215 protein-coding genes, 1 other RNA gene, 1 pseudogene and 1 riboswitch (2 of these 218 cut by a window edge) are annotated in these 224130 nt (G+C 70.9%); of the genes and pseudogenes, 110 read left to right on the forward strand and 107 right to left on the reverse strand.

Annotated features, from left to right (window positions below; all coding sequences use genetic code 11):
* The 4 genes in view from EJV46_RS09065 to hemC are tightly spaced (at most 5 nt apart) and all read right to left on the reverse strand, a layout consistent with a single transcriptional unit that may run on beyond the window.
* Positions 1-889, reverse strand: the 5' portion of a protein-coding gene (locus EJV46_RS09065) for a heme biosynthesis HemY N-terminal domain-containing protein (RefSeq protein ID WP_131548298.1). The gene continues 362 nt to the left of window position 1, outside the view; only the first 889 of its 1251 coding nucleotides appear in the window; it begins with the start codon at positions 887-889; its stop codon lies beyond the left edge, outside the window.
* A gap of 5 nt (positions 890-894) precedes the next feature.
* Entirely contained in the window at positions 895-2118 is a 1224-nt protein-coding gene (locus tag EJV46_RS09070) for a hypothetical protein (RefSeq protein WP_131548299.1), read from the reverse strand.
* The gene (locus tag EJV46_RS09075; RefSeq protein WP_165585435.1) at positions 2115-2807 is read right to left on the reverse strand and encodes a uroporphyrinogen-III synthase; all 693 of its coding nucleotides are present in this window, start codon (positions 2805-2807) and stop codon (positions 2115-2117) included. Before EJV46_RS09075 ends, EJV46_RS09070 begins: the two co-directional genes overlap by 4 nt.
* Positions 2800-3837, reverse strand: coding sequence for a hydroxymethylbilane synthase (hemC, locus tag EJV46_RS09080; protein WP_206020752.1), 1038 nt, complete (start codon positions 3835-3837; stop codon positions 2800-2802). The genes EJV46_RS09075 and hemC overlap by 8 nt, the downstream gene beginning before the upstream one ends.
* Between hemC and tsaD the strand changes: the two genes are divergently transcribed.
* From tsaD to EJV46_RS09095, 3 genes are all read left to right on the forward strand, one after another.
* Entirely contained in the window at positions 3836-4891 is a 1056-nt protein-coding gene (gene tsaD / locus EJV46_RS09085) for a tRNA (adenosine(37)-N6)-threonylcarbamoyltransferase complex transferase subunit TsaD (protein WP_131548302.1), read from the forward strand. The genes hemC and tsaD overlap by 2 nt on opposite strands.
* Before the next feature lie 31 nt (positions 4892-4922).
* On the forward strand, positions 4923-6143 hold the full coding sequence (locus tag EJV46_RS09090; RefSeq protein ID WP_131548303.1) for an MFS transporter: 1221 nt from the start codon (positions 4923-4925) through the stop codon (positions 6141-6143).
* 104 nt (positions 6144-6247) lie between these two features.
* Positions 6248-7255, forward strand: coding sequence for a hypothetical protein (locus tag EJV46_RS09095; protein WP_131548304.1), 1008 nt, complete (start codon positions 6248-6250; stop codon positions 7253-7255).
* Positions 7256-7296: 41 nt separating this feature from the next.
* Here the strand turns inward: EJV46_RS09095 and EJV46_RS09100 are convergent, their stop codons facing one another.
* The 7 genes from EJV46_RS09100 to EJV46_RS09125 all read right to left on the reverse strand — a co-directional run bounded on the left by EJV46_RS09100 (position 7297) and on the right by EJV46_RS09125 (position 16732).
* Positions 7297-7827 (reverse strand): carboxymuconolactone decarboxylase family protein, encoded by a 531-nt coding sequence (locus EJV46_RS09100; protein WP_131548305.1) that lies wholly within the window; start codon positions 7825-7827, stop codon positions 7297-7299.
* A gap of 216 nt (positions 7828-8043) precedes the next feature.
* Positions 8044-8619, reverse strand: coding sequence for a peroxiredoxin (locus EJV46_RS09105; protein ID WP_131548306.1), 576 nt, complete (start codon positions 8617-8619; stop codon positions 8044-8046).
* A 124-nt stretch (positions 8620-8743) separates the two neighbouring features.
* The gene (locus EJV46_RS09110) at positions 8744-13036 is read right to left on the reverse strand and encodes a DUF4011 domain-containing protein (RefSeq protein WP_165585436.1); all 4293 of its coding nucleotides are present in this window, start codon (positions 13034-13036) and stop codon (positions 8744-8746) included.
* A gap of 135 nt (positions 13037-13171) precedes the next feature.
* Complete coding sequence (locus tag EJV46_RS22740) at positions 13172-13330, reverse strand: hypothetical protein (protein WP_165585437.1); 159 nt, start codon at positions 13328-13330, stop codon at positions 13172-13174.
* A 208-nt stretch (positions 13331-13538) separates the two neighbouring features.
* On the reverse strand, positions 13539-15041 hold the full coding sequence (locus EJV46_RS09115; RefSeq protein WP_131548308.1) for a tripartite tricarboxylate transporter permease: 1503 nt from the start codon (positions 15039-15041) through the stop codon (positions 13539-13541).
* 22 nt (positions 15042-15063) lie between these two features.
* Entirely contained in the window at positions 15064-15666 is a 603-nt protein-coding gene (locus tag EJV46_RS09120; protein WP_131548309.1) for a tripartite tricarboxylate transporter TctB family protein, read from the reverse strand.
* A gap of 91 nt (positions 15667-15757) precedes the next feature.
* Entirely contained in the window at positions 15758-16732 is a 975-nt protein-coding gene (locus tag EJV46_RS09125) for a tripartite tricarboxylate transporter substrate binding protein (RefSeq protein WP_131548310.1), read from the reverse strand.
* 178 nt (positions 16733-16910) lie between these two features.
* Between EJV46_RS09125 and EJV46_RS09130 the strand changes: the two genes are divergently transcribed.
* Genes EJV46_RS09130 through EJV46_RS09140 form a run of 3 tightly spaced genes read left to right on the forward strand, consistent with a single transcriptional unit; the run spans position 16911 to position 19791 of the window.
* Positions 16911-18086 (forward strand): M20 family metallopeptidase, encoded by a 1176-nt coding sequence (locus EJV46_RS09130; protein WP_131548311.1) that lies wholly within the window; start codon positions 16911-16913, stop codon positions 18084-18086.
* Positions 18083-18853: a creatininase family protein gene (locus EJV46_RS09135; protein WP_165585438.1), complete on the forward strand. Its 771-nt coding sequence runs from the start codon at positions 18083-18085 to the stop codon at positions 18851-18853. The genes EJV46_RS09130 and EJV46_RS09135 overlap by 4 nt, the downstream gene beginning before the upstream one ends.
* On the forward strand, positions 18850-19791 hold the full coding sequence (locus EJV46_RS09140; RefSeq protein ID WP_131548312.1) for a ketopantoate reductase family protein: 942 nt from the start codon (positions 18850-18852) through the stop codon (positions 19789-19791). Before EJV46_RS09135 ends, EJV46_RS09140 begins: the two co-directional genes overlap by 4 nt.
* Before the next feature lie 71 nt (positions 19792-19862).
* Here EJV46_RS09140 and EJV46_RS09145 read toward each other — a convergent pair whose 3' ends face one another.
* Entirely contained in the window at positions 19863-20828 is a 966-nt protein-coding gene (locus tag EJV46_RS09145; RefSeq protein WP_131548313.1) for a DUF429 domain-containing protein, read from the reverse strand.
* A gap of 45 nt (positions 20829-20873) precedes the next feature.
* Between EJV46_RS09145 and EJV46_RS09150 the strand changes: the two genes are divergently transcribed.
* Positions 20874-21395, forward strand: coding sequence for a cytochrome b (locus tag EJV46_RS09150; protein WP_165585439.1), 522 nt, complete (start codon positions 20874-20876; stop codon positions 21393-21395).
* A 3-nt stretch (positions 21396-21398) separates the two neighbouring features.
* On the opposite strand, the gene aat is transcribed toward EJV46_RS09150, so the two are convergent.
* The 4 genes from aat to aroQ all read right to left on the reverse strand — a co-directional run bounded on the left by aat (position 21399) and on the right by aroQ (position 24631).
* Positions 21399-22064, reverse strand: a complete 666-nt coding sequence (gene aat / locus EJV46_RS09155) for a leucyl/phenylalanyl-tRNA--protein transferase (protein WP_131548315.1) — start codon at positions 22062-22064, stop codon at positions 21399-21401.
* 158 nt (positions 22065-22222) lie between these two features.
* A complete protein-coding gene (gene accC / locus EJV46_RS09160) occupies positions 22223-23566 on the reverse strand; it encodes an acetyl-CoA carboxylase biotin carboxylase subunit (protein ID WP_131548316.1) in 1344 nt (447 codons plus the stop codon).
* A 133-nt stretch (positions 23567-23699) separates the two neighbouring features.
* Positions 23700-24179, reverse strand: a complete 480-nt coding sequence (gene accB, locus EJV46_RS09165) for an acetyl-CoA carboxylase biotin carboxyl carrier protein (protein WP_131548317.1) — start codon at positions 24177-24179, stop codon at positions 23700-23702.
* A complete protein-coding gene (gene aroQ / locus EJV46_RS09170; RefSeq protein WP_131548318.1) occupies positions 24176-24631 on the reverse strand; it encodes a type II 3-dehydroquinate dehydratase in 456 nt (151 codons plus the stop codon). Before aroQ ends, accB begins: the two co-directional genes overlap by 4 nt.
* A 155-nt stretch (positions 24632-24786) precedes the next feature.
* Positions 24787-24898, forward strand: a riboswitch (TPP riboswitch).
* 41 nt (positions 24899-24939) lie between these two features.
* Between aroQ and thiS the strand changes: the two genes are divergently transcribed.
* From thiS to EJV46_RS09190, 4 genes are all read left to right on the forward strand, one after another.
* Entirely contained in the window at positions 24940-25173 is a 234-nt protein-coding gene (gene thiS / locus EJV46_RS23530; RefSeq protein WP_240782480.1) for a sulfur carrier protein ThiS, read from the forward strand.
* Positions 25174-25176: 3 nt separating this feature from the next.
* Positions 25177-25995, forward strand: coding sequence for a thiazole synthase (locus EJV46_RS09180; protein WP_131548320.1), 819 nt, complete (start codon positions 25177-25179; stop codon positions 25993-25995).
* Positions 25996-26054: 59 nt separating this feature from the next.
* A complete protein-coding gene (locus EJV46_RS09185; RefSeq protein ID WP_131548321.1) occupies positions 26055-26834 on the forward strand; it encodes an SDR family oxidoreductase in 780 nt (259 codons plus the stop codon).
* Between the two features lie 421 nt (positions 26835-27255).
* Positions 27256-28386 (forward strand): type III PLP-dependent enzyme, encoded by a 1131-nt coding sequence (locus EJV46_RS09190; RefSeq protein ID WP_131548322.1) that lies wholly within the window; start codon positions 27256-27258, stop codon positions 28384-28386.
* 58 nt (positions 28387-28444) lie between these two features.
* Here EJV46_RS09190 and EJV46_RS09195 read toward each other — a convergent pair whose 3' ends face one another.
* Entirely contained in the window at positions 28445-28669 is a 225-nt protein-coding gene (locus EJV46_RS09195; RefSeq protein ID WP_240782481.1) for a hypothetical protein, read from the reverse strand.
* Positions 28670-28697: 28 nt separating this feature from the next.
* Between EJV46_RS09195 and EJV46_RS09200 the strand changes: the two genes are divergently transcribed.
* Positions 28698-29279: an XRE family transcriptional regulator gene (locus tag EJV46_RS09200; RefSeq protein WP_206020753.1), complete on the forward strand. Its 582-nt coding sequence runs from the start codon at positions 28698-28700 to the stop codon at positions 29277-29279.
* A 64-nt stretch (positions 29280-29343) separates the two neighbouring features.
* On the opposite strand, the gene lepA is transcribed toward EJV46_RS09200, so the two are convergent.
* Positions 29344-31149, reverse strand: coding sequence for a translation elongation factor 4 (gene lepA, locus EJV46_RS09205; protein WP_131548323.1), 1806 nt, complete (start codon positions 31147-31149; stop codon positions 29344-29346).
* Positions 31150-31283: 134 nt separating this feature from the next.
* Here lepA and EJV46_RS09210 point away from each other — a divergent pair, with 134 nt between their 5' ends.
* Positions 31284-32252 (forward strand): tripartite tricarboxylate transporter substrate binding protein, encoded by a 969-nt coding sequence (locus tag EJV46_RS09210; protein ID WP_131548324.1) that lies wholly within the window; start codon positions 31284-31286, stop codon positions 32250-32252.
* Between the two features lie 15 nt (positions 32253-32267).
* On the opposite strand, the gene EJV46_RS09215 is transcribed toward EJV46_RS09210, so the two are convergent.
* Positions 32268-33263 carry an isopenicillin N synthase family oxygenase gene (locus EJV46_RS09215; RefSeq protein WP_131548325.1) on the reverse strand — a complete coding sequence of 332 codons (996 nt, stop codon included), beginning with the start codon at positions 33261-33263 and terminating at the stop codon, positions 32268-32270.
* A gap of 138 nt (positions 33264-33401) precedes the next feature.
* Between EJV46_RS09215 and EJV46_RS09220 the strand changes: the two genes are divergently transcribed.
* The gene (locus EJV46_RS09220) at positions 33402-33722 is read left to right on the forward strand and encodes a cell envelope biogenesis protein OmpA (RefSeq protein WP_165585440.1); all 321 of its coding nucleotides are present in this window, start codon (positions 33402-33404) and stop codon (positions 33720-33722) included.
* Between the two features lie 71 nt (positions 33723-33793).
* Here the strand turns inward: EJV46_RS09220 and EJV46_RS09225 are convergent, their stop codons facing one another.
* From EJV46_RS09225 to EJV46_RS09235, 3 genes are read right to left on the reverse strand one after another with little or no spacing between them, the layout of a single operon-like run.
* Positions 33794-34426 carry a DNA-3-methyladenine glycosylase gene (locus EJV46_RS09225; RefSeq protein ID WP_131548327.1) on the reverse strand — a complete coding sequence of 211 codons (633 nt, stop codon included), beginning with the start codon at positions 34424-34426 and terminating at the stop codon, positions 33794-33796.
* 2 nt (positions 34427-34428) lie between these two features.
* Positions 34429-35820, reverse strand: a complete 1392-nt coding sequence (locus EJV46_RS09230; RefSeq protein WP_131548328.1) for an L-lactate permease — start codon at positions 35818-35820, stop codon at positions 34429-34431.
* Between the two features lie 52 nt (positions 35821-35872).
* On the reverse strand, positions 35873-36748 hold the full coding sequence (locus EJV46_RS09235) for a DMT family transporter (protein WP_240782482.1): 876 nt from the start codon (positions 36746-36748) through the stop codon (positions 35873-35875).
* A 75-nt stretch (positions 36749-36823) separates the two neighbouring features.
* On the opposite strand from EJV46_RS09235, the gene EJV46_RS09240 reads away from it, so the two are divergent.
* The 5 genes from EJV46_RS09240 to EJV46_RS09260 all read left to right on the forward strand — a co-directional run bounded on the left by EJV46_RS09240 (position 36824) and on the right by EJV46_RS09260 (position 42612).
* The gene (locus tag EJV46_RS09240; RefSeq protein WP_131548329.1) at positions 36824-38701 is read left to right on the forward strand and encodes a propionyl-CoA synthetase; all 1878 of its coding nucleotides are present in this window, start codon (positions 36824-36826) and stop codon (positions 38699-38701) included.
* Positions 38701-39141: a hypothetical protein gene (locus EJV46_RS09245; RefSeq protein ID WP_131548330.1), complete on the forward strand. Its 441-nt coding sequence runs from the start codon at positions 38701-38703 to the stop codon at positions 39139-39141. Before EJV46_RS09240 ends, EJV46_RS09245 begins: the two co-directional genes overlap by 1 nt.
* Entirely contained in the window at positions 39138-39908 is a 771-nt protein-coding gene (locus EJV46_RS09250) for an enoyl-CoA hydratase (RefSeq protein ID WP_240782483.1), read from the forward strand. Before EJV46_RS09245 ends, EJV46_RS09250 begins: the two co-directional genes overlap by 4 nt.
* Before the next feature lies 1 nt (position 39909).
* Positions 39910-41535: an acyl-CoA synthetase gene (locus tag EJV46_RS09255; RefSeq protein WP_131548332.1), complete on the forward strand. Its 1626-nt coding sequence runs from the start codon at positions 39910-39912 to the stop codon at positions 41533-41535.
* Positions 41536-41637: 102 nt separating this feature from the next.
* Positions 41638-42612, forward strand: a complete 975-nt coding sequence (locus EJV46_RS09260) for a tripartite tricarboxylate transporter substrate binding protein (RefSeq protein WP_131548333.1) — start codon at positions 41638-41640, stop codon at positions 42610-42612.
* Positions 42613-42647: 35 nt separating this feature from the next.
* Here the strand turns inward: EJV46_RS09260 and EJV46_RS09265 are convergent, their stop codons facing one another.
* The 4 genes from EJV46_RS09265 to EJV46_RS09280 form a co-directional block, all read right to left on the reverse strand.
* Positions 42648-43283 (reverse strand): trimeric intracellular cation channel family protein, encoded by a 636-nt coding sequence (locus EJV46_RS09265; RefSeq protein WP_131548334.1) that lies wholly within the window; start codon positions 43281-43283, stop codon positions 42648-42650.
* Between the two features lie 12 nt (positions 43284-43295).
* Positions 43296-44003 carry a metallophosphoesterase family protein gene (locus EJV46_RS09270; RefSeq protein WP_131548335.1) on the reverse strand — a complete coding sequence of 236 codons (708 nt, stop codon included), beginning with the start codon at positions 44001-44003 and terminating at the stop codon, positions 43296-43298.
* An 84-nt stretch (positions 44004-44087) separates the two neighbouring features.
* Positions 44088-45219, reverse strand: a protein-coding gene (gene prfB, locus EJV46_RS09275; protein WP_131548336.1) for a peptide chain release factor 2 whose coding sequence is annotated in 2 segments (ribosomal slippage) — positions 44088-45149 and positions 45151-45219 — 1131 coding nt in all. Because the reading frame shifts where the segments join, the coding sequence is not laid out codon by codon here.
* Positions 45220-45228: 9 nt separating this feature from the next.
* Positions 45229-47673, reverse strand: coding sequence for a PBP1A family penicillin-binding protein (locus EJV46_RS09280; protein WP_240782484.1), 2445 nt, complete (start codon positions 47671-47673; stop codon positions 45229-45231).
* A gap of 516 nt (positions 47674-48189) precedes the next feature.
* Between EJV46_RS09280 and EJV46_RS09285 the strand changes: the two genes are divergently transcribed.
* The 10 genes from EJV46_RS09285 to EJV46_RS09330 all read left to right on the forward strand — a co-directional run bounded on the left by EJV46_RS09285 (position 48190) and on the right by EJV46_RS09330 (position 57403).
* A complete protein-coding gene (locus EJV46_RS09285; RefSeq protein WP_370323075.1) occupies positions 48190-49698 on the forward strand; it encodes an ABC transporter substrate-binding protein in 1509 nt (502 codons plus the stop codon).
* A gap of 1 nt (position 49699) precedes the next feature.
* Complete coding sequence (locus tag EJV46_RS09290) at positions 49700-50674, forward strand: ABC transporter permease (RefSeq protein WP_131548339.1); 975 nt, start codon at positions 49700-49702, stop codon at positions 50672-50674.
* Positions 50671-51594 (forward strand): ABC transporter permease, encoded by a 924-nt coding sequence (locus tag EJV46_RS09295; protein WP_206020754.1) that lies wholly within the window; start codon positions 50671-50673, stop codon positions 51592-51594. The genes EJV46_RS09290 and EJV46_RS09295 overlap by 4 nt, the downstream gene beginning before the upstream one ends.
* On the forward strand, positions 51594-52574 hold the full coding sequence (locus EJV46_RS09300; RefSeq protein ID WP_131548340.1) for an ABC transporter ATP-binding protein: 981 nt from the start codon (positions 51594-51596) through the stop codon (positions 52572-52574). Before EJV46_RS09295 ends, EJV46_RS09300 begins: the two co-directional genes overlap by 1 nt.
* Before the next feature lie 8 nt (positions 52575-52582).
* Complete coding sequence (locus EJV46_RS09305; protein ID WP_240782485.1) at positions 52583-53605, forward strand: ABC transporter ATP-binding protein; 1023 nt, start codon at positions 52583-52585, stop codon at positions 53603-53605.
* Positions 53606-53721: 116 nt separating this feature from the next.
* Positions 53722-54312, forward strand: a complete 591-nt coding sequence (locus EJV46_RS09310; RefSeq protein ID WP_131548342.1) for a hypothetical protein — start codon at positions 53722-53724, stop codon at positions 54310-54312.
* Entirely contained in the window at positions 54309-55478 is a 1170-nt protein-coding gene (locus tag EJV46_RS09315) for an MFS transporter (RefSeq protein WP_165585441.1), read from the forward strand. Before EJV46_RS09310 ends, EJV46_RS09315 begins: the two co-directional genes overlap by 4 nt.
* Positions 55479-55614: 136 nt before the next feature.
* On the forward strand, positions 55615-56553 hold the full coding sequence (locus EJV46_RS23410) for an SPFH domain-containing protein (protein WP_131548344.1): 939 nt from the start codon (positions 55615-55617) through the stop codon (positions 56551-56553).
* Complete coding sequence (locus tag EJV46_RS09325; RefSeq protein ID WP_131548345.1) at positions 56550-56990, forward strand: NfeD family protein; 441 nt, start codon at positions 56550-56552, stop codon at positions 56988-56990. Before EJV46_RS23410 ends, EJV46_RS09325 begins: the two co-directional genes overlap by 4 nt.
* Positions 56991-57004: 14 nt before the next feature.
* The gene (locus EJV46_RS09330; RefSeq protein WP_131548346.1) at positions 57005-57403 is read left to right on the forward strand and encodes a cupin domain-containing protein; all 399 of its coding nucleotides are present in this window, start codon (positions 57005-57007) and stop codon (positions 57401-57403) included.
* Between the two features lie 17 nt (positions 57404-57420).
* On the opposite strand, the gene EJV46_RS09335 is transcribed toward EJV46_RS09330, so the two are convergent.
* Both EJV46_RS09335 and EJV46_RS09340 read right to left on the reverse strand, forming a co-directional pair.
* Entirely contained in the window at positions 57421-57831 is a 411-nt protein-coding gene (locus tag EJV46_RS09335; RefSeq protein WP_206020755.1) for a PRC-barrel domain-containing protein, read from the reverse strand.
* 58 nt (positions 57832-57889) lie between these two features.
* Complete coding sequence (locus EJV46_RS09340) at positions 57890-58849, reverse strand: SDR family oxidoreductase (protein ID WP_131548732.1); 960 nt, start codon at positions 58847-58849, stop codon at positions 57890-57892.
* Positions 58850-58968: 119 nt separating this feature from the next.
* Here EJV46_RS09340 and EJV46_RS09345 point away from each other — a divergent pair, with 119 nt between their 5' ends.
* From EJV46_RS09345 to feoB, 5 genes are all read left to right on the forward strand, one after another.
* Positions 58969-61092 (forward strand): AsmA family protein, encoded by a 2124-nt coding sequence (locus EJV46_RS09345; protein ID WP_165585442.1) that lies wholly within the window; start codon positions 58969-58971, stop codon positions 61090-61092.
* A gap of 183 nt (positions 61093-61275) precedes the next feature.
* Positions 61276-62166, forward strand: a complete 891-nt coding sequence (locus EJV46_RS09350; protein WP_240782486.1) for a hypothetical protein — start codon at positions 61276-61278, stop codon at positions 62164-62166.
* A 109-nt stretch (positions 62167-62275) separates the two neighbouring features.
* Positions 62276-62770 carry a ferritin-like domain-containing protein gene (locus EJV46_RS09355; RefSeq protein WP_165585443.1) on the forward strand — a complete coding sequence of 165 codons (495 nt, stop codon included), beginning with the start codon at positions 62276-62278 and terminating at the stop codon, positions 62768-62770.
* A gap of 76 nt (positions 62771-62846) precedes the next feature.
* Positions 62847-63116, forward strand: coding sequence for a FeoA family protein (locus tag EJV46_RS09360; protein WP_131548349.1), 270 nt, complete (start codon positions 62847-62849; stop codon positions 63114-63116).
* On the forward strand, positions 63113-65008 hold the full coding sequence (gene feoB, locus EJV46_RS09365) for a ferrous iron transport protein B (protein WP_206020756.1): 1896 nt from the start codon (positions 63113-63115) through the stop codon (positions 65006-65008). The genes EJV46_RS09360 and feoB overlap by 4 nt, the downstream gene beginning before the upstream one ends.
* 46 nt (positions 65009-65054) lie before the next feature.
* Here feoB and EJV46_RS09370 read toward each other — a convergent pair whose 3' ends face one another.
* The 4 genes from EJV46_RS09370 to EJV46_RS09385 form a co-directional block, all read right to left on the reverse strand.
* Entirely contained in the window at positions 65055-66650 is a 1596-nt protein-coding gene (locus tag EJV46_RS09370) for a lipopolysaccharide assembly protein LapB (RefSeq protein ID WP_131548350.1), read from the reverse strand.
* Between the two features lie 104 nt (positions 66651-66754).
* Positions 66755-66934, reverse strand: a complete 180-nt coding sequence (locus EJV46_RS09375) for a hypothetical protein (protein WP_131548351.1) — start codon at positions 66932-66934, stop codon at positions 66755-66757.
* 95 nt (positions 66935-67029) lie between these two features.
* Positions 67030-69609, reverse strand: coding sequence for a DNA ligase D (ligD, locus tag EJV46_RS09380; RefSeq protein ID WP_131548352.1), 2580 nt, complete (start codon positions 69607-69609; stop codon positions 67030-67032).
* 3 nt (positions 69610-69612) lie between these two features.
* Positions 69613-70560, reverse strand: a complete 948-nt coding sequence (locus EJV46_RS09385; protein WP_131548353.1) for a Ku protein — start codon at positions 70558-70560, stop codon at positions 69613-69615.
* A gap of 155 nt (positions 70561-70715) precedes the next feature.
* Here EJV46_RS09385 and lpxD point away from each other — a divergent pair, with 155 nt between their 5' ends.
* Positions 70716-71777 carry a UDP-3-O-(3-hydroxymyristoyl)glucosamine N-acyltransferase gene (gene lpxD, locus EJV46_RS09390; protein ID WP_131548354.1) on the forward strand — a complete coding sequence of 354 codons (1062 nt, stop codon included), beginning with the start codon at positions 70716-70718 and terminating at the stop codon, positions 71775-71777.
* A 40-nt stretch (positions 71778-71817) separates the two neighbouring features.
* Here lpxD and EJV46_RS09395 read toward each other — a convergent pair whose 3' ends face one another.
* The 4 genes from EJV46_RS09395 to EJV46_RS09410 all read right to left on the reverse strand — a co-directional run bounded on the left by EJV46_RS09395 (position 71818) and on the right by EJV46_RS09410 (position 74759).
* A complete protein-coding gene (locus EJV46_RS09395) occupies positions 71818-72057 on the reverse strand; it encodes a hypothetical protein (RefSeq protein ID WP_131548355.1) in 240 nt (79 codons plus the stop codon).
* A 277-nt stretch (positions 72058-72334) separates the two neighbouring features.
* Entirely contained in the window at positions 72335-72979 is a 645-nt protein-coding gene (locus tag EJV46_RS09400) for an FMN-binding negative transcriptional regulator (protein WP_131548356.1), read from the reverse strand.
* 57 nt (positions 72980-73036) lie between these two features.
* Positions 73037-73723: a cyclase family protein gene (locus EJV46_RS09405; RefSeq protein WP_131548357.1), complete on the reverse strand. Its 687-nt coding sequence runs from the start codon at positions 73721-73723 to the stop codon at positions 73037-73039.
* Between the two features lie 31 nt (positions 73724-73754).
* Positions 73755-74759 (reverse strand): tripartite tricarboxylate transporter substrate binding protein, encoded by a 1005-nt coding sequence (locus tag EJV46_RS09410; protein WP_131548358.1) that lies wholly within the window; start codon positions 74757-74759, stop codon positions 73755-73757.
* A 244-nt stretch (positions 74760-75003) separates the two neighbouring features.
* Here EJV46_RS09410 and EJV46_RS09415 point away from each other — a divergent pair, with 244 nt between their 5' ends.
* Entirely contained in the window at positions 75004-75816 is an 813-nt protein-coding gene (locus EJV46_RS09415) for an IclR family transcriptional regulator (protein ID WP_131548359.1), read from the forward strand.
* Complete coding sequence (locus tag EJV46_RS09420; RefSeq protein ID WP_131548360.1) at positions 75816-77186, forward strand: amidase; 1371 nt, start codon at positions 75816-75818, stop codon at positions 77184-77186. The genes EJV46_RS09415 and EJV46_RS09420 overlap by 1 nt, the downstream gene beginning before the upstream one ends.
* Before the next feature lie 7 nt (positions 77187-77193).
* Here EJV46_RS09420 and EJV46_RS09425 read toward each other — a convergent pair whose 3' ends face one another.
* On the reverse strand, positions 77194-77592 hold the full coding sequence (locus EJV46_RS09425; RefSeq protein WP_131548361.1) for a hypothetical protein: 399 nt from the start codon (positions 77590-77592) through the stop codon (positions 77194-77196).
* Between the two features lie 210 nt (positions 77593-77802).
* Here EJV46_RS09425 and EJV46_RS09430 point away from each other — a divergent pair, with 210 nt between their 5' ends.
* Positions 77803-79224, forward strand: coding sequence for a lytic transglycosylase domain-containing protein (locus tag EJV46_RS09430; protein WP_131548362.1), 1422 nt, complete (start codon positions 77803-77805; stop codon positions 79222-79224).
* Between the two features lie 278 nt (positions 79225-79502).
* Entirely contained in the window at positions 79503-81719 is a 2217-nt protein-coding gene (locus EJV46_RS09435) for an ATP-binding protein (protein ID WP_131548363.1), read from the forward strand.
* A 13-nt stretch (positions 81720-81732) separates the two neighbouring features.
* Here EJV46_RS09435 and EJV46_RS09440 read toward each other — a convergent pair whose 3' ends face one another.
* The gene (locus EJV46_RS09440) at positions 81733-83046 is read right to left on the reverse strand and encodes a bifunctional heptose 7-phosphate kinase/heptose 1-phosphate adenyltransferase (protein WP_240782487.1); all 1314 of its coding nucleotides are present in this window, start codon (positions 83044-83046) and stop codon (positions 81733-81735) included.
* A 206-nt stretch (positions 83047-83252) separates the two neighbouring features.
* On the opposite strand from EJV46_RS09440, the gene EJV46_RS09445 reads away from it, so the two are divergent.
* Together EJV46_RS09445 and EJV46_RS09450 are read left to right on the forward strand one after the other, a co-directional pair.
* Positions 83253-84185, forward strand: coding sequence for a hypothetical protein (locus EJV46_RS09445; RefSeq protein WP_131548365.1), 933 nt, complete (start codon positions 83253-83255; stop codon positions 84183-84185).
* Positions 84182-85351 (forward strand): hypothetical protein, encoded by a 1170-nt coding sequence (locus EJV46_RS09450; protein WP_131548366.1) that lies wholly within the window; start codon positions 84182-84184, stop codon positions 85349-85351. The genes EJV46_RS09445 and EJV46_RS09450 overlap by 4 nt, the downstream gene beginning before the upstream one ends.
* Before the next feature lie 73 nt (positions 85352-85424).
* Here EJV46_RS09450 and EJV46_RS09455 read toward each other — a convergent pair whose 3' ends face one another.
* From EJV46_RS09455 to EJV46_RS09535, 18 genes are all read right to left on the reverse strand, one after another.
* Positions 85425-86126, reverse strand: a complete 702-nt coding sequence (locus EJV46_RS09455) for an ABC transporter ATP-binding protein (protein WP_206020775.1) — start codon at positions 86124-86126, stop codon at positions 85425-85427.
* 8 nt (positions 86127-86134) lie between these two features.
* The gene (locus EJV46_RS09460; protein ID WP_131548368.1) at positions 86135-86890 is read right to left on the reverse strand and encodes an ABC transporter ATP-binding protein; all 756 of its coding nucleotides are present in this window, start codon (positions 86888-86890) and stop codon (positions 86135-86137) included.
* Complete coding sequence (locus EJV46_RS09465; RefSeq protein WP_370323076.1) at positions 86887-88722, reverse strand: ABC transporter permease; 1836 nt, start codon at positions 88720-88722, stop codon at positions 86887-86889. Before EJV46_RS09465 ends, EJV46_RS09460 begins: the two co-directional genes overlap by 4 nt.
* 56 nt (positions 88723-88778) lie before the next feature.
* Entirely contained in the window at positions 88779-89993 is a 1215-nt protein-coding gene (locus EJV46_RS09470) for an ABC transporter substrate-binding protein (RefSeq protein WP_131548369.1), read from the reverse strand.
* Positions 89994-90071: 78 nt separating this feature from the next.
* Positions 90072-90263 carry a hypothetical protein gene (locus EJV46_RS22745; protein WP_165585444.1) on the reverse strand — a complete coding sequence of 64 codons (192 nt, stop codon included), beginning with the start codon at positions 90261-90263 and terminating at the stop codon, positions 90072-90074.
* Positions 90260-91405: an acyl-CoA dehydrogenase family protein gene (locus EJV46_RS09475; RefSeq protein WP_131548370.1), complete on the reverse strand. Its 1146-nt coding sequence runs from the start codon at positions 91403-91405 to the stop codon at positions 90260-90262. The genes EJV46_RS22745 and EJV46_RS09475 overlap by 4 nt, the downstream gene beginning before the upstream one ends.
* Positions 91406-91448: 43 nt before the next feature.
* Positions 91449-92651, reverse strand: coding sequence for an acyl-CoA dehydrogenase family protein (locus EJV46_RS09480; protein ID WP_131548371.1), 1203 nt, complete (start codon positions 92649-92651; stop codon positions 91449-91451).
* A 112-nt stretch (positions 92652-92763) separates the two neighbouring features.
* Positions 92764-94848 carry a 3-hydroxyacyl-CoA dehydrogenase NAD-binding domain-containing protein gene (locus EJV46_RS09485; protein WP_131548372.1) on the reverse strand — a complete coding sequence of 695 codons (2085 nt, stop codon included), beginning with the start codon at positions 94846-94848 and terminating at the stop codon, positions 92764-92766.
* 287 nt (positions 94849-95135) lie between these two features.
* Entirely contained in the window at positions 95136-95852 is a 717-nt protein-coding gene (gene phoB, locus EJV46_RS09490) for a phosphate regulon transcriptional regulator PhoB (protein ID WP_131548373.1), read from the reverse strand.
* A 13-nt stretch (positions 95853-95865) separates the two neighbouring features.
* The gene (gene phoU, locus EJV46_RS09495; RefSeq protein WP_131548374.1) at positions 95866-96588 is read right to left on the reverse strand and encodes a phosphate signaling complex protein PhoU; all 723 of its coding nucleotides are present in this window, start codon (positions 96586-96588) and stop codon (positions 95866-95868) included.
* 10 nt (positions 96589-96598) lie between these two features.
* Positions 96599-97390, reverse strand: a complete 792-nt coding sequence (gene pstB, locus EJV46_RS09500; RefSeq protein WP_206020776.1) for a phosphate ABC transporter ATP-binding protein PstB — start codon at positions 97388-97390, stop codon at positions 96599-96601.
* A gap of 65 nt (positions 97391-97455) precedes the next feature.
* Positions 97456-98364 (reverse strand): phosphate ABC transporter permease PstA, encoded by a 909-nt coding sequence (pstA, locus tag EJV46_RS09505; RefSeq protein WP_131548376.1) that lies wholly within the window; start codon positions 98362-98364, stop codon positions 97456-97458.
* 10 nt (positions 98365-98374) lie between these two features.
* Positions 98375-99328, reverse strand: a complete 954-nt coding sequence (gene pstC / locus EJV46_RS09510; protein ID WP_131548377.1) for a phosphate ABC transporter permease subunit PstC — start codon at positions 99326-99328, stop codon at positions 98375-98377.
* Between the two features lie 60 nt (positions 99329-99388).
* Positions 99389-100444: a phosphate ABC transporter substrate-binding protein PstS gene (gene pstS / locus EJV46_RS09515; protein ID WP_240782488.1), complete on the reverse strand. Its 1056-nt coding sequence runs from the start codon at positions 100442-100444 to the stop codon at positions 99389-99391.
* 89 nt (positions 100445-100533) lie between these two features.
* Entirely contained in the window at positions 100534-101454 is a 921-nt protein-coding gene (locus EJV46_RS09520; RefSeq protein ID WP_131548379.1) for a DUF2336 domain-containing protein, read from the reverse strand.
* Between the two features lie 42 nt (positions 101455-101496).
* Complete coding sequence (locus EJV46_RS09525; protein WP_131548380.1) at positions 101497-101859, reverse strand: hypothetical protein; 363 nt, start codon at positions 101857-101859, stop codon at positions 101497-101499.
* A gap of 46 nt (positions 101860-101905) precedes the next feature.
* Positions 101906-103048: an acyl-CoA dehydrogenase family protein gene (locus EJV46_RS09530; RefSeq protein WP_131548381.1), complete on the reverse strand. Its 1143-nt coding sequence runs from the start codon at positions 103046-103048 to the stop codon at positions 101906-101908.
* Positions 103049-103058: 10 nt separating this feature from the next.
* Positions 103059-106427 carry an indolepyruvate ferredoxin oxidoreductase family protein gene (locus tag EJV46_RS09535; protein ID WP_131548382.1) on the reverse strand — a complete coding sequence of 1123 codons (3369 nt, stop codon included), beginning with the start codon at positions 106425-106427 and terminating at the stop codon, positions 103059-103061.
* A 109-nt stretch (positions 106428-106536) separates the two neighbouring features.
* Between EJV46_RS09535 and EJV46_RS09540 the strand changes: the two genes are divergently transcribed.
* Positions 106537-106992 (forward strand): Lrp/AsnC family transcriptional regulator, encoded by a 456-nt coding sequence (locus tag EJV46_RS09540; protein WP_131548383.1) that lies wholly within the window; start codon positions 106537-106539, stop codon positions 106990-106992.
* Here the strand turns inward: EJV46_RS09540 and EJV46_RS09545 are convergent, their stop codons facing one another.
* Both EJV46_RS09545 and EJV46_RS09550 read right to left on the reverse strand, forming a co-directional pair.
* Complete coding sequence (locus tag EJV46_RS09545) at positions 106993-108570, reverse strand: DUF4214 domain-containing protein (RefSeq protein ID WP_131548384.1); 1578 nt, start codon at positions 108568-108570, stop codon at positions 106993-106995.
* 78 nt (positions 108571-108648) lie between these two features.
* On the reverse strand, positions 108649-109053 hold the full coding sequence (locus EJV46_RS09550; protein WP_131548385.1) for a hypothetical protein: 405 nt from the start codon (positions 109051-109053) through the stop codon (positions 108649-108651).
* Between the two features lie 124 nt (positions 109054-109177).
* Here EJV46_RS09550 and pdxA point away from each other — a divergent pair, with 124 nt between their 5' ends.
* The 3 genes from pdxA to EJV46_RS22750 are packed head-to-tail and all read left to right on the forward strand — an operon-like array spanning position 109178 to position 111066.
* Complete coding sequence (gene pdxA / locus EJV46_RS09555) at positions 109178-110146, forward strand: 4-hydroxythreonine-4-phosphate dehydrogenase PdxA (RefSeq protein WP_131548386.1); 969 nt, start codon at positions 109178-109180, stop codon at positions 110144-110146.
* On the forward strand, positions 110146-110865 hold the full coding sequence (locus EJV46_RS09560) for a pyridoxine 5'-phosphate synthase (RefSeq protein WP_131548387.1): 720 nt from the start codon (positions 110146-110148) through the stop codon (positions 110863-110865). Before pdxA ends, EJV46_RS09560 begins: the two co-directional genes overlap by 1 nt.
* 60 nt (positions 110866-110925) lie before the next feature.
* Entirely contained in the window at positions 110926-111066 is a 141-nt protein-coding gene (locus EJV46_RS22750; RefSeq protein ID WP_165585445.1) for a hypothetical protein, read from the forward strand.
* A gap of 102 nt (positions 111067-111168) precedes the next feature.
* Here the strand turns inward: EJV46_RS22750 and EJV46_RS09565 are convergent, their stop codons facing one another.
* Positions 111169-112707, reverse strand: a complete 1539-nt coding sequence (locus EJV46_RS09565; RefSeq protein WP_240782489.1) for a M81 family metallopeptidase — start codon at positions 112705-112707, stop codon at positions 111169-111171.
* Between the two features lie 52 nt (positions 112708-112759).
* Between EJV46_RS09565 and argE the strand changes: the two genes are divergently transcribed.
* Positions 112760-113929 carry an acetylornithine deacetylase gene (gene argE, locus EJV46_RS09570; protein ID WP_131548389.1) on the forward strand — a complete coding sequence of 390 codons (1170 nt, stop codon included), beginning with the start codon at positions 112760-112762 and terminating at the stop codon, positions 113927-113929.
* Positions 113926-114888 (forward strand): succinylglutamate desuccinylase/aspartoacylase family protein, encoded by a 963-nt coding sequence (locus EJV46_RS09575; protein WP_131548390.1) that lies wholly within the window; start codon positions 113926-113928, stop codon positions 114886-114888. The genes argE and EJV46_RS09575 overlap by 4 nt, the downstream gene beginning before the upstream one ends.
* A 4-nt stretch (positions 114889-114892) precedes the next feature.
* On the opposite strand, the gene EJV46_RS09580 is transcribed toward EJV46_RS09575, so the two are convergent.
* The 5 genes from EJV46_RS09580 to EJV46_RS09600 are packed head-to-tail and all read right to left on the reverse strand — an operon-like array spanning position 114893 to position 119488.
* Complete coding sequence (locus EJV46_RS09580; protein ID WP_131548391.1) at positions 114893-115690, reverse strand: molybdopterin-binding protein; 798 nt, start codon at positions 115688-115690, stop codon at positions 114893-114895.
* A 47-nt stretch (positions 115691-115737) separates the two neighbouring features.
* Positions 115738-116688: a bifunctional GNAT family N-acetyltransferase/(deoxy)nucleoside triphosphate pyrophosphohydrolase gene (locus EJV46_RS09585; RefSeq protein ID WP_240782490.1), complete on the reverse strand. Its 951-nt coding sequence runs from the start codon at positions 116686-116688 to the stop codon at positions 115738-115740.
* The gene (gene argJ, locus EJV46_RS09590; RefSeq protein WP_131548393.1) at positions 116669-117913 is read right to left on the reverse strand and encodes a bifunctional glutamate N-acetyltransferase/amino-acid acetyltransferase ArgJ; all 1245 of its coding nucleotides are present in this window, start codon (positions 117911-117913) and stop codon (positions 116669-116671) included. Before argJ ends, EJV46_RS09585 begins: the two co-directional genes overlap by 20 nt.
* Positions 117914-117926: 13 nt before the next feature.
* Positions 117927-118481, reverse strand: a complete 555-nt coding sequence (locus EJV46_RS09595; protein WP_131548394.1) for an NADPH-dependent FMN reductase — start codon at positions 118479-118481, stop codon at positions 117927-117929.
* Positions 118478-119488, reverse strand: a complete 1011-nt coding sequence (locus tag EJV46_RS09600) for a peptidylprolyl isomerase (protein ID WP_206020757.1) — start codon at positions 119486-119488, stop codon at positions 118478-118480. The genes EJV46_RS09595 and EJV46_RS09600 overlap by 4 nt, the downstream gene beginning before the upstream one ends.
* A 194-nt stretch (positions 119489-119682) precedes the next feature.
* Here EJV46_RS09600 and secA point away from each other — a divergent pair, with 194 nt between their 5' ends.
* The 3 genes from secA (at position 119683) to EJV46_RS09615 (ending at position 124201) form a co-directional block, all read left to right on the forward strand.
* Complete coding sequence (secA, locus tag EJV46_RS09605; protein WP_131548396.1) at positions 119683-122409, forward strand: preprotein translocase subunit SecA; 2727 nt, start codon at positions 119683-119685, stop codon at positions 122407-122409.
* A gap of 225 nt (positions 122410-122634) precedes the next feature.
* Positions 122635-123618 (forward strand): tripartite tricarboxylate transporter substrate binding protein, encoded by a 984-nt coding sequence (locus tag EJV46_RS09610; protein WP_131548397.1) that lies wholly within the window; start codon positions 122635-122637, stop codon positions 123616-123618.
* Positions 123619-123622: 4 nt separating this feature from the next.
* Positions 123623-124201, forward strand: a complete 579-nt coding sequence (locus EJV46_RS09615) for a glutathione S-transferase family protein (RefSeq protein WP_131548398.1) — start codon at positions 123623-123625, stop codon at positions 124199-124201.
* Between the two features lie 13 nt (positions 124202-124214).
* Here EJV46_RS09615 and EJV46_RS22755 read toward each other — a convergent pair whose 3' ends face one another.
* Positions 124215-125138 (reverse strand): DUF1186 domain-containing protein, encoded by a 924-nt coding sequence (locus EJV46_RS22755; RefSeq protein WP_165585447.1) that lies wholly within the window; start codon positions 125136-125138, stop codon positions 124215-124217.
* Between the two features lie 35 nt (positions 125139-125173).
* Complete coding sequence (locus EJV46_RS09625; RefSeq protein ID WP_131548399.1) at positions 125174-125791, reverse strand: DUF1194 domain-containing protein; 618 nt, start codon at positions 125789-125791, stop codon at positions 125174-125176.
* 116 nt (positions 125792-125907) lie between these two features.
* Between EJV46_RS09625 and EJV46_RS09630 the strand changes: the two genes are divergently transcribed.
* On the forward strand, positions 125908-126327 hold the full coding sequence (locus EJV46_RS09630) for a cyclic nucleotide-binding/CBS domain-containing protein (RefSeq protein WP_131548400.1): 420 nt from the start codon (positions 125908-125910) through the stop codon (positions 126325-126327).
* Between the two features lie 30 nt (positions 126328-126357).
* Here the strand turns inward: EJV46_RS09630 and EJV46_RS09635 are convergent, their stop codons facing one another.
* Together EJV46_RS09635 and EJV46_RS09640 are read right to left on the reverse strand one after the other, a co-directional pair.
* Positions 126358-127473, reverse strand: coding sequence for an NADH:flavin oxidoreductase/NADH oxidase (locus tag EJV46_RS09635; protein ID WP_131548401.1), 1116 nt, complete (start codon positions 127471-127473; stop codon positions 126358-126360).
* Complete coding sequence (locus EJV46_RS09640; protein ID WP_240782491.1) at positions 127470-128285, reverse strand: DUF2272 domain-containing protein; 816 nt, start codon at positions 128283-128285, stop codon at positions 127470-127472. The genes EJV46_RS09635 and EJV46_RS09640 overlap by 4 nt, the downstream gene beginning before the upstream one ends.
* 56 nt (positions 128286-128341) lie before the next feature.
* Between EJV46_RS09640 and EJV46_RS09645 the strand changes: the two genes are divergently transcribed.
* On the forward strand, positions 128342-129778 hold the full coding sequence (locus EJV46_RS09645; protein WP_131548402.1) for an FAD-dependent oxidoreductase: 1437 nt from the start codon (positions 128342-128344) through the stop codon (positions 129776-129778).
* Here the strand turns inward: EJV46_RS09645 and EJV46_RS09650 are convergent, their stop codons facing one another.
* From EJV46_RS09650 to aroA, 4 genes are all read right to left on the reverse strand, one after another.
* Positions 129779-130504, reverse strand: coding sequence for a response regulator transcription factor (locus tag EJV46_RS09650; protein WP_131548403.1), 726 nt, complete (start codon positions 130502-130504; stop codon positions 129779-129781).
* Between the two features lie 328 nt (positions 130505-130832).
* Positions 130833-132554 carry a 30S ribosomal protein S1 gene (gene rpsA, locus EJV46_RS09655; protein WP_131548404.1) on the reverse strand — a complete coding sequence of 574 codons (1722 nt, stop codon included), beginning with the start codon at positions 132552-132554 and terminating at the stop codon, positions 130833-130835.
* 200 nt (positions 132555-132754) lie between these two features.
* On the reverse strand, positions 132755-133390 hold the full coding sequence (cmk, locus tag EJV46_RS09660; RefSeq protein ID WP_131548405.1) for a (d)CMP kinase: 636 nt from the start codon (positions 133388-133390) through the stop codon (positions 132755-132757).
* Positions 133387-134736 carry a 3-phosphoshikimate 1-carboxyvinyltransferase gene (gene aroA, locus EJV46_RS09665; protein ID WP_131548406.1) on the reverse strand — a complete coding sequence of 450 codons (1350 nt, stop codon included), beginning with the start codon at positions 134734-134736 and terminating at the stop codon, positions 133387-133389. Before aroA ends, cmk begins: the two co-directional genes overlap by 4 nt.
* Positions 134737-134818: 82 nt before the next feature.
* On the opposite strand from aroA, the gene EJV46_RS09670 reads away from it, so the two are divergent.
* From EJV46_RS09670 to EJV46_RS09685, 4 genes are all read left to right on the forward strand, one after another.
* Positions 134819-135142 (forward strand): TIGR02300 family protein, encoded by a 324-nt coding sequence (locus EJV46_RS09670; RefSeq protein WP_131548407.1) that lies wholly within the window; start codon positions 134819-134821, stop codon positions 135140-135142.
* A gap of 207 nt (positions 135143-135349) precedes the next feature.
* Entirely contained in the window at positions 135350-135883 is a 534-nt protein-coding gene (locus EJV46_RS09675; protein WP_131548408.1) for a hypothetical protein, read from the forward strand.
* A complete protein-coding gene (rlmN, locus tag EJV46_RS09680; protein ID WP_131548409.1) occupies positions 135880-137082 on the forward strand; it encodes a 23S rRNA (adenine(2503)-C(2))-methyltransferase RlmN in 1203 nt (400 codons plus the stop codon). Before EJV46_RS09675 ends, rlmN begins: the two co-directional genes overlap by 4 nt.
* A gap of 58 nt (positions 137083-137140) precedes the next feature.
* Positions 137141-138331, forward strand: a complete 1191-nt coding sequence (locus EJV46_RS09685; RefSeq protein ID WP_131548410.1) for an MFS transporter — start codon at positions 137141-137143, stop codon at positions 138329-138331.
* Between the two features lie 6 nt (positions 138332-138337).
* Here the strand turns inward: EJV46_RS09685 and EJV46_RS09690 are convergent, their stop codons facing one another.
* The 3 genes from EJV46_RS09690 to EJV46_RS09700 form a co-directional block, all read right to left on the reverse strand.
* The gene (locus tag EJV46_RS09690) at positions 138338-138652 is read right to left on the reverse strand and encodes a type II toxin-antitoxin system RelE/ParE family toxin (protein ID WP_131548411.1); all 315 of its coding nucleotides are present in this window, start codon (positions 138650-138652) and stop codon (positions 138338-138340) included.
* Positions 138649-138909, reverse strand: a complete 261-nt coding sequence (locus tag EJV46_RS09695; RefSeq protein WP_131548412.1) for a CopG family ribbon-helix-helix protein — start codon at positions 138907-138909, stop codon at positions 138649-138651. Before EJV46_RS09695 ends, EJV46_RS09690 begins: the two co-directional genes overlap by 4 nt.
* A gap of 75 nt (positions 138910-138984) precedes the next feature.
* Complete coding sequence (locus tag EJV46_RS09700) at positions 138985-139638, reverse strand: hypothetical protein (protein ID WP_131548413.1); 654 nt, start codon at positions 139636-139638, stop codon at positions 138985-138987.
* Between the two features lie 264 nt (positions 139639-139902).
* On the opposite strand from EJV46_RS09700, the gene EJV46_RS09705 reads away from it, so the two are divergent.
* The 4 genes from EJV46_RS09705 to EJV46_RS09720 all read left to right on the forward strand — a co-directional run bounded on the left by EJV46_RS09705 (position 139903) and on the right by EJV46_RS09720 (position 143468).
* The gene (locus EJV46_RS09705) at positions 139903-141138 is read left to right on the forward strand and encodes an argininosuccinate synthase (RefSeq protein WP_131548414.1); all 1236 of its coding nucleotides are present in this window, start codon (positions 139903-139905) and stop codon (positions 141136-141138) included.
* A 123-nt stretch (positions 141139-141261) separates the two neighbouring features.
* On the forward strand, positions 141262-141885 hold the full coding sequence (locus EJV46_RS09710) for an FMN-binding negative transcriptional regulator (protein ID WP_131548415.1): 624 nt from the start codon (positions 141262-141264) through the stop codon (positions 141883-141885).
* A gap of 5 nt (positions 141886-141890) precedes the next feature.
* Positions 141891-142652 (forward strand): short-chain dehydrogenase/reductase, encoded by a 762-nt coding sequence (locus EJV46_RS09715; protein ID WP_131548416.1) that lies wholly within the window; start codon positions 141891-141893, stop codon positions 142650-142652.
* A gap of 63 nt (positions 142653-142715) precedes the next feature.
* Positions 142716-143468 carry an SDR family NAD(P)-dependent oxidoreductase gene (locus EJV46_RS09720; protein ID WP_131548417.1) on the forward strand — a complete coding sequence of 251 codons (753 nt, stop codon included), beginning with the start codon at positions 142716-142718 and terminating at the stop codon, positions 143466-143468.
* A 69-nt stretch (positions 143469-143537) separates the two neighbouring features.
* Here EJV46_RS09720 and EJV46_RS09725 read toward each other — a convergent pair whose 3' ends face one another.
* Positions 143538-143828, reverse strand: coding sequence for a PGPGW domain-containing protein (locus EJV46_RS09725; RefSeq protein WP_131548418.1), 291 nt, complete (start codon positions 143826-143828; stop codon positions 143538-143540).
* Between the two features lie 338 nt (positions 143829-144166).
* Here EJV46_RS09725 and EJV46_RS09730 point away from each other — a divergent pair, with 338 nt between their 5' ends.
* A complete protein-coding gene (locus EJV46_RS09730; protein ID WP_206020758.1) occupies positions 144167-145018 on the forward strand; it encodes a DMT family transporter in 852 nt (283 codons plus the stop codon).
* 45 nt (positions 145019-145063) lie between these two features.
* On the opposite strand, the gene EJV46_RS09735 is transcribed toward EJV46_RS09730, so the two are convergent.
* Positions 145064-145795 carry an aspartate/glutamate racemase family protein gene (locus EJV46_RS09735; RefSeq protein ID WP_131548419.1) on the reverse strand — a complete coding sequence of 244 codons (732 nt, stop codon included), beginning with the start codon at positions 145793-145795 and terminating at the stop codon, positions 145064-145066.
* Between the two features lie 42 nt (positions 145796-145837).
* Between EJV46_RS09735 and EJV46_RS09740 the strand changes: the two genes are divergently transcribed.
* From EJV46_RS09740 to EJV46_RS09745, 3 genes are all read left to right on the forward strand, one after another.
* Complete coding sequence (locus EJV46_RS09740) at positions 145838-146968, forward strand: M20/M25/M40 family metallo-hydrolase (protein WP_131548420.1); 1131 nt, start codon at positions 145838-145840, stop codon at positions 146966-146968.
* 122 nt (positions 146969-147090) lie between these two features.
* Positions 147091-147366 carry a hypothetical protein gene (locus EJV46_RS22760; RefSeq protein WP_165585448.1) on the forward strand — a complete coding sequence of 92 codons (276 nt, stop codon included), beginning with the start codon at positions 147091-147093 and terminating at the stop codon, positions 147364-147366.
* A gap of 108 nt (positions 147367-147474) precedes the next feature.
* Positions 147475-147753, forward strand: a complete 279-nt coding sequence (locus EJV46_RS09745) for a hypothetical protein (protein WP_131548421.1) — start codon at positions 147475-147477, stop codon at positions 147751-147753.
* Here the strand turns inward: EJV46_RS09745 and EJV46_RS09750 are convergent.
* A complete protein-coding gene (locus tag EJV46_RS09750) occupies positions 147731-148699 on the reverse strand; it encodes a TAXI family TRAP transporter solute-binding subunit (RefSeq protein ID WP_131548422.1) in 969 nt (322 codons plus the stop codon). The two genes, EJV46_RS09745 and EJV46_RS09750, sit on opposite strands and share 23 nt — an antisense overlap.
* A gap of 76 nt (positions 148700-148775) precedes the next feature.
* Between EJV46_RS09750 and EJV46_RS09755 the strand changes: the two genes are divergently transcribed.
* From EJV46_RS09755 to EJV46_RS09765, 3 genes are read left to right on the forward strand one after another with little or no spacing between them, the layout of a single operon-like run.
* A complete protein-coding gene (locus EJV46_RS09755; protein ID WP_165585449.1) occupies positions 148776-150230 on the forward strand; it encodes a M81 family metallopeptidase in 1455 nt (484 codons plus the stop codon).
* On the forward strand, positions 150227-150676 hold the full coding sequence (locus tag EJV46_RS09760) for a GNAT family N-acetyltransferase (protein ID WP_131548424.1): 450 nt from the start codon (positions 150227-150229) through the stop codon (positions 150674-150676). Before EJV46_RS09755 ends, EJV46_RS09760 begins: the two co-directional genes overlap by 4 nt.
* Positions 150677-150714: 38 nt before the next feature.
* Positions 150715-151695, forward strand: coding sequence for a tripartite tricarboxylate transporter substrate binding protein (locus EJV46_RS09765; RefSeq protein ID WP_131548425.1), 981 nt, complete (start codon positions 150715-150717; stop codon positions 151693-151695).
* On the opposite strand, the gene EJV46_RS09770 is transcribed toward EJV46_RS09765, so the two are convergent.
* Positions 151679-152230, reverse strand: a complete 552-nt coding sequence (locus EJV46_RS09770; protein ID WP_131548427.1) for a TetR/AcrR family transcriptional regulator — start codon at positions 152228-152230, stop codon at positions 151679-151681. The genes EJV46_RS09765 and EJV46_RS09770 overlap by 17 nt on opposite strands.
* A gap of 95 nt (positions 152231-152325) precedes the next feature.
* Here EJV46_RS09770 and EJV46_RS09775 point away from each other — a divergent pair, with 95 nt between their 5' ends.
* A complete protein-coding gene (locus EJV46_RS09775; RefSeq protein ID WP_131548428.1) occupies positions 152326-152643 on the forward strand; it encodes a hypothetical protein in 318 nt (105 codons plus the stop codon).
* Here the strand turns inward: EJV46_RS09775 and EJV46_RS09780 are convergent.
* Positions 152640-153482, reverse strand: a complete 843-nt coding sequence (locus EJV46_RS09780) for an ion transporter (RefSeq protein ID WP_131548429.1) — start codon at positions 153480-153482, stop codon at positions 152640-152642. The genes EJV46_RS09775 and EJV46_RS09780 overlap by 4 nt on opposite strands.
* A gap of 238 nt (positions 153483-153720) precedes the next feature.
* On the opposite strand from EJV46_RS09780, the gene EJV46_RS09785 reads away from it, so the two are divergent.
* The gene (locus tag EJV46_RS09785; RefSeq protein ID WP_131548430.1) at positions 153721-154836 is read left to right on the forward strand and encodes a polysaccharide pyruvyl transferase family protein; all 1116 of its coding nucleotides are present in this window, start codon (positions 153721-153723) and stop codon (positions 154834-154836) included.
* A 7-nt stretch (positions 154837-154843) separates the two neighbouring features.
* Here the strand turns inward: EJV46_RS09785 and EJV46_RS09790 are convergent, their stop codons facing one another.
* The 5 genes from EJV46_RS09790 to EJV46_RS09810 all read right to left on the reverse strand — a co-directional run bounded on the left by EJV46_RS09790 (position 154844) and on the right by EJV46_RS09810 (position 158884).
* Entirely contained in the window at positions 154844-155305 is a 462-nt protein-coding gene (locus tag EJV46_RS09790) for a 23S rRNA (pseudouridine(1915)-N(3))-methyltransferase RlmH (protein WP_131548432.1), read from the reverse strand.
* The gene (rsfS, locus tag EJV46_RS23470) at positions 155302-156063 is read right to left on the reverse strand and encodes a ribosome silencing factor (protein WP_131548433.1); all 762 of its coding nucleotides are present in this window, start codon (positions 156061-156063) and stop codon (positions 155302-155304) included. Before rsfS ends, EJV46_RS09790 begins: the two co-directional genes overlap by 4 nt.
* Before the next feature lie 16 nt (positions 156064-156079).
* The gene (locus EJV46_RS09800) at positions 156080-156703 is read right to left on the reverse strand and encodes a nicotinate-nucleotide adenylyltransferase (RefSeq protein ID WP_131548434.1); all 624 of its coding nucleotides are present in this window, start codon (positions 156701-156703) and stop codon (positions 156080-156082) included.
* Positions 156700-157551: a 2-keto-4-pentenoate hydratase gene (locus EJV46_RS09805; protein ID WP_131548435.1), complete on the reverse strand. Its 852-nt coding sequence runs from the start codon at positions 157549-157551 to the stop codon at positions 156700-156702. Before EJV46_RS09805 ends, EJV46_RS09800 begins: the two co-directional genes overlap by 4 nt.
* A 67-nt stretch (positions 157552-157618) precedes the next feature.
* Positions 157619-158884, reverse strand: coding sequence for a glutamate-5-semialdehyde dehydrogenase (locus tag EJV46_RS09810; protein WP_131548739.1), 1266 nt, complete (start codon positions 158882-158884; stop codon positions 157619-157621).
* Between the two features lie 288 nt (positions 158885-159172).
* On the opposite strand from EJV46_RS09810, the gene rpe reads away from it, so the two are divergent.
* The 7 genes from rpe to EJV46_RS09845 all read left to right on the forward strand — a co-directional run bounded on the left by rpe (position 159173) and on the right by EJV46_RS09845 (position 168396).
* A complete protein-coding gene (gene rpe, locus EJV46_RS09815; RefSeq protein ID WP_131548436.1) occupies positions 159173-159829 on the forward strand; it encodes a ribulose-phosphate 3-epimerase in 657 nt (218 codons plus the stop codon).
* Positions 159829-161466: a heparinase II/III family protein gene (locus tag EJV46_RS09820; protein WP_206020759.1), complete on the forward strand. Its 1638-nt coding sequence runs from the start codon at positions 159829-159831 to the stop codon at positions 161464-161466. The genes rpe and EJV46_RS09820 overlap by 1 nt, the downstream gene beginning before the upstream one ends.
* Positions 161467-161530: 64 nt before the next feature.
* Positions 161531-162640: a glycosyltransferase family 4 protein gene (locus EJV46_RS09825; protein WP_131548741.1), complete on the forward strand. Its 1110-nt coding sequence runs from the start codon at positions 161531-161533 to the stop codon at positions 162638-162640.
* 10 nt (positions 162641-162650) lie between these two features.
* Entirely contained in the window at positions 162651-164228 is a 1578-nt protein-coding gene (gene purH, locus EJV46_RS09830) for a bifunctional phosphoribosylaminoimidazolecarboxamide formyltransferase/IMP cyclohydrolase (protein WP_131548437.1), read from the forward strand.
* A 121-nt stretch (positions 164229-164349) separates the two neighbouring features.
* Positions 164350-165795, forward strand: a complete 1446-nt coding sequence (locus tag EJV46_RS09835; RefSeq protein ID WP_240782492.1) for a DNA recombination protein RmuC — start codon at positions 164350-164352, stop codon at positions 165793-165795.
* Positions 165792-167030, forward strand: coding sequence for a NupC/NupG family nucleoside CNT transporter (locus EJV46_RS09840; RefSeq protein ID WP_131548439.1), 1239 nt, complete (start codon positions 165792-165794; stop codon positions 167028-167030). Before EJV46_RS09835 ends, EJV46_RS09840 begins: the two co-directional genes overlap by 4 nt.
* Before the next feature lie 37 nt (positions 167031-167067).
* Entirely contained in the window at positions 167068-168396 is a 1329-nt protein-coding gene (locus EJV46_RS09845) for an aspartate aminotransferase family protein (RefSeq protein ID WP_131548440.1), read from the forward strand.
* 1 nt (position 168397) lies between these two features.
* Here the strand turns inward: EJV46_RS09845 and recR are convergent, their stop codons facing one another.
* The 4 genes from recR to ffs all read right to left on the reverse strand — a co-directional run bounded on the left by recR (position 168398) and on the right by ffs (position 171363).
* The gene (gene recR / locus EJV46_RS09850; protein WP_131548442.1) at positions 168398-168982 is read right to left on the reverse strand and encodes a recombination mediator RecR; all 585 of its coding nucleotides are present in this window, start codon (positions 168980-168982) and stop codon (positions 168398-168400) included.
* A gap of 16 nt (positions 168983-168998) precedes the next feature.
* Complete coding sequence (locus EJV46_RS09855; protein ID WP_131548444.1) at positions 168999-169322, reverse strand: YbaB/EbfC family nucleoid-associated protein; 324 nt, start codon at positions 169320-169322, stop codon at positions 168999-169001.
* Positions 169323-171242, reverse strand: coding sequence for a DNA polymerase III subunit gamma/tau (locus EJV46_RS09860; protein ID WP_131548445.1), 1920 nt, complete (start codon positions 171240-171242; stop codon positions 169323-169325). It abuts the gene before it with no gap.
* A 24-nt stretch (positions 171243-171266) separates the two neighbouring features.
* An RNA gene (ffs, locus tag EJV46_RS09865) (signal recognition particle sRNA small type) lies at positions 171267-171363 on the reverse strand.
* A 212-nt stretch (positions 171364-171575) separates the two neighbouring features.
* Between ffs and EJV46_RS22765 the strand changes: the two genes are divergently transcribed.
* Genes EJV46_RS22765 through cysE form a run of 4 tightly spaced genes read left to right on the forward strand, consistent with a single transcriptional unit; the run spans position 171576 to position 173911 of the window.
* Positions 171576-171716, forward strand: a complete 141-nt coding sequence (locus EJV46_RS22765; RefSeq protein WP_165585450.1) for a hypothetical protein — start codon at positions 171576-171578, stop codon at positions 171714-171716.
* 45 nt (positions 171717-171761) lie between these two features.
* Positions 171762-172685, forward strand: a complete 924-nt coding sequence (gene nudC, locus EJV46_RS09870; protein ID WP_131548447.1) for an NAD(+) diphosphatase — start codon at positions 171762-171764, stop codon at positions 172683-172685.
* Positions 172682-172972: a phosphoribosylamine--glycine ligase gene (locus tag EJV46_RS09875; protein ID WP_165585451.1), complete on the forward strand. Its 291-nt coding sequence runs from the start codon at positions 172682-172684 to the stop codon at positions 172970-172972. Before nudC ends, EJV46_RS09875 begins: the two co-directional genes overlap by 4 nt.
* Before the next feature lie 60 nt (positions 172973-173032).
* Complete coding sequence (gene cysE / locus EJV46_RS09880) at positions 173033-173911, forward strand: serine O-acetyltransferase (RefSeq protein ID WP_131548450.1); 879 nt, start codon at positions 173033-173035, stop codon at positions 173909-173911.
* Between the two features lie 23 nt (positions 173912-173934).
* Here the strand turns inward: cysE and EJV46_RS09885 are convergent, their stop codons facing one another.
* Together EJV46_RS09885 and EJV46_RS09890 are read right to left on the reverse strand one after the other, a co-directional pair.
* Positions 173935-174786, reverse strand: coding sequence for a prephenate dehydratase (locus EJV46_RS09885; RefSeq protein ID WP_131548451.1), 852 nt, complete (start codon positions 174784-174786; stop codon positions 173935-173937).
* Positions 174787-174891: 105 nt separating this feature from the next.
* Positions 174892-175620, reverse strand: coding sequence for a 3-deoxy-manno-octulosonate cytidylyltransferase (locus EJV46_RS09890; RefSeq protein WP_131548453.1), 729 nt, complete (start codon positions 175618-175620; stop codon positions 174892-174894).
* A gap of 142 nt (positions 175621-175762) precedes the next feature.
* Between EJV46_RS09890 and EJV46_RS09895 the strand changes: the two genes are divergently transcribed.
* The 18 genes from EJV46_RS09895 to EJV46_RS09980 all read left to right on the forward strand — a co-directional run bounded on the left by EJV46_RS09895 (position 175763) and on the right by EJV46_RS09980 (position 197473).
* A complete protein-coding gene (locus EJV46_RS09895) occupies positions 175763-176296 on the forward strand; it encodes a cytochrome c family protein (RefSeq protein ID WP_131548454.1) in 534 nt (177 codons plus the stop codon).
* A 10-nt stretch (positions 176297-176306) separates the two neighbouring features.
* Positions 176307-177083, forward strand: a complete 777-nt coding sequence (locus tag EJV46_RS09900; protein WP_131548456.1) for an inositol monophosphatase family protein — start codon at positions 176307-176309, stop codon at positions 177081-177083.
* 45 nt (positions 177084-177128) lie between these two features.
* Complete coding sequence (locus EJV46_RS09905) at positions 177129-178955, forward strand: extracellular solute-binding protein (protein WP_131548458.1); 1827 nt, start codon at positions 177129-177131, stop codon at positions 178953-178955.
* 109 nt (positions 178956-179064) lie between these two features.
* On the forward strand, positions 179065-180165 hold the full coding sequence (locus EJV46_RS09910) for a microcin C ABC transporter permease YejB (RefSeq protein ID WP_131548460.1): 1101 nt from the start codon (positions 179065-179067) through the stop codon (positions 180163-180165).
* 199 nt (positions 180166-180364) lie between these two features.
* Positions 180365-181093, forward strand: coding sequence for a DUF3891 family protein (locus EJV46_RS09915; protein ID WP_131548462.1), 729 nt, complete (start codon positions 180365-180367; stop codon positions 181091-181093).
* Positions 181090-182124: an ABC transporter permease gene (locus EJV46_RS09920; RefSeq protein ID WP_131548463.1), complete on the forward strand. Its 1035-nt coding sequence runs from the start codon at positions 181090-181092 to the stop codon at positions 182122-182124. The genes EJV46_RS09915 and EJV46_RS09920 overlap by 4 nt, the downstream gene beginning before the upstream one ends.
* Before the next feature lie 130 nt (positions 182125-182254).
* Positions 182255-183859: an ABC transporter ATP-binding protein gene (locus tag EJV46_RS09925; RefSeq protein ID WP_131548465.1), complete on the forward strand. Its 1605-nt coding sequence runs from the start codon at positions 182255-182257 to the stop codon at positions 183857-183859.
* On the forward strand, positions 183856-184305 hold the full coding sequence (locus tag EJV46_RS09930) for a hypothetical protein (protein WP_240782493.1): 450 nt from the start codon (positions 183856-183858) through the stop codon (positions 184303-184305). Before EJV46_RS09925 ends, EJV46_RS09930 begins: the two co-directional genes overlap by 4 nt.
* Positions 184305-185237, forward strand: a complete 933-nt coding sequence (locus EJV46_RS09935; protein WP_131548467.1) for a glyoxylate/hydroxypyruvate reductase A — start codon at positions 184305-184307, stop codon at positions 185235-185237. The genes EJV46_RS09930 and EJV46_RS09935 overlap by 1 nt, the downstream gene beginning before the upstream one ends.
* A 200-nt stretch (positions 185238-185437) precedes the next feature.
* Entirely contained in the window at positions 185438-186559 is a 1122-nt protein-coding gene (locus tag EJV46_RS09940) for an FAD-dependent oxidoreductase (RefSeq protein ID WP_131548469.1), read from the forward strand.
* A complete protein-coding gene (locus tag EJV46_RS09945) occupies positions 186556-188160 on the forward strand; it encodes an acyl-CoA dehydrogenase family protein (protein ID WP_165585452.1) in 1605 nt (534 codons plus the stop codon). The genes EJV46_RS09940 and EJV46_RS09945 overlap by 4 nt, the downstream gene beginning before the upstream one ends.
* Positions 188161-188330: 170 nt before the next feature.
* On the forward strand, positions 188331-189875 hold the full coding sequence (gene crtI, locus EJV46_RS09950; protein WP_131548471.1) for a phytoene desaturase family protein: 1545 nt from the start codon (positions 188331-188333) through the stop codon (positions 189873-189875).
* Positions 189872-191452 (forward strand): NAD(P)/FAD-dependent oxidoreductase, encoded by a 1581-nt coding sequence (locus EJV46_RS09955; RefSeq protein WP_131548473.1) that lies wholly within the window; start codon positions 189872-189874, stop codon positions 191450-191452. The genes crtI and EJV46_RS09955 overlap by 4 nt, the downstream gene beginning before the upstream one ends.
* Positions 191453-191481: 29 nt before the next feature.
* Entirely contained in the window at positions 191482-192192 is a 711-nt protein-coding gene (locus EJV46_RS09960) for a lysophospholipid acyltransferase family protein (protein WP_131548474.1), read from the forward strand.
* Between the two features lies 1 nt (position 192193).
* Positions 192194-193267, forward strand: a complete 1074-nt coding sequence (locus EJV46_RS09965) for a glycosyltransferase family 2 protein (protein WP_131548475.1) — start codon at positions 192194-192196, stop codon at positions 193265-193267.
* Positions 193264-194889 (forward strand): squalene/phytoene synthase family protein, encoded by a 1626-nt coding sequence (locus EJV46_RS09970; protein WP_165585453.1) that lies wholly within the window; start codon positions 193264-193266, stop codon positions 194887-194889. Before EJV46_RS09965 ends, EJV46_RS09970 begins: the two co-directional genes overlap by 4 nt.
* A gap of 32 nt (positions 194890-194921) precedes the next feature.
* A complete protein-coding gene (locus tag EJV46_RS23025) occupies positions 194922-196154 on the forward strand; it encodes an FAD-dependent oxidoreductase (protein ID WP_206020760.1) in 1233 nt (410 codons plus the stop codon).
* Positions 196151-197473 (forward strand): aldehyde dehydrogenase family protein, encoded by a 1323-nt coding sequence (locus EJV46_RS09980; RefSeq protein WP_131548478.1) that lies wholly within the window; start codon positions 196151-196153, stop codon positions 197471-197473. Before EJV46_RS23025 ends, EJV46_RS09980 begins: the two co-directional genes overlap by 4 nt.
* A gap of 3 nt (positions 197474-197476) precedes the next feature.
* Here EJV46_RS09980 and EJV46_RS09985 read toward each other — a convergent pair whose 3' ends face one another.
* From EJV46_RS09985 to hslV, 8 genes and pseudogenes are all read right to left on the reverse strand, one after another.
* Complete coding sequence (locus EJV46_RS09985) at positions 197477-198808, reverse strand: HlyD family type I secretion periplasmic adaptor subunit (protein WP_131548479.1); 1332 nt, start codon at positions 198806-198808, stop codon at positions 197477-197479.
* Positions 198808-200589, reverse strand: a complete 1782-nt coding sequence (locus tag EJV46_RS09990) for a type I secretion system permease/ATPase (protein ID WP_240782494.1) — start codon at positions 200587-200589, stop codon at positions 198808-198810. The genes EJV46_RS09985 and EJV46_RS09990 overlap by 1 nt, the downstream gene beginning before the upstream one ends.
* 138 nt (positions 200590-200727) lie before the next feature.
* The gene (locus EJV46_RS09995; protein WP_131548480.1) at positions 200728-201390 is read right to left on the reverse strand and encodes an ankyrin repeat domain-containing protein; all 663 of its coding nucleotides are present in this window, start codon (positions 201388-201390) and stop codon (positions 200728-200730) included.
* 64 nt (positions 201391-201454) lie between these two features.
* Complete coding sequence (locus EJV46_RS10000; RefSeq protein WP_131548481.1) at positions 201455-201883, reverse strand: hypothetical protein; 429 nt, start codon at positions 201881-201883, stop codon at positions 201455-201457.
* Positions 201880-202404 (reverse strand): annotated as a pseudogene (locus EJV46_RS10005) (NUDIX domain-containing protein). The gene EJV46_RS10000 and the pseudogene EJV46_RS10005 overlap by 4 nt, the downstream one beginning before the upstream one ends.
* Before the next feature lie 185 nt (positions 202405-202589).
* Positions 202590-203672: a TRAP transporter substrate-binding protein gene (locus EJV46_RS10010; RefSeq protein ID WP_131548482.1), complete on the reverse strand. Its 1083-nt coding sequence runs from the start codon at positions 203670-203672 to the stop codon at positions 202590-202592.
* Between the two features lie 132 nt (positions 203673-203804).
* Positions 203805-205142 carry an ATP-dependent protease ATPase subunit HslU gene (gene hslU / locus EJV46_RS10015; RefSeq protein WP_131548483.1) on the reverse strand — a complete coding sequence of 446 codons (1338 nt, stop codon included), beginning with the start codon at positions 205140-205142 and terminating at the stop codon, positions 203805-203807.
* Positions 205139-205678 (reverse strand): ATP-dependent protease subunit HslV, encoded by a 540-nt coding sequence (hslV, locus tag EJV46_RS10020; RefSeq protein WP_131548484.1) that lies wholly within the window; start codon positions 205676-205678, stop codon positions 205139-205141. Before hslV ends, hslU begins: the two co-directional genes overlap by 4 nt.
* Before the next feature lie 116 nt (positions 205679-205794).
* Between hslV and EJV46_RS10025 the strand changes: the two genes are divergently transcribed.
* A complete protein-coding gene (locus tag EJV46_RS10025; RefSeq protein WP_131548485.1) occupies positions 205795-207144 on the forward strand; it encodes a M17 family metallopeptidase in 1350 nt (449 codons plus the stop codon).
* A gap of 173 nt (positions 207145-207317) precedes the next feature.
* Entirely contained in the window at positions 207318-207692 is a 375-nt protein-coding gene (locus tag EJV46_RS10030) for a MarR family transcriptional regulator (protein WP_165585454.1), read from the forward strand.
* A gap of 27 nt (positions 207693-207719) precedes the next feature.
* On the opposite strand, the gene EJV46_RS10035 is transcribed toward EJV46_RS10030, so the two are convergent.
* Entirely contained in the window at positions 207720-208319 is a 600-nt protein-coding gene (locus EJV46_RS10035) for a pyridoxamine 5'-phosphate oxidase family protein (RefSeq protein WP_131548486.1), read from the reverse strand.
* 99 nt (positions 208320-208418) lie between these two features.
* On the opposite strand from EJV46_RS10035, the gene EJV46_RS10040 reads away from it, so the two are divergent.
* Positions 208419-209354 carry a LysR family transcriptional regulator gene (locus EJV46_RS10040; RefSeq protein ID WP_131548487.1) on the forward strand — a complete coding sequence of 312 codons (936 nt, stop codon included), beginning with the start codon at positions 208419-208421 and terminating at the stop codon, positions 209352-209354.
* Here EJV46_RS10040 and EJV46_RS10045 read toward each other — a convergent pair.
* Positions 209351-210331: a tripartite tricarboxylate transporter substrate binding protein gene (locus tag EJV46_RS10045; RefSeq protein ID WP_165585455.1), complete on the reverse strand. Its 981-nt coding sequence runs from the start codon at positions 210329-210331 to the stop codon at positions 209351-209353. The genes EJV46_RS10040 and EJV46_RS10045 overlap by 4 nt on opposite strands.
* 41 nt (positions 210332-210372) lie before the next feature.
* On the reverse strand, positions 210373-211152 hold the full coding sequence (locus EJV46_RS10050; RefSeq protein WP_131548489.1) for an enoyl-CoA hydratase: 780 nt from the start codon (positions 211150-211152) through the stop codon (positions 210373-210375).
* Positions 211153-211236: 84 nt separating this feature from the next.
* On the opposite strand from EJV46_RS10050, the gene EJV46_RS10055 reads away from it, so the two are divergent.
* The 8 genes from EJV46_RS10055 (at position 211237) to EJV46_RS10090 (ending at position 219473) form a co-directional block, all read left to right on the forward strand.
* The gene (locus tag EJV46_RS10055) at positions 211237-212409 is read left to right on the forward strand and encodes a CaiB/BaiF CoA-transferase family protein (protein ID WP_131548490.1); all 1173 of its coding nucleotides are present in this window, start codon (positions 211237-211239) and stop codon (positions 212407-212409) included.
* A gap of 4 nt (positions 212410-212413) precedes the next feature.
* Positions 212414-213589: an enolase C-terminal domain-like protein gene (locus EJV46_RS10060; protein ID WP_131548491.1), complete on the forward strand. Its 1176-nt coding sequence runs from the start codon at positions 212414-212416 to the stop codon at positions 213587-213589.
* 139 nt (positions 213590-213728) lie between these two features.
* Positions 213729-214805 carry a trypsin-like peptidase domain-containing protein gene (locus tag EJV46_RS10065; RefSeq protein WP_131548492.1) on the forward strand — a complete coding sequence of 359 codons (1077 nt, stop codon included), beginning with the start codon at positions 213729-213731 and terminating at the stop codon, positions 214803-214805.
* Between the two features lie 39 nt (positions 214806-214844).
* Positions 214845-215525 (forward strand): response regulator transcription factor, encoded by a 681-nt coding sequence (locus EJV46_RS10070; RefSeq protein ID WP_131548745.1) that lies wholly within the window; start codon positions 214845-214847, stop codon positions 215523-215525.
* A gap of 156 nt (positions 215526-215681) precedes the next feature.
* On the forward strand, positions 215682-217085 hold the full coding sequence (locus EJV46_RS10075; protein ID WP_131548493.1) for a HAMP domain-containing sensor histidine kinase: 1404 nt from the start codon (positions 215682-215684) through the stop codon (positions 217083-217085).
* A gap of 69 nt (positions 217086-217154) precedes the next feature.
* A complete protein-coding gene (locus EJV46_RS10080) occupies positions 217155-217421 on the forward strand; it encodes a hypothetical protein (protein WP_131548494.1) in 267 nt (88 codons plus the stop codon).
* Between the two features lie 58 nt (positions 217422-217479).
* Positions 217480-218607, forward strand: coding sequence for a YbfB/YjiJ family MFS transporter (locus EJV46_RS10085; RefSeq protein WP_131548495.1), 1128 nt, complete (start codon positions 217480-217482; stop codon positions 218605-218607).
* A gap of 107 nt (positions 218608-218714) precedes the next feature.
* The gene (locus EJV46_RS10090) at positions 218715-219473 is read left to right on the forward strand and encodes an SDR family NAD(P)-dependent oxidoreductase (protein ID WP_131548496.1); all 759 of its coding nucleotides are present in this window, start codon (positions 218715-218717) and stop codon (positions 219471-219473) included.
* Positions 219474-219586: 113 nt separating this feature from the next.
* Here EJV46_RS10090 and ptsP read toward each other — a convergent pair whose 3' ends face one another.
* The 5 genes from ptsP to EJV46_RS23235 form a co-directional block, all read right to left on the reverse strand.
* A complete protein-coding gene (ptsP, locus tag EJV46_RS10095; protein ID WP_131548497.1) occupies positions 219587-221428 on the reverse strand; it encodes a phosphoenolpyruvate--protein phosphotransferase in 1842 nt (613 codons plus the stop codon).
* Complete coding sequence (locus tag EJV46_RS10100; protein WP_131548746.1) at positions 221418-221687, reverse strand: HPr family phosphocarrier protein; 270 nt, start codon at positions 221685-221687, stop codon at positions 221418-221420. The genes ptsP and EJV46_RS10100 overlap by 11 nt, the downstream gene beginning before the upstream one ends.
* Before the next feature lie 92 nt (positions 221688-221779).
* A complete protein-coding gene (locus EJV46_RS10105) occupies positions 221780-222238 on the reverse strand; it encodes a PTS sugar transporter subunit IIA (RefSeq protein WP_131548498.1) in 459 nt (152 codons plus the stop codon).
* The gene (gene rapZ / locus EJV46_RS10110; protein WP_240782495.1) at positions 222235-223251 is read right to left on the reverse strand and encodes an RNase adapter RapZ; all 1017 of its coding nucleotides are present in this window, start codon (positions 223249-223251) and stop codon (positions 222235-222237) included. The genes EJV46_RS10105 and rapZ overlap by 4 nt, the downstream gene beginning before the upstream one ends.
* Positions 223248-223694: an HPr kinase/phosphorylase gene (locus tag EJV46_RS23235; protein ID WP_131548500.1), complete on the reverse strand. Its 447-nt coding sequence runs from the start codon at positions 223692-223694 to the stop codon at positions 223248-223250. The genes rapZ and EJV46_RS23235 overlap by 4 nt, the downstream gene beginning before the upstream one ends.
* Before the next feature lie 85 nt (positions 223695-223779).
* Here EJV46_RS23235 and EJV46_RS10120 point away from each other — a divergent pair, with 85 nt between their 5' ends.
* On the forward strand, positions 223780-224130 hold the beginning of the coding sequence (locus EJV46_RS10120; RefSeq protein WP_131548501.1) for a serine/threonine dehydratase. Its footprint extends 573 nt past the window's final position; the window shows 351 of its 924 coding nt (coding positions 1-351); the start codon lies at positions 223780-223782; the stop codon falls past the right edge of the window.

The following is a 224130-nucleotide window of genomic DNA, read 5'->3' on the forward strand; positions in this document are numbered from 1 at the left end:
CGCGGCGGATGCGATCCTCCTCGCCCGAGAGGAAGGCGGCCGCGATATCCGGATGCGGCGCCGCATCCCAGCCCTGCTGCAGCACCGAGCGTCCCCGGCGCGGGCTGCCGGCCTCGGCCAGCCGCTTCGCATGCGCCAGCACGGCGGGCGAGAAGCGCGGCTCGGCCATGAAGGCCTGCCGCTCCAGCTCGCGCGCCTTCACCGGATCGGGCTCCTGCTCGGCCGCGGCGAGGGTCAGGCCGGCGCGCGGCGCCTCGGGATTGGAGAGGGCCAGCGCCTCGCCCCAATCCTTCCGCCGCAGGGCGACCTCGGAACGCTCGGCGCGCAGCCATTCGGCCTTGGGCTCCACGGCCTGGGCATCGGCGGCGATCTGGCGCGCCGTGTCCCAGTCCTCACGGGCTTCGGCCTGACGCAGCAATCCGCGCAGGCCGAGGAAGCGGGAATCGGGGCGGCCGGCGAGTTCCTCGAAGGCCTTGGTCGCCCCCTCCTCGTCGCCGAGCGAGCGCGCCGCCTCCGCCTCCAGAAGCAGGAGCTGCGGCGTGGCGCCGGCGAGGTTCCTGGCCCGCGCGACTTCCAGGCGCGCGGCCTCCGGCCTTCCGGCGGCCAGCGCGACGAGCGCGCGGGTCAGAGCGATCTCGGCGAGCGCGCGGTCGTTCAGGCGCTTGCGGACGCGCCGCCGCTCCGGCCAGCCGCGCAGCCAGCCGAAGATCCGCAGCAGCAGGTGCAGCACCAGGAAGACGGCGACCGCCAACACGATCGCGGCCGGGAGCGAGACGCCGATCCACCACTCGCCATGCCGGATCTCCACCTGCCCGCCGAGCCCGGACAGCCAGAGGACGACCGCGAAGACGAGCGCGAAGACCAGGAGGAACTTGATGACGCTGCGCATGGCGTTCAGCCGCCGGCGAGGCTGCGGAGGGCGGCGCGCGCCGCGACCAGCGCCTCGGCATCGGCGATCCAGCCGCGCAGGGCGGCGCGGTTGGCCTCCGGCAGGCGGGCCAGCGCGGCCACCGCGCCCTCGATGTCGCCGGCCTCCAGCGCGCGGCGGGCGCGCTCGATCTGGACCTCGGAGGTATCCCCCCAGACGACCTCGTCGCCGCGGCGGACGGTCAGCAGCGAGTTCAGCCGCGTGGCCAGGCTCTCCTGCGCCGCGGTGGCGGTGCGCGCCTGACGGACGGCCTCCTCGAAGCTCAGCCGCAGCGCCGCCTCCGTGGGGGGGCTGGCCGTGGCATAGCGGGCCAGGGCCTCGGGCGGCGCGCCGCCGAGGCGCGGCAGGGCGGCGCCGAGGGGCTGGCCGGCATCGAGCGCGCTCCGCAGGGAAGCGAGTGTGCTCAGGCGCTCAGTCCGCGCCTCGGCGGCGCCGAGGCGGCGTAGCGCATCCTGCAGCGGCGCGACGCGCTCGGCGGTGCTCTGCTCCATGGCGGCGAGACGCTGGGTCAGCGCCTGCTCGGCCTGGGCGGCACGCTGGGCCGCGGCCTGCTCAGCCGCCACACGCGCCTGTTCCGCCTGCGCCGCGCGCTGCGAGGCCGCCTGGTCCATGGCCTCGACGCGCCGGCCGAGCGCCTGCTCGCCCGCCGCACGCTCGGCCGCCGCGCGCTCCAGCGTGTCAAGGCGACGGCCAAGGCCCTGTTCCGCATTGGCCCGCTCCGCGGCAGCCCGCTCGATCGTCTCCAGCCGGCGCGCAGTCGCCTGATCGGCGGCGCTGCGCTGAGTCGCGCCCTGCTCCAGGGCGTCGAGCCGCCGGGCGAGCCCGGCGGTCGCCTCGCCGATGCGCGGCGCCAGCCCGTCCTCCAGCGTCTTCAGCCGTTCCGTCAGCGCCCCGATGGCGGCGGGATCGCCGGCGGGACGGGCGCGAAGCTCCGTCAGCGCTGCCTCGCTGGCAGCGAGCCGGGCGGCGAGGTCAGCGAGCCGGGCGTCCAGCGGGTTCGGCGCCGGCGCCGCGGGCTGCGCCGGCGCCGCGGGCTGCGCCGCCACCGCGGGCTCGGCCTCGACGCGGCGCTCCGGCGCCGGACGACCGCGCATCAGCCAGGCCGAGGTGGCGATGAGCACCACCGCCGCGACGGCGAGTGCGATCCAGGCCGGATCGATGGGGAGCTTGCGCGGGGAGGCGGATGTCATGGCGAGCCAAGCAACTCCAAGATGTGGTCCTGGTCCGGGCGCCGGGCGGTCCGGACGGAGCACCAGGGCAGCCCGTCCAGGACGGCGGCGACGCGTGGGGCGATGGCGATGGCCTCGATCCCGCGCAGGGCCTCCGACAGGCCGGAGGCCGTCAGGGCGCGGACGCTACACCCCGCGCTCCGCGGCGAGAAGAACAACGCGTGCGATACTTCGCGGTTGCGAAGCGCGGCGGCGGCCTCGGCGGGGAAATCCGCTGATTCCGCAGCGGCATAGGCCAGGCGGCGGGTGACCCGGAAGCCGCGCGCGCGCAGGGCGGCGGCAAGCTCCACCGAGTACCCCTCACCCACCGCCAGCAGCAGCGGGCCGGCCGCGGGATCGAGGTGGGCGGCGCAGAAGGCGGTCATTGCCGCGGCATCGCCGTCGGCGGCGCGGACCTCGGAAAATCCCCGGGCGCGGGCGGCCTCGGCCGTCGCCTCGCCCACCGCGACGACCGGGATGTCCCAGGGCGTGAGCGCGCGGGCGGCGGCGCGGCTGGTGAGCAGCAGGGCCTGGGCGCGGGTGGGCCGGAAGGGCCGGGGCGCGAGCACCAGCGCGGGCGCCAGCACCGGGCGCCATCCCAGCGCCCTGACCCGCGCGGCCGTCTCCGCCGCGCCCGGCTCCGGCCGGGTGATCAGGACGCCGCTAGGCAAAGATATCCGCCGGGCTGTCCAGACGCAGCTCCTCGCCGAGCGCGGTGCCGAGGCGCCGTGCATCCGCGACCGCCCCATGGACGGTCCGCTTCAGCAGGAAGCTGCCATCCGCCCGCGCCACCAGCCCGGTCAGGTGCAGGGTCCCGTCCGGCAGCAGCCGCGCATGGCCGCCGATCGGCGTGCGGCAGGAGCCGTCGAGCGCGGCCAGCAGCGCGCGCTCCGCCTTTGAAACGGCCGAGGCCTCGCGGTCCTCGATGCCGGAGAGGAGCTCCAGCAGCTCGGTGTCGCCCTCGCGGCAGGTGATGGCGACGATGCCCTGGCCGGCGGCGGGGACCATCGCCTCGGGGTCCAGCGCCAGCGCCGCCTCGTGCTGCAGGCCCAGCCGCTTCAGGCCGGCCAGCGCCAGGAGGCTGGCGGTGACCTCGCCGGCATGGATGGCGGCCAGCCGCGTCTGCACATTGCCGCGGAGCGTGACGACCTGAAGGTCCGGCCGGGCCGCCAGCAGCTGGGACTGCCGCCGCAGCGAGGAGGAGCCGATGACCGCGCCCGCCGGCAGGCAGGCATAGGGGTCGCCCGCATCCGGCGCGCCGCATCCCGGGCCGAGAATGAGGGCGTCGCGCGCATCCTCCCGCCTCAGCGTGCAGGCGAGGACGATGCCGGGCGGCATCTCCGTCTCCAGATCCTTGAGGCTGTGCACCGCGAAATCCACCCGGCCGTCGACCAGCGCCTCGTGGATCTCCTTGGCGAAGAGCCCCTTGCCGCCGATGTCCGAGAGGCGGCGGTTCTGGATCGCGTCGCCGGTGGTGCGGATCGGGCGCTCCTCGAAGGCGTTCACGCCGCGCAGCACCGGGCAGAAGCCGATGATGATCTCCAGGAAGTGCCGCGTCTGCCAGAGGGCCAGCGGCGAGGCGCGGGTGCCGACGCGCAACGGCAGGGAGCGCATCTTGGAATGGGGCGCGGCAGCCGGGCCCGGCATGGCGGAAGACATCGCCGCGTCATATAGGGCGGCGGTGACGAACGGAACCCGCATGAACCCGGTGCTCGGCCCCATCCTCGGAATCGAATCCAGCTGCGACGAGACGGCCGCCGCCGTGCTCGACGGCGAGGGACGCATCCTGGCCGAGGCGGTGTTCACCCAGTCGGCCGAGCATGCCCGCTTCGGCGGCGTGGTGCCGGAGATCGCCGCGCGGGCGCATCTACAGCGGCTGGGCGGGCTGGTGCGGGGGGTGATGGACCAGGCGGGGCTGCGGGTGGGCGATCTGGGCGGGATCGCCGCCACGGCCGGCCCCGGCCTGATCGGCGGTCTCGTCGTGGGCGCCAGCTTCGGCAAGGGCCTGGCGCTGGGCGCCGGGCTGCCCTTCATCGGCGTGAACCACCTGGAGGCGCATGCGCTGACGGCGCGCCTGCCGGGCCTCTTCCCCGAGGTCCCGGCCTATCCCTACCTGCTGCTGCTGGTCTCGGGCGGCCACTGCCAATGCGTCGCGGTGGAAGGGCTCGGCCGCTACCGCCGCCTCGGCACCACGCTGGACGACGCGGTGGGCGAGGCCTTCGACAAGGCGGCCAAGCTGCTCGGCCTGCCCTGGCCCGGCGGGGCGCATCTGGAGCGGCTGGCCGCCTCCGGCGAGGCCTCGGCGGTAAAGCTGCCCCGGCCGATGCTGGGCCGCCCGGGCTGCGACTTCTCCTTCAGCGGACTCAAGACCGCCGTCTCCCACGCCGTGGCCAAGGGCGAGTTCCGCCCCGAGGACATCGCCGCCTCGTTCCAGGCCAGCGTCGCCGCCGTCCTGGCCGACCGCGCCCGCCACGCGCTCGCGATGCTGCCCGAGGCGACGGCCCTGGTCGTCGCCGGCGGCGTCGCCGCGAACCAGGCCGTCCGCGCCGCCCTCGCCACGGCGACTTCGCTGCCCCTGCTGGCCCCGCCGCTGCGCCTTTGCACGGACAATGCCATCATGGTGGCCTGGGCCGGGCTGGAGCGCCTGCGCGCCGGCCAGGCCGACCCCGTCTCCCTGGCGCCGCGCCCACGCTGGCCGCTGGACGAATTGCGCCCGCCCCATGAAGTTCCGGTAACGCCCCTCTCCTCGCATTGACGGCTTCAGGGGCGGCCGACAACTTGGCCGGATGAGCGAAGCCGTCCTGTCCCCGAAGCGCGACGCGCAGATCTGCGCCCTCATCGGGACGGGCCACTTCCTCTCTCACTTCTACATGCTCTGCCTGGCGCCGCTCTTCCTGGTCTGGCGCGACGAGTTCGGCGTCTCCTTCGCCATGCTGGGCCTCGCCGTCGCGCTGATGAGCGCGACGACGGCCGTGCTGCAGACGCCCGTCGGCTTTCTCGTGGACAAATACGGCGCGCGGCGCTTCCTGGTCGGCGGGACGCTGATCATGGCGCTGTCCATCAGCGCCATGTCCCTCGTCACCGATTTCCGGCTGATCCTGGCGCTGGCCGTGCTTTCGGGCATCGGCAACTCGGTGATCCACCCGGCCGACTACGCCATCCTCGCCGGCTCCATCCGCAAGGAGTTCGTGGGCCGGGCCTTCGCGCTGCACACCTTCACCGGCAATCTCGGCTTCGCGCTCGCCCCCCCGACCGTGGCGCTGCTGCTCCTCGTCATGGACTGGCGCCAGGCGCTGTTGCTGCTCGGCCTGCTCGGGCTGCCCGTGGTGGGCGCCATCCTGTGGCAGGCGCGCATCCTCGGCGAGCAGCCCAAGGCGCGCGGCCCCCGGAAGGTGAGCAGCCGCGAGCTGCTGCTGAGCAGGCCCATCCTGGCCTTCTTCGCCTTCTTCCTGCTCTCGGCCATGTCGGGCGCCGGCATCTCGGCCTTCCTCATCACGGTGCTCGGCAAGCTCTGGGGCACACCGGTCGCCGTCGCCTCGCTGGCGCTGACCGGCTACATGGTGGGCGCCACCGGCGGCACGCTGGTCGGCGGCTGGTACACGGACAAGAAGGGCGGCGGGAACCTGATGGGCTTCGTCACCGTGCTGACCCTGATCGCGGCCGGGCTGCTGCTGTCCCTGGGCGTGCTGCCCTATCCGGAGTTCCTGCTGCCGGTCGTGGCGCTGGCCGCCGGCCTCTGCATGGGCTCCTCGCGCACGCCGCGCGACGTGATGCTCAAGGAAGCCTGCCCACCGGGCGAGATCGGCAAGGTCTTCGGCTTCGTGAGCGCGGGCCTGCCGCTGGGCTCCGCCGTCATGCCGGTGCCGATGGGCCTGCTCATCGACTATGGCTTCACCTGGCTGGTGCTGCCGACGGTCGCCGTCCTGCTCGTCCTGTCGCTGCTCTGCGCCGGGAGTGCGCGGAGCTTTTCGCTCGCGCACCCTCTGCCGGTGCAACCGGCGGAATAGTCCAGGTCCTGAATTCAGTACGAGACCGTGCTTATCTCCCGGAGTGATTGACGGCGACTTCCATTTGCTTCCCCATGGCTTCGGAATACCGCCGGAGTTGTGGCATGCGGATCGTGCTTGTCCTGGGGCTGCTCCTGGCCAGCTGGCCGCTGGTTCTTTCGGAGGCGGCCGGCCAGCAGGCCCGCCGGTCGAGGGCCGCGCAGCCCTGGACGCTGTCGCGCGGCGGCGACAGCGCGACGCTCGTCTTCGACGACTGCGACAACTGCGGAAACCACGGCAACCAGCTTGTCGTCGCGACCTGCCTGGGCCCTGGACGGCAAGCCGACCTCTCCTTCCTTCTGCCTCCGCCGCGGCGGGGCGCGCAGCCACTTCAAATCGGGTCCCGCATCGAGGTCTCCCTGCAGATCGGCGCCGAGCGCTTCGCCTTCCGCGGCGCCGTCGACAGCCACCCGATCGGTGAGCAGATAGGAACGCCGATCGCGCCGGACCACGCAGTGTTCACGGCCATGATCCAGGGCGCCTCCATGCGCATGTCGGCACCCAACGGCGCGCAGGACGTCACCCTGCGGGGCGCCGCGGGCCCCATCCGGGCCTGGCAGGCGGCCTGCGGCGTAGCGCCGGGCGCTGCGGCGCCGCCGCCGCCCTCCGGGGGCCTGGCCGGCTATGCGCGCTATGCCGGCGGCTACGAGGTGACGGCCTTCCTGCGCGATCCGCCCATCGCCCGGGCGCTGTCGGGCATGCTCGACGCCGCGTCGCTGCGCCGCCTGCGGGACAATCTCGGCGTCCATGAGCCGATCGCGCTCGAATCGCCGATGCTCGTCATCCAGGGCGGAAAGCCGCGCATGGCCGATGTGGAGAATGCCATGGTCACCCTGAACCTGGAAACGGGGGCGCTGGAGATCGGCCTGCACTCGCACGGCCGCGTCGTGGTGCGCGGACCCGAGCCGCGCGCGGCGCTGAGCGCGCCCATGACCCGGTGGGCCGCCTCCTTCCAGCGCGGCGGGCGGCCCTTCGATTATATCCAGGTCGGCCAGGGGCAGCCGGCCGCGCAGCCGCCCCCCTCACCGGCCAGCGGCGGCAAGACGCCCGGCGCGGCCAATCCGCGCTGGTAGCGCGGAGCCTGGACGCCAGCTCCGCGACGTGGCTGGTGGCCTCAGGCCGCCAGCGCTTCCTCCGCGTCCATGGTCACCGCCGTCGCATGCACCACCGAGGCGATGCGGACCGCGGCCTGGACCTGCTCCTTGGTCAGGCCGCCGTGGAGCACGACCTTCTCGTGGCTCTCCATGCACATGCCGCAGCCATTGATGGCCGAGACGGCGAGCGACCAGAGCTCGAAGTCCACCTTCTCGACGCCGGGCTTGCCGATGACGTTCATGCGCAGCTTGGCCGGCATGGTCGCGTAGTCGCCGCCGACCAGATGGGAGAAGCGGTAGTAGATGTTGTTCATGCCCATCACCGAGGCCGCGGCCTTGGCGGCGTTCAGCGCCTCGGGGCTCAGCTGGGGGCCGAACTCGGCGAGGACGGCGCGCATGACGCGCGCATTCCGGCTCGCGATGGCGGAGGCCACGAAGGTGCCCGCGCGCTGCTGCTGCGTCAGGGAAGGCTCCGCCGCCAGGGTGCCGAGGTTGAGCTTCTGGTCCTTGGCGTATTCGGGCAGGTCGTTGCGCAGCGATTCCAGCGACATGGCGCGGGGCTCCCAATGGGCTCGGATTGTGGGGAAAAGGGCCGGTCCCGTCCCATCGCCGGCAGGCGATGGGGCGGGAGGCTCGAGGGGGCGGGTCTGCCCCTTCGGGACCGCGCGACGAGGAGAGCGGGGGGAACGCCGCGCGGTGGTGGTCTAGGGCATGAGCGTCGAAGGCGGCATCGCCGGAGACGTGAACATGCCCTCAGGCCGAGTGGATCAGGCGGCCTTCTCGAACAGCTCCTGCGGCTTCAGGGCGTCTTCGCCCTTCGTCCAGTTGCAGGCGCAGAGCTCGTCGGTCTGCAGCGCGTCGAGGATGCGCAGCGTCTCCTGCGGGTTGCGGCCGACGTTCAGGCCGTTGATGCCCACATGCTGGATGACGCCGGCGGGATCGACGATGAAGGTGGCGCGCAGCGGAACGCCGGCGTCCTTGTCGAGAACGCCCAGCGCCGAGCTCAGCTCGCGCTTCACGTCGGCGAGCATCGGGATCGGCAGATCCCTCAGGTCGTCGTTGTGGATGCGCCAGTTGAGGTGCACGAACTCGCTGTCGGTGCTGACGCCGTAGCAGACGGTGTCACGGTCGGCGAATTCCCCGGACAGCTTGCCGAAGGCGGCGATCTCGGTCGGGCAGATGAAGGTGAAGTCCTTCGGCCAGAAGAACACGACCTTCCACTGGCCGGGGTCGCTCTCGTTCGAGATCTGGGTGAAGGACTTGCCCGGGCCGCCCAGGCCCTCGGCGCCACCCTTGACGGCGGTCAGGTCGAAGCTCGGGAACTTGTCGCCAACGGTCAGCATGCAGTGTCTCTCCTGAGTGGTGTCTCTCGGACCGCATCGCTGCGTTCCTGTAGGACGATATGGCGGTGCAACATGCATTTTGCCAATGAATAGTTTTGGGCGTTATCATCGGATCGATCGATCATTAGGCAGCAGGCAGAATGATTTGTCCGGACCCAATCAGCATGGCGAGACGCGCCGCCACCGCCGGGGTCGCGCCCGCATCGAGGCCGAGCAGCCGGGTGATGCCGACCGCGAGTTCCTCCTCCGTCGCCCGGGGCTGCACGCCGAGCAGAACCCTGGCCCCGGCGGCCACTTCGCCCGGATGAATCAGGGGCGGGCGACGGGTAAAGCCGGCGGCGGCGCGACGGTTCCGAGGGGTGATGGGCGCGACCTCCTCGGCGAACCAGAAGCCGCCCTCCTCGCGGGCGCCGTGGAGAAGCCTCGCCTCGTTGAGGGCGGCGGCGCAGGTCCTCGCGTCCGGTGCGGCGGGACCGAGGAGGAGGCGCAGGCGCTCGGCGACGGCATCGGGATGGATAGGCGCCTCGGTGGCGATGATGGCGGCGACGAGTTGGCCCAGCTCCGCCCGGTTCGCCGGCGGCTTTTCCATCGCGGCCTCCCGATAGGGCGCAGCGAGTCCGGGATCGGCGGCGACGTCCGGCGCGGCGGGGGCCGCGAGGCCGAGGGGGAGGCGCAGCCGCGCCCGGGCCGCCTCGGGCTGATTGAGCCAGTCCAGCGTCCAGCTCCGCGCCAGCTTCCAGCCCATCCCCTCCAGCGCCGCCTGGCGCCCCCGGTCGCGGTCGCGTGCGCAGCGAAGGGCGGACCAGCCCGGCCCGTCCAGCTCGATGCCCAGCTCGAAGCCCTCCTGGCCCCGCGCGGCGACATCGAGGAAGAGTCCGGACGACCCCAGCTGCGGCACGGCCACGCGTCCTGATTCGGTCACGAGCCCGCCGATCAACGCGCCGATCGGCGAGGCCTGGCCCGCTTCCACGTCCCGTGAAGCGGCGCCGGCAGCGAAGGACAGGAAGGTCTTGAGCGCGCTTTCGCCGCCCACGCCGTCGCTCCGCGAGAGATCGATGTCGTCGGCCGTGATGTCGCTGAAGACGATGCAGCGCTTCTTGGCCCGTGTGATGAGGACGTTGAGCCGCCTCTCCCCGCCCTCGGCCGAAACCGGGCCGAAGTTCATGCGAAGGTTCTCGCCCGCGGTCCGCGCAAAGCCGACGCAGATCATGATCGCGTCGCGCTCGTCGCCCTGCACGTTCTCCAGGTTCTTGACGAAGAAGGGCTCCTGCGGATGGCCCGTGAAGAAGCCTTCCGTGTCCGGGGCGGCGGCCCGTGCCGCCTCGACCGCATCGAGCAGGAGGTCGCGCTGCCGCTCCGAGAAGGCGGCGACGCCCAGCGTGTCGTCCGGCGTTTCCCTCGCATGGCGAAGGACGGCATTGGCAACCTCCTCTGCCTGCTTGCGATAGCCGGCATCGTTGGCGTCCACGTCCAGCCGCACCAGCGAAAGCCCGAGCGCCGGGCTGCGCGGCCGCGGCGAGGGCAGCACCAGCAGGCGGCCGCCGTAGAACTCCGCATTGGAGGTGGCGATCAGGCTCTCGTGCCGGCTGCGGTAATGCCAGCGCAGCATGGCCGAGGGAATGCCCCGCGCATTTGCGAGGCCGAGGACGCTCTCGACGTCCCGCGCCGCCAGCCCCGCGTCCTCCCCCGGCGCCTCCTCCGCGTCGTTCTCGGTCATGCGCTGGAAGAAGCGCGTGGGCGGCATCTGCCGGTCGTCGCCGACCACCACGACCTGACTGGCGCGGGTGATGGCGCCCAGGGCGTCGACCGGCTCGATCTGGCTGGCCTCGTCCATGACCAGCAGGTCGAAGACCGGAAATCCCGGCGCCGTCGCGTGATGCGGATTGGCGAGGAACTGGGCGACCGTCAGCGGGCTCAGCATGAAGATGGGCTTGGCCTTGCGGATGAGCGGCGCGGCGCGCGTCATCAGCATGCGGATCGGCGCATGGCCGCGCTTGCGCTCGAACTCGCCGCGCAGGAAGGCCAGCGAGGCCCCCTCCTCGCCCTGCCGCAGCGCGGCCAGCCGTTCGGCATGCCTCGCGGCGGCCTCGCCGCGGGCGAGGCGGACGCGGGCGGCATCGGCCTCACGGAAATCCGCGACAAGCCGGTCGGCGGCAGCCCCGTCGAAGGCGGCAAGCTCGGGATGCTGGCGCATCGCGACGCGGAACAGGGCCTCGAGCGCGGCGTAGTCCAGCGCGGCCTCCGCATCGCCGGGCGCGACGGCGCCGGATTCCAGGGCCTGCGCGAGCGGCGCCAGCGCGGGCTCGGCGGCCATGGCGCGGGACCAGCCCTGCCAGGGCGCCAGCGCCTCCGGCTCGGCGGCCATGGCGGCCAGGCGCTCGGCCAGGGCGGCGAAGGTCTCGGGGGCCTCGAGACCCGTGGCGTCGCGGACCGCGCTCCAGGCCGCCAGCGCGTCGCGCTGGGCCGGCGTGACGGGGGGCGCGTCGAAGGCCTCGCGATGCGTCTCGAACCAGCCGAGGCGCTCGGCGAGCGTCGCCTCGTCCGGACCCTCGCCGAGTCGGGCCAGCGCCGCCTGGGCGGCGAGCAGGGCCTCGAGCGCGCCGGCATCCTCGGGATCGCGGATCGCGGCGGCGATGACGGCCTTCGCCTCGCGCCGCGCCCCGTCGAGGAAGCCGAAGATCCCGCCGGGCTGGGCCAGCGTGCCGCGCGCGGCGGCCAGCCCCGGCGCATGCAGTGCGCCAGGAAGGAAGCGCGGCTCCACCCGCGCCGCCGCGACATGGCGGAGGTCGGCCTGGCGGGCCCTGGCCGCTTCGACTTCACTTGGCTGGATCGGCGCCGCGGCGCGCAGGGCTTCGGCCGCCAGCGCCTGCCCGGCTTCGGCGATGCGGCCTGGCGTGGCGGCCAGTGCGCGGATGTAGCGCGGCAGCTCGGCCTGGAACCGGGCCGCCGCGACGGCATCCAGCGCGGGCGACACGCCGCGCCATGGACTGCGCGCGCCGGCGCTGTTCGCCGCGAGCTCACGCGCGCTCGAGCGCAGGCCGCGCAGCCGCGCCGCGTCCCAGTCGGAAGCGTCCAGCCGGAAGGGCGGCGGCGCGGCGCCCGAGGCGCGCAGCGCGGCCAGCTGCGCGATCACCTCCTGCACGGTCACGCCCGTCCCGCCCACGGCATCGCGCATGGCGGCCGCGTGGCGGTTCAGCCGCCCGCGCAGGTCGCCGAGGCGCTGCACCGCCGCCTCACGCTGCGGCGCCTGCGGCGGCGGGAGCGCGAGGGTCGCGCGTAGCTCGTCCAGCACGGCCCGCTTGGAGGGCTTCTCGCCGTGCAGCTCCAGCACGGCCGCGCCGAGACCCAGATTGTCCAGCCGCCGCCTCACCACCTCCAGCGCCGCCGATTTCTCGGCGACGAAAAGCACGCTTCGCCCGTCCAGCACGGCCTGGGCCAGGATGTTCACGATCGTCTGGCTCTTGCCGGTGCCCGGCGGGCCCTGGATCACGAGGCTATGGCCGCGGCGCACGGCCTCCGCGGCCAGGGCCTGGCTGCCATCGACCTCCACCACATGGTCCAGCCGCTCGACCGGGATGGCAGCGTCCACATCGGCATCGTCCGCGAAGGGCGGCGGCTCGGCCGGCGGCGCCAGGGGGTCGAGCAGGCGGCGCAGCGGCGCGTGCTCCAGCAGGCCCGGATGCGCGACGGGGTCCAGATCGCGCCACATCAGGAACTTCGCAAAGGCGAAGAGGCCGAGGGCCAGGGCGTCCGCCTCGACTCGCCAGTCCACGCGTCCGGCGACGGCGACGGCGACCTTCTCCCGCCAGCCCTCGGCCGTGAATTCCGGCAGGGCTATGCCGAAATCGGCGGAGAGCTTCTCCCGAAGGGACAGGTTCTCGACCATCTCTTCAGGATTGCCGCGCAGCCGGTAGCGGCTGCTCACGCCGTCGCGCTCCAGCGTCACCGGAACCAGGGCGAGCGGCGCCGACCGCTCCGTCTCCGGCGTGGCCGGATCGCGCCAGACAAGTCCGCCCACGGCCAGGTAGAGGCTGGCCACGCCGCTCTCCTCGCGGGCGCTGCGGGCATCCGCCATCAGGTCGCGCAGGCGCCGCGCGAGCTCCTCGGGCGTCAGGGCGACGCGGAGGTTGGTGTCGTTCCGCCACTCCTCGCGGGTCGCGCCGGCATCGGCGACGACCACGCCCTCGGCGCGCCGGCGGCCGCGCGTTCCGCCCGGCTTCAGCTCGGCGGCCTGCGCGGCCTCGAATCCGAAGGGTTTTCCGGCCGCCAGCTGCGCCAGGACGAAGCCCGCATCCTCCTCGCCGATGCGGATCACGCCGCGCGCCCGGCCCTGCGCCGGCAGGCTCAGCAGACGGTTGCGCGTCGAGAGGTCGATCAGGGCACGGCGGGCCTGCTGCAGCGTCTCGATAAGGCTCATGATGTCATCCCAGGGCCCGCCGCAGGCGGCTTTCCTTGTGACCATACCCCTGCCCCGGCCGCGCCAGCAGCTCCTCCGGCAGGCGGTGCCCGCGCAGCGCGGCATGTGAGGCGTCCATCGCGATGCTGCCGCGGATCAGCGACGGCGAATGAGGGCGGCGGCGAGGACGGCGACGGCGATGATGAGGACCGTCATCATCCCCTGGACCACCGAGTAGTTCGGGGCGTCGGGCGCCACGAACCAGGCGGCGATGCCGCCCCCGGCGAGAAGCGCGATGCGGACGAGCCAGGCCATGGGATACCTCCGGCGGGATTCTGCCACGCGCCTTTCGGAGATGCCATGCTTCCCATGAGGGGAGCTTCTGGCCAGGGCTGCCAGAGGACCGGCGGTCCCATGCCGCATCCGCCACGGCCAGGCGGCGAGCGGCGGCGTCAACAAGCGGAACAAAAAACGCCCCGGAGATGTCTCTCCGGGGCGTTGCAGGCCAGCGACGGTGCGTCTGCTATTCCGCCATCGCCTTTTCCTTGCCCTTCCGGATCGTCGGCAGGGCCATCAGGATCAGCGCAAAGGCCGCGATCCCCAGCATGGTCGCCGAGATCGGGCGCTGGATGAAGACCGACCAGTCGCCGCGGCTCAGCAGCATGGCCCGGCGCAGGTGTTCCTCCATCATCGGCCCCAGCACGAAGCCGATCAGCAGCGGGGCCGGCTCCATCTTCAGCTTGTTGCAGACGTAGCCGAACACGGTGAACAGGACCGTCATGTAGACGTCGAACACGTTGTTGTTCAGCGAGTACACGCCGATGCAGCAGAAGACCAGGATCGAGGGGTAGAGGAAGCGATAGGGCACCTGCAGCAGCTTCACCCACATGCCGATCATCGGCAGGTTGATGACGAGCAGCATCAGGTTGCCGAGCCACATCGAGGCGATGAGGCCCCAAAAGAGGTCCGGCTGCGCCTCGACCATGCGCGGGCCCGGCTGGATGCCCTGGATGATCAGCGCGCCGACCATCAGCGCCATCACGGCGTTGGACGGAATGCCGAGCGTCAGCAGCGGGATGAAGCTGGTCTGCGCCGCCGCGTTGTTGGCGGCCTCGGGACCGGCGACGCCCTCGATGGCGCCCTGGCCGAAGAGGTGCTTACCGCGCGAGACCTTGCGCTCCATCATATAGGAGCCGAAGGCCGCGAGGGAGGCGCCGCCGCCGGGCAGGATACCGAGGAAGCTGCCCACGACCGTGCCGCGAAGCACCGACGGCGTGGCCCGCTTGAACTCCTCCTTCGTCAGCCAGAGCTGGCCGACCTTGGTGCTGAGAACCGAGCGCGATTCGGGCCGCTCGAGGTTGAGGATGATCTCCGCGATGCCGAACATGCCCATGGCGATGGGCACGAAGCCGATGCCGTCCGAGAGCTCGGGAATGCCGAAGGTGAAGCGCTGCTGGCCCGTCTGGACATCGGTGCCGACGAGGCCGAGGGCGACGCCGAGCACCACCATGCCGACGGCCTTCACGATCGAGCCCTGCGCGAGCACGCAGGCAATGATGAGGCCCAGGAGCATCAGGGAGAAGTAGTCCGCCGGGCCGAAGCTGAGCGCGACCTGCGTCAGCATGGGTCCGGACGCCGCGACCAGGATGGTGGCGACGGTGCCCGCGAAGAACGAGCCGAGCGCCGCCGTGGCCAGGGCCGCGCCGGCGCGGCCGTTGCGGGCCATCTTGTAGCCTTCGAGGGTCGTGACGACGGACGACACCTCGCCCGGAAGGTTCAGCAGGATGGCCGTCGTGGAGCCGCCGTACTGCGCGCCGTAATAGATGCCGGCGAGCATGATGATGGCGGTCGTCGCCGGGAGGCCGAAGGTGATCGGCAGCAGCAGGGAGATCGTCGCCACCGGGCCGATGCCGGGCAGAACGCCGATGGCGGTGCCGATCAATGCGCCCAGAAGGGCGAAGCTGAGATTCTGGAAACTGATGGCGACGCCAAAGCCATGCAGCAGGTTGCTAATGAGAAGTTCCATGGTCGCTTTCCCTATCCCGCTCTCAAACCTGCGGCCACAGATTCACGCGGATATCCAGCTCGTAGATGAATACCCAGTAGCACAGCACGAGAAGGAAGATCGTGAGCCCGACCACGCCCCTCTTGGTGTGCGTGTGCTCAGCGAGGCAGCTCGCGATGATCAGGCCGGTCAGCGCGGCGAAGAAGCCCGCCTGCTCGAGCAGCAGCCCGAAGATGCAGACCGAGGCGCAGATGATCGCCAGGATCTTCCAACCAGCGGAAAAGGCCATGACGGTGAAGCCGACCAGAATGCCCAGCCCGACCCCATTGTAGGTCTGGCCGAAGAAGCTCCAGATCGATGGGGAGATCTTCCACGCGATCACGCCGGCGAGGATGCCGCCCACCAAGGTGCCCACGTCCAGCCCGGTCCATCTCTCGAGCGGGTCGGGACCACTGGCCAGGGCGACGAGGCACACGATCAGACCGAGGCCGGCCTGGATCCAGAATACCAGCATCGGCATGTAGCCCGGACCCATGCGGCGCGCGGTGCCGAGGCTATGGTCCATGTTCAGATACAGGCCGGCAAGGGCGACGACGATCAGGAAAATTCCCGACGCCATGTCCTTTCCATTCAATTTCAACTTCATAAATCCCTCACTCCCCGCCTCGGGCCGGCAACTTCCGGCATTTCGACTAAACTGCCAAGCGGCAACCGCAAATCCGTTCAAATCTTACGAATCAGTCAGGTCTCGCGCCAGTTTCGCGAACCAGGGGGCCCCATAGCGCGACCTCCGAAGCCACGAAAGCGGCATATTCCTCAGGCGAGAAACGGCCCGGGGAACCACCGATCTCCGCGAAGCGCATTCGCGTCGAATCACTGTCCAGGATCGTGCCGACCTCGCGGGCGAGGCGGTCCACGATCGGCCGCGGCAGATTGGCCGGGCCGGAAAGGCCGAACCAGCTGCTGGCGACCACGTCGTAGCCCTGCTCGCGGAAGGTCGGCACGTTTGGAAAAGAAGGGTGGCGCTCGGCGCTGCTCATGGCGACCGCCGTCACGCTGCCCTGCCGGATATGCGCCGCCGCCGAAGGCAGGCTGTCGCTCATCAGCGGCACCTGGCCGCCGATCACGGCCGTCATCGCCGGGCCCGCCCCGCGAAAGGGAATGTGGTTGATCTCGCGCCCGAGCAGCCCGCCCATCTTCACGATCAGCAGGTGGTTGGAGGAGCCTGAGCCGCTGCTGGCCATGTCGAGGCCGCGCTGGCGATGCAGCCGCGCGAGGTCGGCCAGGTTCGCGATGCCCGTCCGCGGATTCGCCACGAAGACGGAGGGGTTCAGCGTCAGCAGCGCGATATGGGAGAAGTCGCGCAAGGGGTCGTAGCGAATGTTGCCGTAGAGCGTCGGCGAGATCGCGTGGCTCGCGATGTTGGACAGGACCAGCGTATGTCCATCCGGCGGGGCTTGCGCGACGAGGAGGCTGCCCACCGTTGCGCCGGCGCCGGGCCGGTTCTCGACGATGATCGGCTGACCGAGCTTTTCCTGTAGCGGCGTGGCGACGAGGCGCGCGACCAGGTCGGTGGTTCCGCCGGGCGCGAAGGGCACCACAAGGCGGATGGGCTGGGACGGCCAGGCGGGCGCGGCGCCCTGCGCACGCGCAAGGACAGGCAGCGCGAGGCTACCCCCCAGGATCGCGCGGCGACGCCACGTCTGGACCATCCGAACTCCCAACCACGACCGAACTTTGTCTGTTCGGCAGACATTCTTGGCTCTCGGCTATGGCATGCCGTTAAGCTTGCTGCAAGCTTTGTGGCGCTCCGAAGGCACGTGTCTGGACAGGTCGGAACCGGGCGCCGAGGATGGTTGCATCGAAGCACCACCCCTGCGGAAGCCCTCCATGATCGTCAACGACCCCGAATCCCGCATCCGCGAGCATGCGGCTGTGCTGGAACGGCGCCTCATCGAGATCCGCCGCGACCTGCACGCCTATCCCGAGCTCGGTTTCGAGGAGGTCCGCACCGCGGGCATCGTGGCGGCGGAGCTGGAGCGCATGGGCATCGCGCCGCGCACGGGCGTCGGCGGAACGGGCGTGCTCGGCGTGATCGACGGCGGGCGCCCGGGGCCGACGCTGGCCATCCGCGCGGACATGGACGCCCTGCCGATCCTGGAGGAGACCGGCCTCCCCTTCGCGAGCCGCAACGAAGGCAAGATGCACGCCTGCGGGCACGACATCCATACGACCACGCTGCTCGGCGCGGCCGAGGTGCTGAAGGGGCTGGCGCCGAACCTCGCCGGCCGCATCCTGCTGGTCTTCCAGCCGGCCGAGGAGATCCTCGGCGGCGCGAAAGCGATGATCGCCGACGGCGCGGCCGAGGGCATCGACATGGCCATCGGCTTCCACAACCACCCGGAGATGGCCGTCGGCACCTTCGGCTATGTGCGCGGCTATTCCCTCTCGGCGGCCGACAAGTTCGACATCGTGCTGCGCGGCAAGTCGGGCCATGCGGCCCATCCCGACGCGGCGGTCGATCCCATCATCGGCGCGGCGCATATCGTCACGCAGCTGCAGACGGTGGTGAGCCGCGAGCAGAACCCGATCCACTCCTGCGTCGTCACCGTCGGCATGTTCCAGGGCGGGACCACGCACAACATCATCCCCGAGCGCGTGACGCTGAAGGGCACGGTGCGCACGCTACATCCCAAGGCGCGCGAGACGGCGGAGCGGGCGATCCGCCGCCTCGTCGAGACCTCGGCCGCGGCGATGCGGATGGAGGCGAGCATCGAGTACACGCGCCTCTGCGGCGCGCTCTACAACGACGACCGGATCCTGGAGCCCGCCATCGCCTCCGTCGCCGCGCATTTCGGTGCGGAGCTGGAGAACAGCGATCCCTCCATGGGAGCCGAGGATTTTTCCGAGTTCGCCGCGCGTGCGCCGGCCTTCCACCTGCGCGTCGGATCGGGAGCCGAAGGCCGCGAGGACCGGCTGCACAACGCCTTCTACCAGCCGGACGAGCGCTGCATCGCGCTCGGCGTGCAGGCGCTCTCGCGCATCGCCGTGGATCTGCTGAAGTGAGGATCGCGGAACTCGCGGCCCCAGAGGTCGCGCGGCGCATCGCCGCGGGCCATGCGGTGCTCGTGCCGATGGGCAGCACCGAGACGCACGGCCCGGCGCTGCCGATGGGCGACTACCTGCTGGCGGAGGCCATCGCGCTGCGCATCGCCGAAGCCGCCGGCGATGCGCTCGCCCTGCCGGCGCTCGCCTTCGGCGGCGCGGACTTCTTCCGGGGCGTGCCCGGTGGGGTGGCGCTGAGTCCCTCGACGCTCACCGCCGTCGTGACCGACATCCTCGTCGCGCTGCATGAGGGTGGGGCGAAGCGCATCCTGATCCTCAACGGCCACGGCGGAAACATCCCGTCGATCGAGGAGGCGCAGCGGAAGCTGCGGCACGGCTATGGCATCGTGGCCCCCGTGCTGCACCTCTGGAAATCCGCCGGCGGCTGGCAGAAGGAGCTGGGCGGCGCGCCGGACGCGCTCGGCCATGGCGGCGATCCCATCGCCTCCGTGGCGCTGCACTTGCGGCCCGACCTCTGCGCGCCCGCGGCGATGAAGCCGCGCGCCGCGCTGCCGCCTTTCCTGGGCCTGCCGGTCAGCGGCTTCGGCACGATCCGGGCGGCGGGCGTGGATTTCGGCGCGCCGATCGAGCTGGAGGAGGTCGCGGCCGGCGGCGTCGCGGCGGCCGATCCCTCGGGCGCGAGCGCGGAACATGGCGCGCGGATCGTCGCGCGCCTCGTCGAGGCTGCGACGGCGATGCTCGCCGCGATGAAGGGTCATTCCTGGTGAAGGTCGCGGTATTCGGCACGGGCGCCATCGGTAGCCATGTCGCGGGGCGAATCGCCAAGGGCGGCAGGGCCGAGGTGAGCGTGATCGCGCGCGGGCCGCAGCTCGAGGGCATCCGCGCAAACGGGATCACCGTCGATGCGCCCGACGCGACCTTCAACGTGAAGGTCCGTGCCGAGCAGGATCCCGCGAGGCTGGGCCCGCAGGATGCGGTGGTCATCACCGTGAAGGCGCCGGCGCTGACCGGCGTGGCCGATGCCATCGCGCCGCTGCTCGGCCCCGAGACGCCGGTCGTCTTCGTCATCAACGGCATCCCCTGGTGGTGGGGCGACGGTCTCGACGTGCTCGACCCGACCGGCTCCGTGCGAGAGAAGATCGGGCTCGCGCGCACCATCGGCGGCGTGGTCTGGTCCGCCTGCACGGTGACCAGCCCCGGCACGGTGAAGGTGGCGAGCGCCACGAGCAAGGTGGTCTTCGGCGAGCTGGACGGCAGCATCACGCCGCGCGCGACGGCGCTCGCCGAGGCGCTGCAGGCGGGCGGCATGGGCGGCGTGGCCTCGCCCGACATCCGCACCGAGATCTGGACCAAGCTGCTCAACAACCTGGTGAACGGGCCGATCTGCCTGCTCTCTCGGCGGCACATGAAGGGCACCTTCGACGAGCCCATCCTCATGGAGGCGGCGCTGACGGTCATGCGGGAGGCGCTGGAGATCGCGAAGGCTCTCGGCCATCCTATCCCGGGCGATGCGGAGAAGCAGATCCTTCGCTCGGTGGTGATCGCGCACAAGCCGTCCATCCTGCAGGACCTGGAGCAGGGCCGCGGGCTGGAATTCGATGCGCTCTTCACCGTGCCGCTGCAGCTCGCGAGGCAGGCGGGGGTGCGCGCGCCCACGCTGGAGCTGCTGGTGGCCCTGGCGCGGAAGGGCGCCCACGCCGCGTAGCTTTCCCGGCGCCGATTCACGCTTCAGACGGAAAACTGCCTGAAGCGATCGGAGCTTGCCCCGCGGCCGATTCACGCTTCGGGCGGAAGACTGCCTGAAGCAATCGGACGCGGGCGCGGCAGCTCCTGCTGCCCCAGCACCCAGCCCTCCCAGCTCCGCACCGCCGCGTCCTCCGGGATGAAGTCGGCCCGATGGCCGTCCAGCACGGCGATCAGCGCGAGCAGGCCGAGGGTGCAGTCCAGCCGGTCCTCGCCGGCCGCGTCAGCCCCGAAGCCGTCGGCGATCGCGGCCGACAGCTCCGCCGAGGGCGTCACATGCAGCCGGGCCAGCACCTCGCGCAGCGGCCTGGCCAGGGTCAGCCGCGCCGCGCGGTCGCGCTTGCTGCCGCGCAGGCGGAGCCCCAGCTGCCGCAGAGCCTCGGCCGGATAGACCTCCGCCACCGCGAGCCGCCCCGGGCGCAGCAGCCCGTGCAGCGGCCCGGCGAAGGGCCAGAGGTCGAGCGCCGCGCCCTCCGCGAGGGCCGGCGCCAGCCACTCCCGCCAGGCCGAGAGCCCCGCCTTGCCCGATTGGTTCGCGCCCAGCGTCCAGAAGGGCGGCGCGCCGGCGGGGCGCGTGGCCGTGGCGCTGTCGCACCAGCGGTGGAGGGCATCGGCGCCAGGCAGGCCGAGCGCGGCGGCGTGGCTCGCCCGCGTCATGCCTTTGACGCCGCGCAAGGGATAGAACGGCGCTTCCAGGCTCACCGTCTCCAGCGTGGCGTTCACGGCGAAGAAGCGCGGATCGCCGGCGCGGCGGCGCAGGAACTCCACGAAGCCCGGCTCGGGCCGCTGCGCCGCATAGAGCCGCGGCACGCCGAGCGGCAGGTCCAGCCCCAGCACCGCCGGCACCCCGGCGCGCCGGAGCGCTTCCGCCAGGGCCGCCAGGTCCGGAACCGGGCGCGGCGCCTGCATGCGCCAGGCCGTCCCATCGGCCTCGGCGACACAGGCCCATCGCTTCGCGGGCGAGACCGACCAATCCGCGTGCGCGGCGTAGATTCTCATGAGAGGATCGGAACCATCCCCATAGGGGGAGGCATGGAGGCGGGCATGGCGTATCCGACGACGTCGAAGTGGTTCCACTGGATCACGGTCGTGCTCATGGCCATCGCCCTGCCGACCGGCTTCGTGATCCAGCACCTGGCCGAGGAGAGCAAGGGCACCTTCTACGCCATCCATCAGAATGCCGGCCTCACCCTCCTACTCGTGGCGGCGGCACGGCTCTGGTGGCGGATCCGCCATCCGGTGCCGCTCCATCCCGGGCTGCCGGCGCCGATGCGGATCACCGCCAATGCGGTGCACCACCTGCTCTACCTGGCGCTGATCCTGCAGCCCGTGCTGGGCTTCTTCATGACCAACGCCTTCGGCTTCCCGATGCAGGGCGAGACGGCCTATCTCGGCCTGATCGATTTCCCCAAGTTCATGGAGACCCATGAGGGCCTGGGGAACGCGCTGCTGGCGGCGCACGTTTGGCTGGGCTGGACGATCCTGGGGCTGCTGGTGCTGCACGTCGGGGGCGTGGTCTTCCACCAGGCGATCCGCAAGGACGGCACCCTGTTGCGGATGGTGTAGCCCCTACTCCCCGGGCGTCCGCAGCCGCGCGATCTCCTGGGCCAGCAGCTCCTCCGGCAGTTCGGCCGGGAACCGCGCCGGCACCTCAACGGCGACGGAGAGCAGCCGCTTGTATAGGGCGCGGGGCACCTCCTCCGTACCGAACTGCGCCAGGTGCGTCGTCTGGAACTGCGCGTCGAGCAGGGTGAAGCCGCCCAGCCGCAGCCGCGCCACGAGATGCACCAGCGCGACCTTGGAGGCGTCGTCCGCCCGGCTGAACATGCTTTCGCCGAAGAAGGCGCCGCCAAGCGCCACGCCGTAGAGCCCGCCCACCAGTTCCCCGTCCTTCCAGGACTCGATGGAATGGGCGTGGCCCTGCTCGTGCAGCTCCAGGAAGAGCGAGCGGATCTCGGCGTTGATCCAGCTTTCCGGCGAGTTCGGCCGGGGAGCCGCGCATTCGTCGATGACCCGCTCGAACTCCCGGTTGGCCGTCACGTGATAGGGTGCCTGCCGGAGCCGCCGGGCCAGCCGGCGGGACAGGTGAAAACCCTCAAGCGGGATGACGCCGCGCTGCTCCGGGTCGAGCCAGTAGAGGGTGCGCGCATCCCGGCTCTCGGCCATGGGGAAGAGGCCGATCCGATACGCCCGCAGCATGAGTTCGGGCGTGATCTCCATCTGCCGGCGCGACATGCGGGCGCTCAGCCTGGTCCGGCAGGTCGGGAGGGGGAGGACGTGGCCTTCAGGGGTTTCACGCCCTCATCCTAGACGCCCTGATGATCGTTCCGAAACGTTCTGTGCGTTCCGGAACAGGAAAGAATTCGCAGCCACGCGTCAACGGCCTGCGCGCGTCATTCCGCCCGGGCGACGAAGCGCTCCAGCCAGTGGATGGTGTAGTCGCCGGCCTGGAATTCGGGGTCGGCCATGATCCGCCGATGCAGCGGCAGCGTAGTCTCGATGCCGTCGACCACCATCTCCTCCAGCGCCCGGCGCATGCGCGCGATGGCCTGGGCGCGGCTGGGCGCATGCACGATGAGCTTGGCCACCAGGCTGTCGTAATGCGGCGGCACGGAGTAGCCGGAATAGAGCGCGCTATCGACGCGCACGCCGAGGCCGCCCGGGGCGTGGTAGGTGTTCACCCGCCCGGGCGAGGGCGCGAAGGTCACCGCGTCCTCGGCCGTGACGCGGCACTCGATCGCATGGCCGGAGAAGGCCACGTCCTCCTGTCCGTAGCCCAGCGCCTCGCCGGAGGCGATGCGGATCTGCTCGCGGACCAGATCCACCCCACAGACCATCTCCGTCACGGGGTGCTCGACCTGGAGGCGGGTGTTCATCTCGATGAAGGCGAACTGGCCGTCCTGGTAGAGGAATTCCAGCGTGCCGGCATTGCGGTAGCCGAGCTTGCTGAGCCCGGAAGTGACCTGCGCGCCCAGCGCGTCGCGCTCGGGCCCGGTCAGCGCGGGAGAGCCCGCCTCCTCGACCAGCTTCTGGTGGCGGCGCTGCAGCGAGCAGTCGCGCTCGCCGAAATGCACGACATTGCCGTGGTTGTCGGCCAGCACCTGCAGCTCGATGTGCCGCGGCTTGTCGAGGTACTTCTCCATGTAGACGGCGTCGTTGCCGAAGGCCGCCTTGGATTCGGTCCGCGCGACGCGCCAGGCCTCCTCCAGCTCGTCGGCGCTGTGCGCGACCTTCATGCCGCGGCCGCCGCCGCCGGCGGCCGCCTTGATGAGCACGGGATACCTGATCTGCTCGGCGACCTCGCGGGCCTCCTCCAGCGTGTCCAGCGCGCCCTTCGAGCCCGGGACCAGCGGCACGCCAAGCTCGCGCATGGCGTCCTTGGCCGAGATCTTGTCGCCCATCATGCGGATATGCGCGGCGGTCGGGCCGATGAAGATGAGGCCATGCGCCTCCACCATCTCCGCGAAGCCGGCATTCTCGGACAGGAAGCCGTAGCCCGGATGGATGGCCTCGGCGCCGGTGATGGTGGCGGCCGAAAGGATGGCGGCCACGTTGAGGTAGCTGTCGCGGGCCGAGGGCGGGCCGATGCAGACGCTCTCGTCGGCGAGGCGGACATGCATGGCCGAGGCGTCGGCCGTGCTGTGCACCGCGACGGTGCGGATGCCCATCTCCTGGCAGGCGCGGTGGACGCGCAGCGCGATCTCGCCGCGATTCGCGATCAGGATTTTCTTGATCATGCCCTCAGACGCCGGGCGGCGCCTCCGGCGCCTTGGCTTCGCCGCGCGGCGGCAGCACCAGGCCGTGAAGTGGAGTGGGCGGCGCCGGCCGCCTTGCGGCCGGGGTCGACTTGGGCGGCGCTCGCCATGAGGGCTATTCCACCAGCACCAGCGGCTCGCCGTATTCCACCGGCGTGCCCGATTCGATCAGGATGCGGGTCACCGTGCCGGCGCGCGGGGCCTTGATCTGGTTGAAGGTCTTCATCGCCTCGATGAGCAGCAGCGTCTGGCCCTGGGCCACCTTGGCGCCGAGCTGGATGAAGGCCGCGGCCCCCGGCTCCGGCGAGAGATAGGCCACGCCCACCATCGGCGAGGTCACGAGGCCGGGGTTCTTGAGGTCCAGCGCCGAGGGATCCACGGCGGCGGCGGCCGGCGCGGGAGCGGGGACGGGGGCGGCCGCCAGGGGCGCCGCGGCCTGCATCACGGGGGCGGCGACCGTCACCGCGGGCAGGATACGGGCCACGCGGATCCGCGCGTCCTTCTCGGACAGCTCGATCTCCGTCAGATCGGTCTCGCGCAGGATCTCGGCGAGCTTGCGGATCGCCTCCGGGTCGAACTGGATGCCGCTTGTCATGCGTCTTCGTCCTCATCTCCACCGATCAGCCCCGCCATGGCCTGCAGCGCGAGCGCGTAGCCCGCGACGCCCAGGCCGGCGATCACGCCGGTGGCGGCCTTGGAGACCAGGCTGTTGTGCCGGAACTCCTCGCGCCGATGGATGTTGGTGATATGGATCTCGATCACCGGCAGCCCGACCGCCAGAAGCGCGTCCAGGATGGCGACCGAGGTGGTGGTGTAGCCCGCCGGGTTGATCACGATGCCCGCGGCGCGGCCGCGGCACTCCTGGATCCAGGAGACCAGCTCGCCCTCGACATTGGATTGCCGGAAGTCGATGGCCAGGCCCAGCTCCTCCGCCGCCTCGGCGCAGAGGCTCTCGACATCGTCCAGGGTCGCGGTGCCGTACTTCTCCGGCTCGCGCGTGCCCAGCATGTTGAGGTTGGGGCCGTTGAACACGGCAATGAGGTTCATGGCGATTCCCGGCGGGGGCCTCTCGAAGGGGCCGGGGCTAGCACGCGACGCGCGGCAGGGGCAAGCACGGGCCCGGGACTTGTCCCGGGGGAAGGCCGCGGCCATCTTCGGCATGCGGGCGATGTTGACTTCCGGCAGCGGCAGGTCGCAGCATCGGCGCGACCAAGGGGAGCCCTTCCTGGAGGGCTGAGATTCCGCGCGGACGCGGTCGACTCTTAGAACCTGATCCGGGTCATGCCGGCGATAGGGATGGGCCATCGGCGTCGCGCCACCCTCCCATCGAATCGATTTTGGGACGAAGCGAGACGATGCCTGACACCCCGATGCCACCGAGCCTCCAGCTGGCGCTCACGGTCAATGGCGAGGCGCGCGCCGTCGCCGCCGGCACCAGCGTCGCCGGCCTGCTGGCGGAGATCGGGCTGGCCGAGCGCAAGGTGGCGGTCGAGCGCAACCTGGAGATCGTGCCGCGCTCCCAATACGCCACGACGATGCTCGGTGCCGGCGACGCCGTCGAGATCGTCCATTTCATCGGAGGGGGCTGAACCATGCCCGACGACATCCGCACGCCCGTGACCACCATCCAGGACTCCGGGGACGACAGCTGGGAAGTGGCCGGGCGCCGCTTCCGCTCCCGCCTCATCGTGGGCACCGGCCGCTACAAGACCCTGGAGCAGACCGGCGAGAGCATCCGCGCCAGCGGGGCCGAGATCGTCACCGTCGCCGTGCGGCGCGTGAACCTCAGCGACGCCTCGGCGCCCATGCTGCAGGACTTCGTGTCGCCGCAGGACTACACCTACCTGCCCAACACGGCCGGCTGCCACACGGCGCAGGAGGCGGTGCGCACGCTGCGGCTGGCACGCGAGGCCGGCGGCTGGAACCTCGTGAAGCTCGAGGTGCTCGGCCCGCCGCCCTATCTCTACCCGGATATGGCCGGCACCTTCGAAGCAGCGGCGGCGCTGCTCGCCGATGGCTTCGAGGTCATGGTCTATTGCGCGGACGACCCGGTCGCGGCGAAGCGGCTGGAGGAGATGGGCTGCGTCGCCATCATGCCGCTCGGCGCGCCGATCGGCTCGGGGATGGGGGTGGTGAACCCCTATATGATCCGCAGCATCAAGCAAAATGCGAAGGTGCCGGTGCTGGTGGATGCGGGCATCGGCACGGCCAGCGAGGCGGCCTTCGCCATGGAGCTCGGCTGCGACGCGGTGCTGCTGAACAGCGCCATCGCGCATGCGCAGGATCCAGTGCGGATGGCCGTGGCGATGAAGCATGCGGTGATCGCGGGGCGCGAGGCCTTCCTGGCCGGCCGCATGCCGCGCGACTACCGGGCGGATGCGTCGAGCCCGATGAGCGGGCTCATCCGCTAGCCGGCTCCGCGCCGCCGAGGCAGGATCGTCCCTTCACCGATTGGGAGGGAGCGAAAAACATGGATCTCGGCATCAAGGGGCGCAGGGCCATTGTCTGCGCCGGCTCCAAGGGTCTCGGCCGCGGCTGCGCCGAGGCGCTCGCGCGGGAAGGCGTGGAGCTGGTGATCACGGCCCGGGGCGGCGAGGCGCTGGAAGCCACGGCCAAGGCCATCCGCGATGCGACGGGCGTCTCGGTGAAGACCGTCCAGGGCGACATCACCACCGAGGCGGGCCGCGCCGACGTGCTGGCCGCCCTGCCGGATCCCGACATCCTGATCACCAATGCGGGAGGCCCGCCGCAGGGCGAATTCTCGGGCTTCGAGCTGGACGACTGGCGCCGCGCGGTGGAGGCGAACATGCTGACGCCGATCGCCCTCATCAAGGCCGTGCTGCCGAAGATGACCGAGCGGAAGTTCGGCCGCATCCTGAACATCACCAGCTATTCGGTGAAAGCGCCGATCGCCCGGCTCGAGCTCTCCAACGGCGCGCGGGCGGGCTTGACGGGCGCGCTGGCCTCGCTGGCGCGGCGGGTGGCGGTGAACAACGTCACCATCAACCACCTGCTGCCGGGGCCCTTCGACACGGACCGTATCCGGGGCAACTGGCGCCAGGTCGTCGCCGCCGGCACCTCGACGATGGAGGAGCTGGAGCGCAATGCCGTGAAGGCGATCCCCGCCGGCCGCCTCGGCACGGCCGAGGAATTCGGCAATTTCGCCGCTTTCCTCTGCTCCGCGCATGCGGGCTTCACCACCGGGCAGAGCATTCTGCTCGACGGTGGGTCCTACCCCGGCACGCTGTAACGATGCGTTCCGCGCATTCCTGACGCGCGCCGGAAACACTCCGGCAACCCCCAGGGCCATTCGGGCGTTTCGCCGCGACCTCCGGGGGGAGTTTCGGAGGGGTTTCCGGTCGCCCCCGGGGGCGGCGCGAAAAAACTTCGTTTCTCTTCGTAAAGCCGCTTGCCTTGGCGGAACGGCAGCCCTACATGCCGCCTCACAAGACGCAGTACGCACGTGCCTCTGGCCCCAGGCCCACGGAGCTGAGCCCCACTTTCGGCTTGCCACCGCGGCGCAAGGTTTACGCAACGACGTCAAGCGTTCTGGCAACCCCGGGAGCTCACCCTCCCGGTTTTCTTCTGGTCGCTGGTTCGTTCGACCGTTTCGTCAATCTGGGGCCGCCCCTGACGGGGATGGTTCCACTATGTTTGTGGAAGGTGCTGCGATGACCCCGAAGGTCGCTCGCTTCCTTGCTGACATCCAGCCGGCCACGCCGTGCCTGGTGCTCGACGTGGACCGCGTGGAAGCCAACTTCCGCCGGCTGCGCGACGCGCTGCCCCTCGCGCGCATCTATTACGCGGTGAAGGCCAATCCGGCCGCGCCCGTGCTGGAGCGGCTGGTCGGCCTCGGCTCGCAGTTCGACGCTGCCAGCTTCCAGGAAGTGGCAATGTGCCTGGACGCCGGCGCCGATCCGGAGGCGATCTCCTACGGCAACACCATCAAGCGCGAGCGCGACATCGCGGCCGCCTATGCGCGCGGCGTGCGGATGTTCGCCTTCGACAGCGAGATGGAGCTGGAGAAGCTCGCCCGCTCCGCGCCCGGCGCCCGCGTCTATTGCCGCATCCTGGTGGGCAATGACGGCGCCGAATGGCCGCTGAGCCGCAAGTTCGGCTGCGAAGTCGAGATGGCGCGTGACCTCATGGTCAAGGCCGGGCAGATGGGCCTCGATCCCTTCGGCCTCTCCTTCCATGTCGGCAGCCAGCAGGTCCGCACCGCCGCCTATGAGATGGCCATCGCCAAGGTCGCCATGCTGTTCACCGACCTGGTGGATGCCGGGGTGAAGGTGCGCATGGTGAATCTCGGCGGCGGCTATCCGGTCCGCTACAAGTCCGAGGTGCCGGAAATCGACGAGTTCGGTTCCGCGATCATGGGCGCCATGGCCGAGCATTTCGGCAATGCCCTGCCCGAGATCGTGATCGAGCCCGGCCGCTTCCTGGTCGCCGATGCCGGCGTGGTCCAGGCCGAGGTCGTGCTCGTGAGCCGCAAGGCCGAGGACGATCCCGTCCGCTGGGTGTACCTGGACATCGGCCGTTTCGGCGGGCTGGCCGAGACCGAGGGCGAGGCGATCAAATACGCGTTCCGCACGCCGCATGACGGCACCGCCGAGGGTCCCGTGACCATCGCCGGCCCGACTTGCGACAGCACGGACACGCTCTACGAGAAGTCCAACTACCGTCTGCCGACGGCGCTGACGGCGGGCGACCGCGTGGAGTTGCTGGCGACCGGCGCCTATGTGACGACCTATGCCAGCCAGAAGTTCAACGGCTTCGAGCCGCTGGCCGAGCACTACATCTGAGGCTCCGGGCCTCGGTGACAGGACGCCGCCGCGGGAGACCGCGGCGGCGTTCGTCGTTTCAGAGGTATTTTCCGCGCTCCATGATCTCGAGCGTGTATTCCTTGTAGCTCATGCCGAGCTCCTCGGCCCGGGCGAGGCGGCGCAGGGCGATTTCGCGCGGCGGCGTCTTCCAGGCCTTCTTGTGCGCCTTCCGCCAGACGTAGCTTCGCCAGGAGGCGTCGGGGTCGAGCGGTGGGCCGCCATTATGTCCGATCCCCGGCGGCTTGCTCGAATCCATGGCCATGCGGCCAGCGTTCCACTAAAGTGCATGCATGTCCACTATCCTGGATGATCCCTTGCAGAGCCTCCTCGCCGGCCGCATCCGGCGGGAGCGCGAGGCGCGCGGCTGGGCCATGGCCGAGCTGGCGGCGGCGTCCGGCGTCTCGCGGGCCATGATCAGCAAGGTGGAGCGCGGCGAGGCCAGCCCCACCGCCGCGCTGCTCGGGCGGCTGTCCGGCGCCTTCGGGCTAACGGTCTCGACCCTGCTGGCGCGGGCAGAATCGGACGGGGGCGCCGGGCGGCTGTCGCGGGCGGCCGGGCAGGAGGTCTGGACCGATCCGGAGACAGGCTATGTGCGTCGCCAGCTATCCCCCGCCGGCGCCGATCCCGAGCTGATCCATGTCGAGATGCCGCCAAGTGGCCGCGTGGCCTATCCGGCCTCGTCCTATGCCTTCATGCGCGGGCATTGCGTCTGGCTGATCTCGGGCGGCCTCACCATCCGGGAGGGCGGCACGGAGAACGTGCTGCGGCCGGGCGACTGCCTGGCCTTCGACCTCACGGTCCCGCAGGACCGCGAATACGAGAACCAGACCTCCGCGCCTTGCCGCTACGTGGTGACGCTGGCGCGGCGCTGAGGAGGCCAGCTCCACCAGCGAGTGGCCGCGCCCTGGCATGGGCCTCAGCAGCGAGGCGGCAAGATCAGGCGTCCATCTTGAGGGCGGCGATGAAGGCGCTCTGCGGGATTTCGACCTTGCCGAACTGCCGCATGCGCTTCTTGCCTTCCTTCTGCTTGTCCAGAAGCTTGCGCTTGCGGCTGATGTCGCCGCCGTAGCACTTCGCCGTCACGTCCTTGGACATCGCGGAGATGGTCTCGCGAGCGATCACGCGGCCGCCGATCGCGGCCTGGATGGGGATCTTGAAGAGCTGGCGGGGGATCAGGTCCTTCAGCTTCTCGCAGATGGAGCGGCCGCGGCGGTCCGCCTGGCTGCGATGCGCCATGAAGGAGAGCGCATCCACCGGCTCGGCATTCACGAGGATGGAGATCTTCACCAGATCGCCGGCCTCGTAGCCCTCCATCGCATAGTCGAAGCTCGCATAGCCGCGGCTGATCGACTTGAGCCGGTCGTAGAAGTCGAAGACCACCTCGTTCAGCGGCAGCATGTAGACCGCCATGGCGCGGCTGCCGACATAGGTCAGCTCCACCTGCCGGCCGCGGCGCTCGTTGCACAGGGTAAGGACCGGGCCGAGATATTCGTCCGGCACCATGATGGTGGCCTTGATCCAGGGCTCCTGGATTTCCGCGACCAGGGTGGGGTCGGGCATGTCGGCCGGGTTGTGGAGGTCGAGCTCCTGGCCGTTGTTCAGCTTCAGCTTGTAGACCACGCTCGGCGCGGTCGCGATCAGGTCGAGGTCGAACTCGCGGGAGAGCCGCTCCTGCACGATCTCCAGGTGCAGCAGGCCCAGGAAGCCGCAGCGATAGCCGAGGCCCAGCGCCGCCGAGGTCTCCATCTCGTAGTGGAAGCTGCTGTCGTTCAGCCGCAGCTTGCCCACGCTTTCGCGCAGCTTCTCGAAGTCGTCGGCATCCACGGGGTAGAGGCCGCACCACACCACGGGAATGCTGGGCTTGAAGCCGGGCAGGGCCGCGGTCGCGGGGCTGCGGTCGTCGGTGATGGTGTCGCCGACATTGGTGTCGGCCACGGTCTTGATGGCGGCGGTGACGAAGCCCATCTCGCCGGGGCCGAGGCTGTCGCGGGGGATCATCTTCGGCGTGAAGATGCCCACCTGCTCCACCGTGTGGACCGCGCCGTTCGACATCATGCGGATGCGCTGGCCCTTGCGCAGATGCCCGTCGCGCACCCGCACCAGCACGACCACGCCGAGATAGGCGTCGTACCAGCTGTCCACCAGCAGGGCGGTCAGGGGCTTGGAGGCGTCGCCCGTGGGCGGCGGCAGGCGGGTGACGATGGCCTCCAGCACGCCCTCGATGTTCAGGCCCGTCTTGGCGCTGATCATCACCGCTTCCGAGGCGTCGAGGCCGATCACGTCCTCGATCTGCTGCTTCACCCGGTCGGGCTCGGCGGCCGGCAGGTCGACCTTGTTGAGGACCGGGACGATCTCGTGATTGGCGTCGAGCGCCTGGTAGACATTGGCGAGGGTCTGCGCCTCCACGCCCTGGGAGGCGTCGACCACCAGCAGCGAGCCCTCGCAGGCGGCGAGCGAGCGGCTGACCTCATAGGCGAAGTCCACATGGCCCGGCGTGTCCATGAGGTTCAGCGTGTAGGTCTTGCCGTCCTTGGCGGGGTAGCTGATGCGGACGGTCTGCGCCTTGATGGTGATGCCGCGCTCGCGCTCGATGTCCATGTTGTCGAGCAGCTGTTCCTTCATATCGCGCAGCGCCACGGTTCCGGTCGTCTGGATCAGACGGTCGGCCAGCGTGGACTTCCCATGGTCGATATGCGCGATGATGGAGAAGTTGCGGATCAGGTTCAGCGGAGTCTCGGTCATCCGCGGGAGATAGGGCCAAAAAGCCCCGGTTGAAAGCGCGGAAGCCATGCGCCGAGGTTTCCCTTCACCTGACCCGCGACATGCCGCAGCATGGGCCGGTGACCGGGGGCCAATCCCGGCTGGAGAAACGTTCCATGACCCTGCACCGCCGTGCGGCCCTGCTCGCCGCACCTTCCCTTCTCATCGGCGCCAAGTCCCTGCGCGCGCAGGCCTTTCCGAGCCGGCCGCTGCGCATGATCGTGCCCTATACCCCGGGCGGCGTCTCGGACATCACCGCGCGGCTGATCGCCGAGCCCATGGCGGCCGCGCTCGGCCAGCCCGTGCCGGTGGAGAACCGCGCCGGCGCCGATGGCGTCATCGGGACCGATGTGATCGCCAAGGCGACCGATGGCCATACGATCGGCCTGGTTTCGGTGGGCCATCCGGTCAACGCCGCCTTCTACCGGCTGCCCTTCGACACGATCCGCGACTTCACCTTCCTCTCCCTGACCACCCGGACGCCGCTCGTCCTCTGCGCCGCCAAGGGCTTCGCGGCCAATACGGCGCAGGAGCTGGTGGACCTCGCCAAGCGCCACCCGCCCGGCCACCTCACCTATGCGGGCACGGCCGGCGTGGTGCGGCTGGCCCCGCTGCTCTTCGCCCAGCGCACCGGAACGCAGCTCACCTATGTACCCTATCGCGGCAGCACCCAGGCGCATCCCGACCTGATCGCCGGCCGGGTGGACGTGATGATGGACACGGTGCCGGCGGCGCTGAGCCACATCCAGTCCGGCTCGCTCAAGGCGCTGGCGACCACCGGCGCGCAGCGCGCGCCGCAGCTGCCCGACACGCCCACCCTCGGCGAGCTGCTGCCGGGCTTCGAGGCCTCGACCTGGGGCATGGTGATCGGCCCGGCCAATCTGCCCGTCCCGGTGGTCACGCGCCTGCACCGCGAGATCGTGGCGGCGCTGAACCGGCCGGAGGTGCTGGATCGCCATAAGACCCTAGGCGCCGAGGTCTCGACCCTGACGCCGGAGCAGAGCCGCGACTTCACCATCGCCGAGATGGAGAAATGGGGCGCCGCGGCCCGGGCAGCGGGTATCCAGCCGCAGAACGCGGGCTGACTCCCGGCCGGCAGGTCAGCCCGCGGCCGGCGCCGCCTGCCGATGGGCGAAGTTGGTCCGGTTCAGCTTCAGCCGGTGGTCCATGTAGAGCAGGTCCTCGTAGCGCGCCGGGTTGTCCGCACTCACGCAGCTCGGGACGCATCGGATCACCGCGTCGTTGTCCGGCCCGTAGAAGAAGGGGATGGCGTAGCGCATCTCCCGGTTGTTGTTGACGACGCGGTGCGGCGTCGGCGCGAAGCGGTCGTTGCTGTAGCGGCCCAGCATCTCGGCCGTGTTCACCACGAAGGTACCGGGGATGGCCGGCGGCCTGAGCCATTCGCCCTCACGCGTGCGGACCTCGAGGCCAGGCAGGGCCGATTGCGCCAGGTAGGTGGTGAAGTTGGTGTCGATGTGGGGCGCGAAGCCGAATCGGTCGGCCTCGGCCTCGGGCTGCGGCTGGTAGCGGATCAGGCGCAGCGTGCAGGTCGGGTCGCGGAAATCCTTGTCGAAATAGTCGGGCGCGAGTTCCAGCGCCTCGGCGAAGACCGGCAGCATGCGGTGCGCCAGGGCCTTCATGGCGGTGAAATAGGCCATGGTCGCCGTGCGGAAGGCCGGCAGGGCCGGCGGCCACTTGTTGGGCTCGGCGAAAGGCTTCTTCGCGACCACGTCGGGATCGTCCGGCGAGAGGTCCTTCATGATGTAGAAGCTCTCGTTGAGGTTCGGCTTCTTCACCTCGGCGACCTTGGAGGTGCGGATGGTCTGCGCGCCGGTCGGCAGGAAGCCGAGATTGATGTCGCCGATCTTGAGGGCGAGCTTCTGCTCCTCCGGCAGGGCGAAGAACTCGGCCGCGGCGGCGAAGCAGCCGTCGATCAGCGCCTGATCGATGCCGTGGCCCGCGAAGACGAGGAAGCCGGTGTCCTCGCAGCTTCGCGCCACATGGCGGGCCAGCTCCTGGCGGGCGCCGGGCGCGCCGCGCAGGAAGGCGCCGATGTCGAGGACGGGGATGCGGCCTTCGGCCAGGGAAGACGTCATGGAAGATCCTCAGCTTTCCCGTCAGCCTATGGCATGGCGGCGGTCGCGTGAACTCGATGGCCGGCAGCCCAACCGATTGTTGGGCGTTATCTGCGATGGTAGCGTTCCGACACATGCCACCCGATGGAGCACGGCAGGATGGGCAAGACGACGGTGATTCTGCTGGCGGGCGTGGCCCTGCTCGGCGCGGGCTGCACCAATCCCTATGATCCGGGCCAGCGCGCCCTGGGCGGCGCCGGAATCGGCGCGCTGAGCGGCGCGGCTATCGGCGGCCTGGCGGGCGGTGGGAGCGGCGCGGCGGCTGGTGCCCTCATCGGTGGCGCCGGCGGCGCGATCGTGGGCGCGGCGACGACGCCGGTGCCCCCTCCCCCGGCCTATGGCTACGGCTACCCGCCGCCGGGCTATGTGCCGCCGCCTCCGCCGCCCTCCTACGGCTATGGTTACGGCTACGGGAAGTAGCCTCCGCCGTCACGGCCGAGGGGGCGCGGCGTCAGGCGTGGCAGCGATGCGGAGCGGGATCCGGATCGCCGCTATGCGGCCGTCTTCGCTTTCTTGCCTTCCTCGGACGCCCGCCACAGATACCAGGCCGCCACGCTGCGCCACGGCTTCCAGGCCTCGCCGATGGCGGCCAGCTCCTTGGGCCTGAGCTGCTGCTCCGCCCCCGTCAGCAGCTTCCAGCCGTCGCGCACGCCGAAATCGTCCACCGGCAGGATGTCGGTGCGGCCGAGGGTGAACATCAGCACCATCTCGACCGTCCACTGGCCGACGCCGCGGATCGCGACGAGGCGCTGGATCAGCGTCGCATCGTCGATCGCCGCGGCCTCGTCCAGGCTCGGCACCAGCCCGCCCACCGTCTTCTCGGCGATGTCGCGGATGGCGGCGGTCTTCGAGCCGGAGAAGCCGCAGCCGCGCAGCGCCTCGGGCGGCAGGTCGAGCACGAAGCGGGGCGGCGGGAAGGAATCATGCGGGTAGAGCGCGATGAAACGGCCGAGGATCGCCTCGGCCGCCCGCGCATGCACCTGCTGGTGCGAGATCGCGCGGATCAGCGCCTCGTAGGGCTCGCGCGGGATGTGCTCCATGGTGCACGGCCCGACGCGCTTGATCAGCGGACGCAGGATCTTGTCGCGCAGGAGCCTGCGCTCGGCGGTCTGCCAGTCGGCCATCGTCACTCCAGGAGAACCAGCGCCAGCGTGCCGATCAGCACGACCAGCGCCATGGAAGGCGCCATCAGGCGCCAGACTTGCACGGGCCGCGTGCCGTCGGCGAGCAGTGCGCAAAGCATGGCCGTGGCGGCGATGCTCATCCCCGCCCCCGCGCCGCCCGCGAAATTGTGCAGGGCCGGGGCGAGCAGGCTGGGCAGGCCGAGCTCGCGCCCGAGCGCCACCTGGACCGGCATCAGCGCGGCATTGCCGCCGACATTGCTGCCGGTGATGAAGCCGCCCAGGAAGCCCATCGGCGTCAGGGCATAGGCGGCCAGGGCGCCCTTCCCCTCGATCAGCGCCTGCGCGAGGGCCTGCGCCACGCCGCTGCCCGCGAGCCAGCGGCCCAGCAGCACGTAGAGCAGCATGGCCGCGGCCGGCCGCTTCGCCCGGCGCAGCGCGGCCGCCGCGCGGGACCGGCCGTCGGAATGCAGGGCCAGCAGGCCGAAAGCCACGAGCCAGAGCACCACGGCGACATGGGTGACCGGGATGCCGGGCAGCTCCGCGAAGGGGCGCAAGGCCGGCGGATGCGGGACCAGCCGTGCGGCGAGTAGGCAGGCCGTCAGCAGGAGATAGGGCCAGCTGGCCCGTAGCGCCGAGCGAAGGTCCGGCGGCGGATCGGAGCGCCAGAGCGCCCAGACCGCGACGATCCCGCTCGCCGCCAGCCCCACCGTCTCGAAGGGCAGGATGGCGTGCAGCGCGACCAGCAGCGCCGCCATCGCCGCCAGCATCAGCGCCTGCACGGCCTTCTCGCGCGCCGGCACCGGCACGCCCGCGCGGGATTGCAGCCACCACAGCACGGGTGCGAGAGCCAGGATCCACGCCGCGTTCGGCCAGGCGACCAGCGCCGCCATCTCCTGCGCCGGCACGCCCGCGAGCACGGCCCCGAGGGCCGAGCCCGGCCCGAGCGCGCCCCAGGGCACCATGACCTGCGACTGGACGGCCAGCGCGATGGCGATGGCGCCGCCGATCCCCATGCCGCGCAGCGCCGAGAGCGCGAAGACCGCGCCGACCGCGAAGCCGGTGACGCTTTCCAGAAAGACGCCCATCGGCATCGCCACGGCGAAGATCCGCGCCGGCGTGGCCTCGCGCGGCGCGGAGTCGCGCGCCTGCACCACCGCGGCGTGGAAGAGCAGCCCGCCGGCCACGACGGCGATGGGCTGGAGCGCGAGGAAGGCGGCGCGCGGGCTCTCGCGCAGCAGGACGTCCGGGATGGTGGCGCCGTCCGGGAGGGTCACGGCGATGGCCGGGATCGCGGCGGCCAGGGCGATGCCGCAGGCCGCCAGCGGGCCCGCCCGGCCGCTGGCCAACAGCGCCAGCAGCAGCACGAGCGGCGCGGCCTGGAGGGCGAGGGTCACCGTCGCGCCTCCGGCGCGCGAAGCATCGCTCCCGCCTCCGGCGCGCGAAGCCTCATTTCCGTCTCGCCTCGCTGACGGTGATGACCACGGCGCCGGAGAGGATCACGACAGCTCCCAGCCAAGTCCAGCCGTCCGGCACCTCGCCCCAGAGCACCCAGCCGACCGCGGCGATCACGACCAGGCGCAGGTACTGGAAGGGCGCGACGGCGCTGGCCTCGCCGGCGCGCAGCGCCTCCGTCACCAGCCAGATGATGCCCGGGGTGAACAGGCCGAAGACGGCGAGGATCGCGACGTCGCCAAGGTTCAGCGGCGTCCAGCCGGCGACGGCGAAAGGCAGGGTGCAGGCGGTGGTCACCAGCCCGACCCAGGCCAGCACCGTCTCCGTCCGCTCGGTGCGCGAGAGGCTGCGCGAGGTCAGGGTGATGCCGCACCAGGCGAAGGCCGCGCCCAGGGCGACCAGCGCCCCGGCCAGCGGGATGTCGGCGCCCGGGCGCAGCATCACGGCGACGCCCAGCAGCCCGGCGACGGTGCCGGCCCAGCGGGCCCGGTCCACGCGCTCGCCCAGGAGCGGGCCGGCCAGCATGGTCGTGAACATGACGTTGGTGAAGGAGAGGACCGTCGCCGTGGCGAGGTTCAGATAGGCGAAGGACAGGAAGTACAGCCCCCAGGTCGCGGTGGAGCAGAGGCCGCGCAGGAGGTGCATCCCCCCGCGCCGGGTCCGGAACACATTCGTCCCGGCCATGAGGATTAGCGGCGCCACCCAGACCAGCTGCCCCAGCGAGCGCACGAAGAGCTGGGTGGTGGTGGGCACGCCGCGGTCGTTCAGCCAGCGGATGAACAGCGCCTCGGTGGCGAAGAGCAGCGCGCTGAGCGACATGAGGATCGCGCCGCGAAGGTTGCCGGGCAGGGCCGCGAGGCGCGTGGACATGCCGTGGAGAGTGCTGCGGCCGCGCTTGCGAAGCAACGCTCGTGCGGTCATTTTCTCCCGGAGGAGAAACGGTCCATGACGGCGTATGACGCTGCAGTCGCGCAATGGCGGGCGGATCCGGAGGCCTATTGGCTCGAGGCCGCGCGCGGACTGGACTGGTCGCGGCCGCCTTCCCGCGCCTTCGACGGATCGATGGGCCTCTACGGCCGGTGGTTCCCCGATGGCGTGCTGAACACCTGCCACAATGCGCTGGACCGCCACGTCGCGGCCGGGCGCGGGCAGCAGGCCGCCATCATCTACGACAGCCCCGTGACCGGGACGATCCGGCACTTCAGCTACGCCGAGATGCTCGACCGTGTGAGCCGCTTGGCCGGCGCGCTGGCCACGCGCGGCGTCGTGAAGGGCGACCGCGTTCTCCTCTACATGCCCATGGTGCCGGAGGCCGCGATCGCCATGCTGGCCTGCGCGCGGCTGGGCGCGATCCATTCGGTGGTCTTCGGCGGCTTCGCGGCGGCGGAGGTCTCGGCGCGCATCGACGACGCGACGCCCAAGGCGGTGATCTCGGCCAGTTGCGGCATCGAACCGGGACGTGTCGTCGCCTACAAGCCGCTGCTGGACGCGGCCATCGGCATGGCGGCGCACAAGCCCGGCTTCTGCCTGATCCTGCAACGCGAGCAGCAGCCTTGCACGATGGTCGAGGGCCGCGACATCGACTACGCGGAAGCGGAAGCCGCCGGCACGCCGCATCCCTGCGTGGACGTGGCGGCGACCGACCCGCTCTACATCCTCTACACCAGCGGCACGACGGGAAAGCCCAAGGGCATCCTACGCGACCATGGCGGGCATGCGGTGGTGCTACATGCCAGCATGCGGATGATCTACGGGCTGTATGCCGGCGACGTTTTCTGGACGGCCTCCGATGTCGGCTGGGTCGTGGGGCATTCCTACATCGTCTATGCGCCGCTGCTGGCGGGCTGCACCTCGGTGCTCTTCGAGGGCAAGCCGGTCGGCACGCCCGATGCGGGCACCTTCTGGCGCGTCTGCGCCGAGCATGGGGTGCGCGTGCTCTTCACCGCGCCCACCGCGATCCGCGCCATCCGCAAGGAGGATCCGGACGGCGCGCTGATGAAGCGGCACGACCTCTCGAAGCTGGAGGCGCTCTACCTCGCCGGCGAGCGCTGCGATCCGCCGACGGCGCTGTGGTCCGCCGAGAAGCTCGGCGTGCCGGTGGTGGATCACTGGTGGCAGACCGAGACGGGCTGGCCCATCACCGCCGGCTTCCGCGGTTTCGGATTGTTCGAGCCGCGCCCCGGCTCCGGCGGCAAGCCGGCGCCGGGGTATGATCTGCGCGCGCTCGATGCCGAGGGGCGGGAAGTGCCTCGGGGCTCGCAGGGCGCGCTGGTGCTGAAGCTGCCGCTGCCGCCCGGTTGCGCGCCGACCTTGTGGAACGCCGGGCAGCGTTTCCGGGAAGCCTATCTCTCCACCTTCCCCGGCTATTACGACACCTCGGACGCCGGGATGGTCGATGAGGAAGGCTTCGCCTGGGTGATGGGCCGCACCGACGACATCATCAACGTCGCCGGCCATCGCCTCTCGACCGGCGCGATGGAGGAGGTGCTGGCCGCGCATCCAGATGTGGCGGAATGCGCGGTGGTCGGCATGGCGGATGCGCTGAAGGGGCAGGCGCCGCTGGGCCTCGTCGTGCTGAAGGCCGGCGTGCGGCGCGAGGACAGCGACGTGGCGCGCGAACTGGTCGCGCTGGTGCGCGAGCGCATCGGGCCGGTGGCGGCCTTCAAGGAGGCGCGCGTGGTCGCGCGGCTGCCGAAGACGCGTTCGGGCAAGATCCTGCGCGCGACGATCCGCAAGATCGCCGATGGCGAAAGCTACACCGTGCCGCCGACCATCGACGATCCGGTGATCCTCGAAGAGATCGCCGGGGTGCTCGGAAGATGATGGCGCGCCGCGCCGTGCTGCCACTGCTTTTCCTGGCCGTACCGGCGCGGGCGCAGCAGCACGCGATGGATGTTGTTCGCGGCGACCCGGATCGTCGCCTTCTGCTGGAGGCGATCCGCCCCACGCTCATGCGTGCCACCGATGGCCCCGTCCGCTTCACGGTGCGTGAACTAAGGCGCTTCGGAGACTTTGCTTACGGCGTGCTGCAGCCGCGCCGCCCGGATGGCGAGGGGACGATCGACTGGACCGCGACGCCCTATCGCGCGCGGGTGGAAAGCGGACAGTTCGACAACGGCGCCACGCATGTCCTGTGGCGGCGTCTCGCGGGCGGCTGGAAGGTGGAGGAATACGCCGTGGGCCCGACGGAGGTCGTGTGGACCCAATGGCAGCGCCGATACCGTCTGCCGCAAACGCTCTTCGAGCCGGGAGGCCAGCAGTGATCATCCAGGAACGGCGCAATGACGGCGTCGCGCTCATCACGCTCGACCGCCCGAAGGCGCGCAACGCGCTGAATATCGAAATGCTGGAGGCGCTGGCCGAGGCGCTGCAGGCGACCGAGGATGCGCGCTGCGTGGTGCTGGCCGCGAATGGCCCCGCCTTCTCGGCGGGGCACGATCTGCGCGAGCTGACGGCGGCGCGCGAGGGGAGCGATGGCGGGCGCGAATTCTACGCGCGCACCATGACGCTGTGCAGCCGCGTGATGCAGCAGGTGGTGAATCATCCCGTTCCCGTGATCGCGGCCATCGAAGGCATTGCGACGGCGGCCGGTTGCCAGCTCGTCGCGAGCTGCGACATGGCGGTGGCGACGCCCGGGGCAAAATTCTGCACGCCGGGCGTGGACATCGCGCTCTTCTGCTCGACGCCGGCAGTCGCCGTCTCGCGCGCCATCCCGCGCAAGGCGGCGATGGAGATGCTGCTGACCGGCCGCATGGTGAGCGCGGCGGAGGCGAAGGAACTCGGCCTCATCAACCGCATCGCCGGGGATGCGCGGGCGGCCGCGCTGGAGGTCGCGTCGCAGATCGCCGCGCGCTCGGCGGTCACGATCCGCATGGGAAAGCGCGGCTTCCTCGCGCAGGCCGGCCTGCCGCTCGCCGAGGCCTATGACGCCGCGAGCGCGGTGATGGTCGAGAACATGATGGCCGCCGACGCCGCGGAGGGCATCGGCGCCTTCCTCGGCAAGCGTGCCCCGCAATGGCAGGATCGATAGGATGGCTGCTTCCGATTACGATGCGCTTTCCCGCGTCGCCGCGAACCATCAGCCGCTGACGCCGCTGCTCTTCCTGGAGCGAAGCGCCGCGGTGTTCCCCGATCACCTGGCCGTGGTGCATGGCACGATCCGCCGCAATTATGCCGAGCTGCGCGCACGTTGCGTGAAGCTCGCGCATGCGCTGACGCAGCGCGGTCTCGGGCGCGGCGACACGGTGGCGGCGATGCTGCCCAACACGCCCGCGATGCTGGAATGCCACTATGGCGTGCCCATGGCCGGCTGCGTGCTGAACAGCATCAACACACGCCTCGATGCGGCGACGATCGCCTATATCCTCGACCATGGCGAGGCGCGCATTCTCATCGTGGATCGCGAATTCGTGCCGGTGCTGCGCGCGGCGCTGGCGCAATGCGGGAACCGCCCCGAAATCATCGAGGTGAACGACAGCGAGGCGCCGTCACCCGAAACGCTGGGCGGGCTCGACTACGAGACGCTGCTCGCCGAGGGTGGTGCGGATTTCGCCTGGCCCATGCCGCGCGACGAGTGGGACGCCATCGCGCTCAACTACACCTCGGGCACGACGGGCAAGCCGAAGGGCGTGGTCTATCATCATCGCGGCGCCCAGCTGCTGGCGGTGAGCAACGTGCTTTCGGCGGGGATGGGGCGGCATCCGGTCTATCTCTGGACGCTGCCGATGTTCCATTGCAACGGCTGGTGCTTCCCCTGGACCATCACCGCGATGGCTGGCACGCATGTCTGCCTGCGCGCGGTGCGTGGGGCCGCGATGTGGTCGCTCATCGCCGAGCATGGCGTGACCCATATGTGCGGCGCGCCGATCGTGATGGGGACGCTGCTCGCGACACCAGATGCCGAGAAGCGTCCGCTGCCAGGGGCGATCACCTTCGTCGTCGCCGGCGCGCCGCCGCCAGAGGCGGTGCTCGCCGCCATGGGCGCGGCGGGCTTCGGCGTGCTGCACGTCTATGGGCTGACGGAGTGCTACGGCCCCTCCGTCACCAACGAGTGGCACCGCGAATGGAGCGCGGCGCCCGCCGCCGAGCAGGCGCGGCTGATGGCGCGGCAGGGCGTGCGCTACGTCGCGCTCGAAGGCCTCGACGTGATGGATCCCGAGACCATGACGCCCATCCCCGCCGACGGCGTGGCGATGGGCGAGGTCATGATGCAGGGCAATAGCGTCATGAAGGGCTATCTGAAGGACAAGGCGGCGACCGACGCGGCCTTCGCCGGCGGCTGGTTCCACACGGGCGACCTCGCGGTGAAGCATCCGGACGGCTACGTGCAGCTGCGCGACCGCTCGAAGGACATCATCATCTCGGGCGGCGAGAATATTTCCTCGATCGAGGTCGAGGACGCCCTGTTCAAGCATCCGGCCGTGTCGCTCGCCGCCGTCGTCGCCCAGCCCGACGAGAAATGGGGCGAGGTGCCCTGCGCCTTCGTCGAGCTGAAGCCGGGGCAGGAGGCCAGCGAGGCCGAGATGATCGCGCATTGCCGCAGCCTGCTCGCGGGCTTCAAGACACCCAAGCGGATCGTCTTCACGGAGCTGCCGAAGACCAGCACGGGCAAGATCCAGAAGCACGTGCTGCGCGGCCAGTTGCGCCAGCCGCTCTGACGCCGGCCGAAGGCTCAACGGCCGCACCTATACACCCCCACGGGACCTGACCTAGCCTGCCTCCACACCGGCCCGTAAGCGGCCGGGAGATGGAGAAGACGCTTGAACCGCCGCACCTTTCTGGCTGCCGCCGCGACGACGCTGGCCGCCAACCCCATGACGCATGCCCATGCCCAGGATTATCCAACGCGGCCGATCCGCCTCATTGTCGGCTTCGCGCCCGGTGGAGGCTCCGACCTCGTGGCCCGGCCCCTCGCCCAGAAGATGCAGCCCTTGCTCGGCCAGCCGATCGTGGTCGAGAACCGGGGCGGCGCCAACGGCAACCTCGGCCTGGATGCCGTCGCGAAGAGCGCGCCGGACGGCTATACCTTCGGCCATGTGAACAACAGCGTCATCGCGATGAACCCGCTGATGTATCGCAACCTGCCCTATGATCCGCAGCGCGACCTGGTGCCCGTCGCGACGGTGACGCAGAGCGCCCTGTTCATGATGGTCCCGGCCAGCATGCCGGTGCGCAACCTGACCGAATTCGTGGAGCTCGCCCGCCGGCGCCCCGGCACGATGAACTTCGGCTCCGGCGGCGCGGGGGGAATCACCCATCTCGGCTTCGAGCTGTTCCGCAACCAGACCAATGTGCAGATCGCCCACATTCCCTATCGCGGCAGCGCGCCCGCGCTGCAGGACATGCTCGGCGGCCGCATCCAGCTGATGGTCGACGCGATCAGCCTCGCCAAGCCGCAGGTCGATGCCGGGCTGGTGCGCGCGATCGCCTTCCTCGGCGAGGAACGGCATCCGGTGCTGAACACAGTGCCGACCGCGATCGAGCAGGGCTTCCCGAATCTCGTCGTCCGCGGCTGGCAGGGCTTCGTGGCGCCGACCGGGACGCCTCCGGCCGTGCTCGCAAGGCTGGAAGGCGCCTTTCGCCAGGCGGTGGCGGATCCGGACATCCAGAGCACCTTCGCCACCCAGGGCCAGACCGCCGTGTTCCGTGGCCAGCAGGACATGGCTCGGATGATCCAGGAGGAGCGGGCGCGCTGGGCGCCGATCATTCAGGATCTGAACATCCAACTGGACTGAGGCACGATCCTCTGCGCGGCGGATCTTCCGCCGCGCTAATCCTCGGTCTTCGGTGCGACGGGCAGCCGCCATTTGCGCGAGATCGCGATCATCCGCAGCGTCAGGCACAGCCCGACGGCCGCCACGGAGACGATCGGGGCGGGGATGGCCAGCCACTGCCCCGCCACCACCACGAGCGCTGCGACCAGCGCCGCCACGGCGTAGATCTCGGCCTGGAGCACCACCGGCACGCGCGCCGTCAGCACGTCGCGCACCATGCCGCCGCCGATGCCGCTGATCACGCCGAGCAGGGCCGCCATCGGCGGCGAGAGCCCGAAGGCCAGCGCCTTGTACGTCCCCGTCACGGCAAAGACGCCGAGCCCCACCGCATCGAAGAACAGCACGGCCGAGGCGAGGCGGGTGACCGTCTGCTGGCTGAAGAAGACCAGCAGCCCCGCGGCCGTGGAAATGGCCAGCGCATGCCAGCTCGCGATGGAATCCGGCGGCACGGCGCCGAGCAGCAGGTCGCGCAGGATGCCGCCGGAGGTGGCGGTCACGAAGGCCAGGACCAGCACGCCGAAGACGTCCATGCCCCGCCGCGTGCCCAGCGCCGCGCCGCTGAGGGCGAAGACGAAGATGCCCACGAGGTCGAGCGCGTGGATCACGTAGGAGACAGGCAGGTCGGCCGTCATGGGAGAAGCTCCTCAGGCCGTCAGGATACCGATCCGGCCCTCTTCGAGCACCCCGCAGGTGAGCGGGCCGCCGAAGACGGCACCGGTGTCGAGGTTGATGCGGTTCTCCCGCAGGTCGGCCTCGCGCTCGCGAACGGGGGTGTGGCCATGCACGACGATCACGCCGTGATCGGCCTCGCTGTCGAGGAAGGCGCCGCGGATGCGCAGCAGGTCCTCGGGCGTCTGCTCCCCCAGGGGAAGGCCCGGGCGGATGCCGGCATGGACGAAGAGATAGGGGCCGACTTGGTGGTGCAGCCGCAGCCCGCGCAGGAAGCCGATATGCGCGGCGGGGATGCCGGCGGCCCAGCTGTCGCGCGGCGCGAGGGGGTCGAGGCCCCAGCTCGCGAGGGCCTGGCTGCCGCCGTAATACATCCAGTCGGTGGCGCTGGGACTGTCGCCGTCCAGCGCGGCGAGAAGCGTGTCCTCATGGTTGCCGCGCAGGTTCACGACCGGGCAGGCCTTGAAGCCCATCACGGCCTCGATGGCGCCAGCGGAATCGGGACCGCGATCGATGAAGTCGCCGAGATGGACGACGGAGGCGCCGGAGGTGGGGTTCGCCTTCAGGTCGGCGCGGATGAGGTCGTGCAGGGCCCTGAGCTGGTCGGCGCAGCCGTGGACATCGCCGATGGCGTAGATGCGCGTGCCGACAGGCAGGGTCGCGGGCGCCTTGAGCCACTTCATGGCGAGAGGCGCCGCGCCCCCTTGACCAGCGAGAGTGCGGGGAGCCTGTCCGCCGCCGGGGCCCAGGGGCAGTGCCCCTGGCCTTCAGCGCGCCGAAGCACTCGCATCCGACCGCGTGTTCCCCACGCGTGCGGCCAGCGCCGCCGCCATGAAGTCGTCGATGTCCCCATCCAGCACGGCGGTCGGGTTCCCCTTCTCCAGCCCGCTGCGAAGATCCTTCACCAGCTGGTAGGGCTGCAGCACGTAGTTCCGGATCTGGTGGCCCCAGCCGATGTCTGTCTTGCCGGCCTCGATATTGTCGCTGATGGCCTCGCGCTTGCGCAGTTCCAGCTCGTAGAGGCGCGCCTTGAGCATATCCATCGCGATGACGCGGTTGCGGTGCTGCGAGCGGTCCTGGGTGGAGGCGGCGACGATGCCGGTCGGGATATGCGTGAAGCGCACGCCCGATTCCGTCTTGTTCACGTGCTGCCCGCCGGCGCCGGAGGCGCGGAAGGTGTCGGTCTTGAGGTCGGCCGGGTTGATCTCGATCTCGATCTTGTCGTCGATCACCGGATAGACATAGACGCTGGCGAAGCTGGTCTGGCGCTTGTCGTTGCCGCCGAAGGGGCTGATGCGCACCAGGCGGTGCACGCCCGTCTCGGTCTTCAGCCAGCCGAAGGCATTGTCGCCGCTGACCTGGAGCGTGGCGGATTTGATGCCCGCCTCCTCGCCTTCGGACTGTTCCGTCAGCGTGACCTTGTAGCCGCGCCGCTCGGCCCAGCGCATGTACATGCGCATCAGCATCTCGGCCCAGTCCTGGGCCTCGGTGCCGCCGGCGCCGGCATTCACCTCGATATAGGCGTCGTTGTGGTCGGCCTCGCCCGAGAGCAGGCTTTCGATCTCGCGGCGCTTGGCCTCGACGGCGAAGGATTCGAGGTCGGCCACGGCGGCGTCGGCCGTCGCGGCGTCGCTCTCGGCCTCGGCCATCTCGATGAGCTCCATTGCATCGGCGACGGACTGCTCCAGCTTCTGGACGCCCTCGACCTGCTCGACGAGACGGCCCCGCTCGCGCATGAGGCGCTGGGCCTCGGCGGCGTCGTTCCAGAGGGTGGGGTCCTCGGCCCGGGCGTTCAGCTCGGCGAGGCGGATGAGAGAGGCATCCCAGTCAAAGATGCCTCCTCAGCAGAGTCACCGAAGCGGTGATCTGCTCGTGCAACTGTGTGGCATCGGCGCGCATGATGGGACCTCAGTAGAGTCCCCCGAGCCCGCTGTCCACACGGGCCGCCGCGGCCGAGCCGCCGCCGCCCTCGGTCGGCGCCGTGGCCGAGTTCTCGGTACCGGGGCGGAAGGTCTCCAGGATGCTCTCGCCGCGATCGGTGGTGATGCGGACCAGCGCCACGCCCGGCGGCGCGCGGAAGGGCACGGGCGGGCTGCCCTGGAGCGCGGCCGCGGCCACCTCCCGGAAGATCGGCGCCGCATTGCTGCCGCCCGTCTCGCCGTTGCCGAGGCTGCGCGGGTCGTCATAGCCGACCCACACGGCGATCACGATGTCGGGTGTGAAGCCGACGAACCAGTTGTCCTTGTAGTCGTCCGTCGTGCCGGTCTTGCCCGCGACGGGGCGGTTCAGGCCGGCCCCTGCCCGCCCGCCGGTGCCGCGCTGCACCGCGCCCTGCAGCAGATTCACGATCTGGAAGGCGGCGATGGGATCGGCGACCTGCTGGCGGTTCTCGGCGATGCGGGGCGGCTGTCCGTCGGGCCCCGCCTCGCAGCCGGCACATTCGCGGGCCTGGCTACGCCAGATCACCCGGCCGCGCTGGTCCTGCACGCTGTCGATGAAGGTCGGCTCCACGCGGCGCCCGCCGTTCACGAAGCTGGCATAGCCGGCGGCCTGGCGAAGCACCGTGGTCTCGCCGGCGCCGAGGCTCATGGAGAGGTAGCGCGGCATGTTGTCGATCACGCCGAAGCGGGCGACCGTATCGGCCACGCGGTCGATGCCGACCTGCTGCGCGATGCGGACGGTGACGAGGTTGAGGCTCCGCTCCAGCGCCGAGCGCATGGTAACGTAGCCGCCGCTGAGGCTGCCGCCGTAATTGCCGGGACGCCAGACGCCCTGGGCCGTCGAGACCTCGATGGGCCCGTCCAGGAAGCGCTGATTGGGCGGGATGCCGGCCTCCAGTGCCGTGAGATAGACATAGGGCTTGAAGGAGGAGCCGGGTTGCCGCTGGGCCTGGGTGGCGCGGTTGAACTGGCTGCGCTCGTAGCTCCAGCCGCCCGAGGTGGCGAGGACGCGGCCCGTGTTGGGATCGAGCGCGACCACGGCGCCCTCCACCTCGGGGATCTGGCGGAGCGCGAGCCGCTCCAGCCTGGGGCCGGCGGGCGCGGCGCTCCGGGGGGTCGCGGCGGCGGGAACCGGGCGATTGGGCTCCGGCTCCACCATCACCACGTCGCCGACGGAGAGCACCTCGGAGACGCGGCGTGGCGCATTGCCGAGGCGCGGTGGCTGGCCGGGCTGGGCAGGCAGCACGGGGCGGGCCCAGGCCAGATCCTCCAGGAGGACGGCGCCGTAGCGCGGCTCGGCCGGCACGCGCGGATTGGGGCGCTCGTACCAGCCGAGGCGGGCATCGCGCTCGCGGACCTCCAGCACGACGGCCTGGCGCCATTCGTTCAGCATGCCGGGCGGGCGGGGCAAGGCTTCGAGGGCCGGCAGCCACTCGGTCGGGCCCGAGGCGCTCTTGCCGAGGGCGCCGCGCCAGCCGCCGCGCCGGCGGTCATAGGCCATCAGCCCGTTGCGCAGGGCGACCTCGGTCGCTGCCTGGAGGTTGGGGTCGAGGCTGGTGCGGACGACGAGGCCGCCGCCCTGGGTCTGCTCCTGGCCGAAGCGCTGGATGAGCTCGCGCCGGACCTCCTCGGTGAAGTGGCCGCCGACGGCGACCATGTCCGGCCGGCGGGAGGGGCGGGCCTGAATGGGCTCGGCCTTGGCGGCGCTGGCCTCGGCCGTGGTGATCACGCGGTCCTCGGTCATGCGGTCGATGACCCAGTCGCGGCGGATTCGCGCCGCCTCGGGATAGCGGAGGGGATTGTAGTTGTTGGGCGCCTTGGGCAGGGCGGCGAGGAAGGCCGTCTCCGAAATCGTCAGCTCGTCCAGGGACTTGTTGAAGTAGGCCTGGGCCGCGGCGGCCACGCCATAGGCCTGGGCGCCCAGGAAGATCTCGTTGAGGTAGATCTCGAGGATGCGCGGCTTCGGCAGGGCGTTCTCCAGCCGGATGGCCAGCAGCGCCTCGCGCGCCTTGCGCAGGATGGTGCGGTCGCTGCCCACCAGCATGTTCTTGGCGACCTGCTGGGTGATGGTGGACGCGCCCACCATGCGCCGGCCCGAGCCATATTGCTCCACATTCGTGACGATGGCGCGCGCCAGGGCGATCGGGTCCACGCCCTGATGGCTCTCGAAGTTCTGGTCCTCGGCCGAGATGAAGGCCTGCTGGAGCCGGCGGGGAATGGCCTCGATGGGCACGAAGACCCGCCGCTCGGCGGCCAGTTCGGCCATGAGCCGGCTGTCCCCGGCATAGATGCGGCTCATCTGCTGGGGCTGATAGTCGGCGAGCCAGCGGTAGTCGGGGAGATCGGATTCGAGCTTGCGGTAGAGGCCGTAGCCCGCCACGCCGGCCGCGATCACGCCGATGATGGCGATCATGAACAGGCTGCGGACGAAGCCCCCGAAGAGCCGGAAGGGCGGGCGGCTGCCGGCCTTCGGGCCCTCCCGTCCGGACGGCTTCCTGGGCTCTGGGCGCGGCCGCGGCGGAATCACCGGGGCTTGAAGGGGACCATCAGTCATAGGGGATCGGCAGTCATGGGCATGGGCGGCATCTAGCACATTATGGGGGAGCCGGGCGTCGGTTTCCCCAACGCATGGCTGGCCCGGAGATTTCACCGGCCTGCGGCAAATTTGCGGCGCGCGGCCGTCGCCGGGCGGATTGGCGCGAAGCGAGGCCGTCTCCACCGCCGTTGCAAGGGAAGCGAGCGGTTCCCCGGGACCTGTCGCGGAAGAAGTTGGGGCGCCCTGGATTGTGCTGTTAGCTTGCTGCTACAAGCCGCGCTTCGCTGCGCCAAACCCGGGGGACCTCACAAGATGCGCTCGACATTCCGCGCCCTGGCCGTTTCAGGCCTTCTGGGACTGGCGGCCACTCAGGCCCCCGCGCAAACCCTGACCATGGCCGTCGGCGCCCCGGTCACCAGCCTGGACCCGCACTACCACCAGCTCTCGCCCAACAACGCGGCGGCGAGCATGATCTTCAGCCGGCTGGTCGAGACCGACGATCGCGCGCGCAGCGTCCCCGGCCTCGCCGAGAGCTGGCGCGCCGTGGAGCCCACCGTGTGGGAGTTCAAGCTCCGCGCCGGGGTGCGCTTCCACAACGGGCGCGAATTCACGGCCGAGGACGTGGCCTACACCCTGGCGCGCGTGCCCAATGTCCCGAACAGCCCGGCCTCCTTCACCGTCTTCGTCCGCCCCATCGTAAGGGTGGAGGTCGTGGATCCCCTGACCATCCGGCTGCACACGCGGACCCCCTATCCGCTGCTGCCCATGGACATGACGAACATCTATATCCTCGACCGCGAGACCCATGAGGGCGGGTCGACCGAGCGCTTCAACAGCGGCGAGCTGGCGGTCGGCACCGGGCCCTTCCGCGTCGTGCGGCACGCCAATGGCGACCGCATCGAGCTGGAGCGCAACGACCAGTATTTCGGCGACCGCCCGGCCTTCCAGCGGGTCAACTACCGCATGATCACCAATGACGCGGCCCGGACCGCGGCCCTGATGGCCGGCGACGTGGACGTGATCGACCAGGTTCCCACCGCCGATCTGAGCCGGATGCGGAACGACAGCCGGCTCGCGCTCTACGAGACCACGGGCCTGCGGCTGATCTTCCTCTGGACGGACCATTCCCGCGAGGATGCGACGCCCTTCGTGACGGACAATGACGGCCGGCCCATGGCCCGCAATCCGCTGAAGGACATCCGGGTCCGCCGCGCGCTTTCCATGGCCATCGACCGGCCGAACATGGTGGGACGCGTCATGGAAGGCGCGGCGACGGCCACCGGGCAGTTCCTCGCCGAGGGCGTGACCAGCCATATCCCGGGCTATCCCGTGCCGCGCTTCGATCCCGACGGCGCGCGGCGCCTGCTGGCCGAGGCGGGCTTCCCGCAGGGCTTCCGCATCACCCTGCATGGGCCCAACGACCGTTATCCCAACGACGCCCGGATCATCCAGGCCGTCGGCCAGATGTGGACCCGCATCGGCGTGCGCACCACGGTCGAGGCCCTGACCTGGCCGACCTATATCGGCCGCGCCGGCCGGGCCGAGTTCTCCTCCTTCCTGATGGGCTGGGGCATGAACCCGGACGGGAGCCACCCGCTGCGCAACCTGATCGCCTGCCCGAACCGCGACACCGGCCTCGGCGCCTCCAACCGCGGCCGCTACTGCAATGCCGAGCTGGACCGCGGCCTCGAGGAATCCTCGCAGATGCTGGACGAGGAAGCCCGGCAGACGCGGCTCATCGAGCTGGAGCGGATGGCGCTGGACGACGTGGCGCTCATCCCGCTGCACATCCAGACCAATATCTGGGCCGCCCGCCGCGGCTTCGCGGTGACGCCCCGCGCGGACGAGCTGACACGGGCGCAGGATGTGCGCCCCGCCTCCGCCCCGGCCGCGGCGCGCTGACGTGACCGTCTATCTCCTGCGGCGGCTGCTGCAGGCGCTGCTGGTGATGCTCGCCATGAGCGTCATCGTCTTCGTCGGCGTCTATGCCATCGGCGATCCCGTCGAGATCCTGATCTCGCCCGATGCCGACCAGATCGAGCGCGAGCGCGCCATCAAGGCGCTCGGCCTCGACCTTCCGCTCTGGCAGCAATACCTGACCTTCCTGACCCGCGCGGTGCAGGGCGATCTCGGCCGGAGCTTCGTCTTCAACGAGCCGGCGCTGCAACTCATCCTGCAGAAGATGCCCGCGACGCTGGAGCTGGCGGTCGGCGCCACCTTCATGGCGGTGCTGATCGGCCTGCCGCTGGGCCTATATGCCGGCCTCAAGCCGGACAGCGTGGGTTCGAAGGCGATCATGGCGGGAAGCATCCTCGGCTTCTCGCTGCCGACCTTCTGGGTCGGGCTCATGCTCATCATGGTCTTCGCCGTGCAGCTCGGCTGGCTGCCCAGCACGGGCCGCGGCGAAACGGCGGAATTCCTCGGGCTGCGATGGTCGTTCCTGACGCGGGACGGGCTGGCCCACCTCATCCTACCGGCGATCAACCTCTCGTTGTTCAAGATCAGCCTCGTCGTCCGGCTGACGCGCTCCGGCGTGCGTGAGACCATGCTGATGGACTACGTGAAGTTCGCCCGCGCCAAGGGCCTCTCCCCGGCGCGCGTGACCTATGTGCACGTCTTCAAGAACATCCTGATCCCGGTCGTGACCGTGGTCGGGCTGGAGCTCGGCTCGACCATCGCCTTCTCGGTGGTGACGGAGAGCGTCTTCGCCTGGCCGGGCATGGGCAAGCTGATCATCGACAGCATCAACGTGCTCGATCGGCCCGTGATCGTGGCCTATCTGATGATCATCGTGCTGATGTTCATCATCATCAACCTGGCGGTGGACCTCCTTTACTCGACGCTGGATCCGCGCGTGCGGCTGGAGGGCAAGTCGTGAGCGACGTCACCGTCAACGAAGTCCCCGTCGTCGCGAAGGTGGTGAAGGAGGAGACCCCCTTCCGCCGCTTCGTCTCGGAGTTCTTCGCGAGCAAGATCGCGACGGGCGGGCTGATCGTCTTCGGGATCATCGCGCTCCTGGCCATCCTCGCCCCCTGGATCACGCCGCAGAATCCCTACGACCTCGCGCAGCTCGACATCATGGACGGGCGGCTGGAGCCGGGCTCGGTGGGCGGGTCGGGCATGACCCACTGGCTCGGCACGGACGACCAGGGCCGCGACATGCTGTCCGGCATCATCTACGGGCTACGCATCTCCCTAACCGTGGGCGTCGGCTCGGCCTTCATCGCCTCGCTGGTGGGCGCCTCGCTCGGGCTGCTGGCCGCCTATGGCGGCGGCCGGACCGACAGCGTGATCATGCGCCTCGTCGACCTGCAGCTCTCCTTCCCCACCATCCTCGCGGCGCTGATGATCCTGGCCTTCCTGGGCAAGGGCATTGGCAATGTGGTGATCGCGCTGGTCATCGTGGAATGGGCCTATTACGCCCGCACGGTGCGCGGCTCGGCGCTGGTCGAGCGGCGGCGCGAATACATCGAGGCGGCGCAGTGCCTGGCCCTGCCCACGCGGCGCATCCTGTTCCGGCACCTGCTGCCCAACTGCCTGCCGCCGCTGATCGTGGTCGGCACGATCCAGGTCGCGCGCGCCATCGCGCTGGAGGCGACGCTGTCCTTCCTCGGCCTGGGCGTGCCGATCACCGAGCCCTCGCTCGGCCTGCTGATCGCCAATGGCTACGAGTACATGCTGAGCGGGAAGTACTGGATCAGCTTCTATCCGGGCATCGCGCTGCTGGTGACCATCGTGAGCATCAACCTGATGGGCGACCATCTCCGCGACGTTCTGAATCCGAGGCTGAAGAAGTAATGGTCGCCACCCTCGAAGTCCGTAATCTCCAGACGCATTTCTTCACCCGGGCCGGCGTGGTGAAGGCGGTGGACGGCGTCAGCTTCACCGTCGGCCGCGGCAAGGTCATGGGCCTCGTCGGCGAGTCCGGCTCGGGCAAGACGGTGACGGGCTTTTCCATCATCGGCCTTGTCGATGCGCCCGGGCGCGTGGTGGGCGGGGAGATCCTCTTCCACGGCCAGAACCTCGCGCGGCTCAGCGAGGAGGAGATGCGGCAGCTGCGGGGCAACCGCATCGCCATGATCTTCCAGGACCCGATGATGACGCTGAACCCGGTCCTGCGCATCGACACGCAGATGATCGAGACGGTTCTCGCACATACCAAGGTCAGCCAGGAGGAGGCGCGGCAGCGCTGCCGAGACGCTCTGGGGATGGTGGGCATCCCCTCGCCGGAGGAGCGGCTGAAATCCTATCCGCACCAGTTCTCCGGCGGCATGCGCCAGCGCGTGGCCATCGCGATCGCGCTGCTGCACCGGCCGGAGCTGATCATCGCGGACGAGCCGACCACCGCGCTGGACGTGACCATCCAGGGCCAGATCCTGGCCGAGGTGCAGAAACTGGCCACCAACACCGGCACCAGCCTCATCTGGATCACGCACGACCTCTCCGTCGTGGCTGGCCTCGCCGACGACATCGCCGTCATGTACGCCGGCCGCGTCGTCGAGGACGGGCCGGTCTCCGAGGTGCTGGACAAGCCGCTCCACCCCTATACCCACGGCCTGATCGGCTCCGTGCCGAGCCGCAACAAGCGCGGCGAGCCGCTGCGGCAGATTCCGGGCATGACGCCCTCGCTGCTCAAGCTGCCCCCGGGCTGCGCGTTCCGCAGCCGCTGCGATCGCGCCACGCCGGAATGCGCGACGCCGATCGAGCTGATGGAGCTGATCCCCGGCCGCCACGCGCGTTGCATCCACCCGCACCTGGAAGAGCAGGTGGCGGCATGAGCGCGGCCATGGAACAGATCCAGGGCCATGCCCCGGCAGCGGAACGCCCGATCATCGAGCTGATCGGCATCAGCAAGCGCTTCGAGAAGAGGCTCGATTTCATCGGCAAGCTCGCCCAGAAGCTGGGCGCGCCGGTCCGCGAGGAGATCGTCCACGCCGTGGACAATGTGAACCTCTCCATCCGCAAGGGCGAGGTGGTGGGGCTGGTCGGCGAATCCGGCTGCGGCAAATCCACGCTGGGCCGCGTCGTGGCCGGCATCATGCCGCCCTCCGACGGCGAGGTGCTATGGCGCGGCCGGAACATCGGCTCGTTGCAGGGCGCCGAGGCCAGGGAAGCCAAGCTGCGCGCGCAGATGATCTTCCAGGATCCCTATGCCTCGCTGAACCCGCGCATGAAGGTGCAGGACATCGTCGGCGAGGCCCCGCTGGTCCATGGCATGACCACGCGCGGCGGCTTCGAGTCCTATGTGGACGAGCAGCTGCGCCGCGCCGGCCTCGATCCCACGCTGAAGAAGCGCTACCCGCACCAGTTCTCGGGCGGGCAGCGGCAGCGCATCGGCATCGCGCGCGCGCTCGCGGTGCAGCCGGAATTCCTGGTCTGCGACGAATCCGTGGCGGCGCTGGACGTCTCCATCCAGGCGCAGATCCTGAACCTGTTCATGAAGCTGCGCGCCGATCTGGACCTGACCTATCTCTTCATCAGCCACGATCTCGGCGTGGTGGAGCATCTCTCCGACCGCGTGGTCATCATGTATCTCGGCCGCGTCGTCGAGCAGGCGCCTTCGGAGGAGATCTTCGCGCGGGCGAACCACCCCTACACGGTGTCGCTGCTCTCCTCCGTGCCGCGAATCGAGGCCCGCAAGCGGGCCTTCGCGACCGTGAAGGGCGAGATCCCCTCCCCGCTGAACCCGCCGCCGGGCTGCCACTTCCACCCGCGCTGCCCGCACGCCTTCGACCGCTGCAGGGTCGAGGTGCCGGCGCTGAAGGAGATCGCGCCCGGACATCTGAGCGCCTGCCATTTGAATGGCTAGGTTTTCTGCGCCCTCAAGCGCCGGGCCGCGGCTCCGCCGCCTTGGCTTAGCGCCGCGACGTTAGCGCGCATGGCAAAGCCGGCCTGGGCGCGCCGGCCGCTGTGCGGCCGGATTCGATGAACGAGGCTCCTCCCTATTTCGCGCAATGGGAATCGGCCGAGCTGGTTCCGGAATTCCTCGACGGGCGCCCCAGCGCGACCGACCCGCTCTGGGCCGGGAGCGGCGCCGCCGATGTCGCGGAATACGCCCGCTGGGCCCACCACCTCTGCGGCATGGCCTGCCTGAAGATGGCCATGGCGGCGCGCGGCGAGGTGCACAGCATCCACGCGCTCCGCCGCGAGGTGCAGGCGCTCGGCGGCTACATCGATGAAGGCGGCGACGACATCCGCGGCCTCATCTATGCCGGCGCGGTGCAATGGCTGAACGCCCGCGGCATCGCGGCGCGCATCGTGCTGGACGAGCCGCGCCCGGAGCTGGCGCCGGGCGGGCTCTACATCGCCTCGGTGCATCCGCGCATCCGCACGCCGGAGCTCGACCCGCCGCACCGGGGCGGCCATCTGGTCCTGGTCTTCGGGACCGACGAGCAGGGGCGCCTGCGGTTCCACAACCCCTCGGGCCACAGCGAGGCGACGCGCCAGGACGTGCGAATGCATCCGGACGACTTCTCGCGCTTCCACGCGGAACGGGGCATCCTCCTCCCATCGTGAATCCGACGACCGACCGCGGCCTGATCTGGGGCACCGCCCTGACCCAGTTCATCGGCTGGGGCACGCTGTTCCTCCCCTTCAGCCTCGTGCTGGAGCCGATGGAGGCGGAGCTCGGCTGGAGCCGCGGGGAGCTGAACGGGGCTCTCACCCTCGGCCTGCTGGTCTCGGGCATGCTCGGCATCCCCGTGGGCCGCTGGGTCGACCGGCAGGGCGGGCGCCTGCCGCTGACCCTCGGCGCGCTGCTGGGCGCGGCGGTGCTGGCGGGCTGGGCGATGGTCGACCGGCTCTGGGTCTTCTACCTGCTCTGGATCGCGATGGGCTGTGCGCATGCCACCGCCCTCTGGACGCCGGCCATGGCCATGGTGGTCGCGCTGGCGCGGCATCCGGCCAAGGCCATCGCCGGCATCACCTTCGTCACCGGCTTTACCGCCACCGTCTTCGTGCCGCTCATCGCGGTGCTGGTGGAGCGGCAGGGCTGGCGCGGCGCGCTGCTCGCGATGGCTGCGCTGCAGCTCGTGCCCGCCGTCATCGCCTGGGCGCAGTTCCGCGGCGTGACGCTGCCCGCGCCCAGTCTGGCCGTGGGGCGTGGCGACGCGCTGCGGCGGGCCTTGCGACGGCCGGCCTTCTGGGGCCTGGCGCTCTGCTTCGCGGCGCATGTCTTCATAGGGGTCGGGCTCGGCACGCATCTCGTCCCGCTGTTGCGGGAGCTCGGCCTGCCGGAAGCGAGCGTGCTGCTGCTGGTGGCCCTGCACGGGCCGACCCAGGTGGCGGCGCGGGCGATCCTGTACTTCGCCGGAAGCCGGGCCTCGATGCGGGTGGTGGGGGCCCTCGCCGCGCCGCTGCTGGTGCTGGCGCTGGTCTGGCTGGCCATGGCTCCGGCGGATGTCATCTGGCTGCTGCCCTTCGTGGCCTTCTGGGCCGTCGCGGACGGGCTAATGACCATCGTGCGCGCGGCCGGCACGGCGGAGATCCTGGGGCGCGAGGGCTATGGCGCCATCACCGGCGCGCTGTCGCTGATCGGCGTCCTGCCGCGCACCGCCGCGCCCTTCGCCATCGCGCTGGTCTGGGAGGCGGGCGGCGGCTACGGCGCCGTGCCCTGGATGCTGGCCGGCGTCGCGGCCCTGGGCGCCGGCGCCTTTTTGCTGGCCGTGCGGGATCGGGGCTAGGCTCACCGGCGACCATCGAGGCTTCGCCTGCCGTGCCCAGGGGGTCGCGGCGACACGCATGCGACGAAGAAGCTGTCGTCCCGGCGGCGGCCGAAACTATATGTACGACCAACCCAACGGCTTGGAGCAACGCGGCATGGAATACGTCCTTCTGGCGATCGTCGTCGTCGCGGTCATCGCCATCTTCCAGGGCGTGCGGACGGTGCCGCAGGGAAGCATCTGGACCGTGGAGCGCTTCGGCCGCTTCACCCGGACGCTGGAGCCCGGCCTCAATCTCATCGTGCCCGTCATCGACCGCGTCGGGCACCGGATCAGCATCCAGGAGACGGTGCTCGACATCCCCGAGCAGGCGGTCATCACCAAGGACAATGCGGCCGTGCTGGTGGACGGCATCGTCTATTACCGCGTGATGGACGTGGTGAAGGCCGCCTATCAGGTCGCCGAGCTCGGCAAGGCGCTGGAGGCGCTGGCGATGACCAACCTGCGCAGCGTGATCGGCTCCATGACCTTCGACGAGACGCTGAGCAAGCGCGAGGAGATCTCGCACCAACTCATGGCCGTGCTGGACGCGGCGACCGACCCCTGGGGCGTGAAGGTCACGCGCGTGGAACTGCGCAAGGTCGAGCCGCCGCAGAACCTCATCGAGGCGATGAACCTGCAGATGACGGCCGAGCGCCGCCGCCGGGCCGTGGTCGCCGAGGCCGACGGCAAGCGCGAGGCACAGGTGCTGGAGGCGCGCGGCCGGATGGAGGCGGCCGAGATGGACGCCCGGGCCCGTGAGCGCCTCGCGGAAGCGGAGGCGAAGGCCGTCGAGGTGGTGGCCAAGGCGGGCGAGGGCTCGGGCGGCGCCGCGCTGAGCTACTTCATCGCCGACAAGTACATGGCCGCGCTGCGCGGGCTGGCCTCCAACCCCTCGACCAAGACGCTGATCATCCCGATGGAATCGGCCTCCATGGCGGGCGGCATCGCGCAGGTGATGGCCTCGCTCTCGGCGGTCGGCGCGCAGCCGAATCCGCCCAGCCCGCCGGGCTCGGTGCCGAGCATCGTGCCGCCCGGACCCTTCGGCCCCCGATGACCGGCAACGGCATGGGCTGGGCCGTCCTGGCCGTCATCGCGCTGGTCCTGATGGGGCTGGAGATGCTGCTGCCCTTCACCGTCTTCCTTTGGATGGGCGTGGGCGCGGCGCTGGCCTCGCTGGCCTCCTTCCTGGGCTTCGGCTGGGGCGCGCAGGTGCTGATGTTCCTGGTCGGCTGCTCCGGCAGCCTGGCGGTCTGGTACCTCCATCGCGGGCGGAAGCGCGAGCGCGGCGACGTGTCGCGGCCGGACCGGGTGCTGCAGGGGCTGCGCGGCATCGCCATCGGCGACATCGCGCCGGTCGGGCGGGTGCGGGTCGCCGATGGAAGCTGGGCGGCGCGCTCGCGCGGCGGCATGGCGATTCCCGACGGGGCGACCATCATCGTGGTCGGGCATGACGGGCCGACACTGATCGTCGACCGGCCGGAAGCGGCCTGAAGGGAAGACGCCCGATGGATATTCAGCGCGCGGGCTCCAAGCCCTCCGGAAAGGGGCCACCGGACTGGTTCACCGGCACGGTTCGGATCGACCCGTTGTTCAGCGCGCCCGATCCGGCACGCGCGAGCGGCGCCCTCGTCACCTTCGAGCCCGGCGCCCGCACGGCCTGGCACACCCATCCCTTCGGCCAGACGGTCATCGTCACCGCCGGCTGCGGCTGGGTCCAGCGGGAGGGCGGCCCGGTCGAAGAGATCCGGCCGGGCGACGTGGTCTGGTTTCCGCCGGGCGAGAAGCACTGGCACGGCGCGACCGCCTCCACGGCGATGAGCCACATCGCCATCCAGGAACGGCTCGGTGCCTCGCCGGTGGAGTGGATGGAGCAGGTGACGGACGAGCAGTACCTCGGCCGGTAGCAGGCCGGCCGCCCGCGTCAGATGCTGCCGCCGGTTCGCGTCAGGTCGGGATCGATCCCGTAGTAGCGGTCGATCCTGTCGCGCCAGTCGGCATCCTCCCAGCTGCGACCGGCGTCGTAGTCCGGCGCGGCGGAGAGCTGGCTTTCGGTGATGGAGGTGACATAGCCCTCCTTGCCGGGCTCATAGCGGAGCTGCGACCAGGGCACCGGAAAGAACCTGGCGCCAAGACCGAGAAAGCCGCCGAAGGACATCACGGCATAGGCCACCCGGCCGCTCACCTTGTTGATCATGACGCTCTGGATCGAGCCCAGCCAGGTTCCCGTCGGATCGTAGACGGCCGTGCCCTCCACCTTCTCGGAGGAGATCAGCCCGGCTGTCTCGTCGCGTTGCGCGCTGCCCTTGAGCTCGGTCGTGCGGATGTCGCTCATGATGGTCCTCCGAAGGAATCCCTGCCGCGAGAACCGGCCAGGGCGGACGGGGTTTCCGTCAGGCGCTGGAATAGCCCCCGATGACCGGCAGCACCTCGCCCGTGATGAAGCTCGACATCTGCGGGGAGGCGAGGAAGACATAGGCCGGCGCCAGCTCCTCGGGCTGGGCGGGGCGTTTCATCGGCGTGCCCTCGCCGAACTTCTTCGCCTTCTCCTTGTCGTCGCTGGGGTTGAGCGGCGTCCAGACCGGCCCCGGCGCCACCGCGTTCACGCGGATGCCGCGCGGCAGCAGCGCGCCCGAGAGCGCCCGCGTGAAGGCATGGATGCCGCCCTTGGTCATGGAATAGTCCACGATCGAGGCGCTGCCGAACATGCCCGTCACCGAGCCCGTGTTCACGATGGCCGAGCCGGGCTTCATGTGCGGCAGGCAGGCCTGCGCCATGTGGAAATAGCCGTAGAGGTTGGTCTTGAGCGTGAGGTCGAAATGCTCCTCGGTCAGATCCTCGAAGCGGCTGACATGCAGCTGGAAGGCGGCGTTGTTCACGAGCACGTCCACCGTGCCGAATTCCTTCACGACCTGGGCGACGGCCTCGTCGCAGAAGCGGCGGTCGCTCACGTCGCCGGCGACGGTCAGGCCGCGGCGCCCCTCCAGCTCCACCGCCGCGCGCGTCACGTCGGCGTCCACCTGCTCCTCGTCGAGGTGGAGGATCGCCACATCCGCGCCCTCGCGGGCGAAGAGCACCGCGACGGCGCGGCCGATTCCGGAATCGCCGCCGGTGACGATCGCCTTCTTTCCCTCCAGCTTGCCCGAGCCCTTCCAGTAGGGCGCGTCGTAAAGGGGCGCGAGTTCCTGCTCGGATTCGATGCCGGGCTTCTCCAGGAGCTGATCCGGGAAGGGCGGCTCGGGATAGCGGCGGGCGCCGGCCTGCATGGCGCCCTTCATCTCTTCCTTGGGGCGGGCCTTGTCGGCTTCCTGCACCTGCTGCTGCACGGCGCGCTGACGGGCGGTGACGTTCATGGCGGAGCCCTCCTGGTTGCCGGAGAGAACGACCTGCGCGCCCCGATGTTGCATGGCGCCCGCACGCAACCCGCGCCGCTGTCGGCGGGTTACCCCGGGAACGCCAGAGGACGTCCGCGATGCGCATTCCCCGGGCCTTGCGATGGTTGCTCGGCATCACCCTTCCCCTCCTGCTGCTGGTCCTGCTCTTCCGCTGGGACTGGCTGATCCCCATCGTGGAATCGCGCGCCTCGGCGGCGCTGGGCCGGCCGGTGACCGTGGCGCATCTGCATGTCCGGCTCGGGCGGGTGCCGGAGATCACGCTGACCGATCTGCGCATCGCCAACCCTGACGGCTTCCCGGCCGACCCGCCCTTCGCCCTGGTCCCGCGCGCGGTGATCTCGGTCGAGGCCTGGCCGCTCCTCCGCGAGCAGCGGCTGGTCGTGCCTTCCGTGGCGCTGCACCAGCCGGCGCTCGAGCTGCTGGGCAAGGAGGATGGCGCGAACAACTACACCTTCGAGGCCCTGGCCGGCGGCTCCGGCGAATCCGGCGGCGGCGGCGGCCCGCTGATCCGTCGGGTCAGCATCGTCGAGGGCCGCTCCCACGTCGCGCTGGAGGCGCTGGAGGCCGATTTCAACCTGCAGATCGCGACGCAGGAGCCGGAGGGCCAGGACCCCACCGTCACCCTTCGCGCCGAGGGCACCTACGCGGCGCAGCCCATCACGGGCGAGCTGGTCGGCGGCGCGCTGCTCGCCCTGCAGGACGCCGCCCGCCCCTGGCCGGTCCGCCTGCAGCTGGCCAACGGCCCGACCCGGGTGACGCTGGAGGGCACGGTGCAGGAGCCGCTGGCCCTGCGCGGCGCCGACCTGCGGCTGACCCTGGCAGGGCCGGACATGAAGCTGCTGATGCCGCTGACCGGCGTGCCGATCCCGACCACGCCAGCCTATCGCGTCGCCGGTCGCCTCGACTTCGAGGAGGGCCGCATCCGTTTCCGCGAGATGCAGGGCACGGTCGGCCGCACGGACCTGGGCGGGGAGATCATCATCGCCCCGGACGCCGCGCGCCCGGCAACGGAAGTCCCGCTGGCGCCGGCCGCCGGCGCCGCCCAGCCGCAGCGCGGCGCCCGGAACCAGGCGCCGCCGCCGGAGCCGCGCGCCGCCGCCACCCAGGCTCCGCCTCCGGGGCCCGCGCCCAACCGCCGGAACACCGCGCAGAGCACCGTCCCGGCCGACCGCCGGCCCGAAAGCACGCGACCGCGGCCGGACATCACCGCCAATCTCCGCTCCCGCCGGGTGGATCTCAACGACCTCGCCGGCTTCATCGGCGGCGACCCGCAGCCCGGCCAGAGCAACGCGCGCCCGGGCCGGACGCTGCCCGATGCGCCGCTCAGCCTGCCGCGAATCCGCGCCGCCAATATCCATCTCGTCTACGACGGCCAGCGCATCGAGGGTCGCAGCATGCCGCTCGACAACCTCCACGTGAAAATGGACATCGTCGACGGCGTCATCCAGATCCATCCGCTGCGCTTCGGCGTGGGCGCAGGCCGCATCGAGGCCCAGTCCAGCCTCACCCCGCAGGAGGATGGCGGGCTGCGCACCGAGACGCAGGTCTCGTTCCAGCGCATCGACATCTCCCGCCTGCTCGGCGTGACCGGAGCCGGGCAGGGCGCCGGCACGCTGGGCGGCCGCGCGCAGATCACGGGCAGCGGCAAGTCGCTCGCCGAACTGCTGGCGCGCGGTAATGGCGGCGTGACGCTCACCATGGCGGGAGGCGAGGTTTCCGCCCTGCTGGTCGACCTCGCGGGGCTGCGGCTGGGCAATGCGATCTTCTCCGCCCTCGGCCTACCGAACCGCACCAGGATCGAGTGCTTCGTGGCCGATCTGGGGCTGCAGCGGGGCGTACTGAGCTCGCGCGCCATCCTGCTCGACACCGAGGACGTGCTGATCACCGGCACGGGGAATGTCAGCCTGGCGCAGGAGCGGATCGACATGCGGCTGAACACGGATTCCAAGAGCCTGACGATCGCCGCCCTGCCCACCTCCTTCCACATCACCGGCAGCTTCGCCGACCCCTCCGTGGCGCCGGACCTCACGGAACTCGGCATAAGGGGCGGCCTCGCGGCCGCGCTGGGCTTCGTCGCCGTGCCGCTGGCCATCCTGCCCACGATCCAGTTCGGCATCGGTGACGACCCGCGATGCCGGAATCTCGTGTCCCAGGCCGGCCGCACCCGGGAGCAACGCGGCCAGCCGCAGCGCCGCCGCTGAGGCACCGGAGCCACAGCGCGCAGAACGAACGCGACACCATGCAACCCCCTGCGGGTCCACGCCGTTTGCCCGAACACCACGTCACACAACAGGAGGCAGTCATGGGCCGCGGCATTCTTCTCTGGCTTATTGGGATTCCCATTCCGATCATCATCCTGCTCGCCCTGATCTGGCGCTGACGCCATGTCGGGCAGCACCTACGACCCGCCGCATGTCCGCCCCGGCACCGCCGTGCTGGCCGACCATGCGGCCACGGAGGCGTCAGCCGTCTCCTGGGCGGCCATCATCGCGGGCGCCGTCGTCGCCTGCGCGGCCTCCCTCATCCTGATCGCGGTGGGCACGGGCCTCGGCTTCTCGTCCATCTCGCCCTGGCATGACGAAGGCGTCTCCGCCACGACGCTCGGGCTGATGACGGTGGTTTGGCTCATCATCGTCCAGTGGGTCGCCTCGGGGCTGGGCGGTTACGTCGCCGGCCGGCTGCGCACCCGCTGGATCTCGGTCCATCGCGACGAGGTCTTCTTCCGCGACACGGCACACGGCCTGCTCGCCTGGGCCCTGGGCACGATCATCACCGTGGGCCTGCTGACCTCTGCCATCACCGGCGCGATCGGCACCGCGGGCCAGGTCGCCGGCGCGGTCGGCCAGGGCGCGGCGCAGGTCGCGGCCAGCGCGGCCGGCCCGCTCTCCGAATACGACACCGACACCCTGTTCCGCTCCTCGCAGCCCGGCGTTCCCAATCCGAACGGCGAGAGCAACGAGCAGGCGGCGCAGGAGGTGACGACCATCATCGGCAACGCGATCACCACGGGTCAGCTGCCCGCCGGCGACCGCGACTACCTGGCCCAGCTCGTGGCCGCGCGCACCAACGTCTCAGTGGAGGATGCGCGGACTCGGGTGGACCAGGCCTTCAACAAGGCCCGCGAGGCGGCGCAGCGGGCGCGCGAGGCCGCCGACGAGGCGCGCAAGGCCGCGGCCAAGCTCGCGCTCTTCACCGCCCTGTCCATGCTGATCGGCGCCTTCGTGGCGGCGGCCGGCGCGGCCTATGGCGGCCATCTCCGCGACGACCCGCACTGAGGGCCATCGCGAACGGGAAGCGCCGGCGGTTCTCCGCCGGCGCTTTCTTGCGCCGACTCGAAACCCGGGTGCCGCGATGCCGTTCTCCTCGCGATTCGCGGGAAACCCGATGACCTCCCTGGACGACCTGTTCCTGGCTCTCCTCCGGGAGATCACCTTTGCCGAGCGGCAGTTCGAGAAGGTCCTGCCGCGCATGGCGCTCGCGGCCCGGAACACGGATCTCCGTGACGCCTTCGGCCGTCAGCGCGATGACGCTAGCCGACGGCTTGCGCGGCTCGGCGAAGTGTTCCGGCTGATCGGGCGCCGCGTCCGGGCGGAAACTTCCGACACCATCCTCGGCCTTCTCCAGGACTGCGACGAGTTGCTGGAGGCGGGCTCGAAGCCGGGCGCGGTCCATGATGCGAGGCTCGTCGCCTTCGGGCAGGCGGCCGCGCACCACCAGATGTCGTGCTATGGCACGCTGCTGGCCTGGGCCGAGGCGATGGAGCGGCAGGAGATCGCCGCCCTGCTGCGGAAATCGCTGGAGGAGGGGCGCGCCGCCGACCGCACGCTCGCCCGCCTCGCCGCGCTCACGGTCAACCGGGAGGCCCGCGCGGCGGCTTAGCCGTCCGCCAGCGGCGGGCGAATTGCAAACGAATGGCAATCGCATCTACAAGGCGGGGTCTCGAACCGGGTTCCGCATGTCGCCTTCCATATCCGCCGACCTGGGCGCCGCGCCGCGCGGCTTCCGCGGACGCATCCTCGGCCTCCGCCCGCCCGAATCCGGCCGCCTGCCGCCCGAGGAGCTGGAGCGGCGGCTGATCGAGCTGGGCTTCGTCGAAGGCGCCCTGGTCGAGATCCTGCACGAGGGCCTGTTCGGCGGCGATCCCATCGCGGTCCGGCTGCAATCCGCCACCATCGCGCTACGCCGGCGCGAGGCGGCCGCCATCCTGGTCGAGCCGCTTTCATGAACGACATGTCCCACCCGCCGCGCGACCTGGCCGTCGCCCTGGTGGGCAATCCGAACTGCGGCAAGACCGCGCTGTTCAACGCGCTCACCGGCAGCCACCAGAGGGCGGCGAACTACCCGGGCGTCACGGTGGAGCGGAAGACGGGCCGGCTGGCCACGCCTGGCGGCCGGCAGCTCCGGCTGACGGACCTGCCCGGCACCTATTCGTTGCGCGCCCGCAGCCTGGACGAGGCCATCACGCGCGACGTCGTGCTGGGCCTGTGCCAAGGCGAGGCGCGGCCGGACGTGCTGGTCTGCGTGGCCGACGCCACCAACCTGCGGCTGGGGCTGCGGCTGGTGCTGGAGCTGAAGCGCACGGGGGTGCCGCTGCTGCTCTCGCTCAACATGATCGACATCGCCCGGCATCGCGGAATCGAGATCGACCTGGAGCGGCTCTCCGCCGAGCTGGGGATCCCCGTGGTCACCTCCGTCGCGGTGCGGCGCGGCGGCACGGAGGCCCTGCTGGCGGAGATCGACGGGCGGGAGATCCGCGCGGCCGCCCCACCCTCCTCCGCCTGGACGGCGCCGGACGCCGCCGGGCTGCGCGCCCTCCAGCGCGAGGCCGACCGCATCGTCGCCGCCGCCGTCCGCGTGCCGGACCGGCGCGATGCGCTGACGCGGCGGCTGGATGCGGTGGTGCTCCATCCGGTGGCCGGAATCCTGGTCCTGCTCGCGGTGCTGTTCCTGATGTTCCAGGCCGTCTTCGCCTGGGCGGAGCCGGCCATGGAACTGATCGACGGCGGCTTCGGCCTGCTCGGCGACGCCGTCGGCGCGACGCTTCCCACGGAGGGCGGCCTCGGCCTGCTGCGCAGCTTCCTGCAGGACGGGCTGATCGCCGGCGTCGGCGGCGTGCTGGTCTTCCTGCCACAGATCCTGATCCTCTTTCTCTTCATCCTCCTGCTGGAGGATTTCGGCTACATGGCCCGCGCGGCCTTCCTGATGGACCGCATCATGGGCGGCGCCGGGCTGCATGGCCGCGCCTTCATCCCGCTGCTGTCGAGCTTCGCCTGCGCCATTCCCGGCATCATGGCCACGCGGGTGATCGACAACCGGCGCGACCGGCTGGCGACCATCCTGGTGGCGCCGCTGATGACCTGCTCGGCACGCATCCCGGTCTATACGCTGATCATCGCCGCCTTCATCCCGGATGAAACCGTGTGGGGCTGGGTCGGCCTCCAGGGGCTGGTGATGTTCGGCCTCTATGCCATCGGTATCGTCAGCGCGCTGGGCATGTCCTTCGTCTTCCGCCGGTTGCTCTGGCGCGACGTGCGGGGCGATCCCTTCATGCTGGAGCTGCCGGACTACAAATGGCCGCGCGTGCGGGACGTGGCGATCAGCCTCTGGCAGCGGGCGCGCGCTTTCCTCTACCGCGCGGGCACCATCATCCTGGCGATGACCATGGTGATCTGGTTCCTCACCTCCGTGCCCCGGCCGCCCGAGGGCGCGACGCAGCCGGAGATCGAATACAGCTTCGCCTATTCCATCGGCCATGCGGTGGAGCCCGTGCTGCGGCCCATCGGCTTCAACTGGCAGATCGGCGTGGCGCTGATCCCGGGCATGGCGGCGCGCGAGGTGGCCGTGGCGGCGCTCGGCACCGTCTATGCGATCGAGGCCGCGGAGGACGATTCCGCGGAGCTGGGGACTGCCCTGGCCGGGAAATGGTCGCTGGCGACGGCGCTGGCCTTCCTCGCCTGGTACGTCTTCGCCCCGCAATGCGCCGCGACGCTGGCGGTGATCCGGCGCGAGACCGCCAGCGCGAAATGGATGTGGTTCACCTTCGGCTACATGCTGGTCCTGGCCTATGCGGCCGCCTTCGTGACCTTCCAGACGGCGAGCTTCCTGGGCGCAGGATAGTCGAGGCGCCGAAGTTCCGGAGGAACGGCCCCGGGGTCTCCTCGCCCTACCGCCCCAGATAGGCTCTGGCGGCCGCCACCTCCGCCCGGCCCGCGCCGCTCCCCGCCACGTCCAGAAGCGCCGCGTGATGCTGCCGCGCCTGGTCCGGCCGGCCCGCTGCCTCGGCCGCCCGGGCCGCGCCGGCGATGGCGCGGAAGCGGCGCGGCTCGGACCGCTGCACCGCCTCGAACTCCGCCAGCGCGGCGGCCGCCTGGCCGGCATCCAGCAGCGCCTCGGCATAGAGCTCGCGCGCCGGGGCGAGCGGCCCGGGCGTGACGACGTGCTTGTCGGTGCGGCCCTCGCGTTCGGCCGCGGCGCGCAGGCCGGCAAGCCCTTCCTCGCGCCGGCCGGCCATGAACGCCTGCAGCCCCGCGGCGGCGTCGCGCTGGATGGCCACCTGCTCGGACCAATAGGCGTCGCGGCCCTCCAGCGACTGGCTGATGCGGGTGAGCGCCGCGATGTCGGGCGCCGCCTCGGCCGGCTGGCCGGCGCGGGCGAGCCCGATCGCACGCGCGAAGTGGGTCAGCGCCTCGGTGTAGAGGAAGTTCGGCTCGGGGCGCGGCTGGAGCGCGGCGGCGTCGGCCCAGGCCCCGCGCTCCAGCGCGAAGCGCGCGGGGATCGCCGCCATCGCAAAGGCATAGGCGTTGCGCGTCGGGCCGTCGAAGCGCGCCGAGACGGCCCGCTGCATGGCCTCGCGCGCCGCCTCGTCGCGGCCGGTCTGGAGATGGGCATAGACCATGTAGTCGTAGGCGTGCAGCGTGTCGTCGGGCTCTCGGTTGCGCAGCGCCAGCTCCGCCGCGCGGCTGTTGCTCTCGACCGAATCCTCCCAGCGGCCCACCCGCGTGTAGATGTGGGACGGCATATGCAGCGCATGCGGGGCGTCGGCCGCCAGCGAGCCGTAGCGCTCGGCGGCCCGGATGCCGCGACTGGCCAGCGCCGGATAGTCGTAGAGGTGGATCAGGTAGTGGACGATGCCGGGATGCTCGGGCTGGTTCACCAGCTCGCGCTCCAGCATCGCGGCGCCGCGCAGCGGGTCCGCATAGCTGCGGTCATTCGGCGCCGAGGCCACGCCGAGCAGCAGCGCGTAGAGGATCATCCCCTCCTTGTCCTCCGGGAAGCGCTCGTGCAGACGGCCCATCGCATCGCGATAGGCCGCGAGCCGGGCGCGGTGGCCCGGCGGGTTGTCGCCCGCGAAGACCAGCGCGAGCGCCTCGATGTAGGCCGCCTCGCGCGGGCTGCGGGCGCCGAGGCGCATCGCTTCGTCGAGCAGGGCCTTGCCCTGGCGGAGATTCTCCGGCGAGGGCGGGCTGTAGGGGTTGGTGAGGAGCGTCAGCGCCTCGCCCCAAAGGGACATGGTGCAGCCGGGATCCTGCTGCCGCACCTGCCGGAAGGACTGGCCGGCGACCTGGTACCAGAAGGAGTGCTGCAGCAGCATGCCGTGGTTGAACTCGGCCTGCGCGGCGGGGCTGCAGGTCACCGGGAAGCTCACCGTGCCGAGCACGCGGTGCGGCGCAGGGCTGCCGCCTGTCTGGCCATGGGCCGGCAGGGCGACGAGTCCGAGTCCCGTGGCGAGGGCTAGCCTCGCGAGAAATGCGCGGCGCATGACATGGCCTCTCCCTGGCGGGAGGCGCCATCACGGGCAACACAGGCTGCCCGGCTTGGGCCCCTCGTGAACGACCGAGCTTTACGGAGGAGGATGAACGGCCGTCAAGAAATCCGGATGCGGGCGTAAGCTTCTCCAGACGCGGCGCGCGGCTGCATGGCATCGCGCAGCTCGCGCGTTACGGCGGCCAGTCGCGCCAGGCTGGTCGCCCGGCGGCGCTCGAAATAGCGGTGCATCGCCCTGGGCGCGCCGGCGAAGACGAACCATGAGGTGTAGAGCTTCATCGCCGTCCTCCCGAGATGCAGGTCGGGAGGGAATTTCGCTCAGGAGCCCCGGGAAATGGTGTCGGGAAGCGTGCTGTTTTGTGGACGGCGCCCGGCTATCTCGTGGCCTTCTCCATGGCCTCGCGCAGCGAGCCGGCGGAGGTCGCGAAATCCGTCCAGGGGTCCTTGGGCAGCGGCGCGTCGAGCAGCGCCGGGATGCGCAGCTTCGCCGGATCCAGCCCCGGCTTCACGTCGGACCATCGGACGGGATGCGCGACGGGCGCTCCCGGCCGGCCGCGCGGCGACCAGTTGGCGATGGCCGTGGAGAGCCGGTCATTGCGCAGATAGTCCAGGAAGATGCGGCCCGTGCGCGCCTTCTTCGCCATGGTGGTGGTGTAGAGCTTCGGCTCGTCGCGCTCGAGGAGCATGCAGACGAGCCGCGCGAATTGCTTGGCCTGCGGCCAGTCCGGCGCGGCGCCCCGCTTCGGCACCTCGAGCGGCACCACCAGGTGCAGGCCCTTGCCGCCGGTGACCCGCGGGAAGGCGGCGAGGCCATAGGCCTTCAGCCGCTCGCGCAGCTCCAGCCCGCCCTTCACCACCGCGTCGAAGCCGAGCTCGGGCGCGGGATCGAGGTCGAAGATGAGGCGGTCCGGTGTCTCCGGCCGGTCGGCCCTGGCGCCCCAGGGATGGATCTCCACGGTCGAGACCTGCGCCAGCGCGGCGAGCCCCGCCGCGTCGTCGATGCGCATATAGGGCTTGGGCTGGCCTTCCACGGGCACCTCGCGGACCAGCGGAGACTGGCCGCGCATGGCGTGACGCTGGAAGAAGAGCTCATGGCCGATGCCGTCCGGCGCGCGCAGCAGCGAGATGGGCCGCCCGGCCACCTCGGCCAGGATGCGATCCGCGAATTGCTCGTAATAGGCGCCCAGATCGCCCTTGGTGACGGCGGGCGTCGTGTCCGTCGCCGGCCAGATCACCTTCTCGGGATGGGTGAGCGCCAGCTTGGGCGTCGCGCGCTTCACCACCTTGGGCGGCGGCGCGGCGGGCGGCGGCGGCGTCACCTCTTCGGCCGGCTTGTCCTCGCGCAGGCCCTGGAAGCTCGCATGGCGCAGGATGCCCTCCTCGGTGAGGCCGCCATAGGCGATCTCGGCGACCAGTCGCGGCTCGGCCCAGATGGCGTCGCTCTTGCGCGCCGGCTGGGCGCCCACGAAGGGCGAGGTCTTGCGGCGCAGCGGCTCCAGCTTCTTCATGAGCATCGCACCCATGTCGCCGGAGAAGCCGGTGCCGACCCGGCCCATATAGGCGAGCTTGCCGTCGCGCATCGCGCCCATCAACAGAGATCCCAGGCCCTTGCCCTGGCCGCGCTTCTCCAACGACCAGCCGCCGATGAGGAACTCGTCCCGACCGCGGCACTTCGCCTTGGTCCAGATCGCCCCGCGCCCGGAGGCATAGGGCGCGTCGGCGCGCTTGGAGACGATGCCCTCCATGTGCAGGCGGCAGGCCTGGCTCAGCACCGCCTCGCCCGGCTGGGAAAAGTGGTCAAGATAGCGGATCACCTGTCCCTCGGCCGGGATGCGGCCCTTCAGCGCCTCCTTGCGCATGAGCAGCGGCTCGCGTCGCCGATCGGCGACGCCGTCGTGCAGCAGGTCGAACGCGAAGAAGGTGAGCGGCGCCTTCCGCTCGCCGGCGAGCACGGCTTGCAGCAGGCCGAAGCTGGTGTGCCCTTCCTCGTCGAGCGCAACGGCCTCGCCGTCGAGGATGCCGTCGGGCAGCGAGGCCGCCTCCTTCGCGATGGCTGGAAAGCGGGCCGTCCAGTCCAGGCCGGTGCGCGTGCGAACGATCGCCCTGCCCTTCTCCACGCGGATCTGCAGCCGGTAGCCGTCCAGCTTCATCTCGTGCACCCAGTCCTTGCCCACGGGCGGGGTCGAGACGAGCTGACAGAGCTGCGGCGCAATGAAGTCCGGCATGGGGGAGGCGGGCTCCCCGGGCGGCCTCGGCGCCGATTCCTTCTTCGCCGGCCGGGCCTTGGCCGCTGGCCGGGCCTTGGCGGCCCTCGCCGTCTCGGGCTCCTTCCTGTCGCTGTGCCAGACCTCGTCCTTGGCGGCGGCGCCCTTGGCGATCTGCGCCATGGTGCGGCCCGTCTTCACGGACTTCTCGACCTTCAGCACCGCGTCCCCCTCCCCCGGCGTCGCCATGCTGTCCTTCTCCTTGATGAGAAGCCAGTTGTTGCGCTTCGACTTCTCCCCCGGGCGCGGCTTGAGCCGGATGAGCACGAAGCCGCCCTTCAGCCGCTCCCCGGCGACGACGAACTTCATCTCGCCCCTGGCGAGATCGCTCCCGACATTCTCAGGGTCCAGCGGCGCCCAGAAGCCGCGGTCCCACAGCATGACCGTGCCGGCGCCGTAGCCGGGCGCGGGAATGATGCCCTCGAAGCTGCCGTAGTCGAGCGGGTGGTCCTCCACCTCCACCGCCAAGCGCTTGTCGGCCGGGTCCATCGAGGGCCCGCGCGTCACCGCCCAGGACTTCAGCACGCCCTCCCATTCCAGCCGGAAGTCGTAATGCAGCCGGGTCGCATCGTGCTTCTGGATGACGAAGGCGAGGCGCTGCCCCGTCGCCGTGCCGCCCTGCGGCTCCGGCGAGCGGGAGAAATCGCGCTTGGCGCGATAGGCCTCCAGCTTGTTGGGCGCGGCGGCCATGGCCTAGCCGGCCCGCCGACGCTTGGGGGACGCGGCCTTCTTCGGCGGCGCCTTGGCCGGGGCCTTTTTGGCCGCGGGCTTCGAGGCTGGCGGCTTCGAGGCTGGCGGCTTCGAGGCCCCACGCTTGGCCGGCGCCGCCTTAGCGGCCGGCCTGCGCTCGTCGTTCGCCGGCTTGCCGCCCTGCTCCAGGCTCTTCCGCAGCGCCTCCATGAGGTCGATGACGTTGTCGCTGCGCGGCGGCGGCGCCGTCACGCCGCCATCGTCGCCGCCCTTCTTGCTCTCGATGAGCGCGCGCAGCGCGTCCTCGTAGCGGTCGTTGAACTGGGATGGGTCGAAGGGGCCGACCTGCTGCTCGATGATCTTGTCGGCGATGTCGATCATCCCCTTGGCCGGCTTGGCGCTCGGGATGTCGTCGAAGACGGCGCTCTCGTCGCGGATCTCGTCGTGGCTGCGCAGCGTGGTCAGCAGCATGCCCCGGCCTCGCGGCTCGATGGCCACCACGCGCTCCCGGGTGCCCATCACGACACGGGCCAGCGCGACCTTGCCGGCCTCCTCCATGGCGGAGCGGATCACCGTGAAGGCGTCCAGGCCGGCCTTGCCGTCGGGGACGAGGTAGTAGGGCGAGTCCCACCAGATCCGGTCGATCTCCTTCTGGTCCACGAAGCGCTCGATGTCGATCGTGCGCGTGCTTTCCAGCCGGACCGACTTGATCTCCTCCTGGGTCAGGAGGACGTACTGATCCTTCTCGTATTCATAGCCTTTCACGAGGTTCTTCCGCTCCACCTCGCCGGCCTCCGGATCCACGACGATCTGCCGGATTCGGTTCCCGGTCTCGGGGTTGATCAGGTGGAAGTGGATGTCGCTCGCATAGCTCGTCGCCGGATAGAGCGACACGGGGCAGGCTACGAGAGACAGTCGCAGGTGACCCTCCCAGGTGGGCCTCTGTGCCATGACTCGGATCTCCTAACCGAGGCGGAACGCCAGACCGGAGGCCGGGTTGCGCCCCGCGGAGACCAGGCCGGGGCCGTCATGGCCGGCAGATCGCCGCCGGGATTTCCGGCCGCGGCGAAGCGGTGGAACGGGTCGCTCGCCGCCGGGTTCCGGGCATGCCACACTGGGCGCCGCACGGCAGCGAAGGCTTCAAAGTGACTTGTAACCTCGGAGACCCGCGCTTTTTCGCGCGTTCGGGTCCGCATTCCCTGGCCTCCGTGGTGGCGGCGGCCGAGGGCTCGGCCCCCGAGCAGGAGTTGATGCTCAGCGGCGTCGCCGCACTGCATTCGGCGCGTCACGACCAGGTCAGCTTCCTCGACAACCGCCGTTATCTTCCGGCGCTGGAGCACACCCATGCCGGCGCAGTGCTCGTCCATCCGGACCTCGCCGATCATGTCCCGAAGGGTGTGGTGCCGATCCTGACCACCTCGGTCTACGGCGCCTGGGCACGCGTCGCCGCGCTCTTCCATCCGCTGCCTCTGCGCGAATGCGGTATCCACCCCATGGCCGCCGTCGATCCAACGGCGACGATCCATCCGACGGCACTGATCGGCGCCTTCGTCTCGGTCGGCGCCCATGCGGAGATCGGCGCGCACTGCCGCATCGCCGCCGGCGCGGTGCTGGGCGACGGCGTCACCCTCGGCCCGGACTGCCGGGTGGGCGCGCAGGCCAGCATCAGCCATGCCCGCATCGGCGCACGGGTCTACATCTGCCCGGGCGCGCGCATCGGGCAGGAGGGATTCAGCTTCGCCAAGACGGCGAAGGGCTTCCTGAGCATCCCGCATCTGGGCCAGGTCATCATCGAGGACGATGTCGAGATCGGCGCGAACAGCACCGTGGACCGCGGCTCCTCGCGCGACACGATCATCGGGGCGGGCACGCGGGTCGATAACCTCGTCCAGATCGGTCATAACGTGGAGCTCGGCCGCCACTGCGTGGTCGTGGCGCAGGTCGGCATCTCGGGCTCGACCACCGTGGAGGATTTCGTCCAGATCGGCGGTCAGGTCGGGATCGCGGGGCACCTCACCATCGGCACCGGCGCGCAGATCGGCGCGCAATCGGGCGTCATCGCGGACGTGCCGGCGCAGGCGCGGCTGCTGGGCAGCCCGGCGCAGCCGGCCTCGATGTTCTTCCGGCAGGTGGCGACGCTGAAGCGCCTGGTCGGCAAGCGCGGCTGACGCAAGGGCCCGTCCCGCGCGCCATCCGGTCAGTTCATGGTCATAAGCAGTCCGGCGGCGCCACGGTCCTAGCGGCGCATGGGGCCTGGGCGGCAGCCGGATGGAGGGCGAAGATGCGGGGCCCGGCGATGCGCTCGATCAGGGCGCCGCTCCGCTCGTGCCCGGCGGGCTCGCCGGAATAGAGGCGCCCACCGTCAACTTCCAGCCAGAGCTGATGCGCCAGGGCGGAGGCGAGCGTGACCATCGCGGTCGCGAAGAGCATGGACAGGCCGTCGCTCATGGGACGTCTCCTCAGGCAGCGGAGTGGGGGAATGCGACCGCCGCCGCGCGGGCGACGCCGCGCGTGCGACCAGGGCGGCCGAGGGCCCGACGAGCAACGCGACCGCGGCCGACGGCAGCCGTCCGCGATACGAGCGAGGGGATGGGTCTCGTCATGGGCCCCCGGCCAGTCCTTCCGAAGAACCCCTTTCTCCGTTGCCCGTATTTGCAACTCATTCGCATTCGCGGCAAGAGGGTTTCGCATTCCCGCAGGCGTCGGTGGCGCCCCCAGATAATCCCTATGCGGGGACCTCGTCGCGGGATTCATAGTCGAGCTGCGGCCGCGCCGCGCGCATCTTCGCCGCAATGGCGATGCCGTTCGGCTCGCCGCGGCTCTCCAGCCTGCGCACGATGGCGAGGTGATCGGCATCGGGCTTCAGCTGGTTGTGCTTGCGCTGACCCTCGACGCGCGTGATCGCGATCTCGATGGTCACGATATGGGCGAGCATGGCCTCGCGCTTGACGGCCTCCATGGCCGCAAGGCCCCAGGGCGGCTTGGGCGCGACGCGCGCCTCGGCGGCGGCAAGCAGCGCGTCGCCATGGGCGCGGTTGGCGCCCGGCTCCTGGCGCCGCGCCGGACCGCTGAGATGGACCGCCTCGTAGAGCCAGGTCGAGACGTTGTCGGGCGTCGCGTACCAGTCGTTCGAGATATAGGCGTCGGGCCCGGCGACGGCGAGCAGGAAGACGCGCCCGTCGGCCAGGGCGGCAAGGGGATTGGCCCGGGTAACATGGGCCTGGACGACGCCGCCCTTCAGCACGAAGGGCAGGTGCGAGCCGATGGGCCCCGTGCCGTCGAAGGCGGTGAGCATGCCAAAGCCACGTCGTGCGGCGAAGTCGATCGCCTCGTCGCGCGGGATTTCGAATTCGGGCTGCAGCAGATGCATGGGACGGCCTCCTGGCCGTCCCATTGGGCTATGAAATGCGGCGTCCCGCCAGGGTGATCAGCCGAACATCGCCACCGCGCGGATCGGGCTGGCCGTGCCGCCCCGGATCTTCAGCGGGAAGCCGATGAAGGTGAAGCGCCCACGGCCGAGCAGGGCGTCCAGGTTGGTCAGGCATTCCATATGCGTGATGCCGAGCTCGGCGCAGGCCTTGTGCGCCTGGAAGTTCAGCTCGCCCTCGGGCGAGGGGCTGATCGCCTCGACGCCGAACATGCCGATGCCCTGCTCCGCCAGCCAGCGGATCGCCTCGATCGAGAGGCCGGCGAAGTCGTGCTGATAGGCCGGCGTGCCGAGCAGCTTGGTGGTGCCGAAATAGATCAGCACCGTGTCGCCCTTCTGGATGGTCTGGCCGGACTTGCGGACGGCTTCCTGCGTTTCCTCGAGCGTCGCCGCGGTCTTCAGCGGGACGTGCGAGAGATCGATGCAGAAGGCCGGGGTATAGAACTTCTCGAGCGGCATCTGGTCGATGGACAGCGCCTCGGGCCGCGGGTCGAAATGCACCGGCGCGTCCACATGCGAGCCGGCATGGTCGGAGAAGGCAATCGAGAGCGCCTTGCTGCTGAACGTCGTATTGCCGGCCTTCTTCGGCTCGGAATGGTCGTTCCACACGGTCATGATGACCGGCGGGTGCGACGGATGCGCCTGCGTCTTGTGAAAGAGCTCGCGGCTGAGATCGACGAATTCCATGGGATTCTCCTGAAGATTCGGGGAAGTGGCGTTATTCGATGGTCAGGCCCGCGCGCCGGATGACTTCCGCCCACCGTGCCCGATCGGCGGCAATATGCCCCGCCAGGTCCTGGCGGCGAACCGGCAGCGGATCGGCCCCGATCTCCGCCAGCTTCGCGCGCACAGCCGGCAGGGCGACCGTGGCCTCCAGCACGTCGCCCAGACGCACCAGGATGGGCGCGGGCAGCCCGACGGGAGCGAAGAGCACGTAGAAGAGGACGGCCTCGTAGTCCGGATAGCCGGATTCCGCGAAGGACGGCACCTGCGGCAGCCGCGCATGGCGCCCGCGCGAGGTGACGGCGATCGGCGTGACGCTGCCGCCGTCGATGTGCGGAATGGCGGTCGGCACCGTGTCGAACATCATGTCGATCTGCCCCGCCAGCACGGCGGCGGTGGCCGGGGAGGTTCCCTGATAGGGCACATGCGTCAGCTCGATGCCGGCCTGGCTCTCCAGCAGCAGCATCGCCAGATGCGTGCTCGATCCGATGCCCGCCGTGCCATAGGTCAGGGCTCCGGGGCGCGCCTTGGCCAGCGCCACCAGCCCGGCGAGGTTGCTCACCGGCAGGCCCTTGCGCGCGTAGAGCACGTTGGAGACGTTGCCGACGGCGGCCAGCGGCACCAGCGCCGTCGCCGGATTGTAGGTGAGGCGCTTGATCTCGGGGTTGATGGCGTTGGTCGACTGGTTGCCGAGCAGGATGGTGTAGCCGTCCGCTGCCGCGCGCGTCGTCGCCTCGGTGCCAATGGAGCCGCCGCCGCCGGCGCGGTTCTCGACCACGACCGTCTGGCCGAGCAGCGGCCGGGCCGCCTCGGCCAGCACGCGCCCGAGCACGTCCGCAGCGCCGGCCGGCGGAAAGGGCACGATCAGGCGCAGCGGTCGCGTCGGATAGGCCGGGGCCTGCGCGCGAGCCCAGGTCACCAGGGCCGGCGCGGCGAGAAGGCCGCCTGCGCCGAGGATCAGGTTGCGGCGGCCGAGCGCCGCACGGGCATTGAAACGCATCACATCTCTCCTGCCGGGGGCCGAATGACCCGCCTCCGTCGCGCCGCGCCTGACGGAATCCACGCATGAACGCCATCCGCCGGAGCGGCCTTCGCGCAAATGACCGTCAAGGGCGGGGCTGCGGCAAGCCTCGATTCCACATTGTGGATGCCTGATGCAGGATTCGCCGCGGCCGATGACGGCGGGATTGCTCCCAGGCGCACACGAGGGCACCTTGAGCGCGTGACGCAGGCATTTCCACATTATGGTAACTAGGAAGGTCGATACGCCGCGCGCCCGCGACGGCGCCCAGACGATCCACCGCACCGCCGCCTTGCTGCGCGAGATCGCCGCCGCGCGCGGCGGCGGCGCATCGCTGAACAAGCTGGCGGCAGCGACCGGCCTCGCCTCCTCCACCGCCCACCGCATGCTCCAGGCCCTGGTCGACGAGGATCTGCTCGCGAAGGATCTGGCGAACCGCGCCTATCGTCCGGGGCCCTTGCTCTATGAGCTGGGCCTCGCTGCCGCGCCGCGCCTCGACCTTCGCAAACTCTGCCAGCCGAGTCTGCAGCGCCTCGCTGACGCCAGCGGCGATACCGCCTATCTCACGATCCGCAGCGGCGGCGACGCGCTCAGCCTCGACCGTTGCGAGGGGAGCTTCCCGATCAAGGCCCTGCCGCTCGACATCGGCAACCGCCGGCCGCTCGGCGTGGGGGCCGGCGCGCTCGCCGTCCTCGCCGCCCTGACGCCTCCCGAGGCCGAGGAGGCCATCCTGGCCAATGCCGCGCGCTACCCACGCTACCGGCTCACGGCCGAACGCGTGGCCCGCGAGCTGGAGGCCTCGCGGACACGCGGCCATGCGGTCAGCACCGGCCGCTTCGTCGCGCGCTATCGCGGCGTGGCGGTGCCCCTCCGCGGCGGCGACGTTCCGGCGGCCTCCCTGGCCATCGTCGCCATCTCCGAACGTCTCAAGCCCGAGCGGCAGGACCGCATCCTGGCCCTGCTGGCGCGCGAGGCGACTGCCATCGCCGATCTCCTGGCGTGCCAGCCCCATCCCGAACCCACAGGACATTGGTGATGACCCAGACCTATCCGCGCGAGAGCGCCGCCAGCATGGCCGCGCGCCTCGACGCCGGCGCGACCACGCCCACCGCGCTGCTGGAGGAGAGCCTCGCGCGCATCGCCGCGCTGGACGGTGAGCTGCACGCCTGGGCCCATGTCGCGGCCGACCAGGCGCGCGCCGCGGCGGCCGAGGCCGAGGCGCGTCAGAAGGCGGGCCGACGCCTCGGCCCGCTCGACGGCATCCCCGTCGGCGTGAAGGACAACCTCTTCGTGAAGGACATGCCGGCGCGCTGGGGCAGCACCTTCTTCCGCGACCACGTGCCGGACCGGGACGACATCGTGGTGGAGCGGCTGCGCACGGCCGGCGCGGTGATCGTCGGCAAGACGAGCACGCCGGAATTCGCGCTCTCCGGCCGTACCTTCAGCCCCATCACCGGGCACACCCGCCACCCGATGGATCCGAGCCTGACGCCCGGCGGCTCCAGCGGCGGCGCGACGGCGGCGGTGAGCTCGGGCATGATCCCGCTCGCCATTGCGACCGATGCCGGCGGCTCCACGCGCCTGCCGGCGAGCTATACGGGCCTGGTCGGCCTGCGGCCCTCCAACGGCCGCATCCCGCGGCGCTGGGGCTTTCCGCCGATGGCGATGGACTTCCAGGCGATCGGCCTCATCGCGGGCACGGTCGAGGATGTGGAGCTGCTCTATGCCGTCCTCGGCGGGCCCGATCCGCGCGATCCGACCTCGCAGCGCCTGCCGGCCGACCCGCCGATCGCCGCGAACGAGGTGTTCCGCGTGGGCTGGCTCAACACCTATGGCGAGGAGCTGGTCGACCCCTCTGTGCGCGCTGCCGTCGAGGAGGCCGCCCGGCGCCTCGCCGGGCTGAACTGCGAGGTCTCGCCCGTCGCGCCACCCTACGACCTCGCCGCCATCCGCCACATCTGGGGCATCATCCCGGCCGCCGGCGTGGCCCGCATGGCCAGCCGCTTCCCGGAGCGCTGGGCCACGGATTCCAGCGAGTCGCTGCGCCCCATGGCCGAGCGGGGGCGGGCGCTGGCCATTCCCGACCTGGTGGATGCGGTGGACCGCCTGAACGCCTTCCGCGCCGACGTCTCAGCGGCCTGGGGCGACTACGACGCGCTGCTCATGCCCAGCGCCGCCGCCCCCGCCTGGCCGGCGGAGGACGAGTTCCCGCGCGAGATCGACGGCAGGCCCGGCCATCCGCGCGCGATGAACGTCTTCTCCACCTGGGTGAACGCCGTCGGCTATCCCGGCCTCAACGTGCCGGGGACGCCGCATCCGGACGGACGGCCGATCGGCGTGCAGCTCGTCGGGCGCTATGGCGCGGAGCCGCTGCTCTTCGAGATCGCGAAGCGGCTCGCCGGGTAGCGCCGCTTCAGCTGCCGCGCTGCAGCTGCGGATGCTCGCCGCCGGTGAGCGTCACGCGCTGGCCCAGCCGGAAGCCCTCCTCCGCGCCGCGGACGAAGGCGATGTCCCGGTTGCCGCGCTCCAGCCGCACGACGACCTCGACGGCCGAGACCGGTCCGGCGGGCCCGCCGCTCGCCGAGACACGCAGCATCTGCGCCATCGTGCGCTGCCGCGACTCCGAGGCGGGCGCCGCGGCCATGGGGCGCAGCCCCACCACCACGCCACGCTCCATGGCGGGCTCGATCAGGGGCGCCGCAACCTCGTCGGGCGTGGCGGGACGTGGCGGGGAAGACACGCCGCAGCTCGCCGCGCCCATGGCGAGCGCCAAGGCGGCAAGGCGTGCGCCCATGCGAACGAAAGGGGACATGTGGCCATGATGCCTCATCTCCCTGGTTTTCGCCATCATGGAAGCGACACTTGCCATAGAACGGACTTCTTTGCTTGATCGTCTGATCACGCCGACGGTAGGGTCTGGTTCAGCCATGCCTGCCGCGCGGCTCGATTTCACGCTGCGGCGTCCGGTTCCATGGGGGTGGTGCTGGGCGCCTGACTTGCGGCGACAGGGGGAGTTTGGGGAATGCAAGTTTTCGTCGCGCGCCGGGCGTCCCGGCTGGCCCGGCCATTGGCCGCGCTGGGCGTCCTCGCCATGCTCGCCGCCTGCGGCTCGACGCCACAAGGCGGTCCTTCCACCTCCTCGCGCGGCTTCCATCAGGCCCGCAGCTATGATCCGCCCGGTCCGCCGAGCGATCCCTGGGGCCCCTGGATTCGCGAGGCCGCCCGCCGCTTCGACGTGCCGGACGCCTGGATCCGGAGCGTGATGCGGCAGGAATCCGGCGGCCGCGCCCGCGCCACCTCGCCGGTCGGCGCCATGGGGCTGATGCAGGTGATGCCAGGCACCTATCGCGAGCTCCAGCGCCGCCACGACCTCGGCGACGATCCCTACCACCCCTACGACAACCTGATGGCCGGCACGGCCTATCTGCGCGAGATGTACAACCTCTACGGCTCGCCGGCCTTCCTGGCCGCCTACAATGCCGGCCCGCGCCGGCTGGAGGATTATCTCTACAGCAGCCGCGGCCTGCCCGCCGAGACGCGCAACTATGTTGCCCGCGTCGGACCCAGCGTGATCCGATCGAGCCCGGTGCGCCGCGCGCCCGCCGAGGTCTACGCCTCGGCCGAGATTCCGCTCAACGTCCCGGCCGGTCCGCGACGGATGGACGCCTCCATGCGCGCCGCCCTGGCCGATGCCCGCTCGATCCGCGAGCAGAACGCGCAATACGCCTCGCTGCCACCGGCCGAGGCCAGGATCGCGCCCGTCCGCACGGCTTCCGCGGCGCCGGCCTACAGCTCCGGTTCCAGCAGCCTTGCCGCCACGGGCGGCGGCCTGGTTCCCATGAGCGGCAGCGGCGTCGTCGCCATGATGCCGATCCCCGACGGCTCCACCCCGGAAGGCGCCGCCCGCCTCGCCGAGAGCAACACCCGCGCCGCCGGGACCGCGGCCCCGATGGGCGGCGAGATCATGGGCGACCGCATCATCGTGGCGCGCATGGACCCCATCCCCGACGGCTCCACGCCGGAAGGCGCGGCCCGCATGGCCGAGCTGGCCGCCCGCAACGAACCGCCACCGCCGCCGCCCCGCGCGGCGCCGCAGCTCGTCGCCAGCCGCCCGCCCGTGGCGGCCCAGCCGGGCGGGACGCGGTTCAACTTCATCAGCAGCGCCCAGGCCAGCACGCTGTCCTCCGCCGCCGTCCGCCCGGCCGTCGCCAACAGCGGCGCCTGGGGCGTGCAGGTCGGCGCCTTCACCTCGCCCGAGCAGGCCCGCCAGGCGGCGCAGGGCGCGCAGGGCAGCATCGGCGGCCGCGTGGCGGTGATGCCCGTCTCGGTCGGCCGCGCGACGCTGTTCCGCGCCCGCGTCACCGGCCTCAGCCAGGGCGGCGCCCAGCAGGCCTGCGACCGCCTGCGCGGCCGCAACGGCTGCAACGTCATCTCACCCGATTGAAGTCGGAGGCCGGCGGGGCCCGGCCCCGCCTAGGCCAGGCATGATCCTCGGCGCGCGGATTGTCCGATGCCGCCATGGGGAAGGCGCAACCTAAGGGCGAATTTTTTCGCCGGCTGCCATTGTGGGCTGCAGTCGCGCTCTGTACCGTTCGGCCATAGTCGAAGTGAATCCGCGGTGCGCGCTGCAAATACTGGTCCGACGGCTTCTTTCCAGAAGCAGGGCCTGGTCCCAAGCATTCCTGACTTCCGCACGGCCGGCGGATACGGGGAAGCTCAGGCATGAGTATCAGGACTCGGCTGCTGCTGCTGGTCCTCTGCGCCGCCCTCATCCCGATTTTCCTGATCGGCGTCCGCTTCGTCAGCGATCGCGATAAGGCCATCCGCCTCGCCACCACCGGGCTGACCGTCGAGGCGAAGGCCGCCGCGGCCGCGCTCAACGAGCGCATCCGCGGCACCGCCCAGCTGGAATATGGCCTGGCCCGCGCCCGCGATCTCGACACGACGGACCGGGCGGCCTGCTCGGCCTTCCTGGCCGCCGTGCTGCTGGAGCATCCGCAATACACGGGCCTCCTCACGATCCTGCCCAACGGCCAGCTCTTCTGCGATGCGATGTCGACCGGCCGGAGCCTCGACCTCCGCGACCGCCGCTACTTCCAGCGCGCGATCGCCAATCCCGGCACGCTGGCCGTGCAGCCCGCCTTCGGGCGCCTCAGCGGCGCCGCCGTGCTGCAGATCGCCTTCGCGCCCCCCGCGCGCGACGGGGTGCCGCCCTTCGTCCTGCTCGCGTCGCTCGACCTCGACCGCTTCCTGCGGGACCTGCTGGCCCCGGGCACGGACATGCTGCTCCTCACGGGAGACGGCACGGTGCTGAGCTGGCTGCCGCTGGAGAACAATTCGGATCGCCAGGGCGCGCAGATCACGGGCGAGCCGCTCTTTGCCTTCGCCCGGGCCCATCCGAACGGCGGCGCCGGCCAGGTGAAGGACCTCGACGGCACCGACCGGATCTGGGCGACCGCAAGCGTGCGCGTCACCGAGGGGCCGGGGCTGCACGTGCTCATCGGCCGCCCCACAGAGGCCCTCACCGGCCCAGCCAACGAAAGGCTGGTGGAGGAGATCACGGCCCTGGCGGCCGTCACCGTCCTGCTCGTCCTCGGGGTCTGGCTCCTGGCCGAGATCGCGATCCGCCGGCAGGTCCTGCGGATCGGCGGCATGGCGGCGCGGCTGGAGGAAGGCGACCTGCAGGCGCGCATCCCGGAGCCGCATCCGCGGGGCGAGCTGGGCGGACTCATGAAGCAGCTCAACCGCACCGCGGAGGCGATCCAGCGGCAGCACGCGGCTATCGAGGAGCTGAACCGGCGGCTCGGCCAGGCGCAGAGGATGGAGGCGGTGGGCCAGCTCACCGGCGGCATCGCGCACGACTTCAACAACCTGCTCACCGTCCTCCTCGGCAATGCCGAGTTCCTGGTGGACGAGCTGGCGGACCGGCCCGAATCGCGGGAGCTGGCGCTGTCCATGGTGCTCGCGGCGGAGCGCGGGGCGGAGCTGACGCGCAGCCTGCTCGCCTTCGCCCGGCGCCAGCCACTCGCGCCGCAGGCCGTCGACGCCAATCGTCTGGTGCTCGGCATGGAGGGGCTGCTGCGGCGGACGCTGGGCGGGCACATCGAGTACCGGATCACGCTCAACCCGGCGCTCTGGCCGGCCATGGTGGATCCGGCGCAGCTCGAATCGGCGCTGCTCAACCTCGCGCTCAACGCGCGCGACGCCATGCCCTCCGGCGGCGCGCTGACCATCGAGACGAGCTGCACCCATCTGGACGAGGCCTATGCCGGCGGGGATGCGGAGGTGCAGCCCGGCGACTACGTGATGGTGGCGGTCTCCGACAGCGGCGCCGGCATGACGCCGGAGACCCTCGCGCAGGCCTTCGAGCCGTTCTTCACCACGAAGGAGGTGGGCAAGGGCACGGGGCTCGGCCTCAGCATGGTCTACGGCTTCGTCCGGCAGACCGGCGGGCATATCCGGCTCTATTCGGAGCTCGGCCAAGGGACCACGGTGAAGCTCTATCTGCCGCGTGCCGACACGGCGCCCGCCGCGGCGGAGCCCGCCCGGCCCATGGCCGCGCCAGGCGCCGGCGAGGTGGTGCTCGTGGTGGAGGACAACGACCTCGTCCGCGCCCATGTGGTGTCCGAGGTGAAGGCGCTGGGCTACACGACGGTCTCCGCGGCGAGCGGGGCCGAGGCGCTGCATCTGGTGCATGACCGCGAGCGGCGGATCGACCTGCTCTTCACCGACGTGGTGATGCCGGGCGGCCTCTCCGGACCCGACCTCGCGCGGCTGGCGCTGGAGGCGCGGCCGGAGCTGAAGGTGCTCTACACCTCCGGCTATACCGAGAATTCCGTCGTCCATAACGGACGGCTGGACCCGGGCGTCCCGCTTCTGACCAAGCCCTATCGCCGGCAGGAGCTGGCACGGAAGCTGCGCGAGGTGCTGGAGGGATAAAGCTGGCGCCGGCTCAGCCGGTCGCGCGGATCTCGCCGCCCCATTCGCGGAGGAGCGCCGCGACTTCGGCGTCGGCGTCGTTCGCGACCAGCACATCCGGCCGCAACAGCCGCAGCAGCTCCTCGCCGCCGCGATCGGCGCCGATCGCGACGAGATCCACCTCGGGCCGCTCGGCCAGGAGATCCGCGATCTCGCCCTCGTCCGCCACGCCCACCAGCAGCCGGTCGCACCAGCGGCGCGCCTGCTCGGTCACCGCCGGCGGGCAGGACTTGCCCTGCATCTGCAGCAGGCCGATGCGCCAGCCGCGATGCTTCCAGCGCTCGATCACCTCGGCGGCCAGCGGCAGGGAGACGAGCTTGCGCGCGGCGCTGCGGCCGGGCGTCAGCCCCTCCAGCAGCTCCTCGGCGCGGACCGGCGCGATGCCGGACTTGCGGCTGACGATGCCGAGCGCGAGCGCGGCCAGCCGGGCAACGGAGGCCAGCGAGAGGCCGGTCGCGAGGCCCGCCGCCACCACGGCCACCACGGCGTCGCCGCCGCCGGCAGGATCATGGACCTCGGAGGCCTCGGCGCGGAAATGGCGGATGGTCTCGCTGCCGTCGGCCTCGACTTCGAGCAGCGTCAGGCCGTCGGGAGCGCGCGGCACCAGGACGGCGCCGAAATTATGGGCACGGCGCAGCGCGCTGGCGGCGGCGGCGACGCTGGCCTCATCGTGCACCGGCAGGCCGGTGGCGCCGGCGAGCTCGTCGGGCTCGGGGATGATGAGGTCGGCCCCGGCGAAGCGGCCGTGGTCGCCGCCCTTGGGGTCCACCACGACGCGGCGGCCGGCGGCCTGGGCCGAGGCGATGAGGCGGGCCGGGATATCGCCCGCCAGCACGCCCTTCCGGTAGTCCGAGAGGACGAGGATGGTCGTCGCGGCCACGGCGTCGGACGCGATCTTGACCAGCCGGTCTGCGAGGCGGGGATGGATGGGCGCGGACTGCTCGCGGTCGGTGCGCAGCAGGTGCTGGCCGCCCGAGAGGAAGCGCGTCTTCATGGTCGTGGTGCGGCCGCCCTGGACCAGCAGCCAGGGCTCGACGCGCGGCTGGCCGCCGATCAGGCCGGTGAGGTCGCTGCCCGCCTGGTCGTCGCCGACGACGGAAACGAAGGCGACCGCCGCGCCCAGCGCGGTGAGGTTGCGCACGACATTGCCGGCGCCGCCGGGCAGCGCGACCTCCCGCTCGACGGTAAGGATGGGAACGGGTGCCTCGGGGCTGACCCGGTTCACGGTCCCGTGGACGTAGCGGTCCACCATGGCGTCGCCGACGACGAGGACGGCGCCGCGCGCCAAACCCCGAACCGCTTCAGACAATTGGGCGGGGGTCGCCGCGTCCTGGACGGGCGAAGGGGGGCTCGCTGGCATCGGTTGATGGCGTAGCGCAGGGCATGGACGGCCGCAATAAAATGTGACGGCGGTGACGAGGGTTTCGTCATCAAGCTTTCTTAAGGATCGCTCCCGCAGAATAGGGCCGTGGCGCAGGAAGGGCCGCGGACATCATGGGATTCCCTGTCTCTCAGGATTGGCGGACGGCCCTGGCGGCGGTGCCGGAAGGCGGGCTGGCGCTGTTCAGCCCAGCTCGTGGCACGCTCGCCATGCGCCGCGCGGCGCGCGCGCTGATGGAGGACGCGGCCGTTCTCGGCGGCGGCCAGGTGCTCGCGCTGCCAGGGGGCGACCTGCTGCTGGGCGCCCAGGCCGCGCCGGGGCATCGAGCCGGCCGCGTCATCGCCGAGCTGACCGGGCAGGCGCCCGAGTCCTGGATTCTTCCCGCCGGGCGCGAGGCGGCGGAGGCCCGGTGCCGCGACGCGCCTCCCGCCGCGCCGGTGCCCAGCCTCGCCGAGCTGGAGGCCCGCTGTGCGGCGATGGCCGTGCCGGACTTCGCCCGGCTGACCCTCTTCGCCGAGGGCACCGGCGGTCGCGCGGCGGCGCAGCGGCTGGGGCCGGCGCAGCTCGGCCTGCCGGATCCCGAGCTGGAATCGCTGGCACGGGAATGGTTCTGCGGTCGCCTGCTGGCCGTCCTGGCCGATCCGGCGCAGCGCGGGCTCCTGCCGGCGCTGCGGCCGGGATTGCGGCTGATCCTCGACCTCCCCCGCGGAGGGCTTCCGGGTGGACTCTCGACCGGCGCGCCCTGGCGGGGCGCGGCCCCGGACGATCCCAACCGGCCCATCGCCCTGTTGCCCCTCTCCTCGCGCGCCGACCCCGCCCGCTTTGCCGCGATCGAGGCGGGGCTGCGCGCCGCCGGATGGACCGTGGGCCTGGCCGCAGCCGATGCCCGCGCCCTCGACTGGGTGGAGGCGCCGGGGCTGGCCTGGGCCGTGCCGGCCGGCGAGATGGCGCCGCGGCACTGGCCCGAGCTGCTGATCGCGCTCGGCCCCGATGTGCCGGGCTGGTGCCGTGGGCCGGGCATCCTGCGCGAAGGAATCGGCCCTTGAGCCTCGCGGCGGCCGACCTGGCCTGGGATGGCAGCGCGCCCATGCGCGACGCCATGGCGCTCGCGACCCTGGCGCGCGAATGCGTGACCTCCGGCGTCGAGCGGCGGGTGCTTTACCTGCGGCTCTCGCTGCTGCCCCCCCAGCTGCGGGAGCCGCGTCACCAGCGCCTCGTGCGCGAGGCGCTGGCGCCCGTGCTGCGGCCGACGCGGGCGCGCCTCTACGAGCTGCCCGGCGGCGACCTCGCGGCGCTCTCGCCACCGCCCGGCGAGCATCTGGAGGAGGTGCGGCGCAGCCTCGCCCGTCTCCTGCCGGAGATCGCGGCGGAGACCCTGCTGCCCAGGCTGCGCCTGCCGGCCGAGGCCGCGCGGCTGCTCACGCTGGTCGAGGCGGCGCTGGGCCTGGACGGTGCGGCGGCGCGGGCGCCCGCCCCCGCGCCCGGCTCGCCGCCGCCTTCGGGCAGCGAGATGGATGCCGCGCTGCGCGCCTTGGCGACCTCCAACCTCACCTCCTTCCTGCGCCGGCAGACGGTCTGGCGGCTGGCGCCGGGCGACGAGCAGGCGCAGCCCGTCGGGACGGAGCTGCGGCCGCACCTGCCGGATGTCGCGGCGGCGCTGCTGCCGGGCCGTTCGCTGGCGGCGGCCCCCAGCTATGCGCGCCGGTTCCGCCATGCCGCGGAGCGCCGGATGCTGGCGGAACTGGCCCGGCCGCAGGAGGCGCGGGACCTGGGCGAGGCCTGCCTGCCACTCGGCCTCGGCGCGGTGACGGAGGTCGAGTTCCTGCGGCTCGAAGCGGTGCTGGGCCCCCAGGGGCGCCGCCATCTCGTGGTCTGCGTGCCCGCGGAGGAACTGCTCGCCGATCCGGCGGGCTTCGCGCTGGCGCGCGGCCTGTCGCAGCAGCGCGGCTGGCGGCTGGGCCTGGACGAGATGGAGCCTGCGCTGCTGCCGCTTCTCCCGGCCCATCGGCTGGATGTGCCGGTGCTGCGGCTGCGCTTCCGGCCCGAGCTGCTGTCCGGCGACGGCGCGGCCCGCGCGGCCTGGGATGCGGCCCTGCCGGCCGACCGCTCGCGCGTGGTGCTGCTGGGTGCCGATGCGCCGGCCGCCATCGCCTGGGCCTGGCAGCGCGGCATCACCCATTTCACGGGGCGGGTGCTGGAGGCGCGGCTTTAGATTCTCTGGCGCGAGACACTCCCTGGCGCGTGATTCAGATCTACGGCGCCTCGGCGCCTTCGATCATCACGCTTCAGACCGTGAGGTACTGCGCGCGGACGGCCTCATCCGCCATCAGCGCTTTCATCCTGCCCTCCCAGCGGATCGCGCCCTTCTCCAGCACGCAGGCGCGGTCGGAGACGAGGCGCGCGAAATGGAGGTTCTGCTCGCTGAGCAGAACGGTCATCCCGTCGCGCTTGAGGGCGAGGATGGCCGCCGCCATGCGCTCGATGATCACCGGGGCGAGGCCCTCGCTCGGCTCGTCGAGCAGGATGAGGCGCGGATTGCCCATGAGCGTGCGCCCGATGGTGAGCATCTGCTGCTCGCCGCCGCTCATGCGTCCGCCGGCGCGGGCGCGCATGGCGCCGAGGCTGGGGAAAAGCGCGAAGACGCGCTCCGGCGTCCAGGGCGGCGTGCCCCCGCGCGCCGGCATGCGGCCGACCTCCAGGTTCTCCATGACGGAAAGCTCGGCGAAGATCCGGCGTTCCTCCGGCACGTAACCGATGCCGCGGCGGGCGATCTCGAAGGGCTCGCGGCCGGCGACCTCCTCGCCGGAGAAGCGCACCTGTCCGGAGCTCGGGCGGACCAGGCCCATGACGGATTTCATGGTCGTGCTCTTGCCCGCCCCGTTGCGGCCGAGCAGCGCCAGCACCTCGCCCTCGCGCGCCTCGAGCGTCACGCCCTGCAGGATATGCGCGCGGCCGTAATGGGCATGAAGGTCGCGGACCTCGAGCATGGCGAGCATCAGGTGTAGCCGTGGGTTGCGCCGGTGCCGAGATAGACCTCGCGCACGCGGGGATCCCGGCGGACCTCGGAGGGGATGCCCTCGGCGATGGGCCTGCCGCGGTCGAGGACCAGCAGGCGGTCGGCATGGGCGAAGACGACGTCCATGTCGTGCTCGGTGAACAACACCGCGATGCCGCCCTCGCGCGCGATATGGGCGGTGAGCTCCATCAGCGCGACGCGCTCGGCGGGGGCCATTCCGGCGGTGGGTTCGTCCATCAGGAGGAGTGCCGGGTCGTTGGCCAGGGCGATCGCCAGCTCGACGCGCTTGAGGTCGCCATAGGCCAGCACGCCGCAGGGCCGCGCCGCCTGGGCGGACATGCCCACGCGGTCGAGCAGGGCCAGGGCCCGGGAGGGATCTTCCTTCGCCACGGGATTCCAGATGTGGAAGAGGCGGCGCGCGTGGCTGAGCAGGGCCATCTGCACATTCTCGAGCACCGACATAGAGGCGAAGGTGGCCGTGATCTGGAAGGTGCGGCCGACGCCCATCCGCCAGATGCGCCGCGGGGCGAGCCCGGTGATCTCCTGGCCTCTCAGCCTCACCGATCCGCGGTCCGGGCGGAGCTGGCCGTTGAGCATGTTGAAGCAGGTGGATTTGCCCGCGCCGTTCGGCCCGATCAGCGCGAGAAGCTCGCCCGCCGCGACGCTCAGCGAGACGCCGGATACGGCCCGCACGCCGCCGAAGCTCTTGTGCAGGTCGCGCACCTCGAGGGTCACGACCGCCTCTCCCCGCGCTGCAAGGCCCCGGCGAGGCCCTGCGGGAAGAACAGCACCAGCGCCAGGATGATCGTGCCCAGGAAGAGCCGCCAGAGATCGAAAGCCCGCATCAGCTGCTCGTGCAGCCAGGTATAGGCCAGCGCGCCCAGGATCGGCCCGCTCACCGTCCGCACGCCACCGAGGAGCACCATCAGCAGCGCGTCCACGCTGCGCGAGATGCTCATATAGGTCGGGAAGACGCTGCCCTTAGCATAGGCGAAGAGCCCGCCCGCGATGCCGGCCGCGACCGCGGCCAGGACGAAGGCGAACCAGCGGATGCGGAAGCCGTCGATGCCGATGGCCTCGGCGCGCAGCGGGCTGTCGCGGCCGGCGCGCAGCGCATAGCCGAAGGGCGCGAAGATCGCCCGGCGCAGCAGCAGCGTCGCCGCGGCGCAAAGCGTCAGCGCGAGGTAGTAGTAGGCCAGCTTCGACTGCGCCCAGGGGCTGGGCCAGACGCCGAGGATGCCGTTGTCGCCGCCGGTCAGCTCGACCCATTGAAAGGCGGTGGACCAGGCGATCTGCGCGAAGGCCAGCGTCAGCATCGCCGCGTAGACGCCGGAGAGGCGCACGCAGAAGAAGCCGAAGACGAAGCCGCCGAGCCCGGCCGCGAAGGGCGCGGCGAGCAGGCCCATCTCCATCGGCGCGCCGAAGTGGCGCAGCAGCAGCGCAGCGCCATAGGCGCCGAAGCCGAAATAGGCGGCGTGGCCGAAGCTCGCCATGCCGCCCGGGCCCATGATGAAATGCAGGCTGGCGGCGAAGAGCACCATGATCGCGATCTCGGTGAAGACGATCAGCGCATAGTCGCCGAGGAAGGGCGGCACGATCACCGCCAGCGCCAATGCCGCCGCGCCGATCCGCCGCACCCAGGGCGAGGGCGGCGGATAGGGCGGCTCGATCGCCGTCGCCCCATGGGCGGTCGAGGGCGCGCGGCCCAGGAGCCCGTGCGGGCGGATCACCAGCACCACGGCCATCACCAGGAAGGCCAGCACCAGCGTGATCCGGGGAAAGATCAGGATGCCGAAGGCCTGGAGCTCGCCGATCAGCAGCGCGGCCAGGAAGGCGCCGGGCAGCGAGCCGAGGCCGCCCACCACCACGACCACGAAGGCCTCGGAGATGACGGCGAGATCCATCTGCAGGTTCACGCTCTCGCGCGGGATCTGCAGCGCGCCGCCCAGCCCGGCCAGCACCGAGCCCAGGAAGAAGACGGTGGTGAAGAGCATGCGCTGGTTCACGCCCAGCGCGCCCACCATCTCGCGATCGGCCGTCGCCGCGCGGACCAGCGTGCCCCAGCGCGTGCGGTTGAAGAGCAGCCACAGCAGCGCCAGCACCACCGGCCCGACACAGATGAGAAAGAGCTCGTAGAGCGGGAAACGGATGCCAAGGATCTCGGTGGCGCCGCGCAGCCCGGGCGCGCGCGGGCCGAGCAGGTCCTGCGGGCCCCAGCTCAGCAGGGCGAGATCCTGCACGATCAGCACCACGCCGAAGGTGGCGAGCAGCTGGAAGAGTTCTGGCGCCTTGTAGATGCGGCGCAGCAGCAGGACCTCGATCAGCACGCCCACGCAGCCCACGATCAGCGCCGCCATGGCCACCCCGCCCCAGAAGCCGAGATGGCCGCGCGGCAGGCTCGTCACCAGCGTCCAGGCTAGATAGGCGCCGAGCATGTAGAGGCTGCCATGCGCGAAGTTCACGATGCGCGTGACGCCGAAGATGACCGTCAGCCCGGAGGCGACCAGGAACAGCGAGGAGGCCGAGGCCAGCCCGCTCAGCCCCTGGACCAGCAGGTTTTCCAGCATTATGGCCCGGCCGATCCAGCTGTCCGCGCCTGCGGCTCTCCCACCATCGGCCGAAGCTAGCCCTGCGGCCGCAGGCTTCGCACGACCTCGTCCGTCGGCAGGTAGTTCCGGCCGTCGGCATAGCGCCAATCGACCATCACGCCGCGGCCGTTGCGCAGCGCCGTCTTGCCGACATAGGCGCCCATGGTGGCCTGGTGGTCGATGGCGCGGAATTCGGTCTCCGCCTCGCCGAACGCGCCGGAGAACTTCAGGCCGGACATCGCGTCCCGCATGGGGTCCGTTTCGGTGGAGTTGGCCTTCCTCAGCATGGCGGCGATCGCGGTCACCGTATCTGCCGCGACGATGCTGCCGAGCTTCGGCAGCTCGCTGAAGCGGCGGCGATAGGCCTCGCGGAAGCGAGCATGCCCCGGATTGTTGAGATCGGCCGCCGGATAGCCGGTGACGATCCAGCCCTCCGGCGCCTCGTCGCCGAGCGGGTCCAGGTATTCCGGCTCGCCTGTCAGCATGGAGACCACAGTGCGGCGCTCGAAGAGGCCGCGCGTGCTGCCCTGGCGCACGAAGTTGGTGAGGTCCTGGGCGAAGGTGACGTTGAAGATGGCCTGCGGATTGGCGCTGGCCACGGCCTGCACCGTGGCGCCCGCATCGATGCGGCCCAGCGCCGGGAACTGCTCGGCGACGAAGGTGGTGCCGGGCTTGGCGCGGGTCAGCAGCTCCTTGAACCAGCGCACGGCGGACTGGCCATATTCGTAGTTCGGCGCGACGGTCGCCCAGCGCATCGGCGGCAGCTTGGCCGCCTCCTCCACCAGCATGGCCGCCTGCATGTAGGTGCTGCAACGCAGCCGGAAGGTGTAGCGGTTGCCCCGCGCCCAGACGAGCGCATCGGTCAGCGGCTCGGAGGCCACGAAGAGGCGGCGGCTCTGATTCGCGAAATCGGCCAGCGCCAGGCCGACATTGGAGAGGAAGCCGCCGGCGAGCAGGTGCACGCGCTCGTTGTTGATGAGCTCGCCGGCATGGCGCACGGCGTCCTCGGGCCTGCCGGCATCGTCGCGGAAGACGGTCTCGATGCGGCGGCCGTTGATGCCGCCGGCCGCGTTGACCTCGTCCTGCATCAGCATCCAGGCGTTGCGGTAGGGGGTGAGGAACGCGGGTTGGGAAGAATAGGAGTTGATCTCGCCGATGCGAATCGGCCCCTCCTGCGCCAGGACCGGCGGGGCGGCCAGCGTGGCCGCGGTGCCGAGAAGGGCAGTGCGGCGGGGAAGCGCGAAAGTCATGGCGAGGCTCCGGATTGCTGGCCGCATCCAAGCAAGCGACGGGCGGCGCCGCAATGCGAAATGCCGGAAATCAGCGCTTTACGGGAGACCCCAGCGGCGCCGGGCGCGGAGGCCCCACCCGGCCGCCACGCTCCCGGCCAGCCCGGCCATCGGGCCGAGGCCGAAGACCATGGCGAAGGCGTCCTCCACCCGGGAGACGCCTGGAAGCGCGCCGAGGGTGAGGGCGATCCGCATGCCGGCGCAGAAAGGCGCGCCCAGGACGCCGGTCACGCCGCCTGGACGAGGCCCCCGGCATCGGCCAGGGCGCGGAGGTGATGGTCGGTGTCGCCGAACATCGCCTCGTTCACCGTCAGGCGCTTGAAGTAGTGGCCGGCGCCGTATTCCATCGTCATGGCGATGCCGCCATGCAGCTGGATGCTCTGCTGGCCCACGAAGCGCTGCGAGCGGCCGATCTGCGCCTTCACCGCATGCATGTTGTTGCGGCGCTCGAAGGCATTCGAGCCCTGCGCGGCCATGGTCGCGAAATAGGCCATGCTGCGCGACTGCTCGATCGCCACCAGCATGTCCGCCGCCTTGTGCTGCAGCGCCTGGAAGCTGCCGATGGCGCGGCCGAACTGCTGGCGCGTCTTCATGTAGTCGAGCGTCGTGGCATGCACGACGTCCATGGCGCCGATCGCCTCGGCGGCCAGGGCCGCGATGGCCTCGTCCACCACGCGGTCCAGGATGGGCAGGCCGCCCTCGGCCTCGCCGAGCACGGCATGGGCGCGGGCATTGGTGAAGTCCACTTCGGCCGCGCGGCCGCCGTCGACCATGCGGAAGCCGCGCACCTCGACGCCCGGCGCCTTGGCGGAGACGAGAAAGAGGCCGATGCCGGACTTGTCGCGCTGGCCGCCGGCGACGCGGGCGGAGACGACGAACCAGTCCGCCGTGTCGCCGTGCAGGACCATGCCCTTCCGGCCGGTGATCGCCCAGCCGCTGCCATCCTTCTTCGCCGTGGTGGTCACGTCGAAGAGGTCGTAGCGGGACTGGCGCTCCTGCTGCGCCAGGGAGATCAGCGCCTCGCCCGAGGCGATGGCCGGCACCAGCTCGCCGCGCAGCGCTGCATCGGCGCCGTGGCGCAGCAGGCCGCCGCCCAGCACGACCGTGCTGAACCAGGGCTCCAGCGTGATGTGGCGGCCCATCTGCTCAGCGACGAGCATCGTCTCCTCGGGGCCGCCGCCAAAGCCGCCATCCTCCTCGGAGAAGGGCAGGCCCAGCAGGCCGAGTTCGGCATACTGCGCCCACATCTCGCGGCTCCAGCCGGTCTCGCCCGCCATATAGGCCTTGCGGTTCTCGAAGCCGTATTTCGCGGTCAGGCTCTTGCGGACGCTGTCCTGCAGCAGAGCCTGCGACTCGTTCAGATCGAAGTCCATATTTGTTCAGAGCCCCCCAGGGCGCGGCGCAGCCGCGGCCGCCTTATAAACCAAGAAATGCTTTTGCCATGATGTTCCGCTGGATCTCGTTGGACCCACCGTAGATGCTCTGCTTGCGCCAGTTGAAGTAGATCCCGGCGAGGCCGAAGGCCCAATCGGGCGCCACGTCCCACTCGTTGGTGCCCTCGGCATCCGGATCGCCGTCCACCCAGGCATAGGGGCCGGCGGCCTTCATCAGCAGCTCGGACACGCCCTGCTGAATCTCGGTTCCCTTGATCTTGAGCACGGAGGTCGCGGGGTCCGGCTTGCCGGTGCCGGCGCGCTTGGTCTCGTTGGCGATGACCCGCATGACGGTCATCTCCAGCGCCTTCAGCTCGACCTCCATCTCCGTCACCTGGCGGCGGAACTCCGGGTCGTCGATCAGCGGGCGGCCGCCGTCCATGGTCTCCTTCGCGATGGTCTTGAGGCGGCGGATGCGCTCGCGCGAGGCACCGACGCGGGCCTGGCCGAAGCGTTCGTTGCCGAGCAGATACTTCGCGCAGTCCCAGCCCTTGTTAACCTCGCCGACCAGCAGGTTCGCGGGGACCTTCACGTCGTCGAAGAAGACCTCGTTCACCTCATGCCCGCCCTCGATCGTGATGATCGGGCGCACGGTGATGCCCGGCGTCTTCATGTCCACCAGGAAGAAGGAGATGCCCTCCTGCTTCTTCGCCGCCGGATCGGTGCGGGCGAGGACGAAGATCCAGTCGGCGTGCTGCGCCAGCGTCGTCCAGGTCTTCTGGCCGTTGATGACCCACTCGCCGTTCTCGAGGACGGCCTTGGTCTTGAGGCCCGCGAGGTCGGAGCCCGCGCCCGGCTCGGAGAAGCCCTGGCACCACCAGTCGTCCAGGTTCCGCATGCGAGGCAGGAAACGTTCCTTCTGCTCCTGCGTGCCGAACTGGATGATCACCGGACCGCACATGTTGATGTTGAAGCCGAGCGGCGAGGGCGCCGGCCACATCTGCAGCTCCTCGCGGAAGATGTATTTCTGCGCGGGGGTCCAGCCCGGGCCGCCATGCTCGACCGGCCATTCCGGCGCGGCCCAGCCCTTGGCGTTCAGCTTCTTCTGCCACTCGACGACCATCTCCTTGGTCGGCGACTTGCCGGAGATCAGGTGCTGGCGCGTGGCCTCGGGCAGCTCGGCGGCGAGGAAGGCGCGGACCTCGTCGCGGAAGGAGGCCTCGGCATCGGTGAAGCGGAGTTCCATGGGGCGTCTCCTAAAGCGCGATGACCGAAGGCGCGAAGCGCCGCAGGTCTGAATCGCGCGTTGAACAAGGACCTAGAGGGGGATGCGTGAGCGTCAGCGAAGGCATCGCGCTCTAGGCGGCGCGTTTGATGCCGATGGTGGCGAAGGTGCCGCCCTCGGCCGCGAGCTGCTCGATCAGCTTGGCGGGCTTGAGGTTCGCGTCGCCGGTCGCCTCGGCATAGTGCGTGAGCTTGTCACGCACGTTCTTCAGCCCCATGCGGTCGGCCCAGAACATCGGGCCGCCGCGCCAGGCGGGCCAGCCGAAGCCGTTGCAGAAGACCACGTCGATATCGACGGCGCGATAAGCCACGCCCTCCTCCAGGATCCGCGCGCCCTCGTTCACCATGGGGAGCAGCAGGCGCTCCAGGATCTCCTGATCCTCGATCTTGCGGCGGCGGACCTGCATCTTCTCCGCGACGTCGAGGATGATGGCCTCGACCTCGGGATCCACGAGGCGCGTGCGCTTCTCGTCGTACATGTACCAGCCCTTGCTGGTCTTCTGGCCGAAGCGGCCGCGCGCGACGACGGCATCGGCGATCGGCGCCACCGTGCCGCGCGCCTTGCGGACGGCCGCGCCGATGTCGAGGCCGGCGAGATCGCCGGTCGCAAGGGGGCCCATGGCCATGCCATAGGTCTCCATCACGCGGTCGATGTCCTGCGGCAGGCAGCCTTCCAGCAGCAGCTTCTCGACCTGCGGGGTGCGCTTGCCGGTCATGCGGTTGCCGACGAAGCCGTCGCAATTGCCGACCAGCACCGGCAGCTTGCCGATGCGCTTGCCCACCTCCGTCGCCGTCGCGATGGCGTCGAAGTTGGTCGCGGCGCCGCGGACGTTCTCCAGCAGGCGCATGACGTTCGCCGGCGAGAAGAAGTGCATCCCGATCACGAGTTCCGGCCGGCTGGTGGCCGAGGCGATCTCGTCGATCGAGAGCGTGGAGGTGTTCGAGGCGAGCACCACGCCCGGCCGCGCCAGCTTGTCCAGCTTGGCGAAGATCTCCTTCTTCACCTCCATGTTCTCGAAGACCGCCTCGATCACGAGGTCGGCGTCCTTGACCACGTCGAGGTCGATGCTGCCCTTGAGGAAGGAGCGGCGCTTCTCGTACTCGGCCTGGCTGAGCCGGCCGCTTTTGAGCGTGCGCTGCCAATTGGCGTCGCAGCGGGCGAGGCCCTTGTCCAGCGCCTCCTGCGTGGTCTCGACGATGGTCACGGGGATATGGTTGTTCGCGAAATTCATCGCGATGCCGCCACCCATGGTGCCGCCGCCGATCACGACCGCGTTCTTCACGGGCAGGGACTTCGTGCCCTCGGGCATGCCCGGGATGCGCTGCGCCTCGCGCTCGCCGAAGAAGACGTGGCGCAGCGCCTGGCTCTGCTCGCCGGCGACGAGGCGCGTGAACTGCTCACGCTCGATCACGAGGCCCTCGTCGAAGCTGTGGGTGAGCGCGGCACGGACGGCGGTGACGCAGCCCTTCGGGCTCTCCTGCCCGCGCGTGCGCTTGAGCAGCGCGGCCGCGGCCGCATCGAAGGCCGCCATGTCGGCGCCCTTGATCTTGTCGGTGCGGTGATGGGCGAGGGTGAAGCTGTCGCCGGCATGCGCCCGCGCCCAGGCAATGGCCGAAGCCTCCAGCGGCTCGTCGACGATCGCGTCGATGAAGCCGAGCTTCACCGCCTCCCCGGCGGAAATCGGCTCCCCCGTCACGATGATCTTCAGTGCCGCCTCGCCGCCGATGAGGCGGGGCAGCCGCTGCGTTCCGCCGGCACCGGGCACGAAGCCGCGCTTCACCTCGGGCAGGCCAAGCTGGGCCGAGGCCAGGGCCACGCGGGCATGGCAGGCGAGCGCGAGCTCGAGCCCGCCGCCCAGCGCCGAGCCATGGATGGCGGCGATAACCGGCACCTTGCAGTTCTCGATTTCGTCGAAGACCTCGGGCAGGCTGGGCGGCTGGCGCGGCTTGCCGAACTCGGTCATCTCCGCGCCTGCGGAGAACATGCGGCCGTCGCCGATCAGGACGATGGCGCGCGCGCCTTCCTTGACCGCGGCCCGGATGCCCAGGTGCAGGCCCTCGCGAACGCCGGTGCGGAGCGTGTTGACGGGGGGATTCGCGATCCGCAGGACATGGACGTCCCCGTCGCGCGCGTGTTCGACAAAGCGCTCTTCGGCCATAGACGGGCTTCCTCGTTCCAAGACTTCGTTGCCGGACTTTCCTGCGGAGGCAATGTGAATGTCAACGGCCGGGCGCGGTCCGACAGGCGCCTATTTTGCCCAAGGGTCGCGAAGCCCAGGCAAACGGCCGCATTCGCCGCGATGCCCGACCGACCGGAAGGTCGGGAGCCGGGTCCGGACGATCGAATTTGAGACAGGAGGAATGACCCAGGCCGGGCCCTAGCCCAAAAAGATGGCGGCCCGGCTGGGCCGCGCCGTCCTGAAGGAGCGATCCTTCGCCGGCCTAATCAGCCGTTATCGGCATCCAGCGCATAGCCGGCCGATCGCACGGTGCGGATCAGGTCCGCCTCGCCATCGGCGTTGATCGCCTTGCGCAGCCGGCGGATGTGCACGTCCACCGTCCGCAGCTCGACATGGATGTCGCGTCCCCAGACGGCGTCCAGCAGCTGCTCGCGCGTGAAGACCCGCCGTGGATGCGAGAGGAAGAATTCCAGCAGCCGGTACTCTGTCGGGCCGAGATGCAGCGCGCGGCCGTTGCGCGTCACGCGATGGGCATCCTGGTCCATCGCCAGGTCGAGATAGGCGATGCTGCCCTTGGCCGAGACGTTGGAGGAGCGTCGCAGCAGCGCGCGGATGCGCGCCAGCAGCGCCTCCACCGCGAAGGGCTTGGCGATGTAGTCGTCCGCGCCGGTGTCCAGCGCCCGCACCGCGTCCTGGTCCTCGGTGCGGGCGGTGACCATGATCACCGGCAGGTCGCGCGTGGCGGGCCGGCGGCGGATCTGGCGGCAGACCTCGATGCCGGACATGGCCGGCAGCATCCAGTCCAGCAGGACGAGGTCCGGCTTGGCCTCGGCGATGCGGAGCAGCGCCTCCTGGCCGTCCGTCGCCTCGTCCACGTTGAAGCCCTGGCGCTCGAGGTTGTAGCGCAGCAGCGCGAGCAGCGCGGCCTCGTCCTCCACCACCAGGATGGTGGGCTTGCCGTTTCCGGTGAAGCCTTCGGGCATCCGCGTCGCCTCCTCAGCCGGGCGGGTTGACGACAGCCGAGGAGGAAATGTCCGCCTTCGGGCGCTCCTCCGTCAGCGATTCGCCGAGGACGGCGAAATGCACGCGCTCGGCGATGTTGGTCGCATGGTCGCCGATCCGCTCCAGGTTCTTCGCGATGAAGAGCAGGTGCGTCGCGGAGGTGATGTTGCGCGGATCCTCCATCATGAAGGTCAGCATCTCGCGGAAGATCCCGTTGTAGATGCCGTCGATCGGCTCGTCGTTCCCCCAGACCTCGTCGGCCTTGGCCGCATCGTCCTCGACCAGCGCGTCGATGGCGCCCTTGAGGTTCTCCTGCACCAGCTCGGCCATGCGCTCGAAGCCGTTCAGGCTGCCCATCATCGGCTGCTGCGAGACCACGATGGCCCGCTTGGCGCCGTTGCGCGCATAGTCGCCGATGCGCTCCAGGTCCTGGCTGATCTTCATGCAGGCGATGATGAGGCGCAGGTCGGCCGCCAGCGGCTGGCGGAGCGCCAGCAGGCGCACGCAATACTGCTCGACCTCGCGCTCCATGGCGTCCAGCTCGGCGTCGCGCATCACCACCTCGGCGGCCAGGTCGCTGTCGCGGCGCACCAGGCACAGGGCGGAATCGGCCACCTGCCGCTCCGCCAGCCCGCCCATGCGCGCGATCATCTCGCGCAGGCGCTTCAGGTCTTCTCCGTAGCTCGTCACGATATGCGTGCGGGTGCTGTTCGGCATCTCGGTCTCCTCAGCCGAACCGGCCGGTGATGTATTCCTGCGTCTTCGGATGCTTGGGCGCGGTGAACATGGCCGCGGCCGGCGCCACCTCGACGAGCTCGCCCAGGTAGAAGAAGGCGACCTGATCGGCGCAGCGCGCCGCCTGCTGCATGTTGTGCGTCACGATCGCGATGGTGAAGTCGCGCTTCAGCTCGTCGATCAGCTCCTCGATCTTCAGCGTGGAGATCGGGTCGAGCGCCGAGGTTGGCTCGTCGAAGAGGATGACCTCCGGCCGCACGGCAATGGTGCGCGCGATGCAGAGGCGCTGCTGCTGCCCGCCCGAGAGGCCCATGGCGCTGGCCTGCAGCCGGTCCTTCACCTCGTTCCAGATGGCGGCGCGGGTGAGCGCCCATTCCACGCGCTGGTCCATCTCCGCCTTGGAGAGCTTCTCGTGCAGGCGCACGCCGAAGGCGATGTTCTCGTAGATGGTCATGGGAAAGGGCGTGGGCTTCTGGAAGACCATGCCCACTTTCGAGCGCAGCTCGTTGAGGTCCATCTGCGGGTCGAGCAGGTTCTCGCCGTCGAGCAGCACCTCGCCCTCGGCGCGCTGGCCGGGATAGAGGCTGTACATGCGGTTCATCACGCGCAGCAGCGTGGACTTACCGCAGCCCGAGGGGCCGATCATGCCGGTCACCTGGCGGTCGGGGAAGTTGAGGCTGATCCCCTTAAGCGCCTTGGGCAGCGTCGGCCCGTAGAAGAAGTCGAGGTTCCTGATCTCGATGCGGTTCTTCATGCTCAGCGCGGCGTCGGAGCGGACCTGCATGCCGCCGAAGCCGCGGCTGGCCTCGATATGGGTCTGGGTCTCGGAGTTCATGGGTGTCCCCCTGCTTACTTGCGCTTGCGCAGGAGGACCCGCGCGACGACGTTGACGGAGAGCACGCCGAGCGTGACGAGCAGCGCGCCCGCCCAGGCGATGTCGATCAGGTCCGGGAAGCCCGAATTGGCCTGCTGGTAGATCGCGATCGGCAGGCTCGACATGGAACGGCTGAGATCCCAGCTGGTGATGCTGTTGCCGAAGCTGGTGAGGAGCAGCGGCGCGGTCTCGCCGGCGATGCGCGCGAAGGCCAGCAGCACGCCGGTCACGATGCCCGAGAGCGCGGCGCGCCAGGTCACCAGCGTGATCATCTTCCACTTGGGCGCGCCCAGGGCCACCACGGCCTCGCGCAGCGTGTTGGGGATGAGCGTCAGCATGTCCTCCGTCGTGCGGACGACGACGGGGATGACGATGATGGCCAGCGCCAGCGCGCCCGCGAGGCCGGAGAAGCCGCCCATCGGCAGCACCACCATCTGGTAGATGAAGAGGCCGATCAGGATCGACGGCGCGGAGAGCAGCACGTCGGAAACGAAGCGCACCGCCTCGCCCAGCTTCGAGCCCCGCGCGTATTCGGCGAGGTAGGTGCCGACCAGCAGCCCGACCGGCGTGCCGACCGCGGTGGCGATCGAGGTCTGGATCAGCGAGCCGATGATGGCATGGGCGAGGCCCCCGCGCGGCGCGTCCGGGTCGCCATAGGTGGTCGGCTCGAACTCGCGCGTCAGCACCGTGAGGTCCAGCGCGGCGAAGCCCCGGTAGATCAGCGTGACCAGGATCGAGGCGAGGAAGATCAGGCCGATGATCGTCGAGCCGATGCAGGCCCAGCGGATCAGGCGGTCCACCATCCTTCGGCGCCGTCCCAGGGCGCGGGCCGTCGCCGGATCCTTGGCGGGGGCGGTCGCGATGTCGAAGGTCGTGGAGCTCATTGGGGGCGCCTCACTTCAGCCGCGAGCGGAGGAGCCAGCGCGAGGTCGCCAGCACGATGAAGGAGATCACGAAGAGCAGGAAGCCGAGCGCCAGCAGCGAGGACTGCTTGAGGCTGCCCATCAGGCTCTCCGGAAACTCCATGGCGACCACCGAGGCGATGGTGGTCGAGGGGTCGAAGATGGAGGTCGCGATGCGGTTGGCGTTGCCGATGACGAAGGTCACCGCCATGGTTTCGCCCAGCGCGCGGCCGAGGCCGAGCATGATGCCGCCCACCACGGAGACGCGGGTATAGGGGATGACGACCTTGTTCATCACCTCCCACCGCGTGCAGCCGAGGCCGTAGGCGCTCTCCTTGTACACGGCCGGCACCGTCAGGAAGACGTCGCGCATGGTGGCCGCGATGAAGGGCAGGATCATGATGGCGAGCACCACCGCGGCGGCGAAGAGCGAGGTACCGGCGAAGTTGTTGCTATCGAAGATGAAGCCGATCAGGGGGATGGCGCCCAGGATCTCGCCGAAGGGAAGCTGGATGTAGTTCTGGATGATCGGCACCAGGACGAACAGGCCCCACATGCCGAAGATGATCGAGGGAATGGCGGCCAGCAGCTCGATCGCGGTGCCGACGGGGCCGCGGATCCATTCCGGCGCGAGCTCGGTCAGGTAGAAGGCGATGCCGAAGGCGGCGGGCACGGCGATCAGGATGGCCAGGATCGCGGTGATGATGGTGCCGAGGACCGGCACGGCCGCGCCGTAGCTCTCGCGCCCCTCGACGGGGTTCCAGTCGGTGGACCAGAGGAAGGGCAGGCCGAACTCGCGGAAAGCCGGGAGGCCGCCGACGAAGAGCGTGAGGATGATGGCGCCGAGAAGGGCCAGGACGAGAAGGCCGGCGCCGCGGCACAGCCATTCGAAGATCTTGTCTCCGAAGGCGCCGCTGCTGCGGGGGGAAGTGACGGTCTGCTGCACGCCGGAACCTCTCGAAGGGGGGCGGGTACGGCGCCCGCCCCCGGTCTACGCGTCAAACCTTCAGGCGGTCCAGATGGAGGCGCCGGAGGGGTTCTTCACGGCGCTCCAGGCGCCGCGGATCGCGGTGTGCACCGCATCCGGCAGCGGGATGTATTCGAGGCGGCGGGCCGCCTCGCCGCCGTTCTTGAAGGCCCAGTCGAAGAACTTCATCGTGTTCAGGCTGCCCGCGACGCGATCGGCGACCGGATTGGTGGGCAGCAGGATGAAGGTGGGGGAGACGATCGGCCACACGGTCTCGCCGCTCAGATCCACCATGTCGGCGGCGAAGTTCGCGGTCGACCAGTCGGCGGCGCCGGCGGCGGCCTGGAAGGACGCCATGGTCGGGCGGACGAAGGCGCCGGACTTGTTGCGCAGCTGCGTGGTGATCAGGCGGTTCACCGTGGCATAGGCGTTCTCGGTGTAGCCGATGGCGCCCGGCGTGTTGCGGACCGCGTTGGAGACGCCCTCATTGCCGCGGGCGCCATTGCCGACCGGCCACTGCACGCTGGTCGCCGCGCCGGGGCCGGACTTCCAGGCCTCGGAAACGCGCGAGAGATAGGTGGTGAAGACGAAGGTCGTGCCGGAGGCGTCGGCGCGATAGGCCGGGGAGACCGGCAGGTTGGGCAGGCGCAGGTCGCGATTGAGCTCGACGAGCCTGGCATCGTTCCAGCGCGTGATGCGGCCCATGAACAGGTCGACCACGACGTCTGGCGTCAGCTTCAGCGCGTTGTCGGCCACGCCCGGCAGGTTCACGATCAGCACGACCGAGCCCAGGACCGTCGGGAACTGCAGCAGGTTGCGCTCGCGGAGCTGATCGGCGGCGAGCGGAGCGTCGGAGGCGCCGAAATCGACGGTGCGGTTGGTGATCTGGTTGATGCCGCCGCCGGAGCCGATCGACTGGTAGTTCAGCTGCACGCCGGCGCCCTCGCGGGCGGCCTGGCCCCAACGCTCATAGACCGGGCGGGGAAAGCTGGCGCCGGCGCCGGTGATGGCTGCGAGCTGCGCGAAGCCGGGGCGGGGCAGGGCCGGCACGGCCGCCACGCCGGCGGCGAGGGCCAGAAGGTTGCGTCGGTTCACTAGCGTCTCCATCGATCGCAGGCGCCCGGCGCAGTGCCGGGAGCCTTCGGCGAAGCGGATAAGCGCCCAGGAAGACCGAGGTGTTTCACTTATGTGAAGCTTATGTGACTTAGACCTTTCTCCCGACTTGTCGTCCATTCCAGGCGGCCTGCCCTTCCCGGCCCTCCTTCCCCGGAAGGCGCCCGCGCCCGCAGCTGTTCCGCGACGGCCGGCGGCAGACCGGCCCGGACCGCCCATTGTGACAGGACGTCGTCGGCGACCAGCGCCGCCAGCCGCCTCAACAGGGCCGGCGGCAGGGACGGCCGGCAGGTCAGGGGCTCCTGCAGGCACATCTCCTCTCCGGCAAGCTCGACCAGGACAGCCAGGGCCCAGGATGGGATCCGCGAGGTCGGATTGCGCAGCAGCGCGGCCATGGCCGCGATGTCGCCGCTCTCCACCACGGCCTCGCAGACCGGCGGCGCGAGTTGCAGGCGGCCCGCCACGGCGGCGCGTGAGCCGGCACCGGGAGGCTCCCGCACCAGGGCGATGAGATCGCCCTCGGTCAGCACGGCAGAAAGCCGGATCAGCGGCTCGCAGACCAGCAGCGCCGCATCCCGGGCCAAGGCGATCACCAGGTCGTGCGGCGCATCCGGCAGGTCGGCCAGAGTGTCGGCGACCGCGTGCCGAACCTCCTGCGCCAGATCCTGCGCGAGGAGCAGGAGCGCGTCCCAGGCCAGCCTGATCCGGCGGTCCGTCAGGCTCCGCGCCAGCTCGGCCGCCTGGGCGGCCAGCTTCCGGGCGAGGCTGATCCGGATCGAGGCGACGGCGTCCTGCGCCAGCAGACGGTCGGCATGAGAGGGCGCGGCGGGATTCTCCGCCACGGTCCGGCGCACCCCCTCCACCGCGTCCGCGGCGAGCAGGACCAGCAGTTCCGGCGCCGCATCGGGCCGCCTGGCAAGCGCCATGCGTTCCGCCAGCGAGCCGCGGAAGGCCGTGTGGGTGTCGGCATGGGGCTGGTCGAGTGGCGCCATGCGCGCAGTGTCGCGCGAAAGGCTTTCGCGGGGATTAAGGTCTCAGCGCGTGCGCGCAGGCGCCGAGGTGCTACCGTTGCCGCCGCCGGGAATGGCCACCGCCGCGGCGGCGATGGCGGCGATCGGCAGGGCGATCAGCGCCGGCACGGCCAGTCCGGAGCCGCCCAGCGCGCTGCCGCTCTCCAGCATCGGCCGCGCGCCCGGCTGGGAAGGGCCGCCGGCGTTGCGCGACGGGATTCGCGGACGCGGCGCGTTCACCAGCCGTGGCCCCGAGGCTCCACGGGCAGGCACGGCCACCTCGGCCCCCGCAGGGACGACCACCACCCGCTGCTGCGCCACCGCCGGCCCGGCCCCGGGCAACCCGGCAGCCAGGAAAGCGAGTAAGGGGAGGCCGGTGGAGCGCATCCTGGGATCGTGCCTTATCCCTGCCATAGCGGCAAGGCCAAAGAATTCAGCCTGGCCGGCCGACCAGATGCCGCGCGACGATGACGCGCATGATCTCGTTGGTCCCCTCCAGGATCCGGTGAACGCGGAGATCGCGCACGATCTTCTCGATCCCGTAATCAGCCAGATAGCCGTAACCTCCGAGGAGCTGGAGCGCCTCGTCGGCGATGCGGTGGCAGCTGTCCGTCACGAAACGCTTGGCCATGGCGCAGAAGGCGGTGGCGTCCGGCGCATGCTCGTCGAGCTTGGCGCAGGCGCGCCAAAGGAAGCTGCGCGCGGCCTCGAGCTCGGTCGCCATGTCGGCCAGGCGGAACTGCGTCGCCTGGAACTCGGCGACCGCCTTGCCGAAGGCGCGCCGGGACTTCACGTAGTCCAGCGCGATGTCGAGCGCCGCCTGCGCCCCGCCCAGCGAACAGGCCGCGATGTTCAACCGCCCGCCGTCGAGCCCCGCCATCGCATAGCGGAAGCCCTTCCCCTCCTCGCCCAGCAGCGCCTCGGCGGAAACGCGGGCGGATTCGAAAAGCACCTGCCGGGTGGGCTGGGCGTTCCAGCCCATCTTGCGCTCATTGGCGCCGAAGCCGAGGCCGGGCGTCTCCTTGGGGATGAGCAGCGCGGAGACGCCATCCGCGCCCGGACCGCCGGTGCGGACCATGGTCAGGTAAAGGTCAGAGACGCCGGCGCCGCTGATGAACTGCTTGGCGCCGTCCAGCACATAGCCCTCGTTGTCGCGGCGGGCCCTCGTCGCCAGCGCCACGGCATCGCTACCCGAGCCGGGCTCCGTCAGGGCGTAGGAGGCGACCTTCTCCATGGTCAGCAACGCCGGAAGCCAATGCGCTCGCTGCGCCTCGGTGCCCCAGCGATCGGTCATCCAGGCGACCATGTTGTGGATGGAGAGGAAGGCGCTGATCGTCGGGCAGCCGGTCGCCAGCGCCTCGAAGACCACCGCCGCATCCAGCCGTGAGAGGCCGGCGCCGCCGCTTTCCTCCCGGACATAGAGGCCGGCCATGCCGAGCGCCGCCGCCTCGCGGAAGACGTCGAGCGGGAAATGCCGGTCGCGGTCCCAGGCGATGGCGTGCGGCGCGATGCGCTCGCGGGCGAAATCCTGCGCCGTTTCGCGCAGGGCCTTGGTGTCGGGCGTCAGGTCGAACATGTGGGCGATGTCACTCCGCCGCCGCCGCCGAGTCCAGCATCGCCCAGCGCGCGCGGGTGGCGGCGATATTGCGCGCCTTGATCGGCCCGAAGCCCTTGATGCCGGCGGCGGCCTCGGCCCAGTCGCAAGCCTTCGCGTGGTTCGTCGGGTGGAGGGCGGCCATCCGGTGCTCGATGCCGGCGCGATACTCGTCGATCAGCGCGCGCTCCGCCCGGCGCTCCTCGGTGCGGCCGAAGGGATCGAGGAAGGTGCCGCGCAGCATCTTGCCGTGGCGCAGCCAGCCCATGGCCTTCAGCATCCAGGGGCCGAAGGTCATCTTCTGCGGCCGGCCGTCGCGGCCCTCGCGCGCCAGCAGCGGCGGGGCGAGGTGCATGTTGATCCGGGTGGTGCCCGCGAAGCCGGCCTGGAGCTTCGCCCGCCACTCCGCATCGGCGTGCAGGCGCGCGACCTCGTATTCGTCCTTATAGGCCATGAGCCGGTAGAGCTGCGTCGCGACGGCCCGGGTCAGCCGCGTCTCGCCGGGCATCACCGCCTCCTCCGCCGCCCGCACCCGTGCGACGAAGTCCGCGTAGCGCGAGGCGTGGCGCGCATTCTGGTAGCCGCGCAGGTCGTCGGCGCGCCGCCCGATCAGCGCCTCCAGCGTCTCCGGCGCGGCCGGCTTCGCCTCCACGGCGAGCCGTCCCGCCTCGAAGGCGGCGAGGTTCTTGGGAATCGCGGCGCCGTTCAGCTCGATGGCCCGGCGCAGCGCCTCGCTCGACATGGGGATCAGCCCGCGCTGGAAGGCGGCGCCGAGCAGGAAAATGTTGAGGAAGATGAGGTCGCCGAAATCGCGCTCCACCTCATGCGCGGCGTCGAAGGCCACCACGTCATGCGCGGCCTCCTTCAGGCTTGCGAGCATGGCGGCGGGGTTCTCCCGCGTCTCCGGGTCGAGCACGAAGCGGCCCGTCGGCGAGACTTCCGTGCTCACCACCACCCGCGAGCGGCCCGGGCCCAGCAGCGGCCGCGCCACCCGGCCATGCGCGCCCACGAGATCGGCGGCGATCATCGCATCCGCCTGGCCCTGGCCGATGCGCGGGCTCGACACCTCCTCGCCCGGCCGGCCGACACGGAGCTGCGCGTAGACGCCGCCGCCCTTCTGCGCGAGGCCGAGCATGTCCAGCGTCCGGACCGGCCGCCCCTCCAGATGCGCGGCCATGGCGAGAATGGCGGAGAGCGCCGTCACCCCCTGCCCACCCACGCCGGCCAGCAGGATATTCCAGGCCTCGCCGGCCTTCGGTTCCGGCAGGCTCGGCAGCGCGGCCTCAGTGACGATGATCGGCGTCGCCGGCTTCACCGGCTCCGCCCCTTCCAGCGTCAGGAAGGAGGGGCAGAAGCCCTCGACACACGAGAAGTCCTGGTTGCAGGCGGACTGGTCGATGCGGCGCTTGCGGCCCCATTCCGTCTCGATGGGCTCGACGGCGATGCAGTTCGAGGCGCGCGAGCAGTCGCCGCAATCCTCGCAGACGCGCGGGTTGATCACGGCGCGCTTCTTCGCCTTGGGCGCGAGGTCGCGCTTGCGCATGCGGCGGCGCTCGGTCGCGCATTGCTGGTCGTAGATGAGCGCGGTGACACCAGGAACCTCGCGCAGCATGCGCTGCACCTGGTCGAGCTCAGCGCGGGGGAAGAAGCTGGTGCCGGCGGGGATCAGCGGATCGCCCTGATGCCGCTCCGGATCGTCGCCGACGATGACGACGCGCTGCGCACCCTCGGCCCAGACCTGCGCCGCGATGCGCGGCACCGTCACCTCGCCCTCGGCGGGCTGCCCGCCCGTCATTGCGACGGCCGAGTTCACCAGGATCTTGAAGGTGACATTGGCCTTAGCCGCGATCGCCGCGCGGATCGCCATCGCGCCCGAATGGGCATAGGTGCCGTCGCCCATATTGGCGAAGACATGCGCCGTCTCGGTGAAGTGCCGCTGGCCGAGCCAGGCCGCGCCCTCGCCACCCATATGGCTGAACAGCTCGCTCTCGCGATTCATGTCCTTCACAAGATAGTGGCAGCCGATGCCGGCCAGCGCGTGGCTGCCCTCGGGCACATGCGTCGAGGTGTTGTGCGGGCAGCCCGGGCAGAAATAGGGCTGGCGCAGCGCGAGCGGCTCGGCGGCCGAGGCAGCCAGCGCATCCAGTTCGGCAAGGCGGGCCGCGAGCCTCTCGGTCCGCAAGGCCTCCGGCAGCACGCGGGCCAGGCCGCGCAGGATCATGGCCGCGTCGAGCTCGGAGACGTCGCTCAGCACGTCTTTGCCATGGATGCGCGGGCGGACGGGATCGCCGTAGAGCGCCTCGCGCAGCTGCATCTCCAGGAAGGAGCGGCGGTCCTCGACGACCAGCACCGCCTCCAGCCCGCGCGTGAAGTCCCGCGCGCCCTCGATGTCGAGCGGCCAGGCCATGCCGACCTTCCAGATCCGCAAGCCCCCCATCCGCGCGAGCTCGGGCGTGATGCCGGCATCGGCCAGGGCCTGCCGCAGCGTGGACCAGGCCTTGCCGCGCACGGCAATGCCCAGCCGCGCATTCGGCGCGTCCTGCACGATGCGGTTGAAGCCGTTGATCCGGGCGAAGGCCAGCGCGGCCGGGAGCTTGAAGCGCCGCACGCGCTCCTCGATGCCGAGCGCCGTGTCGCGCAGCCGGATATGCAGCCCGCCCGGCGGCAGCTCCACGCCATTGGGCGTGGCCGTGGCGAAGGCCGCGGGATCGACGGTCAGGCTCATGGTGGCGTCCATGGTCTCGGCGACGCATTTCATGCCCACCCAGAGCCCGCTGAAGCGGGAGAGCGCGATGGCCTTCACGCCATATTCCAGCACCTCGCCCACATCGGCCGGATCGAGCATCGGCATCTCGAGATCGGCGAAGGCGTATTCGGAGCCGCTGGTCACGGTGGAGGATTTGGCCGCCGGGTCGTCGCCGGCCAGGGCCAGCACGCCGCCCTCCGACGCGGTCCCGGCGCCATTGGCATGCCGCAGCACGTCGCCACTCCGGTCCACGCCCGGGCCCTTGCCATACCAGATGGCAAAGACGCCGTGCTGCCTCGCGCCCGGCAGCAGCGCCACCTGCTGCGTGCCCCAGCAGGCCGTCGCCGCGATATCCTCGTTTAGCCCCGGCTCGAAGACGACATTCGCGGCACGCAGCCGCGCCTTCTGCTTCCAGAGCTCCTTGTCGTATCCGCCGAGCGGAGAGCCGCGATAGCCGGTGATGTAGCCGGCCGTGTCCAGGCCCAGCGCGTCGTCCAGCATGCGCCGCATCAGGGGCAGGCGGACCAGCGCCTGGGTCCCGGTCAGCAGCGTCTCGCGCCCGGCCGCGTCCCAGCGCTCTTCGAGGGAGATGTCGGGCCGGATGATGCTGTTCATGGGACGCCTCCGGAAGTCGGATGTTAGGCTGGAAGCTTGAGCCGGATCGCGCAAGAGTTCCTGCCGCATTCTGTTGTGCGCCGCCGAAATGGCAGAAGGATCTTCCGCGATGGACGCCATCGACCGCCGTATCCTCCGCGCCCTGCACCAGGAGGCGCGCCTGACCAACGCCGAGCTGGCCGAGCGGGTTGGCCTGTCTCCCTCGCCCTGCTGGTCCCGCGTGCGGCGGCTGGAGCAGTCCGGCGTCATCCGCGGCTACCGGGCCGAGCTGGACCAGGCGAAGCTCGGCTTCCCCGACACCGTCATCATCGAGGTGATGACGGAGAAGCACGACGAGGAGCAGCTCAAACGTTTCGAGCAGGCCATCGCCGACATGCCGGAGGTCATCGAGGCCTGGCTCGCGACGGGCGAGTACGACTACATCCTCAAGGCCGCGGTGAGCGGTACCGCCGGCTACGAGCGGCTGTTGCGGGAAAAGATCTACCGCCTGCCCGGGGTGCGCCACACGCGCACCGCCTTCGGGCTGCGCTGCCTGAAGCAGCTCTTCACGCCCCTGCCGGGGTGACTACCAGGGATTGGCGAAGGCGGCGCCGTCCGGCGCGTGATAGACGTAGCTGTCGTGCTGCACGCCCACCTGCGACACCACGCCCATGATGTAGTTCGGCCGGCTCATCGCGTGGACGTCCAAGAGCGAGGTGAAGAGGTCCGTGAACCAGGCCTCCGGCGCATAGCCGAGCGCCTGGAGATGGAACTGCTGGACGAAGGCCCTGTTGTCGAGAGCGCCCATGTTGGCCGCATAGCTCGGCGCATGCACGATGCCATGCGCCAGCGCGTCGAGGGAAACGAGGCCCGAGGCGTAGTAGTCGTACCAGAAGCGCGTCACCTCGCTGTCCCCGCCGCCGCCGACGCGGAGAATGACGTCGAGCTGCTGCACATTGTTGTTTGGCACCAGGATGCCCTGGTCCGCCCGCGCTTCCGTCTGGCCCAGATCCTTGCGGAACTTCATGAACTCCTCGACGAGCTGGGCCCTTTCCGTGCCGTTGGCGAGGCGCTGGGCGTGGTAGGCGACGCCGGACCCGGTGATCACGCCGGTCGTGTTCAGGTACAGGCGCTCGATGAACTGCGTGTTGTCGAGCGTGCCGAAGCTGTTCTGGAATTCCGCGCTCGAGACCAGGATCCGGAGGAAGTCCCTCTCCGGGATCACGGCGCCGAGCACCGCGTGGTTGGCCCACATCTCGAAATTCGTCTGCTCCCGGTTGAGAACGGTATCCACGGCGGACCAGAGCCAGGCCGCCTTGCTGTCGCCGCCGAAATAGACCGTGCCGTCCAGCAGCCGCAGCGATGTCGGTTCCTCGAAGACGAAGGACTCCCCGTCGCGCATCACCATCGTCGTATAGGCGCCCTGGTCGCGCAGCGAGGCGAGCTCGTAGGACATGCGGTCGCCGACAATGGCGCCATGGCTCCAGTAGAAGCCGCCGCGGCTCTCATGCGCCTCGAAGAGATCGATCGCCTGGCCGCCGGAGCCCGGCAGCGCGACCTGGATGTCCAGGGTGAAGGCGGAGGATTGCGTGCCGTCCCAGACCTCGATCACGACGGAGCGCATCGGCCCGTCGCTAACCGAGAGCGCCACGCCGCTGCGCAGCCGGAGCACGCCGTCCACGATCTCGAAGACCCACTGGTCGTCCTCGCGGACGGTGTAGGTGAAGCCGGATGCCGTGTCGGGATCCGTCACGGCCAGCGTGCCGATCACAGCGCCCGCCTGGCCTGCCTCCACCCTCCCGCCGCTCGAGAAGCCGAGCGATTGCGGCGCCGTGTCGTCGAGGTTCAGCACCGTCACGGAGTAGCTGTTCTGGCTCTGCTGCACCGTGCCGTCGGCCATGAAGAAGCGCAGCCCCAGGCTGAGCGTTGGCGAGCGGCCGCTGGCGAGGAAGGACTCGTAGTCGGCCAGCGCGATGGGCGTGATCTCGACCATGCCGGTGGCGCGGTTCAACGTCGCGTCGAAGTAGTCCGCGCCCGTTCCCGTGATGTCCACGAAACGGATCAGCGACGGGTCCATGCCCAGCCGGAGCTGCCCCATCCAGTCCCAAAGGGGCGTGTTCTCGTTGATGAGCCCCGGAAGCGAGCCGGAAAGCAGGATCGTCATCGTCGGTCGTCCTCGGCCATTTTGGTCGTGGCCCAGTCTCGACCGGTCATCCTGAAGAATGGGTAAAGGGCGCCCCGCTCACCAGGCCCGGCAGTTGACCCGGATGGCGAGGGACATCGCCTCGGGTGAGATGGGCCTCGCGCTGGCATCGAGCGCCTGGGTGCCCAGCATCACCGGCATGCTCTGCCGGGCGGCGAGGCTCATGGCCCGGTCGCCGGTCCGGCGGTCCGGCGCCTCGGCCAGGTCGAAGGCGAGGTTGAAGACCTGCGGCCGGCCCTGCGGATTGGCGAGCTCCACGAAATAGGAAGCGCGGCGGCCGCCTTCCCCGTCCGGCGCCTCGATCGCGAAGAAGCGCTCGGCGACCAGCTCACCGGCGGCGCAGGCGCGGTCCTCATTGGGCGAGGCCGAGGCGAGGAAGGCCACCCCGAAGCTGGTGGCCACGGTGGCGATGCAGATCGCGATCACGGGAAACGGGTTGGCCATGCGACACGTCCTTTTCTGCTGCCCAGGCTGGCCCGGACGCCTTCGCCGCGCCAATCGGAGCTTCCGTCGCCTGGAATGGGCGGCGCCTATCGTGCGGCGGCGCGGGCTCTGCTAGATTCGTGCCATGCTGGCATTGACCATGGGGGAGCCCGCCGGGATCGGCGCCGAGATCGCCGCGAAGGCCTGGTATGCGCTCCGCGACGGCGGGCCCGCCTTCTTCCTGATCGACGATGCGGACCGGATCGCCGGCGCACCCCTTGCCCGGATCGCCTCGGCCGCCGAGGCGAAGGCGGCGTTCCCGCGAGCCCTTCCGGTCCTCCACCGTCCCCTGCCCGTCCCCGCTGCCCCGGGCCGCCCCGACACGGCCACCGCCCCCGCCGTGCTGGCCGCCATCAAGGAAGCCGTGGCGCTGGCGAAGGCGGGCGACATCGACGGCATGGTGACCAATCCCATCCAGAAGTCGGTGCTGACGGCCGCCGGCTTCCCGCATCCCGGCCATACGGAGTTCCTGGGCGAGCTGGCCGGCACCGGGGTGCCGCCCGTCATGATGCTGGCCTCGCCGGAGCTGCGCGTCGTGCCGGTAACGGTGCACGAGCCGCTCGCCCGCGCCATCGCCCGGCTGACGCCGGAACTGATCGCGGAGCATGCGCGGATCACGCATGCGGCCCTCCTTCGCGACTTCGGCATCGCCGCCCCCCGCCTGGCCGTCGCCGGGCTGAACCCGCATGCGGGCGAGGCGGGGACGCTGGGCTCCGAGGACCAGGCGATCGTCGCCCCGGCCGTCAGGATGCTGCGCGGCGAAGGCATCGACGCCACAGGCCCGTATCCGCCGGACACGATGTTCACCGCCCATGCCCGGCCGAACTACGACGCCGCCATCTGCCTCTACCACGACCAGGCGCTCATCCCGATCAAGACGCTGGACATGGCGGGCGGCGTGAACGTCACCCTGGGCCTCTCCATCGTCCGCACCAGCCCGGACCACGGCACCGCGCTGGACATCGCCGGAAAGGGCCTGGCCAGCCCCGACAGCCTGATCGCGGCGATCCGGCTGGCCGCACAGCTCGCTGAAAACCGAAGGAAAAGGGCCTGATGCGCCTCTCCGTGAACGTGGACCATGTGGCGACCCTGCGGAACGCCCGCGGCGGTGCCTTCCCCTGTCCGGTCGAGGCGGCGCGCGTCGCCATGGCGGCCGGCGCGGACGGCGTGACGATGCATCTGCGCGAGGACCGTCGCCATATCCGCGACCGCGACCTGGAGCGCGTGGCTTCCGAGGTGGAGACCCGCCTCAACTTCGAGATGGCCGCCACGGAGGAGATGGTGGCCCTCTGCGAGCGGCTGCACCCCCCCGCCTGCTGCATCGTCCCGGAGAAGCGCGAGGAGCTGACCACCGAAGGCGGCCTCGACGCGCTCCGCGCCGGTCCCTTCCTGGCCGAGGCCATCCGCCGGCTTTCAGGCCTCGGCATCGAAGTCTCGCTTTTTGTGGAGCCGGATGCATTGCAAATTGCAAGAGCGGCCGAATTGGGCGCCCAGGCCATCGAGCTTCACACCGGGACCTATGCCGAAGCCCCCGCCGGCGCGCGCGCCGCCCTGGCCGCGAAGCACGCCGAGGCCGCCGTGCTGGCGAAATCGCTGGGCCTGCAATGCCATGCCGGCCATGGCCTGAGCTACGAGACGATCGCGCCCATCGCCGCCATCCCGGAGATCAGCGAGGTCTCCATCGGCCATTTCCTCATCTCCACCTCGGTCTTCGAGGGGCTGCCGACGGCGATCGCGCGCATGAAGGGGCTGATCGCCGCCGCGCGTGGCTGAGGCTCGCGTCTGGCATGGGGCCTGCTCGGAGGGAGCATCGCAACCTCGTCAGGAGCAGCCATGCAGACCCACGCCATCACCCAGCTTCCCCGCCGCCGCGCGCAGGACGAGTCGCAATCCGCGCTGGCCTATTGGGGCACGGGCCTCGCCAGCATCGCGGCGATGGTCGTCGTCTGCCTCTTCGCCGGACTGCGGTTCTGAGGCCCTCCCGCCGTTTCTGGAGCGCCCTGCTCGATCGTGCCTTCGGGGCCCCGGCGCCGCTCTGGCGGTTCCGCCTGGACCCGAAGACCCTTGCCCTGCGCGTCAGTTCCAGCCGGGATCGGTCCAGGCCGCGTCCGGATCCAGGGGGTAGGTCGGCCGCGGCAGCCGCTTCCAGGCGAAGTTGGTCAGCACCGGACTGGTGAGGCCGGGGCTGTCCACCTCGAAGATCCTCTCCTTCGGGAAGAACTCGTCGAAGCCCGCGCGGAAATGCCCGCGCGACTTGACGACGACGGTCCTTGCGGCGGCGATGTCGATACCGTGCATCTCCAGCGTGCGCGGCTCGTGGCACTGCCGTCGCAGGCTGATGACGACGACGCGCAGGCCGGAACCGTCGAGTTCCAGCAAGGCGGTCGGGCCCAGGTCGAAGAGCCGGCCCGCCATCGTGCCGCGCCGGCCCTGGCCCTTGCCGTCGGTCAGCTTCAGGATCTTGGCGCCGCTCTCGAAGCGCTTCGAGAACTCGCTTTCCTCCCGGTTGAAGACCGCGTGGAAATGCGCGCCTTCGCCCAGCCTCTGCGCCTCGGCCGCCAGGGCCGGATCGACGAAGAGGCCGAGCACCACGCCCTCGGCCCGGGCCTCGTGCAGCTTCCGCAGCGTATAGGCCGTGCTGCCGCGCCCGCCGCCGCCGGGATTGTCGCCCGCATCGGAAAAGATCACCGGCGCCACCTCGCCCTTTCCGGCCGCGACGGCCAGTGCCGCCGCCTCGTCCAGGCTGAGCAGGCGCCGGGTGTGGCGCGTGCGCTCGGCCCAGCCGCGCCGGGCCAGCTTCGCGCAGGCCCGCTTCGCCGCGCCCTCGTCGCCGTCGCGCGCGGTGACGGTGATGGTGATGCCGCATTTGGGCAGGTCGCTGAAGGTGAAGCCGCCGGTGACGCTGGCGTTCAGGATCGCGGGATCGCTCGCCATGAGCGCCTCCGCATCCTGGACCAGGTCGGCATAGGGACCTTCGGCGGTGAGCAGCGTGACGGAGGGCGGCGTCAGGGGCAGCCGGAGAAACGCCTTCGCGGTCCTGAGGCCGCCGAGCAGCTCGCGCAGCGCATCGGCGGCCTCCGCCGCGCGCGCGGCCATGTCGACATGCGGGTTGGTGCGATAGGCGATGAAGGCATCGCAATTGTCGATCAGCGTCTCGCTGACGTTGCAGTGCAGGTCGTGCGTGACGACGACGGGCACGGCCTTCCCCACCACCTGGCGGATCATCGCGAGCATCGTGCCGTCGCTGTCCTCGTCGCCCGTCGCGCTGCTGGCCCCGTGGCTCGCGACATAGACGCCGTCCAGCGGCAGCGCGGCCGCGAGGCCCCGGCGCATCTCGTCCAGGAAGGACAGGAACAGCGCCTGCTCGATCGGCCCGCCGGGCGGCGCCGCGGCGATCAGCACGGGGCAGGGCGTCCAGTCGCCGGTCGCATCCATGCGCCGGTAGAAGCCGCCGATCTCGGCCGGCATGGGCGAGGCCTCGGCGCGCGCGAGCCGCGTCATCTCCGCGCCGCGCACGGTGCATTGACGCTCGAAATCCTCGAGCCGCGTGACGGGCGCGAAGGCATTGGCCTCCAGATGAAGGCCCAGGACAGCAATACGCGGCGCTCGATTCAAGGCGAAGGCCCCCCGGATGGACGCGAGGCGGCGAGTGGATAAGCTTCCCCTCATGTCGTCAATCTCGCGCGCCATCCCCCTGCGGGCCATCTCACTGCTGGAACGCCTTGTCGCCTTCGACACGACGAGCGCGCGGAGCAATGCGCCGCTCATCGAATTCGTGCGGCAGGAACTCGCCGCGCAGGGCGTCGAATCGCGCGTGATGATGGAGGGCGAGAAGGCCAACCTGCATGCCATCGTCGGGCCGCGCGTCGCCGGCGGCATCGCCCTTTCGGCCCATGTGGACTGCGTGCCGGTGGAGGGACAGGCCTGGCTCGGCGATCCCTTCCTGCTGCGGCGCGAGGATGGCCGCCTGATCGGCCGCGGCGCCTGCGACATGAAGGGCTTCCTCGCCTGCATCCTCGCCATGCTGCCGGAGATGCTGGCGGCCGACCTCGCGCGCCCCTTCCATCTCTGCCTCACCCATGACGAGGAGACGACCTTCCGCGGCGCCGACCGGCTGATGGACGAGCTCGGCCATGAGGGCCCGCCGCCCGCCCTCTGCATCGTGGGCGAGCCGAGCGGCATGGCGCCCATCGTCGCGCACAAGGGCTATGCGAGCTGGGAGGTCGTCTTCACGGGCCTTTCCGGCCATTCCTCGCGCGCCGACGAGACGGCGAACGCGCTGATGGCGGCCGCCGAGGCGGTGGCCTGGCTGAAGGCCGAGGCGCGGGGCTTCGCCGCCGAGGGCCGCCGCGTCGAGGGCTTCGTTCCGCCCTACACCACCGTGCATGCCGGCACTTTCCACTCCGGCAGCGTGCTCAACATCGTGCCTGACCGGGCGGAATTCACCTTCGAGGTCCGCAACGTGCCCGGCGACACGGCGGACGACATCCTCGCGCGCTTCGTGGCGCATGCGGAATCCGCGATCCTGCCGGAGCTGCGCCGCGTGCACCCGGCCAGCGCGATGACCGTGAAGGCGCGCTCGGTGGCGCCCGCGCTCGACCTCGACGCCGACCACCCGCTGCTGGCGCTGACGCAGCGGGCGTCGGGCAGCAACTCGCTGGGCTTCGTCAGCTACGGCACGGAGGCGGGCTATTACCAGCGCGCCGGCATCCCCGCGATCGTCTGCGGCCCCGGCCATATCGCCCAGGCGCACCAGCCCGAGGAATGGATCGCGGAGTCGCAGATTGAGGCCTGCTGCGCGTTTCTCGGCCGCCTCATCGAGGACCAGGCCAGATGAGGCTCTCGCTCCCTCCCGCGCTGGACGCCCTGCTGCGCGACGCGGGCGCCGCCTCGCCCACCGTGCGCCTGGTCGCGCCGGACATCCGCCGCTGGCGGGCGGGCAACGTGCTGCCCGGCGTCTGGAGCTTCGACAGCGGCGAGGCCGGGCCGCATGTCGGCCTCGTGGCGCTGACCCATGGCAACGAGATCGCCGGCGCCATCGTGCTCGACAGCCTGCTGCGGGAAGCGCTGCGGCCCGCGCGTGGGCGGCTCACGCTGGTCTTCGCCAATCTCGACGCCTTCTCGCGCTTCGAGCCGGAGGACCCCACCGCCTCGCGCTTCCTCGAGGAGGATCTGAACCGCCTCTGGGATCCGGCCGTGCTGGAAGGCCCGCGCCGCTCCAGCGAGCTGCGCCGCGCGCGCGTCCTGCGGCCGGTGCTCGACGCGGCCGATGTGGTGCTGGATCTCCACTCGATGCTCTGGCCTTCCGAGCCGCTTTACCTGGCCGGGGCCTCGGCCGAATCCGTCCCGCTTGGAGCGGCGCTCGGCGAGCCGCCGATGGTCGTCGCCGACCAGGGGCACGAGGCCGGATGGCGGCTGATCGACTACGCGGCCACGCGCGGCCGCCGGAGCCTGATTCTCGAGGGCGGCTGGCACTGGGAGCCCGAGACGGTCGCCCGCATGGACCAGGCGGCCCGCCGCCTCCTGTCGCTCACCGGCGTGGTGCCGGGCGAGGCCCCGCCGCTGCCGGCGCCGCGGCTGGCGCGGGTGACGCAGCGCGTGACGGCGCGCAGCCCGGACTTCGCCTTCGTGCAGCCCTGGCGCGGCGGAACGGTGATCCCGCAGGCCGGCACGCTGATCGCGATGGACGGCGCGGAGGAGGTTCGCACGCCGCATGCGGACTGCCTGCTGGTGATGCCGATGCTGATCCCGCAGCCCGGCCAGACGGCGGTTCGGTTGGCGAGGATCGCGCCGTAGCGCTTCAGGCGGCCGGCTCGCCCTGGATCGGCGTGGCCCCCATCCCCGCGAGCATCGCCGTGATCTCGGCCGTCGCCGCCTCGACATCCGGCAACGACACGCCCTTCGAGACCAGCGCCACGCCGCCGCCGGGGAAGCCGGTCACGCCCCCCGGGGCTGCCGCGTTCTGCCGGTAGAAGGGATAGCTGCCGATATCCAGCGCGGGATAGCGCTTCTGGATCGCCTCCAGCCCCTCCGCGATGTTCCCCTCGAAGACGCCGATCGCATGCACCGCGCGCGAGACCACCGGCACGCCGCCCTGCAGCGAGGGCGCCAGCGCCTCGAACATCGACTGCATGATCCGCGGCACGCCGGCCATCACATGGACATTGCCCATGCTGAAGCCGGGCGCGGTGGTCATGGCGCAGCGGATCGGCACCGCGCCCAGCGGCAGCGTCGCCATACGCAGCCGGGCCGCGTTCATCTCGATCGGCGGGTCCCGGCGGGCATAATCCGCCGCCATGAGCGCGCGCGTCTCCTCGTGCACCGCCCAGGGCACGCCGAAGGCCTTGGCGACGCATTCGCTGGTGATGTCGTCATGCGTCGGCCCGATGCCGCCCGTGGTGAAGACGTGGTCGAATTTCCGGCGGACCTCGTTCACCGTCGCGACGATGGTCTCCTCGACGTCCGGGATCACCCGGACCTCGCGCATGGGGATGCCGAGCTCGCCGAGCCGTGTCGCGAGGAACTGCAGGTTGGCGTCGCGCGTGCGGCCCGAGAGCACCTCGTTGCCGATGATGAGCAGGCAGGCGATGGGGTTCATGGACGTCCTCGTTCCGGCCGGGAATGGAGCCTAGTCCTGGCCGGGCGTCACAGGAAGTCGCGCAGGAGCGCGACGAGCGGCACGTCCGCCGGCGGCATGGGGTAGTCGGCCAACTTCCCGGGCCGGACCCAGGCCAGCGCCTGGCCCTCCGTCGCGACGACGCGCCCCTGCCATTTGCGGCAGATGTAGAGCGGCATCAGCAGATGGAACTTCTCGTAGGAATGGCTCGCGAAGAAGAGCGGCGACAGGCAGGATTCCTGCGTCTCGATGGAGAGCTCTTCCCGCAGCTCGCGGATCAGCGCCGCCTCCGGCGTCTCGCCCTCGTCAAGCTTGCCGCCGGGGAATTCCCAGAGTCCCGCCATCGGCTTTCCCGCCGGCCGCTGCGCCAGGAGGATCCGGCCCTCGCTGTCCACCAGCGCGCAGGCGACCACCAGCAGGATCGGCTTGGCCGCGGGCGGCTTCGGCGGCGCGGCCACCCGCCTGAACATGACCACCGGCATGTTGCGATTGCGGGAGAGGAACTGCTGCACGCCCGGCCCGTTCTCGACAAAGCCGAGATGCCGCAGCACGGATTGCGAGGCGAGGTTGTCCGTCAGCGCGCTGGCCTCGACCTCCTTGATGCCGAGGCTCCGCTCCGCCCAGCCGAGCAACGCCGCGCCGGCCTCGCGCGCGAGATGCTGCCCCCAGAACTTCCGCCCGATCCAGTAGCCGATCTCGGGCAGCGCGTTGCGCTTGAGCGTGAGGCCGATGCAGCCGACCAGCGCGCCCTCGCGCGTGATGGCGAGGTGATAGGCATCGCCCGAATCGATCTGCTCGCCGGCCGAGGCAATCCAGTCCAGGGCCAACTGCTCGCGATAGGGAAACGGCACGCGCGCCAGATTGCCGGCGACGGAATAGTCGTTCACCAGCCGCGTGACATCGGCCGCATCCCCGGGCACCAGCCGGCGCAGCACCAGCCGCGCCGTGACGATGGGAAGTTCAGCTGCGGTAGGATCCATTGATGTCGATGTAGCCATGCGTGAGGTCGCAGGTCCAGACGCGCGCCTTGCCGCGGCCGAGCCCGATATCGACCGTGATCTGAATGTCACGCCCCTTCATGTGCGCGACGACCGGCGCCTCGTCATAGCCCGGGATCACGCCGCCCTCGCGCGCCATCCAGGTGCCGCCGACCGCCACGGAAAGCTTGTCGCGATCGGCCGGCTCGCCCGCCTTGCCCACGGCCATGACGATGCGGCCCCAATTGGCGTCTTCGCCGGCGATCGCGGTCTTCACCAGCGGGGAGTTGGCGATGGCCATGGCGATGCGGTGCGCCGACTTCGCGCTGACCGCGCCCGTCACGTCGATGGTGACGAGCTTCTGGGCGCCCTCGCCGTCCCGGGCCACCATCAGCGCCAGCTCGTGGAGAACCTCGTCCAGCGCGCGGGCGAAGTCCTTCAGCAGGGTGGGGGCGGGATCGTTCGGTACGCGCGGATGCTTCGCCTGGCCGGTGGCGAAGAGCAGCACCGTGTCCGAGGTGGAGGTGTCGCTGTCCACCGTGACGCAGTTGAAGCTCTTCGCAGACCCCTTGGACAGCAGCTTCTGCAGCACGGCCGCCGGGATCTTCGCATCCGTCGCGATGAAGGAAAGCATCGTCGCCATGTCGGGCGCGATCATGCCGCTGCCCTTGGCGATGCCGCAGATCGTCACCGTCGCCTCGCCGATCCTGGCCGTGCGGGTGGCGCCCTTGGGGAAGGTGTCCGTGGTCATGATGGCCTTGGCCGCGCCCTGCCAGGCATCCGCCTCCAGCCGGTCCACCGCGCCCGGCAGGGCGGCCAGCAGCACGTCCGTCGGCAGGCGCTCGCCGATCACGCCGGTCGAGGCGATGAAGACCTCCTTCGGCTTGCAGCCGACCAGCCTCGCCGTCTCGGCCGCCGTGCGCTCGCAGGTCTCCCGCCCGGCGCGGCCGGTGAAGACGTTACTGTTGCCGGCATTCACCACCAGCGCCCGCGCCTTGCCGCCCTTGAGCGACGCTCGGCACCAGTCGACCGGGGCGCCGGGGCACTTGTTCATGGTGAACACCCCCGCGACCGTGGTCCCGGCAGCGAAGCGGAAGACGGTCATGTCCTCGCGCGACTTGTAGCGGATGCCGGCGGCCACGCTCGCGCATTCGGCGCCGGCGATCGGCGGCATCTCCGGCAGCGGGAGCGCCAGGGGCGAGACACTCGGGGATACGGCGGTCGTCATGGTCAGGTCTCTCTCAGCCCTTCAGCTTGTCGATCCAGGCGCCGAAGGCAGTCATCAGCTTGGCCACCGCCTCATGCGTCGGCTTGTCGGTGAGCTGCCCCCCGGCGTCGAACTTGTCCTGCGCGCGCATCACATAGACCTCGGGCGAGGGCATGGTCAGCGCCCCACAGGCCTGCAGCGACTGGCGGAGCTGGAGCTGGGCGCGCGCGGTCCCCATCATGCTCAGCGAGGCGCCCATGATCGCGACCGGCCGGCCCAGGAAGGGCGTCCTCGGCTCGCCATGGCTGCGCGACAGCCAGTCGAAGGCATTCTTCAGCGGGCCGGGAATGCCGTAATTGTATTCGGGGCAGCCGAAGAGGATCCCGTCCGCCGCCTTGCCCTTGAGCCGCAGCTCGGCCACGGCCTCGGGCATGCCTTCCTTCTCGAGGTCCTCGCTGAAGAGGGGCACGCCCTCGATGCCGACGACCTCCACCTCCATGCCGGCAGGCGCCAGCCCGGCGGCGGCCCGAAGCAAGGAGCGGTTGTAGCTTCCCTTCCGCAGGCTGCCGCAGATCGCGAGAACCCTCATCTCCGGGGCTGCGTCCGTCCCGGCGAGGCAGGCGCCGGCGGCTCCGCCTGGACGGCGGGGGCCGGCGCCGCGGCGGGAGCCGGAGCGTCGACCCGCTCGATCCGGGCACCGGTCCGGATGCGCTGGACGGCGGCCTGGACCTCCTCCTCGATCATGGTCTGGCGCAGCGTGTCCTTGCTGTCCTCGAAGCTCGGGCCGCGCGAGGACCGGCGCTCCTCCACCTTGATCACATGCCAGCCGAACTGGCTGCGCACCGGATTGGTGCTGACCTGGCCGGGCTGCATCGCGAAGGCGGCGGTGGCGAATTCGGGCACCATGTCTCTCCGGCGGAAGAAGCCGAGGTCGCCGCCGTTGCGGGCGGCGGGGTCGGTCGAGCGGCGGCGGGCCACCTCCTCGAAGCTCGCGCCGCGCTGGATCTCGGCGAGGATCGCGCGGGCGTCGGCCTCGTTCGGCACCAGGATGTGGCGGGCGCGCACCTCTTCCTCGGCGGGGCGGCCGGCGGCGTCGCGCTCATAGCGGGCGCGAAGGGTTTCGTCGGTCACCCGGGGCAGCACCTCGCGGCGGAGGAGCGTGTCGCGGAGCTCGGCATTCTCGGCGAGCTGGAGGCGGCGGCGGACCTCCGGATCCTGGTCGAGCTGCGCGGCCCGCGCCGCCTGGACCATGGCCCGGTCGGTGATGGCCCGGTCCACCAGCTGCTCGAAGACCTGCGGCGGCAGCATGGAGCGCAGCAGGTGCGGCGGGACCGAGCGCAGCTCGGGCGGCATGGCCTCGGAGGCGGAGGCGATCACCTCGTCGAGGCGGATCTCGTCGCCATTCACCCGGGCGAGGACCGGATTGGCGTCCTCCGGCGCGGGCGCCGCCGCCGCGGCGGCGGCGGGGGGCGCCGCCGGCGACGGGGCCACCGGGGCGGGGGCCACGGTCTGCGCGCCCAGGCGGGCGCCCAGGGGGGCACCCACGCCGAAAGCGACGGTCGCGAGCAGCAGGGCAGCGAGAGGGGTGCGGATCATGGTTCGGGGTCCATTCGTTGGGCGGACAATGGCGGATGCCCATGCGCCTCACAACCCGCTGCCGGGTAAGGGGTTACAGGCGACGGCTCCCTGACCCGCTTCGTGACACGTTGACCGGGGGGCATGCCGCGCCTACCTGTGATCCGCCCCTATCCGCGCGCCCCGCGTGCGGCGCCCGGAGAGTCCCTAAACCCATGTTCGCCCGTCTTGCCCGTGCCATCTTCGGTTCCGCGAACCAGCGCTCGCTGAAGCGGTACGAGGCGCGCATCCCCGCCATCGCCGCCTTCGAGCCCAAGCTCGCCGCCCTCTCGGACGAGGAGCTGAAGGGCAAGACCGCCGAGTTCCGCGCCCGCCTCGCCGCCGGGGAAGAGTTAGACGACATCCTGGAGGAGGCCTTCGCCACCGTCCGCGAGGCCGCGAAGCGCGTCATGGGCATGCGCCATTTCGACGTCCAGATGATCGGCGGCATGGTCCTGAACGACGGCCGGATCGCCGAGATGAAGACCGGCGAGGGCAAGACCCTGGTCGCCACCCTGCCGGTCTACCTGAACGCGCTGCCGGGCAAGGGCGTCCATGTCGTCACCGTGAACGACTACCTGGCGACCCGCGACAGCGAGTGGATGGCCCAGGTCTACGGCTTCCTCGGCCTGACGACCGGCTGCATCGTCCAGGGGCTCAGCGACGACCAGCGCCGCGAGGCCTATGCCTGCGACATCACCTACGGCACCAACAACGAATACGGCTTCGACTACCTGCGGGACAACATGAAGTACCGGCTGGACGAGATGGTCCAGCGGCCGTTCTTCTACGCCATCGTGGACGAGGTGGACTCGATCCTGGTGGACGAGGCGCGCACGCCCCTCATCATCTCGGGCCCGACCGACGACACCTCCGACCTCTATCGCCGCGTGGACGCCGTGATGGTGGAGTTCGTGAAGGACGAGGAGCGCTTCGAGAAGGACGAGAAGCAGCGCACCGTCGCGATGACGGAGAAGGGCGGCGAGGACATCGAGCGCCTGCTGAACGAGGCGGGCGTGCTGGTCGAGGGCAATCTCTACGACAGCCACAACGTCTCGGTCGTGCACCACGTCAACCAGTCGCTGCGGGCCCATGTGCTGTTCAAGCGCGACGTCGAATACGTGGTCCGGCAGGACAAGATCGTCATCATCGACGAGTTCACCGGCCGCATGATGGAGGGCCGCCGCTACTCCGACGGGCTGCACCAGGCGCTGGAGGCCAAGGAGCACGTCACCGTCCAGCCCGAGAACCAGACGCTGGCCAGCATCACCTTCCAGAACTACTTCCGCCTCTACCCCAAGCTCTCGGGCATGACCGGCACGGCCGCGACCGAGGCGGATGAATTCGCGGAAATCTACAAGCTGGAAGTGGTCGAGATCCCGACCAACGTGCCCGTCGCGCGCCTGGACGAGGACGACGAGGTCTACCGCTCCGGGATGGAGAAGTACGAGGCCGTCATCAAGCTTATCGGCGAGTGCAAGGAGCGGGGCCAGCCCTGCCTCGTCGGCACCACGAGCATCGAGAAGTCGGAGCTGATCTCCAGCCTGCTGAAGCAGCGCGGCATCGCCCACCAGGTGCTGAACGCCCGCTATCACGAGCAGGAGGCCGGCATCGTGGCCCAGGCCGGCCGGCCCGGCGCCGTGACGATCGCCACGAACATGGCCGGCCGCGGCACGGACATCCAGCTCGGCGGCAATGCCGACATGCTCGCCCGCGCCGACGTGCCCGAAGGCTTTGGCGAGGACTACCAGGAGGCGCTGGCGCGCCATAAGCGCGAGGTCGAGGCCGTGCGCCCCGCCGTGAAGGCCGCAGGCGGCCTTTTCGTGATCGGCACCGAGCGGCACGAGAGCCGCCGCATCGACAACCAGCTCCGCGGCCGTTCCGGCCGCCAGGGCGACCCTGGCGGCAGCCGCTTCTTCCTCTCCCTCGAAGACGACCTGATGCGCATCTTCGGGTCCGACCGCATGGGCGGGATGCTGACCAAGCTCGGCCTCAAGGAAGGCGAGGCCATCATCCACCCCTGGATCAACAAGGCTCTGGAGAAGGCCCAGAAGAAGGTGGAGGCGCGCAACTTCGACACGCGCAAGAACCTGCTCAAGTACGACGACGTGATGAACGACCAGCGGCGCGAGGTCTATGCGCAGCGCCGCGCCTTCATGGAATCCGAGGATCTCTCCGAGACCATCCAGGAGATGCGGCAGGAGACCATCGACGGCATGGTGGACCGCGCCATCCCGGAGAACGCCTATCCCGAGCAGTGGGATCTCACCGGCCTCGAGAAGCGCGTCCACGACCTCCTGGGGATCGAGCTGCCCGTCGTGGCCTGGGGCCAGGAAGAGGGGATCGACGAGACCCAGATTCGCGAGCGCATCACCGCCGCCGCGGACCAGCTGGCCGCCGCCAAGGCCGCGAACCTCGGTCCCGACTTCATGCGGATGGTCGAGAAGTCGCTGCTGCTGCAGATCTTCGACCAGGTCTGGAAGGAGCATCTCCTTCAGCTCGACCATCTGCGCCAGGGCATCGGCCTGCGCGCCTATGGCCAGCGCGATCCGCTGAACGAGTACAAGCGCGAGGCCTTCGCGCTGTTCAACAACATGCTGGAGGACCTGCGCGAGCGCACGACCTCCCTGCTGCTGCGCCTGGAGCTGCAGCCCAACGCGCCGCTGCCGCAGCCCGAGCCGATCCGCGTCACCGACATGCGACAGGCGCCGCTGCCGGCGGAAGACTACGCGATGGAGCCGCCCAATCTCGACTACGGCGCGGCGGCGCAAGCCGGCGACACGCGCCTCCTGGCGCCGGAGGTCGATCCGAACGACCCCTCGACCTGGGCCGCCTCACCGCGCAACGCGCCCTGCCCCTGCGGCTCGGGCAAAAAGTACAAGCACTGCCACGGGCGGGGCTGAGCCGCACCGAATTGCCTGCCGATGAATACATTGTTCGCCAAGCTATTCCCTGCTTTTTTGCTGCCATGACATCCGGCGGCAACCACACGGGGCTCGCGAGGCACGGGGCGCCATCGGCACGATCATCCGTGCCCGCGACCGCTGGGCCGGGAGCAGGCCCTTCATCGCCTTTGAGTTGCCATCCTGTCCGGATTACACTCCGATGACACGGGAGGAACCGTCCTCATGAGCGCGATCACGCGCCGCTCCGTCCTGGCGCTTGCCGCCGGCGGGCTTGCCGCGCCCGCCCTGGCCCAGGGCGCCTGGAACCCGACACGGCCGATCACCCTGGTGGTCGGCTTCCCGCAGGGCGGCCGCACCGACCTCGCCTGCCGCCTGATCGTCCCGGGCCTCCAGGCCGCCCTCGGCGTGCCCATCGAGGTCGACAACCGCGGCGGCGACGCCGGCAACCTCGGCACCGAAGCGGTGATGTCCGCCCGGCACGACGGCTACACCCTCCTCTTCGGCAGCGTCGGGCCGATGGCCATCAACCCGCACACCGTGGAGGGCATGACGCTCGACCCGCGCGAGATGGTGCCGATCGGCCTCGTCGGGCAATCCTCCCTCTTGCTCTGCGCCCATCCGACGCTCGGGCTGAACGATCTTTCGGGCCTCCGCACCTGGCTCGCGGGGCGGCAGGGGCATCCCATCTCCTATGGCTCGCCCGGCACGGGCAGCCTGCCGCACCTCGCCATGGAGCTGCTGCGCGAGCGACTGGGCGGGCCGCCGATGACCCATATCCCCTGCCGGGGCTGGGCGGCGGCGCAGCAGGAGCTCCTGGCCGGACGCACCAGGCTGATGTTCGGCACTGCCTCGGCCGTGACGCCGGCCCTGCGCGCGCGCACGCTGAACGCGCTGATGGCGAGCGGCTTCAACCGCTGCCCCGTCGTCCCGCAGGTCGCCACCGCGCAGGAGCAGGCGCTGCCGAACTTCGCCTTCACCACCTGGATCGGCCTCTTCGCGCCGCGCAAGACCCCGGCCCCGATCGTGGCGCGGCTGAACGCGGCGCTCAACGCCGCCATGGCCGATACCGGGCTGCGCGGCCGAGTGACCAGCCGCGGCGACGAGCCTGGCGGCGGCACGCCCGATCAGATGGCCCGCATCATGGCCGCCGATTACGAGCTTTGGGGCGAGCTGGTGCGCGCCAACAACATCCGCGCGGACGCCTGATCCCATGCTGACCCTGTACCACGCCCCCGGCACCAGCTCGATGGCCGCGCATATCGCGCTGCACGAGGTGGGCGCCGAGTTCACCACCGTCCCGCTCTCCCTCGACCGCAAGGACACGCGGACGCCGGAGTTCCTGGCGATCAACCCCGCCGGCAAGGTCCCTACCCTGCTGATCGACGGGCGGCCCCTCACCGAGGTCGCGGGCGTGCTCTTCTATCTCGCGCGGCGCTTTCCCGAGGCGGGCCTGCTGCCCGACGATGCGGAAGCGCAGGCCCAGGTGATGTCCTGGATGTCCTTCTGCGCCTCCACCCTGCACCCCGCCCGGCGCCAGGGCGTCGAGCATGCGGTCGGCGTCTATCGCCTCGTCGAGCGGAAGCTGGCGGGGCGGGACTGGTGCATCGGCCGGTATTCCATCGCCGACATCCATCTGTTTCGGCTCTTCTGGCGTTTCCGGGGCTCGCTGGAGCAGCCTCCCGGCACCTTCCCTGGGCTCGAGGCCCATTACGCCCGCATGATGGCGCGCGATGCCGTGCGTAAGACCATCGAGGCCGACCGGAAGGCCGGCTACCAGCTGCCGGCCTGACTTGGCCGTTCCCTCAGCGCGCGAGGCAGCATTTCTTCGCTTTTCGGCCGCTGCCGCAGGGGCACGGGTCGTTGCGCCCGACGTACCGCAAGGGATTCGCCGCCGGCGCGCTGGGCGCGTTCGACAAGGGCGGCGGGAGCGTCCAGGGCTTCGCTTCCATCGGCTCCGTGTCGGTCCATTGCAGCGCCTCGACGGTGTCCTCGATCAGGCCTAGCCCGTCGCACGTGAAGCGCTCGATGTCGTGGGGCCGCCGCTCCGCGGCGGCAAGATCCGCCTCGAAATGCTTCCGTTCCATCAGGCGCCACGGAAGCCGGTGCCAGGCTTCATGGACGAGGGGCGCCAGGTCGCGCAGGCCGAGCAGGCCGATCGCCATGGTCCAGCCGCCCCAGGTCATGTGACCATCGGGGGCCATCCGCTCGTCGTGGAAGCGCAGGAGGAACTCCCTCATCCGATCGCGCGCGATGCCGCCCTCCCAGGTCAGGAAGGTGGCGGCCCCCATCAGGGCGTTGCGGGCGAACTCGTCGGCGGAGGGGTCGGCGATGATCTCGAGCAGCGCCTCGGCGTCGCCGTCGAACACCCCGGCGACGATGCGCGCCATGTCCTGTGCCAGGGCATCGCCGAAGAGGCGCTCCAGTTCGTCTCCCGGGCGACGCATCAGTCGCAGCAGGCCGCCGCAAGCCGGGATGTAGCGGGCATCGCCCAGGATATGAACGCCGCGGAAGAGCAGCCGCTCGTCGTCCTCGGAAAGCATCGCCCCGTCGGCCGCGCGCTCGAGAACCGTGAGCAGCACCGGTCCGCTCTCCTCGATCCCAATGGTGCAGAGCCCGATGGCGACGGCCGGCAGGCGGAGCTCAGTGGCCACGGCCCGCAGTTGCTCCTCGATCGAGATTCCGTCGAGACGGAGATCACTGCGCGAGATACGCTTCTTGCCGGACACCGCGTGTTCTCTCGTCCCTTGTGGCGAGCGGCAATCTAGACCGTTCCCACGGTCCCACGCATCTCCCTCACCAGCTTTCGCCCGATCGCCTCGGCGAAATCGGCATAGTCCGCGCAATCCGTGGCGAAGGCCCCCGGGCCGCCGATCACCTCCCGGGTGTAGTGCTCCAGCAGGTCCGGCTCCTCGTTCAGCACGGCGAGGCCGTTGATCGTCGCGCCGCCCGAGAACGCCACGTCGCGGATCGGGCCCGGCGGGCGCCCACGGTTGCTGGCGCCGTCGCCCGAGACGTCCACGACCAGCCGCGTCGCCCGCGCCGGACATTGCGCCAGCAGCCGGAGCGCCGCCGCCAGCCCCTCGCCGAGCGCCGTGGCACCGGGCCGCGGCAGGCGAGGTGCCGCTTCCAGCGCCTCGGCGACGCGCGCCCCCTCGGCCGCACCCGCGATGCGCTGCCAGGGCAGCGCCACCTCCTGCTCGTCGGACCAGTAGAGGGCGGCCACCGCCACCGCGCCGCGCGGGCCGCCCGTCGCGGCGGCGATCACGTCGGGATCCAGGAAGGCGCGGGCGAGGCCGTTCACCATCAGGGCGAACTCGCCATAGTCGACGCTCGCGGAGACATCGACCGCGAGCACCAGCGCCACATCCACGTCTTCCATGCTGCCAAGGTCGCGTCCCGTGGCAGTCTTTCCAAGCCCCGTGACGGCGCGGATCGCGGATACCAACCCGGACCGGCCGGAGGCGTTATCCTGCCGAGCGCCCAGGGAGGCCTGCCATGCGCAACCGCACGATGGCGGAGGTGGTCCAGCACCGCGAGCCCGTCACCCTCACGATCGGAACGACCGTCCAGGAAGCCTGCCTCGCGATGCATGAGCGGTCGGCCAGCGCCGCGCTCGTGCTGGAAGGGGCCGCGCTACGCGGCATCTTCACCTCCGGCGATGCGCTCCGGGCCCTGGCGCTGGGCCTGGATCCGGCGCGCACGGCGCTCGGCCAAGCCATGACGCGCGATCCCTGCTGCCTCGGCGCCGGGGACGACGCCCTCGATGCGCTCCGCCTCATGGAGGATGGCGGCTTCGGCCATGTTCCGGTGGTGTGCGAGGGCCGGCCCCTCGGGGTCGTCTCCTGGACGGATTTCACCGGCCAGGAGCGAAGCCGCCGCGACGAGGAGAACGAGCTCTCCGAGACCATGCGGTGATCGCCCGCCACGTGAATCGGCGGCGTGAGCCTACAGCGCCGGCAGCGGCTCCGCGATCTTCTGATCCAGCCTGAGGCGGGCCGGCCCGCTCCAGCTGCGGTCATATTGCGGCGGAATGGCCAGCGCCTCCGTCCGGCCGAGCGCCACCGCCGCGTTGAGCGTCCAGTAGGGGTCGCGCAGGAAGGCGCGCGCGAGGAGGATCAGGTCCGCCTTGCCTTCCGCGAGGATCTGCTGCGCCTGAGCCGGCTCGGTGATGAGGCCGACGGCCATGACGGGCACGGCGGCGCCCGCCTTCACGGCCGCCGCGCCCGGCACCTGATAGCCCGGGCCCAGCGGAATCTTCTGTCCCGCATCGAGCCCGCCCGAGCTGACATCGACGATGTCCACGCCAAGCTCCTTCAGCAGCCTGGACAGGGCGACGCTCTCCCCGGTGGTCCAGCCGCCCTCGACCCAATCGGTGTGCGAGATGCGGATGGCGAGGACCAGATCGTCCGGGATCGCGGCGCGGACGGCCTTCACCACCTCGCGCGCAAGCTTCGTGCGCCCCTCGAAGTCGCCGCCCCAGCCGTCGTTGCGCTGGTTGGAAAGGGGCGAGAGGAACTGGTGGATCAGGTAGCCATGCGCGCCATGGACCTCGATGAGCTTGTAGCCGGCCTTCACCGATCGCTTCGCGCTCTCGGCGAAGGCCGCGATGATCTCGGCGATCCCGGCCTCGCTCAGTGCCTGCGGCGGGAGGAAATCGCCGAAGGCGGCGGCGCTGGGGCCCACGGTCTGCCAGCCATTCGCGGCATGCGCCGGTGCGTCCCAGGGGCGGGTGCGGCTCGCCTTGCGGCCGGCATGCGCGATCTGGATCGCCGGGACCGAGCCCATGGCGGCGATCGCGGCGGCCAGGCGGGCATGCGGGGCGATATGGGCGTCGCTCCAGATTCCGACATCGGCCGGCGTGATGCGGCCCTCGGGCAGCACCGCCGAGGCCTCGACCATGGTCATCCCGGCGCCGCCCACGGCGCGCGAGACGAGATGCGCCATGTGCCAGTCGGTCGGCAGCCCGTCCTCCGCGCAGGAGTACATGCACATGGGCGAGACCCCCACGCGGTTGCGCAGCGTCACCCCGCGCAGGGTCAGCGGGCTGAACAGATCGGTCATGAACGGGACTCCGGGGACCAGGGGGGTGTGCGGCCGAGGCGGTTTTCCATGATGACGAGGGCCCGGGGCTGCGCCGGTACCAGCCGCCCCGCCCCGTCCGCCTCCCAGCGCGACAGCGTCACGCTGTCGGACACGTTGCCGCCCACCGCCTCGACAGCCCCGGCTCCCGTCGCGACCACGATGTCGCAATGCATGGGGCGGAACTGGCCGCGTTCGGCCGCGCGATCCGCCCAGGAGGCGAGCGGGCGGCGTGAACGGTCCCGGCAGACGAGGTCGCCGGGCTGGGGCGCATAGACCGAAGAATCCCGCGGCAGGAAGGGCGCCAGGTGCGGCCAGGCGCCGGCCAGGGCATCGAGATGGTCGAGATACGCGGAATGCGCGGCATCCGGCCTGAATTCCGGCGCGTCGACGCCGGCCGAGGCCATGACCCAGGAGACGAAGGCCGCCGACCAATAGGGCGAGGCCCAGAGGGCGGGCGCCGTCGCTTCGCCGCGCAGGGCGGCGGCATAGCGGCCGCGATTGGCCGGAATCGCGCCTTCTGCATTGGGGACGATGCGCCAATAAGCGAGAACCCGCGGAAAATTCTCGGGCGCGCTTTCGAGGCGCGGAATGCCTGGATTCTCGCAGGTCGCGACGCTGGGAGCGGGCATGCCGGTGATGGTGCAGCCCCAGTCGCGCCATTCGTTCAGCGCCAGGCGGACCATGCGTTCGCGGGCCGCCGGCGGATAGCTCAGCGGCGGCGGGATGGCGGCGACCTGGGGCTGGGCCGCACAACCGGCCAGCAGCAGGAGCAAGGGCAGGAGGCGCAACACGTCGACCTGTCTGCCAAAGGCTGTCATCCGCGGCAAGACCGTCTATCTGTGGGGTCATGGGCACGAACTCCGAAACCGACGGCGGCCGCCTCTTCTTCCGCAGCGAGACCTTCGCGGGCGACGCCTCTCGCCGCCGCCGCCCGCCGACGGGCGAGACGGTGACGGAGGCCGCGCGCGAGATCCCGCTCCATGCGGCCTGCGACGTGCTGGTGGTCGGCGGCGGGCCGGCCGGGGTCGCGGCGGCCGTGGCCGCCGGGCGCCAGGGCGCGCGGACCATCCTGCTGGAGCGGCACAACCATCTGGGCGGCCTCTCGACCGGCGGGCTGGTGGTCTGGATCGACCGCATGACCGACTGGTCCGGCCGCAAGGTCATCCGCGGCTTCGCCGAGGAATTCCTGGCCCGCCTTCCGGCCGAGGCCGTAGCGGGACCGCCGCCCGCCGCCTGGGGCAGCCGCGACGCCGCGACCGCCGCCTGGTGGCAGCTGCGCACCGCCGCCTTCCATGGCGTGGTGACCCATTCGCCGACCTGCGATCCCGAGATGATGAAGCTCGCCGCCATGGAGATGGTGCTCGAATCCGGCGCCGAGATCCTTTTCCATGCCTGGGGCGCGGAACCGCTGATGGAAGAGGGCGCCGTCCGGGGCGCCTTTTTCGAGTCCAAGCAGGGCCGCAGGGCGATCCGCGCCGCCTGCGTGGTGGACGCGACCGGCGACGGCGATCTCTTCGCCCGCGCCGGCGCGGCCTTCGACGCCGATATCGACGAGGCCGACATCCACCACTGCATGAACACGAGCTGGCTCTTCGGCGGCGTGAACATGCCGCGCTATCAGCGCTGGCGGGCCGAGGAGCCCGAGGCTTTCGGCGCCTTCCTGCAGCGCGGACGTGAGCGCTTCCGCTACTTCGAGCGCGCCTTCGCCTCCTGGCGCGACGACGTGGCGCTGTTCCTGGGCCCCCGCCTCTCGGGCTATTCCGCCGTGGACGTGGACGACCTCACCGCCGTCGAGATCCAGAGCCACCGGCTCATGGCGCAGCATCTGGAGCACTACCGCGCCGCGGCGCCCGGCTTCCAGAACGCCTGGATGATGCTCTCCGCCCCGCAGATCGGCATCCGCCACGCGCGCCGCCTGCGCGGGGCGGGCCGTGTGCTCCGTTCGGACTGGGACGGGCGGGTGCGGGCCGACGAGATCGGCGTCTCCCCCAGCCTCGCGCCGAAGTTCGCCAATGTCTCCGTGCCTTATGGCGCGCTCGTGCCGGAGAGGCTGGACGGGCTGCTGGCCCCGGGGCGGCACCTGAGCTGCGATACGAACAGCCATTCCTTCCTGCGCGAGATTCCGCAATGCTGGCTGACGGGCCAGGCAGCCGGCGTGGCGGCGGCGATCGCCGCGAACCGGGGCATCGCGCCGCGCGCCGTGCCGATCGCGGAACTCCAGGCCGGGCTGCGGAAGGAGGGCGCGCACCTCTCGGACGCGCCGTCGGCCCAAAGCGCGGCCTGATCAGGCCGCGCTGAGGCGCATCTCGGGCAGCGGCGGCCGATAGGCCGAGGGCCCGCTGCCGTCGCGGATGATATAGCCGCGCCCCCAGACCGTGCCGATCACGTTCGCTGCGCCGGCGACCTGGAGCTTCTTGCGGAGCTTGCAGACGAAGACGTCGATGATCTTGCTGTCCGGCTCGTCCATGCCGCCATAGAGGTGGTCCAGGAAGTTCTCCTTCGACAGCACCGTTCCGCGGCGCATCAGCAGCAGCTCCAGGATGGCGTATTCCTTACCGGTGAGGTGGACCGTCCGACCCTGCACCGCCACTTCCTTGGCGCCGAGATCCAGCGAGAGCGCGCCGAGCTGGATGCGCGGCTGGGAGAAGCCCTTGGAGCGGCGGATCATCGCCTGGAGCCGCGCGACCAGCTCGTCGGGCTCGAAGGGCTTGGACAGATAGTCGTCGGCGCCGACGGAGAGCCCGCGAACCTTGGCCTGGGTGCGCGAGACCGCCGAAAGCATGAGCACGGGCGCCTCGACCCGCGAGGCGCGGAGCTTGGAGACGACCTCGTACCCCTCCATGTCCGGCAGCATGAGGTCCACGACCACCGCGTCGTAATCGTAGAGGCGGGCGAGTTCCAGCGCCTCGGCGCCGCAATCTGCCACGTCGACCACCATCCGGTGCTGCTGCAGCTGGAACGCAATGCCGCGCGCGGCGGAGCGGTCGTCTTCGACCAGGAGGATACGCATCGGGGGGCTCTCCAACACACGTTTTGCGTGTGAAGAAATACCACCCACGCGTGTGTCGGCCAAGCGTTTTTCAGGAGTTATCGTGTATTTAAAAAAATTCTACCCATTAAAGTTAACTTAATGCCTCATTTTGTGAAGCTCCACGGGCATCGACCCGCTCGGAATGGACCAACACAAGCCACCGTCTCATAAATCAGGCATATAGGCTGACTGCCCCACAGACGCCGGCCATTGAGCAGAAAATTGAGACGGTCGGGCACGAAAAAGGGGCGCGCCCTGGCAGGCGCGCCCCCGATCATCCCGGCCAGCCGACGCCGGTGCAGAACCTTTACTCCGCTTCGCTGGCCTGCTCGCGGCGGCGGCGGATGGCCGCGCCGAGAATGTCGCCCAGCGACGCGCCGGAATCGGCCGTGCCGTACTCCTTCACGGCCTCGCGCTCCTCCTCGATCTCCTTGCCCTTCACGGTCAGGGAGAGGCGGCGGGCGGCGCGGTCCACGGCGGTGATCTTCGCATCGACCTTCTCGCCGATGGCGAACTTGTCGGGGCGCTGATCCTGGCGGTCACGCGCCAGTTCCGCACGGCGGATGAAGCCGGTCAGCACGTCGTTGACCTTCACCTCGATCCCGTTGGTCTCGATCTTGGTGACGGTGCAGGTGACGATGTCGCCCTTCTTCACATTGTCCAGCACCTCGGCGGCCGGATCGGCCTCGAGCTGCTTGATGCCCAGCGAGATGCGCTCCTTCTCGACATCGACGTCGAGAACCTTCGCCTTCACCATGTCGCCCTTCTTGTAGGCGGCGATGGCGGACTCGCCCGGCAGATCCCAGCTGAGATCGGAGAGATGGACCATGCCGTCCACATCCGGGCCGACGCCGATGAACAAGCCGAACTCGGTGATGTTGCGGATCTCGCCCTCGATCTCGCTGCCCAGCGGGTGATCCTGCAGGAAGACCTCCCACGGGTTGCCCTGGGCCTGCTTGAGGCCGAGCGAGATGCGGCGCTTCGGCTCGTCCACGTCCAGGATCAGCACGTCCACCTGCTCGGAGGTCGCGACGATCTTGCCCGGATGGACGTTCTTCTTCGTCCAGGACATCTCGCTCACATGGACGAGGCCCTCGACGCCCGGCTCCAGCTCCACGAAGGCGCCGTAGTCGGTGATGTTGGTCACGCGGCCGGAGAACTTGGCGTTGACCGGGTACTTGATGGCCACGCCGTCCCACGGATCGGACATCAGCTGCTTCATGCCGAGGCTGATGCGCTGCGTGTCGCTGTTGAAGCGGATGACCTGCACCTTCACCTGCTGGCCGATCGTCAGGGCCTCGCTCGGGTGGTTGATGCGGCGCCAGGCGATGTCGGTGACATGCAGCAGGCCGTCCACGCCGCCCAGATCCACGAAGGCGCCGTAATCGGTGATGTTCTTGACGACGCCGTCGAGAACCATGCCTTCCTTGAGGCCCTGCACCAGCTCGGCGCGCTGCTCGGCGCGCGTCTCTTCGAGAACGGCACGGCGGCTGACGACGATGTTGCCGCGGGCGCGGTCCATCTTGAGGATCTGGAAGGGCTGCGACTGACCCATCAGCGGGCCCACGTCGCGAACGGGGCGGATATCGACCTGCGAACCGGGAAGGAAGGCCACGGCGCCGCCGAGGTCGACGGTGAAGCCGCCCTTGACCCGGCCGAAGAGCACGCCGTTGACGCGCTGGTTCGCGGCGAAGGCCTTTTCGAGGTTGGTCCAGGCCTCCTCGCGGCGGGCCTTCTCGCGCGAGAGCACGATGGAGCCGTCACGGTCCTCGTAGCGCTCCACGAAGAGGTCGACGACGTCGCCCGGCTTGATCTCGGGCTTCATGCCCTGGGGCGCGAATTCCTTGAGGGGCACGCGGCCTTCGCTCTTGAGGCCCACGTCCACGACGGCGAAGTCATCATCGATGCGGATGATCTTGCCGGACACGACGGAGCCGGCGAAGCCGGTATTGGCGCCCAGCATCTCATCGAGAAGCGTGGCGAAGTCTTCGGAGCCGCCGCTCGTGGCGGGGCTGGTGGCAGATGCCATGTGGCGATGTTGTCCTGAGTCGAGCGCGGGGCCGAGGCCCTGCATTCCGGGTCTTGCGCCACCGCCCGGCGTCCGGTCGGTCACGGCTTGCGGAAGGATCCGCCGAGGTCTCCAGGCGCGCGTGACGGTCCGCGCCGATCCGGCCACATTCAAGTGGCGCGCGTTACATCCGCTCTGATTTCCTCACCGTCAAGCGGAAATCACTTCCTTCTCGTGGATTCCACGATTCGCACCGCGGCTGCGAAGGCCGTGTCCGCGTCGAGGCCCGTGGTATCGAGCAGCACGGCGTCCCGGGCCGGGACGAGGGGCGCGACATCCCGCGCCGCATCACGGGCATCGCGGGCGGCCATCTCGGCCGCGACCTCTTCCAGGGCGGGCGCGGCGCCCTTGGCCAGGAGCTCGGCATGGCGGCGGCGGGCGCGCTCCTCCGCGCTGGCCGTGACGAAGAGCTTCACCTGCGCCTCGGGGAAGACGACCGTCCCGATGTCGCGCCCGTCGAGCACCGCGCCATGGGCCGCGCCGAAGCCGCGCTGGAAGTCGAGCAGCGCGGCGCGAACGGCCGGAATAGCGGCAACCTTGCTGGCCGCGGCGTCGGCGGCCCGGTTGCGCAGGTCGCCGCGCGTGAAGTCGCCAGGGGTGAGCGCGCGCGCTGCCCGCTCCGCGGCGACCGGGTCGGCGGGGTCGGCCCCGGCGTCCAGCACGCGGCGGCCGGTGGCGCGGTAGAGCAGGCCCGTGTCGAGATAGGGCAGCCCAAGATGCGCGGCGAGCCGCCGGGCCAGCGTCCCCTTGCCGGCCGCCGCGGGGCCGTCCACCGCGATGACCAGCGGCGCCGTCACGCCGGAACCATGGTCTCGGCCCCCAGCGCGCCCCGCATCAGCGGGAGAAAGTTGGGGAAGCTGGTGGCGATGAAGCTGCCGTCGTCGATCGAGAGCGGCGTCTTGCAGGCGAGTCCCAGGACCAGCGCGCTCATGGCCAGGCGGTGATCCATCTGGGTCGCGACGACCCCACCGCCCGGGGGCGGGCCGCCGCAGCCATGGACGATCAGGTCGTCGCCCTCGATCTCGCAGCGCGCCCCGGCCACACGCAGCATCTCGGCGGTGCCGATGAGGCGGTCGCTCTCCTTCACGCGCAGCTCGGCGAGGCCGCGGAAGCGGCTGGTGCCGGTCGCGCAGGCGGCCGCCACGGCGAGGATGGGATACTCGTCGATCATGCTGGGCGCCCGCTCCGGCGGGACATCGACGGCGCGCAGACCGGTGAACTCCACGGTGAGATCGCCGACCGCCTCGCCGCCCTCCAGCCGGGCATCGCCGACCTCCAGCTTCGCGCCCATCTCGCGCAGCGAATCGAAAAGGCCGGTGCGCAGCGGATTCAGCCCGACATTGCCGATCACCAGCCGCGAGCCGGGCACGATCAGCGCCGCCACAAGGAAGAAGCCGGCCGAGGAAGGATCCCCCGGCACGTTCACCGCCGCCGCGCGCAGCTCCGGCTGGCCGGTCAGCTCGACGATCCGGCCGTGCCCCCGGGCCTCCACGCGCACCTTCGCGCCGAAATGGCGCAGCATGTTCTCCGAATGGTCGCGCGTCGCCTCAGGCTCCACCACACGGGTGATGCCGGGGGCGCAGAGGCCGGCCAGCAGGCAGGCGCTCTTCACCTGGGCGGAAGCGACCGGGAGCGTGTAGTCCAGCGGCAGCGGATCGCGCGCGCCCTCGATGGCCAGCGGCAGCCGCCCGCCCTCGCGGAAGGAGAAACGGGCCCCGCAGGCGGCCAGCGGATCGGTCACGCGGCGCATCGGGCGGCGCCGCAGGCTGGCGTCGCCGGTCATGACCGCGAAGAGGGGATGGCCGGCCAGCAGTCCGCAGATCAGCCGCGCGGCCGTGCCGGAATTGCCCATGTCGAGCACGTCGGCCGGCTCGGTCAGCCCGCCGATGCCGCGGCCGGCCACGCGCCAGCGCCCTGGTCCGAGGTGATCCACCGTCGCGCCCAGCAGGCGCATGGCGGCCGCGGTCCGCAGAACGTCCTCGCCTTCCAGCAGCCCCTCGATCTCGGTGGTGCCCACGGCGAGCGCGCCGAACATCAGCGCGCGATGGCTGATCGACTTGTCGCCTGGCACGGTGAGACGCCCGGAGAGACCCCTCGGGGCCGGGCTGGAACGCAGTGGGGTGGGGTTCTGATCGTGGGACATCTTCCACCCCGTTTGACACCGACGCGCGGCCCGTGGCAATGCGCCCCGCTGCCCAGACGGGCATAAGGAATCAGAGGGCTCCATGGCAAAGCCTGAACTTGGTTTGAAGCGCACCTGCGTGGCCTGCAGCGCGAAGTTTTACGACATGGGCAAGCAGCCGGCCGCCTGCCCGAAATGCGGCACCGAGCAGCCGGCGGAGCAGCCGCGCCCGCGCCGTTCCGCCAATATCGTCCCTGACGAGAAGCTCAAGAAGCGTCCTGCCGCGGCGGCGGAGGCGGATGGCGACGACGTCGAGCTGGAGGACGTCGAGGCCGATGCCGTCGAGGATGCCGACGAGCTCGAGGACGAGGACGAGGCGATCGCCGACGAGATCGAGGTCGAGACCGACCGCGAGGAAGAGGGTTAGGCTCACGGCGGCGCCGGACGCGCGCCTGGCTTCGCCGCGCCGCTGAACCGCGAGGCCGACCGGTTCGGTTGGGCGGCGCCGGACGCTTTGCGGCCGGATTCTCGAAGGGTGCGGGGCTTTCGGGCGGATCCTCGTACCCGCAGGTCCGGGCTGCCCTGCGTCCGGCTCCGGTTGCGGTACGGCGCCCGCGCTCGTATCTAGCGAGCCATGCGCGGTCTCGCCCTAGCCTCTCCCCTGGCCTTCCTGCTGACGCTCGCCATCCCTGCCGCCCAGGCGCAGCAGCGGAGCGCGCCCGCCGCGCGTCCCGCGCAGCTCGGCACCTTCCAGGCCTGGACCGCGGCGACCCACACCGAAGGCGGCCAGAAGGTCTGCTACGCCTTCACCCGCGCGCGCAGCCTGGACGGCGTGCCGGGGCGCGAGCAGAACAACGTCATGCTCGTGGTGACGCACCGGCCCGGCAGCCGCGATCAGGTCGCCTTCCGCGCCGGCTATCCCTTCCCGCGCAACGCCGAGGCGCGGCTCTTCGTCGGCTCCAACGAGCTGCCCTTCTACACCTCGGGCGACACCGCCTTCGCGCGCGACGGCCGCGCCGTGGTCGCCGCGCTGCGCAGCGGACGCGAGGCGCTGGGCCGCGGGCCCGGGCCGAACGGACGCGGCCAGGCCGCCGACACCTTCGGGCTGAACGGCTTCTCCCAGGCCTATGACGCCATCTCGCGCGAATGCCCGGCGGCGCGCAGATGAGCACCGCCTTCCCGCCCGCCAACCGCGTGGCCCAGCCGGCGGATGGCCTGACCGAGGCGGAACGGCTGCGCATCCTGGCCAAGTCCGCGATCTTCGCGCCGCCGCCCATGACGGACGAAGCCGGCCGGCGCGAGCTGGTCGGGCTGACGCGCGAGGAACTGGCGGCCGAGATGCTCGCGATCGGCGAGAAGCCCTTCCGCGCCAAGCAGCTCTGGCACTGGATCTATCACCAGGGCGTCCGCGACTTCGCCGCAATGAACACGATCGCCCGGCCGTTGCAGGCGAAGCTGGCCGAGCGCTTCACCATCGGCCGCCCCGGCATCACGACCGAGCAGACCTCCACCGACGGCACCCGCAAGTGGCTGTTCAAGTGGCGAGACGGGCAGGAGGTCGAGACCGTCTACATCCCCGACGACGATCGCGGAGCGCTGTGCATCTCGACGCAGGTGGGCTGCACGCTCAGCTGCTCCTTCTGCCACACGGGCACGCAGAAGCTGGTGCGGAACCTGGGCACGGCAGAGATCGTCGGCCAGTTCATGGCCGCGCGCGACAGCTATGGCGAGTGGCCGACGCCCAAGGGAGAAGAGGGCCGGCGCGTCTCCAACATCGTCGTGATGGGGATGGGCGAGCCGCTCTACAATTACGAGGCGACGGCCCGCGCGCTGAACATCGTGATGGACCATGAGGGCATCGCCCTTTCGCGCCGGCGGATCACGCTCAGCACCTCCGGCGTCGTTCCCATGATGGACAAGTGCGGCGAGGAGCTGGGCGTGAACCTGGCCGTCTCGCTGCACGCCGTCCGCGACGAGCTGCGCGACGAGCTGGTGCCGCTGAACCGGAAGTATCCGATCGCCGAGCTGCTGGCGGCGTGCCGGCGCTATCCCGGCGCCTCCAATGCGCGGCGCATCACCTTCGAATATGTGATGCTGCGCGGCGTGAACGACAGCGAAGCCGAGGCGCATGAGCTCGTCCGCCTGCTGCGCGACCTGCCGGCCAAGGTGAACCTGATCCCGTTCAACCCCTGGCCCGGCAGTGCCTACCAGACCTCCACGCCCGAGGCCGTGCGGCGCTTCGCCGCCATCCTGAACGACGCCGGCTATTCCAGCCCGATCCGCCGGCCGCGCGGGCGCGACATCCTCGCCGCCTGCGGGCAGCTCAAGACCGAAAGCGAGCGCGCGCGGCGCATCACCGCCGCGTGAGCTGCGGATTTTCCGTAGCGACATCGCCGATCGCCCCATCCTCCGAGAATTGAATCAGATGACCGAAGGTCGCGCCGGCGCCGGCAATCCCCCCCAGGTCGCGATCTGGCTGCTGTCGCTGGCGGCCTTCGGCTCAGCCGCCGGCATGCGGATCATGGACCCGCTGATGCCCATGGTCGCCGCGGATTTCGGAGTGACCGTCTCGAACATCGCGGTCGTCGTGGCGATCTTCATGCTGTTCTACGGCAGCGGCCAGGTGGCGACGGGCCCCCTGGGCGACCGGCTGGGCAAGCTGCGCGTGGTGGCGGTCGCGCTGGTGCTCTTCGGCCTCCTCACCCTCCTCGCGGAATTCGCCACGACGGTGACGCAGCTGGCCATCCTGCGCGCGGCCAGCGGGCTAGTGGCCGGCGCGATCATCCCGCTGTTGCTGGCTCATATCGGCGATACCGTACCCTATGCGGACCGGCAGGCGGTGATCGGTCAGTTCCTCATCGGCAATGTGATGGCACAGCTGATGACAGGGCCGATCTCGGGCGTGATCGGCCAGCATTTCGGATGGCAGGCGAGCTACCTGGCCTTCGGCGCATTCACCCTCGCGGTGGGGGTGATCATGGCCTCGCTGCTGGGGCGCCGGATGCTCCATGCCCCGCCGGCCGGCCCGCGCGGGCAGAGCGGGCTGATGGCCTATGCGAAGATCCTGAAGAGCCCCTCGGCGCGGAAGCTGATGTTCGCGGCCTTCCTCGACGGCGCGCTGCTCTTCGGTGGCGCCTTCCCCTTCATCGCCTCCTATCTCATCGAGGATTTCTCGCTGAGCGCCGGCGAAGCGGGGCTGGTCGTGGCCTTCTTCGGCGTGGGCGCGATCTTCTACACGCGGCTGGCGCGGCGGATGGTGCGGCGCTTCGGCGAGCGCGGATTGCTGCTCGGCGGCGGGCTGGGCCTCGCGGCCGGGCTGGCGCTGACGGCGCTGGCCCCGGCCTGGGGCTTCGTGCTCGCGATGCAGCTGGCGCTGGGCTTCTGCTTCTACAGCTTCCATGGCGTGCTGCAGGCGCGGGCGACGGAGGCTCTGCCCGAGGCGCGGGGGACTTCGGTGTCGTGCTTCGCCATGTCGCTGTTCCTGGGCCAGACGACGGGTTCCTTGGTCTTCGCAGGGGTGATCGCCACCGGAGGCTATCGGGCGTGCTTCCTGCTGTCGGCCTTGGGCATGGTCGTGTTCGCCGTGTGGGTCAGAGGCGTCTCGAGCCGGTCCTGACAGTCGTCACGGGCCTGGCCACCCTCCCTCGGGCCAGTCCCGGGCTGAATGAATGACGTGGAGAATGATGACGCTCTCGCCGCCCGACGGCATGCTTCGGAAGGTGTAGGCCACGATATAGGGGCGGCCGGCCACGACTTTTTCGTAGGTTCCGCTCACTCGGCCGCGCCGGCCCGTCGCCGCCGCGCCCAGTCGTTCCGCCGCCTCGCGGATCCCGGCCAGCACCCGCCGGGCCGCCGAGGGATTGCGCTCCGCGATATAGCCGATGCTTCGATCAAGCTCCTCCAGCGCAGTCGCGGCCCAGAAGACAGGCCGATTCAACCTTTGCCGCGCTCGGCGGCCGCGATGGTCGCTTCGAGTCGGGCCATGGCTTCATCCTGCGGCACGAGTCGCCCAGCATCGGCATCCACAAGGCCGCGTTCGATCGCCAGCACGATGCCGGCTTCGCGCTCCACGTATTTCGCGATGGCCTCGGCCGCCAGGAAGGACTTGGAGCGATGGGTCGAGGCCGCAAGGCGGTCGAGCTGATCCTTGATCTCTTGCGTGACCCGGATCGTCAGGGTGGTGCTGGATGGCATCACGGGGGTTCCCATGATTTGTGCTGATGTGTGTACATAGCAACACAACCGCCTGTCCACCAGTGAGGGCCGGTCTCAGCAGCTTCCGCAGGTCAGCAGCGGCTCGCCATGCGCCTCGCACATCGCCACGCCGGTCCCCTGCACCATCGAGTTCCGCCGCGGCGGAGTGGTCGCGGCCTGGCCCCGCAGGTTCACCTTGGCGTCGCCCAGCGCGCGGTTCATCTGGCGCAGATAGGCCATGATATCCGTCGGCTCCCAGCCGCCCCGCTTCGAGAACCAGTCGACGCTCACCGTCTTCATCGCCTTGTCCGAGCCGCCGGCCCGCAGCGCGCGGATCACCGTGGTCGAGCAGTTCTTCTTGATCGTGTGGTAGCTCGCCTTCTCGTACTCGTAGCCCTTCCACCACAGGCTGATCTTGTTCGTGTCCAGCACGCCCTCGGCGATCTCGATCACGTCGTCTGCCGCCCGGCCCTCCTGATGGACATCGGCCTGCAGCGTCGGATTGCAGCGGTGCTTCACCTTGTAGACGTTGGTCGTGCCGATGAAGGTCCGCATGATCTTGGCGAGGGTGGGGTTCTTCTTGGCGTTCACCGTGTAGTTGCGCTCCTCGTCGTTCGAGGGCCACCAGGAGATATAGGCGCCGCCCTCGATCTGCAGCGAGGAATGGCCCCAGGACGCGCCCTCGCCGCCCCGCACGTGGTCCCAGCAATAAACCCAAACCTTCGCCATTCGACTGCCCTCCAACCCGCTGGCCCTGGGGCCCGGCCGACACCTGATGGTGGAAGAATGCCGAAGCTTCTCCCCGCCTGACAATCTGGTGGCGCCTATCGGGCGGATCGATCCGCCCGATCAGGGCCCATCGCATGCCGCGGGATGAAAGCGCCCCGCTGCCGCCCCGCTTTCGCAATCCCCGGGCCGCGCGGGGTTGCAGGGCCCACGATCCGCTGGCATCCAGCCCGCCTCTGACGAAAATTCCCCGAAAGGCTTCCGGACATGCGGGTCAAAGATGTGAAGAAGGTCGTGCTGGCCTATTCCGGTGGGCTCGACACCTCCGTGATCCTGAAGTGGCTCCAGACCACCTATCAATGCGAGGTCGTCACCTTCACGGCCGATCTCGGCCAGGGCGAGGAACTGGGCCCGGCGCGCGACAAGGCGCTGCTGCTCGGCATCAAGCCCGAGAACATCTTCGTCGACGACCTGCGCGAGACCTTCGTGAAGGACTTCGTCTTCCCGATGTTCCGCGCGAACACGGTCTATGAGGGCCAGTACCTGCTGGGCACCTCCATCGCCCGCCCGCTGATCGCCCAGCGCCAGATCGAGATCGCCGAGCAGGTCGGCGCCGATGCCGTGTCCCATGGCGCGACCGGCAAGGGCAACGACCAGGTTCGCTTCGAGATCGGCTACTACTCGCTGAAGCCGGACGTGAAGATCATCGCGCCCTGGCGCGAATGGGACCTCACCAGCCGCACCCGGCTGATCGAATTCGCCGAACAGAACCAGATCCCCATCGCCAAGGACAAGCGCGGCGAGGCGCCCTTCTCCGTGGACGCGAACATGCTGCACAGCAGCAGCGAGGGTAAGATCCTCGAGGAGCCCTGGGACGCGCCGGACGAGATGGTCTGGCAGCGCACCATCAGCCCGATGGACGCGCCCGATGTGGCGACCGAGATCACCGTCGATTTCAAGAACGGCGACGCGGTCGGCATCAACGGCGAGGCGCTGAGCCCGGCTACGCTGCTCACGAAGCTCAACGAGCTCGGCAAGGCCAACGGCATCGGCCGGCTGGACCTGGTCGAGAACCGCTTCGTCGGCATGAAGAGCCGCGGCTGCTACGAGACCCCCGGCGGCACCATCCTGCTGCAGGCCCACCGCGCGATCGAGAGCATCACGCTCGACCGCGAGGCCGCGCATCTGAAGGACAGCGTGATGCCGCGCTATGCCGAGGTCATCTACAACGGCTTCTGGTTCTCGCCCGAGCGCCGCATGCTCCAGGCCCTGATCGACGCCAGCCAGGCGAGCGTGGAGGGCACGGTCCGCATGAAGCTCTACAAGGGCAATGTGATCGTGACCGGCCGCAAGTCGCCGAAGAGCCTCTACTCGATGAAGCACGTGACCTTCGACGAGGACCAGGGCGCCTACGACCAGTTCGATGCGCAGGGCTTCATCAAGCTGAACGCCCTCCGCCTGCGCCTTGGCGCGATGGCCGGCCGCAAGGGCGGGATGCTTTAGTCTCGCCCTCAGACGCCGGGCGGCGGCTCCGCCGCCTTGGCTTCGCCGCGCCGCTGGCGTGTCGGCGGTCAAGTCGAGTGGGCGGCGCCGGCCGCGGTTGCGGCCGGAGACGTGGAGGTTGCGATGACTCTCTACAATCCTCCTGCCTTCCGCGAGGAGCGCCCCGAGGTCCTGCTCCGCCTCATGCGGCAGGCCGGGCTCTGCACCCTGGTCAGCAACGGCGCCTCCGGCGTGCCGGACGTCTCCCACCTGCCGCTCCAGACCGATGGCCACCGCGTCGTCGGCCATCTGGCGCGCGCCAATCCGCACTGGAAGGCGCTGCGCGAGGCGGGGAGGGCCATCGCCATCTTCCCCGGGCCGCAGGGCTATATCTCGCCCAACTCCTATCCCTCCAAGGCCGAGCACCATCGCGTGGTGCCCACCTGGAACTACGAGGCGGTGCATGCCGAGGGGCCCGTCGAGATCGTGGAGGATGCCGCGCGCCTGCGCGAGATTGTCGCCGCCCTGACCGACCATCACGAATTCCGCAGCGCCCGACCCTGGTCGGTGAACGATGCGCCGGCCGAGTTCATCGCGAGTCAGCTCAAGGGCATCGTGGGCGTGGTGCTGACGGTTGAAGTCCTGACGGGAAAGCGCAAGCTCTCCCAGAACCGCAACGAGGCGGATCGCGAGGGCGCGATCGCCGGGCTCGGGGCGGAGGAGGCGGCGCTGGCCCAAGCTATGCGCGATGCCAGGGACGGGAACTGACCAGCATGGACATGGAACTGACGGGCAAGCGCGTCGTGATCACCGGCGCGTCCAAGGGGATCGGCTATGCTTGCGCCGAGGCCTTCGCGGCCGAGGGCTGCGACGTGGTGCTGGCGGCGCGCGCGCCCGATGAGGCCGCCGCCACGCTGCGCCAGAAATATCAGGTGCGGGTGGAGGCGGTGACGGTCGATCTCTCCAGGCCCGCCGACCGCGTGAGCCTGCACGAGATCGCCCGCGGCGCCGACATCCTCGTGAACAATGCCGGCGCCATTCCCTCCGGCAGCCTCTCCGTGCTGGACATGGAGACCTGGGAGCAGGCCTGGGCGCTCAAGGTCTTCGGCTATTTCCACCTGACCAAGCTCTTCCTGGCCGACATGCGGACGCGAAAGTCGGGCGTGATCGTGAACATCATCGGCATGGCCGGGCGCGCCTGGAAGCACAACTACATCGCCGGTACCGCGGGGAATGCCGCGCTGATCGCCTTCACCTCGGCGGTCGGCGGCGAGGCGCAGGCGGATGGCGTGCGCGTCTTCGGCATCAACCCGGCGGCGACCCGGACCGGGCGCATGGAGACCCAGGCGCGGCAGCGCGCGGGCGTGACGCTCGGCGACCCGGAGCGCTGGCGCGAGACCCTGACGGGCCTGCCGCTGGACCGGTCCATCGAGCCCAGGGAGATCGCGGAACTCGCTGTCTTCGGCGCCTCGCCACGCGGCGGCTACATCGCCGGCACGGTGATCGACGTGGATGGCGGCGGCTGGTTCAAGTGAGCCCCCTTGCCGGGCGTCCGAACCGATGAGCACTCTTCCCCCATAACGAGGGGAGAGAGTTCCATGGAGCTCAGGGGCAAGGTCGCGCTCGTCACGGGCGGCAATGGCGGGCTGGGGCAGCGCATCTGCCACGCCCTGGCGCGCGAGGGCGCGCATATCGCCGTGGTCTATGCGAAGAGCAGGGACCAGGCCGAGGGCGTCGCGCGCGAGCTGGCCTCCAGCCACCAGGTGAACGCCGCGGCCTTCGCCTGCGACCTCACGGATGGCGCGGCCGTGCAGAAGCTGGTCAGCGAGGTGGTGGCGCGCTTCGGCCGCATCGACATCCTCGTCAACGACGCCGCCTACAACAAGGCGATCCCCTTCCCCGAGCTCGACGCCATGACCATGGAGGAATGGGACAAGATCCTGGACGTGAACCTCACCGGGCCGATGCGGCTGCTCAAGGCGGCCGGGCCCGGGATGAAGGCCCAGGGCGGCGGGCGGATCGTGAACATCTCCTCCGTCGCGGGCCTGGGGCCGACCGGCTCCTCGATCGCCTATGCCGTTTCCAAGGCCGGGCTGATCCACCTGACCAAGTGCATGGCCGTGGCGCTGGCGCCCGAGGTGCTGGTGAACTGCGTGGCGCCCGGCCTGCTGGAAGGCACGCGCGCGACGGCCAATCTGCGGCCGGAGCAGGTGGAGCGCTCCGCCGCCGGCGCGCTGCTCAAGAAGGCGGCCGACAAGGACGACTGCGCCGACATGGTGGTGGCCATGTGCCGCACCGAGACCATGACGGGTCAGACCGTCGTCATCGATTCTGGCCGGATGTTTCACTGAAATCACCGGGGCCCCTGCGCGGATTCCATCTGACTCCGCGCGTGACCCTCCATCCGGCGCCTTCGTGCCTTATTCGCGCGGCGGGCGGCGGACCCAGCCCCTCATGCGGTCGATCTTGCGGTTGCCCCACTCCATCGCCTTGTGCTCGCGCGCCTCGATGGTCGGCAGGAGGTGCGGCCATCTTCGGTCCACCACGCCCACGCTGCGCTGCGCCCAGGCATATTGGTCGCGCAGGATGAAGGTGCCGAGCGCCACGAAGATGAAGCCGGGCAGGATGGGAAGAACAAGGCCCACGGGGCCCAGGGCCAGGCAGCTGATGCCGATGGCCTTGCGACGGAGACAGGGGCGGTACTCGATCATCGCGCCAAAGATGGCGGCGCCGTCATCTCACTTCAAGCGAAATGGCAGGCTTCGGGGCGATGCGCCGGATTCCGAAGGAGGTCCGGATCTGCCCCCCGCGTTCCATGGTTGAGCCGCCGGACGGCTGGCGCATACGCGTCGTGTCCGGCATTCTCGGGCTGCGCGCGGACCTGGCGCAGGAGCATCCGACCGTGTCATGGGCCGCCCGGACTTCCGCATGCAGACCGGCCGCGAAGGGGTTGGCGCTAGACCCTCGCTTTGGCTCCGCCGCCCCCCGGACCGACGACATCGGCCTCCCCGCCATCCCGGGCGCTCCGGCGGCCGCCGAGCGATAGCCCTTGAAGCCTTCCACGCTCGGCATGGTGCTGATGGTCGGCGCCATGTTCGTCTTCGGCACGCAGGACGCCCTCTCCCGCTATCTGGCCGAAGCCTATTCGGTCCTGGGCGTGCTGCTGATCCGCTACTGGTTCTTCGCGGGCTTCGTGATAGTGCGGGCGATGCGCGCGCCGTGCGGGCTGCGTCAGGTGGTCCGCAGCCACCGGCCGGTCCTGCAATCGCTGCGCGGGGTGATGCTGGTGGTGCAGGTCTGGATGATGGTGAAGTCCTTCACCCTGCTCGGCCTGGTCGAGGCGCATGCGATCTTCGCCTGCTACCCGCTGATCATCGCCGCCCTGGCCGGCCCCGTGCTGGGCGAGCGCGTGACGCTGCGGCGCTGGATCGCGATCGGCGCGGGCGCGGCGGGCGTGCTGCTCATCCTCCGCCCGGGCGCCGGCCTCTTCGCGCCGGCCTCGCTGCTGGTGCTGCTGGCCGCGCTGAACTTCGCCGCCTATGGCCTGCTGACGCGCGTCGTCGGCCTGCACGACCCGCCGGAGACCAGCTTCTTCTACACGGGCATGGCGGGCGCGGTCGCGATCACGCTGCCGGCGCCCTGGATCTGGGCGCCCATCGCCTTCCATGACTGGTTCTGGATGGGGCTGCTCTGCCTCTCCGGCTCGATGGGGCACTACCTGCTGATCCGCGCGCTCTCGATCTCGGAGGCGAGCCGGCTGCAGCCGCTGGCCTATTTCCAGCTCATCTTCGCCTCGGCCGCCGGCGTGATCGTCTTCGGCGAGCACCTCCAGCCGCTGACGGTCGCAGGCGCGGCGCTGGTGGTGGCCGCCGGGCTGTTCAACCTGCGGGCGTCGCGTTAGCGCCCGATCCGTGGAGGCGGCACGCCGAAGCGGTGAACCGGCCGCTCAAGCCTTCAGCATCGTCGCCAGGGCCGGCGAGAGGCCGGAGGTGATCCGGCCCGCCGGCGCGGCATAGCTCCCGCTCTTCGGCTTCGGCAGCTTCAACGTCACCAGCATCTCGCAGAGCTTCACGCCGCAGGCCATGCCGTCCAGCAGCGGCACCGCCGCCTCCGGCTGCAGCCTCTCGCCCATCCCGGCCAGCGCCGCGCCGCCGAGGATCACCGCATCCGCCCCTTCTGCCACGGCCCGCGCGATCCCGCCGCTCACCTTGCGCGCCACGCCTTCGGGGTCGCGCACCGTCTCCTGCGGCGTGGCATCCACGCTCACCAGCGAGGCGAGCCGCGAGGACAGCCCATGCGCCGCGATCCGCTCGCGATAGGTCTCCACGCTTCCGAAGGTCACCAGCCCGAAGCGGCCGCCCAGCAGGCAGGCCGCGAAGCAGGCCGCCTCCGTCATGCCGACGACGGGGCAGGGCATCAGCTGCCGCGCCGCCTCCAGCGCCGTGTCGTGGCTCACCGCCAACAGCACCGCGTCCACCTTCCCCGCATGCGCGGCCAGGAGCTCCAGCAGCGCATGTCCGGCCACGATGTTCTCCGCGCGCGTGGAGATCACCTCCGCGCCGAAGCGGGGCGTGGCGGCGACGATCTCCGTGTCCGGCGCGGCGGCGGCGCGCGCGGAGGCCGCGCAGAGCTGCGTGATGGCCTCGGTGGTGTTGGCATTGGCGACGAGCAGACGCATCCTGGTTCCCTTCACGACCGCCGCATCTGAAAGAGGAAGTTCATGGAAGCCAAGCTCGACCTGCCCTTCGACGCCGAGGAGATGCTGGCCGGCCTCCGCACCTGGGTCGAGTGCGAGAGCCCCACGCATGACGCCGCCGCGGTGAACCGCATGATGGCGCTGGCGGGGCGGCACCTCGCGATCATGGGCGCGAGCGTGGAGACCATCCCCGGCCGCATGGGCCTCGGCGACTGCGTGCGCGCGCGCTTCCCGCACAAGAGCAGCGAGCCCGGCATCCTCGTCCTCGCCCATCTCGACACGGTGCATCCGGTCGGCACGCTGCAGAACGGCCTCGCCTTCCTCCGCGAGGGCGACAAGGCCTATGGCCCCGGCATCCAGGACATGAAGGGCGGGACCTACCTCGCCATCGAGGCCATCCGCCAGCTCGCCATGGCCGGCATCGCGACCTCCAAGCCCGTCACCGTCCTGCTGACCTGCGACGAGGAGATCGGCAGCCCCTCCACGCGCGACCTGATCGAGGCCGAGGCCGCGCGCCACTCCATCGTTCTGGTGCCGGAGCCCGCGCGTCCCGATGGCGGCGTGGTGACCGGCCGCTACGCCATCGCGCGCTTCAACCTGCGCACCACGGGCCGGCCGAGCCATGCCGGCGCCCGCCTCGGAGAGGGCCGCAGCGCCATCCGCGAGATGGCCAAGCAGATCGTCGCCATCGAGGAGATGACGACCGAGGCCTGCACCTATTCCGTCGGCGTCATCCATGGCGGACAATGGGTGAACTGCGTGGCGACCTATTGCGACGCCGAATCGCTCTCCATGGCCAAGCGCCAGGAAGACCTCGACGCGGCCGTCGAGAAGATGCTGTCGCTGAAGGCGAGCGGGAACGACGTGCAGCTCGAGGTGAAGCGGGGCGTGACGCGGCCGGTCTGGGAGCCGGACGGCAAGGTCCTCGCGCTGCACGCCATGGCGGAATCCATCGCCGGGCGCCTGGGCTTCGGCCTGCCGCACCAGTCGGCCGGCGGCGGCTCGGACGGCAACTTCACCGGTGCCATGGGCATCCCGACGCTGGACGGGCTCGGCATCCAGGGCGCCCTCGCCCATACGCTCGAGGAGCATGTGCAGGTCAGCAGCATGGTGCCGCGCGCCAAGCTCTTCGCCGGCCTTCTGCAAAGCGTCTAACGATAGGAATACCCTATTAGGAATATAGGTTCTTCTAGCTAACGCCTATCGAAGACGGGCCGGTATTCCTTCTCTCGCCGGCGGAGCAACGGGCTCCGCCAACCGAGAGAGGAACCGCCGCCATGATCCGCATCGCTCCCGCAAGCATCACGACGCTGGCCCTGATCATCGGCCTGGGCTTTGCCGCCAACCCTGCCGCCTCCCAGCAGGTGACCAGCCAGGGCGCCATCCACGGCCAGAGCTGGAACATGGGCCAGGATTTCGAGAGCCTGAACGCGATGAGCCGGCCGGGCAGCCCGCTGGCCCGCGACCGCGCGGCCCGCGCTGCCCGCCAGGCCCAGTTCAACCGCCCCGTCACCGGCGTGCCGGTCCGGACGGCTTCCACCCAGGCGCGCTGATCGGCAGCTGCAATCACCGGTAAGTGGTGCAGCGCGGCGGTCCCGGCTAAGGAGGCGCCTCCCCCCGACGCGCCTCTCTCCCCGGGCGCTCCTCCATCAGGAGTCACCATGCGCGCCTTCGCGATCACCGCCGCTCTTCTGGCCGGCCTGGCCGGCAACGCCCTGGCCCAGGGCACCAGTTCCAGCGGCACCGGCGCCATCCACGGCCAGAACTGGACCATGGGCCAGGATCTCAACAACGCCCGCAACCTCGCGCCGCAGCCAGGCACCCTGGCCGCCGACCGCGCGCGCCGGGCCGAGCGTCAGCGGCAGTTCAGCCGGAACTTCGACGGCACCGGCCGGCCGGCGACGAACATCCCGCAGCCTACCCCGCAGGCGGGGCGCTGAGCGTCAGCCCGGCCTCGCGGTAGAAGCGGGCCGCGCCGGGGTGGAAGGGCAGGACGCGGTTGTTCACCGCGGCCTCCTTGCGCGTCGTCGCCGCGACCTGGCCAATATCGCGCGCCGGGTCGGCCACGGTCAGCACGGCACGGGTGATGGCATAGGCCGTCTCCTCCGGCAGCGCCCGGTTGGCGACGATGAAGTTCCAGGCGGCAAAGCTCTCGATCGGCGCCGTCTGGCCCGGATAGGTGCCGGGCGGCAGGGTCGTCGGCGCCAGCATGGGCAGGCGCTGCGTGACGCGGCCCACCACCTCGGCGCCCGGACCGAAGACGACGCCGGGTGCGCGGGCCAGGGCTTCCAGGATCGAGGGAATCGGCACGATGGCGCCCTGCCATAGCGCGTCCATCCCGCCATTCAGCAGGCCCTGCGTCATCTCGGCCGGGCTGCCGCTGACAATCTCGACACGGATGCCGGCCGCCTCGGCGGCCGCGACGAGAAAGGTCTCGGCCGGGCCGCGGGCGGGGCCGGCGCCGACCCGCTTGCCGGCGAGCTGGGCGAAGGCGGTCAGCCCGCTGGAGGTCAGGGCCGCGACCTGGAAGCTCGTCTCGTACATCGGCCAGAGGGCACGCACGTTCAGGTGCTTCCGGTTGCCGGCGGCCGGTGTGCCTTGAACCGCGTCCCAGGCGGAGCCGAGGAAGGCGGTGCCCAGCGCATTGGCATTGTCCTCGACGGCGGTGAGGTTCTGCAGCGAGCCGGTGCTGGCCTCGACCGTGGCGGTGATCCCCTGCCGCGAGAGCAGGGCCGCGATCGCCCGGCCATAGGTCACGAAGGGGCTGCCCTGCCCGGCCGTATGAATGGCCAGCGTGGGATGCGCCACGGCAGGCTGGGCTTGGGCGGAGGCCGGATCCGCCACGGCCAGGACGGCAGGGGCGGCGAGAAGGCTGCGACGCATCATTCGTTCACCTATCCTCAAGGGGCGGCGCGGATTAGATGCGACGCAGCCCGTTTCACCAAGGGATCAAGCCAGGCTCATGCCGCACATCGCCGTCGCCCGCCTGTGGTTCGAGGGAAACAGCTTCGCGCCGGAGCCCACGCCGCTCTCCGCCTTCCAGGGGCGCGAATGGGTGGCCGGGCCGGAAGCGCTGGAGCGCTACCGCGGCACGGCCACCGAACTCGGCGCCGTGGATGCCTTCCTCGCCGAGCGGCCCGCCTGGACCGCCACGATCCTGCGCTGCACGGCGGCCCAGCCCGGCGGGCCGATGTCCGACGAGGCCTATGACACCTGGATCGCCGAGGTGGAATCGGGGCTGAAGGCCGGCCATTTCGACGGCGTCTACCTCTCGCTGCACGGCGCCTGCCTGACCGAAAGCGACCCGGAGGCCGATCTCACCACGATCCGCCGCGTGCGCGCGCTGATCGGGCCGCGCGTGAAGCTGGTGGCGAGCTTCGACTTCCATGGCAATATCTCGCCGCAGGTGGTCGGGCTGCTGGACGGCGCCTCGGTGTACCGCACCTATCCGCATGTCGACATGGACAAGGCGGCGCTGCGCGCCCTGCGGCAGCTGGAGCGCGGGCTGGCGGGCGGGGCCGTGCATGGCGCGATCGCCAAGCTGCCGGTGGTGCTGCACTCCTTCCACATGCGCGATGCCGAGGGGCCGATGGCCGAGGTCTGGGCCGAGGCCTGGGCCGCGGAACAGACGCCGATCCTCGACGCCTCGCTCTTCGGCGGCTTCGCTTGGGGCGACACGCCGACGGCCGGGCCCTCGGCCATGGTCTGGGCGGAGGAGCATGCGCCGGCCCGTGCGCTCGCCCGCAGGCTCGTCGGCGAGATCGAGGCGCGGCGCGGCCGCTTCGCCGTCACCCTGCCCACGCCGGAGAAGGCGCTGCAGACCGCGCTGGCCGCCCCACCCGGCCTCGTGGCGCTGCTGGACCCGGCCGACAACCCGCTCTCCGGGGGCGCGGCGGACACACCGGGCCTGCTGCGCGTCCTGATGGAGGCGCAGCTGGACGTTGAATGCGTCTATTGCTTCCTGCACGATCCCGAGGCCGTGATGGCAGCGCAACAGGCCGGCCTGGGCGGCGCCTTCTCGCGCGATCTGGCGGGCAGGACCACGACGGATTTCGGCCCACCCGTTCCCTTCTCCGGCACGGTCGAGGCGCTGACCAATGGCCGTTTCCTCAACACCGGCCCCATGGAGCACGGCGCGCCCGTGGACCTCGGCGCCACCGCGATGCTGCGCGCCGGAAAGCTGCGCGTGGTGGTGACGAGCCGGAAGGAAGCCGCGGTGGACCCGGCCTTCTTCGCGCTGCACGGCATCGACCTCGACCGGGTGCGGCTGCTGGCCAACAAGGCGAAGAACCACTTCCGCGCCGCCTTCGCCTCGCGCTGCAGCGCCATCGTGGAATGCGACACGCCGGGCCCCGCCGCGCTGGACCTGCTCGCCCTGCCCTTCCGCCACGTGCCCGAGGCCTGGCGCGAGGGATGATCCGCGACATCGGGGCGGCCGACCTGCCGGCGCTGCTCGCGCTCAACAATGCCGAGGCAGCGGCTGTGAACGCCCTCACGCTGGAGGCGCTGTCGGCGCAGGTCGCCGCGGCCTTCTCCGCCCGGATGTCGGCTGACGGCTTCCTGGTCGCCTTCTCCGAGACCACGCCGGCGCAGGGTCCCAACCACGCCTGGTTCCTGCGGCGCGGCGGGCGCTTCGCCTATATCGACCGCGTCGTCGTGGCGCCGGAAGCACGCGGGCAGGGCGTGGCGCGCTCGCTCTACGAGGATCTTGCCGCGCGCGGCCTGCCCCTGGCCTGCGAGGTGAATCTCGACCCGCCCAATCCCGCCGGCCAGGCCTTTCACGCGCGGCTGGGATTCCGGCCCGTCGGCGAGGCCGTGGATGTTCGCAACGGTAAGCGCGTGCGATATATGATGCGAGGCTAACGGTCGCTCCACATAAGGGCCGGGCCCGGGAGAAATCGATGGTCCTGCGCATCCTGGCGGCGATGGCCGCGCTGCTTCTCGCCCTTCCCGCCCAGGTCCATGCTCAGGCCCAGCCCTGGCCTGGCAACCGGCAGGTCCGCCTTCTCGTCACCTATCCGCCCGGCGGCACCACCGACTTCGTCGCGCGCCTCTTCGCCCAGCGCCTCGGCGAGCAGACCGGCGCCAGCTTCGTCGTGGAAAACCGCTCCGGCGGCGGCGGCGTGGTCGGCTGGACCGCCGCGGTGCGCTCGCCGCCCGACGGCACGACGCTGCTGCTGACCGACAATTCCCTGGCGACGGCACCGCCGCTCTATCCCAACCTCGGCTTCGACATCCGCGCGGACTTCACGCCGATCTCGCTGCTGGTGGACTATCCGACGGTCTTCGTCGTCCCGGCGAGCTCCCCCGCGCGCAGCCTGCGCGACTTCGTCGAGCGGCAGCGCGCGCCGGCCGCCGAGCCGGCCTTCTACGGCTCCATGGGCGCCGGCTCCTCGCCGCATCTCTACACCGAGCACCTGCAGGACTTGGCCGAGATCCGCATGACCCACGTGCCCTATCGCGGCATGGGCCCGGCCTTCGCGGATCTCCTGGCCGGCCGCATCGGGCTGCTGATCGCCGCGCCGCCGACCGTGCTCGGCGCGCTGCGCGACAACCGGGCGCGGGCCATCGCCATCGGCACCGCCGGCGGGCGCATCCCGGCCTTGCCGGACGTGCCGACGGCGCGCGAGCTCGGCATCGATTTCACCTATTCCTTCTGGTACGGCCTCGTCGGCCCGCGTGGGATGGATCCGGCGGTGGTCGCGCGCATCCAGGCGGAGATCGGGAAGGTGCTCGCCAATCCCGAGGTGCGGGCCCGCTTCGTCGAGCAGGGCGCGACGCCCGTGGCGGGCGATGCCGCCGCGCTGACGGCGGTGATGGAGAACGACCTCGCGCGCTGGAGCGAGGTGGTGCGCGCCAAGGGCATTACGCTCCAGCAGTAGGCACCGGGATCAGGCGGTCGATCAGCGCGTCCGGGTCGCCCGCCTCGTCCAGGCCGGCGGCGCCGTCGAGCAGCAGATGCGCGAGGCCGTGCACCAGGCCCCAGCGGCGCAGCGCCTCGTCCTTGTCGCCCGCGGCGCTCTCGAGGGCGGCGAAGGTTCGTCGCGAGGTCTCGTGCAGCTCCGGATGATCGGCGGCCCGCGACAGCAGCGGCCCGAACATGAGGCGGAAGCGCCCCGGCCGTGCGAGGGCGAAGCGGATATAGGCCCGGCCCCGCGCCACCAGCTCATGAGCCGGATCGCGCGCCGCGGCCTCGTTCAGCGCCGCCCCGAATTCCCGGAAGCCCCGCACGGCCAGCGCCGCCAGCAGGGCGTCCTTGTCGGCGAAGTGGCGATAGGCGGCGGTCGGCGAGACGCCGGCCAGGCGCGCGGCCTCACGCAGGCTGATGTCGCCGCCGGCGTCGAGAAGGGTCTCGGCGGCGTCGATCAGGGCCGCGCGCAGGTCGCCGTGATGATAGGGCTTTTCAGATGTTGACATCGATCACATCCAGCGTATGTTTACGACGATAACATACCCCGGGACGATGCGCCCTGCAGGTTCTCCACCTCCACCTCGCCCTCTCGCTGATCGCGATGATGCTCATCCTGGCGATCTTCGCCCTTCCCAAGGGCCGGGGCGCGCATCGCAGCCTTGGCCGGTGGGCCGCGGCGGCCTTGCTGCTCAGCGCGCTTTCCTCCTTCGCGATCCAGTCGCGCGGGCATCTCTCGGCGCTGCACATCCTCTCGGCGATCACGCTGGTGAACATCCCCTATGCGGTCTGGATGGCGCGGACCGGGCGCATCCCGGCGCACAGGCGGGCGATGCTCATCAATGCCGGCGGGCTCTTCACCGCCGGCCTCGCCGCCACCTTCGCGCCGGGGCGGTACCTCCACACGCTGCTGTTCGGTTAGCGCGGCGTCCGTAGCGCCGCCACTTCCTCCCGCAGCGCCCGGACTTCCTGCACCAGCAGGTGGATCTCCCGCCGCTCCTCGTTCTTCGCGACCTCCTCGGCGACGATCTCGCCCCGGTCCCGCTCCTCGCGCAGCGTCTGGATGCTGTCCACGATCACGCCGATGAACAGGTTCAGCACCACGAACGTCGAGAGGATGATGAAGGGCAGGAAGAAGACCAGCGCGTAAGGCACGGCCTCCATGGCCGGCTTCACGATATTGGCCCAGTCGTCCAGCGTCATCAGCTGGAAGAGCGTGAAGAGGCTGCCGCCCAGCGAGCCGAACTGTTCGGGCATCGCGGCGCCGAAGAGCTTCGTCGCCATCACGGCGAAGACGTAGAAGATCAGGGCCATCAGCAGCACGATGCTGCCCATGCCTGGCAGCGCGCCCAGCATCGCCTCCACCACGTGGCGCAGCGAGGGGACCACGGAAATCAGCCGCAGCACCCGAAGCACGCGCAGCGCCCGCAGGACCGAGAGCGGCCCGCTGCCGGGCAGCCAGGCGATGCCGACCACGACGAGATCGAAGAGGCCCCAGGGGTCGCGGAAGAAGCGCCCGCGGAAGGCGTAGATGCGCAGGCCGAGCTCGGCGGTGAAGAGCCAGAGCAGGATGTCGTCCAGCAGCTCCAGCTCCGGGCCGATGCGGGCCATCGTGGCCTCGCTGGTCTCGAGGCCCAGCGAGACCGCGTTCAGCAGGATGAGTCCGACCACGGCATATTGGAAGGCCGGCGCCAGCACGAGTCGCGCCACGCGCGAGCGTAGATCGTCGCCGGCGTGCTCCGCCGTCAGCGCTTCCTGCATGTCCAAGGCTCCATGTTCCGGACAGGAATGGCCGTGCCGCGGAGCGGGATCAAGTCCCCGCCGGCGTGATGCGCCGGGGCCGCGCGCCCGGACGGCGGCGGCACGCTGTTCGCCGGGGCGCCGCGAGGCTATTCCTGCGGGCCTGGCCAGGGCCTGGACGGCGCCCGCCTGAAACCTGGCTCCGGAGCAGCTGCATGGATCGCCATGGGACGGCCTCATTGTTTCGGCGCGGCTGGCGATGACCATCGGCCTCGTCCATTTCAACCACACCACGACCGGCGGCCTGACCGGCTGGCCCGCCGTCCGCACGGCGAAGTGGACGCCGAACTACGGGGACATGCTCGTCGGCGCCTCGGTGGTGCGGCAGCTCAAGGTGCAGAAGGGCGAGCGGATCCATTTCGGCGGAGCGCCGCGGCAGCCGGTGGAACGGGCCATCATCCGCGGCTCGACCTATCTGCACGACGCCCTCGACTTCGAGAAGGCGAACCGGACCCTCGACAGCATCCCAGCGCCGCTCGCGATCGTGGGCCTCGGCGCCCAGCACCCGACCCTCGACCCGGCCTTCCTGGACGGCCACCGGGGCGCCCGCGACTTCATTGCACGGCTGAACGAGAAGTCGGCCAGCATCTCCGTGCGGGGCGCCTTCTCGGCAGCGGTCGTCGAACGGCTCGGCGGGCGGAACATCCGCATCACGGGCTGCCCCTCGCTCTTCTATTCGCTGACCTGCCCGGCCGTTCGCGTCCCGGAGATGCTCCGCCGGCCGGAGCGCACGGTCGGGGTGTCGATCCTCTCGGTGCTCGTGGCCAATATGTTCTGCCATGCCCCCAGGGAGGGGCTGGAGAAGCACCGGCTCGCCATCGAATGGGCGATCGGCAACGCGGTGAACGTGCCCATCTTCGAGCAGGGCGTTCTCGAGGAATACGACATCGCCGACCAGGAGCTGAGCTTCGAGGAACGGCTGGAAGCCGCCCGGCGGATGCTCGCGCGGATCGGCGCCACCGGCCGGCTCCTGCCGGAGGATCTGATGGCGCGGGTGGTCAGCGTCCGCAACGTCGAGGAATGGCTGGCGAGGGTCCGCGAGGTCGATGCGATGATCGGCTTCCGCTTCCACGGCAACATGATCGCCCTGCTGCAGGGCAAGCCCTGCTACTACTACACCTATGATTCCCGGCTGAAGGAATTCGCCGACGTCTACGGCCTGCCGCAGCAGGACGTGACGGAGCCCTGGGTCGATCCGGCCGCGGCCATGATCTCCCATGACTGGGACGGGACGAATGCCCGGATCAGGACGCTCTTCGCGGAGCTGAAGGCCTTCTATGCCGAGAACGGCTTCGATCACGCCCTGGAGGGGTGAGGCGCCGTCACGGGCGCCAGGCGCGGTGATAGGGGTGGTTGGTCCGGATGCACTGCGCCCGGAACAGCTGCTCGGCCAGCAGCGCCCGGACCAGCAGGTGCGGCCAGGTCAGCGGGCCCAGCGAGAGCCGGTGCTCGGCGCGGCGGGTGACGGCCTCGTCCAGCCCCTCCGCGCCGCCGATGGCGAAGCAGATGGGCCGCGCGGCCTCCTCCCAGCGGGTGGTCAGGGCCGCAAGCGCCTCGCTGGAGGGCGCCGCGCCGCCCAGGTCCAGCGCCACCAGCAGCGCCTGGGCGGGCAGGGCGGCGAGGATGGAAGCGCCCTCGCGCCGGCGGATCTCGGGCGGGCTGCCCGCCGCGTCGGCCAGCTCCGCCAGTTCCAGCGGCGGCCGCAGCCGCGCGTTGTACTGGGCGAAGAGTGTGCCCTCGGCGCCGGACTTGAAGCGGCCGACGGCGAGCAGCTTCGCCTTCAAATCGGCGACTGTTCCCCGGGCCCCGACTCGCCCAGCGGGCTGTCCGGCCCCCACATCTTCTCCAGGTCGAACTTCAGGCGCGATTCCGGCTTGAAGAGGTGGATGATGAGATCGCCGGCGTCGATCAGCACCCAGTCCTCGCTGGACTGCACGGAGTCGCGGCGGAGCTTCAGCCCCTCCTCGGCCAGCGCCTGGTCGATATGCGATGCCATCGCCTGGATCTGCCGGTCGACCTGGCCGGTCGCGATGATCAGCCAGTCGGCGTAGCTGGCGCGCGACCGGACATCGAGCACGACGATGTCCTCGGCCTTGTCGTCGTCCAGGCTCTTGCGGGCCGCCTCCACGAGGCGCGCCAGCCGGTCCGGATCGGTCTTGGCCGCGCGGCGCTTGGGCGCGGCCTTGGCCTTCGGCGCCGCGGCCGGCCTGGCGGCCGCCTTGGGGGCGGCGCGGACATTGGCCGTCGTGCGCGGGGCCGGCTTGGCCGGGGCGGCGGCCGGCTTGGCGATGGCGCGCGTCTTGGTCGTGGCCGGCTTCGCGGCGGCGCGGGCGCGGGATGGCTTGGCCTCCGGCTCGGCGGCGCGGGGCTTCGGCGCGGCGGAGCGAGCGCGGGCGGGCTTCGCCGCGGGCTCTGCGGCGGTTGTCCGCGACGGCTTCGCGGCGGCGGGCGTGGCGGCGCGCGTCTTCGGGGCGGGCTTCGCCACGGCTCCGGCGGGGGCCTTTCGCGCCGGCTTCTTCGTCTCGTCTGGGGTCCGCGCCATGCGCCGAAATCTTTCTCTATCCGATGGGTGGGCCAAGGGGCCGGGAGGCTGCCCGGATGGCAGTGGCCGAGATCGCCCGCTCCGCAGCCGGCACGAAGCACCAGGGGGCCCCCGCCGTCCACCGCGAATTGAGCAGGGAAGCCGCGCGTCGGCGGCGATGCCGCAACACCGAGGCAGCCTGCCCACGCAAAGCGGTCCTGCTGTAGCCCGGCCGCGGCAGGACCGCCAGCGGAACATGACGCAGCATCTGCCGCCAGCGCTGCCAGCGCGGCAGCTGGACCAGGTTGTCCGCGCCCAGGATCAGCACGAAACGGGCCCGGGGGAATCGCCGGCGCAGCAGCGACAGCGTGCGGTGCGTGTAGCGCGAGCCCAGCCTCTGCTCGATGTCGGCCGCGACCACGCGCACGCCATCGGCGACCCGCCGGGCGCTCGCCAGACGTTCGGCGAAGGGGGCCATGCCCCTGGCGGGCTTCAGCGGATTGCCCGGCGAGACCATCAGCCAGACCTGGTCCAGCCCGAGGGAACGCAGCGCCGCCCGCGCCACATGCGCATGGCCGTGATGGGCGGGGTTGAAGCTGCCGCCCAGCAGGCCGATGCGCCGCCGGCGTCCGTCCCCATAACGTCCCGGCCCGTGGCTCAATGCGTTCGGACGCTCACGGTGACCGGCTGGGCCAGCAGGCCGTCATAACGCACCGTGTAGGTCCGGCCCGCCTCGGCCGCCACGGCCGGCGAGAACCCGCCCAGCGAGATGTACTGGCCGGCCCGCATGCGCTGGCCGCGCCGCGCGAGGTCCTCGGCGAGCCAGGGGATCACGTTCAGCGGATGCCCCAGCAGCGCCGTGCCCGGCGCGCGCGCGATCTCCCGCTGGTCGTTCGAGAGGGTCACGACCATGCTGCCGAGACGCGCGGCGAACTCCTCCGTGGCCTCGGCGGGGATGGCCTCGCCGACCGCGCCGAGCCGCGCGCCGACATTGATCGCCAGCAGGTTCGGCCCGTCCATGCCGGCGGAGAGCACGAGGTCCGGCAGCTCGATGAAGGGGATCACGAGGTCGATCGCGCGAAGCACCTCCAGATGGGTGCGCGCCTGGTTGATCGAATCGTCGCGCACGCGGACCAGCAGGTCGGCCTCGACGTTCGGCACGGCGCCGAAGCGCGCCGGCACCTCGCCGCCAGAGCGCAGGGCGATGGTCCGCTGGTAGATCGTGCCCACGACCGGCTGGGGCACGCCGAAACGCTGCTGCGCGGCGGCATTGGTCAGCCCCACCTTGTAGCCGACCGGCTGGCCGAGATGCGGCACCATCAGCGGCACGAGGAGATCCTGCGCGCATTGCCCGTCCGCGAGGCTGGCCATGCCGGTCAGCGCGGGGGCGGGGGCATTGGCGAGGATCGAGCGGGCGAGCGCCTGGACCGCCTCGGCCGTGGGGCAGGCGGCCATGGCGGGGCCGAGGGTCGCGAGGCTCGCGACCGCGGCGAGCAGCAGGCTGCGCATGGTGGTTCACTCCCGTGGTTCGGGAGAGACTAGCCTGTTGCCGGGCCGCATCAACAGCGCGGCGCGCCTAGCCCCGAATCTGGCCTGTGCCGGTGATCCTGTAGCGGAAGGTGCAGAGCTGCTCGAGGCCGACCGGGCCCCGCGCATGCAGCCGCCCCGTGGCGATGCCGATCTCCGCCCCGAAGCCGAACTCGCCGCCGTCGCAGAACTGGGTCGACGCGTTCCACAGCCCCACCGAGGAATCGATGCCGTCGAGGAACTGCGCCGCCGCCGCGGCATCCTCGGTGACGATGCATTCGGTGTGCTCGCTGCCGTGGCGGCGGATATGGGCGAGCGCGCCGTCCACCCCGTCCACCACGGCGACGTTCAGCACCGCGTCCAGCCATTCCGTGGAGAAGTCCTCGTCGGTCGCGGCCGGTAGGACCGGCATGATCGCCCGCGCCCGCGCATCGGCATGGAAGGCGCAGCCGGCGGCGGCGAGGTCGCCCAGCAGCAGGGGCAGCAGGGCCGGGGCGACCTCCGCGTCGATCAGCAGCGTCTCGGTCGCGCCGCAGACGCCGGTGCGGCGCAGCTTCGCGTCCATCAGGATGCGCCGCGCCATCTCCGGATCGGCGGCCCGGTGGACATAGGTGTGGCAAAGCCCCTCGGCATGGGCGAGGACGGGCACCCGCGCCTCCTCCAGCACCCGGTTCACCAGGCCCTTGCCGCCGCGCGGGATGATGAGGTCGATCAGCCCCGCCGCGCGCAGCATGGCGCCGACGAAGGCGCGGTCCTGCGTGGGGGCGAGCTGCACCGCATCCTCGGGCAGGCCGGCCTGGCGCAGGCCGGCGCGCAGGCAGTCCGCGATGGCACGGGCGGAGCGGGCGCTCTCGCTGCCGCCGCGCAGCAGCACGGCCGAGCCCGCCTTGAGGCAGAGCGCGCCGGCATCGGCGGTGACGTTGGGGCGGCTCTCGAAGATCATGCCGATCACCCCGAGCGGCTGCGCGACGCGCTGGATATGCAGGCCGTTGGGCCGCGTCCATTCGGACAGCGTGCGGCCGACCGGGTCGGGCAGGTCGGCGATCTCGTCGAGGCCCTGCGCCATGGCCTCGACACGCGCGGGCGTGAGGGTCGCCCGGTCCAGGAAGGCGGAGGTCAGGCCGGGCGCGGCGGCGAGGTCGGCCGCATTGGCGGCGAGGATCCCGGCGGAACGGGCGCGGATCTCGGCGGCGGCATGGCGCAGCGCCGCGTCCTTGGCCGGTCGGCCGGCGCGCGCGAGCGGGCCCGCCGCGGCGCGGGCGGCGCGGGCGGCGGTGTCGAGCAGCGTGGCGGTGTCGTCGGCCAGGACGTTCATGGTGAGGGCGCTCACTTTCGGGTTCTCCTTCCCAGGACATAGGCCCGCGGGGCAACCTTCGCCAGCATCCGCGCGTCAGGTTCTGAGACCCGTGGCCGCCTCTCCCTCCGGCGTCGCGCCGCTCGTCCGGACCATGGGCGCCCAGCGTGCGGTCTCGGTGCGGATGGCGGCCGCCAGCTCGCCGGGCGAGCGCGGATCGGGAACCGGCGCCCCCGCCAGCCACGCCACAGGTTTGCAGAGGGTGGGGAATGGTTTAGGTCCAAGGGTCACGCCTTCCCCCAAGGACCGATGCCCGATATCCGCATAGCCCCCTCCCTGCTCGCCGCCGATTTCTCCCGTCTGGGCGAGGAGGTGCGCGCCATCGAGCAGGGCGGCGCGGACTGGCTGCACCTTGACATCATGGACGGGCATTTCGTCCCGAACATCAGCTTCGGCCCGGGTCTCATCAAGGCCCTGCGGCCGCACAGCAGGATGCCCTTCGACGTCCATCTGATGATCGCGCCGGCGGACCCCTACCTCGCCGCCTTCGCCGAGGCCGGGGCCGATCTCATCAGCCTCCATCCCGAGGCGGGCCCCCACCTGCATCGCAGCCTCCAGACGATCCGGGCCCTGGGGAAGAAGGCGGGCGTGGTGCTGAACCCGGGCACGCCGGTCGAGGTGCTGGCCCATGTGATGGACCTCGTGGACCTCATCCTGGTGATGTCGGTGAATCCGGGCTTCGGCGGCCAGTCCTTCCTGTCCGGCCAGCTCTCCAAGATCGCCACCCTGCGCCGGATGATCGATGCCACCGGCCGGGAGATCGCACTCCAGGTGGATGGCGGCGTCACCGCGAAGACAGCTCCTGATTGCATCGCGGCCGGCGCGGATGTTCTGGTGGCGGGGACGGCGGTCTTCGGCGCGCCGGACTACGCGGCGGCGATCACCGCGCTGAAGGGAGGGCGTTGATGTCCGACATGATCCGCAACGCCCGCAAGCTCTTCTCCAGGCTCAAGCCCATCCGCGTGCCGGACGCGCCGGCCCGCGTCTTCCGCGACCTCTGGCCCGGCGACGCCAATCGCGGCGCCCGCCTGCTGCGCGGCGAGTTCGAGGTGAGCGGCAGCGCCCGCCAGCTCGACGAATGGGGCCCCTCCGCCGGCCCGACGCCCTGGCGCCAGGCCGCCCATGGCTTCGCCTGGCTGCGCGACCTGCGCATGCTCGGCACCGACGCCGCCCGGGTGAAGGCGCGCGACCTTGCGGAGGACTGGCTGGCCCGCGGCGCCGCCGATCCCATGGCCATGGCGCCCGAGGTGGCCGCAGCCCGCATCTCCGCCTGGCTCGGCCATTGGGACTTTCTCGCCGCCACCGCCGAGGACGGCTTCCGGCGTGCCCTGCTCCAGAGGATGGCGCAGGACGGGCGGGCGATCTCGGCCTCGCTGCCGGCCGAGGCCGCGCATCGCGGAGCGCTGGTGGTGCTGAAGGGCACCATCGCCGCCGCCGTGGCCCTGGAGGAGGAGGCCTGGCTCACGCGGGCCCTTCGGTTCCTGCCCGGCGAGCTGGAGCGGCAGTTCCATCCGGATGGCGGCCATGTGGAGCGCAGCCCGGCGGCGCAGCTCCTGGCCCTGCAGGACCTCATCGAGATCCGCAACCTGCTGAACGGCTGCGGCGTGAACTCGCCCCCGCAGCTTTCCACCGCGCTGGACCGCGCCGGCCAGGCGCTGCGCCTCTTCCGCCACGGCGACATGGCCCTGGCGCTGTTCAACGGCACGCGCGAGGAGGCGCCGGCCCTGGTCGACGTCGTGCTGACCCAGGGCCAGGCCAAGGGCCGGGCGCCCATGCTGCTGGAGGAGACGGGCTTCCACCGCCTCGCGGCCGGCCGGACGCTCGTCATCGCCGATTGCGGCGCGCCGCCGCCGGGCCGCGCGCCCGACCCCGCCTCGGGCCTGCCGCGCGGGGCCGATCGCGGGGCGCATGCCGGCACGCTCTCCTTCGAGATGTCGATCGGGCGCGACCGGCTGATCGTGAATTGCGGCGCGGCCCCGGCCGCCGAGGCCGGCTGGCGCGACGCGCTGCGCGGGACCGCCGCCCATTCCACCCTGATCCTCGCCGACACCAACAGCAGCGAGCTCAAGGACGAGGGCCTCGGCCGCCATCCCGAGCGCGTGGAGATCGAGCGGCAGGAGGCCAATGGCGCCCAGTGGCTCGAGGCCGGGCATGACGGCTACCGCCGCACCCATGGCGTCATCCATCGCCGCCGCCTCTACCTCTCCGAGACGGGCGACGACCTCCGTGGCGAGGACGCGCTGGAGCCCTTCCCCGGCCCGGCCGTGCCCTGGACCATCCGCTTCCACCTGCATCCGGGCGTGACCGCCGTGCTGCAGGAGGAGGAGGGCGGCGTGCTCATGCGGCTGCCGGGCGGCCAGGGCTGGCGCTTCCGGGCGCGCGGCGCGCGGGTGGAGCTGGAGGAAAGCATCTACTTCGCCGCCGATCCGCGCCGGACGAACCAGATCGTCCTGACCTCGGACGGCGAGGCGGAGACGGTGCAATGGGCCATCAGCCGCGTGGTCTCCGGCGGAAGCCCCAGCGAGACGCCGGCCGACGGCTAGAAGCGTGATCGTCGCCGGCGGAAACGCCGGAGACGCCGATCACGCTTTCGGAAAGGCTGCTCCCATCAAGGTTCTTCAGCTCACCAACGTCGATTTCTCGCTTCGCCACTTCCTGCTGCCGGTGATGCGCGGCGCCCGCGCGCGCGGGCACGAGGTGGTGGGGATCAGCGCGGAGGGGCCGCTGCTGGACGTGCCGCGGGCGGAGGGGTTCCGGATCCTTCCCGTGCCCATGGCGCGCAGCCTGAACCCGCGCTCGCACCTGCCGGCCTTCCGGGAACTGCGCCGGATCCTGCGGGAGGAGCGCTTCGATCTCGTCCATGCGCATATGCCGATCTCGGGCTTCCTGGCCCGCGCGGCGGCCAGGGCCGAGGGCGTCCCGCGCATCGCCTATACCTGCCACGGCTTCCTCTTCAACCAGCCGGGGCCGGTCTGGCGGCGGGGGCTGTCGCTGGGCGTGGAGTGGCTCGGCGGGCGGATGACCGACACCTTCCTGACCGTTTCCGAGGAGGAGGCGCGGGACGCGCGGCGCCTCCGGATTCATCGCGGCGCCACGGCCACGGGCAATGGGCGCGACCCGGCGATCTTCCATCCCGACGCCCAGGCCCGCGCCGCGCTGCGGGCCGAGATGGGCCTGGGCGACGCGGATTGCGTGGTCATCGGCATCTCCCGCCTCGTGCGCCACAAGGGCTGGCCGGAGCTGCTCCAGGCCATGGAGCGGGTGCCCCGCGCGCATCTCTGGGTGGTCGGCGAGCGGCTGCCGAGCGATCACGGCGAGGATCTGACGCCGCATTTCGCGCGGGCCGCCGAGGCGCTGGGGCCGCGGCTGCGCCTGCTCGGCTACCGCCACGACGTGCCCCGCTGGCTTCAGGCCGCCGACATCTTCGCCCTGCCCAGCCATTTCGAGGGCCTGCCCATGTCCATCATCGAGGCGATGCTGACCGGCCTGCCCGTCGTCGCCACGGATATCGGTGGCTGCCGCGAGCAGGTGGTGACCGGAGAGACGGGTTATCTGGTGCCTCCCATGCAGGTTTCGGGCCTCGCCGATGCGCTGGCGCGGCTGGCGGGCGACGCCGGCCTGCGGCAGAGGATGGGCGCAGCGGGCCTGGCCCGCGCCCGCTCCCTTTTCACCGAGCAGGTCGTCGTGGACCGCACTCTGGACCTGCTCGGGCTATGATGGACGCCCCATGACCCAAGCCCTCCCCATCCGCCGCGCTTTGCTCTCCGTCTCCGACAAGACGGGGATCGTGGAATTCGCCCGCTTCCTGGCGGCGCGGGGCGCGGAGATCCTCTCCACCGGCGGCACGGCCCAGGCCATCCGCGACGCCGGCGTGCCGGTGAAGGACGTCAGCGAGCATACGGGCTTCCCGGAGATCCTGGACGGCCGCGTGAAGACGCTGGTGCCGCAGGTGCATGGCGGCATCCTCGGCCGGCGCGACGAGGCCTCGCACCTCGCGCAGATGGAGCAGCACGCCATCGCGCCGATCGATCTGGTGGCCGTGAACCTCTACCCCTTCGAGGCGACGGTCGCGAAAGGCGCCGCCTTCGAGGACTGCATCGAGAATATCGACATCGGCGGGCCGGCGATGATCCGCAGCGCCGCGAAGAATTTTTCGGGCGTGGTGGTCTGCACCGAGCCGGCGCATCTGGCCCGCGTCACCGCCGAGATCGAGGCGGCCGGCGGCACCTCGCTGGCGCTGCGCAAGGAGCTGGCGGCCGCCGCCTATGCCCGCACCGCGGCCTATGACGCCGCCATCTCCGGCTGGTTCGCCGGGCAGCTCGGCCAGGACTTCCCGCCGCGCCTCGCCGTCGCGGGCCTCCTCAGGCAGACGCTCCGCTACGGCGAGAACCCGCACCAGCAGGCAGGTTTCTACCTGAGCGGCGAGAGCCGCGCCGGGGTCGCCACCGCGCGGCAGGTGCAGGGCAAGGAACTCTCCTACAACAACCTCAACGACACCGACGCCGCCTATGAATGCCTCGCCGAGTTCGACAAGCCCGCCATCGTCATCGTGAAGCACGCCAATCCCTGCGGCGTGGCTGAGGGCGCGGACCTGGCCTCCGCCTGGGACCAGGCGCTGCTCTGCGACCCCGTCTCGGCCTTCGGCGGCATCGTGGCCGCCAACCGCAAGCTGGACGCGGCGGCGGCCGAGAAGATCGCGGCCATCTTCACCGAGGTGGTGATCGCCCCCGACGCCGACGAGGCCGCGCAGGCCGTCTTCGCGAAGAAGAAGAACCTGCGCCTGCTGCTGACCGGCGGCCTGCCCGACCCGGCGGCGCCCGGCCTGTTCTTCAAGAGCGTGGCGGGCGGCTTCCTGGCGCAGTCGCGCGACGGCGGCCGGGTCACGGCCGAGACATTGAAGGTGGTCACGAAGCGCGCGCCGACGGAGGCCGAGATCGCCGATCTCCTCTTCGCCTTCCGCGTCTGCAAGCACGTGAAGTCCAACGCCATCATCTACGCCAAGGGCCTGGCCACGGTGGGCATCGGCGCGGGGCAGATGAACCGCGTGGAGAGCAGCCGCATCGCCGCCTGGAAGTCCGAGGCCGCGGCCAAGGCGGCCGGCCTGCCGGAGCCGCTGGCCAGGGGCAGCGTCGTGGCCTCCGACGCCTTCTTCCCCTTCGCCGACGGGCTGGAGACGGCGGCGGCGGCGGGGGTGACGGCCGTGATCCAGCCGGGTGGCTCCATCCGTGACGCCGAGGTGATCGCGGCGGCGGATGCCGCGGGTCTCGCCATGGTCTTCACCGGCATGCGGCACTTCCGGCATTGATCCGGCCCTCGGGCGCCGGCCGCCCCGCGGCCCGGTTCCCGGAGGTTTCCGCAGCGTCTTCGCAGCGAATCCGGTTTGGTGCTCATACTGCGCCGATGCGGTTGACGGGCGGGTTCGGACGATGACGGTGGAAGCGGCGCTGCTCGGAGTCGTGGTCCTGCTGCTGCTCGCGGTGCTGGCCGTGCTGCTGACGCGGCGGCCGCCCGGGGATCCGACCCTGCCTTTGCTCCAGGCCGGTCAGGAGCGACAGGCGGCGGCGCTTGCGACGACGAAGGAAGCACTGGCCGGCGACATCGCGCGCCAGAAGACCGAGCTCTCGCTGGAACTTTCCGGCTTCACCGCCGAGCAGACCAGGGCGCTCGGCGCGGCCATGCTCAAGCAAACGGAATCCCTGGCCGCAACGGAGAGGGCGCTGCTCGACCGCCTCGCCGCCGGCGCGGCGCTCACGCAGGAGACGACGGCCGCTCAGACCAAGGCCGTCAACGCGGCGATGCTGAAGCAGGCGGAATCGCTCGCCGTGATGCAGACGTCGCTGCTCGAGCGCCTGACGGCCGACGCCAAAGCCACGCAGGAGGCGATGAGCGCCGAGACGGCGCGCTCGCGCGACGTGCTCGACAAGAAGCTCACCGAGATGCGCGAGAACAGCGAGAAGCGCCTCGCCGAGATCCAGAAGAGCGTGAATGAGCAGCTCGCCAGCGCCGTCGAGAAGCAGATGAACGAGAGCTTCCAGCGAGTTATCGACCAGTTCACCGCCGTGCAGAAGGCGATGGGCGACGTGCAGGCCGTCACGGCGCAGATCGGCGACATCAAGCGGCTCTTCGGCAATGTGAAGACGCGCGGCGGCTGGGGCGAGACCCAGGTGAAGGCGCTGCTGGACGACATCCTCCCCGAGGGCTCGTACGAGGTGAATGTCCGGCTGCGCGAGGGCAGCTCGGACTCCGTCGAGTTCTGCGTGGTCATGCCGATGTCGGGTAGCGAGCGCGTGCTGCTGCCGGTGGATGCGAAATTCCCGATCGAGGATTACGAGCGCCTGCTGGCCGCCTGGGAAATCGCGGACCCGATCGCGGAAATCGCCGCGCGGAAGGGGCTTGAGAACCGCATCCGCGGCGAGGCCCAGAAGATCGCGCAGAAGTACATCTGCCCGCCGCGCACGGTGGAGTTCGGCGTGATGTACCTGCCGACCGAGGGCCTCTACGCCGAGGTCGCGCGCATCCCCGGCCTGATCGACGATGTCGGCCGCGTGCACCGCGTGCTCATCCTAGGGCCGACGCTGCTGCCGGCGCTGCTGCGGACCATCCAGCTCGGCCACGTCACGCTCGCGCTGTCGAAGAATGCGGAATCGGTGCGCGAGCTGCTCTCCGCCACGAAGGCGGAGATGTCGAAGATGGATGGCGTGCTCAGTTCCCTCGGCAAGCAAGTGGGCACCGTGGCGAACACCATCGGCAGGGCGCAGGTCCGCACCCGCGCCATCACGCGCAAGCTGCGCGGCATGGACACACTGCCGGGCGAGCGTGTGGATCAGATCTTCGAGATCGAGCAGGAGATCGCCGAGGACGAGGAGGCGTGAGCCTCCCCCAGCTGCAATCGGCGCTTGGCCTCGTATTGCTGTGCCTGCTGTGCTGGGTCCTGGGCGGCTGCAAGCGGCATGTCTCCTGGCGCGCTGTCATCGGCGGGCTCGTCGGCACCATCGGCCTGGCCGCGCTGCTGCTGAACATTCCGCCGCTGCGCGCCGCCTTTTCCTATTTCGGCCGCGCGGTGGACGCGCTGGCGCGCGCGACCCAGGCCGGCACCTCCCTGGTCTTCGGCTATCTCGGCGGCGCGCCGCTGCCCTATGCCGAGACGGCGCCGGGCGCCAGCTTCATCCTTTTCTTCCAGGCGCTGCCGATCCTGCTGCTGGTCGGCGCGCTCTCCGCGCTGCTCTACCACTGGCGCGTGCTGCCCTTCGTGGTGCGCATCCTGGCGATCGCGCTGCGGCGTTGCCTTGGCCTCGGCGGCGCGGCCGGCTTCTCCGTCGCGGCGAACGTCTTCGTCGGCATGGTGGAGGCGCCGCTGCTCATCCGCCCCTGGCTGAGCCGCCTCACCCGCTCCGAGCTTTTCGTCGTCATGGTCGCGGGCCTCGCGACCATCTCCGGCAACATGCTGGTGGTCTATGCGCTGCTGATTTCCTCCCTCGTGCCGGATGCGGCGGGGCAGCTGCTCACGGCATCGCTGATGGGCGCGCCGGCGGCCGTCCTGGCCGCGCAGCTCATGATCCCCTCCACCGGCATCACCGAGGGCGAGGCCGAAGCGCCACGCCTCTATTCCAGCAGCATGGAGGCGCTGGTCCAGGGCACCTCCGACGGACTGCAGCTGCTGCTGGGCATCATGGCCGCGCTGGTGGTCTTCGTGGCGCTGGTGGCGCTGGGCAACGAGATCGTCCAGCCCATCCTGGGCATCACGCTGCAGCAGATCGCCGGCTGGGTCCTCTGGCCGCTGGCCTGGGCCATGGGCACGCCGGCCGCCGAGGCGCAGGTCGTGGGCCAGTCGCTCGGCATCAAGCTCGTGATCAACGAGTTCGTCGCCTATCTCGACTTCGCGCGCAGCAGCGGCGAGGCGCTGTCGCCGCGGACACGGCTGATCCTGTCCTACGCGCTCTGCGGCTTCGCCAATTTCGGCTCCGTCGGGATCATGCTGGGCGGCATGTGCACCATGTGCCCGGAGCGCCGCGCGGAGATCGTCTCCCTCGGCCTGCCGGCGCTGGCGGCGGGGACCATCGCCTGCTGCATGCTCGGCGCGGCGGTCGGGGTGCTGACGCCGCCCTAACCCCGGGATACGCTGCCGGCAACAACCGGAGCGTGCCATGTCCAACCTCGTCCATCGCAGCCTCATGACCGATCCGCCCATCGCCGTTTCCGGCAAGGGGATCTGGCTGCGCGAGGCGTCGGGCCACGAGGTGATCGACGGCTCCGGAGGCGCCGCCGTCGCCTGCCTCGGCCATGGCCATCCGCATGTGCTGGCCGCCATGCGCGCGCAGCTGGAGAAGCTGACCTACGCCCACACGGCCCTCTTCTCCTGCGAGAGCGCGGAAAAGCTCGCGGACATGCTGGTCGGCCACGCGCCGGGCGGGCTGACGCATGCCTATTTCATCTCCTCCGGCAGCGAGGGGATGGAAGCCGCGATCAAGATGGCGCGGCAGTATTTCGTCGAGATCGGCCAGCCGCAGCGCAAGCACTACATCGCGCGTAAGCAGAGCTATCACGGCAACACGCTCGGCGCGCTCTCGGCCGGCGGCAACGCCATGCGCCGCGCACCCTATGCGCCGATCCTGAGCCCCGCTTTCAGCCACGTCTCGGCCTGCTACGCCTATCGCGACCGCGCCGACCACGAGAGCGACGCCGACTACGTCCAGCGCCTGGCCGACGAGCTGGAAGCGGAGTTCCAGCGCCTCGGCCCTGACAACGTCATCGCCTTCTGCGCCGAGACGGTGGTGGGCGCCACGCTCGGCTGCGTCGCCGCCCTGCCCGGCTACTTCCCCGCCATGCGCGCCGTCTGCGACCGGCACGGCGCGCTGATGATCCTCGACGAGGTGATGTCCGGCATGGGCCGCTGCGGCACCATGCATACCTGGGAGCAGGAGGGCATCGTCCCCGACATCCAGGTGATCGCAAAGGGCCTCGGCGGCGGCTACCAGCCGATCGGCGGCATCCTGGCCCAGGGCAAGGTCATCTCCGCCATCCGCGACGGGTCGGGCGGCTTCATGCACGGCCACACCTACCAGGCGCATCCCATGGCCTGCGCCGCGGCCCTCGCCGTGCAGGAGGTCATCGCCAGGGACGGCCTGCTCGGCAATGTCCAGGCAATGGGCGCGCTGCTGGAGCAGCGGCTGACCGAGCGCCTGGGCAACCACCGCAACATCGGCGACATCCGCGGCCGCGGGCTCTTCTGGGCCATCGAACTGGTGCAGGACCGCGGCACCAAGGCCGTCTTCGACCCCAAGCTCAAGATGAACGAGCGGGTGAAGAAGGAGGCCTATGCGCGCGGCCTCGGCTGCTACCCGATGGGCGGCACGATCGACGGGCTGCAGGGCGACCACGTGATCCTCGCGCCGCCCTATACCGTCACCGCCGGGGAGGTGGAGATGATCGTCGAGCGTTTCGGCGATGCGGTAGAGGCCGCGCTGGCCGGCTGATTCAGCGCCGCGCCTTGAAGGCGGCGGCCAGAGTGCCGTCGTCCAGCACGTCGAGGGCGCCGCCCATGGGCACCCCCTGCGCCAGGCGCGTCACCGGCACTTTCGTGGATTCCAACCGCTCGGCCAGGTAATGCGCCGTGCTCGCGCCCTCCACGGTCGCGGGCAGCGCCAGGATGATCTCGCGGGCCCCCGCCGCGCGGGTCAGCAGTCGCGGAATCGCCAGCTCGTCCGGCCCCACGCCGCCCAGCGCCGAAAGCGTGCCGCCCAGCACGTGATAGGCCCCGTGATGCGCCTGCGCGCGCTCCAGCGCCCAGAGCTCGGCCACGCCTTCCACCACGCAGATCAGCCCCTGGTCGCGCTGGTTGTCCGAGCAGATGTGGCAGGGGTTGGCGGCGTCCAGATTGCCGCAGTTGGAACAAGGCTTCACCGCCGCCGCCGCGGCGCGCATCGCATCGGCCAGCGGCAGCATGCGGCTCTCCGGCTCCATCAGCATCCGCAGGGCCGCGCGCCGCGCGCTGCGCCGGCCGAGGCCGGGCAGCTTGGCCAGCAGCGCGATCAGATGCTCGACGGGGTCGTTGGGCCGCATCGCCGCAAGGGACCGATCAGAAGGGCAGCTTCAGCCCCGGCGGGAGGGACATGCCGGCCGTGGCCTTCTGCATCTCCTCGGCCATCGTGGCCTCGACCTTCTGCTTCGCGTCGGCATGCGCGGCGACGATGAGGTCCTCCAGCACCTCGCGATCGTCGGCGGTCATCAGCGAGGGGTCGATGGAGATGCGCCGCAGGTCGCCCTTGCCGGTCAGGCGGACCTTCACCATCCCGGCGCCGGCCTGGCCCTCGACCTCGGTGGATTCGAGCTTGGCCTGCATCTCCGCCATCTTGGTCTGCATCTGCTGGGCCTGCTTCAGCATATTGCCGAGATTCTTCAATCAATCCTCCTCTGGGATATCGGGGTCGAAGCCCGCCGGCTCGGCGTCGGGCGGCGCGAAGTCCGGAAGATCCGGCTCCTCCTGCGCCTGGACCGGCAGCAGCCCGTAGGCGTCGACATTCTCGTCGCGCACGGCATCGAGCGTGGCGCCGGGGAACTCCTGCAGGATCATCTGCACGAGCGGATGGTTCAGCGCGCTGGTCCGCCGATCGGTCTCGGCACTGCGCGACTGCTCGGCGAGAGTCGGCTCGCCCCCGGCATTGGAGAGCGCGATCGTCCAGCGCTCGCCGGTCTTCGCCTCCAGCATGGCGGCGAGCTGCGCGCCGAGGTCGCGCGGCGCCTGGGGCCGGACCCGGATCTCGACCTGCCGGGGCGCCACGCGCACGGGATGAACGTCGTGCAGGAGATGCGCGTGCAGCAGCGCATGCGAACCGGAGGCCAGCGCCACGACCTCGCGCCAGGCCGTGGGCTGCGGGAGGGCCTCGACGAGGGGCGCCGGCTCGGCGGCCATGATCGCCCCCCCGCCCGCCATCGCGCGAAGGCCGCCCCCATTCGGTGCCGGGCCGGGCGAGCCGGAGGCGACGGAGCCACCGGATTCCAGCCGCTTCAGGATATCGCCCGGCGTGGGCATCTCGGCGACATGGGCCAGGCGGATCAGCACCATCTCGGCCGCGGCGCGGCGATCGGGCGCGGCCAGCACCTCCTCAATGCCCTTGAGGAGCATCTGCCAGGCGCGCGTGAGCATGGGCACGGACAGCTTCTGCGCCAGGGCCGCGCCGCGGACGCGCTCGGTCTCGGGGATGCCGGCATCCTCGCGCAGCGCGGGGATCGCCGCGAAGCGCGTCAGCATGTGCACCTGCTCCAGCAGGTCGTTCATGATGGTCGCGGGGTCCGCGCCGCGCTCATGCGCCTCGTCCATGCGGCGCAGCGCGGTCGGCAGGTCGGCCGAGAGCACCGCATCCAGCACGTCGAAAACCAGGGCCCGGTCGGCGAGGCCCAGCATGTCGCGCACGCTCTCGGCTGCCACGCCGCCGCCCTCGCCCGCCAGCGCGATCGCCTGGTCGAGCAGCGACAGCCCGTCGCGCACCGAGCCGTCGGCGGCGCGGGCCAGCATGGCCAGCGCGCCCTCCTCGATCTCGGCGCCCTCCTGGCCGGCAATTCCCCGGAAATGCGTGCGCAGCCGCTCCTCCGGCACGCGCTTGAGGGAAAACACCTGGCAGCGGCTGCGGATGGTGATGGGCACCTTCCTCAGCTCGGTCGTGGCCAGGATGAAGGTGATGCTGGGCGGCGGCTCCTCGAGCGACTTGAGCAGGGCGTTGAAGGCCTGCTCCGTCAGCATGTGGACCTCGTCCAGGATGAAGACCTTCTGGCGCCCCTGGGCCGGGCGGAACCGGAGCGCCTCGCGCAGCTCGCGCACATCGTCGATGCCGCGATTGGAGGCGGCGTCCATCTCGATCACGTCGGGGTGGCGGTCGGCGAGGATGGCCGCGCATTCGGGGCAGGCGCCGCAGGGATCGGCCGTCGGCCCGCCATTACCGTCCACGCCGATGCAGTTGAGCGCGCGGGCGATGATGCGCGCCGTGGTCGTCTTGCCCACGCCGCGCACGCCGGTCAGCAGGAAGGCGTGGTGCACCCGGCCGCGCGCGAAGGCGTTGCGCAGGGTGCGGACCAGTGCCTCCTGCCCGATCAGGTCGTCGAAATTCTGCGGGCGGTACTTTCTCGCCAGCACCCGATAGGGCGTCGGCTTGGCCGCGACCGGCACGGCCACCGGCGCCACGGCCGGACCGGGCCCGACGCCGACAGGGTCCACCGCCGGCTCGTCGAATCCGAAAAGGCCCGGCCCCTCGGGCGGAGGCGGCTCGGGGATACCCTCCTCGAGGACCCCCTCGGGGCCGATGTCGCCGATCAGATCGCTGGGCATCGTCCGCGCCAAGGAGAAGCACAAGGTGGAAGGCCGACATCGACCCGGGCAAGAACCCGTTACGGCTGCTTCCTTCCGGACCTGACCGGGTTGGCGAGGAGCCCGTCCGCGCCGACCTTCCGGGAGTGCATATAGCACGCCCCCCGCGCCGTTGCATGGGGGGGTTGGGATCATCCGCCCTCCGCGCCAGGCGAATGGCTCCGGATCCGGGAGGTTTCCGCCCCGGCGGGCTTCCGGCTCCGCCAATCCGCCATAGGAGGCCCATCCGCCGGAGGAAGCGAAAGGCACGGCCGTCCGGCGGAAACCTTCCCGGAAGCCTGGCGTTGCTCCGGCATGAGCGATCACAAGCCCGCCCTCACCGCGACCGAGGCCCGACAGGGGCAGCCCGTGAACATGACCCGCTGGGTCCTGATCGGCGGGTTGTGCCTGGTGATCCCGGCCTTCGCCCTCGCCTGGTACTTCCTCGCCCCCTGAGACCCCTCAGTTGGCGGGCAAGGCGGAGCATGGCAGGTTGCTGCCATGCTCATGATCCCTGCCAGCCGCGAGAACGTCTACACCGGGAGCCCGCTCGACCGGCTCTCGGGCAAGCGCGACGACGCGGAGTTCATCGCCGCCCAGCTCGCCGACGACGCGGCGCTCTTCGTGCCCGTCTGGCGCTCCCGCAGCCTGATGCGCGGCCTGGAGGAGGGCCGCCCCGAGGCCGTGCTGCTCAGCCGCGCGGGCGCCGAGGCCGTCCGCATGGCCGGCGGCCCCTGGGCCTTCCTCGGCCTGTGGGAGAAGCGCCCGGTCTTCGCGGTGGACTGCTCCCGCACGGACGATCCGCTGCCCCTCCTGCCGCCCGAGATGGGGACGTTCAGCGACCTGCGCGGCGTCGCCGGCCTGCTGCCCGAGGGCGAGGCCAGCGTGCTGGCTCATGCCCGCGGCCTCATGCACTGGCGGGTGAAGCACCTCTTCTGCGGCGTCTGCGGCAACGGGACGGAGCCGCGCAACGCCGGCAATGCCCTGGCCTGCCCGCATTGCGGCGCCCAGCATTTCCCCCGGACCGACCCGGCGGTGATCATGCTGGTCGTGCGCGGCGACCATTGCCTGCTCGGCCATTCGCACCGTTTTCCCAATGTAAAGATGTACTCGACGCTGGCCGGCTTCGTGGAGCCGGGCGAGAGCCTGGAGGAGGCAGTTCGCCGCGAGGTGATGGAGGAATCCGGCATCTCCGTGGGCCTCGTGCGCTATCATTCGTCGCAGCCCTGGCCCTTCCCGGCCTCCATCATGCTCGGCTTCTACGGCGAGGGGCTGACCGAGCAGATCGTCATCGATCCCGAGGAGCTGCAGGATGCCCGCTGGTTCAGCCGGGCCGAGCTGCGCGACCCGGCCGCCAATGGCTTCGCCCTGCCCCGGGTGGATTCCATCGCGCGGCGCCTGATCGAGGACTGGCTCGCGGCATGAAGCGCTTTCTCCCCGCCCCCATGCTCGCTTTCGCCCTCGCCGGCTGCACCGGCCTCGTGCCCATCACCGCGCCGCCCGTCATGACGGACGACCAGTGCCGCGCCGAGGCGACGAGCTCCCGTGACGTCCGCATCGTCTCGCGCGAGGCGAATTTCGAGAATTACGCCAATATGCGGCAGGTCCAGTCGGATCGGAACGTGGCGCTGCGCGAGGCTTACGACAATTGCCTCCGGGCCCATGGCCGGCCCGTCGGCGGCGGCGTGGAACCGGTGCGCCGGATCGATTAGGCTTCGGCCCCTGGTGAAAAACCTGCGCCGCGCCATCTCACAGGCGCGGAGGAGCGCCCCATGACCCAGCCGGCGAACAATCAGACGGCGAAGAACCAGTTCGGCGCCGTCCTGCGGCATCCCTGCACCGCCGCCTCGACCCCCTCCCTCCGCCTCTGGGCGCGCATCGTGGAAGAGGCCGCGGCCCTTGCCTCGGCCGACCGGCTGATGGCGGGGCCGGTGAGCCGCGCCGTGCTCTCTCACGCCTGCCTCGCCGAGGCGCTGGCCGCGCGCATCGCCACCCGTCTCGGCGACGCCGAGCTGGACGCGGCCGCCCTGCGCGACGTGGCGCGCGAGGTCTTCCTCGACCGGCCGGAGGTCGTGAATTCCGCGACGGCCGATCTCCTTGCGGTTCAGGACCGCGACCCGGCCTGCCCGGACCTCCTGACCCCCTTCCTGCATTTCAAGGGCTATCTGGCCCTTCAGGCGCATCGCGTGGCACACGCGCTCTGGCAGGCAGGCCGGCCGCACCTGGCCCGGCACATCCAGGCGCGGGCCTCGGAGGTCTTCGCCGTCGACATCCACCCCGCGGCCCGCTTCGGCTGCCGGGTGATGCTGGATCATGCGACCGGGCTGGTCGTGGGCGAGACGGCCTCGGTCGGCGACGACGTGTCGATCCTCCAGGGCGTCACCCTCGGCGGCACGGGCAAGGAGTGCGGCCAGCGCCATCCGCAGGTGGAGCGCGGCGTGCTGATCGGCGCGGGGGCTCAGATCCTGGGCAATATCCGGGTCGGCGAGGGCGCCAAGGTCGGCGCGGGCAGCGTGGTGCTGGCCGATGTGGCGCCCTTCACCACCGTGGTGGGCGTGCCGGCGCGGCCGGTCGGGCGGCATCGCGGGTTGCCGGCGCTGACCATGGAGCATGGGCTGCCCGAAGGCGAGGTTGCGATCACCGGGGACTGAGCGACTCGCCGCCGGGGCGGACGTCAGACGCCCTCATGCGCCAAGCGGAACGGGCTGGCCGGATAGGTTCCCAGGATCCGCAGCTCGCGCGAGAAGAAGCGCAGTTCCTCCAGGGCGCGGAACAGATGCGGCTCGTCCGGATGCCCGTCCACGTCGCAGAGGAACTGCGTCGCGGTGAAGTTGCCGTCGAGCATGTAGCTCTCCAGCTTGGTCATGTTCACGCCATTGGTCGCGAAGCCGCCGAGCGCCTTGTAGAGCGCCGCGGGCATGTTGCGGACGCGGAAGACGAAGGTCGTCACCGGGTTCAGCATCTCGCTGGCCGCCGCCAGCCGCCGCTCCCTCGTCATCACGTAGAAGCGCGTGGTGTTGTGCAGCGCGTCCTCGACGTTGCGGCGCAGGATTTCCAGGCCGTAGATCTCGGCGGCCAGCTCGCTGGCGATGGCCGCGTCCTCCATGGTGCCGTTCTTCGCGATCATCTCCGCCGCGCCGGCCGTGTCGGCCTCGATGACGGGGGTGAGGTCCAGCTCCTTCAGGATCTTGAGCACCTGGCCCAGCGCTACGGGATGGCTGTGCGCCTTGCGGATCGTGGCGAGCGTCGCGCCCTTGCGGGCCAGCAGGCAGTGCTCCACGCGCTCGAAATGCTCGCCGATCACGGAGAGGCCGGAATCCGGCAGCAGCCGGTGGATGTCGGGCACCCGGCCGGCCAGGCTGTTCTCGCAAGGCAGCATGGCGAGGTCGGCCTCGCCGTCGCGCACCGCCTTCATCGCCGCCTCGAAGCTCGGGCAGGGAAGGGTCGTCCAGCCGGGATAGGCGTGGCGGCAGGCCAGGTCGGAATAGGCGCCGGGAACGCCCTGGAAGGCGATGGTCTGGGACATGACTTTCTTCTTTCTAGAGTGCGATCCGATGAGGCGGAATCGCCGAAGCGGTGAATGGCCCTCTCAGTGAAAGCCGAAGCGTGATCCAGCGAGGCGGATCCTGCTTCAGCCGAGCAGTTGGCGGGCGCGTTCGAGATCGGCCGACGTATCCACCCCGAAGGGTCCATGGGCGACGCGGGTCACCGCGATGCGCATGCCCGCCTCCAGGGCGCGGAGCTGCTCCAGCCTCTCCCGTCGCTCCAGGGGGGATTCCTTCAGCGTCACGAAGCGCTCCAGCGCCGGGCGGCGAAAGGCGTAGACGCCGATGTGGTGCCAGCGCGGCCCGTCCCCCCAGGGAATGGGATTGCGGCTGAAGTAGAGGGCCGGCGCGACCTCGGCCTCGCCGTCGAAGGCGCAGGCGGCCTTCACGAAGGAGGAGGTGGCGGCCTCCACCTCGTCGGCGATGGGACAGACCAGCGTGGCGATGTCGGTGCCCGGATCGGCCAGGCCCTTCAGGACGGCCCGCAGCAGGGCAGGGTCCAGCGTGGGCATGTCGCCCTGCAGGTTCACCACCACGTCATGCGCGCCGAAGGGGTCGAGCTGCGCCAGGGAGCGCTGGACGCGGTCCGTGCCGCTCGGCAGGTCGTCGGCGACGAGCACCGCCCGGCCGCCCGCCTGCTCCACCGCCGAAACGATCTCGGCCTCGCCGGCGGCGACCGCCACGGGGCCGATGCCTGCCTCGCGCGCGCGGTCCAGCACATGGGCGACCATCGGACGGCCGGCGATGTCGGCCAGCGGCTTGCCGGGCAGCCGGCTCGCGGCCATGCGGGCCGGAATGATGACGATGGGGTTCACTGTTCGAAATCCAGGGATTCGCTCACGCGGGGGCGGTTGATGCAGGGCACGGGCGCCTGTATGGGGGAGGACGAATAAGTCAGGGTCCGGCTTCGCGCAAACGCCGTTGCCGGCGCCCCTCGCTCGGAAGGGTCTGCTAGGCATGAGCCTGGAGTTCAACAAGGGGTTCGCGGCGGTCCTGACCGCGGGCATCGTATTCATGGGCGCGGGCGTCGTCGGCAGCCAGCTGGTCAAGCCGCACCGCCTGCATGAGCCGGCGATCACCCTGGGCGCCGTGGCACCGACCGCTGCGCCAGCGGCGGCACCGGCCGCGCTGGAGCCGATCGGGCCCGTGCTGGCGGCGGCCAATGCCGACAACGGCCGCGCCATCGCCGGCCGCGTCTGCGGCTCCTGCCACACCTTCAACGAGGGCGGCCGTTCCGGCGTGGGCCCGAACCTCTATGGCATCGTCGGCGCCAACCACGCCCATGTCGCGGGCTTCAACTACAGCGCCGGCATGAAGGCCAAGAGCGACCAGCCCTGGGACTACGAGGCGCTGAACACCTTCATCGCCGGCCCGGCCCGCGCCATCCCCGGGACGCGCATGGCCTATGCCGGCATGAACAGCACCGCCCAGAGGGCCGACCTGATCGCCTTCCTGCGCAGCCTCTCGGCCAATCCGGCGCCGCTGCCCTGATCCGGGACGCATGATCGATCCCGCCTTCGTCGGGGCGGCCGAGGCCGCCGCCGACCTGGCGGGCGGGATCATCCGCCCGCTCTTCCGCTCCGCCCTGCTGGTCGAGGCCAAGGGCGACGCCTCCCCCGTCACCGAGGCGGATCGCGCGGCCGAGCGCGCCTTGCGCGCCTTCCTTTCCGAACGCTTCCCGACCCACGGCATCATGGGCGAGGAATACGGCACCGAGCGCGGTGACGCGGAATACCTCTGGGTTCTCGACCCCATCGACGGCACCCGCGCCTTCCTCACCGGCCGCCCCCTCTTCGGCACGCTGATCGGCCTGCTCCATCGCGGCGAGCCGGTGCTAGGCCTCATCGACCAGCCCGTGACGCGCGAGCGCTGGCTGGGCGTGGCCGGCCAGGGCACCACCTTCCGCAGCCCCCTCGGCGGGACCATCGGTCCCCGGGCCTGCGAATCCCTTTCGGTGGCGGAACTCTCCTGCACCTCGCCCGACATGTTCCCGGCCGGCGAGGCCGAGCGCTTCCGGAAGGTCCGCAACGCGGCCCGGCGCGTCACCTGGGGCGGCGACTGCTACAGCTACGGGCTGATCCCGCTCGGCCTGCTCGACGCCGTGGTCGAGACCACGCTGAAGCCCTGGGACTGGGCCGCGCTGGTCCCCGTCGTCGAGGGTGCCGGCGGCCGCATGACCGACTGGCGCGGCCAGACCCTCACCCTGGAGAGCCGCGGCGACGTGATCGCCGTGGGCGATCCGGCCCTGCTGCCCGAGATCGCGAGGCTTCTCGGCTGACGGGAAAACTTGTCCTGGGAGGGGGCCTCCCCCAATCTGTCCCGCATGAAACGCCGTGACCTCTTCGCCGCGGGCTTCGGCCTGGTTCCCTTCGCCGCCTCGGGCCAGAGCCAGGAGGTCATCCGCACCCACGCGCTCTCGCTCCTCGGCGAGCCGGCCCTGCCGGCGGACTTCCCGCATTTCCCCTGGGCCAACCCCGATGCCCCCAAGGGCGGCGAGGTGGCGCTGACGCGGCTCGGCAGCTTCGACAGCTTCAACCCTTTCATCCTGCGCGGCACCGCGGATCCGGGGATCGTGAACATCTATGACAGCCTGCTGATCGACAGCCCGGACGAGGCCAGCACGGAATACGCGCACCTCGCCTCCGCGATCGAGCTCCCGGCCGACCGCATGGGCGTCACCTTCGAAATCCGCGACGGGGCCCGCTGGCACGACGGCCGTCCGGTCACGGCCGACGACGTGGTCTGGACCTTCGACACCCTCCGCACCCAGGGCCGGCCCTTCTACCGCGCCTATTGGGCCGATGTGACGGAGGTGGTGGCCGACGGCCCGCGCCGCGCGGTCTTCCGCTTCCGCAGCAACGAGAATCGCGAGCTGGCGCTGATCCTGGGCCAGATTCAGGTCATGCCGAAGCACTGGTGGGAGGGGCGCGACTTCTCCCGCCCCTCGCTCGACGTGCCGCTGGGCAGCGGCCCCTACAGGCTGGAGCGCTTCGAGCCGGGGCGCAGCGTCGTCTACCGGCGCGTGGACGACTACTGGGCGCGCGACCTGCCCAGCAAGCGCGGCTTCAACAACTTCGATGTCCTCCGCTACGAGTATTTCCGCGACACCACCGTGGATTTCGAGGCTTTCAAGGCCGGCCAGATCGACTTCCGGACGGAGAACACCGCGCGCAACTGGGCCACGGGCTACGACTTCCCCGCCGTGCGCCGCGGCCTCGTGAAGCGGGACGAGATCCGCCACGAGCGGCCGACCGGCATGCAGGCCTTCGTGATGAACCTGCGCCGCCCGCTGTTCCAGGATGCGCGGGTGCGCGAGGCGCTGGGCCAGGTCTTCGACTTCGAATGGCTGAACGCCAATATCTTCAACGGGCTCTACACGCGCACGGCGAGCTTCTTCTCCAACAGCGAGCTCGCCTCCTCCGGCCTGCCGGCGGGCAAGGAGCTCGCGGTGCTGGAGCCCTTCCGCTCGCAGCTGCCCGATACGGTCTTCACCGTGGAATCCCGTCTGCCGAGGACCGACGGCAGCGGCAACAACCGCGACGGTCTGCGCCGCGCCCTCGACCTGATGCGGCAGGCCGGCTGGACCATCCGCGACCGGAGGCTGGTGAATGCCCAGGGCCAGCGCTTCGAGTTCGAGATCCTGCTGAACGGCCCCACCTTCGAGCGCATCGCGCTGCCCTATGTACAGTGGCTGCAGCGCCTGGGCGTGGAGGCGCGGGTGCGCACGGTGGATCCGGCGCAGTACCAGGTCCGCACCGACGCCTTCGACTACGACATGACGGTGGATGTGATCCCGCAATCGCTCTCGCCCGGCAACGAGCAGCGCGACTTCTTCACCTGTGCGAAGGCGCAGGAGAACGGCTCGCAGAACATCGCCGGCATCTGCTCGCCGGTGATCGATGCGCTGGTGGAGCTGGTGATCCACGCGCCGGACCGCGAGGAGCTGCTCGCTCGCACGCGGGCACTGGACCGGGTGCTGCTGAACGGCGCCTTCGTGATCCCGCAATGGCATCTGCGCGCCTTCTGGATCGCCTATTGGAACCGCTTCGGCCGGCCGGCCCGCAATCCGAAATACGGTCTGGGCTTCGACACCTGGTGGATCGACGCGGCGCTCGACCGGGCGCTGGCCGAGGCCAGGCGGACACTCTGATGCGTCAGCGATACACGCGCCGCGGAGCTTCCGCGCCGCCCCTTCACGCTGCGCGGCGCGCGCCGCTGCGCGATGGCGGCGGGCGCCGCCCCGCGATCGCGGCCTAGCCGTGGCTGCTTATCTCTTCCGGCGCCTGCTGCTGATCGTGCCGACGCTGTTCGGCATCATCCTCATCAACTTCGCCGTGGTGCAGTTCGCGCCCGGCGGGCCGGTGGAGCAGATGATCGCGGAGATCCGCGGCCAGGGGCAGGCGCTGGGCCGCCTCACGGGCGAGGGCGGCGGCGAGGTGCGTCAGCCATCCTCCTCCTCCAGCTCCGAGGGCAGCGGCTCCACCTATCGCGGCGCGCGCGGCCTCGACCCCGCCGTGGTGCGCGAGATCGAGCGCGCCTTCGGCTTCGACAAGCCGGCCCATGTGCGCTTCGGCGAGATGCTCTGGGGCTATCTGCGCTTCGACTTCGGCCGCTCGCTGTTCCAGGACCGGCCGGTCTGGACGATGATGCTGGAGAAGCTGCCGGTCTCCATCTCGCTCGGCCTCTGGTCGACGCTGATCGTCTATCTGATCTCCATCCCGCTCGGCATCCGCAAGGCGGTGCGCGACGGCTCACGCTTCGACCTCTGGACCAGCGCGGTGCTGCTGGTGGGCTATGCGATCCCGGGCTTTCTCTTCGCCATCATGCTGGTGGTGCTCTTCGCCGGCGGCAGCTTCTTCCAGTGGTTCCCGCTGCGCGGGCTCACCTCCTCCGGCAGCGAGGCCTGGCCCTTCTGGGAGCGCGCGATCGACTATGCCTGGCACATGGTGCTGCCCACCATCACGCTGGTCATCGGCGGCTTCGCCGGGCTCACGATGCTGACCAAGAACTCCTTCCTGGAGGAGATCAACAAGCAATACGTGCTGACCGCGCGCGCGAAGGGCGCGGGCGAGCATCGCGTGCTGTATGGCCATGTGTTCCGCAACGCCATGCTCATCATCATCGCGGGGTTTCCCTCGGCCTTCATCGGCATCCTCTTCACGGGCGCGCTGCTGGTGGAGATCATCTTCTCGCTCGACGGTCTCGGGCTGCTCGGCTTCGAATCCGCGATCCGGCGCGACTACACGGTGATGTTCGGCACGCTCTACATCTTCACCCTGCTCGGGCTGGTGATGCAGGTCGTGAGCGACTTCACCTACACGCTTGTCGATCCGCGCATCGACTTCGAGGCAAGACGCTGATGTGCGGCCTGCCGATCCTCCTCGCCGCGCTCGTCGGGCAGGACGCATGATGCGCGGCCTGCCGATCCTCCTCGCCGCGCTCGTCGGGCAGGACGCATGATGCGCGGCCTGCCGATCCCCCTCGCTGCGCTCGTCGGGCAGGACGCATGATGCGCGGCCTGCCGATCCTCCTCGCTGCGCTCGTCGGGCAGGACGCAAGATGATCCTCTGGAAGCAGGAAGACGGCAGCGTGATCGCCACGCCGCAGCCCGCCCATGCCGTCCTCTCCGGCCAGCTCATGCGCGTGCTGGCCGACCCGCCTGACCCCTTCGAGCCCGTCGTCACCGCCGCCGCGCAGCACGACTGCGGCTGGATGCGCTGGGAGGCCGATCCGGAGTTCGACGCCGGGACCGGCCTGCCGCGCGCCTTCAACGACCTCTCCGGCACCGAGCATGTGCCCCTCTGGGAATCCGGCGTGCGATTGGCGCTGGCGAGCTGGGGCCTCTGGGCCGGGCTGCTGGTCCTGCGGCACGGCTCCTTCATCTATCGGCTCGGCATCGAGCACCAGCGCATGGCGCCGGGCGACGACAGCCTCCGCGCCATGCAGGGTTATATCGAGCGCGAGAAAGCCTGGAGCGCCGCGCTGGCCGAAAGGCTGGGCGTGGGCGAGGCCCAGGTGGCCGCCAATTCCCGGAAGGTGGCGCTGGTGGACGCGATCGCGCTCGGCCTCTGCTGGGGCCGCGATCCCTTCGACTGCGGCGAGACGAAGCTGAAGCGGACCGGCCCCTTCGAGGCGATCCTCGACCCCTGGCCGCTCTCGGTGCCGGAGATCACGCTGGAGACCGAGGCGCTGCGCCTGAAGCCGCGCTACCGGGACAGCGGGGACATGCGGTCGGGCCTCGCCGAGGCCCCACGCCTCCCGCTGCGGTTCCGGCTGACGCAGGCATGAGTCCGCTAAACCGGCGTCGCATCGCGAATTTCCGCGCCAACCGGCGCGGCGCCATCTCGCTCGCGATCTTCGCGATCCTCTTCATCCTGACCCTCTTCGCGGAGCTGCTGGCCAACGACCGCCCGCTCGTCGCGCAGGTGGACGGTCATTGGCGCTTCCCCGTCCTTATCGAATACGCCGAAAGCGACATCGTCCCCGACGGCCTGCCCACCCAGGCCGACTGGCACGACCCGGAATTCATGCGCGAGGTCGAGCAGCGCGGCTGGGTGATCTGGCCGCCCATCCGCTACAGCTACGCCTCGGTCGTGACCGGGCTCACGGTGCCTGCGCCCTCGCCGCCTACCTGGAAGAACCTCCTGGGCACCGACGACCAGGCCCGCGACGTGATGGCGCGGGTGATCTACGGCTTCCGCATCTCGGTGCTCTTCGGCTTTACCCTGACCCTCTTCGCCTCGGTCATCGGCATCCTCGCGGGCGCCGTGCAGGGCTATTACGGCGGCTGGACCGACCTGCTCTTCCAGCGCTTCATCGAGATCTGGTCGGGCCTGCCGCAGCTTTTCCTGCTCATCATCCTGAGCAGCGTGATCGAGCCCGGCTTCTGGACGCTGCTCCTCTTCCTGCTGCTCTTCTCCTGGATGGGCCTGGTCGGCGTCGTGCGCGCGGAATTCCTGCGCGGCCGCAACCTCGACTATGTGCGCGCGGCCCGGGCACTGGGCGTCTCGGACGGCCGACTGATGTTCCAGCACATCCTGCCCAATGCCATGGTGGCGACGCTGACCTTCCTGCCCTTCATCCTTTCGGGATCCGTCACGGTGCTTTCCACGCTGGACTTCCTCGGCTTCGGCCTGCCTCCCGGCTCGGCCTCGCTGGGCGAGCTGCTGAGCCAGGGCAAGAACAACCTCCAGGCGCCCTGGCTCGCCTTCACGGGCTTCGCGGTGCTGGGCGGCGTGCTGACGCTGCTGATCTTCATCGGCGAGGGCATCCGCGACGCCTTCGATCCAAGAAAGCTGCCCGGGGGGCAGCGTTCTTGAGCATTCTTGTGCCCTCAGACGCCGGGCGGCGGCTCCGCCGCCTTGGCTTCGCCGCGCCAATGGAGCGCCTGGTCGTTGAGGATCGTGGGCGGCGCCGGCCGCCGTGCGGCCGGATTCTGGGAGGGCGTTGATGAGCTTGCTCGAAGTCCAGAACCTCTCGGTCGCCTTCCGCGGCAAGCGCGTGGTGCAGGGCGTCTCCTTCCACGTCGATCCAGGCGAGGTGGTGGCCCTGGTGGGCGAAAGCGGCTCGGGCAAGTCCGTCACCGCGCTCTCCATCCTCCAGCTCCTCGCCAATACCGGCTCGAACCCGGAAGGGCGCATCACCCTCGACGGCGTGGACGTGCTGAAGGCCGGCGCGGCGGAGCTCCAACGCCTGCGCGGCGGCACGGCCGGCATGGTCTTCCAGGAGCCCATGACCTCGCTCAACCCGCTGCACAGCGTCGGGCGGCAGGTGGGCGAGGCCATCACCCTCCACCGGCCCTTGCGCGGCAACGTCCTGCGCAAGGCCGTGATCGACACGCTGGTCCGCGCCGGCCTGCCCAATGCGGAGGAGCGGCTCTCCGCCTATCCGCACCAGCTCTCGGGCGGGCAGCGGCAGCGCGTGATGATCGGCGCGGCGCTGGCCAACGAGCCCAGGCTGCTCATCGCCGACGAGCCCACGACGGCGCTCGACGTCACCATCCAGGCGCAGATCCTAAAGCTGCTGACCGACCTCAAGAAGCGGCTCGGCATGGCCATGCTGCTCATCACCCACGATCTGCAGATCGTCCGACACCATGCCGACCGCGTGGTCGTGATGAAGGACGGCGCCGTGGTCGAGCAGGGCGCGGTCGGGACCGTCTTCGCCGACCCCAAGCACCCCTATACGCGCATGCTGCTCGCCACCGAGCCGCGCGGCCGCCCGGCACCCGTCGCGCACGATGCCGTGGAGGTGCTGGAAGGCGACCAGATCCGCGTCCACTTTCCGATCCGCAAGGGCTTCCTGCGCCGCACGGTCGCAGTGGTGAAGGCGGTGGACGGCGTGGACGTCTCGGTGCGCGAGGGCGAGACGCTCGGCCTCGTCGGCGAGAGCGGCAGCGGCAAGACGACGCTCGGCCTCGCGCTCATCCGCATGGAGGGGAGCGAGGGCGTCATCCGCTTCGAGGGGCGCGACATCCAGGGCCTCTCGCGCGGCGAGCTGCGGCCGCTGCGCGCGCGCATGCAGATCGTCTTCCAGGATCCCTACGGCTCGCTGTCGCCGCGCATGAACGCCGGCGAGATCGTCGGCGAGGGGCTGACGGTGCACGAGCCCGGCCTCAATGCCGCCGGCCGGGCCATCCGCGTCGGCCAGGCCCTGGAGGAGGTCGGCCTGGATGCCGCCATGGCCGAGCGCTACCCGCATGAATTCTCGGGCGGCCAGCGCCAGCGCATCGCCATCGCGCGCGCCCTGGTGCTGAAGCCGCGCCTCGTGGTGCTCGACGAGCCGACCAGCGCGCTCGACGTCAGCGTGCAGGCGCAGGTGGTGGAATTGCTGCGCGGCCTGCAGGAGCGACATCGCCTGGCCTATCTCTTCATCAGCCACGACCTGCGCGTGGTGCGCGCCATGGCGCACCGCATCATCGTCATGAGGAACGGCCGGATCGTCGAAGCCGGCGAGGCCGAGACCCTTACCCAAAGCCCGCGCGAGCCCTATACGCGCGCCCTGATGGCCGCCGCCTTCGAACTGCGCGCGGCCGAGGAGAAGGGCGGGCCTTGAGCGAGACCGAAGACCATCCCTGGGCCGGCCAGGAGCGCCAGAAGCTGCAGGAGCTGATGGATGCCGAGCACGTGAAGCTCGGCATCCACATCCGGAAGATGAACTCGCCCGGCAGCCCGGTGTACCGCACCTCCGAGAATGTCGTGCCGGCGGGCGCCATCCTGGTCAGCTCCTTCGCCGCGACGGCGCTGATCCATTTCTATGTCGGCGCCGTGATCCTGGCGATCGGCTGCACCTGGTGGCTGTGGAAGATCCTGCCGCAGATCCGCGAGGCGGTCTTCCTCCGCTCCTCCGCCTATGTGCTGGAGAGCGACGCCCATTTCGACCAGATGTGGGCGCGCGGCATGCTGAGTCTCTACGCCAAGCTGCCCGACGGCACCGCGCGCGCGGCCACGCGCCGCGACGACTGGCGCGCCTTCGTCCGCTCCCTGCACGGAATCTTCTGATGGCCATCCTGCTCTGCACCAAGACCGCCGCCATGAACGACTGGCGGGATGCGCTGCTGGCGGAGGATTCCTCGCTGGAAATCCGCCTCTTCCCCGAGGCCGGCGATCCCGCCGACATCGAGGCCGCCGTCTGCTGGAACCAGCACGACATGGCGGAGCTGCGGCGCTATCCGAACCTGAAGCTGATCGTCTCGATGGGCGCCGGCGTGGACCACCTGCTGCGTCCGCCGGGTCCGCCGCCGGGCATTCCGGTCGCGCGGCTGAAGGACCATCGCCTCACCACCGGCATGACGGAGTTCGTCGTGCTGAACGTGCTGCGCTTCCACCGGCAGGACCTGGAATACCGCGCGCTTCAGGCGAAGCGCGTCTGGGAGGAGCTGCCGGCGCCGGACACGGCCAGGCGCCGCATCGGCATCCTCGGGCTCGGCGAGCTGGGCGCGGCCTCGGCGCGGGCGCTGCTCTCCTTCGGCTTCCCGGTCTCGGGCTGGACGCGCACCCCGCGCGAGGTGGAGGGCGTGACGGGATTCCACGGCACCGAGGGGCTGGACGCCATGCTGCGCCAGACGGACATCCTCTGCTGCCTCCTGCCGCTGACGCCGCAGACACGCGGCGTGATCAACGCGCGCACGCTGGCGCTGCTGCCGCGCGGCGCCTTCGTCATCAACTCGGCCCGCGGAGGGCACGTCGTCGCGGAGGATCTCCTGGCGGCGCTGGATTCCGGCCATATCGCCGCGGCGGCGCTGGATGTCTTCGAGCCGGAGCCGCTGCCGGCCGAGCATCCCTTCTGGGGGCATCCGCGCGTGCTGGTCTGGCCGCATGCCTCGGCCATCACCATCCCGTCGAGCGCGGCGCCGCAGGTGGTGGAGAATCTCCGCCGGGCGCGCGAAGGGCGCGAGCTGATCAACCTGGTGGATTTCTCCGCGGGCTACTGATCCGAGGCGCCTCGCGGCTCACCCCCGCGTGATGGGCGTCGGATCCGGCATCCAACTCTGCCCGCGAGGAGGTCGCGGCGGGCCATGTCGACTCCAGAGCTGGGCTGTGCCGGCGGCCTTCCCTCTGGCGGCTCGGCGCGGGTCCGACATGCCATCGCGTTGAGCTTCCATGGGCGCGGGCGCTCGGGCAGGATGGGCGGATGGAAACGCGGCCGGCTGCCCTGGTGCTCGGGGCTGGGATCATGGGGCTCTGCACGGCCTGGGGGCTGCTGCGCGAGGGATATTCCGTGCGGGTGGTCGACCAGGCGCCGCCGCCCAACCCGCGCGGCTCTTCGGTGGACCATCACCGGCTGATCCGGCACGCCTATGGCGCGCAGGCGGGCTACATGCGGATGGTCGATTCGGCCTATGCGGCCTGGGACGAGCTCTGGGCCGATCTGGGCGAGGTACTGCACGTGCCGACCGGCGTGCTGGCGATCGACGAGGCCGGCGGGGAATGGCTGCGCGAGAGCCGCGCCGCCCTGCGCGCCGAGGGCCGGGCCGTGACGGACCTCTCCGCGCCCGAGGTGACGGCGCGCTTTCCCTACCTCGCCGGGGACGGCATCGCCGGCGCCTTCTGGTGCCCCGAGGGCGGGGTGCTTCTGGCCGAGCGCATCGTGGCGGCGCTGGCGAGGCATGTCGTCGCGCGCGGCGCCGTGATCGAGACGGCGCGCGCCGTGCGCGTGGATGCCGCCCATGCGTCGCTGGTGCTGGAGGATGGCAGCCGGCGCAGCGCCGAGGTGCTGGTCGTCGCGGCGGGCCCGTGGATTCCGCGGCTCCTGCCCTCTATCGGCCAGCGCGTGACGGCCTCGAGGCAGGTGCTGGTGCGGCTCGCGCCGCCGCCGGAGCTGGCGGAAAGCTTCGCCGGCGCGCCCATGATCATCGACCTGTCCGGCGGTTTCTACATGGTGCCGCCCGTGGCCGGGACGCCGCTCAAGATCGGCGACCACAGCTTCTCGCTGGAAGGTGATCCGGACGATCCCGACCGCACGCCCGATCCGCGCGAGGCTGAGCGCATCCTGGCGCTCGCGCGCCGGCGCATTCCCGCGCTGGACCGCTTCGCCCATCTGGGCGCGGCGACCTGCTTCTACGATGTCGAGCCGGAGGAACGCTTCGTGGTGGAGAAGATCTCCCGCCGCGCCTGGGTGATGTCCGGCTTCTCCGGCCATGGCTTCAAGTTCGGCGCGCTGCTGGGAAGGCGGCTCGCGGAGGCGATCGCGAAGCCGGAGCTGGAGGCGTTCCTGCCCGCATGGGCCGCGGGCGACGAGGTGATGGCGGCATGACGGCGCAGATCGAGGACATCCATTTCGCGCTGACGAAGCTCCACGCCATGCCCGATGCGGGGCTGGGCGCCGGCGACATCGCCGCGCTGCTCGAGGAAATGCGGAAATTCGCGATGGAGGTGGTCGAGCCCGGCCGGCTGGAGGCGGACCGCATCGGCGCGCGCTTCGAGAATGGCGCCGTCACCTGCCCGCCCGGCTTCCGCGCCGCCTATGCGGCCTGGATCGAGGGCGGATGGCAGGGGCTCTGCGCGGCGGAGGCGCATGGCGGGCAGGGGCTGCCCTTCGCGCTCTGGGCCGCGCTGAAGGAGATCATGACGACCGCCGACATGGCCTTCTCGCTGTGCCCCACGCTGACCGCCGGCGCCATCGAGCTGCTGGAGCGCTACGCCACGCCGGAGCAGGCGGAAAAATGGCTGCCCGAGCTGGTGAGCGGCCGCTGGAACGGCACCATGTGCCTCACGGAATCCCAGGCGGGGAGCGACCTCGCGGCGGTGCGCACCAAGGCCGAGCCCCTGGACAACGGCCACTACGCGCTCGCGGGGCAGAAGATCTTCATCACCTACGGCGCGCACGACCTTTGCGCGAACAGCCTGCATCTCGTGCTCGCGCGGCTGCCGGACGCGCCGGCCGGCTCGCGCGGGATCAGCCTCTTCGCCACCACCACGCTGCGCGCGGACGGCACGCCCAACGCGCTGCGCTGCGGCGGCATCGAGCGCAAGCTCGGCATCCACGCCTCCCCCACCTGCCTCATGCTCTTCGAGGGCGCCGAGGCCGAGCTGATCGGCGAGGCGCATCGGGGCCTGCCGGCCATGTTCGCCATGATGAACAATGCGCGGCTGCAGATCGGCATCGAGGGCGTCGCCGCCGGCGCCCGGGCCCTGCACCTCGCCGAGACCTATGCGGCCCAGCGCGTCCAGGGCGGCCGCCCCATCGCGCATCATCCCGATGTCGCGCGCATGCTCGCGGAAATCCGCGCCGTCACGCTGGCCGGACGCTTCCTCGCCCTGGATGCCGCCGTCGCCGCCGACCACGCAAGGCTCGGCGACGAGACCGCCGAGGCGCGGCTCGCTTTGCTCACCCCCATCGTGAAGGCCTGGTGCACCGAGCGCGGCGTGCAATCGGCCCATCTCGGCGTGCAGGTGCATGGGGGCACGGGCTTCGTGGAGGATACGGGCGCCGCGCAGGTGCTGCGCGACAGCCGCATCGCGCCGATCTACGAAGGCACCAACGGCATCCAGGCGCTCGACCTCGTCACGCGCAAGCTGCCGCGCGACCAGGGCGCCGTCCTGCGCGGCATGCTGGCCGAGGCGCGCTCGGCCGACATGCGGCTGGCGCCCGCGCTAGACGCGCTGGAAGTCGCGACGAGCTGGATCCTGGCCGCCTCGCCGGAAGAGGCCGCGGCCTCCGCCAGCGCCTATCTCGAGGCCTGCGGCTGGGTGCTGGGCGGCGCGCTGCTGGCCCGCGCGGCGAAGCTGGACGATCGTTACGCGCCCATCGCCGACTTCTATCGCGCGCGCCTGCTGCCGCGCGCCCAGGCGCATTGCTCGGAGATCCGGGGAGCGGCCGAGCTCCTGGCGCTGCTGCCTGCCGATGCAGCCTAGGGCATGGCCGCCCCGGGTGGTCATCGACGGGGCGCGAACCCTGCTGTCCGAACGCGCCAGAGCCCATGCAGCGAGAGTTCTTGCGCGCGGAGTCGGCTCCCGCATCCGTGCGGTCTCTTGCGCGTTCAGCGCGCGACCGCATCTGTCGTGAACCCAATATAGGCCTCCGCATGAACGCCCCGCTGCCCGCCCCCTCCCTGCGCCGCCTTCGGCCGCATGTCGCCGTGATCGGCGCAGGCCCTGGGGGGCTTGCCGCCGCCATGCAGCTGGCGGCCTCCGGCGCCCGGGTGACTCTCTTCGAGAAGGATGCCGTGGTCGGCGGGCGCACGCGCACGCTGACCTCGCCGGAGGGCTACCGCTTCGACCTGGGCCCGACCTTCTTCCTCTATCCGCGCATCCTGAAGGAAATCTTCGCGAGCTGCGGCGCCGACCTCGACGAGGAGGTCGACCTGATCCGCCTCGATCCACAGTACCGGCTGATCTTCGAGGGGCAGCCCGGCGCGACTCTCGAAGCCACCTCCGACATTCCGCGCATGGAGGCCGCCATCGCCGCCCTCGCGCCCGGCGACGTCGCGGGGCTGCGCCGCTTCATGGCCGACAACCGGCGCAAGCTGGAGATCTTCCGGCCCTTTCTCGAGCGCCCCTTCCTTCGCCGGCGCGACATGATGGTGCCGGGGGTGATGAAGAGCCTGCCGCAGCTTCGCCCGCACCGGCAGGTGGACCAGGACCTGCGCCGCTACTTCGCCGATCCGCGCGTGCGGCTGGCCTTCGGCTTCCAGACGAAATACCTGGGCATGTCTCCATTCAAATGCCCCTCGCTCTTCACCATCCTGAGCTTTCTCGAATACGAGCATGGCGTGTACCATCCGCGCGGCGGCTGCGGCGCCGTGAGCGACGCCATGGCGCGCGTGGCCGAGCGGCTCGGCGCGGAGATCCGGCTGGACACGCCGGTCGAGCGGATCGCCTTCGCCGGCCGCCGCGCGGTGGGCGTCGAGGCCCGGGGCGAGCACATCGCCGCTGACGCCGTCGTGCTCAATGCCGATTTCGCGCATGCCGTGCCCCGGCTGGTGCCCGACCACATCCGCAAGGACTGGTCCGACCGGAAGATCGCGAAGGCGCGCTACTCCTGCTCGACCTTCATGCTCTATCTCGGCGTCGAGGGCAGGTTTCCGCAGCTCGCGCACCACAACGTGCTGCTGGCCGAGGAATACCAGCGCAACATCCGCCAGATCCAGGCCGGCGAGCTGCCCGACACGCCCAGCATCTATGTGCAGAATCCCTGCGTCACCGATCCCGGCATGGCGCCGGAAGGACACTCCGCGCTCTACGTGCTGGTGCCGGTGCCGAACCTGCGGCACGGCTGCGACTGGGAGGCCGAGGCGCCCCGCTATCGGCGACTCGCGCTGGACCGGCTGAAGGCGCTGGGCCTGCACGACATCGAGCAGCGCATCCGCTACGAGCGGATGGTCACCCCGCAATCCTGGCAGGACGAATTCGCCGTGGGCTATGGCGCCACCTTCAATCTCAGTCACGATCTGATGCAGATGCTCAGCTTCCGCCCGCGCAACCGCTTCAACGACACGCAGGGCCTATATCTGGTGGGGGGCGGCACGCATCCCGGCTCGGGCCTGCCCGTCATCTATGAGGGCGCGCGCATCACCGCCAAGCTCGTGCAAGAGGAGCTGGCGCTGACGCTGCATCCGGTGACGGCATGAGCGCGCATGTCGTCGTGGTCGGCGCGGGGCTGGGCGGCCTCGCCGCGGCCTGCGTCGCTGCCGCGCGCGGCCATCGCGTGACGCTGCTCGACAAGAACCCCTGGCTCGGCGGCAAGGCCGCGCAGCTCTTCCTCGACGCCCCGGACGGCTCGGGGCGATTCCGCTTCGACATGGGGCCGACCATCCTCACCGTGCCGCGCGTCCTGCGCCGCATCTACGCCGAGGCGCGCCGCGACCAGACGAAGGAGCTGCCGCTGATTCGGCTCGACCCGCAATGGCGCTGCTTCTTCGACGACGGCACGCGCATCGACCTGATGGAGAATGTGGATGCCATGGCACAGGCCATGGACGGCTTCGCGCCGGGCACGGGCGTGGGCGACGGCTACCGGACGTTCCAGCGTGTCTCGAAGCACCTGCACGGCGTCTCCGAAAGGTTCTTCTTCTGGAAGTCGGTGGAGGGCATCGGCGACACGCTCGACGTGAAGCGGAATTTCTCGCCGAACACGCTGAAGGACGTGCTGGCCCTGCGCATGGGCCAGACGGTCGCGAAGGTGATCCGCGGCCATGTGCCGGACGAGCGCCTGGCGCAGATGCTGGACCATTACTGCCAGTATGTCGGCAGCAACCCCTATCTCGCGCCGGCGGTGCTGTCTTCGATCGGCGACATGCAGGCGAGCGAGGGCGTGTGGTATCCGGTCGGCGGCACGCGCGCGGTGGCGGAAGGGCTGGCGAAGCTCGCCGGAGAGCTGGGCGTAGAGCTGCGTCCCGACAGCGACGTGGCGCAGTTCGGCATCGAGAAGGGCGCGGTGACATCCGTCACGCTCGCCACCGGCGAGCGCATCCGCTGCGACGCGGTGATCTCCAACATGGACGCGATCCGCACCTACAAGGAGCTGGTCGGCGGCCCGGCGGGCGAGGCCTATGCGAAGAAGGGCTACGAGCCGGCCTGCTCCGGCGTGGTGCTCTATCTCGGGCTGAACCGCCGCTACGAGCATCTCGCGCATCACGACTTCGTCTTCTCGCGCGATGCGGAGGAGGAGTTCGACGCCATCTACAAGCGCGGCGAGCCGGCACCCGATCCCACCGCCTATCTCGCCGCGACGGCCGGTACCGACCCCACCAGCGCGCCCGAAGGGGGAGAGTCCCTGTATGTGCTGGTCCACACGCCGCATCTGCGCCCGCATCACGACTGGAACGAGCTCTTCCCCGGCTATCGCCAGAAGATCCTCGACAAGCTGAAGCGCACCGCCGGTCTGGACGACATCGAGGAGCGCATCGTCGTCGAGCGCCGCCTCACGCCCGTCGACATCCACGAGCGCTACCGCGTGCTGGACGGGGCGATCTACGGCCTCGCCTCGCACGGCGCCTTCACCGGCGCCTTCAAGCCGGGCAATCGCAGCCGCAAGGTCAAGGGACTCTACCTCGCCGGCGGCGCGGCGCATCCCGGCCCCGGCATGCCCATGGTGATGATGAGCGGCTGGATCGCCGCCGACAGCCTGGACCGCGACCTCGGAGGGCGCGGCATGGCCCCGGAGGCGGAGGCGGCCGGCCGGCGCGAGGCCGAGCTGCTCGGGTGACGGAACCGCTGCCCCGGCGATCGGAAGCCATGCTGCGCTTCTTCGACTGGGCCTTCCGGCGGCATTTCGCCGGCAGCTTCTCGGCGCTGCGGATCGCGCGATGGGGCGAGCCCCTCGCGCCGCCGGGCCGGCCGCTCGTCATCCTCGCGAATCATCCTGGATGGTGGGACGGCGTGCTGGTCCTGCTGGTGACGCGGCACCTCTTTCCAGGCCGCCCCTGCTACGTGCCGATGGACGCCGCCGCGCTGGAGAAATACGGCTTCATGCGCCGGCTCGGCGTCTTCGGCGTGGAGCAGAACTCCCCGCGCGGCGCCGTGCGCTTCCTTCGGACCGTGGCGGCGGTCCTGGCCGATCCGCGCCACATCCTCTGGATGAACGCCCCGGGCCGTTTCGCCGATCCGCGCGAGCGCCCGGTCCCTCTCGCGCCCGGCGTCGCGCGCCTGCCGGCCGCCGCGCCCGAGGCGGTGATCCTGCCTCTCGCCATCGAATACACCCATTGGACGGAGAAGCGCGGCGAGACGCTGATCGCCTTCGGGCCGCCCGTCGCCGCCACGGACGAAGACGGCATCCGCGCCGCCATGACGGCGACCATGGACCGCCTCGCCGCCGACGCCATCAGCCGCGATCCCGCCCGCTTCCGCGTGATGCTGGAAGGCCGGCGCGGCATGGGCGGCCTCTACGGGCTCTGGCAGCGGCGGCGCTTCGCCCCCGACCACGATCCGCGCGCGCGCCAGGGCTGACATGGAGCCCGCCCACGTCGCCCTGGCGCTCGCGCTACTGCCCGCCATCCTGGGCCTGATCAATCTGATCCGCCTGCCCGTCGCGCGCGGCACGCCGCCCGCCGGCACGCGCGTCTCCGTGCTCATCCCCGCGCGCAACGAGGCGGACAATATCGGCGCCTGCCTGGAGGCCGCGCTGGCCTCCACCGGCTGCGCGATCGAGGTGCTGGTCATCGACGACGGGAGCACCGACGCCACCGCCGCCATCGTCGCCGGGTACCCCGCCGTCCGGCTGCTCCAGGCGCCGCCCCTGCCGCCCGGCTGGACCGGCAAGGTGCATGCCTGCGCCCGCCTGGCCGAGGCCGCCACCGGCACGCATCTGCTCTTCATCGACGCCGATGTCCGCCTCGCCCCGCATGCCGCCGCCGCCATGGCCGCGCGCGGGACGCCGATGGTGAGCGGCGTCCCGCGCCAGCGCATCGGCAGCCTGGGCGAGGCGCTGACCGTTCCCTTCATCAACTTCCTGCTGCTCTGCTACCTGCCCTTCGGCGGCCGCGCCGTCACGCGCCATCCGGGCCTCGCGGCCGCCTGCGGGCAGCTGCTGATGGTGGAGCGCGGCGCCTATGAGCGGGCCGGCGGGCATGCCGCCATCCGCGCCGTGCTGCATGACGCCATCGCCCTCGCCCGCCGCTTCCGCCGGGCCGGCGCCGATACCGAGGTCGTGGACGGCGCTCCGCTGGCCGATTGCCGCATGTATGCGAGCTTCCCGGAGGCCTGGGCCGGCTTCCTCAAGAACGCGCGCGAGGGCATGGCCACGCCGCTCGGCCTTCCCGTCTGGACGGTGCTGCTGGCGGGCGCGCATCTCTGGCCCTGGGCGCTCCTGCCCGCGCCCGAGGCGGTCGCGGCGATCCTACTGGGCCTCGCGGCCCGCACCGCCATCGCCTGGCGCGTGCGCGAGCCCTGGTGGACCGTGCCCCTGCATCCGCTGACCGTCCTCGTCGCGCTGGCCCTGCAATGGACGGCGCTGGCCCGCGGCGTCCTCGGCTACCCGGCGGGCTGGAAAGGGCGCGCATATCCCGGCACAAAGCGGGCATGAACCACCTGGCCGCCCCGGAGACGCCGAACCGGGACCACGACACGGAGAATTTCCCGACGGCCTCGCTCATCCTGGCAAAGCCCGTGCGCGCCCAGGTGATGGCCTTCTACCGCTTCGTCCGCATGGCCGACGACATCGCCGACAGCCCCTCCTTGCCGCCCGCGGAGAAGATCGCCCGGCTGGATGCCATGGAGGCCGCGCTGGACGATCCGGCCACGTCGCTCGCCGTTGCGGCGCACCTGCATCGCGAGGGGGTCGGCACCGAGGAGGCGCGGCGCATGCTCTCGGCCTTCCGCCAGGATTCCGGACAGCGCCGCTATGCCGAGTGGGCCGATCTCGAGGACTACTGCACCTACAGCGCCGATCCCGTGGGCCGCATGCTGCTGCGCCTGCACGGCACCCATTCCGCCGAGGCGAAGCATGCGGCGGACGGGCTCTGCACCGCCCTTCAGATCCTGAATCACCTGCAGGACCTGGTGCCCGATCGGGACACTCTCGACCGCGTCTACCTCCCGCAATCCTGGCTGGCCCTGGCCGGCGGCGAGGCCGCCTTCTTCGAGCCGGGCAACACGCGCCGCCGCGAGATCCTCGACGCCGCGCTGGACCGTGTGGAGGATCAGCTGGACCGCGCCGCCGCCCTGCCCCGCCTCGTCGCCTCGCGGCGCCTGCGGCTGCAGTCGGCCATGACCCTCGGCCTCGCGCGCCGGCTGCTGGCGAAGCTGCGGGGAGCGGATCCAGTGCTCGGCCGCGTGGCCCTGGGCAAGGTGGATATGGCACGCGAGGCCCTGGCCGCGCCCTTCCCGACCCCCTCCGACGCCGAGGTGGTGGCCGATCGCGTGCGCCGCGCCGGCTCCTCCTTCGCGCGTGGCATGGCGACGCTGAAGGGCGACCGCCGCCGGGCGCTCTGGGGCGTCTATGCCTTCTGCCGCGTGGTGGACGACATCGCCGACGGCCGGATGCCGGAGACGGAGAAGCGCCGCCTCCTCGCCGGCTGGCGGGCGAAGCTGACCACGCCGGACTGCGCCCTCTCGCGCGAGCTCCTCTGGGCGCGCGAGGCTTTCGAGATCCCGTATGCCGAATGCGACGCCATGATCGCCGGCATGGAGACCGATGCCGGCGACCGCGTGCGCCTGCCCGACGAGGCCGCGCTCGACCTCTACTGCCGCCGCGTCGCGGGCAGCGTGGGTGCGATGAGCGTCCGCATCTTCGGCGATCCCGAGGCCGAAGCCTGGGGCCTGGCGCTCGGCCACACATTTCAGCTCACCAACATCCTGCGCGACGTGGACGAGGATGCGGTGCGTGACCGCGTCTATGTGCCGCTCAGCGTGCTGAGGAAGGCCGGCATCCCGGACGGTCCGGCGCAAATGATCGTGGCGCATCCGGCTTTCGCCGGCATCTGCAAGGAGATCGCCGGCCGCGCCTCCGGCGGCTATCTCCAGGCCGAGGCGCTGCTGCCGCGCCATGACGTCGAGGCGCTGCGCCCGGCGCGCGTGATGATGTGGGGCTATCGCCGCATCCTCGACCACATGCTGGCCCAGGGCTGGTCGCTGCCGCGTGCCCGCGCGCGGCTGACGAAATCGGAGAAGCTGCGCATGGCGGTCTTCGCGGTCACGGGCAAGTGAGCATCCCGTCCGATCGCGACGCGGAGCGGCGCGTGAATCGGCCGGGTGTTGGTGTCACCCATGTGGTGGGCGCCGGCCTGGCCGGCCTCGCCGCGGCGCATGCGCTCGCCACGCAGGGCCGCATGGTCACGCTCCATGAATCCACGCCCGGCGCCGGCGGCCGCGCCCGCGCCCTGCCCGACGGGACCGACAACGGCACCCATGCGCTGATCGGCGCCAACCGGGCCGCGCTGGGCTTCCTCGACGCCATCGGCGCGCGACAGTTCTGGCTGGAGCCGGAGCCGGACGGACTGCCCGTGCTGGACCTCGCGGACGGCTCCGCCCGGCAGGTGGCGCTCTCGCCCTTCGGCTGGTGGCGGGCGGATCGCCGCCCCGCCGGCGTCACGCCCGGCGCCGTGCTCGCCATGGCCGGCATGGCGATGTCCGGCGAGGACCGCACCGTCGCCGAAGCCATGCGGGCCCATCCCGCCTTCCTGCGCGGCTTCGTGGACCCGCTGGTGATCGCGGCGTTGAACACGCCCTCCGCCGAGGCCTCCTCGCAGCGCCTGGCCCAGGTGCTGCGGCGCCTGGGCGCGCCGGGCGCGACGCGGCTGCTGGTGGCGCGGCGCGGCCTGGGGCCGGACCTCGTGGAGCCGGCGCTGGCCGCGCTCGCCCTGGCCGGCGCGGCCTATCGTCCGGGCCATCGGCTGCGGGGCATCACGCAGGAGGGAGGCCGCGCCACCGCGCTGTCCTTCCAGGACCACGAGACGCCGCTCGCGCCGGCCGACCGCGTGATCCTGGCCCTCCCGCCCTGGGAGGCGCTACGCCTGATGCCGGGCCTGCCGGCGCCGGAGGCCCATGCGCCGATCGTGAACCTGCACTTCGCGCAGGGATGTCCCGGCGCGGTGCGCTTCCTCGGCCTGCTCGGCGGGCTGTGCCAATGGGTGCTGATCCGCCCCTCCGGCGTGGCCGTCACCGTGAGCGCGGGCGATGCCGAGGCGGATCAGGAGGTGGAGGAACTTGCCCCGCGCGCCTGGGCCGAGATTCGCCGCGCCGTGAAGGCCTTCGGCGTCGCCGGCGACTGGCCCGAGGCGCCGCCGCCCTGCCGCGTCGTGAAGGAGCGTCGGGCCACGCCCCGCCATCGCGTGGGCCATATCCCCACGCCGCCGCGCCTGCCCCTCGCCAACCTCGCCTTGGCCGGCGACTGGACCTGGCCGGACCTGCCGGCGACCATCGACGCGGCCATCCGCTCCGGCCTCGCCGCCGCGCAGGCCTTGCCCGAATGACCCCGGCCAGCGCCCTGGCCCGCCTCCGCACCGTCGAAGCCGAGGATGGCGCGCCCAGCCTGGCGCGGCGGCGGGCGCTGCTCGCCGCCCTCCGCCGCTCGGTGATCGCCCGCGCCGATGCCGTCGCCGAGGCGGCCCATGCCGATTTCGGCCAGCGCGACCGCACGGACACGCTGCTGGCCGATGTCCTGCTCGTCGCCGAGGCGGCCGCCTATTCGCGCCGCTGGCTGCGCGACTGGGCGCGCCCGAAGCCGGCGCCCGTGCCGCTGCCCTTCCTGCCCGCACGCGCCTGGACGGAATGCGTGCCGAAGGGCGTCGTCGGCATCATGGCGCCGTGGAACTACCCGCTGCAGCTCGCGCTGCTGCCCGCGATCGACGCCATCGCCGCCGGCAACCGCGTGGTGCTGAAGCCGTCCGAATCCGCGCCGCGCGTCGCCGCGCTCATCGCGGAGATCGCGGCCGAGGCCTGGGGGCCGCGCATCGCCGCGGTGGTCCAGGGCGCATCCGAGGTGGCGGCCGATTTCGCCGCGCAGCCTTGGGATCACCTGGTCTTCACGGGCGGCACGGAGACCGGCCGCAAGGTCATGCGGGCGGCGGCGGAACACCTCACCCCGCTGACGCTCGAGCTCGGCGGCAAATGCCCGGCGCTGGTCCTGCCCGGGGCCGATCTGGCCCGCGCAGCGCGCGACATCCTGGCTGCCAAGGCCGTGAATGCCGGCCAGACCTGCATCGCGCCCGACACCGTGCTCCTTGTGGGCCACGGCGCGGCGGAGTTCGCGCGCGCCGCCCGGGCCAGCGGAATCGCGGGGACCGGTACGGCCGTGATCAACACGGCGCAACAGGAACGGCTTGACCGCCTCGGCGCCGGGAGCGCCATCACCTGGCTGGGGGCGGAACCGGGGGCGATCGGCCTGGCCCCGTCGAAAGGCGGCCTGGCCGAGGAGGAGATCTTCGGGCCCATCCTGGCCGTCGAGGAATGCGCGGGGCTGGACGCGGCCCTCGCCTGGATTCGCGCCCGCCCGCATCCGCTGGCCATCTATGCCTTCGGCGCCACCGGCGCCGAGGAGGCGGCCATTGCCGCCGGCACCAAATCCGGGGCACTGCTGACCGGCCGGGCGCTGGACTATGCGGCCTTCCCCGGCCTCCCCTTCGGCGGGGTCGGCGCCTCGGGCTTCGGCCGCCGGAACGGCGAGGCCGGCTTCCGCGAATTCAGCCATTCACGCGCCCGGGTGCGGCACGGAGGCTGGAGCCTGTCGCGGCTCCTCGACCGGCCGCGGGCCGCCATGGCGCAGCGGCTGGCGCGACGGCTGGTGCGGTGACGTTCAACTCTCCCTGAACGCCCGCGCGAAGGAATCCCGGATGGGCTGCGTCAGGTAGTCCCAGAAGGACCGCTGTCCGAGCATGATATGCGCCTCGACGGGCATGCCGGGCGTGAGCGCCATTCCGTTCAGCCGCGCGAGCTGCTCCGGATCCACCTGGATCTGGGCGCGGTAATGCGAGGCCCGTGCCTGCTGATCGATAGTGACGTCGGCGGCGACGAAGGTCACGTGCCCATGCAGCGCGGGCACGAGCCTCTGGCGGAAGGCCGGCAGCCGGATCTCCGCCGGCAGTCCCGGATGCACCACGTCGATGTCGGTCGGCTGGATCTGCACCTCGGCGACGAGACGGTCCCGGGCGGGCACCAGCTCCATCACAGGATCGCCCGCCCGGACCACCGCCCCCAGGTTGAACACCCGCAGGTTGACGATCGTCCCATCCTCCGGCGCCAGGATATCGCGGCGGGTGGAGACATCCGCCGCGGCCTTCAGGCGCTCCTCGGCCTCGGCCAGGCGGGCAGCGACCTCGCGGGCCTCGGTGCCGGCCTCCTGCATGCGCTGGTCCAGGGCGGCTTGCCCCTGGCTCCCCGACTCCTCGATCGCGGCCTCGGAGCGGCGGATCTGGCCCTGCAGGTCGGCGACGGTGCCTTCGACGCCGGCGAGCGAGCGCTGGAGCGCAAGAAGTTCGGGAAGCCGGGCCAGGCCCTGCCGGACGAGGCTGCGGCGCATGGCCTCCTCCTGGCGCAGCAGCGCGAGCTGGCGCTGCGCCGCTTCCATCTGCCCGCCCGCAGAGGCGATCCCGGCCCGGGCCTGGTCGCGGCGATGGGCCAGCACGGCGAGCTGGCTGTCGAGGCTGGCCTGGCGGGCCTGGAACAGTGCGCGCTGCCCGGCGATCGCCTCGGCGACGCGCGGATCGGCGGCTAGGGCCAGCAGCTCCGGCGGAAACCGGATCTCTAGCGCCCGGGACAGCTCGGCGGCGAGCCGCGCCTGCTGGGCGAGCAGCGCCGCCCGTTGGGCCTGGGCGGCGAGGCTGGCCGCGCCGGACTGGGCATCGTCGAGGCGCAGGACGAGCTGTCCCTGCCGGACCCGGTCGCCGTCGCGGACCAGGATCTCGCGGACGAGGCCGCCTTCGAGGTGCTGCAAGGTGCGCCGCGTGCCCTCGACCTTGATCATGCCCGGCGCCAGCGCCGCTTCGGCCAGCGGCGCCAGCGCGGCCCAGGCCGCGAAGCCTCCCCCGCAACCCAGCATGGTGAGAAGGCCAATGGCGAGCGCCGCGCCGGCGCGCGGCCGGTCGCCCGGCGGAAGGAGGGCGGGGAGCGGGAGGAGGGCGGCGGGCATCAGGCGCGAGCTCCGATGAGTTCGACGGGGGGCCTGGCCAGGCCCGAGGAATGCGCGGGGCCGGCGAGGCGCTTCAGGACCTCCGCGCGCGGCCCGAACATCTCGGCCGCGCCGTCGCGGAGGACGAGGAGCTTGTCGGCCTGGTTCATCAGGGCAGGCCGGTGCGAGACGAGGACGACGGTGACCCGCCGTTCCCGCAGGCGGCAGATCGCACGGGCCAGCGCCAGCTCGCCATCCCCGTCGAGATTGGAGTTGGGCTCGTCGAGGACGACGAGGCGGGGCCCGCCATGCAGCGCGCGGGCCAGCCCGATCAACTGGCGCTGGCCGCCGGAGAGATGGGCGCCGCCCTCGCCGATCTCGGTCTCGTAGCCCTGGGGCAGTCGCAGGATCATCTCGTGGCAGCCGGCGAGCCGGGCGGCCTCGTAGACATCCTCCGGGGCGGGATTCTCCGCCATGCGGGCGATGTTCTCGAGCACGGTTCCCTCGAAGAGCTCGACGCCCTGGGGCAGGTAGCCGAGATGGCGGCCGATATCCTCGCGCCGCCACAGGAAGACATCGGCGCCGTCGAGGCGGACGCGGCCCATCGAGGGGGCCAGCGTCCCGATGATCAGGCGCAGCAGGGTGGTCTTGCCGGCGCCGGAGGGGCCGATGACGGCGAGGCTTTCGCCGGGAGCCAGCGCCAGGGCCACGCCCTTGATGACCGGCACCTGCCGGCCGGGCAGCGCATAGGAGATGCGGTCGACCTGCAGCGCGCCCTTGGGGGCGGGAAGCGGCAGGCCGGGCGGACGCAGGCGGGGGAGCGCCAGGAAGGATTGCAGCCGGCGCAGCGCCTGGCGGGCCTGGACGAGCTGCTTCCATCCGCCGACGACCTGCTCGACGGGAGCGAGCGCCCGCCCCATGACGATGGAGGCGGCGATGGAGGCGCCGGCGGTGAGCTGCTGCTGCAGGACCAGCCAGGCGCCTGCGCCCAGCACCGCGAGTTGCAGGAGCAGGCGGAGCAGCTTGGTGAGCGCGAGGCAGGCGGCGGCGCGGTCGGCGGCCTCGTCCTGAGGCGCCTGCGCCTCGAGATGGGCGCGGCGCCAGCGGGCGGTCAGCGCCGGCATCATCCCCATGCTGTCGATGACCTCGGCGTTGCGGGCGACGCCCTCGGCGCGACGATGGCCCTGCAGCGCGGCGAAGCCGGCTTGCTGGAGGGCGTGGGCCGTCAACGCCTCATGGGCGACGGCCAGCGCCAGGAGGAGGAGGGCCCCGGCCAGCGCGATGCCGCCCATGAGCGGGTGCAGCAGGAAGATCATCGCGAGGTAGATCGGCACCCAGGGGAGGTCGAAGAGGGCCAGCATGCCGGGGGAGCCGAGAAAGCCGCGGCACAGGCCAAGGTCGCGCAGCGCCTCCATCCGGTAGGGCAGGCCGCGCAACTGCGCCTCGATGGCGCGGGCGAAGCCCTCCGGGGCCACGCGTGCCTCGATCCAGGCCGCGGCGCGCTGCATCACGACGCTGCGGCAGAATTCCAGGACCGAGAAGACCACCAGGGCGAAGGACGCCAGCAGGGTGAGGTACAGGAGCGTGTCCAGGTTCCGCGTGGCCAGGACGCGGTCGAACACCTGCATCATGTAGATGGAAACGGTCAGCTGGAGGACGTTCACCACGCCGGAGAACATCCCCACCGCCCCGAAATAGGGACGGCAGGACCGCAGCGCCTGCGTGATCGGAGACGCCGCCAGGGGCACCGGCGTCATGGCGCGGGCCGGCGCGAAACCGGGCCCCGACACGGGCTCCGACACGGGCAAAGGGACATCATCGAAGGAGCCTCTCGCACATTTTGTGGATCGGAACCGAAGCGGTGTCTCCACCGTCCGGGCCGCCGCAATCTGCGCTGAGGATCCTTGCTTGACCGTTAACGCGAGCGCGTTTTGTTCCGGTCAGTTCCGGCCACGGCGGACGGCCGCCGGGCCCGGCCGCGAGGCGCCGGCCGGAAGGCCGGCATCGAAGCCCAGGAAGCCGATCGAGGGCTGCGGCGTCCCGCCATTGGCCTGCCAGAGCTGCGGCAGGCGCGCGGCGCCGCCGGTCGCCTGGATCGGGGGTTCCGGGGCCGGACGGGAACGCGCGGCCGCGGCGGCCGCGGCCGCGCGCTGGGCCCGGGGATCCGGCCCCGAACGCTCGGGCGGAGGCGGCGCGCTGCCCGAGCCGCGCATCGAGAGGAGGTAGAACATGATGTCCGGCCGCCCGCGATCCACGGCGGAATCCACCGCGGTCAGGCCGAGCGCATTGCGTGCGTTCACGTCGGCGCCGCGCGCCACCGCGTCGCGCACCGTCTGGATGTCGCCGCGGGTGATGCCGTCGAAGAGCGCGTCGTTGGGATTCATGGCCGAGGGAGGGGTCTCGGCCGGAATCGGCGCCGTGCCACGCTGAGCCGCCACGCCCGGCAGGGCCGGCGCCGGCTCGCGCGGGCGCTGGTCGGGCGCGGGACGCGCCGTCGTGCGGCCGCTGCCGAGCATGCCCTGCGCGAAGGCGGGGGGCGCGAAGGCCGGCAGGGTCGCGAGAAAGGCGGTGGCGGCGATCGCCGCCCGGGCCGTGCTGCGCATCGTGTGTCTTCCTCCGAAGGTCGCCGGCGAGGCTTAGCCCAGGGGGCCGGCTTGGGCGAGGCCTCTACCAGGTCATGGGCACGCTGAAGCGGGCGCCGGCGGCCGGATTGTCGAGGAAGCGCTGCTCGCGCTGATTGATGGCGCCCTGCGTCGCGGTGCTCCGGCCGGGAAGCGCCGGGTTGATGAGCGTCGGGCTGATGGTCGCGACAGGGGGCGGATCGATCCGGGCCGGCCGGTACTCCAGGTCGTTGTTCGGCCGCGGGGCCAGCTCGGCCTGGGGCGCCATCGGGGCCGGCCGGCCGAAGCCGGAAAAGCCGGGATTGGACGGCAGGCCACCATCCATGAAGGCGCGGTCGCGCGGATCGGTCGGGCGGGGACGCGGGCGGGCGGGGGCGGCGCGCGGCGCCTCGACACGGAGCTGGGTGTCCACGCCCTGCGCCGAGGGCGCGGCGGCCGGGCCGAGGACCGCCGCCATCGCCAAGACCAGGGTCAAAGCCCAGCGGTCCCGCGCGGATCCTGCGGCGGGTTGCCGGAAATGGCCGTTCCGCCTTCGGCCCAGGCCCGCAAGGCCCAACGCACCGAAGGAAAGGCGAGGTCGTTCCAAGGGATATCTCCCCAAGCGAAGAGCCGGACTTCGAGGCTTTCCGGTCCCGCAGCAAAGCCAGGTTAGGCCAAACGCGCGCGATAGATGATCTGCACCTGACCGATTCTGGCAATCGAATAAATGGCAAGAACGCCATCCAATTCAAGCCTGGCGCGGGCTTCCTCCCAGGCTCCGCGCCGCGCGCCCTCCTCCACCGTCTCGCCGAGCTCCATGTATCCGGCGGGGAGCGTCCAGTATCCGCGGCGGGGCTCGATCGCCCGGCGGCAGAGCAGAATCCGGCCGTCCTCGGCCACGACGCTGCCGACGACGATCTTGGGGTTCTCATAGGCGACGAAGCCGCAATCGCCGCAGACGAGGCGCTCGCGGTCCTCGCCCTCGGGAGTGCGGCGGGTGAAGTTTTCCGGGTGCATCGCCGGCAGGCTGGCCGCGGACGCGCCGCCCGGCAAGAGCCGGAGATCAAAGCCAGTGGGTCTTCCCAGCATCCGGCCGCATAGCGGCCGGCGCCGCCCGCCCGACCGTGCGGCCGGGCGCTTCAGTCGCGCGGCGAAGCCAAGCCGCCGGAGGCGGCACCCGGCGTCTGAGGGCGCAAAAACCCCTACCTCGCCGCTTCGGCGAAGGCGAAGTTGTCGTAGCTGTTCTCGGCCACGCGGAACCACTGGAACAGCTCGCCGCGATAAGGGCGGTAGTTCTCCCAGATGGTCTTGAAGCGCGGGTTCTGGTTCGAGAGGTCCGACATCAACGCCTCGTTCGACCGCCAGGCGAGCTGCAGGATCTCGCGCGAGTAGAAGCGCAGCTGCGCGCCGGCGGCGACCAGGCGGCGCAGCGCGATCGGGTTCAGGTGGTCGTAGCGGCTGACCATCTCGCTGTCCGCCTCGGCGCAGGCGATGGAGAGCGCCTCCTTGTAGAGGGCGGGCAGCCCCTCGTAGGCGCGCTTGTTGATCAGCATGTGCAGACGCGCGCAGGGCTCGAAGAAGCCGGGAGCGTAATAGAAGCGGGCGACGCGGTGGAAGCCGAGGCGCTCGTCGTCATGCGGGCCGGTGAACTCGGTGGCGTCGATCGTGCCGCGCTCCAGCGCCGGGTAGATGTCGGCCGGGGCAACCAGGGTCGGGTTCGCGCCCATCCGCTTGAAGACCTCGCCGGCGAGGCCGGAGATGCGGAACTTCAGCCCCTGCACGTCCTGCTGGGTGCGGATCTCCTGGCGGAACCAGCCGCCCATCTGCGCGCCCGTGTCGCCGCAGGGAATGCCGACGCAGTTGTAGTCCGCGAAGAGCGCGTCGGCGAGCTGGTTGCCGCCGCCATGGCGCAGCCAGGCCGTCATCTGCCGGGTGTTCAGGCCGAAGGGGACCGCCGTGAAGAAGGCGAAGCCGGGCTCCTTGCCGATGTACCAGTAGCTGGCGGTGTGGCCGCACTCGATGGTGCCGGCCTGCACGGCGTCGAGCACCTGGAGCCCCGGGACGATCTCGCCCGCCTGGAAGGCCTGGATGCGGAACTTGTTCTCGGTCAGCGCGGCCACGCGGGCGGCGACCTTCTCGGCCGTTCCGAAGAGCACGTCGAGGTTCCGGGGGAAGCTCGACTGGAAGCGCCAGCGCAGCTCCGGCAGGGCCTGGGCAAGGGCCGGAGCGGCGAGCGCGGCCGGAGCAGCGCCAGCGGCCGCGCCGAGGACGAGACGACGATTCATGGGCGTTTGCCTCCGGTGGATTCAGGACTGAGTCCTTCGCCCATATCCCAGACCCTGGGCGGGGGAAAGGGTCAAGCCGCTGGACCGCCCAGGAAGCGCCGCGGGCGGCTCCGGCGGAGCCGCCCCGTCGTCCTACAGGATGTAGCGCGACAGGTCCGCGCTGGCCGCGAGGCTCGCCACGCGGTCCTTCACCATCGCCGCATCGACCGTCACGCTCTCGCCGCGCTTGTCGCTGGCGGAGAAGCTGATCTCCTCCAGCAGGCGTTCCAGCACCGTCGAGAGGCGCCGCGCGCCGATGTTCTCGACCGTCGCGTTGATCTCGGCGGCGAGGTCGGCCAGCGCGTCCACGGCCTCCGGCTGGAAGCTCAGCTCCACGCCCTCGGTCCCCATCAGCGCGCTCGCCTGCTTGAGCAGGGAGTGCTCGGGCTCGGTGAGGATGCGCCGGAAATCCTCGCGGGTCAGCGCCTTCAGCTCCACGCGGATCGGCAGGCGGCCCTGCAGCTCGGGCAGCAGGTCCGACGGCTTGGAGAGATGAAAGGCGCCGCTGGCCACGAAGAGGATGTAGTCCGTCCGGACCGGGCCATGGCGGGTGTTCACCGTCGTGCCCTCGATGAGCGGCAGCAGGTCGCGCTGGACGCCCTCGCGGGAGACATCGCCGCCGCGCACGCCGCCCTCGCTCGAGCGCGCGATCTTGTCGATCTCGTCGAGGAAGACGATGCCGTTGTTCTCGGCGTTCTGGACGGCGGCGCGGGTCAGCGCCTCCTGGTCGACGAGCTTGTCGGCCTCCTCGCGCGTCAGGGCCTCGCGGGCGGCGGCCACGGTCATCTTCCGCGGCTTGGCGCGGCCGCCGAACATCTTGCCGAACATCTCCTGCATGTTCTGCATCTGGCCGGGCGGCATGCCGGGCATGTCCATCATGCCGATGGGCTGGCCCTGCGCTTCGGTGACCTCGATCTCGATTTCCCGCGTCTCGATCTGCCCCTCGCGAAGCATCTTGCGGAACTTCATCTTGGTCTCGCCGGAGGCGCCCTCGCCGGTGAGCGCGGACACCAGCCGTTCCTCGGCATGCAGCTCCGCCTTGGCCTGCACGCCCTTGCGCGCGGCCTCGCGCGTCTGGACGATCGAGGCCTCCACCAGGTCGCGCACGATGGATTCCACGTCGCGGCCGACATAGCCGACCTCGGTGAACTTCGTGGCCTCGACCTTGAGGAAGGGCGCGTTGGCGAGCTTGGCAAGCCGCCGCGCGATCTCCGTCTTGCCGCAGCCGGTGGGGCCGATCATCAGGATGTTCTTCGGCACCACCTCCTCCTGCCAGGATTCGGGGAGCTGCTGGCGGCGCCAGCGGTTGCGGAGCGCGATGGCCACGGCGCGCTTGGCGTCGTGCTGGCCGATGATGAAGCGGTCGAGCTCGCTGACGATCTCGCGCGGGGAGAGGTTCACCGTCTCCGGTGCGGTGATGACGTCGCTCATTCCCCAAGCGTCTCCAGGATGAAGTTGCCGTTCGTGTAGACGCAGATATCCGCCGCGATCTTCATCGAGCGCCTGGCGATCTCCTCGGCGCCGATCCCGTCCACCGTCATCAGGGCGCGCGCGGCGGAAAGCGCGAAATTGCCGCCCGAGCCGATGCCGATGAGGGAATCCTCGGGCTCCAGCACGTCGCCCTGGCCGGTGAGCAGCAGGGAGCGGTCCTTGTCGGCCACGGCCAGCAGGGCCTCCAGCCGGCGCAGGTAGCGGTCGGTCCGCCAATCCTTGGCGAGCTCGACGCAGGCGCGCTCCAGCTGATCGGGGAAGCGCTCCAGCTTGGCCTCCAGCCGCTCCAGCAGCGTGAAGGCGTCGGCGGTGGCGCCCGCGAAGCCGGCGATCACCTTGCCCTGGGCGATGCGCCGCACCTTGCGCGCGTTGTTCTTCACCACGGTCTGGCCGATCGAGACCTGGCCATCGCCCGCCATGGCGACCTTTCCGTCGCGGCGGACACAGAGGATCGTGGTGCCATGCCACCCGATCATGTCGTTTGGGGATGTTTGCATGGACGCCGATGTGGCGTGTGCGACGGCATTCGGCAATGCGGGTTGTCCACCTGCATGACTGGCCCCAACGTTACGCATCGGAGGAACCTTTCGTCATGCTGCCCTGTCTCGTCCCGGATGCCGCCCAGGCGCTTCCCCTCCATGTCGTGACGCCGGAGGGCTGGGAGGGTCTGCCGGGCGCGGGATTCGCCAAGGCATCCGGCTTCGCGGGCAAGCCGGGCGAGATCGCCTTGTTGCCGGGTGGGGATGGGATCGCCGGGGCGCTGTTCGGCGCGCCGAGGATGGCGGAGGGCTACGGCGCCCTGCCCTTCGGCCTGCCCGAGGGGACCAGCTGGACGCTGATGGGCGGCGACCCTGGCCAGGCCACGCTGGGCTGGTGCCTCGGCGCCTATCGCTACACGCGGTTCAAGGCCGGCAAGCGCCCGCCGGCGCGGCTCGTCCCGCCCGCGGGCGGCGCCGGCGCCGAGGCGCTGGCCACCGCCATCTGGCGCGCGCGCGACCTGATCAATACGCCGGCCAATCACCTCGGCCCGGCCGAGCTGGCCGAGGCCGTCGGCGAGGTCGCGGCGGCCCATGGCGCGCGCTTCCGCGTCATCGAGGGCGATGCGCTGCGGACGGGCTTCCCCGCCATCCACGCGGTGGGCCAGGGCAGCCCCCGGGCGCCGCGCGTCGCCGTGCTGGAATGGGGCGCCGAGGACGCGCCGCTCGTCGCGCTCTGCGGCAAGGGCGTGTGCTTCGACACGGGCGGGCTCGACCTCAAGCCACCCTCGGGCATGCTGCGGATGAAGAAGGACATGGGCGGCGCGGCCGTCATGCTCGGCCTGGCCGAGGCGCTGATGGCGGCGAAGGCCCCGATCCGCCTGCTGCTGCTGGTCGGAGCCGTGGAGAACAGCGTCTCCGGCGACGCCTTCCGGCCCCTGGACGTGATCCGCACCCGCAAGGGCCTCACGGTCGAGATCGGCAACACCGACGCCGAGGGGCGTCTCGTCCTGTCCGACCTGCTGACCTATGCCGGCGAGCAGGCGCCGAAGCTGATCCTCAACGGCTGCACGCTGACCGGCGCGGCCCGCGTGGCGCTGGGCCCCGACCTGCCGGCGCTGTTCTGCAACGACGACGGGCTGGCGGAGGCGCTGCTGGCCGGGGGGCTGGAGGCCAGCGATCCCCTCTGGCGCCTTCCCTTGCACGACGGCTATGCGGGCTGGCTCGACAGCGGCATCGCCGACCTGAACAACGTCGCCGCACGGCCGATGGCCGGCGCCGTCGTCGCCGCGCTGTTCCTGAAGCGCTTCGTGCCCGAGGGAATCCCCTGGGGACACCTCGATCTCTATGCCTGGAACGATTCGCATCGCCCTGGCAGGCCAGAGGGCGGCGAGGCCACGGGCCTGCGCGCCGCCCTTGCGGGGATCGGTGGGTTCCTGGGATTCGGGAAACAGTCGCACCCGTAACGATCTACCGCATCATCACGGCAAAATGAACTTCTTGCAATTCGTTGCCAATCTGAGCCTATATATGGTCCTCGCTTCCCATTTTTTGGGACATCGCAATGTCGTGTTCGGGTCCGGCCGTCCGGGCTCCGAAGTGGCCGATCGGCCCGCGGCGCGTAGAAGGACAGGTGCCGATGTCGATCCAGATCAACCCGGACCAGCTCGTCGGGATCCTTCGGGACACGACGGTGGCGCTGGTCCGCCGCGACGGGCCCGACCTTTCCGCCCGGCAGCTGGGCGTGTTCCTGACGGTCTATCTCAGCCCGGGGCCGCATACCGTGCGCGGGCTGGCGCTGGACCTGAACGTCTCGAAACCCGCCATCACCCGCGCGCTGGACCGGCTGGGCGAGCTGGATCTGGCACGCCGCAAGGTGGACCCGATGGACCGCCGCAGCGTGCTCGTGCAGCGGACCCTCAAGGGCGCGATCTTCCTTCGCGAGCTGCGGCAGACGATGTCGGAGGCGGAAGGAATCATCTCCCCGCAGGTGCAGCAGGAAGAGTTCGTCTGAGACGGGCCCGGGCCCTTCGCGCCGTCTTCAGGGCCCGACCACGCGCGCCAGCGTCAGCCGCGCCACTTCCTCCTCCAGCGCCGAGATGCGGCGGTCGCGCAGCGCCAGCGCCGCCGCCACGTCCTTCGCCTCGAAGCGCTGCGGGATGTGCTGCTGGCAGTTCACGTCCCAGGCGCGGAGCCTGAACAGGATCGCCTGCTCCGGGATCGCCTTGTAGTCCGCGGGGCGCAGCGCTTCGAGCAGCGCCGGATCGTCCTCCACGACCCGCGCCTCGCCCCAGAGCTTGATGCGGCGCCGTTGCGCATAGTCGATCAGGAAGAGGAAGGCCTTGGGATTCTCGGCGAGGTTGCCGAGGGTGATGAACTGCCGGTTCCCCCGGAAATCCGCAAAGCCCAATGTCTCGCCGTCCAGCACGCGCAGGAAGCCCGGCGGGGCGCCGCGGTGCTGGACATAGGGCTGGCCGTCGGCGCTGGCCGTAGAGAGAAAGAAGCTGGTCTGCGCCGCGACGAACTCCGCGAGCTCGGGCGAAATGCGGTCGGGCCATTCGGCACGCGCCTCGAACCGCGCCCGCGAGCCGCGGCGGGCCTGAACCGATCTCACGCTGGGCGAGAACATGACGTCGGACATCGGGATAGCTCCTTCGGACAGGCGGCGATGTGCGCCTGTCGCGCTACCCCGATAATCCGGAAGATTGACACTTCATCATTGCCCGATCTGCAATGATGCATGGACCGCTTCGCCGCCATGTCGGCTTTCGTCGCCGTTGCGGACCAGCGAGGCTTCGCGCCCGCCGCCCGGCATCTCGGCCTCGCGCCCTCGGCCGTGACGCGGCAGGTGGCGGCGCTGGAGGAGCATCTCGGCCTGCGGCTGCTCCAGCGGACCACGCGCTCCGTCACGCTCACCGATGCCGGGGCCCGCTATCTCGATCGCGCCCGCCGCATCCTGATCGAGATGCAGGAGGCCGAGGATTTCGCGCAGTCCGACCGGCTGTGCCCCGCCGGCCGCCTCACCGTCACCGCGCCGGCGACCTTCGGCCACCTCCACGTGGCTCCGCTGATGGCGGAATACCTCCGGCGCTACCCTGACGTGCAGGGGCAGCTCCTGCTGTCCGACCGCTGGATCAACCTGGTGGAGGAGGGTGTGGACCTCGCCGTCCGCATCGGACGGCTGCCGGATTCCGCGCTGGTCGCCCGGCCGCTCGGCCTGACGCGGCGGGTCGTCGTCGGCGCCGCGGCCTATCTGGATCGGCACGGCACGCCGCAGGCGCCGCGGGATCTCGCGGGACACCAGCTCATCCACTTCGCCGGCTTCGACGGGCCGGAGGAGTGGCGCTTCGAGCGGGACGGCGTGGAGGAGCGCGTCGCCGTCGCGCCGCGCCTTTTCACCAACAGCGCCGACGCCGCGATCAGCGCGGCCGGGCACCAGGGCGGGCTGGCGCGCGTGCTCAGCTATCAGGCGGCGGAGGCGCTGCGGGCGGGACGGCTGCGCATCGTGCTGGCGGAGTTCGAGCCGCCGGCGCGCCCCATCCAGATCGTCCGGCCGGCGGCGCGGCTGGTCTCGGCCAAGCTGCGCGCCTTCATCGAACTCGCCGCCGCGACCGCCGACTGGAACTTCTCGATGGGAGGCGGGCCGCCATCCGCCCCGATGCGGCCGGATCCCTAATCGAGCTTGATGCCCGCCGTGCGGATGACGCCGGCATAGCGTTCGGCGTCGCGGCGCAGGAGGTTGGCCGCATCCTCCTGGCTGCCGCCGCCGGGAATGAAGCCGGCGTCGCTGACCTTGGCCCGCACCGCGGGATCGTTCAGCGCCTTGTTCACCCCGGCGACCCAGCGCGCCGAGATCTCCGGCGGCAGCCCGCCCGGGCCCATGATCATGTACCAGACATTGGCGTCGAAGCCGGGGAACCCGCGCTCGGCGACCGTGGGCACGTCGGGCAGCCACTGGACCCGCTGGGGCATGGTCACGGCGATGGCGCGGACGCGGCCCGCGCGGATATGCGGCAGGTAGGTGGGCAGCGTGTCGAAGGCGATGTCGATGCGGCCGGCCAGGATCTCCGTCACGGCCTGGCCGGTGCCGCGGAAGGGCACATGGGTCATGCGCAGCCCGGCCTGGACCGAGAGCAGCTCGGCCGCCAGGTGCTGCTGCGTCGCGACGCCGGAGGAGGAGTAGTTCAAGGCGCCGGGATTGGCGCGGGCATGGGCCAGGAAACCGTCGAAATCCTGCGCGGGCGAACTCAGCGGCACCACGCCCACCAGCGGCACCGTGCCGGCCAGCACCACGGCCGTCTGGTCGCGGTAGATGTCGTAGGGCGGCGGGTTGAGCAGCGGCGGCACCACGGCCGAGGCGCTGACCGTCGTCATGAGCATCGTGTAGCCGTCCGGCCGCGCGCGGGAGAGCTGGGCCACGGCCAGCGTGCCCGAGGCGCCGGGCCGGTTCTCCATGGCGATGGCCTGGCCGTTCAGCTCCTCCTGCAAGGTCGGCTGCAGGGCGCGGGCGATGATGTCCGTGCCGCCGCCGGGCGCGAAGGGGATGAGAAAGGAGATGCTGCGGTTGGGATAGCCGCCCTGCGCCTGCGCGCCGCGCACGAAAGCGGGCGCGGCCAGGGCGCCGAGCAGCAGGCCGCGGCGTGGGGTGTTCATGGGCATTCCTCCGGTCGTTGCGGAGGAGCCTAGCCCCCGCTTTAGCTGCCCGTCCATTTCGCCGGACGGCGGGCGAGGAAGCTTTCCACGCCCTCGGCGAAATCCCGGCTCGTGAAGCACATCTCCACGAGGTCGTCCCCCTGGATCTCGCGCAGCGGCGCGCGCAGGCGGCGCATCGCCTCCTTGGTCGCGCGCATGGTGAGCGGCGCATGGGTCATGAGGATCCGCGCCAGCTCCTCCGCCCGCGCCTGGAGGGCGGCGTGGTCGGGCAGGATCTCGCTGAGAAGTCCCACGGACTTCATCTCCTCCGCGCCCAGCAGACGCGCCGTGTAGACGAGGTCCATCACGCGCGCCGGCCCCATCATCACCGCGAGCCGCGCGTAATTGGCCATGGAGAGGCAGTTCCCCAGCGTCTTGGCGATCGGAAAGCCGAAACGCGCATTGGCCGCGCCGATCCGCAGGTCGCAGACGCTCGCGATCGCCGCGCCGCCGCCCGTGGCCGCGCCGGCGATGGCGGCGATGGTCGGCTTCTGGCAGTTCTCCAGCGCCGTCATGATGCGGTCGATCTTCTCCTCATAGACGAGGGCGTCGGCGGCGGTCCGGAAATTGGTGAACTGGCTGATGTCGGTCCCGGCCGCGAAGGCCTTCTCGCCCGCCCCGGTGATGACGATCACCTTGACGGCATCATCCGTGTTGGCCTCGATCGCGACCTTGTAAAGGCCCTCATACATCGGGAAGGTCATGGCGTTGCGCGCCTGGGGGCGGTTGAGCGTCACGAAGACGATCCCGTCGCGCTTCTCGATCAGCAATTCGTCGGACATGGGGCTTCCTCCATTTCCGGGTCAGGGTTGCAGCGATCCGGCTGCGGTGGAAGATGCGCGCCACGTTCCAGGAGAACTCCCGCCATGATGCCCTTGTCCCGCTTCACCGTGCTCGACCTCACCCGCGTCCGTTCGGGCCCGACCTGCGTGCGCCAGCTCGCCGACTGGGGCGCCAATGTCATCAAGATCGAGGCCACGGACGAGATGGACACCGGCAAGGGCCTCGGCGGCGAGCGCGACGGGCCGGACTTCCAGCACGTCCACCGCAACAAGCGGGCCATGACGCTGAACCTGAAGTCGCCCGAGGGCCTGGCCGTCCTCAAGAAGCTGGTCGAGAAGGCCGATGTGGTCGTCGAGAACTTCCGGCCCGACGTGAAGACCCGCCTGGGCATCGACTACGAGGCGCTGGCCGCGGTGAACCCGCGCATCATCCTGGGCTCCATCTCCGGCTTCGGGCAGGACGGCCCCTATGCCCGCCGCCCCGGCTTCGACCAGATCGCCCAGGGCATGGGCGGGCTCATGTCGGTGACCGGCCTGCCCGGCCAGGGCCCGGTGCGCGCCGGCATCCCCGTCGCCGACCTGACGGCCGGCCTCTACTGCGCGCTCGGCATCATGGTGGCGCTGCTGGAGCGCGAGCAGACCGGCAAGGGCCGCTGGGTCCATGTCAGCCTGCTCGAGGCCATGATCGCCATGATGGACTTCCAGGCCACCCGCTGGACCATGAAGGGCGACGTGCCGAAGCAGGCGGGCAACGACCATCCGACGACCATCCCGACCGGGTTGTTCAGGACCTCCGACGGCGTGATGAACATCGCCGGCGGCGGCCAGGTGATGTGGGAGCGGATCGTGAAGGTGCTGGGCATCCAGGAGGAGGCGAAGGATCCGGACATTGCCACCGACAAGCTGCGCAGCCAGAACCGCCAGAAGGTCAATGCGATCCTGGAGAAGGTGACGCAGACCGACACCTCGGCCAACTGGGTGGCCAAGTTCAACAAGGAAGGCGTGCCCTGCGGCCCGGTCTATTCCATGGACCAGGTCTTCGCCGACGAGCAGGTGAAGCATCTCGGCCTGGAGATGACGCTGCCCCATCCGCGCCTGGGCGACGTGAACGTGGTGCGCGCGCCCATGCAGATCGCCGGCGTCGAATGCGCCAGGAAGCCCACGCCGGACCGCGGCCAGCACACCGACGAGGTGCTCGCCGAATTCGGCTACTCAACCGGCGAGATCGCCGCCCTGCGCGCCTCCAAGGCGATCTGACATCATGAAAATAACCTCCATCCGCCAGGGCGTGGTGCCGATCGCGAGCGACATCGCCAACGCCTATATCGACTTCTCGAAGATGACGGCGAGCGTCGTCGCCGTCACCGTGGAGTCGGGCGACGGCCGCAAGGCGACCGGCTACGGCTTCAACAGCAACGGCCGCTACGCGCAGCCGGGGCTGCTGTCCGAACGCTTCGTCCCGCGGCTGGAGGCGGCCGGAGAGCTGCCCGGCCATGCGGACGGCGGTTTCGACCCCATCCCCGCCTGGACGGCGATGATGAAGAACGAGAAGCCCGGCGGCCATGGCGAGCGCTCCGTCGCCGTCGGCGTGCTCGACATGGCGCTGTGGGACGCGGCGGCGAAGCTGGCGGGACTGCCGCTCTGGAAGCTGCTGGCCAACCGCTACAACGGCGGAAAATCCGACGAGGCCGCCTGGGTCTATGCCGCGGGCGGCTACTACCACCCGGGCAAGGACATCGAGGGCCTGGTCGAGGAGATGAAGCGCTACCTCGGCATGGGCTATTCCACCGTGAAGATGAAGATCGGCGGCTCGCCAGGCATGTCCGTGCGCGAGGCCCTGTTGCTCGACATCGGCCGCATCGAGGCGGTGCTGAAGCTGCTGGACGGCGACGGCTCGCGGCTTTGCGTGGACGTGAACGGCCGCTTCGGCCTGCATGCCGCGCTCAGCTACGCCGCCGCCATCCAGGGCTTGGGCCTGCGCTGGTACGAGGAGCCGCTGGACCCGCTGGACTACAGCACCCATGCGACACTCGCCGAGCAATACGTCCCGCCCATCGCGACCGGCGAGAACCTGTTCAGCATGGTCGATGCGCGCAACCTCATCCGCCATGGCGGGCTGCGGCCGGACCGCGACATTCTGCAGATGGACCCGGCGCTCTCCTACGGGCTCGTGGAATACCTACGCACCCTCCAGATGCTGCGCGAGCACGGCTGGAGCGCGCGGCGCTGCGTGCCGCATGGCGGGCACCAGTTCGCGCTCAACATCGCGGTGGGCCTCGGGCTCGGCGGCAACGAAAGCTATCCGGAGGTCTTCGCGCCCTTCGGCGGCTTCGCCTCCGGCGTGCCGGTCCAGGACAGCCGGGTGAGGATGCCGGATGTCCCGGGCGTCGGCTTCGAGGCCAAGAACGAGCTTTGGGCCGTGCTGAAGGATCTTTAGTCCCCGGAGGGGCGCCTGCCGGGCCCTCATTCCGACGCGGCATCAATCGCGGGGGAGTCGCTTGCATCCCGCGCGGAACTGCGCAGATCATGAAACCGGCCCGAGTCGCGGCCGTTACAGGGACCTGCCAGAAAGCCCGATGGTGCCGCTCTCCTCCCCCCATGTCAGCCGCCGGCGCGCTCTGCTCGGCGGGCTCATGCTGCCCCCCGTCCTCGCCGGCTGCGGCACGTCCGCCATCGCCCAGCGCGGCGCCGCCTTCGATTTCGCCGATGTCGCCGAGCGCGTCCTTCCGGCCGTGGTCAACATCGCCGTCTCCGGCGAGCAGAGCGTCCAGCCCCCCGCCGAATTCCGCGGCACGCCCTTCGAGCGCTACTTCCGCGGCCGCCGCGAGCGCGTGCAGGGCGCCGGCTCCGGCTTCGTCATCGATCCGGCGGGCTATGTCGTCACCAACAACCACGTGGTCGGCAATGCCCAGCGCGTGACCATCTCGATCCAGGGCGGGCAGGAGCTCCAGGCCCGCGTGGTCGGCGGCGACGAACTGGCCGACCTGGCCCTGCTCCGTGTGGAAAGCCGCACCCCGCTGGTCGCCGTCGCCTGGGGCAGCAGCGCCTCCATGCGGGTCGGCCAGTGGGTGATGGCGGCGGGCAATCCCTTCGGCCTGGGCGGCAGCGTGACCTCGGGCATCCTCTCCGCTCGCGGCCGCGACATCGGCGCCGGCCCCTTCGACGACTTCCTGCAGACCGACGCGGCCATCAACCCCGGCAATTCGGGTGGCCCGCTCTTCAACCTGGCGGGCGAGGTCATCGGCATCAACACGGCGATCTACTCGCCCTCCGGCGCCAATGCCGGAATCGGCTTCGCGACCCCCTCCGACCTTGCTCGTCCCGTGATCGAAACGTTGCGGCGGGACGGAAAGGTGGAGCGCGGATGGCTTGGCGTTCAGGTTCAGGATCTCGTCGCCGAGGATCCGCGATCGGGCCGCCGCGCGGTGCTCATCGCGGGCGTGGAACGCGTGGGGCCCGCGGGCCGCGGCGGTTTGCGCGTGGGTGACGTGGTTCTCGCGATCAACGGCGAACGCACCGAAACCTCCCGCAGCCTGGTGCGCAGCATCGCCGCGGTGACCCCCGGACAGACCGTCCGCTTGACGGTTCTGCGGGACGGACGCACGCAGGATGTCAGCCTCCAGGTGGGACGCCGGCCTCCCGGGCCTGGATGACAGTTCGGCCGGTCCGGATGGAAGGACCCAAGTGACATGATGCGCATCCTTCTGGTGGAGGACGACGTCGAGGTCGCCCGCTTCGTGAAGAAGGGGTTGCAGGAGGCCGGCCATACGGTGGAGCACGCGCCCAACGGGCGGGACGGGCTCTTCCTCGCGGCCTCCGAATCCTTCGACATGCTGGTGCTGGACCGGATGCTTCCTGGCGGCGTCGACGGGGTGCGCCTCGTCGAGACGCTGCGGCAGCAGGGCAACCGGACGCCGGTGCTCTTCCTCTCGGCGCTTTCCGCCGTGGACGAGCGGGTAAAGGGCCTCAAGGCCGGCGGCGACGACTACCTGGTGAAGCCCTTCGCCTTCGCCGAGCTGCTGGCCCGCGTCGAGGCCCTGGGCCGCCGCCCCTCCTCCGAGGCGCCGGTGACCAAGCTGAAGGTGGCCGACCTGGAGATCGATCTGCTCTCCCGCACGGTCACGCGCGGCGGCCGCAAGATCGATGTCCAGCCGCGCGAGTTCCGCCTGCTGGAGCATCTGATGCGCCATGCCGGCCAGGTGGTGACGCGCACCATGCTGCTCGAGAAGGTGTGGGACTACCATTTCGACCCGCAGACCAACGTGATCGACGTGCATGTGAGCCGGCTGCGCCAGAAGCTGGACAAGGGCTTCGAGAAGCCGCTGATCCACACGGTGCGCAACGCCGGCTACATGATCCGGGCCGAGGTTTGACGGCAGCCGCCATCTCGATCGAGCCCGGGACCACCCAGCAGGAATCCGGCCGCGACTGCGGCCGGCGCCGCCCAGCTAACACCCGGTCCGGGTGCTCCGGCGGCGCGGCGAAGCCAAGCCGCCGGAGGCGGCGCCCGGCGTTTGATGGCAAAGACAATGTCTGAGCGGCCGCGTGTCGCCGCCAGGCCCGCGGCGCCCCGTCTTCTCCAATCCGCCGGCTTCCGCTTCGCCCTGCTCTTCGTGGCGATCTTCTCGGTCGCAGCCGGCTTCCTGGTGGCCGTGCTCTGGTGGGCGACGGCCGGCGCGCTGGACCGGCAGACCATCGCCGCCATCCGCACCGACGCCACCTCCCTCGTCGAGCGCTACCGCGAGCAGGGCAGCACCGGGCTGGCCGAGGCCATCGAGGAACGCCTGGCCCTCGATGCCCAGAACGAGACCATCTACCTGCTGGTCGACGGCGAGGGACGCCGCCTCGCGGGCAACCTGCGCGACTGGCCGACCGCCATCGGCGAGGACGGCGCCTGGTTCCGCACCCGCATCCAGCATGACGGCGCCGTGGCCGAGGCGCGCGTGCATCGCCGCGACCTGCCCGGCCTGCGCCTGCTGGTCGGCCGCGACGAAAGCGAGCGCGTGCAGCTCCGCCTGCTGCTGACCGAGGGCGTCGCCTGGTCGCTCGGCACGGTGCTGCTCTTCGCCGGCGTGGGCGCGGCGCTGATCCGCCGCGCGCTGCAGGTCCGCATGCGGCCGGCGGTGGCGACCGCGCTCGGCATCGCGGGCGGCGACCTCACCCACCGCGTGCCGATTTCCCCCCAGGGCGACGAGTTCGACCGGCTCGGCGCCAGCATGAACGACATGCTGGACCGCATCGCCGCGCTCATGAGCGGGCTGCGCGGCGTCTCCGACGCCATCGCGCACGACCTGCGAACGCCCATCGCCCGCGCCCGCGCCAAGCTGGAGGAGAGCCTCAACACCGCCGCCGGCGAGGCGGAGCTGCGCGCGGCGATGGAGGAGGGCATCGCCGACCTCGACAACATCACCCGCGTCTTCCAGGCCCTGCTGCGCATCGCGGAGGCCGAAGCCGGCGCGCGCCGCGCCGCCTTCGCGCCGCTGGACCTGCCCGAGGTGCTGCGCGACGCGGCCGAGTTCTACGAGGCCATGGCCGAGGCGCGGGAGCAGCGGCTGGTGACGTCCCTGCCCGAGCACCTGCGCCTGGTCGGCGACCGCGACCTGCTGCTCCAGGCCGTGGCCAATCTGCTGGACAATGCCATCAAGTTCACGCCCCAGGGCGGGGTGATCCGGCTCGCCGCGCGCGAGACGGAGACGCTGATCGAGATCTCCGTGAGCGATTCGGGCCCCGGCCTGTCGCCGCGGGACCGGGCGCATGCGCTGGAGCGCTTCTTCCGCGCCGACTCCTCGCGCCAGATGCCGGGCTCCGGACTCGGCCTCTCGCTGGTGCGAGCGGTGGCGCAGCTCCATGCCGGCGAGGCGCTGCTGCTGGACGCGAATCCGGGCGCCGACCCGCCGGGGCTGCGAGTCGTGCTCCGCCTGCCGAAGCCCTGAGATCCCGTATGGACAAGGCTTCACGGCCGGCCCATCGGGGGGTGACCCCGGCCGGCGCATTCAGGCGCCATGCGTTGGCTGCTCGTCCTGCCGGTGTCCGCGATCGCCGTCCTCCCCATCCAGTCGGACCGGCCGCTCCGGATGACGACGGAGAGCGCCGAGTATTGCCGCACGCTCGCGGCGCGCCTGGCGGAGACGCCGCAGGCCACGGCCGAGCTGCCGCGCGGACTGGGCGAGGAGGGCCGGCATCTGTGCTCGATCGGCCATTACCGCTCCGGCATCGCCAGGCTGCGCCGCGCCATCCGCGCCGCGCAGGCGGAGCCGCGCAGGAGCTGAGGGCCTTCGGCCGGCCCCCGACTCCCCAAATTCCCGGGCCTGGCGCAGGCTGGCCGGGATGTCCGCCCGAAACTCCCTGACCGCCGCCTTCGCCGGAGCGGCGGCCACCTGCGCGGGCAACGGGCTGGCGCGCTTCGCCTTCGTGCCGCTCTTTCCCGCGCTCGTGACGGCCGGCTGGGTCACCGGCGCCGAGGCGGGCGCGCTGGGGGCGGCCAATCTCGCGGGATACCTGCTCGGGGCGCTGGGCGCGCAGGCGGCCGGGCGCCGCCTCGGCACGCGGCCGGCGCTGGGGGCCGGCATGGCGGGTCTGGTGGCATCGCTGCTGCTCTGCGCGATCCCGGGCGGCGTCGCCTGGCTGCTGCCCTGGCGCTTCCTCGCGGGCGTCGGCGCCGGCGTGCTGATGTCGCTGGCGGGGCCGGCGGCGCAGCGGGCCGCGCCGCCCTCGCTGCGCGGCACGGCCTCGGGCATCGTGATAGGCGGCGTGGGCCTGGGCATCGCGGCCGGCGCGCTTGCCGTGCCCGCGCTGCTGCTGGTGGGGCCGAGCACGGCCTGGCTCGGCCTCGCCGCGCTCGTTGCCGGACTCTGGATCTTCGCCCAGCCGCGCTTCCCCGCCGATCCCGGCGGCCGGACGGAAGGCGGGCGACCGCCCCTCATGCCCTTCCTGCTCCTGGCCTATGCGCTCTCGGGCGCCGGGCTGGTGCCGCACATGATCTATCTGGCGGATTTCGCGGCGCGCGGCTTCGGCCTGGGCGTGACGGCGGGCAGCGGCATCTGGCTGATCTTCGGCCTGGGCGGGCTGGCCGGCACCATGCTGGGCGGCCGGGCGGCGGACCGGATCGGCGGGCCGGTGGCGGCGCGCATCTGGCTCGGCGTCCAGGTCGCGGCGCTGGCGCTGGCGCTGGCGCCCTGGTGGCCGGCGCTGCTGCTCTCCGCGCTGGCCGGAGGCTTCGCGGCCGTGGGCATCTCGGCCGTGACGCTCGCCTGGGCCCGCGAGGTTGCCGGCCCGGCGGCCGGCGCGCTCTGGGTCCGGGCGACGGTGGGTTTCGCGGTGACGCAGGCGGCCATGGGCTTTGGCTTCGCCGCCCTCTTCGGCGCGACGGGGGAGAGCCACCACGCGGTCTTCCTCGGCGGACTGCTCTTCTCCGCGATGGGCTTCGCCGCGACGCTGGCGCCGCATCGGGCCTGAGCCGGAAGGGGAAGTCCCGGCGGCGCGGGATCCGCGATGGTCCGGCCCGGATTGCCGGCGCCGCGCGCCCTGTGCAGGCTGGCGCAGATTTTCCACGGAACCGATTCATGCCCGAAGCTTCCCGCGTCATCCTCGTCACCGGCGCCGCCTCGGGCATCGGCGCCGCCTGCTGCCGCGCCATGGCCGGGCCCGGGACCTCCCTTCTGATCCATACGCGCAGCAATGCCGCGGGCGCCGAGGGCGTGGCCGGCGAGGTGCGCGCCAAGGGCGCCGCGGCCGAGGTCATCCTCGGCGACATCGGCGCGCCCAACGTCCCGGCCGAGTTGGTCGCGCGCGCGCAGCGGGCCTTCGGCGGGCTGGACGTGGTCGTCGCCAATGCGGGATTCGCGGACAAGACGCCGCTCGCCCAGTCGGACGACGCGGTCTTCGCCCGCAGCATCGACACCATCCTCTGGGGCTTCACGCGGCTGTCGCGCGCGGCGCTGCCGGCGATGGCGGGGCGGGGCTCGCCGCGGATCATCGCCATCTCCTCCTTCGTGGCGCATGTCTTCCGCATGGGCGTCACGACCTTCCCGGCCAGCGCCGCGGCCAAGGCCGGCGTCGAGGCGCTGGTGCGGGCGCTCGCCGTCGAGGTCGGGCCGCAGGGCATCACGATCAATGCCGTGGCGCCGGGATTCACGCGCAAGGATCCGGGTGCGCATGCCGCCTACAGCGAGGAGCAATGGCGGCAGGTGGTGGCCAATATCCCGCTCGGCCGCCTCGGCACGCCGGACGACGTGGCGGCCATGGTCGCCTTCCTCGCTTCACCGGCCGCGGACTACGTGACCGGCCAGGTGATCCACGTGAATGGCGGGCTGGTGGGCTGATCCGGCCGCTTCCGGGGAACTGCCGGCGCGGGTGGCCTGTGTCCGGTGACCCGAAGCGGGGCGATCGGATCGCGCGCCAGGACGAAAGACCGGATCATGATCCGGTCCGGCCCTCAGTCGGCCTTCCGGCCGAAGCGCTCCACCAGCTGCGCGATCCGCGCCGGATCGCTCTGCTCCATCACGCGCCGCGCGAAACGCGCGCAATCGTCGATGTCGAGGCTGCGCACGGCCTGCTTTACCCGCGGGATGGAGCTGGCATTCATCGACAGGCTGCGAAGCCCGAGGCCCAGCAGCAGCGGCACGAGCTTCGGATTGCCCGCCATCTCGCCGCAGACGCTGACCGGCATGCGCAGGCGCAGCGCGGCCTCGGTGGCGAACTGCATCAGCCGCAGCACCGCCGGGTGCAGCGGGTCGTAGAGATGCGCCACGTCGATCTCGGCGCGGTCCACGGCCAGCGTGTACATGGCGAGGTCGTTGGTGCCGATGGCGAAGAAATCGGCCTCCAGCGCGATCGCATCGGCGGCGAGCGCGGCCCCCGGCGTCTCGATCATGGCGCCGAGGGGCGGCAGCTTCTCGGGCAGCGTCTCGCCGCGGCGGCGCAGGCGGCGCGCCACGCGCTCGTAGATCTCGCGCGCCTGGGCGACCTCCTTGGGCACCGTCACCATCGGCAGCAGGATGCGCACATTGCCGAGATGGGCCACCCGCAGGATGGCGGCGAACTGTTCCTCCAGCAGCTCCGGCTTCTTGAGCAGCAGCCGGATGCCGCGCAGGCCGAGCGCCGGGTTGGGGCCGGTGGGCACGGGCACGCCCTGGGCCAGCGCCTCCATGTCCTTCTCGCCGCCCCAGTCGAGCACGCGGATGGTCACGGGATCCTGGCCCATGGCCTCCACGATCCTGCGGTAGGCCTCGACTTGCGCGTCCTCGTCCGGAAGATCCTCCCGGTTCATGAAGAGGAACTCGGTCCGCAGCAGCCCGATGCCCTGCGCGCCGGCATTGGCGATGAGCGGCAGCTCCGCCGGAATCTCGAGATTGGCCTGCAGCTCGACCTGTTGGCCGTCGGTGGTCTCCGCCGGCAGCCGCCGCAGCTTTCCCAGCCGCGCGCGCTCCTTGGCCTGGGCGGCGAGGCCCTCCTTCGCGGCGGCCAGCGCCTCAGCGCCCGGATGCAGCGTGATGCGGCCGGCGCCGCCGTCGAGCACGGCCTGGTCGCCGCGCCGCGCGGCGGTCGTCAGCCCCGGGCAGCCCAGCACGGCCGGGATGCCGAGGGCGCGCAGCATGATGGCCGTGTGGCCGTCGGCGCCCCCCTCCTCGGTCGCGACCGCGGCGACCCGGCCCGGCTCCAGCAGGGCGGCATCGGCCGGCGTGAGCTCGTCGGAGATGAGGATGGCCCCGGCCGGGACGCCCTTCAGGCTGCGGAAGGGTGTGGCCGTCAGGTTGCGCACCAGGCGCCGGGCGATCTCGCGCACCTCGCCGGCGCGGCGGTTCAGCCCGGCCTTGTCGTCGTCCTTCGCGGCCAGGATCAGGGCGGCGATGGCCTCCGCCTCGTCCTGCACGGCGGTCTCGGCTGAGAGCAGCTCGTCGCCGATGCGCTTGCGGGCGCCGCGCAGCAGCCGCGAATTGCCGAGCATGAGGATATAGGCGTCGAGCAGCGGCTCGAGCTCCTCCTGCGCCTCCTCGGGCAGGACGGAGAGGCGTGTCTTAAGCTTGGAGACCTGCTTGCGGGAGAAGGCCGCGGCATCGGTCAGCCGGGTGCGCTCGGCCTCGACCCTGTCGTCGGTGACGCTGCGGCGGGGCACCTCGGCCGGCGCCTGGGTGGTGTCGTGGATCTGCCCGATGACGATGCCGGGCGAGACCGCGATGCCGCTGAGCCGCTGCTCCGCGGCGCGGTGCGTGCGGGCAGCGCGGCCCGTGGCTTCGGCGGGCCGGGCGGCGGGCTTGCCGGGCCCCTCAGTCTTCATGGAAGCCGGCTTCGATGAGCCCGGCCACCGCATCCAGCGCCTCGCGCGCGTCCCAGCCCTCGGCCTCCAGCACCACTTCGCTGCCCTGGCCGGCGCCCAGCATCATCAGCCCCATGATGGAGCAGGCCGGCACCGTCTGGCCGCAGCGGCTGAGGCTGAGGCAGGCGGAGTAGCGCTCGGCCAGCGCGACCAGCTTCGCGGCGGCACGGGCGTGCAGGCCCCGGCTGTTCACGATCTTGATCGAGCGCTTCAGCACCATGCCGCCTCCGCAGCCGCAATCGGCGCCGACCGGCGACGCCTCGGCCGCGGAGGGGACATGCGGCGCGGCGTCGGATTCCGTGGGCCATTCGTTCATGACGATTCACTCTCGGGGGGGTTGGACGGCCCAGATGGGGGGATCTGGGCGCCATTCAGGCCGGTGGGAAGGTCGCTGGCCGCCGTGATGTACTTGCGGCCGGCCTTGGCGGCATGGTCCACCGCCTCGGCCAAGGGCTCGGAGCCGCGGATCTTCGCGAGCTTCACCAGCAGCGGCAGGTTCACGCCGGCGATGACTTCCACTTTCTTCGGGTCCGAGAGCGAGAAGGCGAGGTTGGAGGGCGTGCCGCCGGCGATGTCGGTCAGCAGCACGACGCCGTCGCCCTGGTCCACCTCGGCGATGCGGGCGCGGATATCGGCGCGGCGATTCTCCAGATCGTCCTCGGGGCCGATGCAGACGGTCGCGACGGCGCGCTGGGGGCCGACGACATGCTCCATGGCGTGGCGCATCTCGAGCGCCAGCCGGCCATGGGTCACGATCACGAGGCCGATCATGATTCGCAGTTCACAGGCATAGTCATGGTCTTGGAGGAGCAGGGGGACATGGAAGGGCTGGGGGCCGCCTTTTCGGAAGCAGTCGAGGGTTCGGGTCCGCCGGCTGTCTGGGGGGCGCCGGCGGTCGTCGGGGCGGATATATCGTGCGTCTGGCCCAATTCCCGATGCGCCAGATCCACACGCCAGCCCTGCTGCCGGAGGTGGGCTGCCAGCTTCTCGGCCACGAAGACGGAACGATGCCGCCCGCCCGTGCATCCCACGGCGATGGTGAGATATTTCTTGCCCTCCGCGACATAGCGGGGCAGCAGCGGCTCGATGAAGCCGGTCAGCCGCGTCCAGAAGCCCGGGAAATCCGGGTCGGCGGCGACATGTTCGGCCACGGCAGCGTCCCGCCCGGTCAGCGGCTTTAGCGCGGGCACATAGTGCGGATTGGCCAGGAAGCGCAGGTCGAAGACCAGGTCCGCCTCGCGCGGCAGGCCCTTGGGGAAGGCGAAGGACTGGATGTGGAGCGAGAGGCCGGGCGCTCCATCGGGCCGGAAGCGGGATTCGATCAGCCGGCGCAGCTCCGGCAACGGCAGCGCGGAGGTGTCGAGCAGCAGGTCCGCGGCGTCGCGCAGCGGCGTCAGCAGAGCGGCCTCCATGCGGATGCCGTCCAGCACGCGGGCGCCGAGCGGTCCGCCGGGCGCCAGCGGATGGCGGCGCCGGGTCTCGGTGTAGCGGCGCAGCAGCACCTCCTCCTCGGCGATCGCGAAGACGAGTGTGGGCGCGAGGCCGGCGCGCTCGCGCATCCGCTGCAGGGCGGCCAGCACCTCGGCCGCGTCGAAGCCGCGGGTGCGGGCGTCGATGCCGGCGGCGAGCGGGCCCTCGCCGTCCTGCACGAGGGAGTCGAGGATGGCGAGCGGCGGGTTGTCCACCGTCTCGAAGCCCAGATCCTCCAAGACACGGAGGATGGACGCCTTCCCGGCGCCCGAGAGTCCGGTGACGAGCACGAAGGGCCGGGCGGGGTTGCTCACGCCGCGAAGGCTCCGCAGGTGAGGGTGTGCTTCTTCGCCAGCGCGCCCATGGCGCAGGCCAGCACATCCGGCGCGGAGACGGCGGCGCCGTTCAGCTCCAGCAACGGCAGCGCAAGGCCGAGGGATTCCCATTGCTGCGGGGCGGGAAGGCGCCGGACCTCCTCGCGCCGGACGAGCCGGGCGGCGAGGCGCAGCGGCGCCGATCGCCATCGCAGGCCGTCGACGAGGCCGAGCCCGAAGACCTCCATCCGCCCCGCCAGCTTTGGGGGAGGCGAAGCCTGCAGACGCCCATCGACGGCCTTCAGAACCAATTGGTCATCCGCCACCAGGTCCCAGCCGCGTCCCATCAGACGCAGCAGCAGGTCCGACTTGCCGCCGCCCGGAGGGGCGAGAATCACCACCGCCTCGCCTTCCAAAGCCGCACAGCTTGCGTGCAGGAGCATCCCGGCTGCCAGAATGTTTCAACAGATTACTTTATGGCAGGATTGGGGCTGGCCTGAAAGGGCGGACGGGTAACGGGGAATATGCATGCCATTCGATAGATCAGCCATCGCCGCCGCTGCCCGCCGCATCGCCGGGGATATCCGCCGGACGCCCCAGCTGGCCATGCCCGGCTGGGGCGTGCTGAAGCTGGAGATGCTGCAGCTGGGCGGCAGCTTCAAGCCGCGGGGCGCCTTCAACCGGATGCGCGCCGCGGGCGCAGGGGATGCGGGGGTGATCGCCGCTTCGGGCGGCAACCACGGCGTGGCGGTCGCCGCGGCGGCGCAGTCGCTGGGGCTGCGGGCGGAGATCTTCGTCCCGGAAATTGCCGCCGAGGCGAAGCGGGCGCGCATCCGGTCCTTCGGCGCGAGGCTCGTGGTCGGCGGCGCGGGCTACGAC

Source organism: Roseococcus sp. SYP-B2431 (assembly GCF_004336745.1).
In the GTDB taxonomy this organism is placed as follows: domain Bacteria; phylum Pseudomonadota; class Alphaproteobacteria; order Acetobacterales; family Acetobacteraceae; genus Roseococcus.

Excerpts from the sequence above, each read along its gene's own strand:
- EJV46_RS09070 (WP_131548299.1), bottom strand. The coding sequence starts at position 2,118 with ATGACATCCGCCTCCCCGCGCAAGCTCCCCATCGATCCGGCCTGGATC.
- tsaD (WP_131548302.1), top strand. The coding sequence starts at position 3,836 with ATGAACCCGGTGCTCGGCCCCATCCTCGGAATCGAATCCAGCTGCGAC.
- hemC (WP_206020752.1), bottom strand. The coding sequence starts at position 3,837 with ATGCGGGTTCCGTTCGTCACCGCCGCCCTATATGACGCGGCGATGTCT.
- EJV46_RS09090 (WP_131548303.1), top strand. The coding sequence starts at position 4,923 with ATGAGCGAAGCCGTCCTGTCCCCGAAGCGCGACGCGCAGATCTGCGCC.
- EJV46_RS09095 (WP_131548304.1), top strand. The coding sequence starts at position 6,248 with ATGCGGATCGTGCTTGTCCTGGGGCTGCTCCTGGCCAGCTGGCCGCTG.
- EJV46_RS09100 (WP_131548305.1), bottom strand. The coding sequence starts at position 7,827 with ATGTCGCTGGAATCGCTGCGCAACGACCTGCCCGAATACGCCAAGGAC.
- EJV46_RS09105 (WP_131548306.1), bottom strand. The coding sequence starts at position 8,619 with ATGCTGACCGTTGGCGACAAGTTCCCGAGCTTCGACCTGACCGCCGTC.
- EJV46_RS09110 (WP_165585436.1), bottom strand. The coding sequence starts at position 13,036 with ATGAGCCTTATCGAGACGCTGCAGCAGGCCCGCCGTGCCCTGATCGAC.
- EJV46_RS22740 (WP_165585437.1), bottom strand. The coding sequence starts at position 13,330 with ATGGCCTGGCTCGTCCGCATCGCGCTTCTCGCCGGGGGCGGCATCGCC.
- EJV46_RS09115 (WP_131548308.1), bottom strand. The coding sequence starts at position 15,041 with ATGGAACTTCTCATTAGCAACCTGCTGCATGGCTTTGGCGTCGCCATC.
- EJV46_RS09120 (WP_131548309.1), bottom strand. The coding sequence starts at position 15,666 with ATGAAGTTGAAATTGAATGGAAAGGACATGGCGTCGGGAATTTTCCTG.
- EJV46_RS09125 (WP_131548310.1), bottom strand. The coding sequence starts at position 16,732 with ATGGTCCAGACGTGGCGTCGCCGCGCGATCCTGGGGGGTAGCCTCGCG.
- EJV46_RS09130 (WP_131548311.1), top strand. The coding sequence starts at position 16,911 with ATGATCGTCAACGACCCCGAATCCCGCATCCGCGAGCATGCGGCTGTG.
- EJV46_RS09145 (WP_131548313.1), bottom strand. The coding sequence starts at position 20,828 with ATGAGAATCTACGCCGCGCACGCGGATTGGTCGGTCTCGCCCGCGAAG.
- EJV46_RS09150 (WP_165585439.1), top strand. The coding sequence starts at position 20,874 with ATGGCGTATCCGACGACGTCGAAGTGGTTCCACTGGATCACGGTCGTG.
- aat (WP_131548315.1), bottom strand. The coding sequence starts at position 22,064 with ATGTCGCGCCGGCAGATGGAGATCACGCCCGAACTCATGCTGCGGGCG.
- accC (WP_131548316.1), bottom strand. The coding sequence starts at position 23,566 with ATGATCAAGAAAATCCTGATCGCGAATCGCGGCGAGATCGCGCTGCGC.
- accB (WP_131548317.1), bottom strand. The coding sequence starts at position 24,179 with ATGACAAGCGGCATCCAGTTCGACCCGGAGGCGATCCGCAAGCTCGCC.
- aroQ (WP_131548318.1), bottom strand. The coding sequence starts at position 24,631 with ATGAACCTCATTGCCGTGTTCAACGGCCCCAACCTCAACATGCTGGGC.
- thiS (WP_240782480.1), top strand. The coding sequence starts at position 24,940 with ATGCCTGACACCCCGATGCCACCGAGCCTCCAGCTGGCGCTCACGGTC.
- EJV46_RS09180 (WP_131548320.1), top strand. The coding sequence starts at position 25,177 with ATGCCCGACGACATCCGCACGCCCGTGACCACCATCCAGGACTCCGGG.
- EJV46_RS09185 (WP_131548321.1), top strand. The coding sequence starts at position 26,055 with ATGGATCTCGGCATCAAGGGGCGCAGGGCCATTGTCTGCGCCGGCTCC.
- EJV46_RS09190 (WP_131548322.1), top strand. The coding sequence starts at position 27,256 with ATGACCCCGAAGGTCGCTCGCTTCCTTGCTGACATCCAGCCGGCCACG.
- EJV46_RS09195 (WP_240782481.1), bottom strand. The coding sequence starts at position 28,669 with ATGGCCATGGATTCGAGCAAGCCGCCGGGGATCGGACATAATGGCGGC.
- EJV46_RS09200 (WP_206020753.1), top strand. The coding sequence starts at position 28,698 with ATGTCCACTATCCTGGATGATCCCTTGCAGAGCCTCCTCGCCGGCCGC.
- lepA (WP_131548323.1), bottom strand. The coding sequence starts at position 31,149 with ATGACCGAGACTCCGCTGAACCTGATCCGCAACTTCTCCATCATCGCG.
- EJV46_RS09210 (WP_131548324.1), top strand. The coding sequence starts at position 31,284 with ATGACCCTGCACCGCCGTGCGGCCCTGCTCGCCGCACCTTCCCTTCTC.
- EJV46_RS09215 (WP_131548325.1), bottom strand. The coding sequence starts at position 33,263 with ATGACGTCTTCCCTGGCCGAAGGCCGCATCCCCGTCCTCGACATCGGC.
- EJV46_RS09220 (WP_165585440.1), top strand. The coding sequence starts at position 33,402 with ATGGGCAAGACGACGGTGATTCTGCTGGCGGGCGTGGCCCTGCTCGGC.
- EJV46_RS09225 (WP_131548327.1), bottom strand. The coding sequence starts at position 34,426 with ATGGCCGACTGGCAGACCGCCGAGCGCAGGCTCCTGCGCGACAAGATC.
- EJV46_RS09235 (WP_240782482.1), bottom strand. The coding sequence starts at position 36,748 with ATGTCCACGCGCCTCGCGGCCCTGCCCGGCAACCTTCGCGGCGCGATC.
- EJV46_RS09240 (WP_131548329.1), top strand. The coding sequence starts at position 36,824 with ATGACGGCGTATGACGCTGCAGTCGCGCAATGGCGGGCGGATCCGGAG.
- EJV46_RS09245 (WP_131548330.1), top strand. The coding sequence starts at position 38,701 with ATGGCGCGCCGCGCCGTGCTGCCACTGCTTTTCCTGGCCGTACCGGCG.
- EJV46_RS09255 (WP_131548332.1), top strand. The coding sequence starts at position 39,910 with ATGGCTGCTTCCGATTACGATGCGCTTTCCCGCGTCGCCGCGAACCAT.
- EJV46_RS09265 (WP_131548334.1), bottom strand. The coding sequence starts at position 43,283 with ATGACGGCCGACCTGCCTGTCTCCTACGTGATCCACGCGCTCGACCTC.
- EJV46_RS09270 (WP_131548335.1), bottom strand. The coding sequence starts at position 44,003 with ATGAAGTGGCTCAAGGCGCCCGCGACCCTGCCTGTCGGCACGCGCATC.
- EJV46_RS09280 (WP_240782484.1), bottom strand. The coding sequence starts at position 47,673 with ATGATCGCCATCATCGGCGTGATCGCGGCCGGCGTGGCGGGCTACGGC.
- EJV46_RS09285 (WP_370323075.1), top strand. The coding sequence starts at position 48,190 with ATGGCCGTCGGCGCCCCGGTCACCAGCCTGGACCCGCACTACCACCAG.
- EJV46_RS09300 (WP_131548340.1), top strand. The coding sequence starts at position 51,594 with ATGGTCGCCACCCTCGAAGTCCGTAATCTCCAGACGCATTTCTTCACC.
- EJV46_RS09305 (WP_240782485.1), top strand. The coding sequence starts at position 52,583 with ATGGAACAGATCCAGGGCCATGCCCCGGCAGCGGAACGCCCGATCATC.
- EJV46_RS09310 (WP_131548342.1), top strand. The coding sequence starts at position 53,722 with ATGAACGAGGCTCCTCCCTATTTCGCGCAATGGGAATCGGCCGAGCTG.
- EJV46_RS23410 (WP_131548344.1), top strand. The coding sequence starts at position 55,615 with ATGGAATACGTCCTTCTGGCGATCGTCGTCGTCGCGGTCATCGCCATC.
- EJV46_RS09325 (WP_131548345.1), top strand. The coding sequence starts at position 56,550 with ATGACCGGCAACGGCATGGGCTGGGCCGTCCTGGCCGTCATCGCGCTG.
- EJV46_RS09330 (WP_131548346.1), top strand. The coding sequence starts at position 57,005 with ATGGATATTCAGCGCGCGGGCTCCAAGCCCTCCGGAAAGGGGCCACCG.
- EJV46_RS09335 (WP_206020755.1), bottom strand. The coding sequence starts at position 57,831 with ATGAGCGACATCCGCACGACCGAGCTCAAGGGCAGCGCGCAACGCGAC.
- EJV46_RS09340 (WP_131548732.1), bottom strand. The coding sequence starts at position 58,849 with ATGAACGTCACCGCCCGTCAGCGCGCCGTGCAGCAGCAGGTGCAGGAA.
- EJV46_RS09345 (WP_165585442.1), top strand. The coding sequence starts at position 58,969 with ATGCGCATTCCCCGGGCCTTGCGATGGTTGCTCGGCATCACCCTTCCC.
- EJV46_RS09350 (WP_240782486.1), top strand. The coding sequence starts at position 61,276 with ATGTCGGGCAGCACCTACGACCCGCCGCATGTCCGCCCCGGCACCGCC.
- EJV46_RS09355 (WP_165585443.1), top strand. The coding sequence starts at position 62,276 with ATGACCTCCCTGGACGACCTGTTCCTGGCTCTCCTCCGGGAGATCACC.
- EJV46_RS09360 (WP_131548349.1), top strand. The coding sequence starts at position 62,847 with ATGTCGCCTTCCATATCCGCCGACCTGGGCGCCGCGCCGCGCGGCTTC.
- feoB (WP_206020756.1), top strand. The coding sequence starts at position 63,113 with ATGAACGACATGTCCCACCCGCCGCGCGACCTGGCCGTCGCCCTGGTG.
- EJV46_RS09370 (WP_131548350.1), bottom strand. The coding sequence starts at position 66,650 with ATGCGCCGCGCATTTCTCGCGAGGCTAGCCCTCGCCACGGGACTCGGA.
- EJV46_RS09375 (WP_131548351.1), bottom strand. The coding sequence starts at position 66,934 with ATGAAGCTCTACACCTCATGGTTCGTCTTCGCCGGCGCGCCCAGGGCG.
- ligD (WP_131548352.1), bottom strand. The coding sequence starts at position 69,609 with ATGGCCGCCGCGCCCAACAAGCTGGAGGCCTATCGCGCCAAGCGCGAT.
- EJV46_RS09385 (WP_131548353.1), bottom strand. The coding sequence starts at position 70,560 with ATGGCACAGAGGCCCACCTGGGAGGGTCACCTGCGACTGTCTCTCGTA.
- lpxD (WP_131548354.1), top strand. The coding sequence starts at position 70,716 with ATGCCACACTGGGCGCCGCACGGCAGCGAAGGCTTCAAAGTGACTTGT.
- EJV46_RS09395 (WP_131548355.1), bottom strand. The coding sequence starts at position 72,057 with ATGAGCGACGGCCTGTCCATGCTCTTCGCGACCGCGATGGTCACGCTC.
- EJV46_RS09400 (WP_131548356.1), bottom strand. The coding sequence starts at position 72,979 with ATGCATCTGCTGCAGCCCGAATTCGAAATCCCGCGCGACGAGGCGATC.
- EJV46_RS09405 (WP_131548357.1), bottom strand. The coding sequence starts at position 73,723 with ATGGAATTCGTCGATCTCAGCCGCGAGCTCTTTCACAAGACGCAGGCG.
- EJV46_RS09410 (WP_131548358.1), bottom strand. The coding sequence starts at position 74,759 with ATGCGTTTCAATGCCCGTGCGGCGCTCGGCCGCCGCAACCTGATCCTC.
- EJV46_RS09415 (WP_131548359.1), top strand. The coding sequence starts at position 75,004 with ATGGTAACTAGGAAGGTCGATACGCCGCGCGCCCGCGACGGCGCCCAG.
- EJV46_RS09420 (WP_131548360.1), top strand. The coding sequence starts at position 75,816 with ATGACCCAGACCTATCCGCGCGAGAGCGCCGCCAGCATGGCCGCGCGC.
- EJV46_RS09425 (WP_131548361.1), bottom strand. The coding sequence starts at position 77,592 with ATGTCCCCTTTCGTTCGCATGGGCGCACGCCTTGCCGCCTTGGCGCTC.
- EJV46_RS09430 (WP_131548362.1), top strand. The coding sequence starts at position 77,803 with ATGCAAGTTTTCGTCGCGCGCCGGGCGTCCCGGCTGGCCCGGCCATTG.
- EJV46_RS09435 (WP_131548363.1), top strand. The coding sequence starts at position 79,503 with ATGAGTATCAGGACTCGGCTGCTGCTGCTGGTCCTCTGCGCCGCCCTC.
- EJV46_RS09445 (WP_131548365.1), top strand. The coding sequence starts at position 83,253 with ATGGGATTCCCTGTCTCTCAGGATTGGCGGACGGCCCTGGCGGCGGTG.
- EJV46_RS09455 (WP_206020775.1), bottom strand. The coding sequence starts at position 86,126 with ATGCTCGAGGTCCGCGACCTTCATGCCCATTACGGCCGCGCGCATATC.
- EJV46_RS09465 (WP_370323076.1), bottom strand. The coding sequence starts at position 88,722 with ATGCTGGAAAACCTGCTGGTCCAGGGGCTGAGCGGGCTGGCCTCGGCC.
- EJV46_RS09470 (WP_131548369.1), bottom strand. The coding sequence starts at position 89,993 with ATGACTTTCGCGCTTCCCCGCCGCACTGCCCTTCTCGGCACCGCGGCC.
- EJV46_RS09475 (WP_131548370.1), bottom strand. The coding sequence starts at position 91,405 with ATGGACTTCGATCTGAACGAGTCGCAGGCTCTGCTGCAGGACAGCGTC.
- EJV46_RS09480 (WP_131548371.1), bottom strand. The coding sequence starts at position 92,651 with ATGGAACTCCGCTTCACCGATGCCGAGGCCTCCTTCCGCGACGAGGTC.
- EJV46_RS09485 (WP_131548372.1), bottom strand. The coding sequence starts at position 94,848 with ATGGCCGAAGAGCGCTTTGTCGAACACGCGCGCGACGGGGACGTCCAT.
- phoB (WP_131548373.1), bottom strand. The coding sequence starts at position 95,852 with ATGCCCGAAGGCTTCACCGGAAACGGCAAGCCCACCATCCTGGTGGTG.
- phoU (WP_131548374.1), bottom strand. The coding sequence starts at position 96,588 with ATGCCGAACAGCACCCGCACGCATATCGTGACGAGCTACGGAGAAGAC.
- pstB (WP_206020776.1), bottom strand. The coding sequence starts at position 97,390 with ATGCAGGTCCGCTCCGACGCCGCGCTGAGCATGAAGAACCGCATCGAG.
- pstA (WP_131548376.1), bottom strand. The coding sequence starts at position 98,364 with ATGAGCTCCACGACCTTCGACATCGCGACCGCCCCCGCCAAGGATCCG.
- EJV46_RS09520 (WP_131548379.1), bottom strand. The coding sequence starts at position 101,454 with ATGGCGCCACTCGACCAGCCCCATGCCGACACCCACACGGCCTTCCGC.
- EJV46_RS09525 (WP_131548380.1), bottom strand. The coding sequence starts at position 101,859 with ATGCGCTCCACCGGCCTCCCCTTACTCGCTTTCCTGGCTGCCGGGTTG.
- EJV46_RS09530 (WP_131548381.1), bottom strand. The coding sequence starts at position 103,048 with ATGTTCGACCTGACGCCCGACACCAAGGCCCTGCGCGAAACGGCGCAG.
- EJV46_RS09535 (WP_131548382.1), bottom strand. The coding sequence starts at position 106,427 with ATGAACAGCATCATCCGGCCCGACATCTCCCTCGAAGAGCGCTGGGAC.
- EJV46_RS09540 (WP_131548383.1), top strand. The coding sequence starts at position 106,537 with ATGGACGCCATCGACCGCCGTATCCTCCGCGCCCTGCACCAGGAGGCG.
- EJV46_RS09545 (WP_131548384.1), bottom strand. The coding sequence starts at position 108,570 with ATGACGATCCTGCTTTCCGGCTCGCTTCCGGGGCTCATCAACGAGAAC.
- EJV46_RS09550 (WP_131548385.1), bottom strand. The coding sequence starts at position 109,053 with ATGGCCAACCCGTTTCCCGTGATCGCGATCTGCATCGCCACCGTGGCC.
- pdxA (WP_131548386.1), top strand. The coding sequence starts at position 109,178 with ATGCTGGCATTGACCATGGGGGAGCCCGCCGGGATCGGCGCCGAGATC.
- EJV46_RS09560 (WP_131548387.1), top strand. The coding sequence starts at position 110,146 with ATGCGCCTCTCCGTGAACGTGGACCATGTGGCGACCCTGCGGAACGCC.
- EJV46_RS22750 (WP_165585445.1), top strand. The coding sequence starts at position 110,926 with ATGCAGACCCACGCCATCACCCAGCTTCCCCGCCGCCGCGCGCAGGAC.
- argE (WP_131548389.1), top strand. The coding sequence starts at position 112,760 with ATGTCGTCAATCTCGCGCGCCATCCCCCTGCGGGCCATCTCACTGCTG.
- EJV46_RS09575 (WP_131548390.1), top strand. The coding sequence starts at position 113,926 with ATGAGGCTCTCGCTCCCTCCCGCGCTGGACGCCCTGCTGCGCGACGCG.
- EJV46_RS09580 (WP_131548391.1), bottom strand. The coding sequence starts at position 115,690 with ATGAACCCCATCGCCTGCCTGCTCATCATCGGCAACGAGGTGCTCTCG.
- EJV46_RS09585 (WP_240782490.1), bottom strand. The coding sequence starts at position 116,688 with ATGGATCCTACCGCAGCTGAACTTCCCATCGTCACGGCGCGGCTGGTG.
- argJ (WP_131548393.1), bottom strand. The coding sequence starts at position 117,913 with ATGACGACCGCCGTATCCCCGAGTGTCTCGCCCCTGGCGCTCCCGCTG.
- EJV46_RS09595 (WP_131548394.1), bottom strand. The coding sequence starts at position 118,481 with ATGAGGGTTCTCGCGATCTGCGGCAGCCTGCGGAAGGGAAGCTACAAC.
- EJV46_RS09600 (WP_206020757.1), bottom strand. The coding sequence starts at position 119,488 with ATGATCCGCACCCCTCTCGCTGCCCTGCTGCTCGCGACCGTCGCTTTC.
- secA (WP_131548396.1), top strand. The coding sequence starts at position 119,683 with ATGTTCGCCCGTCTTGCCCGTGCCATCTTCGGTTCCGCGAACCAGCGC.
- EJV46_RS09610 (WP_131548397.1), top strand. The coding sequence starts at position 122,635 with ATGAGCGCGATCACGCGCCGCTCCGTCCTGGCGCTTGCCGCCGGCGGG.
- EJV46_RS09615 (WP_131548398.1), top strand. The coding sequence starts at position 123,623 with ATGCTGACCCTGTACCACGCCCCCGGCACCAGCTCGATGGCCGCGCAT.
- EJV46_RS09625 (WP_131548399.1), bottom strand. The coding sequence starts at position 125,791 with ATGGAAGACGTGGATGTGGCGCTGGTGCTCGCGGTCGATGTCTCCGCG.
- EJV46_RS09630 (WP_131548400.1), top strand. The coding sequence starts at position 125,908 with ATGCGCAACCGCACGATGGCGGAGGTGGTCCAGCACCGCGAGCCCGTC.
- EJV46_RS09635 (WP_131548401.1), bottom strand. The coding sequence starts at position 127,473 with ATGACCGATCTGTTCAGCCCGCTGACCCTGCGCGGGGTGACGCTGCGC.
- EJV46_RS09645 (WP_131548402.1), top strand. The coding sequence starts at position 128,342 with ATGGGCACGAACTCCGAAACCGACGGCGGCCGCCTCTTCTTCCGCAGC.
- EJV46_RS09650 (WP_131548403.1), bottom strand. The coding sequence starts at position 130,504 with ATGCGTATCCTCCTGGTCGAAGACGACCGCTCCGCCGCGCGCGGCATT.
- rpsA (WP_131548404.1), bottom strand. The coding sequence starts at position 132,554 with ATGGCATCTGCCACCAGCCCCGCCACGAGCGGCGGCTCCGAAGACTTC.
- aroA (WP_131548406.1), bottom strand. The coding sequence starts at position 134,736 with ATGTCCCACGATCAGAACCCCACCCCACTGCGTTCCAGCCCGGCCCCG.
- EJV46_RS09670 (WP_131548407.1), top strand. The coding sequence starts at position 134,819 with ATGGCAAAGCCTGAACTTGGTTTGAAGCGCACCTGCGTGGCCTGCAGC.
- EJV46_RS09675 (WP_131548408.1), top strand. The coding sequence starts at position 135,350 with ATGCGCGGTCTCGCCCTAGCCTCTCCCCTGGCCTTCCTGCTGACGCTC.
- rlmN (WP_131548409.1), top strand. The coding sequence starts at position 135,880 with ATGAGCACCGCCTTCCCGCCCGCCAACCGCGTGGCCCAGCCGGCGGAT.
- EJV46_RS09685 (WP_131548410.1), top strand. The coding sequence starts at position 137,141 with ATGACCGAAGGTCGCGCCGGCGCCGGCAATCCCCCCCAGGTCGCGATC.
- EJV46_RS09695 (WP_131548412.1), bottom strand. The coding sequence starts at position 138,909 with ATGCCATCCAGCACCACCCTGACGATCCGGGTCACGCAAGAGATCAAG.
- EJV46_RS09700 (WP_131548413.1), bottom strand. The coding sequence starts at position 139,638 with ATGGCGAAGGTTTGGGTTTATTGCTGGGACCACGTGCGGGGCGGCGAG.
- EJV46_RS09705 (WP_131548414.1), top strand. The coding sequence starts at position 139,903 with ATGCGGGTCAAAGATGTGAAGAAGGTCGTGCTGGCCTATTCCGGTGGG.
- EJV46_RS09710 (WP_131548415.1), top strand. The coding sequence starts at position 141,262 with ATGACTCTCTACAATCCTCCTGCCTTCCGCGAGGAGCGCCCCGAGGTC.
- EJV46_RS09715 (WP_131548416.1), top strand. The coding sequence starts at position 141,891 with ATGGACATGGAACTGACGGGCAAGCGCGTCGTGATCACCGGCGCGTCC.
- EJV46_RS09720 (WP_131548417.1), top strand. The coding sequence starts at position 142,716 with ATGGAGCTCAGGGGCAAGGTCGCGCTCGTCACGGGCGGCAATGGCGGG.
- EJV46_RS09725 (WP_131548418.1), bottom strand. The coding sequence starts at position 143,828 with ATGATCGAGTACCGCCCCTGTCTCCGTCGCAAGGCCATCGGCATCAGC.
- EJV46_RS09735 (WP_131548419.1), bottom strand. The coding sequence starts at position 145,795 with ATGCGTCTGCTCGTCGCCAATGCCAACACCACCGAGGCCATCACGCAG.
- EJV46_RS09740 (WP_131548420.1), top strand. The coding sequence starts at position 145,838 with ATGGAAGCCAAGCTCGACCTGCCCTTCGACGCCGAGGAGATGCTGGCC.
- EJV46_RS22760 (WP_165585448.1), top strand. The coding sequence starts at position 147,091 with ATGATCCGCATCGCTCCCGCAAGCATCACGACGCTGGCCCTGATCATC.
- EJV46_RS09745 (WP_131548421.1), top strand. The coding sequence starts at position 147,475 with ATGCGCGCCTTCGCGATCACCGCCGCTCTTCTGGCCGGCCTGGCCGGC.
- EJV46_RS09750 (WP_131548422.1), bottom strand. The coding sequence starts at position 148,699 with ATGATGCGTCGCAGCCTTCTCGCCGCCCCTGCCGTCCTGGCCGTGGCG.
- EJV46_RS09755 (WP_165585449.1), top strand. The coding sequence starts at position 148,776 with ATGCCGCACATCGCCGTCGCCCGCCTGTGGTTCGAGGGAAACAGCTTC.
- EJV46_RS09760 (WP_131548424.1), top strand. The coding sequence starts at position 150,227 with ATGATCCGCGACATCGGGGCGGCCGACCTGCCGGCGCTGCTCGCGCTC.
- EJV46_RS09765 (WP_131548425.1), top strand. The coding sequence starts at position 150,715 with ATGGTCCTGCGCATCCTGGCGGCGATGGCCGCGCTGCTTCTCGCCCTT.
- EJV46_RS09770 (WP_131548427.1), bottom strand. The coding sequence starts at position 152,230 with ATGTCAACATCTGAAAAGCCCTATCATCACGGCGACCTGCGCGCGGCC.
- EJV46_RS09775 (WP_131548428.1), top strand. The coding sequence starts at position 152,326 with ATGATGCTCATCCTGGCGATCTTCGCCCTTCCCAAGGGCCGGGGCGCG.
- EJV46_RS09780 (WP_131548429.1), bottom strand. The coding sequence starts at position 153,482 with ATGCAGGAAGCGCTGACGGCGGAGCACGCCGGCGACGATCTACGCTCG.
- EJV46_RS09785 (WP_131548430.1), top strand. The coding sequence starts at position 153,721 with ATGACCATCGGCCTCGTCCATTTCAACCACACCACGACCGGCGGCCTG.
- rsfS (WP_131548433.1), bottom strand. The coding sequence starts at position 156,063 with ATGGCGCGGACCCCAGACGAGACGAAGAAGCCGGCGCGAAAGGCCCCC.
- EJV46_RS09805 (WP_131548435.1), bottom strand. The coding sequence starts at position 157,551 with ATGCGCAGCCTGCTGCTCGCCGCGGTCGCGAGCCTCGCGACCCTCGGC.
- EJV46_RS09810 (WP_131548739.1), bottom strand. The coding sequence starts at position 158,884 with ATGAACGTCCTGGCCGACGACACCGCCACGCTGCTCGACACCGCCGCC.
- rpe (WP_131548436.1), top strand. The coding sequence starts at position 159,173 with ATGCCCGATATCCGCATAGCCCCCTCCCTGCTCGCCGCCGATTTCTCC.
- EJV46_RS09820 (WP_206020759.1), top strand. The coding sequence starts at position 159,829 with ATGTCCGACATGATCCGCAACGCCCGCAAGCTCTTCTCCAGGCTCAAG.
- purH (WP_131548437.1), top strand. The coding sequence starts at position 162,651 with ATGACCCAAGCCCTCCCCATCCGCCGCGCTTTGCTCTCCGTCTCCGAC.
- EJV46_RS09835 (WP_240782492.1), top strand. The coding sequence starts at position 164,350 with ATGACGGTGGAAGCGGCGCTGCTCGGAGTCGTGGTCCTGCTGCTGCTC.
- EJV46_RS09845 (WP_131548440.1), top strand. The coding sequence starts at position 167,068 with ATGTCCAACCTCGTCCATCGCAGCCTCATGACCGATCCGCCCATCGCC.
- recR (WP_131548442.1), bottom strand. The coding sequence starts at position 168,982 with ATGCGGCCCAACGACCCCGTCGAGCATCTGATCGCGCTGCTGGCCAAG.
- EJV46_RS09860 (WP_131548445.1), bottom strand. The coding sequence starts at position 171,242 with ATGCCCAGCGATCTGATCGGCGACATCGGCCCCGAGGGGGTCCTCGAG.
- EJV46_RS22765 (WP_165585450.1), top strand. The coding sequence starts at position 171,576 with ATGAGCGATCACAAGCCCGCCCTCACCGCGACCGAGGCCCGACAGGGG.
- nudC (WP_131548447.1), top strand. The coding sequence starts at position 171,762 with ATGCTCATGATCCCTGCCAGCCGCGAGAACGTCTACACCGGGAGCCCG.
- EJV46_RS09875 (WP_165585451.1), top strand. The coding sequence starts at position 172,682 with ATGAAGCGCTTTCTCCCCGCCCCCATGCTCGCTTTCGCCCTCGCCGGC.
- cysE (WP_131548450.1), top strand. The coding sequence starts at position 173,033 with ATGACCCAGCCGGCGAACAATCAGACGGCGAAGAACCAGTTCGGCGCC.
- EJV46_RS09885 (WP_131548451.1), bottom strand. The coding sequence starts at position 174,786 with ATGTCCCAGACCATCGCCTTCCAGGGCGTTCCCGGCGCCTATTCCGAC.
- EJV46_RS09895 (WP_131548454.1), top strand. The coding sequence starts at position 175,763 with ATGAGCCTGGAGTTCAACAAGGGGTTCGCGGCGGTCCTGACCGCGGGC.
- EJV46_RS09900 (WP_131548456.1), top strand. The coding sequence starts at position 176,307 with ATGATCGATCCCGCCTTCGTCGGGGCGGCCGAGGCCGCCGCCGACCTG.
- EJV46_RS09905 (WP_131548458.1), top strand. The coding sequence starts at position 177,129 with ATGAAACGCCGTGACCTCTTCGCCGCGGGCTTCGGCCTGGTTCCCTTC.
- EJV46_RS09915 (WP_131548462.1), top strand. The coding sequence starts at position 180,365 with ATGATCCTCTGGAAGCAGGAAGACGGCAGCGTGATCGCCACGCCGCAG.
- EJV46_RS09920 (WP_131548463.1), top strand. The coding sequence starts at position 181,090 with ATGAGTCCGCTAAACCGGCGTCGCATCGCGAATTTCCGCGCCAACCGG.
- EJV46_RS09925 (WP_131548465.1), top strand. The coding sequence starts at position 182,255 with ATGAGCTTGCTCGAAGTCCAGAACCTCTCGGTCGCCTTCCGCGGCAAG.
- EJV46_RS09935 (WP_131548467.1), top strand. The coding sequence starts at position 184,305 with ATGGCCATCCTGCTCTGCACCAAGACCGCCGCCATGAACGACTGGCGG.
- EJV46_RS09940 (WP_131548469.1), top strand. The coding sequence starts at position 185,438 with ATGGAAACGCGGCCGGCTGCCCTGGTGCTCGGGGCTGGGATCATGGGG.
- EJV46_RS09945 (WP_165585452.1), top strand. The coding sequence starts at position 186,556 with ATGACGGCGCAGATCGAGGACATCCATTTCGCGCTGACGAAGCTCCAC.
- crtI (WP_131548471.1), top strand. The coding sequence starts at position 188,331 with ATGAACGCCCCGCTGCCCGCCCCCTCCCTGCGCCGCCTTCGGCCGCAT.
- EJV46_RS09955 (WP_131548473.1), top strand. The coding sequence starts at position 189,872 with ATGAGCGCGCATGTCGTCGTGGTCGGCGCGGGGCTGGGCGGCCTCGCC.
- EJV46_RS09960 (WP_131548474.1), top strand. The coding sequence starts at position 191,482 with ATGCTGCGCTTCTTCGACTGGGCCTTCCGGCGGCATTTCGCCGGCAGC.
- EJV46_RS09965 (WP_131548475.1), top strand. The coding sequence starts at position 192,194 with ATGGAGCCCGCCCACGTCGCCCTGGCGCTCGCGCTACTGCCCGCCATC.
- EJV46_RS09970 (WP_165585453.1), top strand. The coding sequence starts at position 193,264 with ATGAACCACCTGGCCGCCCCGGAGACGCCGAACCGGGACCACGACACG.
- EJV46_RS09980 (WP_131548478.1), top strand. The coding sequence starts at position 196,151 with ATGACCCCGGCCAGCGCCCTGGCCCGCCTCCGCACCGTCGAAGCCGAG.
- EJV46_RS09985 (WP_131548479.1), bottom strand. The coding sequence starts at position 198,808 with ATGCCCGCCGCCCTCCTCCCGCTCCCCGCCCTCCTTCCGCCGGGCGAC.
- EJV46_RS09995 (WP_131548480.1), bottom strand. The coding sequence starts at position 201,390 with ATGCGCAGCACGGCCCGGGCGGCGATCGCCGCCACCGCCTTTCTCGCG.
- EJV46_RS10010 (WP_131548482.1), bottom strand. The coding sequence starts at position 203,672 with ATGAATCGTCGTCTCGTCCTCGGCGCGGCCGCTGGCGCTGCTCCGGCC.
- hslU (WP_131548483.1), bottom strand. The coding sequence starts at position 205,142 with ATGAGCGACGTCATCACCGCACCGGAGACGGTGAACCTCTCCCCGCGC.
- hslV (WP_131548484.1), bottom strand. The coding sequence starts at position 205,678 with ATGATCGGGTGGCATGGCACCACGATCCTCTGTGTCCGCCGCGACGGA.
- EJV46_RS10025 (WP_131548485.1), top strand. The coding sequence starts at position 205,795 with ATGCTGCCCTGTCTCGTCCCGGATGCCGCCCAGGCGCTTCCCCTCCAT.
- EJV46_RS10030 (WP_165585454.1), top strand. The coding sequence starts at position 207,318 with ATGTCGATCCAGATCAACCCGGACCAGCTCGTCGGGATCCTTCGGGAC.
- EJV46_RS10035 (WP_131548486.1), bottom strand. The coding sequence starts at position 208,319 with ATGTCCGACGTCATGTTCTCGCCCAGCGTGAGATCGGTTCAGGCCCGC.
- EJV46_RS10040 (WP_131548487.1), top strand. The coding sequence starts at position 208,419 with ATGGACCGCTTCGCCGCCATGTCGGCTTTCGTCGCCGTTGCGGACCAG.
- EJV46_RS10045 (WP_165585455.1), bottom strand. The coding sequence starts at position 210,331 with ATGAACACCCCACGCCGCGGCCTGCTGCTCGGCGCCCTGGCCGCGCCC.
- EJV46_RS10050 (WP_131548489.1), bottom strand. The coding sequence starts at position 211,152 with ATGTCCGACGAATTGCTGATCGAGAAGCGCGACGGGATCGTCTTCGTG.
- EJV46_RS10055 (WP_131548490.1), top strand. The coding sequence starts at position 211,237 with ATGATGCCCTTGTCCCGCTTCACCGTGCTCGACCTCACCCGCGTCCGT.
- EJV46_RS10060 (WP_131548491.1), top strand. The coding sequence starts at position 212,414 with ATGAAAATAACCTCCATCCGCCAGGGCGTGGTGCCGATCGCGAGCGAC.
- EJV46_RS10065 (WP_131548492.1), top strand. The coding sequence starts at position 213,729 with ATGGTGCCGCTCTCCTCCCCCCATGTCAGCCGCCGGCGCGCTCTGCTC.
- EJV46_RS10070 (WP_131548745.1), top strand. The coding sequence starts at position 214,845 with ATGCGCATCCTTCTGGTGGAGGACGACGTCGAGGTCGCCCGCTTCGTG.
- EJV46_RS10075 (WP_131548493.1), top strand. The coding sequence starts at position 215,682 with ATGTCTGAGCGGCCGCGTGTCGCCGCCAGGCCCGCGGCGCCCCGTCTT.
- EJV46_RS10080 (WP_131548494.1), top strand. The coding sequence starts at position 217,155 with ATGCGTTGGCTGCTCGTCCTGCCGGTGTCCGCGATCGCCGTCCTCCCC.
- EJV46_RS10085 (WP_131548495.1), top strand. The coding sequence starts at position 217,480 with ATGTCCGCCCGAAACTCCCTGACCGCCGCCTTCGCCGGAGCGGCGGCC.
- EJV46_RS10090 (WP_131548496.1), top strand. The coding sequence starts at position 218,715 with ATGCCCGAAGCTTCCCGCGTCATCCTCGTCACCGGCGCCGCCTCGGGC.
- ptsP (WP_131548497.1), bottom strand. The coding sequence starts at position 221,428 with ATGAAGACTGAGGGGCCCGGCAAGCCCGCCGCCCGGCCCGCCGAAGCC.
- EJV46_RS10100 (WP_131548746.1), bottom strand. The coding sequence starts at position 221,687 with ATGGTGCTGAAGCGCTCGATCAAGATCGTGAACAGCCGGGGCCTGCAC.
- EJV46_RS10105 (WP_131548498.1), bottom strand. The coding sequence starts at position 222,238 with ATGATCGGCCTCGTGATCGTGACCCATGGCCGGCTGGCGCTCGAGATG.
- EJV46_RS23235 (WP_131548500.1), bottom strand. The coding sequence starts at position 223,694 with ATGCTCCTGCACGCAAGCTGTGCGGCTTTGGAAGGCGAGGCGGTGGTG.